The sequence below is a fragment of the Variovorax sp. SPNA7 genome (assembly GCF_033807855.1).
GTDB lineage: Bacteria > Pseudomonadota > Gammaproteobacteria > Burkholderiales > Burkholderiaceae_C > Variovorax > Variovorax beijingensis.
This window is the reverse complement of the sequence record NZ_CP138513.1, coordinates 4,874,714-5,098,811: the sequence shown is the minus strand read 5'-3', so window position 1 is coordinate 5,098,811 and position 224,098 is coordinate 4,874,714. Positions and strand designations below refer to the sequence as shown.

General features: G+C 67.8%; 203 protein-coding genes and 4 tRNA genes (2 of these 207 cut by a window edge). 109 read left to right on the top strand and 98 right to left on the bottom strand.

Annotated features, from left to right (window positions below; translation table 11 throughout):
* A protein-coding gene (locus tag RZE77_RS23845; protein ID WP_319439553.1) for an FAD-dependent monooxygenase crosses the window boundary here: on the bottom strand, positions 1-436 show its 5' end (the start). 701 nt of this gene lie to the left of the window's left edge; only the first 436 of its 1,137 coding nucleotides appear in the window; the start codon lies at positions 434-436; its stop codon lies off the left edge, out of view.
* Between the two features lie 97 nt (positions 437-533).
* On the opposite strand from RZE77_RS23845, the gene RZE77_RS23840 reads away from it, so the two are divergent.
* Together RZE77_RS23840 and RZE77_RS23835 are read left to right on the top strand one after the other, a co-directional pair.
* On the top strand, positions 534-1,415 hold the full coding sequence (locus tag RZE77_RS23840) for an MOSC domain-containing protein (protein ID WP_319439552.1): 882 nt from the start codon (positions 534-536) through the stop codon (positions 1,413-1,415).
* The gene (locus RZE77_RS23835) at positions 1,412-2,425 is read left to right on the top strand and encodes a glycerophosphodiester phosphodiesterase family protein (RefSeq protein WP_319439551.1); all 1,014 of its coding nucleotides are present in this window, start codon (positions 1,412-1,414) and stop codon (positions 2,423-2,425) included. Before RZE77_RS23840 ends, RZE77_RS23835 begins: the two co-directional genes overlap by 4 nt.
* 13 nt (positions 2,426-2,438) lie before the next feature.
* Here the strand turns inward: RZE77_RS23835 and rbsD are convergent, their stop codons facing one another.
* The 6 genes from rbsD to RZE77_RS23805 all read right to left on the bottom strand — a co-directional run bounded on the left by rbsD (position 2,439) and on the right by RZE77_RS23805 (position 8,608).
* Positions 2,439-2,831, bottom strand: coding sequence for a D-ribose pyranase (gene rbsD, locus RZE77_RS23830; protein ID WP_319439550.1), 393 nt, complete (start codon positions 2,829-2,831; stop codon positions 2,439-2,441).
* A complete protein-coding gene (gene rbsK / locus RZE77_RS23825) occupies positions 2,828-3,799 on the bottom strand; it encodes a ribokinase (protein WP_319439549.1) in 972 nt (323 codons plus the stop codon). Before rbsK ends, rbsD begins: the two co-directional genes overlap by 4 nt.
* Positions 3,796-4,905, bottom strand: a complete 1,110-nt coding sequence (locus RZE77_RS23820; protein WP_319439548.1) for a LacI family DNA-binding transcriptional regulator — start codon at positions 4,903-4,905, stop codon at positions 3,796-3,798. The genes rbsK and RZE77_RS23820 overlap by 4 nt, the downstream gene beginning before the upstream one ends.
* 25 nt (positions 4,906-4,930) lie before the next feature.
* Positions 4,931-5,914 carry an ABC transporter permease gene (locus RZE77_RS23815; RefSeq protein ID WP_319439547.1) on the bottom strand — a complete coding sequence of 328 codons (984 nt, stop codon included), beginning with the start codon at positions 5,912-5,914 and terminating at the stop codon, positions 4,931-4,933.
* Positions 5,911-7,533, bottom strand: a complete 1,623-nt coding sequence (locus RZE77_RS23810; RefSeq protein WP_319439546.1) for a sugar ABC transporter ATP-binding protein — start codon at positions 7,531-7,533, stop codon at positions 5,911-5,913. The genes RZE77_RS23815 and RZE77_RS23810 overlap by 4 nt, the downstream gene beginning before the upstream one ends.
* A 118-nt stretch (positions 7,534-7,651) precedes the next feature.
* Positions 7,652-8,608, bottom strand: a complete 957-nt coding sequence (locus RZE77_RS23805) for a sugar ABC transporter substrate-binding protein (RefSeq protein ID WP_319439545.1) — start codon at positions 8,606-8,608, stop codon at positions 7,652-7,654.
* A 215-nt stretch (positions 8,609-8,823) separates the two neighbouring features.
* Between RZE77_RS23805 and ychF the strand changes: the two genes are divergently transcribed.
* Together ychF and RZE77_RS23795 are read left to right on the top strand one after the other, a co-directional pair.
* Positions 8,824-9,915, top strand: coding sequence for a redox-regulated ATPase YchF (gene ychF / locus RZE77_RS23800; RefSeq protein ID WP_319439544.1), 1,092 nt, complete (start codon positions 8,824-8,826; stop codon positions 9,913-9,915).
* Between the two features lie 6 nt (positions 9,916-9,921).
* Entirely contained in the window at positions 9,922-10,596 is a 675-nt protein-coding gene (locus RZE77_RS23795; protein ID WP_319439543.1) for a glutathione S-transferase, read from the top strand.
* Positions 10,597-10,606: 10 nt separating this feature from the next.
* On the opposite strand, the gene RZE77_RS23790 is transcribed toward RZE77_RS23795, so the two are convergent.
* On the bottom strand, positions 10,607-11,077 hold the full coding sequence (locus RZE77_RS23790; protein WP_319427738.1) for a YqaA family protein: 471 nt from the start codon (positions 11,075-11,077) through the stop codon (positions 10,607-10,609).
* A 181-nt stretch (positions 11,078-11,258) separates the two neighbouring features.
* Between RZE77_RS23790 and dusB the strand changes: the two genes are divergently transcribed.
* Genes dusB through purH form a run of 3 tightly spaced genes read left to right on the top strand, consistent with a single transcriptional unit; the run spans position 11,259 to position 14,201 of the window.
* On the top strand, positions 11,259-12,317 hold the full coding sequence (gene dusB / locus RZE77_RS23785; protein ID WP_319439542.1) for a tRNA dihydrouridine synthase DusB: 1,059 nt from the start codon (positions 11,259-11,261) through the stop codon (positions 12,315-12,317).
* 19 nt (positions 12,318-12,336) lie between these two features.
* A complete protein-coding gene (locus tag RZE77_RS23780; RefSeq protein ID WP_007838304.1) occupies positions 12,337-12,573 on the top strand; it encodes a Fis family transcriptional regulator in 237 nt (78 codons plus the stop codon).
* 20 nt (positions 12,574-12,593) lie between these two features.
* Positions 12,594-14,201, top strand: coding sequence for a bifunctional phosphoribosylaminoimidazolecarboxamide formyltransferase/IMP cyclohydrolase (purH, locus tag RZE77_RS23775; protein ID WP_319439541.1), 1,608 nt, complete (start codon positions 12,594-12,596; stop codon positions 14,199-14,201).
* 1,280 nt (positions 14,202-15,481) lie between these two features.
* Here the strand turns inward: purH and RZE77_RS23770 are convergent.
* The 4 genes from RZE77_RS23770 to thiD all read right to left on the bottom strand — a co-directional run bounded on the left by RZE77_RS23770 (position 15,482) and on the right by thiD (position 31,834).
* Positions 15,482-15,832 (bottom strand): hypothetical protein, encoded by a 351-nt coding sequence (locus RZE77_RS23770; protein WP_319439540.1) that lies wholly within the window; start codon positions 15,830-15,832, stop codon positions 15,482-15,484.
* Positions 15,833-15,841: 9 nt separating this feature from the next.
* Positions 15,842-29,233, bottom strand: coding sequence for a LysM peptidoglycan-binding domain-containing protein (locus RZE77_RS23765; protein WP_319439539.1), 13,392 nt, complete (start codon positions 29,231-29,233; stop codon positions 15,842-15,844).
* Positions 29,234-29,573: 340 nt separating this feature from the next.
* Positions 29,574-30,869, bottom strand: coding sequence for a glutamate-1-semialdehyde 2,1-aminomutase (gene hemL / locus RZE77_RS23760; RefSeq protein ID WP_319439538.1), 1,296 nt, complete (start codon positions 30,867-30,869; stop codon positions 29,574-29,576).
* Positions 30,869-31,834, bottom strand: coding sequence for a bifunctional hydroxymethylpyrimidine kinase/phosphomethylpyrimidine kinase (thiD, locus tag RZE77_RS23755; RefSeq protein ID WP_319439537.1), 966 nt, complete (start codon positions 31,832-31,834; stop codon positions 30,869-30,871). Before thiD ends, hemL begins: the two co-directional genes overlap by 1 nt.
* A gap of 111 nt (positions 31,835-31,945) precedes the next feature.
* Between thiD and RZE77_RS23750 the strand changes: the two genes are divergently transcribed.
* From RZE77_RS23750 to RZE77_RS23725, 6 genes are all read left to right on the top strand, one after another.
* On the top strand, positions 31,946-32,116 hold the full coding sequence (locus tag RZE77_RS23750; protein ID WP_007838397.1) for a rubredoxin: 171 nt from the start codon (positions 31,946-31,948) through the stop codon (positions 32,114-32,116).
* 81 nt (positions 32,117-32,197) lie between these two features.
* Positions 32,198-32,596 (top strand): response regulator, encoded by a 399-nt coding sequence (locus tag RZE77_RS23745; protein ID WP_015867390.1) that lies wholly within the window; start codon positions 32,198-32,200, stop codon positions 32,594-32,596.
* Positions 32,597-32,962, top strand: coding sequence for a response regulator (locus RZE77_RS23740; protein ID WP_015867389.1), 366 nt, complete (start codon positions 32,597-32,599; stop codon positions 32,960-32,962).
* 19 nt (positions 32,963-32,981) lie between these two features.
* Positions 32,982-33,515 carry a chemotaxis protein CheW gene (locus tag RZE77_RS23735; protein ID WP_124958691.1) on the top strand — a complete coding sequence of 178 codons (534 nt, stop codon included), beginning with the start codon at positions 32,982-32,984 and terminating at the stop codon, positions 33,513-33,515.
* 42 nt (positions 33,516-33,557) lie between these two features.
* Positions 33,558-35,864, top strand: coding sequence for a methyl-accepting chemotaxis protein (locus RZE77_RS23730; RefSeq protein WP_319439536.1), 2,307 nt, complete (start codon positions 33,558-33,560; stop codon positions 35,862-35,864).
* Positions 35,865-36,052: 188 nt separating this feature from the next.
* Complete coding sequence (locus RZE77_RS23725) at positions 36,053-42,124, top strand: hybrid sensor histidine kinase/response regulator (protein WP_319439535.1); 6,072 nt, start codon at positions 36,053-36,055, stop codon at positions 42,122-42,124.
* Positions 42,125-42,145: 21 nt separating this feature from the next.
* Here the strand turns inward: RZE77_RS23725 and RZE77_RS23720 are convergent, their stop codons facing one another.
* A complete protein-coding gene (locus RZE77_RS23720; RefSeq protein ID WP_319439534.1) occupies positions 42,146-43,228 on the bottom strand; it encodes a helix-turn-helix transcriptional regulator in 1,083 nt (360 codons plus the stop codon).
* A gap of 218 nt (positions 43,229-43,446) precedes the next feature.
* On the opposite strand from RZE77_RS23720, the gene RZE77_RS23715 reads away from it, so the two are divergent.
* Both RZE77_RS23715 and RZE77_RS23710 read left to right on the top strand, forming a co-directional pair.
* Complete coding sequence (locus tag RZE77_RS23715) at positions 43,447-45,090, top strand: hypothetical protein (RefSeq protein ID WP_319439533.1); 1,644 nt, start codon at positions 43,447-43,449, stop codon at positions 45,088-45,090.
* Positions 45,087-45,479, top strand: coding sequence for a hypothetical protein (locus RZE77_RS23710; RefSeq protein WP_319439532.1), 393 nt, complete (start codon positions 45,087-45,089; stop codon positions 45,477-45,479). Before RZE77_RS23715 ends, RZE77_RS23710 begins: the two co-directional genes overlap by 4 nt.
* Here RZE77_RS23710 and RZE77_RS23705 read toward each other — a convergent pair.
* A complete protein-coding gene (locus RZE77_RS23705) occupies positions 45,430-46,977 on the bottom strand; it encodes a cryptochrome/photolyase family protein (protein WP_319439531.1) in 1,548 nt (515 codons plus the stop codon). The two genes, RZE77_RS23710 and RZE77_RS23705, sit on opposite strands and share 50 nt — an antisense overlap.
* Here RZE77_RS23705 and RZE77_RS23700 point away from each other — a divergent pair, their 5' ends adjacent.
* From RZE77_RS23700 to RZE77_RS23670, 7 genes are all read left to right on the top strand, one after another.
* Positions 46,978-47,577 carry a YqgE/AlgH family protein gene (locus RZE77_RS23700; RefSeq protein ID WP_015867381.1) on the top strand — a complete coding sequence of 200 codons (600 nt, stop codon included), beginning with the start codon at positions 46,978-46,980 and terminating at the stop codon, positions 47,575-47,577.
* Positions 47,577-48,038, top strand: a complete 462-nt coding sequence (ruvX, locus tag RZE77_RS23695; RefSeq protein WP_319439530.1) for a Holliday junction resolvase RuvX — start codon at positions 47,577-47,579, stop codon at positions 48,036-48,038. The genes RZE77_RS23700 and ruvX overlap by 1 nt, the downstream gene beginning before the upstream one ends.
* A complete protein-coding gene (pyrR, locus tag RZE77_RS23690) occupies positions 48,035-48,532 on the top strand; it encodes a bifunctional pyr operon transcriptional regulator/uracil phosphoribosyltransferase PyrR (RefSeq protein ID WP_319439529.1) in 498 nt (165 codons plus the stop codon). The genes ruvX and pyrR overlap by 4 nt, the downstream gene beginning before the upstream one ends.
* Positions 48,532-49,494 (top strand): aspartate carbamoyltransferase catalytic subunit, encoded by a 963-nt coding sequence (locus tag RZE77_RS23685; RefSeq protein WP_319439528.1) that lies wholly within the window; start codon positions 48,532-48,534, stop codon positions 49,492-49,494. The genes pyrR and RZE77_RS23685 overlap by 1 nt, the downstream gene beginning before the upstream one ends.
* Complete coding sequence (locus RZE77_RS23680; protein ID WP_319439527.1) at positions 49,491-50,774, top strand: dihydroorotase; 1,284 nt, start codon at positions 49,491-49,493, stop codon at positions 50,772-50,774. The genes RZE77_RS23685 and RZE77_RS23680 overlap by 4 nt, the downstream gene beginning before the upstream one ends.
* A gap of 16 nt (positions 50,775-50,790) precedes the next feature.
* On the top strand, positions 50,791-51,537 hold the full coding sequence (locus tag RZE77_RS23675; RefSeq protein ID WP_319439526.1) for a lysophospholipid acyltransferase family protein: 747 nt from the start codon (positions 50,791-50,793) through the stop codon (positions 51,535-51,537).
* Between the two features lie 1,040 nt (positions 51,538-52,577).
* The gene (locus tag RZE77_RS23670) at positions 52,578-54,269 is read left to right on the top strand and encodes a patatin-like phospholipase family protein (RefSeq protein ID WP_319439525.1); all 1,692 of its coding nucleotides are present in this window, start codon (positions 52,578-52,580) and stop codon (positions 54,267-54,269) included.
* A gap of 58 nt (positions 54,270-54,327) precedes the next feature.
* Here the strand turns inward: RZE77_RS23670 and RZE77_RS23665 are convergent, their stop codons facing one another.
* A complete protein-coding gene (locus RZE77_RS23665) occupies positions 54,328-54,600 on the bottom strand; it encodes a DUF4242 domain-containing protein (protein WP_319427718.1) in 273 nt (90 codons plus the stop codon).
* Positions 54,601-54,731: 131 nt separating this feature from the next.
* Here RZE77_RS23665 and RZE77_RS23660 point away from each other — a divergent pair, with 131 nt between their 5' ends.
* Positions 54,732-55,730, top strand: a complete 999-nt coding sequence (locus RZE77_RS23660; protein ID WP_319442405.1) for an AraC family transcriptional regulator — start codon at positions 54,732-54,734, stop codon at positions 55,728-55,730.
* On the opposite strand, the gene RZE77_RS23655 is transcribed toward RZE77_RS23660, so the two are convergent.
* Positions 55,690-55,764: transfer RNA gene (locus RZE77_RS23655), tRNA-Arg, on the bottom strand. The genes RZE77_RS23660 and RZE77_RS23655 overlap by 41 nt on opposite strands.
* Before the next feature lie 52 nt (positions 55,765-55,816).
* Positions 55,817-56,053 (bottom strand): hypothetical protein, encoded by a 237-nt coding sequence (locus RZE77_RS23650; RefSeq protein ID WP_307595819.1) that lies wholly within the window; start codon positions 56,051-56,053, stop codon positions 55,817-55,819.
* Positions 56,054-56,369: 316 nt separating this feature from the next.
* Between RZE77_RS23650 and RZE77_RS23645 the strand changes: the two genes are divergently transcribed.
* From RZE77_RS23645 to RZE77_RS23630, 4 genes are all read left to right on the top strand, one after another.
* A complete protein-coding gene (locus RZE77_RS23645) occupies positions 56,370-57,395 on the top strand; it encodes a Bug family tripartite tricarboxylate transporter substrate binding protein (RefSeq protein WP_319439524.1) in 1,026 nt (341 codons plus the stop codon).
* Positions 57,396-57,514: 119 nt separating this feature from the next.
* On the top strand, positions 57,515-58,039 hold the full coding sequence (locus RZE77_RS23640; RefSeq protein ID WP_319439523.1) for a tripartite tricarboxylate transporter TctB family protein: 525 nt from the start codon (positions 57,515-57,517) through the stop codon (positions 58,037-58,039).
* Between the two features lie 21 nt (positions 58,040-58,060).
* Positions 58,061-59,590 carry a tripartite tricarboxylate transporter permease gene (locus tag RZE77_RS23635; protein WP_124960231.1) on the top strand — a complete coding sequence of 510 codons (1,530 nt, stop codon included), beginning with the start codon at positions 58,061-58,063 and terminating at the stop codon, positions 59,588-59,590.
* Between the two features lie 15 nt (positions 59,591-59,605).
* The gene (locus RZE77_RS23630) at positions 59,606-60,442 is read left to right on the top strand and encodes a cytidylate kinase family protein (protein WP_319439522.1); all 837 of its coding nucleotides are present in this window, start codon (positions 59,606-59,608) and stop codon (positions 60,440-60,442) included.
* 135 nt (positions 60,443-60,577) lie between these two features.
* Here the strand turns inward: RZE77_RS23630 and RZE77_RS23625 are convergent, their stop codons facing one another.
* Positions 60,578-61,186, bottom strand: coding sequence for a Crp/Fnr family transcriptional regulator (locus RZE77_RS23625; protein WP_015867259.1), 609 nt, complete (start codon positions 61,184-61,186; stop codon positions 60,578-60,580).
* Positions 61,187-61,342: 156 nt separating this feature from the next.
* Here RZE77_RS23625 and oxc point away from each other — a divergent pair, with 156 nt between their 5' ends.
* The 11 genes from oxc (at position 61,343) to RZE77_RS23570 (ending at position 73,398) form a co-directional block, all read left to right on the top strand.
* Entirely contained in the window at positions 61,343-63,172 is a 1,830-nt protein-coding gene (gene oxc / locus RZE77_RS23620) for an oxalyl-CoA decarboxylase (protein ID WP_319439521.1), read from the top strand.
* A gap of 26 nt (positions 63,173-63,198) precedes the next feature.
* Positions 63,199-64,470 carry a formyl-CoA transferase gene (gene frc, locus RZE77_RS23615; RefSeq protein WP_319439520.1) on the top strand — a complete coding sequence of 424 codons (1,272 nt, stop codon included), beginning with the start codon at positions 63,199-63,201 and terminating at the stop codon, positions 64,468-64,470.
* A gap of 73 nt (positions 64,471-64,543) precedes the next feature.
* On the top strand, positions 64,544-64,981 hold the full coding sequence (locus RZE77_RS23610; protein ID WP_319439519.1) for a PAS domain-containing protein: 438 nt from the start codon (positions 64,544-64,546) through the stop codon (positions 64,979-64,981).
* The gene (gene frc, locus RZE77_RS23605) at positions 64,981-66,231 is read left to right on the top strand and encodes a formyl-CoA transferase (protein ID WP_319439518.1); all 1,251 of its coding nucleotides are present in this window, start codon (positions 64,981-64,983) and stop codon (positions 66,229-66,231) included. Before RZE77_RS23610 ends, frc (RZE77_RS23605) begins: the two co-directional genes overlap by 1 nt.
* Positions 66,232-66,384: 153 nt before the next feature.
* On the top strand, positions 66,385-66,768 hold the full coding sequence (locus tag RZE77_RS23600; RefSeq protein WP_405546420.1) for an HAD family hydrolase: 384 nt from the start codon (positions 66,385-66,387) through the stop codon (positions 66,766-66,768).
* Positions 66,769-66,776: 8 nt separating this feature from the next.
* Positions 66,777-67,946: an ADP-forming succinate--CoA ligase subunit beta gene (sucC, locus tag RZE77_RS23595; protein WP_319439517.1), complete on the top strand. Its 1,170-nt coding sequence runs from the start codon at positions 66,777-66,779 to the stop codon at positions 67,944-67,946.
* A 217-nt stretch (positions 67,947-68,163) separates the two neighbouring features.
* Complete coding sequence (gene sucD / locus RZE77_RS23590) at positions 68,164-69,063, top strand: succinate--CoA ligase subunit alpha (RefSeq protein ID WP_319439516.1); 900 nt, start codon at positions 68,164-68,166, stop codon at positions 69,061-69,063.
* 45 nt (positions 69,064-69,108) lie between these two features.
* On the top strand, positions 69,109-69,897 hold the full coding sequence (locus tag RZE77_RS23585) for a fumarylacetoacetate hydrolase family protein (RefSeq protein ID WP_319439515.1): 789 nt from the start codon (positions 69,109-69,111) through the stop codon (positions 69,895-69,897).
* A 46-nt stretch (positions 69,898-69,943) separates the two neighbouring features.
* A complete protein-coding gene (locus RZE77_RS23580) occupies positions 69,944-70,960 on the top strand; it encodes a 2-dehydropantoate 2-reductase (RefSeq protein ID WP_319439514.1) in 1,017 nt (338 codons plus the stop codon).
* A gap of 24 nt (positions 70,961-70,984) precedes the next feature.
* Positions 70,985-72,400 (top strand): pyruvate kinase, encoded by a 1,416-nt coding sequence (pyk, locus tag RZE77_RS23575; RefSeq protein ID WP_319439513.1) that lies wholly within the window; start codon positions 70,985-70,987, stop codon positions 72,398-72,400.
* Between the two features lie 68 nt (positions 72,401-72,468).
* The gene (locus tag RZE77_RS23570) at positions 72,469-73,398 is read left to right on the top strand and encodes a LysR family transcriptional regulator (protein ID WP_319439512.1); all 930 of its coding nucleotides are present in this window, start codon (positions 72,469-72,471) and stop codon (positions 73,396-73,398) included.
* Positions 73,399-73,404: 6 nt separating this feature from the next.
* Here the strand turns inward: RZE77_RS23570 and RZE77_RS23565 are convergent, their stop codons facing one another.
* Positions 73,405-73,641 (bottom strand): hypothetical protein, encoded by a 237-nt coding sequence (locus RZE77_RS23565; RefSeq protein WP_319439511.1) that lies wholly within the window; start codon positions 73,639-73,641, stop codon positions 73,405-73,407.
* Positions 73,642-73,755: 114 nt separating this feature from the next.
* Between RZE77_RS23565 and RZE77_RS23560 the strand changes: the two genes are divergently transcribed.
* The gene (locus RZE77_RS23560; protein ID WP_319439510.1) at positions 73,756-74,610 is read left to right on the top strand and encodes a LysR family transcriptional regulator; all 855 of its coding nucleotides are present in this window, start codon (positions 73,756-73,758) and stop codon (positions 74,608-74,610) included.
* A gap of 8 nt (positions 74,611-74,618) precedes the next feature.
* Here RZE77_RS23560 and RZE77_RS23555 read toward each other — a convergent pair whose 3' ends face one another.
* The 7 genes from RZE77_RS23555 to RZE77_RS23525 all read right to left on the bottom strand — a co-directional run bounded on the left by RZE77_RS23555 (position 74,619) and on the right by RZE77_RS23525 (position 84,047).
* Entirely contained in the window at positions 74,619-74,888 is a 270-nt protein-coding gene (locus tag RZE77_RS23555) for a hypothetical protein (protein ID WP_230537958.1), read from the bottom strand.
* Positions 74,889-74,997: 109 nt separating this feature from the next.
* Positions 74,998-79,089 carry a translocation/assembly module TamB domain-containing protein gene (locus tag RZE77_RS23550; RefSeq protein WP_319439509.1) on the bottom strand — a complete coding sequence of 1,364 codons (4,092 nt, stop codon included), beginning with the start codon at positions 79,087-79,089 and terminating at the stop codon, positions 74,998-75,000.
* A 14-nt stretch (positions 79,090-79,103) separates the two neighbouring features.
* Positions 79,104-81,038, bottom strand: coding sequence for an autotransporter assembly complex protein TamA (locus RZE77_RS23545; RefSeq protein WP_319439508.1), 1,935 nt, complete (start codon positions 81,036-81,038; stop codon positions 79,104-79,106).
* 71 nt (positions 81,039-81,109) lie between these two features.
* The gene (locus RZE77_RS23540; protein ID WP_015867239.1) at positions 81,110-82,297 is read right to left on the bottom strand and encodes a vWA domain-containing protein; all 1,188 of its coding nucleotides are present in this window, start codon (positions 82,295-82,297) and stop codon (positions 81,110-81,112) included.
* Positions 82,298-82,322: 25 nt separating this feature from the next.
* Positions 82,323-82,919 carry a GNAT family N-acetyltransferase gene (locus RZE77_RS23535; RefSeq protein ID WP_319439507.1) on the bottom strand — a complete coding sequence of 199 codons (597 nt, stop codon included), beginning with the start codon at positions 82,917-82,919 and terminating at the stop codon, positions 82,323-82,325.
* Between the two features lie 25 nt (positions 82,920-82,944).
* Complete coding sequence (locus RZE77_RS23530) at positions 82,945-83,196, bottom strand: hypothetical protein (protein WP_319439506.1); 252 nt, start codon at positions 83,194-83,196, stop codon at positions 82,945-82,947.
* Complete coding sequence (locus RZE77_RS23525) at positions 83,193-84,047, bottom strand: AAA family ATPase (protein ID WP_319439505.1); 855 nt, start codon at positions 84,045-84,047, stop codon at positions 83,193-83,195. The genes RZE77_RS23530 and RZE77_RS23525 overlap by 4 nt, the downstream gene beginning before the upstream one ends.
* A gap of 162 nt (positions 84,048-84,209) precedes the next feature.
* Here RZE77_RS23525 and RZE77_RS23520 point away from each other — a divergent pair, with 162 nt between their 5' ends.
* On the top strand, positions 84,210-84,902 hold the full coding sequence (locus RZE77_RS23520; protein ID WP_319439504.1) for a c-type cytochrome: 693 nt from the start codon (positions 84,210-84,212) through the stop codon (positions 84,900-84,902).
* Positions 84,903-84,974: 72 nt separating this feature from the next.
* Here the strand turns inward: RZE77_RS23520 and pcaG are convergent, their stop codons facing one another.
* Both pcaG and pcaH read right to left on the bottom strand, forming a co-directional pair.
* Positions 84,975-85,583: a protocatechuate 3,4-dioxygenase subunit alpha gene (gene pcaG / locus RZE77_RS23515; RefSeq protein ID WP_319439503.1), complete on the bottom strand. Its 609-nt coding sequence runs from the start codon at positions 85,581-85,583 to the stop codon at positions 84,975-84,977.
* Between the two features lie 19 nt (positions 85,584-85,602).
* A complete protein-coding gene (gene pcaH / locus RZE77_RS23510; RefSeq protein ID WP_319439502.1) occupies positions 85,603-86,319 on the bottom strand; it encodes a protocatechuate 3,4-dioxygenase subunit beta in 717 nt (238 codons plus the stop codon).
* A 107-nt stretch (positions 86,320-86,426) separates the two neighbouring features.
* On the opposite strand from pcaH, the gene RZE77_RS23505 reads away from it, so the two are divergent.
* Entirely contained in the window at positions 86,427-87,413 is a 987-nt protein-coding gene (locus tag RZE77_RS23505) for a LysR substrate-binding domain-containing protein (protein WP_319439501.1), read from the top strand.
* Here the strand turns inward: RZE77_RS23505 and RZE77_RS23500 are convergent.
* On the bottom strand, positions 87,410-87,844 hold the full coding sequence (locus RZE77_RS23500) for a DUF1841 family protein (protein ID WP_018906845.1): 435 nt from the start codon (positions 87,842-87,844) through the stop codon (positions 87,410-87,412). The genes RZE77_RS23505 and RZE77_RS23500 overlap by 4 nt on opposite strands.
* A gap of 286 nt (positions 87,845-88,130) precedes the next feature.
* Between RZE77_RS23500 and RZE77_RS23495 the strand changes: the two genes are divergently transcribed.
* From RZE77_RS23495 to RZE77_RS23465, 7 genes are all read left to right on the top strand, one after another.
* Positions 88,131-91,499 carry a hypothetical protein gene (locus tag RZE77_RS23495; RefSeq protein ID WP_319439500.1) on the top strand — a complete coding sequence of 1,123 codons (3,369 nt, stop codon included), beginning with the start codon at positions 88,131-88,133 and terminating at the stop codon, positions 91,497-91,499.
* A gap of 84 nt (positions 91,500-91,583) precedes the next feature.
* Positions 91,584-92,090 carry a peptidoglycan-associated lipoprotein Pal gene (pal, locus tag RZE77_RS23490; RefSeq protein WP_319439499.1) on the top strand — a complete coding sequence of 169 codons (507 nt, stop codon included), beginning with the start codon at positions 91,584-91,586 and terminating at the stop codon, positions 92,088-92,090.
* A gap of 78 nt (positions 92,091-92,168) precedes the next feature.
* A complete protein-coding gene (locus tag RZE77_RS23485; RefSeq protein ID WP_319439498.1) occupies positions 92,169-95,240 on the top strand; it encodes a glutamate ligase domain-containing protein in 3,072 nt (1,023 codons plus the stop codon).
* Complete coding sequence (locus tag RZE77_RS23480) at positions 95,237-95,533, top strand: hypothetical protein (protein WP_319439497.1); 297 nt, start codon at positions 95,237-95,239, stop codon at positions 95,531-95,533. Before RZE77_RS23485 ends, RZE77_RS23480 begins: the two co-directional genes overlap by 4 nt.
* 80 nt (positions 95,534-95,613) lie before the next feature.
* The gene (locus RZE77_RS23475; protein ID WP_319439496.1) at positions 95,614-97,458 is read left to right on the top strand and encodes a peptidase domain-containing ABC transporter; all 1,845 of its coding nucleotides are present in this window, start codon (positions 95,614-95,616) and stop codon (positions 97,456-97,458) included.
* A 37-nt stretch (positions 97,459-97,495) separates the two neighbouring features.
* Complete coding sequence (locus RZE77_RS23470) at positions 97,496-98,812, top strand: HlyD family type I secretion periplasmic adaptor subunit (protein ID WP_405546408.1); 1,317 nt, start codon at positions 97,496-97,498, stop codon at positions 98,810-98,812.
* Positions 98,809-100,362: a TolC family protein gene (locus RZE77_RS23465; protein WP_319439494.1), complete on the top strand. Its 1,554-nt coding sequence runs from the start codon at positions 98,809-98,811 to the stop codon at positions 100,360-100,362. Before RZE77_RS23470 ends, RZE77_RS23465 begins: the two co-directional genes overlap by 4 nt.
* 16 nt (positions 100,363-100,378) lie before the next feature.
* Here RZE77_RS23465 and RZE77_RS23460 read toward each other — a convergent pair whose 3' ends face one another.
* The 16 genes from RZE77_RS23460 to RZE77_RS23385 form a co-directional block, all read right to left on the bottom strand.
* Complete coding sequence (locus tag RZE77_RS23460; RefSeq protein WP_319439493.1) at positions 100,379-101,815, bottom strand: sigma 54-interacting transcriptional regulator; 1,437 nt, start codon at positions 101,813-101,815, stop codon at positions 100,379-100,381.
* 54 nt (positions 101,816-101,869) lie between these two features.
* A complete protein-coding gene (locus RZE77_RS23455) occupies positions 101,870-103,846 on the bottom strand; it encodes a TadG family pilus assembly protein (protein ID WP_319439492.1) in 1,977 nt (658 codons plus the stop codon).
* Between the two features lies 1 nt (position 103,847).
* Entirely contained in the window at positions 103,848-104,324 is a 477-nt protein-coding gene (locus RZE77_RS23450) for a TadE/TadG family type IV pilus assembly protein (RefSeq protein WP_319439491.1), read from the bottom strand.
* Between the two features lie 5 nt (positions 104,325-104,329).
* Positions 104,330-104,803 (bottom strand): TadE/TadG family type IV pilus assembly protein, encoded by a 474-nt coding sequence (locus RZE77_RS23445; protein WP_307698714.1) that lies wholly within the window; start codon positions 104,801-104,803, stop codon positions 104,330-104,332.
* A 41-nt stretch (positions 104,804-104,844) separates the two neighbouring features.
* Positions 104,845-105,270 (bottom strand): DUF3613 domain-containing protein, encoded by a 426-nt coding sequence (locus RZE77_RS23440; protein WP_319439490.1) that lies wholly within the window; start codon positions 105,268-105,270, stop codon positions 104,845-104,847.
* Positions 105,267-106,247, bottom strand: a complete 981-nt coding sequence (locus RZE77_RS23435; protein ID WP_319439489.1) for a tetratricopeptide repeat protein — start codon at positions 106,245-106,247, stop codon at positions 105,267-105,269. The genes RZE77_RS23440 and RZE77_RS23435 overlap by 4 nt, the downstream gene beginning before the upstream one ends.
* The gene (locus RZE77_RS23430; RefSeq protein ID WP_319439488.1) at positions 106,244-107,209 is read right to left on the bottom strand and encodes a type II secretion system F family protein; all 966 of its coding nucleotides are present in this window, start codon (positions 107,207-107,209) and stop codon (positions 106,244-106,246) included. The genes RZE77_RS23435 and RZE77_RS23430 overlap by 4 nt, the downstream gene beginning before the upstream one ends.
* Positions 107,206-108,186, bottom strand: a complete 981-nt coding sequence (locus RZE77_RS23425; protein WP_319439487.1) for a type II secretion system F family protein — start codon at positions 108,184-108,186, stop codon at positions 107,206-107,208. Before RZE77_RS23425 ends, RZE77_RS23430 begins: the two co-directional genes overlap by 4 nt.
* Positions 108,179-109,495, bottom strand: coding sequence for a TadA family conjugal transfer-associated ATPase (locus RZE77_RS23420; RefSeq protein WP_319439486.1), 1,317 nt, complete (start codon positions 109,493-109,495; stop codon positions 108,179-108,181). Before RZE77_RS23420 ends, RZE77_RS23425 begins: the two co-directional genes overlap by 8 nt.
* Positions 109,496-109,503: 8 nt before the next feature.
* Entirely contained in the window at positions 109,504-110,787 is a 1,284-nt protein-coding gene (locus tag RZE77_RS23415) for a CpaE/TadZ family protein (RefSeq protein ID WP_319439485.1), read from the bottom strand.
* A 35-nt stretch (positions 110,788-110,822) separates the two neighbouring features.
* Positions 110,823-112,193: a type II and III secretion system protein family protein gene (locus tag RZE77_RS23410; RefSeq protein ID WP_319439484.1), complete on the bottom strand. Its 1,371-nt coding sequence runs from the start codon at positions 112,191-112,193 to the stop codon at positions 110,823-110,825.
* 48 nt (positions 112,194-112,241) lie between these two features.
* On the bottom strand, positions 112,242-113,237 hold the full coding sequence (gene cpaB, locus RZE77_RS23405) for a Flp pilus assembly protein CpaB (protein ID WP_319439483.1): 996 nt from the start codon (positions 113,235-113,237) through the stop codon (positions 112,242-112,244).
* Positions 113,238-113,308: 71 nt separating this feature from the next.
* Positions 113,309-113,827, bottom strand: coding sequence for an A24 family peptidase (locus RZE77_RS23400; RefSeq protein ID WP_319439482.1), 519 nt, complete (start codon positions 113,825-113,827; stop codon positions 113,309-113,311).
* 5 nt (positions 113,828-113,832) lie between these two features.
* On the bottom strand, positions 113,833-114,033 hold the full coding sequence (locus RZE77_RS23395) for a Flp family type IVb pilin (protein WP_319439481.1): 201 nt from the start codon (positions 114,031-114,033) through the stop codon (positions 113,833-113,835).
* A gap of 413 nt (positions 114,034-114,446) precedes the next feature.
* Positions 114,447-115,874, bottom strand: coding sequence for a L,D-transpeptidase family protein (locus RZE77_RS23390; RefSeq protein ID WP_319439480.1), 1,428 nt, complete (start codon positions 115,872-115,874; stop codon positions 114,447-114,449).
* On the bottom strand, positions 115,874-117,049 hold the full coding sequence (locus tag RZE77_RS23385) for a nuclear transport factor 2 family protein (protein WP_319439479.1): 1,176 nt from the start codon (positions 117,047-117,049) through the stop codon (positions 115,874-115,876). Before RZE77_RS23385 ends, RZE77_RS23390 begins: the two co-directional genes overlap by 1 nt.
* Before the next feature lie 363 nt (positions 117,050-117,412).
* Here RZE77_RS23385 and RZE77_RS23380 point away from each other — a divergent pair, with 363 nt between their 5' ends.
* Together RZE77_RS23380 and RZE77_RS23375 are read left to right on the top strand one after the other, a co-directional pair.
* Positions 117,413-118,132, top strand: a complete 720-nt coding sequence (locus RZE77_RS23380) for a helix-turn-helix transcriptional regulator (protein ID WP_319439478.1) — start codon at positions 117,413-117,415, stop codon at positions 118,130-118,132.
* 142 nt (positions 118,133-118,274) lie between these two features.
* Positions 118,275-119,291, top strand: coding sequence for a Bug family tripartite tricarboxylate transporter substrate binding protein (locus RZE77_RS23375; protein WP_319439477.1), 1,017 nt, complete (start codon positions 118,275-118,277; stop codon positions 119,289-119,291).
* Between the two features lie 37 nt (positions 119,292-119,328).
* Here the strand turns inward: RZE77_RS23375 and RZE77_RS23370 are convergent, their stop codons facing one another.
* Complete coding sequence (locus RZE77_RS23370) at positions 119,329-120,792, bottom strand: esterase-like activity of phytase family protein (RefSeq protein WP_319439476.1); 1,464 nt, start codon at positions 120,790-120,792, stop codon at positions 119,329-119,331.
* Between the two features lie 79 nt (positions 120,793-120,871).
* Positions 120,872-121,657: an IclR family transcriptional regulator domain-containing protein gene (locus RZE77_RS23365; protein ID WP_319439475.1), complete on the bottom strand. Its 786-nt coding sequence runs from the start codon at positions 121,655-121,657 to the stop codon at positions 120,872-120,874.
* 165 nt (positions 121,658-121,822) lie between these two features.
* Here RZE77_RS23365 and RZE77_RS23360 point away from each other — a divergent pair, with 165 nt between their 5' ends.
* From RZE77_RS23360 to soxR, 5 genes are read left to right on the top strand one after another with little or no spacing between them, the layout of a single operon-like run.
* A complete protein-coding gene (locus RZE77_RS23360; protein ID WP_124960186.1) occupies positions 121,823-122,524 on the top strand; it encodes a 3-oxoacid CoA-transferase subunit A in 702 nt (233 codons plus the stop codon).
* Positions 122,521-123,171, top strand: coding sequence for a 3-oxoacid CoA-transferase subunit B (locus RZE77_RS23355; RefSeq protein WP_319439474.1), 651 nt, complete (start codon positions 122,521-122,523; stop codon positions 123,169-123,171). Before RZE77_RS23360 ends, RZE77_RS23355 begins: the two co-directional genes overlap by 4 nt.
* Before the next feature lie 31 nt (positions 123,172-123,202).
* Complete coding sequence (gene pcaF, locus RZE77_RS23350; RefSeq protein ID WP_319439473.1) at positions 123,203-124,408, top strand: 3-oxoadipyl-CoA thiolase; 1,206 nt, start codon at positions 123,203-123,205, stop codon at positions 124,406-124,408.
* Positions 124,408-125,382: a Bug family tripartite tricarboxylate transporter substrate binding protein gene (locus tag RZE77_RS23345; protein ID WP_319439472.1), complete on the top strand. Its 975-nt coding sequence runs from the start codon at positions 124,408-124,410 to the stop codon at positions 125,380-125,382. The genes pcaF and RZE77_RS23345 overlap by 1 nt, the downstream gene beginning before the upstream one ends.
* Before the next feature lie 41 nt (positions 125,383-125,423).
* Positions 125,424-125,906 carry a redox-sensitive transcriptional activator SoxR gene (gene soxR, locus RZE77_RS23340; RefSeq protein WP_319439471.1) on the top strand — a complete coding sequence of 161 codons (483 nt, stop codon included), beginning with the start codon at positions 125,424-125,426 and terminating at the stop codon, positions 125,904-125,906.
* Here soxR and RZE77_RS23335 read toward each other — a convergent pair.
* Together RZE77_RS23335 and RZE77_RS23330 are read right to left on the bottom strand one after the other, a co-directional pair.
* Positions 125,887-126,138 carry a hypothetical protein gene (locus RZE77_RS23335; protein ID WP_319439470.1) on the bottom strand — a complete coding sequence of 84 codons (252 nt, stop codon included), beginning with the start codon at positions 126,136-126,138 and terminating at the stop codon, positions 125,887-125,889. The two genes, soxR and RZE77_RS23335, sit on opposite strands and share 20 nt — an antisense overlap.
* A 59-nt stretch (positions 126,139-126,197) precedes the next feature.
* Positions 126,198-126,938, bottom strand: coding sequence for a response regulator (locus RZE77_RS23330; protein ID WP_319439469.1), 741 nt, complete (start codon positions 126,936-126,938; stop codon positions 126,198-126,200).
* 202 nt (positions 126,939-127,140) lie between these two features.
* On the opposite strand from RZE77_RS23330, the gene RZE77_RS23325 reads away from it, so the two are divergent.
* The 3 genes from RZE77_RS23325 to RZE77_RS23315 are packed head-to-tail and all read left to right on the top strand — an operon-like array spanning position 127,141 to position 130,779.
* Positions 127,141-127,560 (top strand): organic hydroperoxide resistance protein, encoded by a 420-nt coding sequence (locus RZE77_RS23325; RefSeq protein WP_319439468.1) that lies wholly within the window; start codon positions 127,141-127,143, stop codon positions 127,558-127,560.
* Positions 127,561-127,611: 51 nt separating this feature from the next.
* The gene (locus RZE77_RS23320) at positions 127,612-128,985 is read left to right on the top strand and encodes an ATP-binding protein (protein WP_319439467.1); all 1,374 of its coding nucleotides are present in this window, start codon (positions 127,612-127,614) and stop codon (positions 128,983-128,985) included.
* 3 nt (positions 128,986-128,988) lie between these two features.
* Positions 128,989-130,779, top strand: coding sequence for a cytochrome c biogenesis protein DipZ (locus tag RZE77_RS23315; RefSeq protein WP_319439466.1), 1,791 nt, complete (start codon positions 128,989-128,991; stop codon positions 130,777-130,779).
* Positions 130,780-130,825: 46 nt separating this feature from the next.
* Here the strand turns inward: RZE77_RS23315 and RZE77_RS23310 are convergent, their stop codons facing one another.
* From RZE77_RS23310 to rtcR, 5 genes are all read right to left on the bottom strand, one after another.
* Complete coding sequence (locus RZE77_RS23310) at positions 130,826-131,077, bottom strand: hypothetical protein (protein WP_319427626.1); 252 nt, start codon at positions 131,075-131,077, stop codon at positions 130,826-130,828.
* A 142-nt stretch (positions 131,078-131,219) separates the two neighbouring features.
* Positions 131,220-132,167, bottom strand: coding sequence for a bifunctional Delta(1)-pyrroline-2-carboxylate/Delta(1)-piperideine-2-carboxylate reductase (gene lhpI, locus RZE77_RS23305; RefSeq protein ID WP_319439465.1), 948 nt, complete (start codon positions 132,165-132,167; stop codon positions 131,220-131,222).
* The gene (locus RZE77_RS23300) at positions 132,164-133,000 is read right to left on the bottom strand and encodes an alpha/beta hydrolase (protein WP_319439464.1); all 837 of its coding nucleotides are present in this window, start codon (positions 132,998-133,000) and stop codon (positions 132,164-132,166) included. Before RZE77_RS23300 ends, lhpI begins: the two co-directional genes overlap by 4 nt.
* Positions 133,001-133,054: 54 nt before the next feature.
* Complete coding sequence (locus RZE77_RS23295) at positions 133,055-133,396, bottom strand: VOC family protein (protein WP_319439463.1); 342 nt, start codon at positions 133,394-133,396, stop codon at positions 133,055-133,057.
* 50 nt (positions 133,397-133,446) lie between these two features.
* Positions 133,447-135,060, bottom strand: a complete 1,614-nt coding sequence (gene rtcR, locus RZE77_RS23290) for an RNA repair transcriptional activator RtcR (RefSeq protein ID WP_319439462.1) — start codon at positions 135,058-135,060, stop codon at positions 133,447-133,449.
* Between the two features lie 213 nt (positions 135,061-135,273).
* Here rtcR and RZE77_RS23285 point away from each other — a divergent pair, with 213 nt between their 5' ends.
* The 6 genes from RZE77_RS23285 to rtcA all read left to right on the top strand — a co-directional run bounded on the left by RZE77_RS23285 (position 135,274) and on the right by rtcA (position 142,476).
* Positions 135,274-136,827, top strand: coding sequence for a vWA domain-containing protein (locus RZE77_RS23285; RefSeq protein WP_319439461.1), 1,554 nt, complete (start codon positions 135,274-135,276; stop codon positions 136,825-136,827).
* A gap of 318 nt (positions 136,828-137,145) precedes the next feature.
* Positions 137,146-137,754 (top strand): hypothetical protein, encoded by a 609-nt coding sequence (locus RZE77_RS23280; protein ID WP_319439460.1) that lies wholly within the window; start codon positions 137,146-137,148, stop codon positions 137,752-137,754.
* 47 nt (positions 137,755-137,801) lie between these two features.
* Positions 137,802-139,019: an RtcB family protein gene (locus tag RZE77_RS23275; RefSeq protein WP_319439459.1), complete on the top strand. Its 1,218-nt coding sequence runs from the start codon at positions 137,802-137,804 to the stop codon at positions 139,017-139,019.
* 581 nt (positions 139,020-139,600) lie between these two features.
* Positions 139,601-140,512, top strand: a complete 912-nt coding sequence (locus RZE77_RS23270) for a zinc-ribbon domain containing protein (RefSeq protein ID WP_319439458.1) — start codon at positions 139,601-139,603, stop codon at positions 140,510-140,512.
* A gap of 90 nt (positions 140,513-140,602) precedes the next feature.
* A complete protein-coding gene (locus RZE77_RS23265; protein WP_319439457.1) occupies positions 140,603-141,442 on the top strand; it encodes a nucleotidyltransferase domain-containing protein in 840 nt (279 codons plus the stop codon).
* Positions 141,439-142,476: an RNA 3'-terminal phosphate cyclase gene (gene rtcA, locus RZE77_RS23260; RefSeq protein WP_319439456.1), complete on the top strand. Its 1,038-nt coding sequence runs from the start codon at positions 141,439-141,441 to the stop codon at positions 142,474-142,476. The genes RZE77_RS23265 and rtcA overlap by 4 nt, the downstream gene beginning before the upstream one ends.
* 28 nt (positions 142,477-142,504) lie before the next feature.
* On the opposite strand, the gene RZE77_RS23255 is transcribed toward rtcA, so the two are convergent.
* Positions 142,505-144,148, bottom strand: a complete 1,644-nt coding sequence (locus RZE77_RS23255; protein WP_319439455.1) for an adenylate/guanylate cyclase domain-containing protein — start codon at positions 144,146-144,148, stop codon at positions 142,505-142,507.
* A gap of 28 nt (positions 144,149-144,176) precedes the next feature.
* On the opposite strand from RZE77_RS23255, the gene RZE77_RS23250 reads away from it, so the two are divergent.
* Positions 144,177-144,914 (top strand): Crp/Fnr family transcriptional regulator, encoded by a 738-nt coding sequence (locus RZE77_RS23250; RefSeq protein WP_319439454.1) that lies wholly within the window; start codon positions 144,177-144,179, stop codon positions 144,912-144,914.
* 9 nt (positions 144,915-144,923) lie between these two features.
* On the opposite strand, the gene RZE77_RS23245 is transcribed toward RZE77_RS23250, so the two are convergent.
* Complete coding sequence (locus RZE77_RS23245; RefSeq protein ID WP_319439453.1) at positions 144,924-145,400, bottom strand: DoxX family protein; 477 nt, start codon at positions 145,398-145,400, stop codon at positions 144,924-144,926.
* Between the two features lie 194 nt (positions 145,401-145,594).
* Between RZE77_RS23245 and RZE77_RS23240 the strand changes: the two genes are divergently transcribed.
* Positions 145,595-146,353: a sulfite exporter TauE/SafE family protein gene (locus RZE77_RS23240; protein WP_319439452.1), complete on the top strand. Its 759-nt coding sequence runs from the start codon at positions 145,595-145,597 to the stop codon at positions 146,351-146,353.
* Between the two features lie 15 nt (positions 146,354-146,368).
* Here RZE77_RS23240 and RZE77_RS23235 read toward each other — a convergent pair whose 3' ends face one another.
* The 5 genes from RZE77_RS23235 to RZE77_RS23215 form a co-directional block, all read right to left on the bottom strand.
* Positions 146,369-146,728, bottom strand: a complete 360-nt coding sequence (locus RZE77_RS23235; RefSeq protein WP_319439451.1) for a DUF1428 domain-containing protein — start codon at positions 146,726-146,728, stop codon at positions 146,369-146,371.
* 64 nt (positions 146,729-146,792) lie between these two features.
* Positions 146,793-148,286: a DHA2 family efflux MFS transporter permease subunit gene (locus RZE77_RS23230; protein WP_319439450.1), complete on the bottom strand. Its 1,494-nt coding sequence runs from the start codon at positions 148,284-148,286 to the stop codon at positions 146,793-146,795.
* Between the two features lie 40 nt (positions 148,287-148,326).
* Positions 148,327-148,746, bottom strand: a complete 420-nt coding sequence (locus RZE77_RS23225) for a VOC family protein (RefSeq protein WP_319439449.1) — start codon at positions 148,744-148,746, stop codon at positions 148,327-148,329.
* 18 nt (positions 148,747-148,764) lie between these two features.
* Positions 148,765-149,292 carry an SRPBCC family protein gene (locus tag RZE77_RS23220; RefSeq protein ID WP_319439448.1) on the bottom strand — a complete coding sequence of 176 codons (528 nt, stop codon included), beginning with the start codon at positions 149,290-149,292 and terminating at the stop codon, positions 148,765-148,767.
* Between the two features lie 38 nt (positions 149,293-149,330).
* Positions 149,331-149,768, bottom strand: a complete 438-nt coding sequence (locus RZE77_RS23215) for a VOC family protein (RefSeq protein ID WP_319439447.1) — start codon at positions 149,766-149,768, stop codon at positions 149,331-149,333.
* 128 nt (positions 149,769-149,896) lie between these two features.
* On the opposite strand from RZE77_RS23215, the gene RZE77_RS23210 reads away from it, so the two are divergent.
* Complete coding sequence (locus tag RZE77_RS23210; protein WP_319439446.1) at positions 149,897-150,559, top strand: TetR/AcrR family transcriptional regulator; 663 nt, start codon at positions 149,897-149,899, stop codon at positions 150,557-150,559.
* Between the two features lie 15 nt (positions 150,560-150,574).
* Here RZE77_RS23210 and RZE77_RS23205 read toward each other — a convergent pair whose 3' ends face one another.
* The 6 genes from RZE77_RS23205 to RZE77_RS23180 are packed head-to-tail and all read right to left on the bottom strand — an operon-like array spanning position 150,575 to position 157,331.
* A complete protein-coding gene (locus RZE77_RS23205) occupies positions 150,575-151,066 on the bottom strand; it encodes a MarR family winged helix-turn-helix transcriptional regulator (RefSeq protein ID WP_319427606.1) in 492 nt (163 codons plus the stop codon).
* 40 nt (positions 151,067-151,106) lie between these two features.
* Positions 151,107-152,876: an acyl-CoA dehydrogenase family protein gene (locus RZE77_RS23200; protein WP_319439445.1), complete on the bottom strand. Its 1,770-nt coding sequence runs from the start codon at positions 152,874-152,876 to the stop codon at positions 151,107-151,109.
* 7 nt (positions 152,877-152,883) lie between these two features.
* Positions 152,884-153,873: a Bug family tripartite tricarboxylate transporter substrate binding protein gene (locus tag RZE77_RS23195; protein ID WP_319427604.1), complete on the bottom strand. Its 990-nt coding sequence runs from the start codon at positions 153,871-153,873 to the stop codon at positions 152,884-152,886.
* Positions 153,874-153,920: 47 nt separating this feature from the next.
* Positions 153,921-154,685, bottom strand: coding sequence for an SDR family NAD(P)-dependent oxidoreductase (locus RZE77_RS23190; protein ID WP_319439444.1), 765 nt, complete (start codon positions 154,683-154,685; stop codon positions 153,921-153,923).
* A 22-nt stretch (positions 154,686-154,707) separates the two neighbouring features.
* Positions 154,708-156,561 carry a feruloyl-CoA synthase gene (locus RZE77_RS23185; RefSeq protein ID WP_319439443.1) on the bottom strand — a complete coding sequence of 618 codons (1,854 nt, stop codon included), beginning with the start codon at positions 156,559-156,561 and terminating at the stop codon, positions 154,708-154,710.
* Positions 156,558-157,331 (bottom strand): crotonase/enoyl-CoA hydratase family protein, encoded by a 774-nt coding sequence (locus RZE77_RS23180; protein ID WP_145740257.1) that lies wholly within the window; start codon positions 157,329-157,331, stop codon positions 156,558-156,560. The genes RZE77_RS23185 and RZE77_RS23180 overlap by 4 nt, the downstream gene beginning before the upstream one ends.
* A 104-nt stretch (positions 157,332-157,435) precedes the next feature.
* On the opposite strand from RZE77_RS23180, the gene RZE77_RS23175 reads away from it, so the two are divergent.
* Positions 157,436-158,302, top strand: coding sequence for an amidohydrolase family protein (locus RZE77_RS23175; protein WP_319439442.1), 867 nt, complete (start codon positions 157,436-157,438; stop codon positions 158,300-158,302).
* Positions 158,303-158,329: 27 nt separating this feature from the next.
* Here the strand turns inward: RZE77_RS23175 and kefC are convergent, their stop codons facing one another.
* Complete coding sequence (gene kefC / locus RZE77_RS23170) at positions 158,330-160,180, bottom strand: glutathione-regulated potassium-efflux system protein KefC (protein WP_319439441.1); 1,851 nt, start codon at positions 160,178-160,180, stop codon at positions 158,330-158,332.
* Positions 160,181-160,182: 2 nt separating this feature from the next.
* Positions 160,183-160,878 (bottom strand): glutathione-regulated potassium-efflux system oxidoreductase KefF, encoded by a 696-nt coding sequence (gene kefF / locus RZE77_RS23165; RefSeq protein ID WP_319439440.1) that lies wholly within the window; start codon positions 160,876-160,878, stop codon positions 160,183-160,185.
* Positions 160,879-160,970: 92 nt separating this feature from the next.
* On the opposite strand from kefF, the gene RZE77_RS23160 reads away from it, so the two are divergent.
* Both RZE77_RS23160 and RZE77_RS23155 read left to right on the top strand, forming a co-directional pair.
* Positions 160,971-161,591, top strand: a complete 621-nt coding sequence (locus tag RZE77_RS23160) for a ParA family protein (protein WP_319439439.1) — start codon at positions 160,971-160,973, stop codon at positions 161,589-161,591.
* A 52-nt stretch (positions 161,592-161,643) separates the two neighbouring features.
* The gene (locus RZE77_RS23155; RefSeq protein ID WP_319427596.1) at positions 161,644-162,114 is read left to right on the top strand and encodes a MaoC family dehydratase; all 471 of its coding nucleotides are present in this window, start codon (positions 161,644-161,646) and stop codon (positions 162,112-162,114) included.
* A 9-nt stretch (positions 162,115-162,123) separates the two neighbouring features.
* On the opposite strand, the gene trmL is transcribed toward RZE77_RS23155, so the two are convergent.
* Together trmL and RZE77_RS23145 are read right to left on the bottom strand one after the other, a co-directional pair.
* Positions 162,124-162,585: a tRNA (uridine(34)/cytosine(34)/5-carboxymethylaminomethyluridine(34)-2'-O)-methyltransferase TrmL gene (gene trmL, locus RZE77_RS23150; protein WP_319439438.1), complete on the bottom strand. Its 462-nt coding sequence runs from the start codon at positions 162,583-162,585 to the stop codon at positions 162,124-162,126.
* A gap of 19 nt (positions 162,586-162,604) precedes the next feature.
* Complete coding sequence (locus RZE77_RS23145; protein ID WP_319439437.1) at positions 162,605-163,321, bottom strand: ComF family protein; 717 nt, start codon at positions 163,319-163,321, stop codon at positions 162,605-162,607.
* Between the two features lie 23 nt (positions 163,322-163,344).
* Here RZE77_RS23145 and RZE77_RS23140 point away from each other — a divergent pair, with 23 nt between their 5' ends.
* The 8 genes from RZE77_RS23140 to RZE77_RS23105 all read left to right on the top strand — a co-directional run bounded on the left by RZE77_RS23140 (position 163,345) and on the right by RZE77_RS23105 (position 169,782).
* Positions 163,345-164,259, top strand: a complete 915-nt coding sequence (locus RZE77_RS23140) for a class I SAM-dependent methyltransferase (RefSeq protein ID WP_319439436.1) — start codon at positions 163,345-163,347, stop codon at positions 164,257-164,259.
* A 167-nt stretch (positions 164,260-164,426) separates the two neighbouring features.
* The gene (locus RZE77_RS23135; RefSeq protein WP_124960143.1) at positions 164,427-164,903 is read left to right on the top strand and encodes a DUF2244 domain-containing protein; all 477 of its coding nucleotides are present in this window, start codon (positions 164,427-164,429) and stop codon (positions 164,901-164,903) included.
* 60 nt (positions 164,904-164,963) lie between these two features.
* Positions 164,964-166,142 (top strand): cytochrome c oxidase subunit II, encoded by a 1,179-nt coding sequence (coxB, locus tag RZE77_RS23130; protein ID WP_319439435.1) that lies wholly within the window; start codon positions 164,964-164,966, stop codon positions 166,140-166,142.
* A 46-nt stretch (positions 166,143-166,188) separates the two neighbouring features.
* A complete protein-coding gene (ctaD, locus tag RZE77_RS23125; RefSeq protein WP_319439434.1) occupies positions 166,189-167,820 on the top strand; it encodes a cytochrome c oxidase subunit I in 1,632 nt (543 codons plus the stop codon).
* Positions 167,821-167,852: 32 nt separating this feature from the next.
* The gene (locus tag RZE77_RS23120; protein ID WP_021009071.1) at positions 167,853-167,969 is read left to right on the top strand and encodes a cytochrome oxidase small assembly protein; all 117 of its coding nucleotides are present in this window, start codon (positions 167,853-167,855) and stop codon (positions 167,967-167,969) included.
* 28 nt (positions 167,970-167,997) lie between these two features.
* The gene (locus RZE77_RS23115) at positions 167,998-168,624 is read left to right on the top strand and encodes a cytochrome c oxidase assembly protein (protein WP_124960140.1); all 627 of its coding nucleotides are present in this window, start codon (positions 167,998-168,000) and stop codon (positions 168,622-168,624) included.
* The gene (locus RZE77_RS23110) at positions 168,621-168,830 is read left to right on the top strand and encodes a DUF2970 domain-containing protein (RefSeq protein ID WP_015867158.1); all 210 of its coding nucleotides are present in this window, start codon (positions 168,621-168,623) and stop codon (positions 168,828-168,830) included. The genes RZE77_RS23115 and RZE77_RS23110 overlap by 4 nt, the downstream gene beginning before the upstream one ends.
* A gap of 70 nt (positions 168,831-168,900) precedes the next feature.
* Positions 168,901-169,782 carry a cytochrome c oxidase subunit 3 gene (locus RZE77_RS23105; protein WP_319439433.1) on the top strand — a complete coding sequence of 294 codons (882 nt, stop codon included), beginning with the start codon at positions 168,901-168,903 and terminating at the stop codon, positions 169,780-169,782.
* Positions 169,783-169,856: 74 nt separating this feature from the next.
* On the opposite strand, the gene RZE77_RS23100 is transcribed toward RZE77_RS23105, so the two are convergent.
* Positions 169,857-170,087, bottom strand: coding sequence for a twin transmembrane helix small protein (locus RZE77_RS23100; RefSeq protein ID WP_319427588.1), 231 nt, complete (start codon positions 170,085-170,087; stop codon positions 169,857-169,859).
* 27 nt (positions 170,088-170,114) lie between these two features.
* Between RZE77_RS23100 and RZE77_RS23095 the strand changes: the two genes are divergently transcribed.
* From RZE77_RS23095 to RZE77_RS23070, 6 genes are read left to right on the top strand one after another with little or no spacing between them, the layout of a single operon-like run.
* Positions 170,115-170,924 carry an SURF1 family protein gene (locus RZE77_RS23095; protein WP_319439432.1) on the top strand — a complete coding sequence of 270 codons (810 nt, stop codon included), beginning with the start codon at positions 170,115-170,117 and terminating at the stop codon, positions 170,922-170,924.
* On the top strand, positions 170,908-171,591 hold the full coding sequence (locus RZE77_RS23090) for an SCO family protein (RefSeq protein ID WP_319439431.1): 684 nt from the start codon (positions 170,908-170,910) through the stop codon (positions 171,589-171,591). The genes RZE77_RS23095 and RZE77_RS23090 overlap by 17 nt, the downstream gene beginning before the upstream one ends.
* Positions 171,592-171,597: 6 nt before the next feature.
* Entirely contained in the window at positions 171,598-172,815 is a 1,218-nt protein-coding gene (locus RZE77_RS23085) for a COX15/CtaA family protein (protein WP_319439430.1), read from the top strand.
* Complete coding sequence (cyoE, locus tag RZE77_RS23080) at positions 172,812-173,717, top strand: heme o synthase (RefSeq protein ID WP_015867152.1); 906 nt, start codon at positions 172,812-172,814, stop codon at positions 173,715-173,717. Before RZE77_RS23085 ends, cyoE begins: the two co-directional genes overlap by 4 nt.
* Positions 173,718-173,737: 20 nt before the next feature.
* Positions 173,738-174,355 carry an SCO family protein gene (locus RZE77_RS23075; protein WP_319427584.1) on the top strand — a complete coding sequence of 206 codons (618 nt, stop codon included), beginning with the start codon at positions 173,738-173,740 and terminating at the stop codon, positions 174,353-174,355.
* Between the two features lie 10 nt (positions 174,356-174,365).
* Positions 174,366-175,205, top strand: coding sequence for a DNA alkylation repair protein (locus RZE77_RS23070; protein ID WP_319439429.1), 840 nt, complete (start codon positions 174,366-174,368; stop codon positions 175,203-175,205).
* A 47-nt stretch (positions 175,206-175,252) separates the two neighbouring features.
* Here RZE77_RS23070 and rpoH read toward each other — a convergent pair whose 3' ends face one another.
* Positions 175,253-176,194 (bottom strand): RNA polymerase sigma factor RpoH, encoded by a 942-nt coding sequence (gene rpoH, locus RZE77_RS23065; RefSeq protein ID WP_018906715.1) that lies wholly within the window; start codon positions 176,192-176,194, stop codon positions 175,253-175,255.
* 146 nt (positions 176,195-176,340) lie between these two features.
* Complete coding sequence (locus RZE77_RS23060) at positions 176,341-176,805, bottom strand: Mpo1 family 2-hydroxy fatty acid dioxygenase (protein ID WP_319439428.1); 465 nt, start codon at positions 176,803-176,805, stop codon at positions 176,341-176,343.
* Positions 176,806-176,970: 165 nt separating this feature from the next.
* Between RZE77_RS23060 and RZE77_RS23055 the strand changes: the two genes are divergently transcribed.
* The 3 genes from RZE77_RS23055 to RZE77_RS23045 all read left to right on the top strand — a co-directional run bounded on the left by RZE77_RS23055 (position 176,971) and on the right by RZE77_RS23045 (position 180,661).
* Positions 176,971-177,684: a response regulator transcription factor gene (locus RZE77_RS23055; RefSeq protein ID WP_319439427.1), complete on the top strand. Its 714-nt coding sequence runs from the start codon at positions 176,971-176,973 to the stop codon at positions 177,682-177,684.
* A gap of 11 nt (positions 177,685-177,695) precedes the next feature.
* Positions 177,696-179,489 carry a hybrid sensor histidine kinase/response regulator gene (locus RZE77_RS23050; RefSeq protein ID WP_319439426.1) on the top strand — a complete coding sequence of 598 codons (1,794 nt, stop codon included), beginning with the start codon at positions 177,696-177,698 and terminating at the stop codon, positions 179,487-179,489.
* A 134-nt stretch (positions 179,490-179,623) separates the two neighbouring features.
* Positions 179,624-180,661: a hypothetical protein gene (locus RZE77_RS23045; RefSeq protein WP_319439425.1), complete on the top strand. Its 1,038-nt coding sequence runs from the start codon at positions 179,624-179,626 to the stop codon at positions 180,659-180,661.
* 36 nt (positions 180,662-180,697) lie between these two features.
* On the opposite strand, the gene ftsY is transcribed toward RZE77_RS23045, so the two are convergent.
* Positions 180,698-181,966 carry a signal recognition particle-docking protein FtsY gene (gene ftsY, locus RZE77_RS23040; protein ID WP_319439424.1) on the bottom strand — a complete coding sequence of 423 codons (1,269 nt, stop codon included), beginning with the start codon at positions 181,964-181,966 and terminating at the stop codon, positions 180,698-180,700.
* Positions 181,967-181,995: 29 nt separating this feature from the next.
* Between ftsY and RZE77_RS23035 the strand changes: the two genes are divergently transcribed.
* A complete protein-coding gene (locus RZE77_RS23035) occupies positions 181,996-183,462 on the top strand; it encodes a M16 family metallopeptidase (RefSeq protein ID WP_319439423.1) in 1,467 nt (488 codons plus the stop codon).
* An 18-nt stretch (positions 183,463-183,480) separates the two neighbouring features.
* Positions 183,481-184,827, top strand: a complete 1,347-nt coding sequence (locus RZE77_RS23030; RefSeq protein WP_319439422.1) for a M16 family metallopeptidase — start codon at positions 183,481-183,483, stop codon at positions 184,825-184,827.
* Between the two features lie 24 nt (positions 184,828-184,851).
* Here RZE77_RS23030 and RZE77_RS23025 read toward each other — a convergent pair whose 3' ends face one another.
* Positions 184,852-185,769, bottom strand: a complete 918-nt coding sequence (locus RZE77_RS23025) for a LysR family transcriptional regulator ArgP (protein ID WP_319439421.1) — start codon at positions 185,767-185,769, stop codon at positions 184,852-184,854.
* Between the two features lie 81 nt (positions 185,770-185,850).
* On the opposite strand from RZE77_RS23025, the gene RZE77_RS23020 reads away from it, so the two are divergent.
* From RZE77_RS23020 to pcp, 7 genes are all read left to right on the top strand, one after another.
* Complete coding sequence (locus tag RZE77_RS23020; protein ID WP_319439420.1) at positions 185,851-186,486, top strand: LysE/ArgO family amino acid transporter; 636 nt, start codon at positions 185,851-185,853, stop codon at positions 186,484-186,486.
* A gap of 30 nt (positions 186,487-186,516) precedes the next feature.
* Positions 186,517-187,185: an RsmD family RNA methyltransferase gene (locus RZE77_RS23015; RefSeq protein WP_319439419.1), complete on the top strand. Its 669-nt coding sequence runs from the start codon at positions 186,517-186,519 to the stop codon at positions 187,183-187,185.
* A 43-nt stretch (positions 187,186-187,228) separates the two neighbouring features.
* Positions 187,229-187,732, top strand: coding sequence for a pantetheine-phosphate adenylyltransferase (gene coaD, locus RZE77_RS23010; RefSeq protein WP_015867138.1), 504 nt, complete (start codon positions 187,229-187,231; stop codon positions 187,730-187,732).
* A 10-nt stretch (positions 187,733-187,742) separates the two neighbouring features.
* Positions 187,743-188,390 carry a 5-oxoprolinase subunit PxpB gene (pxpB, locus tag RZE77_RS23005; protein WP_319442403.1) on the top strand — a complete coding sequence of 216 codons (648 nt, stop codon included), beginning with the start codon at positions 187,743-187,745 and terminating at the stop codon, positions 188,388-188,390.
* Entirely contained in the window at positions 188,387-189,385 is a 999-nt protein-coding gene (locus RZE77_RS23000) for a 5-oxoprolinase subunit C family protein (RefSeq protein WP_319439418.1), read from the top strand. Before pxpB ends, RZE77_RS23000 begins: the two co-directional genes overlap by 4 nt.
* Positions 189,386-189,455: 70 nt before the next feature.
* Positions 189,456-190,196: a 5-oxoprolinase subunit PxpA gene (pxpA, locus tag RZE77_RS22995; RefSeq protein ID WP_319439417.1), complete on the top strand. Its 741-nt coding sequence runs from the start codon at positions 189,456-189,458 to the stop codon at positions 190,194-190,196.
* Between the two features lie 8 nt (positions 190,197-190,204).
* Entirely contained in the window at positions 190,205-190,864 is a 660-nt protein-coding gene (gene pcp / locus RZE77_RS22990; protein ID WP_319439416.1) for a pyroglutamyl-peptidase I, read from the top strand.
* Here pcp and RZE77_RS22985 read toward each other — a convergent pair.
* Positions 190,852-191,553: an alpha/beta fold hydrolase gene (locus RZE77_RS22985; protein ID WP_319439415.1), complete on the bottom strand. Its 702-nt coding sequence runs from the start codon at positions 191,551-191,553 to the stop codon at positions 190,852-190,854. The genes pcp and RZE77_RS22985 overlap by 13 nt on opposite strands.
* A gap of 125 nt (positions 191,554-191,678) precedes the next feature.
* Here RZE77_RS22985 and RZE77_RS22980 point away from each other — a divergent pair, with 125 nt between their 5' ends.
* Positions 191,679-192,365 (top strand): histidine phosphatase family protein, encoded by a 687-nt coding sequence (locus RZE77_RS22980; protein ID WP_319439414.1) that lies wholly within the window; start codon positions 191,679-191,681, stop codon positions 192,363-192,365.
* A gap of 32 nt (positions 192,366-192,397) precedes the next feature.
* Here RZE77_RS22980 and RZE77_RS22975 read toward each other — a convergent pair whose 3' ends face one another.
* The 3 genes from RZE77_RS22975 to RZE77_RS22965 all read right to left on the bottom strand — a co-directional run bounded on the left by RZE77_RS22975 (position 192,398) and on the right by RZE77_RS22965 (position 195,894).
* Positions 192,398-193,993: an N-acyl-D-amino-acid deacylase family protein gene (locus tag RZE77_RS22975; protein ID WP_319439413.1), complete on the bottom strand. Its 1,596-nt coding sequence runs from the start codon at positions 193,991-193,993 to the stop codon at positions 192,398-192,400.
* A 112-nt stretch (positions 193,994-194,105) separates the two neighbouring features.
* Positions 194,106-195,464 carry a tetratricopeptide repeat protein gene (locus RZE77_RS22970; protein WP_319439412.1) on the bottom strand — a complete coding sequence of 453 codons (1,359 nt, stop codon included), beginning with the start codon at positions 195,462-195,464 and terminating at the stop codon, positions 194,106-194,108.
* A 31-nt stretch (positions 195,465-195,495) separates the two neighbouring features.
* Positions 195,496-195,894, bottom strand: coding sequence for a tautomerase family protein (locus RZE77_RS22965; protein ID WP_319439411.1), 399 nt, complete (start codon positions 195,892-195,894; stop codon positions 195,496-195,498).
* Between the two features lie 111 nt (positions 195,895-196,005).
* Here RZE77_RS22965 and RZE77_RS22960 point away from each other — a divergent pair, with 111 nt between their 5' ends.
* Both RZE77_RS22960 and RZE77_RS22955 read left to right on the top strand, forming a co-directional pair.
* Positions 196,006-196,875 (top strand): LysR family transcriptional regulator, encoded by an 870-nt coding sequence (locus tag RZE77_RS22960; RefSeq protein WP_319439410.1) that lies wholly within the window; start codon positions 196,006-196,008, stop codon positions 196,873-196,875.
* Positions 196,876-196,912: 37 nt separating this feature from the next.
* Complete coding sequence (locus tag RZE77_RS22955) at positions 196,913-197,542, top strand: YitT family protein (RefSeq protein ID WP_319439409.1); 630 nt, start codon at positions 196,913-196,915, stop codon at positions 197,540-197,542.
* Between the two features lie 321 nt (positions 197,543-197,863).
* Here the strand turns inward: RZE77_RS22955 and RZE77_RS22950 are convergent, their stop codons facing one another.
* From RZE77_RS22950 to RZE77_RS22925, 6 genes are all read right to left on the bottom strand, one after another.
* The gene (locus tag RZE77_RS22950; protein WP_319439408.1) at positions 197,864-199,285 is read right to left on the bottom strand and encodes an amidase; all 1,422 of its coding nucleotides are present in this window, start codon (positions 199,283-199,285) and stop codon (positions 197,864-197,866) included.
* On the bottom strand, positions 199,282-200,769 hold the full coding sequence (locus RZE77_RS22945) for an ABC transporter substrate-binding protein (protein WP_319439407.1): 1,488 nt from the start codon (positions 200,767-200,769) through the stop codon (positions 199,282-199,284). Before RZE77_RS22945 ends, RZE77_RS22950 begins: the two co-directional genes overlap by 4 nt.
* Before the next feature lie 347 nt (positions 200,770-201,116).
* Positions 201,117-201,947 (bottom strand): ATP-binding cassette domain-containing protein, encoded by an 831-nt coding sequence (locus RZE77_RS22940; RefSeq protein ID WP_319439406.1) that lies wholly within the window; start codon positions 201,945-201,947, stop codon positions 201,117-201,119.
* On the bottom strand, positions 201,944-202,933 hold the full coding sequence (locus RZE77_RS22935) for an ABC transporter ATP-binding protein (RefSeq protein ID WP_319439405.1): 990 nt from the start codon (positions 202,931-202,933) through the stop codon (positions 201,944-201,946). The genes RZE77_RS22940 and RZE77_RS22935 overlap by 4 nt, the downstream gene beginning before the upstream one ends.
* A gap of 5 nt (positions 202,934-202,938) precedes the next feature.
* Positions 202,939-203,814, bottom strand: a complete 876-nt coding sequence (locus RZE77_RS22930; RefSeq protein WP_319427559.1) for an ABC transporter permease — start codon at positions 203,812-203,814, stop codon at positions 202,939-202,941.
* On the bottom strand, positions 203,811-204,761 hold the full coding sequence (locus RZE77_RS22925) for an ABC transporter permease (protein WP_015867120.1): 951 nt from the start codon (positions 204,759-204,761) through the stop codon (positions 203,811-203,813). The genes RZE77_RS22930 and RZE77_RS22925 overlap by 4 nt, the downstream gene beginning before the upstream one ends.
* Before the next feature lie 63 nt (positions 204,762-204,824).
* On the opposite strand from RZE77_RS22925, the gene RZE77_RS22920 reads away from it, so the two are divergent.
* The gene (locus RZE77_RS22920; RefSeq protein ID WP_028256292.1) at positions 204,825-205,121 is read left to right on the top strand and encodes a YfhL family 4Fe-4S dicluster ferredoxin; all 297 of its coding nucleotides are present in this window, start codon (positions 204,825-204,827) and stop codon (positions 205,119-205,121) included.
* On the opposite strand, the gene RZE77_RS22915 is transcribed toward RZE77_RS22920, so the two are convergent.
* The 8 genes from RZE77_RS22915 to RZE77_RS22880 all read right to left on the bottom strand — a co-directional run bounded on the left by RZE77_RS22915 (position 205,107) and on the right by RZE77_RS22880 (position 211,639).
* Entirely contained in the window at positions 205,107-205,601 is a 495-nt protein-coding gene (locus RZE77_RS22915) for a hypothetical protein (RefSeq protein ID WP_319439404.1), read from the bottom strand. The genes RZE77_RS22920 and RZE77_RS22915 overlap by 15 nt on opposite strands.
* Positions 205,602-205,652: 51 nt before the next feature.
* Positions 205,653-206,285: an aminoacyl-tRNA hydrolase gene (gene pth / locus RZE77_RS22910; protein ID WP_015867117.1), complete on the bottom strand. Its 633-nt coding sequence runs from the start codon at positions 206,283-206,285 to the stop codon at positions 205,653-205,655.
* 74 nt (positions 206,286-206,359) lie between these two features.
* A complete protein-coding gene (locus tag RZE77_RS22905) occupies positions 206,360-207,031 on the bottom strand; it encodes a 50S ribosomal protein L25/general stress protein Ctc (RefSeq protein WP_319427554.1) in 672 nt (223 codons plus the stop codon).
* A gap of 94 nt (positions 207,032-207,125) precedes the next feature.
* Positions 207,126-208,097, bottom strand: coding sequence for a ribose-phosphate pyrophosphokinase (locus RZE77_RS22900; RefSeq protein WP_015867115.1), 972 nt, complete (start codon positions 208,095-208,097; stop codon positions 207,126-207,128).
* Positions 208,098-208,237: 140 nt separating this feature from the next.
* Positions 208,238-208,314, bottom strand: a tRNA-Gln gene (locus RZE77_RS22895).
* 66 nt (positions 208,315-208,380) lie between these two features.
* On the bottom strand, positions 208,381-209,271 hold the full coding sequence (gene ispE, locus RZE77_RS22890; protein WP_319439403.1) for a 4-(cytidine 5'-diphospho)-2-C-methyl-D-erythritol kinase: 891 nt from the start codon (positions 209,269-209,271) through the stop codon (positions 208,381-208,383).
* Positions 209,268-209,792 carry a lipoprotein insertase outer membrane protein LolB gene (locus RZE77_RS22885; RefSeq protein ID WP_319439402.1) on the bottom strand — a complete coding sequence of 175 codons (525 nt, stop codon included), beginning with the start codon at positions 209,790-209,792 and terminating at the stop codon, positions 209,268-209,270. The genes ispE and RZE77_RS22885 overlap by 4 nt, the downstream gene beginning before the upstream one ends.
* Positions 209,789-211,639, bottom strand: a complete 1,851-nt coding sequence (locus RZE77_RS22880) for a tetratricopeptide repeat protein (protein ID WP_319439401.1) — start codon at positions 211,637-211,639, stop codon at positions 209,789-209,791. The genes RZE77_RS22885 and RZE77_RS22880 overlap by 4 nt, the downstream gene beginning before the upstream one ends.
* A 70-nt stretch (positions 211,640-211,709) precedes the next feature.
* On the opposite strand from RZE77_RS22880, the gene mutM reads away from it, so the two are divergent.
* From mutM to mutY, 3 genes are all read left to right on the top strand, one after another.
* Positions 211,710-212,522, top strand: a complete 813-nt coding sequence (gene mutM, locus RZE77_RS22875) for a bifunctional DNA-formamidopyrimidine glycosylase/DNA-(apurinic or apyrimidinic site) lyase (protein ID WP_319439400.1) — start codon at positions 211,710-211,712, stop codon at positions 212,520-212,522.
* Positions 212,523-212,611: 89 nt separating this feature from the next.
* Positions 212,612-214,579: a dynamin family protein gene (locus RZE77_RS22870; protein ID WP_319439399.1), complete on the top strand. Its 1,968-nt coding sequence runs from the start codon at positions 212,612-212,614 to the stop codon at positions 214,577-214,579.
* A gap of 7 nt (positions 214,580-214,586) precedes the next feature.
* Positions 214,587-215,651, top strand: a complete 1,065-nt coding sequence (gene mutY / locus RZE77_RS22865) for an A/G-specific adenine glycosylase (RefSeq protein ID WP_319442402.1) — start codon at positions 214,587-214,589, stop codon at positions 215,649-215,651.
* A gap of 15 nt (positions 215,652-215,666) precedes the next feature.
* Here mutY and rapZ read toward each other — a convergent pair whose 3' ends face one another.
* The 3 genes from rapZ to RZE77_RS22850 are packed head-to-tail and all read right to left on the bottom strand — an operon-like array spanning position 215,667 to position 219,137.
* Complete coding sequence (rapZ, locus tag RZE77_RS22860; protein ID WP_319439398.1) at positions 215,667-216,545, bottom strand: RNase adapter RapZ; 879 nt, start codon at positions 216,543-216,545, stop codon at positions 215,667-215,669.
* A complete protein-coding gene (recN, locus tag RZE77_RS22855; protein WP_319439397.1) occupies positions 216,545-218,224 on the bottom strand; it encodes a DNA repair protein RecN in 1,680 nt (559 codons plus the stop codon). Before recN ends, rapZ begins: the two co-directional genes overlap by 1 nt.
* Position 218,225: 1 nt before the next feature.
* The gene (locus RZE77_RS22850; protein ID WP_124960094.1) at positions 218,226-219,137 is read right to left on the bottom strand and encodes an NAD kinase; all 912 of its coding nucleotides are present in this window, start codon (positions 219,135-219,137) and stop codon (positions 218,226-218,228) included.
* Positions 219,138-219,165: 28 nt separating this feature from the next.
* Between RZE77_RS22850 and hrcA the strand changes: the two genes are divergently transcribed.
* The 6 genes from hrcA to greB all read left to right on the top strand — a co-directional run bounded on the left by hrcA (position 219,166) and on the right by greB (position 222,974).
* A complete protein-coding gene (gene hrcA / locus RZE77_RS22845) occupies positions 219,166-220,176 on the top strand; it encodes a heat-inducible transcriptional repressor HrcA (RefSeq protein ID WP_319439396.1) in 1,011 nt (336 codons plus the stop codon).
* A gap of 32 nt (positions 220,177-220,208) precedes the next feature.
* A tRNA-Ile gene (locus tag RZE77_RS22840) sits at positions 220,209-220,285 on the top strand.
* Positions 220,286-220,349: 64 nt separating this feature from the next.
* A tRNA-Arg gene (locus tag RZE77_RS22835) sits at positions 220,350-220,426 on the top strand.
* 242 nt (positions 220,427-220,668) lie between these two features.
* Positions 220,669-221,307 carry an adenylyl-sulfate kinase gene (gene cysC, locus RZE77_RS22830; RefSeq protein WP_319439395.1) on the top strand — a complete coding sequence of 213 codons (639 nt, stop codon included), beginning with the start codon at positions 220,669-220,671 and terminating at the stop codon, positions 221,305-221,307.
* On the top strand, positions 221,304-222,362 hold the full coding sequence (locus tag RZE77_RS22825) for a hypothetical protein (RefSeq protein WP_319439394.1): 1,059 nt from the start codon (positions 221,304-221,306) through the stop codon (positions 222,360-222,362). Before cysC ends, RZE77_RS22825 begins: the two co-directional genes overlap by 4 nt.
* Positions 222,363-222,401: 39 nt before the next feature.
* Positions 222,402-222,974 (top strand): transcription elongation factor GreB, encoded by a 573-nt coding sequence (gene greB / locus RZE77_RS22820; protein ID WP_319439393.1) that lies wholly within the window; start codon positions 222,402-222,404, stop codon positions 222,972-222,974.
* Positions 222,975-222,990: 16 nt separating this feature from the next.
* On the opposite strand, the gene RZE77_RS22815 is transcribed toward greB, so the two are convergent.
* Positions 222,991-224,098: the 3' portion of a RelA/SpoT family protein gene (locus tag RZE77_RS22815; protein ID WP_125966383.1), read on the bottom strand. 1,151 nt of this gene lie beyond the right edge of the window; the window shows 1,108 of its 2,259 coding nt (coding positions 1,152-2,259); its start codon lies off the right edge, out of view — the gene reads right to left on this strand; its stop codon occupies positions 222,991-222,993.

Below are 224,098 nucleotides of genomic sequence, written 5' to 3'. Positions count from 1 at the left end.
GGGCCTCGCGCGTGGCGCTGGCCTTGCCTTCGCACACCACGGTGAGCGGCGCGGGTACGGGCTCGGACACGACCTCGACCTGGGGCTGGAAGCGCACCGCATCGGCCAGCTGCTGCTCGAGCGCCGGCACATCGACGATCCAGGCCAGCGCATCGACCTTCTGCCGCACGGCGCTGAACTGCACGCGCCCGCCTTCGTCGCCGTGCACGAGCATCTCGCGCACCGGCGTGGCATGCGCCGCGTCGGGCCAGGCGCGCAGCGATTCGAGCAGGGTGCGGGAGGCGGTGTTGAGCGCATAGGCCCGGATGTCCTGCTTGCCTGCCGCGGCGGGCGGAACCACCAGCGCGACGCGCACGCGCTCGCGTGCGAGCAGCAGGGCCAGCGTGCGGCCCACGATGCCGGCGCCGCGAATGCAAACTTCAGGAGGGAGGGCCATCCGGCCATTGTAAGAACAAGCCCAATCCCGGGCTGCGCCCCGGCGGGCCGATGCGGGACAATCGCTGCCCAATTCCAAGGAATCCAAGGAACCCCACGTGCCACAGCCCGCCTTCGACATTGAAGCCACCATTGCGCGCCTGTTCGTCTACCCCGTCAAATCGTGCGCGGGGGTCGAGCTTCCCGAGGCGCTGCTGACCGAGACCGGCCTGGAATTCGACCGCGCCTGGATGGTGGTCGATGCAGAGGGCGAGTTCGTGACCCAGCGGCAATTGCCGCGCATGGCGCTGATCCGCCCGCAGATGAAGCACATGGAAGTGGTGCTGCGCGCGCCGGGCATGCTGGCCCTGCACCTGGCGTTCGACCGGGTCGAGAAGCCGGTGCGCGTGCGCGTCTGGAAGGACGAGGTGGCGGCCTACGACATGGGCGACATCGCCGCCCAGTGGTTCAGCGACTTTCTCTCCGAGCCGGGCAAGCCGCAGGCGCTGCGGCTGGTGCGCTTCGACCCCGAGCACAAGCGCCTGTCGAGCCTGCAGTGGACCGATGGCGTCGAGGCGACGAACCAGTTCGCCGACGGCTTTCCGCTGCTGGTGGCCAGCGAGGGCTCGCTGGCCGAGCTCAACGAGCGGCTGGCCGCTGCGGGCCACGATGCAGTGGGCATCGAGCGCTTCCGGCCGAACATCGTGCTGGCCGGCATCGAGTCGCAGGACGAGGACCGGGTCGACGCGCTGCACGTCGCCACCGGCGAAGGCGAGGCCGAGTTCAAGCCCGTCAAGCCCTGCACCCGCTGCCCGATTCCCGACATCGACCCGGCCACCGCCACGAGCAGCCCCGAGGTCGGCGACATGCTGCGCACCTACCGCGCCGATCCGCGCGTCGACGGGCGCATCACCTTCGGCATGAACTGCATCGTGCTGCAGGGCGTGGAGCACATGCTCAAGGTGGGGCAGGCCGTGGGTGCGAACTACCGCTTCGAATGAAAAAAGGCGGCTGGAAGCGCCGCACGCTGCGCGGGCTGGCGTGGTTTTCGGCCATCGCCGCGGTGGCCTCGATGCTGCTCTTTGCCGGCAACCAGTCGCGCTGGATCGAGCCGCCTGCCGTGCAGTCCTTCCTGCTGTCGCACCGCGGCGTGCACCAGACCTTCGACACGCACGGCCTGCGCAACGACACCTGCACCGCCGCGCGCATCCATGCGCCGACGCATGCGCTGATCGAGAACACGCTGGCCTCGATGCGGGCCGCTTTCGACGCGGGCGCGGACATGGTGGAATTCGACGTCCACCCCACGCGCGACGGCGCCTTTGCGGTGTTCCACGACTGGAGGCTCGAATGCCGCACCGACGGACGAGGCGTCGTGCGCGACCACACGCTGGCGCAGCTGCAGGCGCTGGACGTCGGCCACGGCTATACCGCCGACGGCGGCAAGACCTATCCGCTGCGGGGCAAGGGCACCGGGCTGATGCCGAGCCTGGCGCAGGTGCTGGATGCATTCCCGGCACGGCGCTTTCTCATCCACATGAAGAGCCGCGATCCGGAAGAAGGCCGGCTGCTTGCAGGCCATCTCGCCGCGCTCGATGCGGCGCAGCGGGATCGGCTTGTGGTGTACGGCAGCGACGAGCCGGTCGGTGCGCTCGAGCAGGCGCTGCCGGGTATCCGGGTTGCGCCGCGCCGTGCGCTGGTGCAGTGCCTGCTGCGCTACGCGGCGCTCGGCTGGTCTGGCTACATGCCCGAAGCATGCCGAGGCGGCTTGATGCTGGTGCCGGCCAATGTGGCGCCATGGCTCTGGGGCTGGCCGCATCGGCTGCAGCGGCGCCTGGAGGCTGCCGGCACGCAGCTGGTGGTGGTCGGGCCGTATGCCGGCGGCGATTTCAGCAGCGGCATCGACAGTGCCGAGTCGCTCGCAAAGCTGCCGGCCGACTATCGCGGCGGCCTGTGGACCAACCGCATCGAGCGCATCGGTCCGGTCGTGCGCTCGCGCCTGCCGGACTGAACCCGGCGGCGCCTCAGAAGCTCACGCCGGCAATCAGCATGATGTTGGCGTAGGGCGTGCATTCGCCCGTGCGCACGATGGCGCGCGCCTTCGCGCTGCGGCGCTTGAACTCCTCGTGCGAGACGGTCTGCGGCGCCATGCCGAGCGACTGCGGGTACCAGGCGGGCAGGGCCTTGGCGCCGTTCAGCGCCTCGTCGGCCACCACCACGCTCTCGACCTGCATCTCCGACAGCACGGCCTGCAGCACGTCGGCCAGCAGCGGCACGCCGCGCGCCACGGCCAGGTCGATGCGCCGCGGGCCGTCGGGAATCGGCAGGCCGGCATCGCCGATCACCAGCATGTCGCCATGGCCGAGCGCGGCAATCACTTGCGAGAGTTCGGCATGCAGCAGGGCGGTACGTTTCACAGCGCGATCCAGTTGGGAGGCATGGGGCTTTGCAGCACGGCGTCGCGCTGCGGAATGGAAGGCTGGGCGCCGGGCTGCTGGATGCACAGCGCGGCGGCGCGGATGCCCAGGCGCACGGCTTCGTCGAAGGACTGGCCTTCGCCCAGCGCCACGGCCAGCGCGCCCAGGAAGGTGTCGCCTGCGGCCGTGGTGTCGACCGCCTGCACCTGGGGCGCGGGATGGTGGCGCGCGCCATCGGCATCCACGGCCACGGCGCCGCGCGCGCCGAGCGTGACGACCACGCGCGCGATGCCCTTGGCGCGCAATGCCTGGCCGGCCAGTGCTGCTTCCTGCGGGCTGTCGGCGCCCTGGCCGCACAGCGCCTCGGCCTCGATCTCGTTGACGACCAGCGTGTCGATGCGCGGCCACAGCGGCTCGGCGATCGGCTGCACCGGCGACGGGTTGAGCAGCACCTTGCAGCCGGCCTCGTGCGCCACCGAAATGGCACGCGCGACCTGGTCCATCGGTATCTCGAACTGCGTCACCAGGAAGGCCGCGCCCTGCAGCTGCTGCCGCAGCGCCGCCGCGTCGATCTCGGCCTGCGCGTTGGCGCCGGGGATCATCACGATGCGGTTCTGGCCGCCGTCTTCCACCAGGATCAGCGCGGTGCCCGTGGGCTCGCTGCTGCTCGTGCGCAGCGCGGCGGTGTCGATGCCGTCGCGCCCGAGCGCATCGCGCAGCGCCTGGCCGTGCGCGTCGTCGCCGACGCAGCCGATCATGCCGACGCGGCCGCCTTCGCGCGCGCAGCTCACGGCCTGGTTGGCGCCCTTGCCGCCCGGAATGTGGGCGATCGAATGGCCCAGCAGGGTTTCGCCCGCGGCCGGCGCGTGCGGCACGCGCAGCACGATGTCCATGTTCAGGCTGCCGAGCACCACGATGCGCGGCGGCGGGGCGGCGCTGGAAGAAGAGGAAGAAGGCTTCGAACTCACGGGGTGCGGGACTTTCGGCTTGGCGCGGCTGCCGCTTCGGACGCGGAAGAGGATGAAGAAGAAGACGGCGCGGCGGCCTCGCGGAAGCTCGCGTGCCGCGCGGTCGAGGCGCGCACGCGCAGCTCGGGCTGCAGCACCACCTTGCGCGCATCGCGCCGCTTGCCGCCCACGCGCTCCAGCAGCATGTCGACCGCGAGCGCGCCGATGCGCTCCTTGGGCTGCGCCACGGTGGTGAGCGGCGGGCTGGTGTAGGCCGAGAGTTCGATGTCGTCGAAGCCGACGATCGAGAGCTCGTCGGGCACGTGCACGCCGCTTTCATGCGCGGCGCGCAGGGCGCCGATGGCCATCAGGTCGTTGCAGACGAAGACGGCCGAGGGCGCCTCTTCGGTGCGCAGGATGGCGTGCATCGCCTCGTAGCCGCCCTGGCTCGTGAAGCCGCCGCGCCACAGCAGGGCGTCGGCATTCGCGATGTCGGGTGTGGCGCCGCTCTCGGCCAGCGCCATGCGCCAGCCCTCGATGCGCTGTTCGCTCGGCATCACGCCCACCGGCCCGCCGATGCAGGCAATGCGCTTGTGGCCGAGCGACAGCAGGTGCCGCACCGCCAGCAGGCCGCCCTGCATGTGGGCGGTCTCCACCAGGTCGCAGGCCGGGTCGGCAATCTCGCGGTCGACCAGCACCGTGGGAATGCGCAGGCCGTGCAGCTGCGTGACGAGCGAATCGTCGTCGCCGGCACCGGTCGACACCACGATCAGCCCGTCGATGCGGCGCTCCGCCAGCACCTGCAGGTAGACGCTCTGGCGGCGCGGCTCGTCGTCGGTGTTGCACAGCACCAGCGTGTAGCCGGCGCCGAAGCAGCGGTCTTCGACGATGCGCACGATCTCGGCAAAGTAGGGGTTCGAGCTGTTCGGAATCAGCATGCCGAGCGTCGAGGTGGTGTTGCTCTTGAGGCTGCGCGCCATGGCGTTGGGCACGTAGCCCAACTCGCGGATGGCCTCTTCCACGCGCTCGCGCCCCTTGGCGCTCACATGGCGCGTGTCGTTGACCACGTGCGAGACGGTGGTGACCGAAACTCCCGCGCGGAGCGCGACGTCCTTGATGGTGGCCATGGTTGCTTCCCCTTTTTATGCAGCGTCAGGCCAGGCGGCGATCGGCCCGGCGCTGGCGCAAGGTGTCGATGATCACCGCAACCACGATGACCGCGCCGGTGATGATGCGTTTGCTCGGTTCGCTGGCGCCCACCTGCGCAAGCCCGGCCTCGAGCACCGCGATGATCAGCACGCCGAAGAAGGTGTTGACCACCGAGCCGCGCCCGCCCATGAGGCTGGTGCCGCCGATCACCACGGCCGCAATCACCTGCAGCTCGATGCCGACGCCGGCATTGGGGTCGGCCGCTTCGAGCCGGGCCGACTGCATGAGTCCGGCCAGGCCCGCCAGCAGGCCGGTGGCGGCAAACACGATGATGCGGATCGGCCGCGGATCGATGCCCGCGAGCCGCATGGCTTCTTCGTTGGTGCCGATGCCCACCACGTGCCGGCCGAACACCGTGCGCGTGAGCACCAGCTGGCCGGCGGCCACCAGCACCACCGCGAGCACGAAGGCCGCGGAGATGCCGCCGATCCACGGCGCGGCCAGGCCCGAGATGGCGTCGCCCACGTACTGCGTGCGCGAATCGGTCACCAGGTAGGCGCCGCCGCGCACCGCCTCCAGCATGCCCAGCGAGACGATGAAGCTCGGCAGCCGCCAGGCGACCGACACCGCGCCCGTCACGCTGCCGCACACCAGCCCGGTGGCCAGGCCCAGCGCGGCGGCCACCGGCACCGAGAGCTTCCACTGGAGGATGGCGGCGGCCGTGACGGCCGCGCTCAGTGCAAGCACCGAGCCCACCGACAGGTCGATGCCCGCGATGATCAGGACGAAGGTCATGCCGACGGCCATCACCGCGAGCGCGGGAATCTCGTTGGCAATGGAGATGAAGGTTTCGCGCGTGAGGAAATATTCGCTCAGCGTGCCGAAGAGCGCGACCATGCCCACGAGCACGACGGTCAGGCCCACGTAGGTGCCCAGCTGGCCCTTCAAGGCGGAGGGCGTGGCGGAGGTAGCAGCGGCTGCGGTCATGGTGTCTCGGCGGTGGCCGGTTGGCCCGGATTCGAATCGGAAATGGCGGAGCCCGCCGTGGGGGTTGCCGGGTTGGCGGCGCGGCCTGCCGCATCGCTGAAGGCGGCGGCCAGCAGCGATTGCTCGCTCCAGTGGCCGCGCTCGAACACCGCGACCAGCCGGCCGGCGCTCATCACGCCGATGCGGTCGCACATGGCCATGAGTTCGCGCAGGTCGCTCGACACCATCAGGAGCGCCTTGCCGGCGTCGGTCATGCGGTCGAGCTCGGCGTACAGGTCGGCGCGCGCGCCCACGTCCACGCCGCGCGTGGGCTCGTCGAGCAGCAGCACCTTGCATTCGCGGTGCAGCCAGCGCGCGAACACCACTTTCTGCTGGTTGCCGCCGCTCAGGGTGGCCACCGGCTGTTCGATGCTGCGCGAGCGGATGCGCAGCAGGTCCACCAGCCGCCTGGCAATGCCGCGCTCCTTGGCGCGCTGCAGCCAGCCGGCATGCGAGATGGCGCCCAGGTCGCTCAGCGTGGCGTTGACGCGGATCGATTGCGTGAGCAGCAGCCCCTGCGACTTGCGGTCTTCGGTCACCAGGCCGATGCCGGCGCGGATGGCCTGCATCGGCGAGCGCCAGCCCTTGCGCACGCGCTGCACCGGCTGCGTGGCGGCGATGCCGTCGTAGAGAAGAATTTCGCCGCGGTCGGCGCGGTCGGCGCCGAACAGCAGGCGCACGAGTTCGGTCCGGCCCGAGCCGACCAGGCCCGCCAGGCCCATGACTTCGCCCGCGTGCAGGTCGATGTCGACGTCTTTCACGGCCTCGGCCCGGCCGATGCCGCGCGCGCTCAGCAGCACCGGTCCCGCCACGCGGCGGTCGCGGCCTTCGTGCTCGTGCACCGCGCGGCCCACCATGCGCTGCACCAGCTCGGCTTCGCGCACGCCGGCCATGGCGCGCACGTCCACCAGCCGGCCGTCGCGCAGCACCGCCACGCGGTCGGCAATGCGCTGCAGTTCCTCGAGCCGGTGCGACACGTAGACGATGGCCACGCCGCGCGCCTTCAGCAGCTCGATCTGCTCGAACAGGTGCGAGGTCTCGCGCGGCGTGAGCATGGCGGTGGGCTCGTCGAGCACCAGCACGCGCGTGTCGTCCTGCAGGTTGCGCGCAATCTCGACCATCTGCTGCTGGCCGATGCCCAGCCGCGCCACGGGCGTGGCCGGGTCGATGTGCTCCATGCCGATCTTCGCGAGCTGGCGCGCGGCCAGCTCGTGCAGCTTGCCGCGGCGGATCCAGCCGGTCCGGTTGGGCAGCCGGTCGAGCAGCAGGTTCTCGGCCACCGACAGCGTGGTGACCAGCCCCAGTTCCTGCATGACCATGCGCACGCCCAGCCGCTCGGCGTCGCGGCGGGAAGCAGGCTGGAACGCCGCGCCGCCCAGCAGCATCTGCCCGCGCGTGGGCTGCACCAAGCCGCAGACGATCTTCGACAGCGTGCTCTTGCCGGCGCCGTTCTCGCCCGTGAGCGCGAGCACTTCGCCGGCGTTCAGCACCAGCGAGACGTCGTCGAGCACCGGCGCCGCATAGTCCTTGCCGAGCGCGCTCAGCGAGAGCACCGGCGTACTGCGATGGGCGTCAGTCACGGTGACCACCTCATTCCAGAAACACCGAGGAACCGGCTTCGCCGGGCCTCAGGTGTTGCCCCCGGTAGGGGGTGGGCGAAGCGACACGAAGTGCGCGAAGACTGGGGGCGAGCAACATTTACTTGGCCGAGGTCTTGGTGACCAGCACCACGTCGGTTTTCACTTCGGCCGGCATGCTCGACTGCGGCTTCTTCTCGGCCAGCGCCTTGAGCGCGGTCTCGATGCCGAACACCGCCTGCCTGGCCGCGAACTGGTCGGCGGTGGCAAGCACGCGGCCGTCGGCCAGCATCGGCTTGATGGCGCCGATGTTGTCGTAGCCCACCACCAGCACCTTGCCGGTCTTGCCCGCGGCCTTGACGGCAGCCACGGCGCCCAGCGCCATGCTGTCGTTGCCCGCGAGCAGCGCCTTCAGGTCGGGGTGCTCGCGCATCATGCCGGCGGCCACCGTGTTGCCCTTGTCGATTTCCCACTGGCCCGACTGCACGCCCACCACCGTGGCGCCGGCGGCCTTCATGGCGTCCTGGTAGCCGAGGGTGCGCTGCTGCGCATTGAAGGTGGTCGACACGCCTTCGATGATGCCGACCTTGTCGCCGGCCTTCAGGCTCTTGGCGAGCTCGTCGCCCACCAGCTTGGCGCCGGCGCGGTTGTCGGGGCCGACGAAGGGCACCTGGATGCCCTTTTCCTTCAGCGCGGCGGCGTCGAACTGGTTGTCGATGTTGACCACCAGGATGCCCCGGTCGATGGCCGCCTTGACCACCGGCACCAGCGCCTTCGAATCGGCCGGCGCGATGACCAGCGCATTGATCTTCTGCGCCATCATCTGCTCGACCATCTTGATCTGGGCGGCCGTGTCGGTCTCGTCCTTGATGCCGTTGGCCACCAGCGTGTACTGCGCGGCATGCGCCTTCTGGTGCGCCTTGGCGCCGTCTTCCATGGTGCGGAAGAATTCGTTGGCCAGCGACTTCATGACCAGCGCCACCTTGGGCTTGTCCTGGGCCAAGGCGGGCGAGGCGGCGAAGGCGCCCAGCAGCGCCAGGGCGGCGGCGCTTTGCAGCGTGCGGCGGGTGAACTTCATGGGTGATGTCTCCTGAAATGGTTGAGCGGTGCGCCGGTCTGTGGCCGGGGCACCGATGTTAACCAACGAAAACGTTTGCGCAAACGTTTGCTAATCCGGTTTAACCCTGATTTTTTGCGCGGCGTCTTCCGGGGCGGATGAAGCCACCCGAAACGCGCGCGGCCGAGGGAAAACCTGGACAGCCTAAAATCCCCGGTTACCCAAGAGGACCCCCCATGAGTTTGCAATGCGGCATCGTCGGCCTGCCCAACGTCGGTAAATCCACTCTTTTCAATGCGTTGACCAAGGCCGGCATCGCGGCGGAAAACTATCCGTTCTGCACCATCGAGCCCAACGTGGGCGTGGTGGAAGTGCCCGATCCGCGGCTCGACCAGCTCAGCGAGATCGTCAAGCCCGAGCGCGTGGTGCCCGCCATCGTCGAGTTCGTCGACATTGCCGGCCTGGTGGCCGGTGCCAGCACGGGCGAGGGCCTGGGCAACAAGTTTCTTGCACACATCCGCGAAACCGATGCCACCGTGAACGTGGTGCGCTGCTTCGACGACGAGAACGTGATCCACGTGGCCGGCAAGGTCGACCCGATCTCCGACATCGAGGTGATCCAGACCGAACTCTGCCTGGCCGACCTCGCCACGGTCGAGAAGGCGCTGCACCGCCACACCAAGGTGGCGCGTTCGGGCGACAAGGACGCGCAGAAGCTCGTCGGCCTGCTGGAGCGCTGCCAGGCCGCGCTGAACGAGAACACGCCGGTGCGCGCGCTCGAGTTCACGAAGGAAGAGCAGCCGCTGGTGAAGTCGTTCACGCTCATCACCGCCAAGCCCGCGATGTTCGTCGGCAACGTGGCCGAAGACGGCTTCGAGAACAACCCCTACCTCGACCGCCTGCGCGAATATGCTGCCAAGCAGGGCGCGCCCGTGGTCGCCATCTGCGCCAAGATCGAGGCCGAACTCGCCGAGATGGACGACGAGGACAAGAAGATGTTCCTCGCCGAAATCGGGCAGGACGAACCGGGCCTCAACCGCCTGATCCGCGCGGCCTACAAGCTGCTGGGCCTGCAGACCTATTTCACCGCCGGCGTGAAGGAAGTGCGCGCCTGGACCATCCACATCGGCGACACCGGCCCCCAGGCCGCCGGCGTGATCCACGGCGACTTCGAGAAGGGCTACATCCGCGCCCAGACCATTTCGTTCGAGGACTACATCGCCTACAAGGGCGAACAGGGCGCGAAGGACGCGGGCAAGATGCGTTCGGAGGGCAAGGAATACGTCGTGAAGGATGGCGACGTGATGAACTTCCTCTTCAGTTCGTAAAGCCGCATGCTCACCGTCCATCACCTGAACAACTCGCGCTCGCAGCGCGTGCTCTGGCTGCTCGAAGAACTCGGCCTGCCGTACGAGATCGTCCACTACCAGCGCGATCCGCAGACCATGTTGGCGCCCGCTTCGCTGCGGGCCGTGCATCCGCTCGGCAAGTCGCCGGTGGTGACGACGGACGACGGGCTGGCGCTCGCGGAATCGGGCGCCGTCATCGAAACGCTGATCGAGCGCCATGGCAGCGGCCGGCTCGCGCCCGCGGCGGGCACGCCCGAGGCTGTGCGCTATCGCTACTGGCTGCACTTCGCGGAAGGCTCGGCGATGTCGCCGCTGCTGCTCAAGCTGGTGTTCGACAGGATCGAGAACAGCAAGATGCCCTTCTTCGTGAAGCCGATCGCGAAGATGATCTCGGGCAAGGCCAAGGCGGCCATCGTCATGCCCAACATCGAGAGCCACCTGAATTTCATGGAAGGCGAACTCGGCAAGAGCGAGTGGTTTGCCGGCAGCGAATTCACGGGGGCCGACATCCAGATGAGTTTTCCGGTCGAAGCCGCGCAGGCGCGCGGTGGTCTCGATGCGAAGCGGCCCAGGCTCATGGCGTACCTGGAGCGCATCCACGCGCGCCCGGCCTACCAGCGCGCACTCGAACGCGGCGGCCCCTACGGCCTCCTGAGCTGAAGCGCCAGTCTCAGGACGGAAACACGTAGAGCAGCGCGACCGTCATGGAGACGTAGCGCAGGAACTTCCCGATGGCCATGTAGCCGAGGCATGGCCAGAACGGCAGCTTGAGCCAGCCCGCCACCGCGCACAGCGGATCGCCCACCAGCGGCAGCCAGCTCAGCAGGCAGGCCTTCGGTCCGAGCCGCTCCAGCCAGCCCAGGACCCGCACATGATGTTTCGAGTGCGAATATTTGTCTGCGACCTTGTGCGCGCCGTAGCCCATCCACCAGTCGACCGCACCGCCCAGCGTGTTGCCCAGCGTCGCGACCAGGATCGCGGGCCAGAACATGTCGGGGTTGAGCTTGAGCAGGCCGAAAAGAACGGGCTCCGAGCCCACCGGCAGCAGCGTGGCCGAAACAAAGGCCGCGATGAACACCGTGGAGAGTCCGTATTGCGGAAGCGCGAGTAGCGCCAGGAGTGCGTCGAGCCAGGCTTGCATAAAGTGAAATGAGTCGACGCAGTATAGGCAGCAGCCCTTCTGCGGCAGGTCGGAGAAAACGCCGGATGCGGCCGGTGCCTGCGGTGTACCGCGCGCGCAAATCGTTTCAGCGGACGGAATCGCGCGTGGCTACAATCGTGCCTCATTTTTCAGCAGCCGCTCTCGCGACGCTTTCCACTTCATGACCTTGCAGATCGGCACCCACACGCTGGAAAACCGCCTGTTCGTTGCGCCCATGGCCGGCGTGACAGACCGGCCGTTCCGCATGCTGTGCCGCGAGCTCGGCGCAGGTTATGCGGTCAGCGAGATGGTCACCTCGCGCAAGGAACTCTGGAACACGCTCAAGACCTCGCGCCGCGCCAACCACGACGGCGAGCCCGGTCCCATCGCGGTCCAGATCGCCGGCACCGATGCGGCCATGATGGCCGAGGCCGCGGTCTACAACATCGAGCGCGGCGCGCAGATCATCGACATCAACATGGGCTGCCCGGCCAAGAAGGTCTGCAACAAGTGGGCCGGCTCGGCGCTGATGCGCGACGAGCCGCTGGCGCTTGAAATCGTGCAGGCCGTGGTCGACGCGGCACAGCCCCACAACGTGCCGGTCACGCTCAAGATGCGCACCGGCTGGAGCGAAGAGCACCGCAATGCGGTGAAGCTCGCGCGCGATTTCGAATCGGCCGGCGTGCAGATGCTCACCGTGCACGGCCGCACGCGCGAGCAAGGCTACAAGGGCAGCGCCGAATACGACACCATTGCCGCCGTGAAGGCCGCGGTGCGCGTGCCGGTGGTGGCCAACGGCGACATCCGCTCGCCCGAGAAGGCGCGCGAGGTGCTCGCGGCCACCGGCGCCGACGCGGTGATGATCGGCCGCGCTGCGCAGGGGCGGCCCTGGATCTTCCGCGAGATCTCCCATTTCCTGGCCACGGGCACGCACCTTGCACCGCCGCTGGTCGCCGAGGTGCGCCGCCTGCTGCTCGACCACCTCGTGGAGCACTACGCGCTCTACGGCGAGTTCAGCGGCGTGCGCACCGCGCGCAAGCACATCGGCTGGTATGTGCGCACGCTGCCGGACGGCGAAGCCTTCCGCGCGCGGATGAACACCATCGAAGATTCCGCTGCGCAGCTGCGCGCGGTCGGCGATTATTTCGACGGGTTGGCGGACCGCATGGACCGCATGCCCGTGCACCAGGCGGCCGAAGAGCTGTCCGGTGAAGAGGAGGCGGCCTGCGCCGCCGATTGAGAGGAAGAGAAGAAAAAGCATGAGCAAGAAACACATCGAGGACTGCGTGCGCACCAGTCTGGACAGCTACTTTCGTGATCTGCGCGGCACCGAACCCGACGGCATGTACGAGATGCTCGTGCGCGTGGTCGAGAAGCCCCTGCTCGACGTCGTGATGACGCGCGCCGAGGGCAACCAGTCGAAGGCCGCGCAATGGTTGGGCCTGAATCGCAACACGCTTCGCAAGAAGCTGGTTGAACACAAACTCTTGAAATAAATAACTCCACGGCATATTCCATGGCCCAGACCGCACTCATCTCCGTCTCCGACAAAACCGGCATCCTCGAATTCGCGCAGGCGCTGCATGCGCTGGGCATCAAGCTGCTGTCCACCGGCGGCACCGCCAAGCTGCTGGCCGATGCCGGCCTGCCCGTGACCGAAGTGGCCGACCACACCGGCTTTCCCGAAATGCTCGACGGCCGCGTGAAGACGCTGCATCCCAAGATCCACGGCGGCCTGCTCGCGCGGCGCGACCTGCCCGCGCACGTGGCGGCCATCAAGGAACACGGCATCGACACCATCGACCTGCTGGTGGTCAATCTCTATCCCTTCGAAGCCACGGTGGCCAAGGCCGGCTGCACGCTCGAAGACGCGATCGAGAACATCGACATCGGCGGCCCGGCCATGGTGCGCAGCGCGGCCAAGAACTGGAAGGACGTGGGCGTGCTGACCGAGGCCTCGCAGTACGCCGTGGCGCTGGCCGAACTCCAGGCCAGCGGCAAGCTCAGCGACAAGACCAAGTTCGCGTTCTCGGTGGCCGCCTTCAACCGCATCGCCGACTACGACGGCGCCATCAGCGACTACCTCTCGGCCATCGACTTCGACGCCAGCATCGGCCAGCCTTCGCCCACGCGCTCGATGTTCCCGGCGCAGAGCAACGGCCGCTTCGTGAAGGTGCAGGACCTGCGCTACGGCGAGAACCCGCACCAGCAGGCCGCGTTCTACCGCGACCTGCATCCGGCGCCCGGCTCGCTGGTGTCGGCCAGGCAACTGCAGGGCAAGGAGCTCAGCTACAACAACATCGCCGATGCCGATGCTGCATGGGAATGCGTGAAGAGCTTCGATGTGCCTGCGTGCGTGATCGTGAAGCACGCCAACCCCTGCGGCGTGGCCGTGGGCAAGGACGCGGCCGAAGCCTACGGCAAGGCCTTCAAGACCGACCCGACCTCGGCCTTCGGCGGCATCATCGCCTTCAACCGCCCGGTCGATGGCGAGACCGCGCAGGCCATTGCCAAGCAGTTCGTCGAAGTGCTGATGGCGCCGGGCTACACGCCCGAGGCGCTCGAAGTTTTCCAGGCGACCAAGGCCAAGCTCAACGTGCGCGTGCTCGAAATCGCATTGCCCAAGGGCGGCACCACCGACTGGGACAACGGGCGCAACGCAATGGACGTCAAGCGCGTCGGCTCGGGCCTGTTGATGCAGACCGCCGACAACCACGAGCTCGCGGCGAGCGACCTCAAGGTGGTCACGAAGAAGCAGCCCACGCCCGAGCAGCTGCAGGACCTGCTGTTCGCATGGAAGGTCGCCAAGTACGTGAAGAGCAACGCCATCGTGTTCTGCGCCGGCGGCATGACCATGGGCGTGGGCGCGGGCCAGATGAGCCGCCTCGACTCGGCGCGCATCGCGAGCATCAAGGCCGAGCATGCGGGCCTCTCGCTGAAAGGCACGGCAGTGGCGAGCGATGCCTTCTTCCCGTTCCGCGATGGGCTCGACGTGGTGGTCGATGCCGGCGCGAGCTGCGTGATCCAGCCGGGCGGCTCGATGCGCGACCAGGAAGTGATCGATGCCGCCGACGAGCGCGGCGTGGTCATGGTGCTCTCGGGCGTGCGCCACTTCCGGCACTGAGCTTCTGCCGCCCCCTCGGCCAGGGCCGGGCTGTCCGCTAGCGTTTCGCTGGCGTGCGCAGTCCGGCTTTTTTCTTTGCCGGTGAAGCCGGTGTTTCGTTCGCCTGCGCCGCACTCGAGAGCAGCGACATGAAGAAGTCGAGCGATGCCGCAATCGGGCGTCGTAGTGATAGCCCAGCCCGCCCTGGCTCGTGCCGCCGGAGCTGGCGCTGCCCGTGAGGCTGTTGGCCAGGCGGTAGCCCTCGGCGCGCTCGTAGGCGTTGATCGTCTTGCCCTGGCTGGGGGTGCCGCTGCCGTCCAGGGTGACGCTGGTGGACTCGCGCACGTTGCCCACCGCGTCATAGGCGTAGCGGGTGATGGTGCTGCTGGCGCCCGGCGCGGGAGCGAACAAGCGGCTGAACTCGATGAGGTTCTGCTGGTCCAGGCGGCCCAGGCCGTCGTAGCTGCTGTGGCGGTACTGCAGCAGCTCGCCGGTGGCCAGGTTGTGCGCCAGCGCGTACTCGTAGCTCAGGCCGCCTGTGCCCAGCACCGCGCCGGCGCTCAGTGCGCGGCTGGCGCCGTCGTAGCGGCGCGCATCGACCAGCACGCCGTCGCGGTGGGTGCTCGACAGGCGGCCCAGGCTGTCGTAGGCGTAGGTCTCGGTGGTCTGGGCCTGGCCCTCGGCCATGGGGGTCCAGGCGCCGTCGACCCAGGCCGCATGGGCCACGGTGCTGGTGTCGCTGGTGCGGTTGCCGCTGTGGTCGTAGGTGAGGGTGTGGGTCTGGTTGACCGCGGGGACGTTGCTCGCGCCGTAGAGGGTCTGCACCGTCGTCTGGCGGTTCATGGCGTCGTAGGCGTAGTTCTCCTGGCTGGTCTGCACCAGGGATTCGGTGCCCGTGCCGGTGTTCACCTGGCGTGCGACGTGCGTGCGGTTGCCCGCCAGGTCGTAGTCGATGTTCACCGTCAGGCCGGAGGCCTCCACCCAGCGCATGCGGCCCAGCGCGTCGTAGGCGATGCGGTTGTCCTGGCTTGGGGGGACGGCCGACCGGCTACTACGTTCGATGTTGATGACGAAAGAACGAAAACGAGAACAAACCGGTCAACGAAGCGGTGTCCACGCAGGGAATCAAATCGACCCAACAGCAAAAACTGCTCAAGAAAAGGCAGATTGCATCGATCGAACTCGTGCCGGCACATCTAAAAAGTGGCTTCGCAGCGGTCCCGCCGGGATTGAGCTCTCAAAAATGTCCACTCGGTGGACTGGCGCAGGCGGCGAGTTCGTGTGGACCGACAGTAGGTAGCTCAGCGATCAGGAACCCACGGCATTGCTCCCGTTACCCATTGAATAGTCGACCAAGGTTGCCCCCGATTGAGGGCTGCAATCTCATCTTCTGTGTACCACACGCCATGTGCATCAACGAAGAATGCATGACCATCTTCCAGCGTTACCTGACGTGCTATCCCCAACAGATCGCCTCGCTTTAGAAGTTCGTTAGGTACGACTTGAGTTATCAAAGCAACATCAGAGGCTGGTTGGTGATCTTCAGATGAATTTTCAACTATCAACCTGAATAGCCTTTTTCCATCCCCAGCTTGATAAAGATGTAATTTGTATCGCCCATCTGTATGAATGTCTGACCGTTGCCAAATCATAGTACCCCTTTAGAACTCGAGCCCAGGAAAGATCGACGTAGATCCCCCACTTCTCCAGCGAAACTGATCATAGTTACTTCCCATGTCCGTTAAAACCTGCCGCATCGCCCTTCGATCAATAGGAACCCCGACATTGTCCAATTCGGCAAGACGTACCAGCGCCTCGGCGCGACGAGAGCCTCCCACACCTAGCGCGTGCAGTCCTTCATGAATACCAACTCCCGCAGTGAATTCATAGCCGTTCAACTTAGTTCCGAGCAAGTCGTAGGTATGTCCATTTTGAGTGTTTTGAAGGAATACCACAGCGCGATTTCCATACGACCGCCCCTGTTGCCCTCGCGGCGCGTCCTGTGCACTAAACACCAACTCAATCTCGCCGGAGTCTGCAGCAGCCAAAACGCGCTGTCCCGCGGAACTGCGATTCATCTGCGCGCGCAACCCACCGTCCTTAAAGTAATTAATTCCCCTGGTTTGCGATGCTCTTGATGACTGGTTCACGAGCGAATCGAAGCCAGCGGGCGCTCCAGCGGTGCGTACCCCCGCAGCCCCCCCAGCACCAGCCGCACCTGTGTTGAACGCCTGCGCCCCTACATTGCCCCAGTCCCGGCTAGGAGCGTAAAGCGCTCCAACAAGACCAATACCTGGCGCACTGCGCACCGTATCTACGATGCCACCGCCGATCGTGCCAGCGACACCGTTGCGTTGAATGCTCTGAACGAGTCCACTGTTCGGCTGGTACGGAATCGTCTCCCCAGTGAGCATGCTGCGCTGCGGGAAGAGCGCATTGTCGGCATAGCCCACCGCATCTGCCGCCAACTTGCCCACACCTATTACCGCCTTTGGCAGGGCCGTCCACGCGTCATACGCAGCGCCCGCCACACCCTTGGCGAATCGCCCCCCCGGGTTGAAGGTGAAGAAGCCTTCAACCGGGCCTATTGGCGTGAGGGTGCCTATGGGTGCAGGAGCTTGGTCAATCTTCGCTTGCTGCGCGGCCCTGGAAGTCGTCAAGAAGCTCCAGTCAATATAGGCTGGGGGAGGCGTATCCCGAGCCTCAACGGTGATGGTAGGAAGGCGCCCAGATGCGCCAGAGTCGGACTGATAGCTGCGCTGGTAAGAGTTGCCTCCTTCACCATCATCGACTCTCTCCCAAGGGGCGACATCAGCCGGTACCGCTGTGGCGCGGCCGCCTTCACCTGCGTCCGACATCACGACAGGCTGCGACGGGTCCAACACCCCGTTGGCCGCATACGCGGATTGCCAGAACAGACTGTTTCGGCGGAGAGCTTCGGCGTCGCTGATCGTTGAACCATCGAGCAGGGTGTTCATCGAGGTGTTCGGCTCGTTCGCCCCAATCGGCCCCGATTTGCTGCCGCTACTGCTGTTGGCCGCAGCCAGAGAGTCCCCCAACACGTTGCCGAAGGCGTCAGAAGCCAGCGTGGCCGCACTGATCTTGCCCCCACGCACGGCCTGGCCGACCAGGCTGCCACCGATCCCGGTGACGAGGCTCTTTCCAAGATCGAACTGAACCCCGGGCTGGCCCGGGTAATAGTCCATCGCCGAGTTCAGGCCATAGCTCGCTCCCGCGCTCACCGCACTGGCGGCCACGCTGCGCCAACTGAAGCTCGGTTGCAGCCCGGTAGCCACCGCGATGCCCTGGGTGATGGTGCTGCCCAGTGCTGCGCTGGCCACCCGACCGGCCAGCGCGCTTCCAGTGAAGTTCTGCACGCTTGCGGCCACACCTGCCGCCCCCAAGCCAGCACCCACCCCGGCGCCGATGGCCCCCAGTGCCACGCCCTTCCAGCTGAAGGAATCCTGCGCGCCGATAGCAACGCCCACGGTTTGGCTGGCAATGGAACCCACTGCACCGCCGACCGCTGCGGCGGCAACGCCGACTGCACCGTAACCACCCCCCAAGGCCGTAAGGCCCGTGGTCATCGTGGCGCCAATACCCGTCGAAGCCGTGGCTGTCCCGGCTGTTCCTACCGCTCCCCAACTCCCTGCCGCCGCCCCCGCCGTGTAGATGGTCACCACGATCGCAACAACGACCATGATGATCTGCCCCACCGCCCCGCACCCCCCATCCTGGCTCCGCGGCATGGCCATCATCGCAGGCGAGTCGCTGGCGATCTTGCTCGGGTCGTAGGGCCTGAAAGTGTCGGCGCTGTTGGCGCTGGTCACCACCGCCGGGATGCGCAGCACCTGGCCCGGCTGCAGGTCCGCGTTGCTGCTCAGCCCGTTGGCGTCCGCGATCAGGTACCACAGCCGGCCGTCCCCGTAGGAGGCCTTGGCGATGCCCTGCAGCGTGTCGCCCGTGCCCACCGAATAGCTGCCCGGTGCGTTGGCCGGGTAGTTCGCCGCGATCGGCTGGTAGCCCAGGCTCAGGTCCACCGCGCCCGTGTAGATCGCCGGCAGCACCGCCGGGTCGCCCGTGTAGTTCTGGCGGTAGCGCAGGTCCACCGCCTGCCCGTAGCGCCCCAGCACCTCGCCATTGACGATCAGCTGGCGCTGCGCGTGCTGCGCCGCCTCGGGATCGCCCAGCGTGTAGTCCGAATACAGCACCCGGCCCTGCGCATCGTTCACGTAGCGGTGCTGCGTCAGCTCCGGGTTCACCGTGGCCATCTGCCCCGGGTTGCTCACCCCCGACAGGTGGCCGTTGGCGTCGTAGTGATAGCCCAGCCCGCCCTGGCTCGTGCCGCCGGCGCTGGCGCTGCCCGTGAGGCTGTTGGCCAGGCGGTAGCCCTCGGCGCGCTCGTAGGCGTTGATCGTCTTGCCCTGGCTGGGGGTGCCGCTGCCGTCCAGGGTGACGCTGGTGGACTCACGCACGTTGCCCACCGCGTCATAGGCGTAGCGGGTGATGGTGCTGCTGGCGCCCGGCGCGGGAGCGAACAAGCGGCTGAACTCGATGAGGTTCTGCTGGTCCAGGCGGCCCAGGCCGTCGTAGCTGCTGTGGCGGTACTGCAGCAGCTCGCCGGTGGCCAGGTTGTGCGCCAGCGCGTACTCGTAGCTCAGGCCGCCTGTGCCCAGCACCGCGCCGGCGCTCAGTGCGCGGCTGGCGCCGTCGTAGCGGCGCGCATCGACCAGCACGCCGTCGCGGTGGGTGCTCGACAGGCGGCCCAGGCTGTCGTAGGCGTAGGTCTCGGTGGTCTGGGCCTGGCCCTCGGCCATGGGGGTCCAGGCGCCGTCGACCCAGGCCGCATGGGCCACGGTGCTGGTGTCGCTGGTGCGGTTGCCGCTGTGGTCGTAGGTGAGGGTGTGGGTCTGGTTGACCGCGGGGACGTTGCTCGCGCCGTAGAGGGTCTGCACCGTCGTCTGGCGGTTCATGGCGTCGTAGGCGTAGTTCTCCTGGCTGGTCTGCACCAGGGATTCGGTGCCCGTGCCGGTGTTCACCTGGCGTGCGACGTGCGTGCGGTTGCCCGCCAGGTCGTAGTCGATGTTCACCGTCAGGCCGGAGGCCTCCACCCAGCGCATGCGGCCCAGCGCGTCGTAGGCGATGCGGTTGTCCTGGTAGGTGATGCCGCCCTGCACGGTGGTCTCGCGCAGGTGGCGCCCGGAGAGGTCGTAGACGTAGCTGCTGGTCTTGCCCACGCCAGCGTCGTCGATGCGAACGAGCTGGCCGGCCGCGTCGTAGTGGAAGGCTTGGTTCTGGCCGCGCGTGCTGGTCTGGTGGATGAGCTGGCGGGCGTTGTCGTAGGCATAGCCGTAGCTGGCTCCGCCGATGTCCATATGGCCGGTGAGCGCGCCGAAGTAGTCGTAGCGCCAGGTGGCCAGCGCGCCGTTGGCGTCCAGCTCGATGGTCTTGCGGTTGAGTGCGTCGTAGCCGGCCACGGTGACCAGGGCCTCGCCGGGCGTGGTGCGGCTGAGCTGGGTGGTGCGGATGAGGTTGCCGCGCAGGTCGCGCTCGTACAGGATGCGCTCGCCCGCGCCGTTGGTCTGGCTGCGCAGGCGTCCGGCCTCGTCGAAGCGCTGGTTCTCCGCGATGGCTTCCGCTCCGCTGCCGCGGCGCGTCTGCACCAGGCGGCCGAGAAGGTCGTGGTGGTACACCGTGGTGCGCTGTTCGGCATCGATGCTGCGCACCTTTTCCGAGAAGGCGCTGTAGGCGTGGGTAATGACGCCGCCGTCGGCGTGCAGCTCGGACACGAGGTTGCCGCCGGCATCCCAGGCCTGGCCATTGACGCGGCCCAGCGCGTCGCGCACGGCCACCTGGCGGCCCAGCGCGTCGTAGTACAGGCGCGTGACGGCGGCATTGGGGTTGGCGGGGTTGCCCGCGGCATCGACCCCGGCGTTGCCGTCGGCGTCGGTCTGGATCTGCGTGACGAGCTGGTTGCTGGCGTTGTAGCGGTAGTGCGTCACCCACGCGGCAGCGCGCGGGTCGCTCATGGCCACCACGTTGCCCCAGCGGTCCACGCTCTGGTGGACCACCGGGCGCAGCCAGATGCCGCCGGCCATGTCGTCCAGCCGTTCGGGCAGGGCCTGGGTCACGACGCGCCCGAGCAGGTCGTAGCTGGTGTCGGTGCGGCGCACGTCGCTCAGGGCAGCCACCTCCTGGGCGCTGGCGAAGCCGCCCAGGTCCAGGTCGCCGCGGCCGACGCCGGCGTTGGCGATCTGCGCAGTCTGGCGGCCCAGCAGGTCGTACAGGGCCACCGTGTCGACGCCGCCGACGTTGGTGCGCCACAGCCGCCCGGCGGTGTCGTAATCGAAGTACTCGCCGGCCTGGCCATTGACGCTGCGCGACACCAGTTCGCCGAAGGCGTTGTACTGCATGGCGGTGTCCACCCGCACGCCGGCGGCCGAGGGCTGGCCCACGCCGCCGCCGAGCGAGACGGCGCCATTGGCCTGCTCGACGCTGCCTTGCCACTTCAGCACCCGGGTCGAGCCGCTGAGCTGGTAGATGCGGATCTGGCTGACATTGCCGATGGCCTCGTCAGGCACGAAGTCCAGGCTGGACGCGCTGTTGAGGTGGGCGATCGGGTAGGTGCCGGTGAAGGAGCCCGGATGGCCGGGCTCGACCGTCTCGCCGCTGTCCTCGTCGCCCGGGATGACCGTGCTGGGCGTGATGTAGTCGAACTCGACGGCGAAGCCCGTGCTGCTCGGATCGATGATGTTGGCCAGCTGCGCCAGCGTGAGCTTGCCGTTGTCCGGCGTTGGAAACTGGATGCCTCCGTCGTTGCTGCCCGGGGTCACGCTGGCCTGGGGGTTGGCGCTGTACAGGCCGGTGGCGCCGCCATCGACGTAGTTTGCGCCGTCCGTGGACGTGCCGGGGTCGTAGACGTGGGTCTGGCGGCCCAGCGCGTCGTAGGCGTAGGCGCGCCACAGGGTGCGCCTGGCGCCGTCGTTGCCGGTGACGGACTGCCACTCCTTGGCCGCCAGCCCCTGCGCGTTGTACGAGCTGTTGTGGTTCACGCCCGCCGCGTCGGTGGTCTGCACCACGTGGCCCAGCGCGTCGTATTGCGCATAGCTGGTGCGGTCGAGCCTTGCGTACAGGTCGACGTCTCGCTCCGGGTCCGGGGCCGCCTGGATGGTGGCTGGCGCATAGACATGGTTCTCCATGCCGTAGACGTCCCGGGTGCTGCCGAAGTAGATGAGCTGCATGTGGTGCAGCGCCGTGTCGAGCGAACCGGCGGGCGCGCTGGCGACGTAGCCGATGGGAGCTTCCTGGGTCCATTCGCCGGAGGCCAGCAGCTGGCTGACCACGGCCGGGTCGGACACGAGCTGGGTGTACTCGGAGCCCACCCAGCCCGGTGGCGGCACCTCGCGCATGCGGTACAGGGGCACGGTGCCCTCGGCCTGTTCGGCGGCGATGTAGCCGATGATGCCGTCGTCGGCCCACAGCGGCGCGAAGCCGACAGGCACGAGGTGCCCGGCGAGTTCCGGCTCGGTGACGTATTTCTTGACGACCACGAACTGGGGCAGGGTCGCATGCAACTGGTGCACGGCGACGCTGCCGGGAAAGGGCGTGGCGGAGATGTAGCCGATGTCATTGACGGAGATGTAGCCCCCGGCATGGAAGGCGTCGATCTGGGGATTGGGGATGCTCACCAGCGGCGGCAGCGCGCCGGACGGGGCAGCCGGCATGCCGTTTGCACCCGCCCCGTTCACGTACTCGGTCTTGAGCACCACGTTGCCATGTGCATCGCGGCGGAACACGGTCAGCGGCGTGATGGCCGCGCCGGTTTCGGTGCTGGTGCGCGTGGGCTCGGCCACCGCGGTGACGCGGCCCAGCGCGTCGAAGTAGCTCAGGGTTTCGCCGCCCTTGGCATCGACGGTGCTGGTGAGGTTGCCCACCGCGTCGTAGCCATGGGTGGTGGTGAGATCGCCGCGCGCGCTGCTGCCGTCGGAGGCGGTGCTGAACTCGACGTTCTTGCGCGTCTCGCCCACCTTGCGGTTGTTGCCGTCATAGGTATACACGGTGCGCCGGTCATCGGCATCCACCGGGGCAGCGGGTGCGGGCTCCGCGGCGTCCGCCGCGCCGGTCCAGCCCGCGAGGCTGCCGGTGCCTGCCCAGCCCTCGATCGCACGTGCGTGCTCGACGTGGTCCACGACGTTGCCCGCGGCGTCGAAGCTCTCGCGCGTCAGGTAGCCCAGGGCGTCGACGCTGGCAGTTTTCTGGCCGCGCCGGTCGAAGTAATGCGCGCTCAGCACCCAGTTGCCAGGGCCCTGCAGCTGCGCCTGGCGCACCAGGCCGCCGAAGCTGTCGTAGGTGTTGCGCGTGGTCTTGCGGCCGCTGGCGTACTGGCTGCCGGCGGGCTGGCCTGCGTCGAAGGTGAAGCCCTCGGGCTCGCGCACCTCGATCGCCCGGCCCAGCCGGTCGTAGCTGGTTTCCACGGTGCGGTCGGCATTGCCGGCCAGGGCGCTCACCGAGGCCGCAAGCTGCGCCGGGTCCAGGCTGGCCGGCTGGCCCGCCGCCAGTGGCGTGGCGCCCGCGTAGCGCGTGAGCGCCGTCACGTCGCCGAAGGTGTTGCGCGCGTAGCCGGTCACCTGGCCCAGCGCGTCCACTTCGTGGGTTGCTCGGCCTAGCAGGTCGTAGGTCTTGTAGCTGCGGTGGCCGGCCACGTCGCGGTTGGCCACCGCATTGCCCAGGCCGTCGTAGGTGGTTTCGGTGAAGAGCTGCTGGACGGTGTCGACGCGGGTGGCCACGCCGCCGTCGCCGATGCCGTCGCCGTTGGTCGTGGCGTCGTCGGCGCCAGCGTCGTACACGCCCACGGGCGGGTAGATGACCTTGATCTGGCGGCCCACGCCGTCGTATTCGTAGCGGGTGGTGCGCTGCTCGGGCCGGCCGGCCGCCTCGGTGCGTGCCGCGAGGTCGCCGAAGGCGTTGTAGCTCATGCGCGTGACCACGCTGCCCGGGCCGCTGTGGGCGGTATCGAGCTGCAGGCGCCCGTCGGCGCCAGCCATGACGGCGCTGAGTTCCACCTGCGGCGAGACTTCCTCGGTCATGCGTCCGGCGCGGTCGTAGCTGTAGGTCCAGGTCGCGCCCTTGGCGTTGGTGTGGCTGAGCCTGTTGCCGAAGGCGTCGTAGCTCCAGCCCTGGGTGAAGCCCATGGCATCGGTGCTGGCCAGTACGTTGCCTGCGGCGTCGTAGGCCTGGCTCTGGGTGCGGTCCTGCGCGGCCGGCACCAGGGCCGCGGCCACGCCGTCGGCGGTGGCGGGCAGGGCGCCTGCGGTGCCCGTCGGAATGGAGAGGGCGTACAGGGTGGTGCTCAATACCCGGCCGAGCGCGTCGTAGCGGCTTTGCGAGACGTAGCCGCTGGCGTCGATGCTGTAGGTCTGGCGACCGGCGGCGTCGAACACGCGCTGCGCCACTCGATCGGCGGAGGCGTCGGGCACGAGGCGCGCACGCACGTCGGCCACGCTGGCGCCGGCGCCCAGGCCGCTGGCGTCGATGGCACGGGCGTAGCGCGTGGTGCCGATTTCGCGGCCCACGCCGTCGTAGCGGGACTCGCTGACTCCGCCCAGGGCATCGACCGCGAAGACCATGCGGTTGGCCGCATCCCAGGCGTAGCGCTGGATGCGGTCGGCCGCCGGGTTGGCCGTGACGAGAGCGGCCAGGTCCGCGTCGCTCCAGGCCGTGGTGGCCCCGGGCGCCGCAATGGCGTTGTCGTAGCCGATGCGCTGGCTGACGTTGCCGCTGGCGTCGTAGACGGTGCGGCTGACGCCGCCCAGGGCATCGACGGTGTAGGTGCGGCGGCCGGCGCCGTCGTAGGCCATGACGGTGACGCGGTCGAGCGCGCCCGCCACGATGCTGTCGGGCGCAGCGGCCGTGCCGATGGTGGCGGCGTATGCGATTTGCCGGACCACGTTGCCGCTGCCGTCGTAGGCATGGCGGACCACGCCACCGGCTCCGTCCGCCGTCCAGATGGCGCGGTTGGCCCGGTCGTAGATCGTGCGCAGGTTGCGGTCGAGACTGTCGTCGGCCTGCACCGCAGGGGCATGCTGGCCGTCCCAGCTCGCCAGGGCCGCGCCGTCCAGCACGGCGGCATAGGTCCGCGCGGCGGTGACGTTGCCGTTGGCGTCGTAGCCGTACTGCGTTACGGCGCCCGTGGCGCCCACCTGCCACACGGCACGGTCGAGCGCGTCGTAAACGGTGCGCACGCGCACGTCGGCGCCAGCGTCCGGCACCACCGGCGGATCACCCGCGAGGTCCCAGCCTGCCAGGTCGATACGCTGGGCATAGGCGCGCGTCTCGACGACGTTGCCTGCCGGGTCGTGGATGTATTCCACGACGGCGCCGGTGCCGTCGGCCACGAAGCGCAGCCGCCCGTCGCGGTCATAGCGGCGGCTGTCCACCGCGTCCGCGCCGGGGGAGGCCACGGCGAGTGCCTCGATCTGGGCGGGCGTGGGCGCGTCGTCCAGGCCGCTGATGTCGATGGGCAGGACATAGCCGGTGCGGCGCACCATGCGGCCCTCGGCGTCGTAATCCTGCCGGGTCAGGCGGCCCTCGGCGTCCAGCGTGAACACCAGCCGGTCGAGCGCGTCGTAGGCGTGGCGGGAAGCGTTGCCATTGGCGTCGACGACGCGGGTGACGTTGCCGTTGGCGTCGTATTCGTAGCGGGTCGTGAGGTTCAGGCCCGCCGGGTCGGTCTGCTCCATGACGCGGCGCCCGGCGCCGTCGTAGGTGTAGCGCGCCACACGGCCGCCGGGGTCGGTCACGCTCAGGACCAGGCCGGTGGTGTCGTAGGCGTAGGTGGTGGCCAGGTTCAGGCCCGCAGGGTCGACCGTGCGGCGCACGGCCTGGCCGGCCAGGTCGAACTCGATGGCGGTGACCACGCCGCGCGGGTCGGTGACGCTCACGGCCTGGCCCTTGGCGTCGTAGCCGTAGCGGGTAACGAGGTTCAGGCCCGCGGGATCGACGGAGCGGGTGAGCAGCCGGTTGGCGGCGTCGTAGGCATAGCTGGTGACGGTGCCGTTGGCGTCGGTGCTGGTCAGCCGCAGGCCGGCGTTGTCGTAGGTGCTGCTGGTGCTCGCGCCCAGCGGCGCGTCGGTTTGCAGCAGGTTGCCGCTGTGGTCGTAGCTGTAGCTGGTGGTGTTGCCCCGGCCGTCGGTGACGCTTTGCGTCTGGCCATGGCGGTTGCGCACGGTGGTGAGGCTCACGCCCTCGGGCGTGGTGAGGGTGACGCTGCGGTTGGCGGTGTCGTGGCTGTAGCTGGTGGTGGCGCCCAGGGCATCGGTCTGGGTGAGCGTGCGGCTGAAGGCGTCGTAGGTGGTGTGGCGCGCGCCCCCGAGCGCGTCCGCCGTGGCGACGATGCGGCCCAGCCGGTCATAGGCGACCTGGCTGCGGTTGCCGTTGCCGTCGATGTGCTCGATGAGCCGGCCGAAGGCGTCGTAGGTCTGGCGCTGGGTGAGGGCCAGTGCGCCGGCATCCTGGACGCCGAGCGTCTGCAGGCCGCGCCGGTCGTAGCCGATCGTGTCGGTGACGATCTGGCCGCCGGCCAGCGTATGGCTGGTGGCGATGGCCTGGCGGAAGATGTTGTACGAGTAGCTGGTGGCATGGCCCAGCGCGTCGGTCCGGCTGGCCAGGGTGCCGGTGGCGTTGTAGGCATAGTGGATGTCGCTGTCCAGGGCGGCATTGCGCACCGCATTCAGCGCAGCAGCCAGCGTGGTGTTGGCGAGGCCGCCGGCATTTGCGCCGGTGAGGCCGGCCAGGCTGATGCGCGTGCCGTAGTCGATGGTGTCGACCAGTTGGCCCAGCGCGCTGTAGCGATTCTCCGAGACCTCGCCCAACGCGTTGACAGTGAAGGTCAGCCGGCCCTCGCCATCGTAGAAGAACAGCGTGCGGTGGCCGTTGGCGTCGGTGCTGCCGGTGCGCCGCCCGGCGGCATCGTAGTTGTGGGCAATGCCGTGCGTGGCCCAGATGGCGTCGATCTGTGCGGCGGTCTGGTCGCCGGTCAGCAGCGCACTGCCGTTGCCGTCGAGTTCACCGACCAGGCGGCCCTGCACGTCGTAGCGCTGCGTGAGCGTGCGCTGCTCGGCGGTGCCGAGCGCGGTGGTGCTTTGCACCAGGCGGCCCATGCTGTCATAGCTGTAGCGCGTGACCGTGCCGTCCACATCTGTGCGGGTGAGCAGCTGGTTGGCTGCGCTCCAGGTCCGGCTCACCACCTGGTCCTGCGGGCTCGAGTCCGGCCGCACCTGCGCGAGCGTGGCAGCGGTGGCGGGAGCCGGGACGAGGAGGGCAGGGCTCGCGTAGCGCAGGGTCTGCGCGACGTTGCCGTTGGCGTCGTACACCGTTTCGGTGAGATAGCCCTCGCCGTCGACCTGGCCAACGAGCTGTTCGCGCGCGTTGTAGAAGTTGTATGTGCGGATGTCGCCGGCGCTCGCAGGCGGCAGCAGCGCCGCAAGGGTGTTGGTGGCGCGCGCCGTGGCCACGGCGGCGGCGAAGCCGGCCGCGTCGCCAAAGCCCGGGGCGGCGCTGGCGTAGCGGATGGTCTGCGTCAGCGCGCCCGCGCCGTTGTAGCGGTATTCGGTGAGGTAGCCCTCGCCGTCGATGACGGCCTGCACGCGGCCGTCCAGGTCGTACAGCGTGCTGACCGTGCGGTCCGCCGCGGCGTCGGGCGCGGCCAGTGCCGCCAGTTGCGCGGCGCTCGGGAAGCCGCCGGCACCGCCCTGGCCCAGTTGGGCGACGTTCACCGTCGCGGCCAGTTGCGACACGGACACGACGCGCGAGGCGCCGTCGTAGCGAGTGCGGGTCACGGCACCGGCCGCATCGACCTGCCAGGCCAGCCGGCCGGCCTTGTCGTAGACGTTCCAGCTGCGCTGGTCCTGTGCGCTGGCCGGCGGCACGATGGCCGCCAGCGCCACGGCTGCCGGCGTGCCGTCGGCCCGGGTCAGCAGCGAGGTGTTCACCGCCGTGGCGTAGGCGATGGTCACGGCCACCTGGTCGTTGGCGTTGTAGCGGTACTCGGTGAGTTCGCCCTGCGCACCGATGTCCGCCACCTTGCGGTTCTTGGCGTCGTACAGCGACCAGCGGCGCACGCCGGTCGGGTCCTGCGTCATGCGCAGGTTGCCGTCGGCATCGTAGAAATAGCGGGTCTGGCCCAGCGCACCGGTGGCCGCGCTGGCTTGCGCCACGCTGATCAGGCGGCCCGCGCGGTCATAGGTGGAAGTGGTTGCCAGCCCGTTGGCCAAAGTCAGGGTGGCGCGGTTGTTGGTGTCGTCGTAGCTGGTCAGGCTCAGGTTGGGAGTGCTGCCGTCCAGCGACGGGCCGCTGACCGCGACGATGCGGCCCAGGCCGTCGTACACGTACTGCGTGACACTGGAGGTGTTGGGAGCGATGGTCTGGCGCAGCAGCCCGTTGGGGTCGTAGATGTACTGGGTGGTGGCCGCCGCGGCCGCCACGCCGGTGCCGTCGGCGGCCGTGTCGGCGTAGCTGGTGCTGCTTTGCAGCTGGCCGCGGAAGTCGTAGCCGTAGTCGGTGCGCACGCTGCGCGTGAGGTCCTGCGCGGCTTGCCAGCTTTGCATCTGCGCTTCGCTCGGCACGCTTGCCTGGTCCAGGGCGCCCAGGTCGTAGCGGTCCGCGGCGTACTCGATGGCGGCGGTGCGCAGTCCGTTCGCGTTGTAGCGGTACTCGGTGACGCTGCCGTCGGGCTGGATCAGGAAGCGCAGCTGCGTGGGCCGCCCGGCGGCGTAGACGTAGCGCGTGGTCTCGGGGTCGGCCGCGGCCTGCGAGCCGGTGGCGGCGATGGCGTAGCGGGTGTCGGTGAGCAACTGGTTGGCCGCGCTGTAGGTGGCCGTGTGGGTGTTGCCCTCGGCGTCGACCTGGCCGATGAGGTTGTCTCTTGCGTCGTACTGCAGCGTCGTGGTGTTGCCCAGGCCGTCGGTAAGGCTGGTGACGTCGCCCAGGCTGTTGTAGCTGTAGTTGACCTGGCTCAGCCCGGCGCTGTTGGCCGCGGTGACGCCGCTGCGCACCTGGGTGAGCTGGCCCTTGGCGTCGTACGTGTAGACCGAGGATTGGCCCAGCGGGTCGGTCACGGTGGTGGTGTTGGCCGCAGTGTTGTAGGCGAACCGGGTGGTGTTGCCCAGGCCGTCGGTGACGGAGGCGACCTTGTCGATGCCGTTGGCCTTCACGTAGGTGAAGCTCAGGCTGGTGCCGTCGCTCTGGGTGATGGAGCTGATGCGGGTGGTGGAGCCGTCGTAGCCGTACCGGGTGACATAGCTGGACGCCGACTCGGCACCGGCGGGCACGTCGCCGTAGGGATTGAGGTTGACGCTGACGGAGACCAGGCGCTTGCGGTTGTCGTAGGCGTAGCTGACTTCGCTGACCACCTGGCCCGAGGCCAGCGTGGCGCTCACGGTGACCTGGTCGTTGACGCTGTAGCTGTAGTTGACCGCCTCGCCGCTGGCATCGCTCACCCGCAGCAGTCTGTCATCCCCGTCGTAGGTGTAGGTCAGGGTGTGGGCGTCGGCGTCGGTGGACGACAGCAGCAGTCCCTTGCCTCCGCCCTGGTAGGTTTCGGTGGCGCCGGTGGCGTTGTTGGTCCAGGTGAAGGTGCTGTCGGGGTTCTGCCGGATGCTGTTGACGATGGTATCGGCCCCGGGGGCCACGAGGCTGCGATAGCTCTGGCTGGCCGCGTCCCAGGCGAAGTAGCTGATGGAGCCGTCGCCGTCCAGTCGCTGGATCTGGCCGCCGGAGCGGTGCACGCTCTTGGCCTGGCCGAATTGCCAGTTGCTGTTGGTGGTGAAGCCCGCCAGGCTCTGGGTGTTGTAGGTGCGCGCGGAGACGATGTCCGGCCCCAGGCCGACCAGCAGGGCGTCCTCTTCCTGCACCACGAGATTGCCGTTGGAGACGTTGACGTAGACGGACTCGCCGGTATTGCCCTGCCGGGGGTCGCCCGTTCGCCCGTTGGCGCCCAGCGCCGTCCATGAGCTCAGGTTCAGGCCGGTGTTGTTGCCGCTGATGATCGCAACCATGCTTGTTCTCCCTTGACGCGACCACCCCCGACTGCGCTGCCGGAGCCCTCCCTGGCAGGGCCAGTTCCATTTGGTGGACTGGCTGGCGATTCGCTGCCAATACATCCACCGATTTCGAAAATTGTTTAGCGAAGGCCGACTGGAAGAGAGGGTTATTTGCGCCGGCGGCTAAACAGAACGGCTATCGCGTGGATATATCTGTGCCGGGAAAACTGTCTTTGCGGCAGACGGACGACGGCCATCACAAGCCGATTCAAGTGAACGACTGGCTTGTGACAGCGCTGCGCCATGTGGCAGCGCCGAGTAAAAAAATAGGCGCCCTGATGGCGCCCGCAGCAGATCAGAGCGATCGGGCTGTTCTGAAAACCTGCCGTGCCGCCTCAATGGTCGCCGCGATGTCGTCCTCGCTGTGCGCGGCGCTTACGAATCCCGCCTCGTAGAGCGCCGGTGCGATGTACACGCCGCGATCCAGCAGGCCGTGGAACAGCGCATTGAACTGCGCGTTGTCGGTGGTCATCACGGTCGCGTAGTTCTGCGGCAGCTCGTTCATCAGGAAGAAGCCGAACATGCCGCCTTCGCTGTCGGCGTTGAAGGGCTGGCCCTCGGCGGCTGCAGCGGCCTTGAGGCCGTCGACCAGCGTGCGGGTCTTCTTCGCCAATGCTTCGTAGAAGCCGGGCTTCGAGATTTCCTTCAGCGTGGCAAGGCCGCAGGCCGTGGCCACCGGGTTGCCCGACAGCGTGCCGGCCTGGTAGACCGGGCCGAGCGGCGCGAGCTGCTCCATGATGGCGCGCGGGCCGCCGAAGGCCGCCAGCGGCATGCCGCCGCCGATGACCTTGCCGAGCACCGTGAGGTCGGGCGTGATGCCCAGCACGCCCTGCGCGCCGTGCAGGCCGACGCGAAAGCCGGTCATCACCTCGTCGAACACCAGCAGCGCGCCGTGCTGCGTGCACAGCTCGCGGCAGCGGGCGGCGAAGGCGGGCGTGGCGCGCACGAAGTTCATGTTGCCGGCAATCGCCTCGATCATCAGGCAGGCGATGTCGTTGCCGTGCAATGCGAAGGCTTCCTCGAGCTGCGCGATGTTGTTGTACTCGAGCACCAGCGTGTGCTGCGTGACCTCGGGCGGCACGCCGGCCGAGGTGGGATGGCCGAAGGTGGCGAGGCCGGAGCCGGCCTTCACCAGCAGCGCGTCGGCATGGCCGTGGTAGCAGCCCTCGAACTTGATGATGTGCTTGCGGCCGGTGGCGCCGCGCGCCAGGCGCAGCGCGCTCATGGCGGCCTCGGTGCCCGAGCTCACGAGCCGCACCATCTCCATCGACGGCATCAGCGCCAGGATGGCTTCGGCCAGCTCGATCTCGCGCTCGGTCGGCGCGCCGTAGGAGAAGCCCTCGAGCACGGCCTTCTGCACCGCCTCGACCACCGCCGGGTGGCCATGGCCCAGGATCATCGGGCCCCAGGAGCCGATGTAGTCGATGTAGCGCTTGTCGTTGGCGTCCCAGAAATAGGCGCCCTCGGCCCGGCGGATGAAGCGCGGCGTGCCGCCCACGGCCTTGAAGGCGCGCACCGGCGAATTGACGCCGCCGGGGATGACGGCGCGGGCGCGCTCGAAAAGAATGTCGTTTTGGTCAGCGTTTGGCATCAGTGTCGGGTGTCGTGAGGGGGCAGGGCAAAGTCTTGCGGCGCGTCGGGGTCTTCATCGTCGTCCTCGTCGTCTTCCGGCTCGGCCCAGAACAGGCGGTCCGGCAGCACGTGGCCCATGCCGGGCCGGAAACCCGCGTCGAGGCAGCGGTCCATGTAGGCCAGGGCCTCGGTGGTGGCGGCCACCAGGTCGGTGCCGCTCGCGAGCAGGGCGGCCAGCGCGGCCGACAGCGTGTCGCCCGCGCCGGCAAAGACGGCTTCGAGCCGTTCGTATTTCTCGCTGGCGAGCACCGACTGCGGCGAGGCCAGCACGTTGTCGATGAACTGGTCGGGCAGCACCATGCCGGTCACCAGCGTGTAGGGCACGCCGAACTCGCCGGCGGCCTTGGCGATGTCGCGCGCGCCGGGCGGACGCTCGCCGCTCCAGTCGGGCAGCAGCCAGCGCCACAGCGTACTGTGGTTTCCAACCAACACTGTGGCCTGGGGCAGCAGCAGCTCGCGGAAGGCGTCGAGATAGCCCTCGATGAGGTTCTCGTCCCACCAGGAAAGGTTGGGCATGTAGGCCACCAGCGGCACCTCGGGGTAGTCGGAGGCGGTCTCGGCGATGGTGCTCAGGGCTTCGGGTGTTCCGACGAAGCCGACCTTGATGAGCTGGACCTCCACGTCCTCGAGGATGGTGCGCGCCTGCTCGGCGATGGCCTCTTCCTCGAAGGCGAAATGGTCGAAGATCTCGGCCGTGTCGCGCGCGTAGGCGCCCGTCACCACGGGCAGCATGTGCGCGCCGACCGAAGCCATGGCCAGGGCGTCGGCGCCCAGGCCGCCCGCGCCGCTCGGATCGCTGGCGTTGAAGACCAGCACGCAGGGCGGATTCAGGTCGCGCTCGGCCACCTCTTCGGCGTCCGGCGGGGGGTCGTTAAGATTGCCCGGTTTGCGGGCGTGGTCTGCTGGATGTAAGTAGATGGTCATACGCCGGGCGAAATCCCCTGGATGGTGGCATGGGCGCGACGTTTACCGTCCGCCAGTGAGATACGCATAGATACACTCGTTGCATTTAATGAACAAGGACTTTAAGCTCCGATGAATACGAAAACTTGGATGTGCCTGATTTGTGGGTGGATCTATGACGAAGCGGTTGGTGTACCGGAAGACGGCATCGCGGCAGGCACGGCCTGGGCCGATGTCCCGATGAACTGGACATGTCCTGAGTGCGGTGCGCGCAAGGAAGACTTCGAAATGGTTGAAATCTGAAGCATGGCATAGGGCTACGCGATTTGCGCCGATGTACGGCGCGGCGGGCATCCAAGTCTCATCTCAGCAGGAGCATGTGCAATGGGGCCGAATGGATCAGGTTACAAGGTGCTCGTCATCGACGACAGCAATACGATCCGGCGCAGTGCCGAAATATTTCTGAAGCAGGGCGGACACGAGGTTCTTCTCGCGGAAGACGGCTTCGACGCGCTCTCCAAGGTTAACGACCACAAGCCGCATCTGATTTTCTGCGACATCCTGATGCCGCGGCTGGACGGCTACCAGACCTGCGCCATCATCAAGCGCAACGCTCATTTCTCCAATGTTCCGGTCGTGATGCTCTCTTCCAAGGACGGCGTCTTTGACAAGGCTCGCGGCCGCATGGTCGGGTCGCAAGACTACCTGACCAAACCTTTCACCAAAGACCAGCTGCTGCAGGCCGTGCAGCAGTTTGGCACCCTTCAACAGGAAGTGCAGTAAATGCCCATTCGAAAAATCCTCGTCGTCGACGACTCCAAGACGGAACTGGTGTTCCTCTCGGACCTGCTCCAGAAGAACGGCTTTGCGGTCAAGACCGCCGAAAACGCCGAAGACGCCATGCGCCGCCTCGAAGAGGACCAGCCCGACCTGATCCTCATGGACGTCGTCATGCCCGGCCAGAACGGCTTCCAGCTGACGCGCGCCATTGCCCGCGATCCGCAGTACGCCGCCATCCCGATCATCCTGTGCACCAGCAAGAACCAGGAAACCGATCGCGTCTGGGGCATGCGCCAGGGCGCCCGCGACTACATCGTGAAGCCGGTCAACGCGGCCGAGCTGATGTCCAAGATCAGCGCGCTGGCCTGAGCAGGCGCCTGCCGAGTCCATGGCCAATCGCGACGCTCTCCGAGCCTTCCAGTCCCGGCTTGCGAGCCGCCTGCAGGCTGCGCGCACGACCGGCGTCGCCGCCTCGTGGCTCGCGGTCGAGGCGGGCGAGGGCAAGTACCTGTTCCCACTCGGCCACGCGGGAGAAATCTTCCCGTGGACGCCGCCGCAGCCCGTGCCCTATACGCAGCCCTGGTTCCTGGGCGTGGCCAACCTGCGCGGCGGCCTCTATGGCGTGGTGCACCTGTCGGCATTCGCCTCGGGCGCGCCGGACAACACGGCCGCCACCGAGGCGGCCCGCATGCAATCGCGGCTCGTTGCCCTCAACGAGCTGCTCGAAGTGAACTGCGCACTGCTGGTCGACCGGCTGGCGGGATTGCGCGGCGCCGAGGCCTTCACGGCTTCGGAGCCGCCGGATGCGCAAGCACCCGCCTGGCTGGGGCATCTGTACACCGATGCGGCGGGCGAGCGCTGGCAGGAAGTCAACCTGCAGGCGCTTTCGCAGCAACCCGAGTTTTTGAGTATTGGCGCCTAGTGCTTCCGCACAGCCCAAAGACAACCACCTGAAGGACCGACCGTGAGCTCGATCGCCGACAAGTTCAAGAAATTACTGCCCGCGAACAGCGGCAACGACAAGGCCCGCGTCGACGGCTCCGGTTCCATATCGCTCGACGACGTCGACACGGTTCAGGCCCTGGAGGAAAAGACCGTTCGGCTGGCCCGCAAGGACGGCGCGCCGGCCGCGCCGCTGCCCGCCGGCTTTGCCGACGAAATGCTCGGTGGCAGCGAGGCGGCCAACGAGGCGGCATCGCCCGAAAGCGCCCAGGCCGCGGGCGGCCGAGCGGGTTCGAACCCGGCGCGCCAGCAGCGCATCCTGGCCATCATGCTCGCGGTGGTGGTGCTGCTGCTGCTCCTGGTGGCCGGCTCCGCCATTCTTCGCGCCGAGCGCCTTGCGCAGCAGGTGGCCGCCACCGGCCAGTCGCTGATGCAGTCGCAGCGGCTCGCAAAATCGATCTCCCAGGCTCTCGTGGGCAGCGCGCCCGCATTCGTCGAAGTGAAGGACAGCGCCGACGACCTCACGCGCCGCGTGCAGGGCCTGACCAACGGCGACGACGCCCTGCGCCTGGAGCGCGTGGGCAACCAGTACGACGAGGACATGGCCAAGATCAACCCCCTGGTTGTCCGTGCCGATGCCAGCGCCAAGGTCGTGCTGGCCCAGCGCCAGATCCTGACCCAGGTGGGTGCCGCTCTGCGCGACATCAACCAGCAGTCGTCCGCGCTGCTCGAAATGACGGAAACCGTCGCTTCGCTGAAGATGCAGCAGAACGCCACGCTGCCTGAAATTTCGGCGGCCGGCCAGCTCGTGATGCTGACCCAGCGCATCGGCAAGTCGACCAACGAGTTCTTCACGGTCGAGGGCGTGAACCCCGACGCCGTGTTCCTGCTCGGCAAGGACCTGAACACCTTCCAGGAAACCACGCGCGGCCTGCTCGACGGCAATGCGCAGCAGCGCTTCCCCGGCTCGAAAGACCCGCAGACCCGCGAGCAGCTCACAGCCATTCTCAAGACCTACGAGCAGATGCGCACGCAGGCCTCGGCCATTCTGGGCAACCTGCAGGGCCTGGTGGCCGCGCGCGAAGCGCAGGCTTCCATCCTGACCGACAGCGAACCGCTGCGCAAATCGCTCGGCGAGCTGCAGGACAAGCTGTCCGCGCGCACCGGCCTGGGCGCCGGAACGATCGTGATGCTGTTCGTGCTCTCGCTGGCCGCCCTGGCTCTGGCCGGCGCCATCGGTTTCGTGCAGGTGCGCGAAGGCCGCGAACGTGCTGTCGTGGCCGAACGCGAGCGTCTCGCGGCCGAGCAGGCCAGCGAAGAAGCGGGCCGCATCAACAACGCCAACCAGGCCGCCATTCTTCGGCTGATGAACGAACTGCAGACAGTGGCCGAAGGCGACCTGACGCAGGAAGCCACCGTGACCGAGGACATCACCGGCGCCATCGCCGACTCGGTGAACTACACGGTGGAAGAACTGCGCCTGCTGGTGGGTAACGTGCAGAACACGGCCACCCGCGTGGCGCAGACCACCTCGCAGGTGGAAAGCACCTCCACCGAACTGCTCGCCGCCTCGACCGAGCAGCTGCGCGAGATTCGCGAAACCGGCCAGTCGGTGGTGACCATGGCCGAGCGGATCAACGGCGTGTCCTCGCAGGCGCAGGAGTCCGCCACGGTGGCGCGCCAGTCGCTGCAGGCTGCGTCCTCGGGCCTGCAGGCCGTGCAGAACGCCATCGGCGGCATGAACTCGATCCGCGATCAGATCCAGGAAACCTCCAAGCGCATCAAGCGCCTGGGCGAGTCGTCGCAGGAGATCGGCGAAATCACCGAGCTGATCTCGGACATTACCGAGCAGACGAACGTGCTGGCGCTGAACGCCGCCATCCAGGCCGCATCGGCCGGTGAAGCCGGCCGCGGCTTCTCGGTGGTGGCCGAAGAAGTGCAGCGCCTGGCTGAACGTTCCGCGGACGCCACGCGCCAGATCTCGGCGCTGGTGAAGGCCATTCAGACCGACACGCAGGACGCGGTGGGCGCCATGGAGCGTTCCACGCAGGGTGTGGTCGAAGGGGCCAAGCTGTCCGACAATGCCGGTACCGCGCTGTCCGAGATCGACCGCGTGTCGCGCCGGCTTGCAGACCTCATCGAGCAGATTTCGCAGTCCGCTTCCCGCGAGGCCGATTCGGCCAACGTGGTGGCCGCCAACATCCAGCACATCTTTGCCGTGACCGAGCAGACCGGAGAAGGTACCCGCAACACCGCCCAGCAGGTGCGCGAGCTGTCGCAGATGGCCGAGGAACTGCGCCGCTCGGTGGCCCGATTCAAGATCGCCTGATGAAGCTCTCCCCCAGTCTTCGCGCACTTCGTGTCGCTTCGCCAACCCCCTTCCGGGGGCAGCACCGGCAGCCCGGCAAAGCCGGTTCTGCGGTGTTTCACGAAGGAACGATGGCGGAGGCTTCGTGCATTCGGGGCGCGCAGCGCCCAGTGGAAAACTGACAGTCAAGAAAACGGCGAGCATCCAACGTGTCGACTCAAACCCCTGCCACGGCCCCCCTCGCTGGCAACGTGCCGGCCACCGAAGACCTTGGGCCGCTGGCCTGGGTTCTGGGCGAAATCCAGAAATCCCTCGACAGCGTCGGCAAGTCGCTGCGGCGCTTCGTGCGCGACGTGGGCAATGCCTCGGAGCTCGAAAGCGGCCCGCTGCAGATGGCCCGCCAGCAGCTGCACCAATCCGTGGGCGCGCTGCAGATGGTGGGCAACAACGCGCCCGCTCTGGTGCTCGGCGCCATCGAGTTCGCGGTGCAGGGCTTCATTGCCGAGCCGCAGCGCTGCACCGACAGCGCGGTCCAGAAGATCGAGCGCGCCGGCTTTGCCGTCACCGATTTCCTCAACGCGCTCCTGGCCGGCAAGGCCGTGTCGTCGGTGGCGCTGTTCCCGCAATACCGCGACGTGCTCGAACTGGTCGGCAACGAGCGCGTTCATCCGGCGGACCTGTGGAGCACCGCCTGGCGCTGGGTCGAGGTGCGGCCCGCGCTGACCCAGGCTGCCGTCAGCTATGACCCGGCGGTGCGTTCGCGGCTCGACCGCGAGGTGCTGCAGCTGGTCAAGACCGGCGACCCGCAGGCCGCGCGGCGGCTGCATGCGCTGTGCCTGGGGCTCGGGCGCGGTGCGCTGCTGCCCCGCGTCGCCAGCTTCTGGACGCTGGCCGCAGGCTTCTTCGAGGCCCTGGCGCTGGGCCTGATTCCCGCCGATTCGTATGTGAAGCGCGCCGCTTCCCGCGTGCTGCTGCAGTACGCCACCCTGGCGCGCGGCGACAGCGCGGTGTCCGACCGCCTGGGCCAGGACCTGCTGTTCTTCTGTGCCCAGGCCGTGCCCGGCGCGCAGGACGAGGCCGCCACCCTGCGCACCGTCCGCACCGCCTGGGGCGTGGCCGCCGAGCGCCAGGTCGACTACACGGTCGAGCAGTTCGGCCGCTACGACCCGCTGGTGCTGGCGCAGGCGCGCAAGCGCATCGAAACCGCCAAGGAAATGTGGTCGGCGCTCTCGGGCGGCGACATCACCCGCACGCGCCAGGTGGCCGACACCTTCGCGCAGCTGGGCGAATCGCTGCAGAAGCTCCATCCGCCCATCCTGCCGATGGTGGAGGCGCTCACGCATGCGGTCGACGCCTCGGTGCGCTCCAGCCAGCCGCCCGATACCGAGCTGGCGATGGAAGTCGCCACCTCGGTGCTCTACCTGGAAGCCGCGCTCGAAGACCTGGATCCGAGCGATCCGCAGCTCACCTCCCGCACCCTGCAGCTGGCCGGGCGCATCGAGCGTGTGCGCGCAGGCGGGCATTCGGAGCCGCTCGAGCCCTGGATGGAGGACCTGTACCGGCGCGTGAGCGACCGCCAGACCATGGGCACCGTGGTCGACGAACTGCGCAGCCACCTGAGCGAGCTCGAGAAATCGCTCGACCAGTATTTCCGCCGCCCCGCCGAGAAGGCCCTGCTGCGCACCGTGCCGAGCCAGCTGCTGCAGATGCGCGGCGTGTTCTCGGTGCTGGGGCTCGACCAGGCCGCCAGCACCGTCCAGCGCATGCGCGACGACGTCGAGCAGATGCTGGTGGGCAACGCATCGCCGATCGAGGAGATGCAGAGCTTCGATGCGCTCGGCAACAACCTGGGCGCGTTGGGCTTCCTGATCGACATGCTGGGCTACCAGCCGGCGCTCGCCAAGCGCCTGTTCGTGTTCGACGCCGATGCCGGCGAACTCAAGCCGCTGATGGGCCGCCAGGCCGCCGATGGCGCCGCGGAGGCGGCGACTCCCAGCGCCGCGCCCGCAGCCGCCGAAGCGGTGCTCAGCATCGAGGAGGTCGATGCCCAGATCGCCTCCAAGCTCGCCGCGCTCGCCACGCCCAACCGCAAGGCGAAGGTCTCGCCCATCGAGGAATTCAGCAGCAAGGCCGACAGCTGGACCCACAAGATCGCCGGTCCCGCGGCCCTGCCCGATACCGAGGTGACCGAGCTCGAAGAAGACGACCTGCAGAACATCTTCCTGGACGAAGCCCGCGAGGTGGTGCAGAACGGCCTGGCCGCCATCGACGAGCTGGGCAGCCACCCCGACGACACCGAGGAACTCACCATCCTGCGGCGCGCGTTCCACACGCTCAAGGGCAGCTCGCGCATGGTCGGCCTGACCGACTTCGGCGATGCCGCCTGGTCCTTCGAGCAGGTGCTCAACACCTGGCTGGCCGACCAGCGCGACGCCACGCCCGACCTGCTCACCGGCACCCGCAAGGCGCTCGAAGAATTCAGCCAGTGGGTCGAGGCCATTGCGTCCGGTGCCCAGCATGGCTGGAAGTCGGGCCACTTCAGCCGCGTGGCCAACGCGCTGCTGGCGGGCGAACCCGTGCCGGCCGCCCCGACGTGGGTCGCCGATGCCGATGCCCTGGCCGTGGCCGCGCGCCACATCGCCGCGGAGCTGCCGCTGGCCGCTCCCGCACCGATGTCGGAACCCGCGCAACCGCCGGAACCCGCGCAACTGCTGGAACTTCCGGAACTGCCCGACCTGTCGCTTTCCCCCGCAGCGCCGGTGGAAACGGCACCCGCCGCGCAATTCGAACTGCCGCCGCAAACGCCGCCGGCCGCTGCAAAGCCTGAAGCCGACGACGACTTCGCTTCCACCGATTTCCTCGACTTCGAATCCAGGCCGCTGCCGGATGTCGAAGGGTCCGAGGCTTTCGACCACAGCGCCGACTTCGATTTTCTTGCGCCCGCGAATGCGCAGGCGCCGGTCCAGTCGATCGCTCGCTTCACGGCGGAACCCGCCGTCGAACCGGCACCGGCCGCCGATGCGCCCGAATCGCCGGCCCTGGACGGGCTGCCCGACCTCGACTGGGCGACCGAGATCGTGCCGGCGAAGGCGGACGAGCCCGTGGCGCTTGCCGAGGAGTCCGCACCGGTGCCGGCGGAAGAGCCCGCAGCAGCGGTGCCCGCCGAAGAACCCGTGGCCGCACCGGCCCTGCTGCTGGAGCCTGACGAATCCGCCGTTGCCGTTGCCGCCGACGAAGCACCGGCCCAGGTTGCGGAAGCTGCGCCCGTCGCCGCCGAAGAAATCGCCCCGCTGCCCGAAGCCGAGGAAACCGCCGAAGCCGCAGCCTCCGGTGCCGAAGACCAGGTCAAGGTCATCGGGCCGCTGCGCATCGGCATTGCGCTCTACAACGTCTACCTCAACGAGGCCGACGAGTGGTCCAGGCAACTGGCCACCGAAGTGGGCGAGTGGGCGCTCGAATCGCACGAGCGGCTGTCCGACTCGACCGTTGCCCTCGCGCATTCGCTGGCCGGCAGCTCGGCCACGGTCGGCTTCCACAGCCTCTCGGGCATGGCCCGCCTGCTCGAAGCCGCGCTGCAGCATCTGCAGATGCAGGGCAGCGGCTCGCGCGAACAGGGCGTGGTGCTGGTGGCCGCGGCCGACGAGCTGCGCCGCCTGCTGCACCAGTTTGCCGTCGGCTTCCTGCGCGAGCCGTCCGAGGGAACGCTGCAGGCGCTGCGCGACATTGCCGCCGCGCCGATGCCGGCCGAGGCTGCCGCGCGCGTCGAAACCCGCCCGCTCCAGCATCTGGTGGCGCAGGGCAACGTGGCCGACGTGGCGCTGGACGATTCCGAAGACGCGATCGACATGGTCGATGCGGTCGACGTCGACCTGTTCCCCATCTTCGAGGAAGAAGCGGCGGAACTGCTGCCCCAGCTGGGCCAGGCGCTGCGCCAGTGGGCGCACCATCCCGACGACAGCGCGCCGCGCGCCTCGGTGCTGCGCACGCTGCACACGCTCAAGGGCAGCGCCCGGCTGGCCGGCGCCATGCGCCTTGGCGAGCGCGCGCACCGCATGGAGTCCGAGATCGAAGTGCTGGGCACCCAGGGCGGTGCCGACCGGGCCGAGATCGAGAAGCTGCTCACGCGCCTCGATGCGCTGCAGGCCACCTTCGACGCCCTGCGCGCCGCGGACGATGCCACCCAGGCCGAAGTGGCCCAGCTGGTGGCCACGGCCTCGGTGACTTCGCCAGGCGTGCAGCTGGTGCAGGTTCCTGCCGAATCGGGCGTGTCCGCCAACGACGAGACACTGGCCGCCAGTGACGAGAACGCCAGCCCGGCCGCGGAAGCCGCCGCCGCGCCATCGCTGCTGCCGCGTCCGGCCCCCGCGCTGCTGGCGCCGCTGCGTGCGGTGTCGAGCCAGGCCGTGCGCATCCGCACCCAGCTGCTCGACCGCCTGGTGGCGCAGACCGGCGAGGTCATCATCACGCGCTCGCGCCTGGAGGCCGAGCTCGGCCAGCTGCGCGGCTCGCTCTCCGACCTCACGGGCAACCTCGACCGCCTGCGCCAGCAGCTGCGCGACATCGAGGTACAGGCCGAAAGCCAGATGCAGTCGCGCCTGGCCCAGGCCAAGGATTCGCAGCAGAGCTTCGACCCGCTGGAGTTCGACCGCTTCACCCGCGTGCAGGAACTCACGCGCATGATGGCCGAGTCGGTGAACGACGTGGCCACCGTGCAGCGCACGCTGCAAAAGACGGTGCAGGCCACGGAAGACGACCTCAGCGTTCAGGCGCGCCAGACGCGCGAACTGCAGCGAGGCCTGCTGCGCACGCGCATGGTGGAGTTCGAGGGCATCTCCGACCGCCTCTACCGCGTGGTGCGCCAGGCCTCCAAGGACACCGGCAAGCAGGTGCGCCTGGACATCGTCGGCGGCTCCATCGAAATGGACCGCGGCGTGCTCGACCGCATGACGCCCGCCTTCGAGCACCTGCTGCGCAACTGCGTGGCGCACGGCATCGAGGAACCGGCCGCGCGCGAAAAGGCCGGCAAGGACGCCAACGGCCTGATCGTGATCGACCTGCACCAGGAGGGCAACGACGTCTCGGTGAGCTTCCGCGACGACGGCGCCGGCCTCGACCACGGCCGCATCGCCGAGCGCGCCCGCACGCTGGGCCTGCTCGCGCCCGGCCAGGAACTCTCGCCCGAGGAAGCCACCGAGCTGATCTTCAAGCCCGGCTTCTCCACCGCCGGACAGGTGTCCGAGCTGGCCGGCCGCGGCATCGGCATGGACGTGGTGCGCGCGCAGATCGCCGCGCTCGGCGGCCGCATCGAAACGCGCAGCACGGCAGGCCAGGGCACCACCTTCAAGCTGGTGCTGCCGCTCACCACCGCGGTGACGCACGTGGTGATGCTGCGCGCCGGCGAGGTGTCGATCGGCGTGCCGTCCAACCTGGTCGAGCTGGTGCAGCGCGTGAGCAGCACCGAGCTCGAGGCCGCCTACCTGCACAACAGCCATCCGTTCGGCAGCGAGCAGGTGCCTTTCTACTGGGCCGGCGCATTGCTGCAGGCCTCCGCGCGCAGCGAGCATCCCACGAGCAGGAACAACACCGTCGTGATCGTGCGAAGCGCGGCGCAGCGGGTCGGCCTGCATGTGGACGAAGTGCTGGGCAACCAGGAAGTCGTGGTCAAGAACCTCGGGCCGCAGCTGGCCCGGCTGCCGGGCCTGGCGGGCATCTCGGTGCTGGCTTCGGGCGCGGTGGCGCTCATCTACAACCCGGTGGCGGTGGCCGCGGTGCATGGCGACCAGGCGCGCGAGCGACAGGCCGCCGCGCTGGCCGCGCCCGCGCATGCCGCCGGCGCCGACCATGGTGCGCCGCAGGAGCCGTTGCCGATGCTGGCCCCCGCGGCGCCGCAGGTGCCGCTGGTGCTGGTGGTCGACGACTCCATCACCGTGCGCCGCGTGACGCAGCGCCTGCTGCAGCGCGAAGGCTATCGCGTGTCGCTCGCGGCCGACGGCCTGCAGGCGCTCGAACGCCTGCAGCAGGAGCGCCCGGCCGTGGTGCTGTCGGACATCGAGATGCCGCGCATGGACGGCTTCGACCTGGCGCGCAACATCCGCGCGGACGATTCGATGGCCGGCCTGCCGATCATCATGATCACCTCGCGCATCGCCGAGAAGCACCGCGACTACGCGCGCACGCTGGGCGTGAACCACTACCTCGGCAAGCCCTACTCGGAAGAAGAACTGCTGCGCCTGGTGCGCAGCTACACCAGCGAGCCTGCCGCCACGCTGGCTGTGGCCTGAGCCGAGGCCGCGGCCGGTGTCCTAAGGCGCAAGCAGCGCCTTGCGCACCAGGTCGACCTGCCGCGTGCAGCCCATCTTGGCCATCAGCGAGCCGAGCTGGCTGCGCACCGTGTGTACCGACACGCCCTGCGCGCCGGCGTGCTGCTTGGGCGACTGGCCCGCGATGAGCGCGGCCAGCACGCGCGCCTCGGCAGGCGTGATTCCGAAGGCGCTGCAGAGGCCGTCGATCGAGGGCGCCGCCTGCGAACGGCCGAGGCGGATGCGTGCCAGCACCAGCACCTCCTCGCCCAGGCTCAGCTGCGGTGCGGCGCGTGCCATTTCCAGTTCTTGCAGGCCCGCCGATCCGCCGGAGATGGGCAGGCAGACCCGCTGACGCGATTGCGCCGCCAGCCGCAGGCCGGCCACCAGCGCCTGCTGCGTCTGCGCATCCGGATGCCAGAGCCGCTGGCCGCGCAGGCGCAGCGAGCGGCTGGTGCCGAAGAACTCCTGCGCGCCGGCCGATGCGCGCAGCACCGTGCCCGCAGGCGTCACCAGCAAGACCGCCTCGCCGAAGGCCGCGAGCGCGGATTCGGCGCCGCCGAGCCACAGCCGGGCACGCTCGTCGCGGCGCGCCAGTCCCTGGCGCAGCGCCTGGGTGACGCGGCGGATCCGCGTGCTGTCGAGCAGCCGGCGCGCATGCGCGGCCGTGCTGCGCTGCACCGTCAGGCCGCCGCGGCGCTGCGCGCCCTCGTCGAGGATGCAGGCCAGCATCTGGCGCGCCTCGTGGCGGCACATGAAGTCGGCGTAGTAGAGATTCTTCGAGAGAAAGGCGGGCGAGAACAGCTCGTGCGTGTCGAACCAGCTTCCCGGCGCCGCGCCGAGGGTCGGCGGAATCAGGATGTCGTGGGCGCAGAAATGCTGCATGTATTCGCGCTCGGCGGCCGGTGAAACATTGACCTGCTGGAAGCTCAGCAGCTCGCTGCCGCGCTCCAGCAGGATGAAGGTGGCGCTGTCGCCGCCGATCACCTGCTGCATGCCTTGCAGCAGGTCGCGCCATGGCGGCTGCGGATCGTCCAGGTGCGCGATGGCGTCGAGCGTGCGGCGCAAAGCGAGATTCCGGTTCATGTAGTGCCTCCCTGGCCTGCCGGTTTTTCCCACGGCCATGATGCGCGCCCGCGCTGCCGGGTGTCAACGCGCAAGGGGTACCTACTACAGCTCCGCCGATCGCCGCGCATCGTGCATTTGCGCGATGCGCCGTGCAAACCGCCCTCCCACACTGTTGAGAACAAAGGTTCGCTTATCAGGCGACCTTGGCATTCGACACAACCTGGAGGAAAAAGACCATGCACATTCGATTCACCAGAGCGGCCGTTCCGTCGGCCTGCGCAGGCCTTCTGCTCGCGCTGTCCGCCTGCGGCGGCGGGGGAGGTGGCGGGGGCGGCGGCGGCTTTCCGCCGTTTGGCCCGGGCGGCGGCAACCCGCCGTCGTCCCCGTCGCCGGTCACGGTGTCGGGCAAGGTGATGGTGCTCGGCCCGGTGAGCGGGGCGCTGGTCTGCGTGGACCGCAACCGCAACGGCGCCTGCGACGAGGGTGAGCCCGCGGCCGCCAGCAAGACCGGCGAGGACGGCGCCTACAGCTTCGGCTACACGCCGGCCGATGCGGCCGCGGCAGCCGAGCTTGCCGCCGCGCCGCTGCTGGCGCAGGTGGACGGCGGCAATCCCTCGCTGCCGTCGTTCTCTCAGCCCTTCACCATGAGCGCGCCGGCCGGGCACCGCGGGCAGGTCAATCCGCTGACCACGCTGCTGCAGGCGGGCGTGGCGGCGGGCCTGGCGCCCGAGCGGGCCGAGGCGCTGGTGCTGCTGCAGCTGGGCCTGCCCGAGGTTGCCCAGCTGTACGACTACCAGGCCGTGCCCGTGACCGACCCCGGCCGCCTCGAGGACAACGCCTTCACCGCCGCGCTGGTCACGGCCGATGCGCTGCACAGCGGCGTGGCCTTGCGGCTGGTCGATCCGGCCACCGTCACGCCGGTGGCCTCGGACCAGCTGGCCCGGCTGGACTTCGCGCGCGCCGACCATTACACCGCGCGGACCTATCCGACCGATGGGGTGCCCGATCCGGCCACCGGCAAGCTGAAGCTCACCGACCGGCGCGAAGGCCTGACCAATGGTGCACCCATCGCGCACGACAAGCTCTACGGCGTCTTCGTGCAACTGGGCGCCAACGGGTGGGTGCGCTGCGACGAGAACGCGGCCTTCACCAGCACCTTTGGCGCGCCGAGCCGCAGCGACTATTGCGGCGGCACCACGCGCAGCCTCGCCCACACCGTGGTCACAGACATCTCCGGCCGCAAGATGGCCGAGGTGGTGGCCGAGATGCAGGCGGCCGATGGCAACAGCATCTTCGGCGTGGTGCCGGCCACCGCTTTCGCCAACCCGGACGCCACCTTCCCGGCCGGGTCGCAGCTGCGCTACCGCCGCGGGTGGGAGCTGGCGCAGCCCTATTCGATAAATCTCGCCAGCGACCCCAGCGATGCGATGGGCTTCACCACGCTGGAAGCGTTGATCGCGGCCTTCCCGGCCTCGGGCGTCAACCTGCCGGCCGGAACGGGTACCACCAGCCTGGGGGCGCTGAACGAATTGGAGACGCGCCTGCTGCGCGTGGCCTTTACCGGTGCCGGCACGGTGCAGTACTACGCCTGCAACTTCAATTCCGAGACTCAAACGCACGACAGTTGCGCGGCCACCGAGACCGGCACGGTGGAGATCCGCACCGAGGGCGGCGCGCGCGTGCTGGCCTTCAACGGCGGCCATCCGCCGACCGACGTGGGCGTGCGCCGGCTGCGCACCTACGGCGAGTACGGCGGCCAGGTCTATGTGATGCGCGCAACCAAGTCCGACACCCAATACAACCGCACCAGCGCGCGCCGCCTCAATGGCGTGGCCTGGGAGGCCATGAAGCCCCAGCTGGGCATCGGGAGCGCGGTATGAAGCACATCCTGTGGCGTACCGCAGCCTGCGCCGGCATGCTGGCATTGGCCGCAGGGCCGGCCGCAGCCCAGGCGGCCGATGGACTGGAAGGCGACTGGACCGCGCGCATCACGCTCAAGAACGGCCGCCAGGTCGATGCCCAGTTGCAGCTGCAGGCTGCAGGCGGCACCTGGCGCACGCTGGCGCAGAACCCCAATGATCCCTGTGTCGGCATCCCGACCCCGACGCAGTGGCGGCGCGTGGAAAGCGGCGTCTACGAACTGCACTTGCAGGGCAGCAAGGCGCTCACCGGCTGCCGCGACAACCTCATCACCTTCCAGCAGCTCGACGCGGGCACGCTCAGGGGGCGCTCCGACGCCGCCGCGGAGATCGTGCTGACGCGCCGCTGAGCGGCGGCTGGTCGGCGCCGCGCACGGCGCCGTAGCGCCGCATCGTCTGCTCGCGCGCCTCGGCGTGGTCGACCACCGGCCTGGGGTAGGTCTCGCCGAGCTTGATGCCGGCGGCTTCCAGTTCCACCGGCGACGCCGTCCAGGGCGCATGGATCGCGGCATTCGACAACCCCGCGAGCTGCGGCAGGTAGCGCCGGATGAACTTGCCTTCGGGGTCGAAGCGCTCGCTCTGCGTCACCGGGTTGAAGATGCGGAACCAGGGCTGCGCGTCGCAGCCGCTGGAGCTGGCCCATTGCCAGTTGCCGTTGTTCGAAGCCAGCTCGAAGTCGTTCAGGTGCAGCGCAAAGTAGCGCTCGCCACGCCGCCAGTCGAGCCCCAGGTCCTTGCAGAGGAAGCTGGCCACCACCATGCGCAGGCGGTTGTGCATGTAGCCGCTCTGGTTGATCTGCAGCATGGCCGCATCCACCAGCGGGTAGCCCGTGCGGCCCTGGCACCAGGCGTCGAACAGCTGGTCGGCATGCTTGCCGTGGTGCCACTGGATCCTGTCGTACTCGGGCCGGAAGCTCTTCGACTCGCCGCCCGAATGCACGTGCGGAAAGTGCACCAGGATCTGGAAATAGAACTCGCGCCAGATCAGCTCGCCCAGCCAGGCGGCCGCGCCCGCGTCGCCCTGCAGGAAGAGCTGGTGCGCAACCCCCGCCAGCTGCCGGATCGAGACGGTGCCGAAGCGCAGGTGCACGCCCAGGTAGCTCGGGCCCCGCACCGCCGGAAAATTGCGCGCCGCGTCGTAGCGGTCGATGCGTTGGAAAAAGTCCTCGAACAGCGTCGCCGCACCCTGGCTGCCGGTGGGAATGTCGAGCTCGGAGAGATTGCTCCGGCCAAAGCCGATGTCCTCGAGCGAAGGCACCGGCGTGCGATAGGCCGCGGGCGGCGGCGCCAGCGCGTCGGCATGGCTGCGCACCGGGTAGGGCTTCAGGAAGAAGGAGTCCACCTTCGCGAGCCAGGCCCGCTTGTAGGGCGTGAACACCGTGTACGGCTGGCCGGTCTTGTTGAGCACCTCGTCGCGCTCGAAGACGGTGGAGTCCTTGCAGGTGTAGAAGCTCACGCCCGCGTTGGCCAGGGCGCCCAGCACCTGGGCGTCGCGCGCCAGCGCGTCGGGCTCGTCGTCCCGGTTGGCGAAGACGGCCTGCACATCCAGGCTGTGCGCCAGCGCCGGGATCTCCTCGATGGCGTGGGCGTGCCGCACGATCAGCCCGCCGCTCAGCGCCCGCAGTTCTTCCTCGAGCTCCACCAGCGATTCCCGGATGAATTCCACGCGCCGGTCGATGCGGGGCAGCGGGTCCAGGATGGCCCGGTCGAACACGAAAACGCACACCACCTGCCGGCAGGCCCGCAGCGCGTGGTAGAGCGCTGCGTTGTCGTCCACGCGCAGGTCGCGGCGAAACCACATGAGCCCTTTGGGATAGGTCTTGTCGACGGCCAGTAAAATCGGCGGCATATGGCTGCCGATTCTGCCCCGATGAACCTTACGCATCACTTCCTGATCGCGATGCCGGGGATGGAAGATAAAACTTTCAACCGCAGCGTCGTCTACCTGTGCGAACACAGCGAGCGCGGTGCGCTCGGGCTGGTGATCAACAAACCCAGCGACATCAACCTGAAGGTGCTGTTCGAGAAAATCGAACTCCACCTGTCGCGTCCCGAACTCGGCGACGCACCCGTTTTCCAGGGTGGGCCGGTGCAGACCGAGCGTGGCTTCGTGCTGCACGAGCCCGTGTTCACCCATGCCGAGAAGCCCGAGGAATCGGTCTACGCCTCGACCATGACCATTCCCGGCGGCCTTGAAATGACCACCTCCAAGGACGTGCTCGAGGCCCTGGCCACCGGCGCGGGCCCGCGCAAGGTGCTGGTTTCGCTGGGTTATTCGGCCTGGGGCGAGGGGCAGCTCGAGTCGGAACTGGCCGAGAACAGCTGGCTCACCGTGGGCGCCGATCCGGCCGTGATCTTCGACACGCCGGTCGAGCAGCGCTACGACAGGGCGCTGCTGCTGCTGGGCCTGGAAGCCTGGAAACTGTCGCCGGAAGCGGGACACGCGTGATGGCCGCTGCCATGCCAGACGTTCCCGCCCCTCCCGCCGCTCCCTCCGCCGCCCCTGTTGCCGTTGCCGTTCCTCCCCACTTCCAGAGCTTCCTGGCCTTCGACTTCGGCCTGAAGCGCACCGGCGTCGCCAGCGGAAACCGCCTGCTCGGCGCCGCGACCCCGCAGGCCACCATCAAGGCCGAGGGCGACGCCCGCTTTGCGCAGGTCGAGGCCCGCATCAAGGAATGGCAGCCCGACGCGCTGGTGGTCGGCGTACCCTGGCACCCCGATGGCGCCCCGCACGAGAACACCCGCCGCGCGCAGAAGTTCGCGCGGCAACTGCGCGGCCGTTTCAATCTCCAGGTGTTCGAGGTCGACGAGCGCTACAGCACGACCGAGGCGCTGGCCTCCGGCGCGCGCGACGCCGATGCGGCCTCGGCCTGCATCATCCTGGAGCAATTTTTGAGGAGCATCCCTTGAGTTCAATACCCGATGCCGAAGTGCTCTACACAGGCCTCCTGGCCGGCGTGAAAGCGCTGATGCGCACCGACACCAAGCTGGTGGGCATCACCTCCGGCGGCGCCTGGCTGGTCGAGCGGCTGCAGAAGGACCTGGGCCTGCCCGGCGCGCCCGGCGTCATCTCGTCGGCCATGCACCGTGACGACTTCGCGCGCCGCGGCCTCTCGGCCAGCGCGCAGACCGCGCTGCCCTTCGACGTGAACGGCGCCGACGTGCTGCTGCTGGACGATGTGCTCTACACCGGCCGCACCATCCGCGCGGTGCTCAACGAGCTGTTCGACTTCGGCCGCCCGGCCTGCGTGCGGCTCGCGGTGCTGGTGGACCGCGGCGGGCGCGAGCTGCCGGTGGCGGCGGATTTCGCGGCCGCGAAGCTCACGCTGCCCGATACGCAGCTGCTCGCACTCGCGCGCGCAGACGACGGCGCCTTCAGCCTGAAAGTCGAGGAGAACCGTTGATGCTCTACAAGCGAAACCCGCAACTCAACAAGAACGGCGAACTGATCCACCTGCTGTCGATCGAGGGCCTGCCCAAGGACATCGTCACGCACATCCTCGACACCGCCGCCAACTTCACGAGCGTGAGCGACCGCGAGGTGAAGAAGGTGCCATTGCTGCGCGGCAAGAGCGTGTTCAACCTGTTCTTCGAGAACTCGACGCGCACCCGCACCACCTTCGAGATCGCGGCCAAGCGCCTGTCGGCCGACGTCATCAACCTCGACATCGCGCGCTCCTCGGCCACCAAGGGCGAGTCGCTGCTCGACACCATCGCCAACCTGAGCGCGATGGCGGCCGACCTGTTCGTGGTGCGCCACAGCGAGTCGGGCGCTCCGTACCTGATCGCGCAGCATGTGGCGCCGCACGTGCACGTGGTGAACGCCGGCGACGGCCGCCACGCGCACCCGACGCAGGGGCTGCTCGACATGTACACGATCCGCCACTACAAGAAGGATTTTGCGAACCTCACGGTGGCGATCGTCGGCGACGTGCTGCACTCGCGTGTGGCGCGCTCCGACATCCATGCGCTCACCACGCTCGGTTGCGCCGAGGTGCGCGTGGTCGGCCCCAAGACGCTGGTGCCCGACGACATGGCCGGCATGGGCGTGCGCGTGTGCCACACGCTCGAAGAGGGCATCAGGGACTGCGACGTCATCATCATGCTGCGCCTGCAGAACGAACGCATGAGCGGCGCGCTGCTGCCCTCGTCGCAGGAGTTCTTCAAGACCTACGGGCTCACGCCCGAGAAGCTGCAGCTGGCGAAATCGGATGCCATCGTGATGCATCCGGGGCCGATCAACCGCGGCGTGGAGATCGACTCCGCCGTGGTCGACGGAAAGCAGAGCGTGATCCTTCCCCAGGTCACCTTCGGCATCGCGGTGCGCATGGCGGTAATGAGCATCGTCGCAGGTAACGAAGCATGAACATCCTTATCTCCAACGGGCGAGTGATCGACCCCGCATCGGGCATCGACAAGAAGACCGACATCGCCATTGCCGACGGCAAGATCGCCGGCATCGGCCACATGCCGGCCGGCTTCAAGGCCGAGCGCACCCTCGATGCCGCGGGCTGCGTCGTCGCGCCCGGCCTCGTCGACCTGGCCGCGCGCCTGCGCGAGCCCGGCTACGAGCACGAAGGCATGCTCGAAAGCGAAATGGCCGCGGCCATTGCGGGCGGCGTCACCAGCCTCGTGTGCCCGCCCGACACCGACCCCGTGCTCGACGAGCCCGGCCTGGTCGAGATGCTCAAGTTCCGCGCCGAGAAGCTGCAGGGCGCGCGGCTCTTTCCGCTCGGCGCGCTCACGCGCAGCCTCGCGGGCGGCGTGCTCACCGAAATGGCCGAGCTCACCGAGGCCGGCTGCATCGGCTTCAGCCAGGCCGACGTGCCATTGGCAGACACCCAGGTGCTGCAGCGCGCGCTGCTCTACGCGAGCACCTTCGGCTACACCGTGTGGCTGCGCCCGCAGGACCGCGACCTTGGCAAGGGCGTGGCGGCCAGCGGCCCGCTGGCCACGCGCCTGGGCCTCTCGGGCGTGCCGGTGTCGGCCGAAACCATCGCGATCTTCACCATCGTCGAGCTCATGAAGAGCACCGGCGCGCGCGTGCACCTGTGCCGCATCTCCAGTGCCGCGGGCGTGGCGCTGGTGCGCGCGGCCAAGGCGCAGGGCCTGCCGCTCACCTGCGACGTGAGCATCAATTCGCTGCACCTGGCCGACACCGACATCGGCTTCTTCGACAGCCGCGCGCGCCTCAATCCGCCGCTGCGCCAGCAGGGCGACCGCGACGCGCTGTCGGCCGCGCTGGCCGACGGCACCATCGATGCGCTGGTGTCCGACCACACGCCGGTCGAGGCCGATGCCAAGACGCTGCCCTTTGCCGAAGCCGAACCCGGCGCCACCGGGCTCGAACTGCTGCTGCCGCTGGCGCTGCAGTGGGGCGAGCGCAGCGGCGCGGGCATCGTGCGCGCGCTGGAAGTCGTCACTTCCGCGCCCGCGCGGCTGCTGACGGCCGCCGATGCGGGCACCGGCATCGGCCGGCTGGCCGAGGGCGGCGTGGCCGACCTGTGCGTCTTCGATCCGGCCCTCGAATGGCAGGTGCAGCCCGAAGCGCTCAAGAGCCAGGGCAAGCACACGCCGTTCTCGGGCTATCCGCTGCTGGGACGTGCGCGCCACACCCTCGTCGCGGGCCGCGTCGTGCACGGCTGAAAGGACCCGCTCCTCGATGGTTCATTCACTGAAGGCCTGCTGGCGCCTGCTGCATGCGGTGGGGCACGCGCTCGGTGGCTGGTGGACGATCCGCTTCACCTTTCCGGGCCTGTCGCAGGAAGAGCGCAACCTGCGGGTGCAGCAGTGGTCGCGGCGCCTGCTCGAGATCATGGGCATCGCGCTCCAGGTGCAGGGCAGACCGCCCGCGCAGGGGCCGGTGCTGCTCATCAGCAATCACCTCTCGTGGCTCGACATCACGGCCATCCATGCCGCCTGCCACGTGCGCTTTGTCTCGAAGGCGGGCGTGAAGCACTGGCCGCTGATCGGCACGCTGTCCACCGGCGCGGGCTCGCTCTACATCGAGCGCGAACGCCGCCGCGATGCGCTGCGCGTGGTGCACCACATGACCGAGGCGCTGCGCAACGGCGACCTGATCGGCGTCTTCCCCGAAGGCACGACGAGCGACGGGCGCGGGCTGCTGCCCTTCCATGCCAACCTGCTGCAGGCCGCCATTTCGTCGGGCGCGCCCGTGCTGCCGGCCGCGCTGCGCTTTGCCGATGCGGCCACCGGGGAAACCAGCCAGGCGCCGCGCTACATCGACGACGACAACCTGCTGACCTCGCTCTGGAACACGCTGCGCGCGCCGCCGCTCCTGGCCATCGTGCGCTTCGGCGAGCCGCAGTCCTCGCACGGGCGCGACCGCCGCGCCTGGGCCCAGGCGCTGCACGAAGACGTGCAGCAACTGCGCCGCGAGACGCACTAGCCACGCGGGGCGGCAGGCAAAAAAAGCGCTCCCGAGGGAGCGCTTAACGACGCACGGAGGCGTCGTGAGGAGGAACCGGAATTCGTCCACCCGACATTGGCCGGGCCTGCGGCGGCGGCTTGCGGGAGAAATCAATCCGTGCGCGTGGGCGGGTGCCTACAGGGCCGATCGCTGCAGGGCGCCGCCTATCCCGATCATGAGAATTGCCAAACCCGCGCCGGTCCAAAACATCGGACCATGCAGGTTCTACGCTGGAGAAAGAACCTGATGAGAATGCTGAGGAAAATCGTGGGTGGCGCCATCTCGCTTGCGGGGGCGGTGGTGCTCGTGGCGCGGCACCTGTGACGGCTGGATGGGCTGAATGAGTACTATGGTTTGTAAGTAAGCGCACAGCAACACTACTGCCCGAGGGGCCGTGCGAACCGGTCGCATTTCGGCGCCCATAATGCGCCTGCGACCCACGCCAGAGGCCGCATCGAGACCCGCGGCTGCGGTCCTTCGAGACCGAGCCAGCCACATTTTTCTGGCTTTCACGGGATGACATCATGAGCGTATTGCAGATGTTTCTACCGGCGTCCGAACCAGCACGCAGCGAGGCCCTCGAGTACATACGACGGACACACCACTTGCCGCGCCACCTCGTGAGAGGCATCGGGCGAAGAGGGCTGGGCGAATCCGGACCGGGCCCGCTGGTCGGGCCGGTGCAAAGGCAGCAGCAGCAGGCGTCGCCGCCGCCGGAATTGCATGCGGGAACCGCGAACAAGCTTCAGATCGAATAAAGGCTGTTTTTTCTGAAATCGGGTGAAGCGTTATTCAATGGAAATCCGTGGGCTTTTTGGGTGCGCAATTCATTTACCTTTGACTTTTATGTCTTTTGGCTGCCACGGGAATTGGTGGAACGCATCCAGTAGTTCGTAGTTATTTCCAATAGAACTTGAGTGAGGCCCTTCTAATTCAGCGGGATTTCACTCGTAGAAATATTTAATCCGCCGGCAGACACTCCGCTCCCCCCAATTCGGGGGGCAACCAAGGAGTGTTTCGTGGATTCGAACCAACCTGTTTTCACCATCCTCTCATTCGTGGGAGGAGGCATTCGCGGCCTTCTGTCGGCAACCATCCTCCAGCGCCTGGCCGACAAGCACGACCATGTGCTGGAGAACACGCTGATGCTGGCGGGCTGTTCCACCGGCGCCATCATCACGAGCGAATTGCTGGCCGGCAAGACGCCGGGAGATCTCATCGGGCTATTCACTTCCCCGACCGGCGAGATCAAGTTCTACAACAACATGAACGACCGGCCGGACAAGCCCGCGTATCCCATTGCAGATGTGATCGCCTCCCAGGCCGCGCTGCATGGCGATTCGCCCGTGTCGAAAGCGCCGCGCAGCGTGCTGCTGGTTTCGTTCAATGTCGGCGGCCTGGAAACCCGGGAGGACGGCCGCGTTGTTCCCAAGCCATGGGACACGCTCATGTTCACCAACATGCTCGGTACCGAGCAGGACAGGATCGACGGCCTCGAGGGGAATGCCGACACGCCGATCGCGATCGCGGCATCATCGAGCGGCGCGATGCCCGGGCAACTGGGCTCGGTGCTCGGCAACGTGGACGGCGCCTTCTTCAACCACGACCCGACGGTCGCAGCCATCTGCCTGGCGGTGCGCAACGGCGTGCCGCTCGAGAAGATCGTGGCCATCACGATTGGCACGGGCCTGATGCCCGACTGGGTCGCCAGCGACACGGCCGAATGGGGCGCGAAGCAGTGGATGGACGGCGACGGCAATCCGTTCGACAACACGCCGCCTTTCCTCATGAACCAGGCGCGGTCGTCGCCGGTGCTCGACATGTGCCTGAGCGGAACGTCCGCCGAGACGATGCCGCGCCTGGCCAAGATGCTGCTCGGCGACCGGTATGTGAACATCAATCCCCGGCTGCCCTGCTTCATTCCCGAAAACTCGACCAATGCGCAGGCGATCGAATTGCTCCAGCGCCATGGCAACGAGGTGAACATCGATGAAGCCGTCGCACTCATCGGAAAGTACTGGCACCAGATCACCGGCCCGCTGCCTCCCATCGTCCCGCCTCCGCTGGTTCCGCCGCTGGGTCCGAACAGCGCCGTGGCCGCGGCCATAGAGAAGGAGAAGGCGCGCGCTGCCGCGGCGTCCGCACCAAAAAAACCGCCGCCGTCCACGCCCGGCCATGGAGAGTTCTTCTACATCCAGCACAAGGACACAGGGAAGGTGCTCGACATACGTGGCCAGTCCGCGGCGCCGGGGACGCCGGTGATCCTGTGGGACAAGAAGCCGGTGGACGACAAGACGCGGGCAAACCAGCAGTGGGAGTTCGTTCCCGCGGCCGGGGAGCCGGGCTGGTGGTACCTGCAGACAGCCATGCCAAGCGACATGGTGCTGACCCTCGGGGATTCGGTCGGCGCCGCGCCGCAACTGGACATGCAAGCCAAGTCCGAGGCCTCCCGGGCGCGCCAGCTGTGGAGCCTGATCTCGACCGAAGACATCGGATGGTGGTTCATCCAGTGCAAGGCCCAGGTCGTCCTGAGCGAGTACAGCAACCCCGACTCCGTGGTCCCCACCGTGATCGCTGCCGCCGACGAGAGCCAGCCCTACCAGGTGGCGGTGGGCCTTCCGCTCGACTATGCGAAGGACGGCCCGATGTCCTGGGGCTTCCTTCGGCTGGACGACGCTCTGTTTGCGGCATCGCCCAGGCGCAGGGCTTGAACGGGAGCGGGCGGCAGGGAAGGGCGGCAGGTCGTCCTTGCCGCTCGCCGCGTTCGTTTCACTCGGCCGTGGCCGGATCGATCACGCCGTACACCCGGTCGATCCGGTCGGCCGGGAAGCCGCCGAGCTCCGCATGCTTGCGCACCAGCGCCTCGTTGGCCGCCTGGTAGATGCAGTAGATCCGGTCGTCGGTCACGTAGCTGTGGACCCACTGGATCTCGGGCCCCATGCTGCCCAGCACGCCGCAGGACTTCTGCGAGATGGCCTTCAGGTCCGACGGCGTGAACTTGCCGGCGCCGGGGATGTGCCGTTCGATGAGGAATTTGGGCATGGCGATACTCCTGTCTGGATAAAATCGGTCGGAGCGACCAAGATCCATGGTGCCGATGCGAAGCACCGTTGTATTGCCCGCTGCGCCGGACTTGTTGACCGAAACCCCGCCCTCGCTTGCCGGAGGTGACCATGGATGTCTTGTCGGACGTGCTGCGGACCATCCGCCTGGAGGGCGCGCTGTTCCTGAACGGGGACATGCATGCGCCCTGGTGCTTCAAGGTGCCCAAGGGCGCGCACATGGCGCAGTTGCTCAGGCCCGGCGCGCAGCGGCTGGCCATCTGCCACCTCGTGCTGCAAGGCGAATGCTGGGCCCAGGTCGACGGCGCGGAGCCGATCCGCGCGCATGCCGGCGAGGTGATCGCCGTGCCGCACGGCGACTCGCATGTGCTGGGCAGCGGCCTGCAGCATGCGGCGGTGGACGTGGCGCATGTGGTGAATCCGCGCGCGCCCGAACTGGAGCGCATCCGCTATGGCGGCAATGGCGACCGCACGGTGCTGGTGTGCAGCTGGTTCGCATACGAAGGCGATGCGCCCAACCCCCTCATGGCGAACATTCCGCGCCTGTTCACCACGTCACTGCGCAGCAGGCCGGCGGGCCTGTGGATCGAGCAGTCCGTCAACTTCGTGCTGGGCGAAGCGGCTTCGCACACGCCCGGTTCCGAGATGGTCGCCGCCAAGGTGGCGGAGGTGCTGTTCGCCGAAGTGCTGCGCGGCTACATCGAATCCATGCCCGCCAACAACCCCGGCTGGCTGGCGGGGCTGCGCGACCCCCACGTGAGCCGCTGTCTGGCGCTGATGCACGCCGAGCCCGCGCGCAACTGGACGGTCGACGCGCTGGCGCAGGAAATCCACGTCTCGCGCAGCGTGCTGGCGGACCGCTTCGCCGAACTGGTGGGCGCGCCGCCCATGCACTACCTGGCGCGCTGGCGCATGATCCTGGCCGCCGGCATGCTGCGCAAGGACCAGGGCAACCTGGCGCGCATTGCCGAAGGTGTCGGCTACGAATCGGAAGCGGCTTTCAACCGCGCATTCAAGCGCGAGTACGGGGTGTCGCCGGGGGCCTGGCGGCAGAACGGGGCGCGGGCGTTGGTGCCTTCGACAGGAATCGAACCTGTATCTGAGTCTTAGGAGGACCCCGTTCTATCCATTGAACTACGAAGACGGAGGGCGGCCCGGACTTTACCAGTTCGGCGCGCCGCCGCGCAGCGGCCGGCTCAGCGCAGGCCGATGCGCGAGGCGTGCCAGCGCAGCACGTCGGCGCGCAGCGGGTCGGAGGCCTCGATGCGGTTGGCGCGCACCTGCAGCGCGCGCATCTGCTCGACTTCCTCGATCACCTTGCCGGGGCTGAGCAAGGCCTGAACGAGCACGCTGGCCTCTTCGGCGAGCGCCTTGAGCGCGCCAGCCAAGCCACCGGATGCGCTCGTGCTGGACGATCGGTCAAGGGTAGACATACGGGAACTCCTGGGATTCGTTGATCGGGAAATAACCGCCATTTTAGGGTTTACCCGAATTCCCCCCGGATGCAAGGAAAAAAGTGCCCGCCATCGGTGCTGTTGCATGCGTTCGCGTGCGTGCCGTTTTCCCTCGATGGCGCACAGGCCAGGCCCCGCTCGCCGGCCGCTCGGCGCGGGCTAACCCCAAGACAAAATCTTGGAAAAGTTGACCATGGTCAAGCAGGCTGAGTTCTTCCTGCGCGCACCATCGCCCCTGTTCGCATCTCGGCTCAGATCCACCAAAAAAAGAGCGCACCCTTACACAGGAGACAACATGATGAAGAACTTCTTTTCGCGCACCCGCGCTTGTCGGGCCACAGTCTTCACCGCGGCCATGTTGGCGCTCGCGGCCACCACACCAGCTTCCGCATGGGAGCCCACCAAGCCGGTGGAGTTCGTGATTCCGGCGGGCACCGGCGGCGGCGCCGACCAGATGGGCCGGCTGCTGCAGGGCATCGTCATCAAGTACAAGCTGATGAAGGAGCCGCTGATCGTCGTCAACAAGTCGGGCGGCGCGGGCGCCGAGGGCTTTCTTGCGGTGAAGGAAGCCAAGGGCGATCCGCACAAGATCATCATCTCGCTGTCCAACCTGTTCACCACGCCCATGGCCACCGGCGTGCCCTTCAACTGGAAGGACATGACGCCGGTCGCGATGATGGCGCTCGACCAGTTCGTGCTGTGGACCAACGCCGAGCAGCCGTACAAGAACGCATCCGAGTTCATTGCCGCGGCCAAGGCGGCGGGCCCGAGCAAGTTCAAGATGGCCGGCACCGGCTCCAAGCAGGAAGACCAGATCATCACGGTGGCGCTGGAGAAGGCCACCGGCACCAAGTTCATCTACGTGCCGTTCAAGGGCGGCGGCGAGGTGGCGGTGCAGCTGGTGGGCGGGCACGTGCAATCGACGGTCAACAACCCGATCGAGGCGGTGGCCCAGTGGCGTGCGGGCAAGCTGCGCGCGCTGTGCGTGTTCGACGACCAGCGCATGCCGTTCAAGGCCAAGGTGACGGAGACGCAGTCGTGGAACGATGTCCCCACCTGCAAGGAAGCCGGCGTGCCCACCAAGTACACGATGCTGCGCGGCATCTTCATGCCCGCCGGCGTGACGCCCGACCAGCTCGCCTTCTACGTGGACCTGCTGACCAAGATCGCCGCCACGCCGGACTGGAAGGAATACATGGAGAAGGGTGCCTTCAACCCGACCTTCATGACCGGCGACGCGTTCACCAAGTGGCTCGGGGAAGCGGAAGCCACGCACCGCACGCTGATGACGGAAGCCGGCTTCCTGGCCAGCAGCAAGTAGCAGGCAATTACCGAGCGTCGCGCGGCGCTCCTTGCCTGATGAGACGGCCGCCCGCGGGGCGGCGGGGCGGAGCGCTGCACTTTGGGTTTCACGGCATACACACGAACGATGGGGACTCCATGGAGCACGAAGAGAATTCAGCAGACGGCCCGGTGCGCACCGGCGTAGCGACCCACGTGGTCGAGGCAGTGGTCGCACTGGTCCTGGTGGCCATCGGCCTGGTGGTGATCTACGAGAGCCAGAGGCTGGGCTCCGGCTGGACCAGCGACGGCCCCGGCGCGGGGTACTTTCCCTTCTACATCGGCGTGATCATCACGATCTCCGGCGCCGGCATCCTGTACCAGGCATTGCTGGGCAAGAACAGGAAGACCGAGGTCTTCGTCGACTCGGTGCAGCTCAAGCGCGTGCTGTCGGTGCTGCTGCCGGCCACGGTGTACGTGGCGGCGATCTCGCTGCTCGGCATCTATGTGGCGTCGGCGATCTACATCGCGCTGTTCATGGTGTTCCTGGGCAAGTACTCGTGGGTGAAGAGCGCCATTGCGGCGCTGGTCGTCAACACGGTGTTCTTCTGCATGTTCGAGGTGTGGTTCAAGGTGCCGCTGTTCAAGGGCGCACTCGATCCTCTCCGGTTTCTCGGCTACTGAATCTCACGGAGCAAATGCGAAATGGATGAAATCAGTGCCCTGATGCAGGGCTTCTCGGTAATCCTCACGCCGATGAACATCGGCCTGATGTTCGTCGGCATCATCCTGGGGGTGCTGATCGGCGTGCTCCCGGGATTGGGCGGCGCCAACGGGGTGGCGATCCTGCTGCCCCTCACGTTCACGATGTCGCCGACCTCGGCGATCATCATGCTGTCGTGCATCTACTGGGGGGCGCTGTTCGGCGGGGCCATCACCTCCATCCTGTTCAACATCCCGGGCGAGCCGTGGTCGGTGGCCACCACCTTCGACGGCTATCCGATGGCGCAGCAGGGCAATGCGGGCGCCGCGCTGACCACGGCCTTCACCTCGTCGTTCGTGGGTGCGCTGCTGGCGGTGATCATGATCACCTTCCTCGCGCCGCTGGTGGCCAAGTTCGCGCTCAAGTTCGGCTCGCCCGAATTCTTTGCGGTGTACCTGCTGACCTTCTGCAGCTTCGTGGGCATGGGCAAGGGCTCGCCGTTCAAGATCCTGGCCTCGATGGCGCTCGGCTTCGCGCTGGCCAGCGTGGGCATGGACACGGTCACGGGCCAGCTGCGGCTCACCTTCGGCCAGCCCGAGCTGATGCGCGGCTTCGACTTCCTGATTGCGGTGATCGGCCTGTTCGGCATCGGCGAGATCCTGCTGTCGATGGAAGAGGGCCTGAAGTTCTCGGGCAAGAGCGCGAAGATCGATCCCAAGGTGGTGCTGCAGACCTGGAAGCAGCTGCCGCAGTACTGGGTGACCTCGCTGCGCAGCTCGCTGATCGGCATCTGGATGGGTATCACGCCCGGCGGTGCGACACCGGCTTCGTTCATGGCCTACGGCCTGGCCAAGAAGATGTCCAAGCGCGGCTCCAAGTTCGGCACCGGCCAGATGGAAGGCGTGGTGGCCCCCGAGACCGCGGCGCACGCCGCCGGCACCAGCGCGCTGCTGCCGATGCTGGCGCTCGGCATTCCGGGTTCGCCCACCGCCGCGGTGCTGCTGGGTGGCCTGCTGATCTGGGGCCTGCAGCCCGGACCGCTGCTGTTCGTCGAGCAGAAGGACTTCGTCTGGGGCCTGATCGCCAGCATGTACCTGGGCAACATCGTGGGCCTGATCGTGGTGCTGAGCACGGTGCCGCTGTTCGCCTCGATCCTGCGCATTCCGTTCTCGATCATTGCGCCGGTGATCATCGTGATCTGCGCCATTGGCGCCTACACGGTGCACAACGCGATGCTCGACATCTGGTTCATGCTCGGCTTCGGCGTGGTGGGCTACCTGTTCAAGAAGCTCGACTTCCCGCTGGCGCCGCTGGTGTTGGCGCTGGTGCTCGGCGACAAGGCGGAAGACTCGTTCCGCCAGGCCATGCTGGTCTCGCAGGGCGACGTGATGATCATGTTCTCGAACCCGCTGGTCGGCGGCATCACCACCCTGGCGCTCGTGCTGCTGTTCTGGCCGCTGATCTCCAAGGCGCTGGCGCTCGTCAAGCCCAAGAAGCCCGACGAGTTTGCCGTCGAGCGGCCGGTGGACTGAGCGGAGAACAACAACATGCCAGTGATCGCACTCACCCAGGAGATGGGTTCCCTTGCCAAGGACGTGTCGCTTCGGCTTGCCGAAGAGCTCGGCCTCGAGGTCATGCGCCACGAGACGATCGAGCGCGTGGCCGACCGCATGCAGGTGCCGACCAGTTTCATCGGCCGCCTGCGCGACGGCAAGGCCGGCTTTGTCGAGCGGCTCACCGCCGACCGGCGCAGCCTTGCGCTCTACACGGCCGAGGAGCTCTTCGCACTGGCCGACCGCGGCAACGTGGTGCTGCGCGGCTGGGGCGCCACCTGCCTGCTGCGGCCGGTGCCGCACGTGGTGTGCGTGCGCATCACGCGCTCGATGAAGAAGCGGGTCGAATGGCTGATGGCGCACCTCGAAACCGACGATGCCGAGTTTGCCGAAGCCGAGATCCGGCGCAGCGACGACGCGCACGCCGCGCGCATGCATGCGCAGTTCGGCGTGACCTGGGGCGACCCGGTGCTCTACGACCTGGTGCTCAACACGGACCGCCTCTCGGTGGACAGCTGCGTGGCGCAGATCCGCGCGCTGGTGGAGCGCCCGGAGTTTGCCGAGACACCGGCCTCGCGCGCATTGCTGGCCAACATGGTGCTCGCGGCGCGGGTGAAGTCGGCGCTCAAGGACAACGAGGCGACCGGCGACATCCGCGTGACCGTCGAGGCCGACCAGGGCAAGGTAAAGCTGAGCGGCATCGTGCTCAATGCACAGGAGCGCGCGCTCACGCAGGAGGTGGCCTCCAAGGTCGACGGCGTGAGCGACGTCGACAACGCGCTGCGCCTGATGACCGTTCCGCGCCGCTTCGCGTCGGCCAAGCAGACCTGAGCCATCCCAAGACAATTCTTCCGAGCCCAGATTCTTTTCGTGAAACACCGAGGAACCGGCTTTGCCGGGCCTCTGGTGTTGCCCCCGGTAGGGGGTGGGTGAAGCGACACGAAGTGCGCGCAGTCTGGGGGCGAGCTAAATTTTCCCGCGTTTTCGGAGCCGGCTCAGGGTTTCCGCGGACAGATTGAGATACGACGCCAACTCCTTGCTGGGAATGCGGTCTTCCAGCTCGGGGTGCTTGCGCATGAAGCGGTGCACGCGGCCCGGTGCGTCGAGCAGGTGCAGCGTGATGGTGTGCGCCATGATCTCGCTCATGCCGCGCATCACGCAGTACTCGAACAGTTCCTTGGTCTCGGGGTGGCGGTCCAGGAACGCGATCCACTCCTTCAGCGGCAGGCTGGCCACGCGGGCCTTGGTGACGCAGACGATGCCGTAGGGCGTGGGCGTGCCCAGCCGCAGCGCCGCGTAGCTGGTTTCCATGTCGTGCGCATCGGCAAAGCGCAGGATCATTTCCTTGCCCTCGGGGTTGCTCACCACCCGCTTGAGGATGCCGTCGAGGATGAAGTACTGCTCCATCTCGCGCACGCCCTGGTGCAGCAGGAAATCGCCCTTGTTGCCGTCCACGATGACGAGATGGGTTTCCAGCTCGGCGCGCTCGCTCTCGCTCAGGTCCTTGAGAAGGATGTTCTGCCGGAGCTGCGCGCGAATGATGTTTTTCTCCGGGTGGTTTTCCAACAGCGTCATGGGTCCCGTCTTGCTCGAATGCGCAACAACAACTTCTGGTTCATCTGGCCGGTGCCGTTTTCCGGAAAGTTGACCGAGGTCAACGCCCGAAAGCATGCCCCCGAATCATAGTCCCGGCTCGGGCCTCGGCCATTCACCCAAGCAAGAAGGAGAGACATGTCTTCAGTAAGAACGGACAAAGAGGCATCCACCACCCTGGACGACGCCCTCAAGCCCAAGAACAGGGCAAACGACGGCGATGCAGTCGTGCTGGCCCTCAAGCAGCCCACGGAGGAGGCATCGCCGGCGCACGAAACGACGATCGATGGCTTCCACCTGGTCATCGATGCGCTCAAGCTGAACGACATCGACACCATCTTCGGCCTGCCGGGCATTCCCATCACCGACCTCACGCGCATGGCGCAGGCAGAGGGCCTGCGGGTCATCTCGTTCCGCCATGAGCAGCATGCGGGCAACGCCGCCGCCGCGGCCGGCTTCCTCACGCAGAAGCCCGGCATCTGCCTGACGGTGTCGGCCCCCGGCTTCCTGAACGGCCTCACGGCGCTGGCCAATGCCACCACCAACTGCTTCCCGATGATTCTCATCAGCGGCTCGAGCGAGCGCGAGATCGTCGACCTGCAGCAGGGCGACTACGAAGAGATGGACCAGCTCGCGATCGCCAAGCCGCTGTGCAAGGCCGCCTTCCGCGTGCTGCACGCCGAAGACATCGGCGTGGGCATTGCCCGGGCCATCCGCTCGGCCGTGTCGGGCCGCCCGGGCGGCGTGTACCTCGACCTGCCGGCCAAGCTGTTTGCGCAGACCATGGACGCCGAAGCCGGCCGCCGCTCGCTCATCAAGGTGATCGATCCCGCGCCGCGCCAGATTCCCGCGCCGGACGCGGTGAAGCGCGCGCTCGACCTGCTCAAGGGCGCCAAGAAGCCGCTCATCCTGCTGGGCAAGGGCGCGGCCTACGCGCAGGCCGATGCCGACATCCGCGCGCTGATCGAGAAGACCGGCATTCCCTACCTGCCGATGTCGATGGCCAAGGGCCTCCTGCCCGACACGCATGCGCAGTCGGCCGCGGCCGCGCGCTCCTACGTGCTGCAGGAAGCCGATGTGGTGATGCTGGTGGGCGCGCGCCTGAACTGGCTGCTGTCGCATGGCAAGGGCAAGACCTGGGGCCAGGAGAAGGGCGCCAAGCAGTTCATCCAGATCGACATCGCGCCGACCGAGATCGACAGCAACGTGGCCATTGCCGCGCCGGTGATCGGCGACATCGGCTCCTGCGTGGCGGCACTGCTCGCGGGCGTGGATGCCAAGTGGGCCAAGCCGCCGGCCGAGTGGACCGGCGCCATCGCCGAGCGCAAGGACAAGAACCTCTCGAAGATGGCCGTGACGCTGGCCGCACGGCCATCGCCGATGAACTTCCACAGCGCGCTCAGCGTGATCCGCGACCAGGTGAAGGCGCGGCCCGATGCCATCGTGGTGAACGAAGGCGCCAACACGCTGGACTTCGCGCGCAGCATCGTCGACATGTACGAGCCGCGCAAGCGCCTGGACGTGGGCACCTGGGGAATCATGGGCATCGGCATGGGCTTTGCCGTGGCGGCCGCGGTGGTCACCGACAAGCCGGTGATCGCCATCGAGGGCGACAGCGCCTTCGGCTTCAGCGGCATGGAGGTGGAGACCATCTGCCGCTACAACCTGCCGATCTGCATCGTCGTGTTCAACAACAACGGCGTCTACCGCGGCACCGACGTGAACGCGAGCGGCACGCCCGACGTGGCGCCCACCGTGTTCGTGAAGAACGCGCGCTACGACAAGCTGATGGAAGCTTTCGGCGGCGTGGGCGTCAATGCCACCACCGCGGATGAACTGCAGAAGGCGCTGGCCGAAGCCGTGGCTTCGCGCCGTCCGACCCTGATCAATGCCGTGATCGACGAGACCGCCGGCACCGAAAGCGGCCGCATCACCAGTCTGAACCCCAGCACGGCGAAGAAGAAGTAACCCAGCATCATCAAGGAGAACCTCAAATGAGCAACAAACCCCTCAACGGCATCAAGATCATCGACTTCACGCACGTGCAAGCCGGTCCGGCCTGTACCCAGATGCTGGCCTGGTTCGGCGCGGACGTGATCAAGGTCGAGCGCCCGGGCGCCGGCGACGTCACCCGCAGCCAGCTGCGCGACATTCCGAACGTCGACGCGCTGTACTTCACCATGCTCAACAGCAACAAGCGCTCGATCACGCTGGACACGAAGAAGCCCGAGGGCAAGGCGGTGCTGGAAAAGCTGATCCGCGAATCCGACGTGCTGGTCGAGAACTTCGGCCCCGGCGCGCTGGACCGCATGGGCTTCACCTGGGCGCGCATCCAGGAACTGAACCCCAAGATGATCGTCGCCTCGGTCAAGGGCTTCAGCGACGGCCACCACTATGAAGACCTGAAGGTGTACGAGAACGTGGCGCAGTGCGCCGGCGGCGCCGCCTCCACCACCGGCTGGTGGAAGGGCGAGAACTCGGTGCCGACGATCTCGGCCGCTGCGCTGGGCGACTCCAACACCGGCATGCACCTGGCCATCGGCATCCTGACGGCCATCATCGGCCGCCAGCAGACCGGCAAGGGCCAGAAGGTGGCCTGCTCGATGCAGGACGCCGTGCTCAACCTGTGCCGCGTGAAGATGCGCGACCAGCAGCGCCTGGACAGCGTGGGCTACCTGGAGGAATACCCGCAGTACCCGCACGAGATGGAGGCCTTCAAGGACAAGGTGGTGCCGCGCGGCGGCAACGCGGGCGGCGGCGGCCAGCCGGGCTGGATCCTGAAGTGCAAGGGCTGGCAGACCGACCCCAACGCCTACATCTACTTCACGGTGCAGGGCCACGCCTGGGACCCGATCTGCGACGCGCTCGGCAAGCCCGAGTGGAAGACCGATCCCGACTACATGACCCCCAAGGCCCGCCAGCCGCACATCGACCAGATCTTCGCGACCATCGAGGACTTCATCAAGGACAAGACCAAGTTCGAAGCGGTGGACATCTTCCGCAAGCACGACATTCCCTGCGCCCCGGTGCTGTCGATGAAGGAACTGCTGCACGACGAGTCGCTGCGCAAGAGCGGCTCCATCGTCGAAGTGCCGCACAAGGAGCGCGGCAGCTACTGGACCATCGGCAGCCCGATCAAGTTCTCGGACCTCAAGCCCGAGGTCACCGCCTCGCCGCTGCTGGGCGAGCACACCGACGAGGTGCTGGCGGAACTGGGCTACACCAAGCAACAGATCGACAATCTCAAGGAAGCAAAGGCCGTGTAGCGGCTCCCCCGGCGCCGCCTGTTCGAAGGCACGGGCGGCGCCGGGAAATCGACTTGAAGCGCCAGAGGAAAACATGCAAGCGAACGTTGATTTCAAGCAGCTCGTCGAAGGCGCCGGCGACGCGATCATGGTGTGCGATGCGCAAGGGGCGATCACGCTCTGGAACCGCGCGGCCGAGCGCATCTTCGGCTTCACCGAAGCCGAGGCGCTGGGCCAGTCGCTCGACATGATCATTCCCCAGCGGCAGCGACAGCGGCACTGGGACGGCTACCAGAAGACCATGGAAACCGGCATCACCAAGTACGGTGCCGACCTGCTGCGCGTGCCGGCGCTGCACAAGGACGGGCACACGCTGTCGATCGCCTTCACGGTGTCGATGCTGTTCTCGCAGAGTCGTGAAGTCACGGGCATCGTCGCCATCGTGCGCGACGAAACCACCCGCTTCGCCGAAGAGCGTAAATTGCGCGCTCGTCTGCAAGAAGCAGAGGCCACGATCAAAGGAGACAGCTGATGAGCAGCAAGGCACTTGAGGGCGTTCGCATCCTCGATTTCACCCATGTGCAATCCGGTCCCACCTGCACCCAGCTGCTGGCGTGGTTCGGCGCCGACGTGATCAAGGTGGAGCGCGCCGGCGAAGGTGACGCCACGCGCGGCCAACTGCGCGACATTCCCGGCGTGGACAGCCTCTACTTCACGATGCTCAACCACAACAAGCGCTCGATCACGCTCGACACCAAGAAGCCCAAGGGCAAGAAGGTGCTCGATTCGCTGATCAAGACCTGCGACGTGCTGGTGGAGAACTTCGCGCCCGGCGCGCTCGACCGCATGGGCATCACCTGGGCCCATATCCAGGAGCTCAACCCGCGCATGATCGTGGCGTCGGTCAAGGGCTTCGGCCCCGGCAAGTACGAGCATTGCAAGGTGTACGAGAACGTGGCCCAGTGCGCCGGCGGCGCAGCCTCGACCACCGGCTTCGAGGACGGCCCGCCGGTCGTCACCGGTGCGCAGATCGGCGACAGCGGCACCGGCTTGCACCTGGCGCTGGGCATCGTGGCGGCGCTCTACCAGCGCAACAGCACGGGCCGCGGCCAGCAGGTGCTCGCGCCCATGCAGGACGCGGTGCTCAACCTGTGCCGCGTGAAGATGCGCGACCAGCAGCGGCTGGAGCGCACCGGCACCATGCACGAATACCCGCAGTACCCCGACGGCAAGTTCGGCGACGCGGTGCCGCGCGCGGGCAACGCCTCGGGCGGCGGTCAGCCGGGCTCGATCCTCAAGTGCAAGGGCTGGGAGACTGACCCCAACGCCTACATCTACTTCATCACGCAAGGGGCGGTGTGGCCCGCGGTGTGCAAGGTCATCGGCGAGGAAGGCTGGATCGACGACGAGGCCTACGCCACGCCGGCCGCACGCCTGCTGCACCTGAAGCCGATCTTCGCGCGCATCGAGCAATGGACCATGACCAAGACCAAGTTCGAGGCCATGGACATCCTCAACCAGTACGACATTCCGTGCGGGCCGATTCTTTCGATGAAGGAAATCGCCGCCGATCCGTCGCTGCGCGAGACCGGCACCATCGTCGAGGTCGACCACCCGACGCGCGGCAAGTACCTGACGGTGGGCAACCCCATCAAGATGTCCGACAGCCCGACCGAGGTCACGCGCTCGCCGCTGCTCGGCGAGCACACCGACGAGGTGCTGATGCAGCTGGGCTATACCGCCAGCGACGTGGCGGCGCTGCGCGCCGACGGCGTCATCTGAGCTGAGCGCCGGTTTTTAGAAGGCTGAGGAAAACGCGGATGGCAATGCCATCCGCGGCGGGAATTCACGGCCAATTATGTATAACTTATCGTGAATGCATTCAATAAAATAGTTTAACTATTATTTATCGATCATAGAACCTACATTTTGATCATGCCGATCCGCAAACCATTTGACGCCCGGCATTCAATTTCTAGGAGAAATTTCATGATCGATGATTTGCCAATTCAATACTGGAGCAGCGAAACCGAGCGCAACGCCTACAACGCGGCGTTCTACGAATTGGGATTCCGCTGGCACTGGGACCGCGAAGTCTATTGCCAGCTGCTGCGCGAGAGCCAGGACGGCGTCGAGCGGATCTGCCACTACCTGCGCACCCACCAGCCGCATCTTCTGCGTGCCTACGACGCCAAATTCCTGGCCGAGGTGATCGAGCAGAAAAAGGAAGAGCATCAAAAGCGCGAGCTCGATGCCGGCGCCATGAAAAGGCGCTATTTCAACTGGGCCGAAACCCGCGGCGCCGAACTCGGCGCCTGAAAGCCGCCATGAATATCCACGAATACCAGGGCAAGGACGTATTGCGCAAATACGGCGTTCCCACGCCGCGTGGATATGCCTGCTTTTCGCCCGACGAGGCGGCCGATGCCGCCGCGCGGCTCGGCGGCAGGGCCTGGGTGGTCAAGGCGCAGATCCATGCCGGCGGCCGCGGCAAGGGCGGCGGCGTGCGGCTGGCCTGGTCGGCGGCCGAAGTGCGGCGCCATGCCGACGAGCTGCTCGGCATGACCCTGCGAACGCACCAGACGGGCCCGCAAGGCCGGCTGGTGAAGCGGCTGCTGGTGGAGGAGAGCGTCGAGATCGAGAAGGAGTTCTACCTCGGCATGGCGGTCGACCGCGAATCGCGCCGCGTGGCCCTGATGGCTTCGAGCGAAGGCGGCATGGACATCGAGGACGTGGCGGCGCGCACGCCGGAAAAGATTCGCAAGCTCTTCGTCGATCCGTCCACCGGCGTGAAGGCGGCCGAGGCCGACGGCCTGGCGCGCGACATCGGCTTTTCCGGAAAGCTGCTGCCGCAGGTGCGCACGCTGGTGCAGAACCTCTACCAGGCCTTCGACGCCTGCGACGCATCGCTGGCCGAGATCAACCCGCTGGCGCTCACGCGCGACGGCCGCGTGCTGGCGCTGGATGCCAAGTTCAACTTCGATCCGAACGCGCTGTTCCGCCAGCCCGAGATCGCAGCGATGCGCGATCTCGACGAGGAGGACCCGGCCGAGGTCGAGGCCTCGAAGTTCGATCTTTCCTACATTGCGCTCGAAGGCGACATTGGCTGCCTGGTGAACGGCGCGGGCCTGGCCATGGCGACGATGGACGCGATCAAGCTCTATGGCGGATCGCCGGCCAATTTCCTGGACGTGGGCGGCGGCGCCACGGCGGAGAAGGTGACGGAAGCCTTCAAGCTGATGCTGCGCAACCCGAACCTGCGGGCGATCCTGGTCAACATCTTCGGCGGCATCATGAAGTGCGACGTGATCGCGCGCGGCGTGGTGGCTGCTGCGCGCGAGGTCCAGCTGGCGGTGCCGCTGGTGGTGCGCATGAAGGGCACCAACGAGAGCCTGGGCAAGACCATCCTCGGGCAGTCGGGCCTTCGGATCATCAGTGCGGACGACATGGCGGAGGCGGCGGGGCTGGTGGTGGCTGCTGCGCGGCGGGGGGCCTAGGACCATGAAGTCTCTTGCGCATCGCGTTGTGTTTGGCTTGCCTTGTTCAGGACGCGCTCCCACCGACGGGGCACCTTGCTCCGCGAATGTCCCCCGGCCTGCGGCCTCCTCCTTTATTTCGCTGCGCAAGGCACCCCATCGGCGGGAGCGTTGGACAGCGCAGTGGTTGATCGGCCTGTGCACGCGCCCCGAAAAAGAACAACAGCGAGGCTGAAAAATGTCGATCCTCATCAACAAGCACACCCGCGTCATCACCCAGGGCATCACCGGCAAGACCGGCCAGTTCCACACCGCGATGTGCCGCGACTACGCCAACGGGCAGAAGTGCTTCGTCGCCGGCGTGAACCCGAAGAAGGCGGGCAAGTCCTTCGACGGCATTCCGGTGTTCGGCACCGTCAAGGAAGCCAAGGCCGAGACCGGCGCCACCGTGTCCGTGATCTACGTGCCGCCGCCGTTTGCCGCCGCGGCCATCGACGAGGCGGTGGATGCGGGGCTCGACCTCGTCGTGTGCATCACCGAGGGCATTCCGGTGCGCGACATGATCCGCACCCGACACCGCATGGAAGGCAGCAAGACCCTGCTGCTCGGCCCCAACTGCCCGGGCCTCATCACGCCCGAGGAAATCAAGATCGGGATCATGCCCGGCCACATCCACCAGAAGGGCCGCATCGGCGTGGTGTCGCGCTCGGGCACGCTGACCTACGAGGCCGCGAGCCAGCTCGCGGGCTTCGGCATCGGGCAGTCGACGGTGGTGGGCATCGGCGGCGATCCGGTGGGCGGGCTGCGGCACATCGACGTGCTGAAGATGTTCAACGAAGACCCGCGCACCGACGCCGTGATCATGGTCGGCGAGATCGGCGGCAGCGACGAGGAAACCTGCGCGCGCTGGATCAGCGAGCACATGCGAAAGCCCGTGGTCGGCTTCATCGCCGGCGCCAGCGCGCCGCCGGGCAAGCGCATGGGCCACGCGGGCGCCATCGTCTCGGGCGGCAAGGGAACGGCGCGGGAAAAACTGGCGGTGATGAAGGAGTGCGGCATCCACGTGACCGACAACCCGGCGGAGATGGGAAAGCTGCTCGCGTCGCTGGTGATCCCCGACTACCTGCCCTTCGACTGAACTGAACACAGAACCACTCCAACAGAAACCAAAGGAAGGCGCGACATGCAGCAGCAACAGAAGCAACAACAGCAACGATGGGTCCGTTTCGAACACGGCGGCGAAACGGGCTTCGGCACGCTCGAAGGCGATGCCGTGCACGAGCACCGCGGCAACATGTTCGACCGCCCGGAGCCGACCGGCCGCGTGTTCCTGCTCTCGGGCGTGCGGCTGCTCACGCCCACCGAGCCGACCAAGGTCATCGCGCTGTGGAACAACTTCCACGCGCTCGGCGAGAAGCTCAAGCTGGCGGTGCCGGCCGAGCCGCTCTACCTGCTGAAGGCGCCCAACTCCTACCTTGCGCCCGGCGCGCCCATCCGCAAGCCGCTGTGCGAGGGCAAGGTGGTGTTCGAGGGCGAGCTCGGCATCGTCATCGGCAAGGCCTGCACCGCCGTGTCCGAGGCGGATGCGCTCGGCCATGTGTTCGGCTACACCTGCGCCAACGACGTCACGGTGGCCGACATCCTGAACCGCGACGCCTCGTTCGCCCAATGGGTGCGGGCCAAGGGCTTCGACACCTTCTGCCCGATGGGCCCGGTGGTGGCCACCGGCCTCGATCCCGCCACGCTCACCGTCACCACGCTGCTCGACGGCGAGATGCGGCAGAACTATCCGATCAGCGACATGCGCTTTTCGGTCCAGCAACTCGTGAGCCTGATCTCCCAGGACATGACCCTGCAACCCGGTGATGTGATCCTGTGCGGCACCTCCATCGGCGTGGGCTCGATGAAGCCCGGCAGCCTGGTCGAAGTGGAGATCGGCGGCATCGGCAGGCTCGGCAACCGCTTCGGCTGAGAGAGACCGACCTGCGCCGGAAGAATCAACAACCTTGGGGATCGACATGAAGATAGCAGTCATCGGAGCGGGCGCGATCGGCGGCCTGGTGGGCGCAAAGCTCGCCCTGGCCGGCGAGGACGTGACGTTCATCGTGCGCGGGAAGAATCTCGACGCCATTGCCACCAACGGCTTCAAGCTCATCGGTGCCGATGGCACGGAACAGGTGGCGCGCAACGTCAAGGCCACCGACCGCTACGACCAGGCGGGGCCGCAGGACATCGTCGTCCTCGCGATGAAGGCGCACCAGGTCGAGGCCGTGGCCAACGACGTGCCCAGGCTCTTCGGGCCCGAGACCGTGGTGGTGACGATGCAGAACGGCATCCCGTTCTGGTACTTCCACCAGCACGGCGGCGCGCTGGCGGGCACGCCGGTGCGCAGCGTCGACCCGACCGGTCTGGTGGCCGCGAAGATTCCGGCCGAGCGCGTCATCGGCTGCGTGGTGTATCCCGCCTCCGAGCTCACGGCGCCGGGCGTGGTGAAGCACATCGAGGGCGACCGCTTTCCGGTCGGCGAGCTCGACGGCTCTTCGAGCGAGCGCGTGAACCGCGTCTCGGCCTGCCTGGGCGCGGCCGGCTTCAAGGCGCCGGTGCTCGACAACATCCGCGCCGAGATCTGGCTCAAGCTCTGGGGCAACCTGACCTTCAACCCGATCAGCAGCCTGTCGCACTCCACGCTGGTCGACATCTGCCAGTACCCGCCGTCGCGCGAGCTGGCCGCCGCGATGATGCGGGAGGCGCAGGCGGTCGCGCACAAGCTGGGCATCGAATTCCGCGTGACGCTCGACAAGCGCATTGCGGGCGCCGAGAAGGTCGGCAAGCACAAGACCTCGATGCTGCAGGACGTGGAAGCCGGCCGCGCCCCCGAGATCGATGCGCTGGTGGGCGCCGTGGTCGAGCTGGCCCGGCTCACCGACACGCCAACGCCGCACATCGACACCGTGTATTCCCTGGTCAAGCTGCTGGCGCGTACGATGGAAGAACAGCGCGGCCGCGTTTGCCTTCATGAGGTGGGTGCGCTGTAACCAACCGATGAAATGGAACGGATGATGCGACGTACACGCAGCGCGAAGATCGTGGCCACGCTGGGCCCTGCCACCACCGACGAACCGGCCATCCGCGCCCTGTTCGAGCGCGGCGTGGATGTGTTCCGGCTCAACTTCAGTCATGGCACGCAGCATGACCATGCGCGCCGCCTCGACACCATCCGGCGGCTCGAGAAAGAGTTCGGCCGGCCGATCGGCGTGCTGCTCGATTTGCAGGGGCCGAAGCTGCGGCTGGGCACCTTCGAAGGCGGCCGCGCGCAGCTCGACGCGGGTTCGCCCTTTCGGCTCGACATGGACCCAACCAGCGGCAATGCGCGCCGCGCGCCGCTGCTGCATCCGGAAATTTTCGCGGCGCTGCAGGTGGGCACCGACCTGCTGCTCGACGACGGCAAGCTGCGGCTGCGCGTGGACAGCTTCGGCCCCGACTTCGCCGAGACCACGGTGCTGGTCGGCGGCCCGATCTCCGACCGCAAAGGCGTCAACGTGCCGAGCGTGGTGCTGCCGATCTCGCCGCTGACGCCCAAGGACCTGGACGACCTGGCCTGCGGCCTGGCCATGGGCGTGGACTGGGTGGCGCTGTCCTTCGTGCAGCGCCCCGAGGACATCGAGGAGGCGCGCGCCATCATCGGCAAGCGCGCGTGGATCATGGCCAAGCTCGAGAAGCCCGCGGCCATCGACCACCTCGACGCGATCGTCGACCTGTGCGACGGCGTCATGGTGGCGCGCGGCGACCTCGGCGTGGAGCTGCCGCCCGAGCGCGTGCCCGAGCTGCAGCGCCTCATCGTGCGCGCCTGCCGCAAGCGCGGCAAGCCGGTGGTGGTCGCCACGCAGATGCTCGAATCGATGATTGCCGCGCCGGTGCCCACGCGCGCCGAGGTGTCCGACGTCGCCACCGCCGTGTACGACGGCGTGGACGCGGTGATGCTGTCGGCCGAATCGGCTTCCGGAAAATATCCGCTCGAGGCCGTGGCCATGATGGACCGCATCATCTCGCGCGTGGAGGCCGATGCGTCCTACCGCATCGGCATCGACGCCACGCACGAGGCCTCGCTCTCGACCACGGCCGATGCGGTGTGCGCGTCGATGCGCCAGGTGGCTGCGCTGCTTGCGCCGGCCGCCACCGTCACCTACACCTCCTCGGGCTTCACCAGCCTGCGTGCCGCGCGCGAGCGGCCGGCCGTGCCCATCATCAGCCTCACGCCCGACGTGGCCACGGCGCGCCGCATGGCGATGGTGTGGGGCGTGCATGCGGTGCTGGTCGACGACGTGCACGACGTGGCCGAGATGATCGAGTGCGCCTGCCGCAATGCCTGCACCGAGGGCTTCGCGAGCACCGGCCGCGACGTGGTGGTTGTCGCGGGCCTGCCGTTCGGGCTCTCGGGCACCACCAACCTGCTGCACGTGGCGCGCATACCCTAGCCTTCTGCCGGGCGCGGCCTGGCGCGCAGTACGATGCCCGCTCGATTGCAGCAGCCACCTTTTTCCGAATGAAGCACGCGACCCTGCGCCAGTTGAAAGTCTTCGAAGCGGTGGCGCGGCTGCTGAGCTTCTCGCGTGCGGCGGAGGAGCTTCACCTGACGCAGCCGGCCGTTTCCACGCAGGTGCGCAAGCTCGAGGAGCACGCGGGCAATGCGCTGTTCGAGCAGTTCGGCAAGAAGATCTACCTGACCCCGGCCGGCACCGAGCTGCTGCAGATCAGCCGCGCGATCATCCAGCAGTTCGAGGCGGCCGAGAACGCGATGCTGCAGTTCAACGGCGTCTCGGGCGGCAAGCTCAACGTGGGCGTGATCAGCGCGGGCGATTACTTCTTTCCGCGCCTGCTGGTGGAGTTTGCGAGCCGGCACCGCGGCGTCACGCTGAACTTCACGGTGCACAATCGCGAAGGGCTCATGACCCACATCGCCGAGAACCTCACCGACCTGGCGATCATGGTGCGCCCTCCGACCGACCTGGACACCGTCAACCAGCCGTTCGCGCCGCATCCCTACGTGATCGTCGCGGCGCCCAGCCATCCGCTGGTGGGCGTGCCGCGCATCCCGCTGGCGCGGCTCATGCGCGAACCCTTCGTGGTGCGCGAGAAGGCCTCGGACACCTGGCATTCGATGGAGGAGGGCTTTGGCGGCGACTTGAGCGGCATCAACATCGCAATGGAGATCCGCAGCACCGAGACCATCAAGCAGGCGGTGATCGCGGGCATGGGCGTGAGCTTCGTGTCGGCCCACACCATCAGCCAGGAACTGCGCGCCGGCAGCCTGCGCGTGCTCGACGTGCAGGGCTTTCCGCTGATGCTCAACTGGTACGTGGTGCACCGGCGCAGCAAGCGGCTGCCGCCGGTGGCGCAGGCCTTCAAGGACTTCCTGCTGGCCGACGGACCCGCGCTCATCTCGCAGATCGTGCCGTTCGAAGCTGCGGCCTGAACCTCGTCAGCGCAGGCCGATGCGCGAGGCGCGCGAGCGCAGCAACTCGGCCCGCGCCGGATCGGTCGGCTCGATGTCGTCCGCCGCAACCTGCAGCGCACGCATCTGCTCCACCTCACCGATGATCCTGTTCGGGCTCAGCAGGGCCTCGACGAGCATCAGGGTTTCGTCGAGAAGCGCCTTGAAGGCATCGGCAAGGCTTTCGGTGGCGCCGGCATGGAAGGGTTCGCGAAGGGTGGGCATCAGTCGACTCCTGGTTGCTTGGGATGCCTTCATCTTGGGCCCGTGTTCGCATCAAGTAAAACGATATTAATTGCCAGTTGAGTGCAAAATTAATGCACTCAAAAAGGATGCGGCATGGACATCAACCTGGCCCGGACGTTCCTGGAAATCGTGGACACGCGCAGCTTCCAGCGCGCCGCCGAGCGGCTGCACGTCACGCAGACTTCGGTGAGTGCACGCGTGCGAACGCTCGAAGAGCTGCTGGGCCGGCCGCTCTTCGTCCGCAACAAGGCGGGCGCGGTGCTCACTGCGGCGGGCGAGCAGTTCCTGCCGCACGCGACCCTGCTGGTGCAGGTGTGGGAGCGTGCACGCCACCAGGTCGCGGTGCCCATCGGCAGCCGCGCGGTGCTCGCCATCGGATGCGAGATCAGCCTGTGGGATCCGCTGCTGCTGCAGTGGCTGCTGTGGATGCGCACGGCTGCGCCGCAGCTGGCCATCCGCACCGAGGTGGGCTTTCCGCACGACCTGCTCGACAAGGTGGCCGCGGGCGTGCTCGACATTGCCATTGCCTATGCGCCGCAGCAGCGGCCCGGCCTGCGCGTGGAACTGCTCATCGAGGAGAAGCTGGTCATGGTCACGACCGCGCAGAACCCGCGCGTGCCGCGGCCTGCGGACTACGTGTATGTGGACTGGGGCTCGGAGTTCGCGGCGCAGCACGGCCTCGCGTTTCCCGAGCTCTCCAACGCCGCGGTGAGCGCCGGGCTCGGGCCGCTCGGGCGCGAGTTCCTGCTGGCCGCGGGCGGCACCGGCTACTTCCGGCACGACGTGGTGCGCAGCCACCTCGAATCGGGCCGGCTGCGCCGCGTGCCCGGCACGCCTGAGTTTCTCTATCCGGCGTATGCGGTGTACGCGGTGGGGGCGGACGCGGCCATCGTCGATCCCGCGCTTGCGGGCCTCAGGCAAGTGGTCAAGGCGAAGCCGGAGATCTAGGCGGAGGCCTAAGCGGCCAGCATGTGTCGCGCGCGCTCCACGCGCTCTTCATGCGACTGCAGCAGCGACTCGTAGTACAGGCACAGCGGCATGGCAACGAACACCATGCCTGCGACGTAGACGATCAGGCCCATCAGCGGAAAGTCGTCGCCTCCCCAGTAGGGAAGGGACGCCACCGCGGCGCCTGCTGCAATGACTGCAATCACGCACTGCAGCGCGTGGCGCAAGAACGTGGTTCGCGAGTAGCCCGGCGGGTCGTACTTCTGACGGTCCAGCATGGAACACTCGCCCTTGTCTCCTTCACCGTGCATCGTCGTTCCTTGTTAGAAGGGCGTTAACGATTTTTAACTCTGTGAATTACCGCGGTCAAGGCGGCAGACCCGCAGCTCAGTCGTACTTGAGCGTGTAGATCAGGTCGAGCCCGCTGGTCTGGCCGGCCTGGCCGCGCAGCGTGAGGCGCTGCGTCAGGTCGTAGAAGATGAAGATGGTGCCGAAGGTGCCGCCCAGGCTGCGTTCGTAGGTGAGATAGAAATCCTTCGACAGCCGCTTGCCGAGCGTGACCGCCGACTCGCGCAGGTCGCCGCCGTTGCCGGGGCCCTTGAAGCCGAGTTCGTCCAGGCCGAAGCGGCTGGCCAGGCTGCCGCCGCTCGTGCCCTTGCTGACATGGCCGATCAGCGCGAGCGCCGCCTGCTGCAGCAGCGCCGATTCGCCGCCGCTGGTGGCCGAGGCGCGGCCGAGCACCACCCACGAGAGCGTCTCCGCATCGGACAGCGCGGGCTCCGAATAGAGCTTGACGCGCGGAGACTGCGCGGTGCCCGTGATCTGCACGCCGGCGCGCTGCGAAATGTTGGGCCGGATGGCCAGGATGTCGAGCGCGGGATTGTCGAAGGGCCCGTTGAAGCGGGCCACGCCGGTTTCCACGTCGAGCTGCTGGCCGTAGGCGCGGTACTGGCCGCGCACGGTCTTCACCTCGCCGGTGATGCGCGGCGGCGCATCGAGCCGGGTGCTGCGGATCTCCAGGTCGCCCTCGAGCCGCGTGGTGATGCCGCGCCCCTGCACCGCGAAGTCGTCGCCCAGGTCGAAGTTCACCACGATGTCGGGCGGCTTCGCGGTCTGCGGCTTGGCGGCCTGCGCCTCGTTGCGCGCGGCATCGCGCTGGGCCTGCTCGGCCATTTCGCGGTCCTTGGCGGCGGAGCGCACCACCACGTCGGTGCCCAGGCTCGGCGCGGTCTCGTCGGGAAGGATGATCACCGCGCGGTCGGTCTTGAGCTTGCCGCGCACGCTGAACTGGCCGGCGTCCAGGCGCGCCTGCAGGTTGCCTGAGAGCGTGACCTGCCGGTCGGTGCGCACCAGCACGCGCAGCGCCCGCAGGTCGGCCTGCAGCGCCATGCGGATGCCCGTGCCCGAGGCGCCGGCCGCGCCCCAGGCCATGTCGCCGCGCGCCGAGAGCGAGCCGCCATCGCTCGCAGCCTGGCTGGCCGCGGTGCTGCGGTTGCCGCTCTGGCCGCCGATGCGCACCGTGCTGCCGGTGCCGCCCTTGAGCGTGAATTCGGTGATCTCGATGCGCTCTCCGGTGAGCGTGGCGCGCAGCCGGCCGTCGCGCAGGTCGAGCCCCTCGACCGGCGCGCGCAGCGCGAGCTTGTCGGCGCCCAGCGTGCCGTTCCAGCGCGGCGCCGCGCGGTTGCCCGAGAGCGCGGCATCGGCGTCCAGCGTGCCCGCCACGCGCCAGCCGGGCGGCGCGAGCATCGACCACACGCCGAGGTTGGGCAGCGTGGCCTTGATGTTGCCGGCCAGCGGCGCATCGGGCGCCCATTGCCAGCCGCCCGCGCGCTGCTGCATGCGCGTGTTGAGCTCTGCACCGATCTTGCCCGCGCGTTCGCTGTCCCAGGCCAGCGTGGCGCGCACGGCCTCGCCCTGCGCATCGAGCCGCAGTTCGGCCTGGCGCAGGCCGGCCGGCGTGCTGGGCGTGGTGCCCTGCGCGGTGGCGGAATTCATCGTGCGCTCGCTGGCCGTGCCGGTGCCGCGGCTCGTGATGCGCGTGACCAGCGCGGCCTCGCCCGCCTGCACGCGGATGTCGCCGCTCTGGCGTGCGATCCGCGCATGGGCGCGCAGGGTGTCGCCGGCGTCGATGTCCCAGTCGCCGTCGAACATGAGGTCGCCGGTCACGCCGAGCTCGTTGAAGGTGGCGCTGGCGCCGAAGGCTTCGGCCCAGGCCATCGGAAGGCCCTGCAGCTTGCCTTTGGACTGCAGGCGGAAGGCCTGGTCGGGCGCCGTGCCGCTGCGGGTGAAGCGCAGCGGCTGCCATTCGATGCGCACGGTGCCGGGTGCCGGCCCGCGCAAGGTGGCGGCGGCCGCCGAGGCTTCGAGATCGAGCCGGCTGCTGCTGCCGCTTCCGCTGGTCTTGATGGTGGCGCTGACTTCGCGGCCGAGCTCCAGCGTCCAGGGTGCGCTGGCGGTGGCGGGCCGCGCGCTGTCCTGCGCCTGCAGGCGCAGGCTGGCGAGCGCCGCACGCCATTGGTTGGGGCCCGCAAGGCCGCCGCTCGCGCGCGCATCGAGCGTGAGCTTCTGGGTGCCGGTGCTGGCTTCGCCCTGCAGCGCGAGCGTGGCCTGCGCCAGGCTGCCGGCAAGGTCCGCGTGCAGGTCTTTCAGCTGGATGGTGGTGGCCACGCCATTGCCATTGCCATTGCCATTGGCAGCCGGCATGCGCAGCTCCAGGCGCGGCACGCCGAGCGTGGCCTTGAGGCTGGGCTCCGCAACGCCGCGCCGGGCCGGCGCATTGGGGTTCTCGAGCCGGCGCTGGATGGTCTGCCAGCCGCCCTGCCAGCTGGCGTCGAGCCGCGCGGAGCCCTTGGCGGTGTTGCCCGCGAACAGCTTCGACAGTTCGGGCAGGCCTTCGATCCAGCGCTGCACGGCTTCGGCGTCGTCGATGCGCGCCTTGATCTCGCCGGCTCCCTGCGCCGGCGCGATGCGGCCTTCGAGTTGCGCGCCGCCGCCCGGCAGCACGAGGTCGAGCTTGCCGCTCGCGGCCTGCTCGGCCACGCGCACCTGCAGCCGGCCCCCGATGCTGGCGCGCTCGGCTTCGACGCGCAGCGTGCGCAGGTCCAGCACCTGGTTCTTCCACTGGCCCTGGGCGAGCACGCGGTCGAGGCCGAAGCCGGGCATGGCCGCGCTGCCGGCGCCGCCCGCGGCACGCAGCGCGAGGTCGAAGCCGATGGTGTCCTCGCGCTGCTGCGCCGTGGCCGTGCCGTTGATCGGCGCGCCCGACAGCTCGCTGTGCAGCAGGCCGGGCCGCACGCCGCGCACGGTGGCGCGTGCCTGCCAGGGTGCGGGCGCGGGGCTCCAGCGGCCTTCGGCATCGATGCGGCCGCCGCCGGCGCGCAGCGTGGCTTCGGGAATCGTCCAGTTGGTGCCGTCGAAACCCACGCGCGCCTCGAGCTGTTCGAGCGGCAGCGCGCCCTTGTCCCAGGGGCCGGGCAGCGCATTGCGGATGTTGGCCGAGGCCTGCCAGGCGGCGGGGCCGGTGGCCGCGTCGGGCTGCAGCTCGACCGTGCCGGTCAGGCGGGTGCGCGGTGCGCCGGGCCAGAGGCTGGCCGCATCGACGTTGCGCAGATCGGCCTTGGCGTCGATGACGGGCTGCGGCAGCCAGGGCGCGATGTTCGCCTGCAGCTTCGCTTCCATGGGGGCTTCGGCATCGGGCTCGGCCGGCTTCAATTCGGCGGCCACCTGCAGCCGCGCATCGGTGCCGGCAAGCGTGCCCTTGATGGCGGCCTGGGCCAGCACCTCGATGCTGCGGCCTTCGGCCAGCGGTGCCTTCACGCGGCCGTCGAGCGCGGCGTCGAGCGCCATGGGTGCCGGTCCTTGCAGCTTGACGCGCGCGCTGTAGTGGCCGTCGGCAATGTCGACGCCCTTGACCTCCAGTTGATGCTCCGCGCCGGTGTAGCGGTAGCTGCCCGCGAGCTGGTTGGCCTGGAGCGCGGGCGGGCCGGTCCAGCGCAGCTCGTCGATGCGGAACGGCAGCTCGACCTCGATCGGCAGCGCGAGCTGTTCGAGCGGCTCGGTGGGCGTGTCGCTCGGCGGGCCGCGGCGCTCGATGAGCAGGCGCGCCGCATGCACCTCGCCGAGCTGCAGCTTGCGCTGGAACAGCGGCGCGAGCTGCCAGCCGACGTTCGCCTCGTGCACCTCGACGGCCAGCTTTTCGCTTTGCCAGCGCAGCCAGCCGATGCGCCCGCCCGTGCGCAGCGAGCCCGTGACCTCGCGGCTTTCGAGCGTCTGCCCGGCGGGCAGGTAGCGCGCGGCCTTGGCCAGCGCAAAGGCCAGCGACTGGTTGGAGCCGATCCACCACCACGCGGCCGCGCCGATCACGAGCACCAGCGCGAGCAGGCCCGCCAACGTCCAGCCCAGCGCACGCAGCGCGCGCCGCGTGCGCGAGCGCCGTGCGCGAGCGGGCGGCGTGGACTGGGGTTCGGCGTCGGTCTGCATCGATGGGTGCGCGCTCAGAAAGTGAAGCCCAGGCGAAAGTGCAGGCGGAACTTGCGCGTGTCCACGCCGTAGGCAAGGTCGGCCTGCACCGGCCCGACCGGGCTGCGCCAGCGCGCGCCCACGCCCACGCCGACCTTCGGCTTGAGCTCGCCGGGCTTGTCGGCCACGGCGCCGGCGTCCACGAACACCACGCTCTCCCATTCGGTGAGCTTGTCCTTGTAGACGAAGGGCCGCTGCCATTCGGCGCTCACGACGCCGAGGTAGCGGCCCGCCACGATCTGGCCGTCGCTGCGCACGGTGCCGATCTGGCGATAGCTGTAGCCGCGCACCGTGGTGTCGCCGCCGGTCAGGAACATCAGCGTGGAGGGAATCTGCGCGCTGTCCTTGGCGGATACCGCGCCGGCTTCGGCGCGCAGCTGGAGCCGGCTGCGGCGCGCCAGCGTGGCGGCGTCGCGGTCTTCGGCGAAGCCCAGCGGCACCACGCCGAGCCAGCGCGCATAGGTGCGCGTGAAGGGCAGGCGCTCGCCGGTCAGCGTGTAGCCGGCACCCAGTTCGAGCGCCAGGCCGAAGCCGCGCGTGGGCGCGGCGTTGTCGTCGAAATAGCGGCCGGTCCAGCCCCAGTTGGCGGTCACGGCCGAGGCCGAGGGCGGGGCGTTGGTGCCGCGGTTCTGCGCGTAGTCGTACTGCAGGAAGTAGCTGCGGTCGATGTGGCCGCTGGACTTGCTGCGCCCGCTGCGCAGGCGGCCGCTGTCGACCACGTAGCTGCCCGAGGTTTCGCTCTTGAGCCCGGCGCCCGCGAACCAGCGCCATCCGCGGTCATCGGGAATGGCGTTCCACTCGGTGCCCAGCGACTTGATGTCGCGGTCGACCGACAGCCGCGACACGGCGCGCCAGCCGAGCAGCGGCAGCCGGTTGTGGATGTGGTCCACCGACAGCCGCGGGCCGTTGTCGGTGGTGAAGCCGGCGCCCAGCACCACCTTCTGCATCGGGGCTTCGCGCAGCTGCGCGATCACGGGGGCTGCCAGCGGCGTGCCGCTTTCGGTGTCGAGCGTGAGGAACACCGAGTCGTAGTAGCCGCTGCTGGCCAGGCGCTGCTGGGCGTCGAGCAGCTTCTGCTGGTCGTAGTCGGTGCCGGTGGGGAGCTGCGCGATGCGGCGCGCGCCGTCGGCGTCGTAGCGCTCGGTGCCGCGCAGCACGAGCGGGCCGAAGCGGTAGGCCGGGCCCGACTGGTAGGTGACGCTGAGCCGGGCCTCGTGCCGGTCGGCATCGACCTCGGCGCGGCTCACCGCGACGCTGCCGGTGGGAAAGCGCCTGGCCGTGAGGCTGCGCAGGGCGATGGTCTTGGCGTTGTCCCAGCCCTGCTGCGTGAAGGGCTGGCCTGCGCGCAGCGCCCAGGCGGTGCGGATCGAATCGCGCTGGGCCTCGGCCGTGGGGTCGTCGGCAATCGCGCCGGCGTAGCTGATCTGCACGTTGCTCACGCGCGTGAGCTCGCCCGGTTCCACCGTGATGACGATCTCGCGCGGCGCCTTGTCGCTGGCCGGCGTTTCGTTGAGTTCGAGCGTCAGCGTGGGCGTGAAATAGCCGAGCGTGCCGAGCAGCTCGCGGGCGTTGGTCTCCGCTGCCACCATGAGCCGCGAGATCTCGGTGGCGCCCAGGTCGTCGAGCGTGCGGTAGCGCTGGATGTCCAGGTGCAGCGCGAGGTATTCGCGCACCGTGTCGGGCCCGCGCACATCGACGGTGAAGGCGTCGCGCCGCGGTGCGCTTCGCTCGCCGTCCTTGCGGCCCGTGTCGGCGGCCGCGCCATCGCTGCTGCGCACCAGCGCGGGGGTGGCCGTGTCCTGCGCGCTGTCCTTCTTCGGCAGCAGGCTGCATCCCTGCAAAAGCAGGACACCGCAAAAAAGCAAGGCCGGCAAGCACGCCGGCGCAATGACTGGAACCACCCTGAGCATGGGCGGATTTTGACAGCAAGGCGCGCCGGTTCCGTAAGCATCCGGAAACAGTTCCGGGCTTCGCACCTGCCTTACTTAGAAAGCATTCGCATTGCTTCTTCGAGGCCCCGCAGCGTGAGCGGGTACATGCGGTTGGACATGAGCTGCTGCATCACCGCGATGCTCTGGCGGTACTGCCACACGCCCTGCGGCTCGGGGTTGATCCAGGCGAACTTGGGGAAGGTGTGCGTGAGGCGCTGGATCCATTCGGCGCCGGCTTCCTCGTTGTTGTATTCGACGCTGCCGCCGGGCTGCAGGATCTCGTAGGGGCTCATGGTCGCATCGCCGACGAAGATGAGCTTGTAGTCCTTGTTGTACTTGCGCAGGATGTCCCAGGTCGCGAACTTCTCGGAGAAGCGGCGCTTGTTGTTCTTCCACATGAAGTCGTAGACGCAGTTGTGGAAGTAGAAGAACTCCAGGTGCTTGAACTCGGTCTTCACGGCCGAGAACAGCTCCTCCACGCGCTGGATGTGCTCGTCCATGGTGCCGCCCACGTCCATCAGCAGCAGCACCTTGACGTTGTTGTGGCGCTCGGGCCGCATCTTGATGTCGAGGTAGCCGGCATTGGCCGCGGTCGAGTGGATGGTGTCGTCCAGGTCCAGCTCTTCCTCGTGGCCCTCGCGCGCGAACTTGCGCAGCCGCCGCAGCGCCACCTTGATGTTGCGCGTGCCGAGTTCCTGGCTGTCGTCGTAGTCTTTGTAGGCGCGCTGGTCCCACACCTTCACGGCGCTCTTGTTCTTGCCCGCGCCGCCGATGCGCACGCCCTGCGGGTTGTAGCCGCCGTGGCCGAAGGGCGAGGTGCCGCCGGTGCCGATCCACTTGTTGCCGCCCTCGTGGCGCTCCTTCTGTTCCTCGAAGCGCTTCTTGAGCGTTTCCATGAGCTCGTCCCAGCCCATCTTCTCGATCTTGGCCTTTTCCTCGGCCGTGAACTCGCGCTCCAGCGTCTTGCGCAGCCAGTCGAGCGGCACTTCCTTGGTGAAGTCGGCCAGCATCTCCACGCCCTTGAAGTAGGCGGCGAAGGCGCGGTCGAACTTGTCGTAGTGCTTCTCGTCCTTGACCAGCGCGGTGCGCGAGAGATAGTAGAAGTCGTCCAGCCCGAAGGCGCCGTCGGAGTTGGGGCCCACCACGTCGGCCTGCAGCGCCTCGAGCAGCGTGAGGTATTCCTTGACCGAGACCGGCAGCTTGGCCGAGCGCAGCGTGTAGAAGAAATCGATCAGCATGGTCGGGCTTTCCTTGGGCTTCTCTTCAGCTTCGCGGCTTGTCGAGCAGGTAGAGCAGCTGGGCCTTCACCTCGGGCCACTCGCCCGCGGCGAGGCTGTACATGACGGTGTCGCGGATGGTGCCGTCGCGGCGCATCGCATGGCCGCGGATCACGCCGTCCTTTTTGGCGCCGAGCCGCTCGATGGCCCGCTGCGAAGCAAAGTTGAAATTGTCGGTGCGCCAGCCCACCACGTTGCAGCCGAGGGTATCGAAGGCGTGCGTGAGCATGAGCAGCTTGCAGGTGGTGTTGACGTGGGTGCGCTGGCAGCGCCGGGCATACCAGGTGTAGCCGATCTCCACGCGCTTCACGGCCGGCAGGATGTCATGGAAGCTGGTGCTGCCGAGCACGGTGCCGGTTTCGGCCTCGGTCACGGCAAACGCAAAGCGGTGGCCGGCCTCGCGCCCCTGCAGCGCAGTTTCGATGTAGGCGCGGGTCTCGTGCGGCTCGGGCACCGAGGTGACGCGCAGCTTCCAGAGCTCGCCGTCGGCCGCGGCGGCGCGCAGGCCTTCTTCATGGGCGAGCGCGAGCGGCACCAGCGCCAGGTCGCGGGCTTTCAGCGTGACAGGTTCGACGAACGCCATCTTCAATATCCCCAGCGATTGTTTTTCAGCCTCTCGGCTTGCCGTACTTGCGGTCGTACCAGGCCCGGGCCAGCTGCACGCCGCCACCGCCGCCAATGCCGATCAGCACGATGCCGAAGATCTCGCGGTTGCCATAGCCATTGGGGCCGAAGGCATCGAGCCCCAGCTTGAGCCCGATCCAGCGGCCGAGCAGCGCACCCGCCACGAACAGCACCGCCTGGGCCACGCCCAGCTTGAGCAACTGGCCCGTGGGATGCGGCCGTGGCGATTCGCTCATCGGTTGTTCCGCTGCATGAAGACCAGCTTCTCGAACAGGGTCACATCCTGTTCGTTCTTGAGCAGCGCGCCCACCAGCGGCGGCACGGCCACCTTGTCGTCCTTGCTCTGCAGGGCCTCGAGCGGAATGTCCTCGGCCACCAGCAGCTTGAGCCAGTCGAGCAACTCGGAGGTGGAGGGCTTCTTCTTGAGGCCGGGCAGGTTGCGCACATCGTAGAAGGTCTTCATCGCGGACGTGAGCAGCTCCTGCTTCAGGCCGGGGAAATGCACCGCCACGATGCTCTTCATCGTTTCCGCGTCGGGGAACTTGATGTAGTGGAAGAAGCAGCGGCGCAGGAAGGCGTCGGGCAGCTCCTTCTCGTTGTTGGAGGTGATGAACACCACCGGCCGGTGCTTGGCGCGGATGAGCTCGCGCGTCTCGTAGCAGTAGAACTCCATGCGGTCGATCTCGCGCAGCAGGTCGTTCGGGAATTCGATGTCGGCCTTGTCGATCTCGTCGATGAGCAGCGCCACCGGCTGGTCGGCCGTGAAGGCCTGCCAGAGCACGCCCTTGACGATGTAGTTCTGGATGTCCTTGACGCGCTCGCCGCCGTCCACGTCCGCCAGCTGCGAGTCGCGCAGGCGGCTCACGGCGTCGTATTCATAGAGGCCCTGCTGCGCCTTGGTGGTCGACTTGATGTGCCACTGCAAAAGCGGCAGCCCGAGCGATTGCGCCACTTCCTCGGCCAGCATGGTCTTGCCGGTGCCGGGCTCGCCCTTGACGAGCAGCGGGCGCTTGAGCGTGATGGCGGCATTGACGGCCAGCATCAGGTCCTGAGTGGCGACGTAGTTGTCTGAGCCCTTGAATTTCATGAGTGAACGCGAGCAGGGTGGAGAAGGCGGGGTGGAGAAAAGAACACACTCGATTCGCTTCGCGCAGCCACTTGGACGGCTTGAAGGGGTTCCCGGAGGACCCTTGCATATAATCGAATGTTGATTCGAAAAACTGTATCTCCACGAGATTGTGCGCGCAAAATGAACAAGTTGTTGACCACGATGTTTGCCTTCGCTGTCGCTTGCGTGACGGTCTCGGCGCAAGCCCAGCAAGTCACGGGCAATGCCCAGGAGGGCGCCAAGAAGGTTGCCATGTGCGTGGGCTGCCACGGCATCATCGGCTACCAGGCCAGCTTTCCGGAGATCCACAAGGTCCCGATGATCGCCGGCCAGAGCGCCAGCTACATCGCCGCCGCCCTCACCGCCTACAAGGGCGGCGACCGCAAGCACCCCACCATGCGCGCGATTGCCGACACCCTGAAGGAGCAGGACATCGCCGACCTGGCCGCCTACTACAGCCAGCTGGGCCTGAAGGAAGGCGACGCGCCCCCGGCCGCGCTCGCCAAGCCCATGCCCGAGAACGTGCAGGCCCTGGTGTCGCGCGACAAGGACAACAGCTGCACCAAGTGCCACGGCGCCAACTTCAACACGCCCAATGACGGCACGGTGCCCAAGCTGGCCGGCCAGCATGCCGACTACCTCTTCGTGGCGCTCAAGTCGTACCGCGTCAAGAACAACCTGCACCTGGGCCGCTCGAATGCGGTGATGGCGCAGCAGGTCGAGCCCAAGAAGTTCACCAACGCCGAGCTCAAGACGCTCTCCAGCTACATCAGCTCGCTGCCCGGCGATCTCAAGACGGTGCCGGATTCGCGCATCCACCGCGCTCCGCAGTAAGCGCCGCTCCCCGTCCCATGAAGAAAGCCCGCATCGAGCGGGCTTTCTTGTTTGCGGGGCCGGTTGGTGTGTTCAGACGTCGAAGAACACCGTCTCCTGCGGTCCCTGCATGCGGATGTCGAAGCGGTAGCTCACCGCTCCGCCTTGCTCCACGCGCTCGGCAATCAGCGTGTGGCGGCGCTCGGCCGGCACGCTGGCCAGCACGGCGTCCTTGGCATTGGCTTCGGCTTCGTCGCTGAAATACACGCGCGTGAACGCATGCAGCAGCAGGCCGCGCATCAGCACGATCGCATTGATGTGCGGGGCTTCGCCCGGCGTTTCGGCGCCCGGCTTCACGGTGTGGAACACGAAGCGGTTCTGCGCATCGGTGCCCGTGCCGGCACGGCCGAAGGCGCGAAAACCGATCTCGCGGGCCTCGGCGGGCGTCTGCGGATAGCGGCCCTCGCCGTCGGGCTGGCTGATCTCGACCAGCGCATCGCCAATGGGGTTGCCGTCGCCGTCGATCACGCGGCCTTCGAGGCGGATGCGTTCGCCGGAGGCGTTGTCCAGCGCCACCACGGCGTCGAAGGGCTGGTCGAAGTCGTAGCCGTACTGCGCGGCGGTGAGGCCGTAGGCGAAGTAGGGGCCCACGGTCTGGGAGGGGGTCTGGCCGAAGTCGGCTTCCTGTGCGGTCATCAACATGGTGTGTGCTCCTTCTGGCTCAGCGGTTCTCAAAGGGTGTTTCGTCGGCGCCGCGCAGCACGAGGTCGAACTGGTAGCCGAGCGCGTAGCCTTCCTCGGTGATGTCGAGGCTGAAGTCGGCAATCAGCCGGTTGCGGTAGCGCTCGGGCGTGCCGGTGACCATGGGGTCGTACTGCAGCAGCGGATCGCCGGGGAAATACATCTGCGTGACCAGGCGGCTCGCAAAGCTCTGGCCGAACAGCGACAGGTGGATGTGCTGCGGGCGCCAGGCATTGGGGTGGTTGCCCCAGGGATAGGCGCCGGGCTTGATGGTGAGGAAGCGGTAGCGGCCCTCGCTGTCGGTCAGGCAGCGGCCCGCGCCCAGGAAGTTGGGGTCGAGCGGCGCGTCGTGCTGGTCGACCTTGTGCACGTAGCGGCCGGAGGCGTTGGCCTGCCAGAGCTCGACCAGCGTGTTGGCCACGGGGCGGCGGCGCTCGTCGAGCACCTGGCCGGTGAGGATCATGCGTTCGCCGAGCGGCTCGCCGTTCTTGCGGGCATTGCGCGTCAGGTCGTGGTCGAGCGCGCCGATGCTGTCGTGGCCGTACACCGGCTGCTGCAGTTCGCCCAGCGAGGCCTTCAGCGGGACCAGGGGCTTCTGCGGGCCGCGCTTCGCGGTCGACTTGTAGCCGGGGTAGATGTACGAGGGGTGGGCTTCCCAGTCGCGGGGGGTGAGGATGGCCGGTGTTTTCGTCAACATGTCGTTGTCTCCTGTCGTGGGACGAATCGAATTCGGAAGCTGAACTTTAGAAGCCGCGTTCGATGATGTAAATTGAAGATTGGTCTGTTTTGCATAACCATCAGTAATTGAAAACTCCCGCCGATCTTCGCCAGGACTTTGTGCGCAACGTGCAGCTGCGCCACCTGCGCTGCCTTGTCGCGGTGGCGCAGGAGCGCCATCTCGCGCGCGCCGCCGAGCGGCTGTCGCTGAGCCAGCCGGCGGTGTCCAAGACGCTTTCCGAGCTGGAGGCCATCGTCGGGGCGCGCCTGGTCGAGCGCGGCAATGCCGGGCGGCGCGGCGTGCAGGGGCTCGCACCGGCCGGCGAGCAGCTGCTGGCCCATGCGCTGCGCGTGCTCGAGGCCATCGACGCCAGCGCGCAGGCGGTGGCGCCGGCCTCCGGCGAGCGCGTGGAGCGGCTGCGCATCGGCGCGCTGCCGAGCGTGGCGCCGGCACTGCTGCCGGCGGCGCTCGCGCGCTTTCGCGAGCGCTGGCCTTCGGTGCAGGTGGTGGTGAAGAGCGCGGCCAACCCGGTGCTGCTCGACGAACTGCGCGCCGGCGAGCTCGACCTGGTGGCCGGCCGCATGAGCGATCCGCGCCTGATGGGCGGGCTCAGCTTCGAGCTGCTCTACACCGAGCCGCTGGTGTTTGCGGTGCGCCCCGGCCATCCGCTGGCGGGGCGGTCGACCCGGGCGGTGTCGGTGCAGGCGGTGCTCGGCTTTCCGCTGGTGGTGTATGGCGAGGGCACCATCCCGCGCCACAACACCGAGAGCTTCCTGTCGGCCCGCGGCCTGGCGCTTCCGGCCCACGCGCTGCAGACGCTCGACGTCGCGGTGGCGCGCGGCCTGGTGGCGGTGTCCGATGCGGTCTGGATCACCCCGCTGGGCGCCGCGCGCGGCGAACTGGCCGACCAGCGGCTGGTTCGGCTGCGCATCGAAACCGCCGGCACCGACGAGCCCGTGGGCCTGCTGCTGCGCAGCGACGCCGAACCCTCGGCGCTGCGCGGCGCCATGGCTGCGCTGCTGCGCGAGGGAGCGAAGCAGCAGGGTGCGCTGCCTTCCCGGAAGGCCGGCTAGTCCTTGGTGGCGCGGCGCTGCACACAGGCCACGTAGCCGTCGCCATCGGGTGGCCGGCCGGCGCGCTGGCTCTCCCACATCATCTGGCCCAGGCACTCCATGGCCTCGTGATGCGCATCGAGCAGCGAGCCGCGGCGGGCGGCCAGCAGCTCGACGGCCTGGCGGATGCCGCGCGGCTGGTCGATGGAGCATTGCTCGCTGATCGAAAGATGCATCGACAGGTGCAGGAACGGGTTCTCGCGGCCGTTCGAGCCGTCGTACACGCGGGCCACCGCGGCATCGGCGTCGGCCAGGTCCTCGTGGTATTCGGGGTGCGCGTCGATCCATCCCGCGGCAATCGTCTCGAGCGCTTCCATCGGCAGGCCTTGGCGGTGCTTGGCGTACACGTCGCAAAAGAAGCGGCGCACGTCTTCCTGGGAGGGATTGAACATATCTGTATGGAGAGGCTGGAAAAGGAAAAAGAGGAAGAAAAATCCGCGTGCCCGCAGGCCCGAAAGGCGCCCGATGTTCCGGTAGCGGGACGTTACATTGTTACGTAACGAACGGCCAAAACAGTGTCCAAAGCGCTGTTCCGGCCGACCGCACGCACATCGCTTTTCAGAAAAATATCCATATAAATCAATAGCTTGCGTTCTTGGCGAACCGGTGGCTCAAAAGAGTTGGCAGCGCGGCACGCTAGTTGCCCCTGTAGATGCATCTTTTGTCACAGAGGCTGTCATGAACGCACCACAAGCACCGACCAATTCGACCGAAGGACTTGCCGCCAGTGGCGTTGCTCCTGTGGTCATCGCCCAAGCCACCAGCACACCGCTCGGCGCACCCGCCGCGATGAGCTCGTCGGCACCTGCCGCGGCTGCGGCGGCACCCGCGAGCGTGGGCACATTGTCCAATGCTACGCCGGGCGTCGCAGTGATGCGCGACGGTGTCCGCATTCCGGTGGACGGCAACCAGACCCTGATCGCGGGTGACCGCGTGATCGTTCCCGAAGGCGGGCAGGCCAACGTCCTGTTCCCCGGCTCGGCCACCAACAAGGCGCCGCTGGCCGGCGTCTTCACCAGCGGCACCGACGCCACCATCGGCTCGACCAAGCTGCCGGGCGGCCTCGAACAAGTGAACGTGGACGTCGCCTCGGGCGACCTGCAGGTGACCCCGCCCGACAGCGACGCCGACGCGGCCGCACTGGCCGTGACCAAGAAGGTCGCGGCCGGCAGCGGCCTCGGCCTCGGCGAATTCGCACTCGGCGCACTGGGCGCCGCTGCGCTTGGTGCCGCGCTGGGCGGCGGTGGCGGTGATGACGGTGGAGTGATCCCGTTCTTCGCCGGCGGTGGCGGCGGTGAGGGCGATGCGGATGCAGACGCCGACGCAGATGCCGATGCGGATGCCGACGGTGATGCGGATGCGGACGCCGATTCTGATTCCGATGCGGATTCCGATGCGGATGCGGATGCGGATGCGGATGCGGACGCTGATGCCGATGCGGACGCTGATGCCGACGCTGATGCCGATGCCGATGCCGATGCCGATGCCGATGCCGACGCAGACGCAGACGCAGACGCAGACGCAGACGCCGATGCCGATGGCGACGACGGCCTGCTCGATCCGGGCGACGGCGCAGCCGGCGGCCTGGTCGGTTCGATCGGCGACACCGCGGGTCTAGGCGATTCGCTCGACCCGGTGCTGGGCGTGGTCGACGGCGTGACCGACGTGGTCGACGACGTGCTGGCCCCGGTGCTCGGCTCCGACTTCTCGGAAAACGATCCCAACCAGCTCGATCCGGCCGACGATTTCGTCGAGACCGTGGCTGAAGGCGTGGGCGGCGTGGCCAGCCCGATCGTCGACGGCCTCCTGGGCGAAGGCGCGACGGGTGCGCTGGTCGACCAGCTGGTCAAGCAGGTCGACTACGTCACCGACGCGCTCCAGAACGGTCTGGACAACCTGGTGGGCGAGGAAGGCATCCTGGGCGGCCTCACCGGCAGCCTCGGCCTGAACGACGCGCTCGACGGCCTCGTGGGTGAAGAAGGCGTGGTCAGCGACGTGGTGGACGGCCTGCTCGGCCAGGACAGCCTCCTCGCCGGACTCGTCGGCGAAGAAGGCCTGGTGGGCGGCCTGCTCGCCGAAGGCGGCGCGCTGGACGGCCTCATCGGTGAAGGCAGTGCCATCGGCAGCCTGCTGGACAACGTGATCGGCGACGACGGCATCGTCGGCGGCCTGCTGGGCGAGGACGGCGCCCTTGGCGGCGTGGTCGGCGGCGTATTGGGCGAAGAGGGCCTGCTGGGCAGCCTGATCGGCGAAGGCAGCCCCGTGGGCAGCCTGCTCGGCGGCGACGGCGTGGTGGGCGGCCTGCTTGGCGGTGACGGCGCGCTGTCCAGCTTGCTGGGCAGCGACGGCCTCACCGGCGGCCTGCTGGGCCAGGACGGCGTGGTCGACAACCTCCTGGGTGCCGACGGCGCCTTGGGCAGCCTGCTCGAAGAAAGCCCGCTGGGTGGCTTGCTCGGCGGCGAAGACGGCCTGCTCGGCGGCGTGACCGATGGCGTGCTGGGTGAAGACGGTTTGCTGGGCGGCGTGCTCGGCGAAGACGGCCTGGTCGGTGGCCTGCTCGGCGAAGACGGCTTGCTCGGCACCGGCGGCGCCATCGGCAGCCTGCTTGCCGAAGACGGCTTGCTCGGCGGCGTGCTCGGCGAGGACGGCCTGGTCGACAACCTGCTGGGCGACGAGGGCCTGCTGGGCGGTGTGCTCGGCGAAGACGGCCTGCTGGGCGGCCTGTTGGGCGAAGACGGCGTGGTCGGCGGCTTGCTGGGCGGTGATCTGCTCGGTGGTGACCTCCTGGGCGGCGTGCTCGGTGAGGACGGCATCGTCGGCGGCCTGCTGGGTGGCGATCTGCTCGGTGGTGACCTGCTGGGTGGTGTGCTCGGCGAAGACGGCATCGTCGGTGGTTTGCTGGGTGGCGATCTGCTTGGCGGTGACCTGCTGGGCGGCGTGCTGGGCGAAGACGGCATCGTCGGCGGCTTGCTGGGTGGCGACCTGCTTGGCGGTGACCTGCTGGACGGCGTACTGGGCGAAGACGGCCTCGTTGGCAACCTGCTCGGCGGCGATCTCCTGGGCGGCGACTTGCTCGGCGGCGACCTGCTCGATGGCATCCTTGGCGAAGACGGCCTCGTCGGCAACCTGCTCGGCGGTGATTTGCTGGGTGGCGATCTGCTTGGCGGTGATCTGCTCGATGGCGTGCTGGGCGAGGACGGCCTTGTCGGCAACCTGCTCGGTGGCGACCTCCTGGGCGGCGACCTGCTTGGCGGTGACCTGCTCGACGGCGTGCTGGGTGAAGACGGCCTTGTCGGCAACCTGCTCGGCGGCGACCTCCTGGGTGGCGACTTGCTCGGCGGCGACCTGCTCGATGGCATCCTTGGCGAAGACGGCCTCGTCGGCAACCTGCTCGGCGGCGATCTCCTGGGCGGCGACCTGCTTGGCGGGGACCTGCTCGACGGCGTGCTGGGTGAAGACGGCCTCGTTGGCAACCTGCTCGGCGGCGACCTCCTGGGCGGCGACCTGCTTGGCGGTGACCTGCTCGACGGCGTGCTGGGTGAAGACGGCCTCGTCGGCAACCTGCTCGGCGGCGATCTCCTGGGTGGCGACCTGCTCGGCGGTGACCTGCTGGGCGGCGTGCTCGGCGAAGACGGCATCGTCGGCGGCCTGCTCGGTGGCGATCTCCTGGGGGGCGACGACGGCCTGGTCGGCAGCCTGCTCGGCAGCGACGGCCTGCTCGGTGGCCTGCTGGGCGGCAGCGGCCCGGCGGCCAACATCCTGGAGCCGGTGCTCGACACCGCAAGCACGCTCGGCGAGGCACTGGAGCCCGTGGTGGCTGCCGTGTCCGAGGTGGCAGAGCCCGTGACCGACATCCTGGCCGGCGCAACCCCGACGCTCGCCCCGGTGATCGAGACCGTCCACAACAGCCTGGTGCACACCGTGGAGGACGCCGCTCCGATCGTGACCGACGTGGTGACCCCGATCACCAGCCTGGTGGACCAGGCCGCCGGCACCGGCAGCGTTCTCACCCCGGTGGCGAACATCCTGCACGGCCTGCTGGGCTAAGGAACAAGAGCAGTAGAGGAGAAGGAAGAAAAACAACGCACCAGGGCCAGGCCGCCGCGGCCTGGCCCGCGAAAGGAAATTGATATGAAGATGAAGAACAGCAGCTACCGGATACTGACCATCGTCGCCCTCGCAGCAAGCCTTGCCGCTTGCGGAACGGCCTCCAAGAGCGGTCGCGAGGACGCGACCTACTACTACTCGAACAAGGCCCAGGTGGCGAAGGTGGAACCACCCCCGCCCGCACCGGTGCAGAACGGCCCCGTCGCGCTGAAGATCGTGTACTTCGACTTCGACAAATACGACATCAAGCCGCAGTACCGCAACGTGGTGGAAGCGCATGCGAGCTACCTCAGGAACCGTCCCGCCAGCAAGGTGGTGATCGAGGGCCACACCGACTTGCGCGGCGGCCGCGAATACAACCTCGCGCTGGGCCAGCGCCGGGCCGAATCCGTGCAGCGCGCGCTCACGCAGCTTGGCGTGCCGGGCGAACGGATCGAGGCCGTCAGCTGGGGCATTGAAAAACCCGCGTCGCTCGAAACCACCGAGGAGGGCCATCAGCTCAATCGCCGAGCCGAATTCAGCTACCGCTGAAACACGGAGAAACGCGATGCCTTCGATGGGAGTTCCCGGTCCGGGTGCGACCGGCCTCCCGCATTCGACTGGGGCCGAATGATGTCCTTCTCCGACCAGCTCCATGCCTGCCACGAGCGCCTGGTCTCGGTGTGTGCGGCGCTGCCGGCGCCTTATCCGGCCTTTACGCTTTTCTTCTCGGTGAGCGACGGGTCGCAGCGCGCGCACGTGGTGCACGCGCGCGCGGCCGATTTCGAAACCGCGTGGAATGAAGGCGCCGAGGCCGTGGAGCGCTGGGTGCGCGACTGCGGCATCGTCTCGCCATGGCTGCGCATCGACTGGGTCGAGGGCGCAAGCCCGATCGACTGGGCGCAGTTCAAGGCCCAGCTCGCCGGCGTCAAGCGCAACTACTTCCGCCTCGGCCTGGCCTTCGACCAGGACTTCGAGACCGCGTTCACCGAGCAGGAGCTCAACGCCAACGCCATGCTGAGCGGCGATTCGACCATTGCGCATGCCGTGGTGAATGCGCGCAACTTCGAGGTCTATGCCCAGGCGCGCTTCGCACGCGCGCTGCCGCTCGAGCTGCCGGCCGACCAGCGGGTCTACCTGCTCGCGACCGTGGGCGTGTTCTGCCAGGCCGACTGCGTGGTGCACAAGCTCGTGGGCACGGGGCTGGATGCCGGGCGGCGCCAGGCGCCGGCGCTCGCGCCGCAATCGGCGCTCGACCTGGTGCGCAGCGGCGCTTCGTACCTTGCGCGCCAGGTGCAGGACGACGGCCTCTTCGTGTACGGCTACTTCCCCTGCTTCGACCGCCGCATTCCGACCTACGACGCCATGCGCCACGCGAGCGTACTCAGCGCCATGATCGAGGCGTGGGAGCTCATGCGCGACGACAAGCTGCGCCTGGCCATCGACCGCGCGCTCGACCATCTCGCGAACACGCTCATCCGCAGCTACACGCTTGCCGACGGCACCGAGGTCGCTTTTCTCGTCGACACCGGCGAAGAGATCAGGCTGGGCGGCAATGCCGCCTGCGTGCTGGCCCTGGTGAAGTACTGCGAGGCGATGGACACGCGCGACTGGCTGCCGCTGCTGGAAAAACTGGCGCTGGGCATCGCCTCGCTGCAGGATGGCGCCACCGGCAGCTTCAGCCATGTGCTCCATGCCGGCGACCTGCGTGTGAAGCAGGCCTCGCGCGTCATCTACTACGACGGCGAGGCCGCCTACGGCCTGATGCGCCTGTACGGCCTCACGCGCGATGCAAGGTGGCTCGCCGTGGTCGAGAAGGCCTTCGACCACTTCATTGCAAGCCAGCACTGGCAGGCGCACGACCATTGGCTGAGCTGCTGCGTCAACGAACTCACGCGCTGGAGCCCGCAGGAAAAGTACTTTCGCTTCGGCCTGCAGAACGTGGCCGGCTACCTCGACTTCGTGCTCGACCGCAAGACCACCTTTCCGACGCTGCTCGAGCTCATGCTCGCGGCCCAGCAGATGCTGCAGCGGCTCGAGGCCACGCCCGCCATGCGGCACCTGCTGGACGAGCTCGACACCGAGAAGTTCTACCGCGCGCTGGAGTACCGCGCCCACTACCTGCAGAACGGCTTCTTCTGGCCCGAGATGGCGATGTACTTCCGCCGGCCTTCCACCATCGTCGGCTCCTTCTTCATCCGGCACCACGCGTTCCGGGTGCGCATCGACGACGTGGCGCAGTACGTGTCGGGCTTCGTGGCCTATCGCCGCTACTTGCTGGAGCGCCCGGCCGTGCCCGGAGCCGGCAGCGCGAGGGACGACGGCGCCGCCTGGACCGCGAGCGAAATGGCGCGGGTGACCGGCGGCGAATGGGTGGTGCGCCCGGAAGACGGCTGGCGCGCCAGCGGCGTGACGCAGCGCTCCTTCCTGCGCAAGGGCCGCGTGGTGTTCGAGCACCAGGCGCGGCCCTCGAAGACGCCGCTGGCCGCGGTGGCGCTCAAGGGCGTGCTGCAGCCGGCGGCCGCCGTGCTGTGCACCGATCCCGCACCGCATCTCGACAAGCGGGTTCCCGTGCTCCAGGTGCCCGACGTGCTGCAGGCCGTGCTTGCGCTGGGCGCGCATGCGCGCACCGAGTTCACGGGGCGCGTCTGCGGCGTGCTGGGCAGCGGCACGGGCGGCAGCACCGTGGCCGCGATGCTGGCCGACGCGCTGGCCGTATGGGGCGAGGTCGGACGGCCCGAAGGCAACGTCAGCCTGCCCTCGGGCATGGCCTGGAACCTGACCTGCATGCCGCGGCATGCGGCCTACTGGGTGCTGGAGATGGGCTCGCCGCACATGCTGGCCTCGACCCAGCTGGTGCGGCCGATGCTGGCCGTGGTGACCGGGCTGTCGGCCGCGTCGCAAAAGCACCGCGGGCCGTCGGAAGCCGCCGCGCGCATGGACAGCCGCATCTTCGAGGGCATGGCACCCGGCGACAGCGCGGTGCTGAACCGCGACCTCCCCGAGTTCGCGACCTTTGCCGAAGCCGCCATGGCGCACCAGCTCCAGATCGTGACCTATGGCGAGCACAAGGACGCCGACGTGCGGCTGCTCGCCTTCGACCACGGCGAGGTGCAGGCGCAGGTGCTCGGCGAGCCGTTCCAGCTTCGGCTCAATGCGCCGGGGCGCCACATGGGCGCGAGCGCCGTGGCCGCGCTGGCGGCGCTGCAGGCGATGCGCCTGAAGCTGGCCGCCGCGGTCGAGCCCTTTGCGCAATTCGAGCCGCCGGGCGGGCGCGGCGCGCTGCACACCATCCACATCGGCGGGGGCAGCTTCAAGCTGATCGACGAGACCTACGACGCCAACCCGAGCTCCATGCGCGCCGCGCTCGAGCTGCTGTCGCAGGCGCCCTGCGAGCCGGCACGGCGCGTGGCGATCCTCGGCGACATGCAGGAGCTCGGCCCCGCCGCGCAGCGGCACCACCTCGACCTGGAGCCCGAGCTGCTCGCATCGCAGCCCGACCGTGTGCTGCTGTGCGGCCCGCTGATGCGGGCGCTGCATGCGCGCATCCGCACCAAGGTCCGCTCGCATTGGTTCGTCGATGTGTCCGATCTGTCGACCGCGCTGGGCGGCCTGCTGCAGCCGGGCGACTGGGTGCTGGCCAAGAGTTCTGCCGGTGTCGGCCTGTCCCGGCTGGCCCGGGTTCTGAAAGCATTGCCATGATCAAACTGAACGCTCAGGCGTCCTTGCCCTATCAACGCCAGGCCGCGCCGCAGCGCCGGTGGTGGCTGGGCTGGCTGCAGCTGTTCTGCGCATGGCTGCTTTGCATGTTGCTGTGTGCCAACGTCGCGCTGGTGCTGGCCCAGGGCTTGCCGAAGCACGAGGCGGCCCCCGTCGCGGCAAGAAAAGCGGTGGACTGCAGCCTGGCGGTGGAGGCCGCGGGGGAGGCTGCTCCGGCCCCGGCGGAAACGGTGTCGCACACGCTGAGACGTATGTCACGCTGCAGCGCTTCGTAAGCATAGATTTTGTCTTGTAACAACTGGGTAACAGTCGATAATGGCGCAGGCGTCATTGCCGGACGGATCGGCCCTTTCCCATGATCAAGTTTCTCTTGCCCAGCCAACTGGTGGCCGAGGTGCCCGAAGAATCAGGTGCGAGCCCGTACGCGGGTGCCCTGCACACCTCGTTCCGGGCCGCCTACCCGCTGGTCAAGAGCGCGGCCTGGCGGTCGCTGCCCATCAGCCTCTTTGGCCTGCTGCCATCGATCTTCCTGCTCCAGGTGTATGACCGCGTGCTGTCGCGCAGCGGCGTCTCGACGCTGGCCGCGCTGGTGTGCGGCATCCTGTTCTTCCTGTGCATCGAGTTCTGGCTGCGTTCGGGGCGTTCGCGCCTGTTGCGCAATGCGGGCGCGATCATCGACCACGGCGTGTCGGGCGCGCTGCTGCATTCGATGCTGAACCGTCCGCTGCGTGCGCTCGAAGCGCGCCCGGCCTCGATCTGGCACCAGTTCTTCCGCGACGTGGCCTCGGTGCGCGGCACCGTCACGGGCGGCTTGGCGCAATCGATCTTCGATCTGCCGATGGCGGTCTTCGCACTGGCCGTGATCGGCATCGTGGCTCTGCCGGTCCTGCCGGTGGTGGTGCTGTTCCTTGCCATCATGGTTTTCCTGGCCTGGTGGTGGGCCGACGAAGTGCGCAGCGGGCGCGTCGAGGAAGTGCAGCGCGGCCGCGGCCTCGACCGCATGACCTCGGAAATCTGCAACGCGCGCGAAACGCTCAAGACGCAGGCCAACGACGGTCCCACCATCGAGATGTGGCGCCAGTCGTACAACTCCTGGCTGAGCGAGAGCTTCAGCAAGAACGGGCAGATCGAAACCGCGCGCGACGGCACCACCGTGCTGATGATGGTCTTCTCGGTCATCGTGGTCACGGTGGGCGCCATTTCGGTGATGGAGCAATGGATGACGGTGGGCGGCCTGGTCGCCTCCAACATGCTGGCCCTCAAGGCGCTGCAGCCGGTGGCCGGCCTCGTCTCGAGCTGGCGCTCGCTGGCCGCCGCCAAGGAAGCGGCCAAGCGGCTCGAGACGGTGCTCGGCGAGCCGGTCGAAAAAGCGCCCACCGGCATGACGCTGCCGCAGCCGCTGGGCCGCGTCACGCTGAAGGACGTGAGCTTCGGCTTCACGGAAGACGCGCACCGGCCGGTGCTGGAGAACGTCGACCTCGACATCGGCCCGGGCGGGCTGCACGTGATCGTCGGGCGCAACGGCGCCGGCAAGTCGACGCTGGTCAAGCTGCTCTCGGGCCTGTACGCGCCCACGCGCGGTGTCATCAGCATCGGCGAGTACGACCTTTCGCAGTTCGGCCGCGAAGAGCTCTCGCGCTGGATCAGCTACCTGTCGCAGGAGGTGTACTGGTTCGGCGGCCCGCTGATCGACACCATGCGCCGCACGGCCCCGGGCCAGAGCGACGAGCAGGTGGTGGCGGCCTGCAAGCTCTCGGGCGCGCACGACTTCATCTCGCGCATGCCCGACGGCTACCGCACCGTGGTGGGCGAAGGCGGCACGGGCCTGTCGGTGGGCGAGCGGCGCAAGCTTGCGCTGGCCATGAGCTTCCTGCGCAAGCCCTCGGTGCTGGTGCTCGACGAGCCCAGCAACGACCTGGACTTCCAGAGCGAGCGCACCCTGCTGGCCACGCTGCTCGCGGTGGCCAAGGTGCGCACCGTGGTGGTGGTCACGCATTCGCTTCGCATCGTGTCGGCGGCCAGCGTGGTCTACCACGTGACGGGGCAGGGCAACGTCGAACAGGGCACGGCCGCCGTCATGGTGCCGAAGCTCTTCGGCGTGAAGAAGGCGCTGGTGGCGCTCCCCGATTCCACCGCGGGCGAGGACGATGCCGAGGCGCATTCGCAGCAGGGCGCCGCCGCCAACCGTTCCATGGCTTGAGCAGCCGATCGATCGAAGAGTAATTGGGGACCGCGACTTGAAATCAGATTTGCCGCAGATACTTCAGGACGAGGATCACAAGCGCGCGGCGCAGACAGGGCCCGAGGGCAAGCGCCGCCAGTGGGTGATTGGCGGCGCGGTCGCGCTGCTGGCCGTTGTGGGCCTGGGCTTTCCCATGGAAACCGTGGTGGTGGCGCCGGGCCGCGTGATTCCGTCGGACCGCGTCAAGTCGATCCAGCATCTGGAAGGCGGCATCGTCAGCAACGTGCTGGTCAAGGAAGGCGACAGGGTCACGCAGGGCCAGTCGCTGGTGGAGATCGACCTGGGCGGCAGCGGCCTCAATTTCGAGGAACTCACCGCGCGCCATGCCGCCACGCAGGCCACCCGCATCCGTCTCATGGCCGAGAGCCGCGGCCAGCCGCTCAAGCGCGAGAGCTTTGCCGCCGACATCGACGAGAGCGTGCTCGACGGCGAAACCGGCGCCTACGAAGCGCGCGCGCTCGAGCAGCGCGGCGTGATGGCCGGCGCGGTGTCCGGCCTGGAGGGGGCGCGCAGCAAGCTGCTCGAGCAGCAGGCCAAGGTCAAGGGCCTGAACGACCGCCTCGCATTGATGCAGAAGGAACTCGAGATCTCCGAGCAGCTGCTCAGTGAAAAGCTGGTCGGCCAGGTCGAGGTGCTCGAGAAGCGTCGACTGGTCGAAGGCGTGCGAAGCGAGCTGGCCGTGGCGCGCCAGGGCGCCATATCCGCAAGCGCCGCCATCACCGAGGCCCAGGCCAAGATGGCCGAGGCCGAAGGCCGCTTCCGGCGCCGCGCGTCCGACGAGCTGGCCGCCGTGGAGCGCCAGTTCGCCAGCCTGAACGAAGACCTCGCGCGCGCACGCACCCAGCGCTCCCGCACCATGGTGAAGGCGCCCGCCGACGGCATCGTCAAGGGGCTGCGCAGCGCCAGCCCGGGCTGGGTCATCAAGCCCGGCGAAGCCATCATGGAGGTGGTGCCCGACAAGGACGAGATCATGATCGAGGCGCGCCTGAACCCGAACGACCGCGGCTTCGTCGAGATCGGCCAGGCGGCGCGCGTCAAGATCACGGCCTACGACTACCTGCGCTACGGCGCGGTCGAAGGCAAGGTCACCCTGGTGGCGGCCGATGCCGACCGCGACCCGGCCATTGCCAATTCGGCGCCGTACTACCGCATCCTCATCAGCACCGACCAGGCCTACGTGGGGCGCGAAGAAAACCGCGTCACCGCCGGCATGGAGTCGGAGGTCGACCTGAAGGTGGGCACCGATCCGTTCATCTGGTACATCCTGCGTCCCGTGCTCAAGCTGCGGCGCGAAGCCTTCCGCGAACCATGATGGGCCGCAACGTGGCTGGCCGGCGCCGAACGGGCACCGGTGTTCTTTGTGCAGTGCTGTGCGCGAGCTTTGCGCTTCCTCCTGGCGCCATGGCGCAGGAGGCGCCCGCGCAGTTGCAGCCGGCGCGCCGCCTTTCCGCGCCATCGATCGGCGCTGCCAGCTATGCGCAGCGCGTGAAGCAGGCGCTCATTGCGCTGTCGCAGGACTACCCTGAAGTGCAGACCGCGCAGGCCGCCGCCAACACCAGCAGCTTTGGCGTGGACGCCGCCAAGAAGGCCCGCTACCCGCGCTTCAAGATGGGCACCGCCTCCGGCACCTACAACAGCGGCGCGGACAACGCCAAGACCGAGAACTACACCGTGCTGACCGCCGAGGCGCGCCTGAGCCTGATCGACGGCGGCGCCATGAGCGCGGCGGTGCGCGCCGCCGAGGCCGGCAACCAGGCCGACGGCGAGGCCGTCGTCACCACCTCGCAGAAGGTGGTGCTCGATGCGCTGACCGCCTACCTGCAGGTGCAGCGCTACGACCTCAAGAAGCAGATCGCGCGCAAGTCGACCGAGGTGGTGGCCGAGCTCTCCAAGGCCGAGGCCCGCCGCGTGGCGCTGGGCGCCGCCGGCGAGAACGACCTGAACATGGCGGCCGCGCGCCGCGCCAGCGTGGCCGCGCGCGAGTCCGACTTCCAGGCGCAGCGCGACGAGGCGCTGGCCAAGTTCAACACCTACTTCAGGTTCACGCCCAATACCGATTCGCTGCCCGTGCTGGCGGCGCCCGCGTACTGGCGCATCGCTTCGCAGGAAGAGGCCCTGCGCCGCGCCGAGGAGCGCAGCACCGAAATCGCCGAAGCCAAGGGCCGCGTGGCGCGCGCCCAGGCCCTGGTCGACCAGCAGGAGGCCAGCATCTGGCCGACCGTGGACGCCGTGGTCGTCAAGAGCAAGGACCCGCGCGGCGTGTCGCCGCAAGACCCGACGCGCGCGGCCTTCGAGCTCAACTGGAACTTCGGCAACGGCTTCGACCGCCAGCTGCGTCTGAAGTCGGCCCTGGCCGAAGTCGCCAACCAGGAAGCCAAGCTCGAAGGCGTGAAGCTCAACCTGCTGGAACTCACCTCGGCCTCATGGGCGCGCACCGTGTCCGGACGCGAGCGCGAGCGGCAACTGATGGAAGCCGTCAGCACGTCGGGCCAGGCCTTCCGCGGGCGCCGCCGGCTGATGGAGTTCGGCCGCGAAACACTGCCCGCCGTGCTCGACGCGCAGCTCGACTACTACAACCTGCTGTTCGACTACGTCGACGCCGTGTTCGACCTGCGCATCACCGAGCTGCGCCTGGCGCGCACCACCGGCGAGCTGCGCATCGACCCCGAAGCGAGCAATTCCTGGATCGACCGCATCTTCGGCCCGCCGAACCGGCCCGCGCTGAGCGAAGACGGCCTGCTCACCGCGCTGTGCATCTCGAGCAACGCAGGCTGCGCCAGCGAGCCCGTGGCCGACCGTGGTGCCACCGCAACCGCGGCCAACCCGCCGCTGCGCCGGGCCGCGCGGCTGGCGAACCGCTAGTCAAACCGGGGTGGGTTCAGGCGTCCTCGGGGATGCCGGGCTCGCCGTCGAGGATCTGGTACTTGCGCATCTTCTCCCACAGCACCTTGCGGCTGATGCCCAGGTGCTGCGCGGTGTCCTGGCGCTTCCAGTCGTTGATCTCCAGCGCCGCGATGATGCGGTTGCGCTCGCTGCTGTTCCATCCCTTGCGCTCGCCATTGCCGTCGAGCGCCACGCCGTTCATCGTGCCGCCGCCATGATGGCCGTTGCGCTCCGCAGCAGCGCCTGCTGCCAGCGTCGGTGTGCCGCGCGTGAGCGCGATGGCGCGCTGGATCAGGTTCTGGTCCCAGCTGTGCAGCTGCCGCGCGATCACGCCCACCCGCTCGGCCAGGTTGCGCAGCTGCCGCACGTTGCCGGGAAAGTAGGTCTCCGCCACCGCATCGCTGAGCCAGTGCGGTGTTTCGCCGATCGTCTCGAGCTCGTCGCCCAGCACATTGGCCAGCAGCGCCTTGAAGATCGCGATCTTGTCGATCTCCCCGCGCTCCTCCAGGCTGGGCACATGCAGCTCGATCACCGCGAGCCGGTAGAACAGGTCGGCGCGGAATTCGCCGCTCGCCACCATCTCGCGCAGGTTGCGGTTGGTGGCCGCCACCAGCCGAAAGTCGACCCGGATCGGCGCCGTGGCACCCAGCCGCGTGACCGCGTTGTCTTCCAGCACGCGCAGCAGCTTCACCTGCTGGTAGCGCGGCAGATCGCCGATCTCGTCGAGGAACAGCGTGCCGCCCGTGGCCTGCTCGAAGTAGCCGCGGTGCGCATGCACGGCGCCCGTGAACGAGCCCTTGGTGTGGCCGAAGAAGAGCGATTCGAAGAGGCCATCAGGAATCGCGCCGCAATTCACCGCCACGAACGCGCCCTTGCTGTAGTGCTGGTGCCCCAGGTGCAGCTGCTGCGCGATGCGCTCCTTGCCCACGCCCGTTTCGCCGCGCACCAGCACGCTGTGGTTGCAATCGGCAAAGGCACCCACTTCGGCCAGCAGCGACTTCATCGCGTCTGAATGTGCCACCAGCACATCGGGCGCCTGCGGCGCCACGTCGCGCGCACGCAGCTGCCGCACCAGCTTGGCCACCATCGTGCGCAGCTCGGCGCAGGTGAAGTCGTAGGGCAGCACGTGCAGGTACTCGGGCGGATAGGTGCGCGAGTCCCGCTCCCGCGAGGCGGCAGCCACCCAGATCACCGGCATGCCCTGCAGCAGCTCGGTGGCATGCGCCAAGCCGCCGCTGTCGATGACCGTAACGCTGAGGATGGCCACCGAAGGCCGAAGCGCAGTGCCGCGATCCTGCTGCGGAGGCGGCAAGCCATCGGCCCGGATCACCTCCACGTCGAAGCTCGCCATGCACCGCGCGATACGGTCGAGGATGTCGGCCTTGCCTTCCCAGACAAAGAGGTCGAGTTCGTCGAAGTTGGAGGCACTCATCGAGACGCTGTTTTCAAAGTTTCACGGGCTAGAAGGGGGATACGTAGTGTTGTCTCAATAGACCAGCCGTGCATTGCCGTCGCAACTGGCAGAGAGGAGTTGAACATCCGCATATCCGATCTGAATGCCGAGCGTCTTGAGTAGCGGTGCCACGGCAGTGTCGAGTAGCTGAAGTACTGGTGTCAGCACAACGTTGAGGACGCCCAGCACGCCATTGACGATGGAAATCAAGTTGTTCACTAGAGCGTCCAGCACGAGGCTAAGCGGGCCAGCATTGATGCCTAGGACCGTGAGGCCCGATGTATCAAGTTGGACGTCCAGGGCTCCCGAGCTGAGGGCACTTGCTATCGCTGCACTAAGTTTCTGCTCCGTCCCGACGGTGCGAGTCAGGTTCTGCTCGGACGCTGGAATGGTGGGATCGAATCTGTAGTCCAACGAACTCCTCGTTATCGGACCTGAGCTTGGAACGGAGACATCGAGTTTTGCCTGCAAATCAATTGGGGCCTTGACCACCGGGATCAGGCCGAGCAGGACTTTGACTTCCGCCTCAAGTTTCAACAAACTAACCCGCTCTTTCGGCAAAGATTCCCACGGATTGGATCTATTGGTAAATGCTGTGGGAACCTTGCCGATAAAGATGTGCGCCAAGCTTGGGGCGGCTTTAATCTCGACGTCGTACTTTCCGTCAGGGGCATCGCATCGTACCGCCGCCAGTTCGGCATCACCTGAGGCAATCTCCACGTAGATCGGTAGTTCAGCTAGCTGACCCGACGGCAGGGAGACCTTCAGACTTACGATCGGGAGAAAAGGGGGCAGATCGATATTGAGCAGATCATTTTTTCCGCCCAGCGGCGTCAGAATTTTAGTTTCCAGCAGAACTCGAATCTGGCCTGTATGTGCCTTGGTCTTCGCGGTAATACCATCGGCATAGTAGCCAGGAGGACCGACAGCTATGCTCGGCGCCTCGATGACCTTAGCTTGGAGTGCCACATTCGCAAGAGGATCAAGTGGGATCTGGGATTTCGTCGTAATGGCAGATTGACTATCCGCTATCTGCAAGGCGACCAACAGAAGGTTCAATGCGTTGACGTTCGCGTTCAAGGCTGTGCGAGGATCAGTGGTATTGAGATCCATGCTCAGCAATCCAGCCTTGTTGGCGGCGGTCTGTAGCAAGTTGATGTTGACATCTTCGAGGTGAAGTCCTCCGGTCAGCGTCAAAATCCCATTCAAAACGCTGGTTGCGAGGGCGACCGTTGCGCTGTCGTTGTTTTGCGGAAGCACCTTGATCGCGGCATTGAGCAACTGCGCCAAATTAACGTTGGCGCTAGCCAACTGTGAATACGTGCCCACATTGAGGCCTAGGGCATCCGTGATCCCGAGCAGGTTGAGCTTGGTATTAAGTAAACCGGTGTAGTCAGCAATGCTCAGGTTGACGGTTGTTCCCAACAGCATGCTCAGTACTTGATTAAGCAACCCTTCGTTCAGCCGCGCGACTCCACTCCCGATCGATATTGCACCGAGGGGTTCGTTTAGCGAAGCAACCGCCTGGACGCAGATGGTGCGACTGGCCTGAAAGAAGGGGAACAACGTCGGTGGAGCTTTCTCTATTCGCACACGAAGAGAATTCTTTGTTGACGCATCAGGAAGAAAGTGATCGTCTACATTGGAAAAGCAGCCCGCATTAGCTGGTGTTGTATTCGACGATGCCCAGTGACCGCATTCCGGTTGTTGAAGCACGAGGCCTGGCATGTTCTGACCTGCATTGGCAACGGCAGCCCCTTGTGCGGTGCCACATACGTCAGTGCCTCCCAAAGGCACAAGCTTCTGCGCACCGGCCAATGCGGCCAGATCCACAGTCTTCTGAAACTCGCGCTTCATGTAGAACAGATATCCCAACTCCGCGCCCACGAGCGTGATCACGATCAGGCTCAGCGCGATGGCCGTGTTGATGATGATCGATCCACGAGCGCGTCGTTGCATGGTCGATCGCGGTGCCGGGCGCATCGATAGTGTGTTCATGCCGAGAGCCATGTCATGAGGCCTTGAGCGCCACGGTGGCGCTGCTTCGCAATTGATCGGGCACCCAACTGGTATCGAACAACGACACCAGCGGCAGGATGGGGTTGTCCTTGTAGCGATAGGTGACGGTCACCACGGCGCAGCTTGGCTCACCTGGGCATGCGGCGAGCAGGATGGAGATCAGGCCTGGGGTGCTGCTTGTACAGGTTGACGATGGAACAGCGAGCGAGCGCGCCAGCGAGCCGGAAACGGCTTGGCACACGTTACCTTGAGTCGGCGGTTGCGGCATCAGCATCGCCGCGCGAGCCCCCTCTTCTGCGGCGCGCGAGATGGCTTGCTGCGTGTAGAAAATTGCACCGAAGGTCACCACCCCATACAGCGCAATGAACAGCAGTATGAAGACGAAAGCGAACTCGATGGCGGCAATGCCGCGTTGACGCTTGGCTGTACGGGTGCTGCGCCGCGGTCGTCGGGGGTTGAGGGCAGACATGGTTCTCACCTCAGCTCCAGCAGCATGCTAGCTTTGCCGGCGATCTGGTCGGGAACGGCGAAGCCCGGCAAGGGGGGCAGCAGCGATCCAAGATTGTTGGCCTGCACGACAACGTGGACCTGGCACCGTTGGCTCCATGAGGGGCCACAGTTGACTGCGGGGCACAGGTCGAGTCCCGCCGCACCTTCCACATGGCAGATGGAAACGACCGGTGGCATCACCAGAGGCATCCAGTCGCTGCGGGCGGTGGCGACTGTCGTCGCCCGGGCCACGCGAGCCCCGAGGTCGCTTTGGTATTGCAGCGCCGCCCGCGCCCCATCCTCCGCCGCGTTCTGCAAACCCAGCCGAAACGCGAACAACATGCCGTAGCAGATGACGGCGTAGAGGATGGTGAAAAAAATCAGGAACACCATGGCGAACTCGATCGCGTAGACACCGCGCTGGCAGCGCGGCGAGGGGAGTGCACGGTTCGTCCTCATGGTGTGGTCTGTGGGCGCGATGCGTCGAAAGCGGCAGTGTCCTACTTGGTGTTGCCGCCACCAGTCGATGTCTTGACTGTCGAGCTCATGTGCTCCGGAATGGGGTGCTCGAAGCTCTTCAAGTAACGCTCGTAGCTGCGACCGGCGACACTTCCCGCGATAGGCCGGGCCGTCTTCGACGCGACCTCTCCGCTTCGCTGCCAGGCGAAAAGGTTCGACGTCGCATCGCCAACCTGAAGCGGCAGGCTGTAGGTTTCTTCTTCCTCTTCCACAACGGCCTGGGTCTGCGTTGTCGGCTTCGCGGCGGCATCATCGATGGCCGGAGCTGCGGTGCTACTGGTGCCGCCTTGAGTGGAACCTGCGCTGGCGGTCTGCGCAGAGGCTGCCGCCGTCATGAAGCAAAAGGCTGCGGCCAGCACGCAGGCGGACAGCGTGGAAAGCCGATGGGCAAGCTCGTTGTGGTTCATGGGGTCCCTCGTGGTGAGGTCGGGTTCGGTGAAAGAGGTGTGCCTGCGGCCGAGACCGGCGGGTTCAACTGGTTGGCAGTGCGCGCGCCGCCCATCCCGGCCCAGCGCGCAGGCTTGAGTGCGAGCGGGCCGGAGACCGGGTCGTCGCGCAGCGCCGTAGGCGCCCCGTTCGAAGCGATGGCGGATGCCGATGTCGATACAGAGGTGACGACGGGGGACCGCACGGCCGAACCCCCTGCGGCTCGCATCTGCAATGCAGCTGCGCGCACGGCAGCGCGCGTGGCTTCGGGCATGCGGTTCGCCTCCATCAGGGCTGTGGCTTGATCCTGTTGGTGTGTCATTTCGAAATAGAGGGCCAGATTGGCTTGTGCCTGTTTGCTGTCCGGCTGCAACTGCAAGGCCTGCATCAGCGGCAGACGTGCTTCCTCAACCTGGCCAGCGCGAAGGCTCGCATAGCCCAGATCGCTCAACAGCAATGCATCGGTTGGCGTTCGGCGCTGCGCCTGCTTGAGCAACTGGACTGCCTCGGCATAGTGGCCACCTGCGCCGGCCAGCAGGCCCAGGCCTCTGTAGCCCGCACTCTCCTGTGGCGTGGCCAGCAAGCGCTTGTAGGCGATTTCAGCACCTTCAGCTTGGCCGGTCTGGCGCAGCGCGTCGGCGCGCACGCGCGTGGATTCGGGCGATACACCCCAGCGTCGTTCAAGCGCGTCAATGTGCGCGAGAGAGGCAAACCACAGGTCTTCCTTCTGCATCTGCTCGACGAGCTTGAGATAGGTTGCTTGGGTGTCTACGGTCGCCCCTGCTTTGGTGTCCGCTGCAGCTTCGGCGGCCATGCGCTGTTGCGCGTCCGCGCTGGCGGCGTACTGATCCTTGATGCCCGCGCAGCCGGTGAAGGCGAGAGCCGCTACGCCCGCGGAGGCGAAAGCCAGCACGCGACGCACAGCGGGCGAGCAAGTGCAAAAGTCCAGCGTTTTCATTTGGCGACAGCTCCCAGTGATCGGAATATCGCGATGAAGCCTGGTCCTGCTGTGACGATGACCAGCGCCGGCATCAGCGTGGACACCATGACGGCGGTCATCTTCACCGTGATCTTCCCGATTTTTTCCTTCATTTCGGAACGCCGGTGTTCGCGCAGCCGGTCGCTGAAGATGCGCAACGGCTCCTGCACGGCGCCGCCGTGTTTGTCGACCTGCACCAGCAAGGACACGAGCCCTCGGAGGTTCTCGTTCTTATGCAAGGTCGCGAGGCGCTGCAACGAGTGCTCGCGACTTCGACCGCGGCTGTACTGGTTGTTGGCCAAACTCAGCTCGTAGCCGAGCACGCGCAGCACGTGCGAGAAGTCACTGGCCATGATCTGCAGGCTCTGGTCCAGGCTCAGCCCAACCCCTTGGAGAAGGCGCAGCAAATCAATAAAGAGCGGAAGCTCCTGATTCGCGCGCTCGCGCCGCGTGGCAGCAAAACGGCCGAGCACCCATTTCGGCGCCATGAAGCCAATGGCGAACGCGGCCGCAAGGACGATAACGACGGTGCGCTGTGAATGGCCCGCGCTCCATAGAACATAGGCGAGAAATGGAAGAAGGAACGCAAGAAAAACACGAGCCACCAGAAAGACCAATTGCGCCCGCTTCGAGGAAAGGCCGCATTGGTCGATGAGGTTGCGGTCTTCATCCGCCACGAGCGTCCGGCCGAGCCGTGAATCGAGCCAGTGAAACGGCAGCTCGATATCGGACTTCGTCGAGGCGCCAGCCTCTCCTTCCACATTGGCGGGAGCTTTCGACAGGTCCGGAGCTTCCACGACTTGATGAATGGCGCGGCCGATAACCTTTCCGCTGCGCGCGCGACGCAGTTCGGCCGCAATCAGTGCGCCTGCTCCTGCCATGAGCCCTAGCGCGAGTAACGCCAGGCTAAGAACGGCGAGTTGATTGGGCGACAACGTCATGACAGTCTCGCCAATCGATAAAGGAGGGCGGCGCCGATCAGCTGAAGGCCCGCCGAGGAGAAGATCAGCATGCGACCTGTATCGTCATTCCACATCCCTACGAAGTAGTCGGGATTGGCCATGATGAGGAAGGCGCCCACGCCCACGGGGAGCAGCCCCAGGACCCACGCCGAAAGGCGGGTTTCCGATGACATGGCAACCAACTCGTGCTCCGCCTGCTCGCGGTCGCGCATGAAGTTGCCTACACGCTCCAGCAGCAGATCGGCGCGGCCGCCATAGCGCACACCCAGGCCGAGGATGGAGGCCAATAGGAACATCTCGTCGATGCGGACACTGCTGGCTGTCTGGTGCAGTGCACGGTCCAGTTCCATCCCCGCACGCACGAGCGATGCCGCGCGTTCCAACTGGCCGCGCAACGGAGCCTCCGTTGTGGCAATCGCCAGCTGGAAGGCCGCTTGTGTGGAGTTGCCGATGGTGATCAATCGCACCATTGCGTCGATGTAGCCAGGCAGCTGGCTCACCAGCTTGCGGCGGAACTTTTGCAGCCGCAGCCAGATTGCGAAGACCGCGAGGAGTGCCAATAAAGTGAGCGCACTCAACGCTGCAATCCAGCCGCCGAACAGACCCGCAAGAGCCGCCAGCACCACGATGGCAACCAAGCCCAGCGCGGCCATGCGCGGCTCGATCACGCCAATCAGGCGGTCGGGCATTGCTTTTTCAAGAAGCCCAACGGGTTCAGAAGCCGCGGCGCTTGCATCGGTCTCGAGCCACGGGTCGGTCATGAGCCCATCGCTGGGCAGATCCCTCAAAGGCATGGGCGCTTGCACTGCAGCCGCCGTGCTGGCCAGAATCTGCTGGTTCAGATGCCGTGCCGCTGTCTGGCGCGCCTGGCGCCCCTTTGCCCACTGCCACAGCAGCAGCCCCGCGGCTGCAAGCAGCAACGCGATGCAAGCCACCGCCAGCAGGACCTTAGCCACGGTTGTCTCCCTGCTGCGCGCGCGCCAGCGACTGGCGGAAGCGCGTGATCTTGGGCGAATGCGGTGCAATGCCCAGCGACACCCAGCGATCGCGTTCTTCGCCATCGGGCGAGGCAATCGGTTCGTAGCGGTAGAGCTCCTGCATCGCAACCACGTTGTCGTTGACGCCGGTGACTTCGCTCAACGAAAGAATGCGGCGCTGGCCGCTCGAAAGACGCCCGATCTGCACGATGAAATCGATGGCATTGGCAATCTGCCGGCGCAGGCTCACTTCGCTGCCCTGGTAGCCTGCAAAGCCCGCGAGCATTTCAAGGCGGTAGAGGCATTCACGCGGCGAGCTCGCGTGGATGGTGCCCATCGACCCTTCGTGGCCCGTGTTCATCGCCTGCATCATCTCGATCACTTCGGCACCGCGCACTTCGCCCACGATGATCCGGTCGGGCCGCATGCGCAGGCTGTTGCGCAGGAGGTCGCGGATCGACACCACGCCCGTGCCATCGAAGCCGCCGGGGCGGCTTTCGAGCCGGACGACGTGGCTGGTGCCCAGCGACAACTCCGCCGTGTCTTCGATGGTGATGACGCGTTCGCGCGCAGGAATGAAGGTGGCAAGCGCATTGAGCAGCGAGGTCTTGCCCGAGCTGGTGCCGCCGCTCACAAGGATGTTGCAACGCGCCCGCACGGCAATCTCCAGCAACTGCGCCATGCCGGCGTCGAAGGTGCCGAGCTTCACCAGGTCGGCCGGCGTGAGCGGCTCCTTGCGGAACTTGCGGATCGAGACCGAGAGCCCGTCGATGGCCAGCGGTTCGATGATCACGTTGATGCGGCCACCGTCGGGCAGCCGCGCATCGACCATGGGGTTCGACTCATCCAGCCGGCGCCCGAGCGGTGCGAGGATGCGGCGCACGATGCGCATCACATGCTCTGCATCGGCAAAGCGCACGGTCTCGCGCTCCAGCATGCCGTGGCGCGACACGTACACGTTCTGGTAGCCGTTGATCAAGATGTCTTCGACCGCAGGATCGTTGAGCAGATCTTCCAGCGGCCCGAAGCCCGCAAGCTCCTTGGTCAATGCATCGGAGATGAGCTGCATCTCGCGGTCGTTGATCGGCACGCGGCGCAGGCGCACGAAGCTGTCGACCTCCAGTTCGACAAACTGCTGGATCGAGGCGCGCGACCAGCGGCCGAACTCCGCGCCAAGCTCCTCGATGCGGCTCAGCAGGTGGTCGTGCGTCCAGCTCTTGATGTCCTGAAACTGCTGGGAATTGATGAACGCCTGGTCGTCGTCGGCGAATTCGAGATCGTTGGACATGGGGCGGTTCAACCTTGACTAGAGCTTTTCCAGAAGCCGGCAATTTGCGACATTCGCGCGACCCAGCTGGGTTCCTTGGCCGGCGGCTGGCCCGCTTCGGACGTGTATTCCTGGTTCAGTCCGCGTGCAAGGCCGGCCACGGCTTGCGAATACGCGTCGTTGCGCGCGGTGCGCACCAGCATTTCGCCGCGGCTCGCCGCAGCCAGAAGCTGCGTGCTGCGCGCCGGCAGCACATGGTGCAGCGGCAGTTCGAGCCGCTCGGCAATGTCCTTGGCCGGCAGGCCGACGTGGCTGTCGAACTTGTTGACCACCAGCGACAGCCGATCGGTGTCGATGCCGCGGGTGCGCAGTTCCTTGAGCATGTTGGCTGTGGAGACGATCGCGCCGATGCTCTGGTCGCACACCACCCAGCTGCGCTGGGCGGCCTTCACGGTCTGGGCGACGAAATCGAGGGTCGAAAAACCACCAAGGTCGGCGATCTGGAAATCGTAGAAGTCGCTGAGCCGCTTGATCAGCGCCACCGAATCTGCATGGGAGATCTCGCGCACTTGCGCAAGGCTCGCGGGCAGCGGCAGCACGGCCACGCCGCTCGCGTGGTGGGCCAGTGCGGTGTGCAGCAGCGTCTGGTCGAGGCGGCGCAGGTTGCGCACGCCATCGACAAAGCTGAAGCCGCTTTGCGTGTCGAGATACAGAAGACCATCGCGGGCCGGCAACCCGAGATCGAGCAACGCTACTCCGCGGCGCGTGTTGCGGCTGTGAGAAGGCGCGGCCGCCTGGGACAGCTGGTCGTTGAGCATCAGCGACAGGCTGGCCGCAAGCGTGGTCACGCCAACGCCCGGGCGGGCGCCGAGCAGCGCAAGCGTGCATCCGCGGGCTCGGCTTTGCAGGCTGCTTTGCCGATCGAGCAGCTTGCGCAGCGTGTTGATCGCATCCGCTGGCGGTGCGCTCATGTCGACGAAATCGTCCACGCCGGTGCGCAGCGCGGCGAGCATGGAAGCCGGCTCGGCCGAAACGCCCGTTGCCAGTACCGGCAGCGTGGGCCACTCGCGCTTGAGGCGCTGGTGAAGTTCGCTTGCGGCAGCGGCGTGGTCGCCCGAGAAATCGAGAAAGACCGCCGCCGGGCTGAGCATGGCAATGCGCTCGTCGATCGACTTGGCCTCGGCGGGCAGGATCACCACCGCGCCCAGCTGGCCGAGTGCATCGGTCAGCCACGTGATGTGGCTGCTGTTCGGCGATGCGAAGAGATAGGTCTCCGCACCGGTTTCAGGAAGGTTGTCGCGTGGAGCGTTCATCGCGTCGGCCACAGGCTTTGCGTAGTTTGTTTCCGTCAACGCGAGAAGCCCGGCACGGTCGTGCCTGATGCCGGCCCCAGCAGATGCGAGCGCCACACGGGGCCATCGCGCTGCTCAGCGGCACCACCCGGCAGGTACGGGGCAAGATCGGTGCCACGCGCAATGGGCTTCACCAAGTGCGGCGTGACAAGGATCACCAGTTCCTTCTCGCTCATCTGGTATTTGTTCTGCTTGAAGAAAGTGCCGAGCACCGGAATGTCGCCCAGCAGCGGCACCTTGTCGGCGTTGGAGGTCGTGGTGCGGCTCACGAGGCCGCCGATGATGAAGCTTTCGCCATCGCCGAGTTCCACCGTGGTGTCGGCGCGGCGCGTGCTGATGGCGGGCACCGCGACACCGCCGATGCTGAGCGAGTTGGTGTAGTCCAGGTCGCTGGCTTCGGGTGCCACCTTGAGCACGATGCGATCGTTCGATAGCACCGTGGGCGTGAGCGTGAGGCCGATGCCGAAAGGCTTGTATTCGATGCTTGTGGTACCCAGGCCTTGGGGCGCCGGAACGGGCAGTTCGCCGCCGGCCAGGAAGCTCGCGCTCTGGCCCGAGAGTGCCACCAGCGTCGGTTCGGCAAGCACGCGGGCCATGCCGTTGCCTTCGAGGAAGCCGACGTTCAGGCCGAGCCCGGCCTTGCCGAAGTTGAACAACAGGCTGAAGGCTTGAGCGAGCGGGTTGCTGTATTCACCGCTGATCGAGCCGTCGCTTGCAAACGTTGTGGAGCGCAGTGACGAAGGCGTGAACACACCAAAGCTGAAACCGTTGGAATTGGCGCGCGTGCTGAAGATGTTGAGGCCGGCCTGCTTGAGCACGCTGCGGTTGAACTCGACGATCTTGACCTCGACCTGGACGGTGCTGCTTCGCACATTGACGACGGAGCGGTCGATCAACGCCGCCTTTTCTCCGCCGGCGGCCATGGCTGCATCGCGCGCTTCTTGGTGCGCAGTCATGCTGTTGAGCGAGCCGGAGAGTGTGGAGGCGCGGCGCCGCACTTCGAGCGCGTAGACCGTCGCGGTCGGCTGGCCTTTTTCCCAGATCATGAGCGTGGTCCGGCCCGCAGCCTTGCCAGTCACGATGAGGCGAGCGGCCGGCGAGTTGGGCGATTGGCGAGTGAGCGCGACACCGGCCACCGTCTCGTCGGCGATGGCCATGCGCTCGATGCCCTTGCTGATCAGCAATTCCTTTTGCGTGCCGGCGTCGATCCGCAGCTGCAATGCGGGACGGGCAGATGCTGTCTCTGCCGCATCCGCAGCGGCGGACACCCCAGGCCAGACGCCCGATGCCAGCAAGCACAGCACAGCGAGTGTGGGACGCAGAGGACGTGCCGGACCGGCTGTTTTCGCGCGAAGGGCGATCGTCATGGTGTTCGTTTCCTGCGTGGCGTGCATGGGCGTGCCACTTGTTGCTGATCAGTAATTGATGGTTTCGCTGCGGTCGCCGCGAATGACCTCGACCTTGAGCCCGCCGCGGGATTCGCCGGTGCGGGCCGTCGGGGCTCGGGCAGCTGCGACGGTCGGCGCGCGTGCGGCGCTACCCGGCTTGCCGCCGGTTACGAAATCAGCCGTCGTGACGCCGGCCTGCGCGCGGTCCAGCCCTTCGAGTTGGGGACGGCGCGGTTCACCGGCTTTTGGCGGAGGCGGTTGCAGGGCAGTGGGCAACTCGGCAAAAAGCTTCGGATCTGGTTCCGACATATCGGTGGGGTTGCGCAGCGCCAACAGCAAGCGGCCGCTGTTTTCAGCCAGGGTCAGCCGGTTGATGTCGTCCACCGGCACGGCGAGCACCGCGGTCCGGGCCGGCTCGGCGCGCTGGGCCTGTTGCGCCTGCTGCGCGCCGCCGTTCTTGTCCATCTTGGAAGGCAGGCCATCGACGGAAGCGTTGCCGTAGGCCAGCACGCGCTTGCGTGAGAGGAGCAGGCGCGCCTGGCTACGGTCGATGTCCTTGCCGTCGGACTTGAGCATCAGGAACACGTCGACGAAGTCGCCGGGTTGGACCTTGTTGCCCACGCCCATGATCTCGTCGGCCTTGATGGCGACTGCACGTTCGCCTTCGGCGACACGCAGGGCCAGACCGGAAACGAGTTGGCCTTCGAGAAGCGGCGAGCCTTCGCTCAGGTCGATCACGGGCACACGGCCCGCGAGCGGCCCGGTTTCCTGGAAGGCGCCCACGGGATTGATCGTCAGGCGTTCGATGCGAAGTGCGTCGGCCGGAATCGCCTGGCCCGCGGGCAGCGGCTTGGCCGCCACGACCACCGGGAAGGTCTGCGCCTGGGCGGCCTTGGCGGTAGCTGCAGAGGGGGCGACCGCGACGGGAGGTGGAGGCTGGCGGCTGAGCAACCATGCATAGCCGCCCAGCGCGAGGGCTAGGAGCACGAGGATGGCGGCGACGATTTTCGTGAGATTGATCATGGGCGGCGGACTGAAGAAGAGGAGCAAGCAACCATGGGGGGAAAGGGCCTGCGAGACAGAGATTGCAGTGGCTAACTCTGTCGCCCCCAGACAATCCATGCCGCGGTGGCCATTGCGAGATAGGCCGCGTAGGGGATGAAGCGTGCAGAAAGGCCTGACGAGGCGATGTCGTTGGGGGCTTGCGGTCGGCCCCTAAGTAGCACGGCAACCTTGGGAAAAACAGCCCAGCGCTTCAATATGAGCCAGAGCACGCCGTGGGCTCCGGCAAGCAAGCTTGCAGCGATCCAGATCGGCGCCAATCCCGACAAGCCCACCCAAAGTCCGAGAGCGCCTGCGAACTTCACGTCCCCTGCTCCCATGAGACCGAGGACGTAAAACAGCAGAAGAAATCCGAACCCGATCGCTGCGCCCAGAAAGGCTGCAGTCCACGAAAGTCCGAAAGGCTGCCGGTCAACAGCCAGTGCTGCCAAGGCCAGCGCGGCCCCGCCAAGCACCAGCCAATTGGGAACACGGCGCTTTCGGAAATCATAGACGGCAACAAACAACAACCAGACGAGCAATGAAGACTCGGCGAGAAAGAGCAGAGACAACAGTTTTAACCGCCGGCAGCGACAGCGGCACCGCCCAGCGTGGTGGAAATTCGCGAGAACACGCCACGAAGTGCGGCGGCGAGAGTTCCATTGGCATCGCTGAAAATTGCAGCCAAAACAATAGCCATCAACCCCGCAATAATTCCATATTCAATTGCAGTGGCACCTTCTTCATCGCGCAGAAAACGAGTAATAGAGCGAAGCATGATTTCCCCTTAAAAAAGTGTTAACAAGTGAGGCTGGCCAGGTGGATGTTATACAGCGTAACTCCGTGTATCAACAACAGTAACCCGTGGGTTCGAGGCCTTCCTGTGCTATGCCTTAGGGTCTAAGCAGGAAAGCGGCCAGCCCTTTGCCGTCCTCAGGAAGCCACCGCCTGGGAGCAGGAGTAACAGTCCTGAGACACATTTTTCCCTCTGACACGGTGTGTGCGCATCCCATGAATGGGTGAACAACGTTACGTTTCTTGGGAACATTCAAACGGCGTTTGTTACGGGAACAAAGCCGTTACGCGTTACGTAGCACGCGGTTGTAACGGTAGTTGTAACGCCCAAGATAGGTGCGTCGGGCGTGCAAAAAGTCACACCTAAGGGGTACCTACCCCACTCGCTGGAGGGTCTCAGCCGAGGATTTCTTCGTGGAAAAGCTTCCACTCGCTGCCTTGGCGCAGCCAGTACTGGCGCCGGGTGCGCCCGCTTTTCTCGCCTTCGAAGACTTCGCCGAAGGTGGCGACCATGGTGTCGTCGCCATCGCGCCAATGCAGGAAGGACATGTCCTTGAACTGCACGCGCTTGCCCTGGGCATATTCCACTTCGTCGTGGAGCACCGAAAACCCGTCGGTGTTTTTCTTGTTGCTGCTGCTGCGCTGGAAATCGGGCAAATAGAATTTCTTCAATTGCGCTTCATTTCCATTGGCCCTGGCATCTTTCCAGGCCGAAATTGCGCTGGTGAAGGTCTGGGCCTCTTTTTCGGCCTGCGGGCGCGGAATCCACTGCAGGCTGGGCGCGGTGACCACGGGGGTGGCGCCGATCTGCACCTTGCGCAACAGCTGCTTCAGGTCGGGGTTGGCCATGACGACGCAGCCGTCGCTCGCGAGCGGCGCGCGCGAGAACTGCTGGGGCGGGGTGCCGTGCAGCCAGATGCCGCTGCCGGTCTTGCCGCGCCGCACGTCGTACGGATTGGGGTAATTGATGGGCAGCGCGCCGGCGCCGTAGAAGTCGCGCAGCGACTTGGGGTCGAGGCTGCTGGTGACGTAGTAAACGCCCAGCGGCGTGCGCGCATCGCCCTCGGTGGCCTTGCCGATGCCCGACTTGCCGACGGACACGTAGTAGTCGGCCACCAGCTGCAGCCCCTTGTCGGAGTTCTCGAGCAGGTAGAGCCGCGAGCGCGAGGCGTCGACTGCAATGGCGTAGCGGCTGCGCGTGGACAGCGCCAAAAACTGCGAAGGCACGGTGCCGGCCGGCGGCCTGTCGCGCAAGGCCTGCAGGCGCCGGCGGGACTCTTCGCGCAGGTCGGCCATGGCCGGGTCGCTGCGCAGCCGCCCGATGCCGGTGGCGTCGGAAAAGGCGTGCGCGGGCGGCACCTGCGTGGCGAGCAGGTCGGCGTAGACGAGCTGCGCGAGCTGGAAGTTGGGATAGTCCCGCACCAGGTCGCGGGCCTTGGCCAGCGCGGGGCGCGGCTGGCCGCGTCCGAACAGTTCGTAGACGGCGATCAGGCGGGCTTCGGCGCTGCTGGCCTGCTGCAAGGCTGCGGAAGAAGAGGCGGCTGCCGTCCTGTTGCGCGGGGCGCCCTTGGCTGCTGCGGCGGTTCTTGCGTCAGCCTTTCTTGTTGCCCTGGCCTTGGCTTCCCTGGCGCCCGGGCGGCTGGCGGAAGCCTTGTTGGCCTTGGCGCCGCTGGTTTTGGCGCTCGCGGGCTTGGTCGATGCGGCGGCGGCCGCGCCGTGCGTGGCCAGCAGCAGGGCCGATGCCGCCATGAGCGCGGCAAGCATGTTCGCGCCGCGCCGCAGCGCAGGCTTCCGAAGCCGGCTGCGCCGGACGATGTCTGCCACTAGCCGCCGACGCTTTCCTTGCGGATGTGCCACTGGTTGCCGGCGCGTTGCAGCTCGAGCGTCTTGCGGCTCGAGATGTTGAGGTTGTCGGCGCGGTAGATCTGGCGGAACTTGGCGGTTGCGGCCTGCCCGTTGACGCTGATCACGAGGTTCTCGATGTTCACGCTGATGCTCGACTTGCCGACGATGCGCGCGCGGCGTTCTTCTTCCCAGCTCTTGCGGCTTTGTCCACCAGGGTTGAAGTCGGGGCCGTAGGCGGCAAGGTAGCGGTCCATGTCCTGGCCGGCCCATGCGGCAGCCCAGCCGCGCACGGCCGATTCGACTTCGGCGGTGGAGGAGGAAGAGGGCGCAGCGGCCGGTGCTGGCGCGGGCGCCGCCGGCACCGGAGCAGCCTCGGGTGCCTTGGCCACCACGGTGGGGGGCGGTGGTGGTGCTGCGGGCACTGGTGCGGCTGCGGGGGGCGCTGCTGCCTTGACGGGTGCAGGCGCAGGAGCAGGCGCCGGAGCGGCAGGCGCCTTCGCGACGGGCGCGGGTGCCGGAGCAGGTGCCGCAGCCTTCGCAGCCGGTGCCGCGCGGGGCGTGGCCTCGGGCGCTGCCGCCGCGACAACGGCCGAGGGCTTGCCGCCAGCCGGCGCGGGCGTGAACAGGGTGCGGATCACCGCGAGCTTGGGCTGCACCGCGGTGTTGTTCTGGTCGAGCTGCAGCGCCTTGCTGTAGGCCTGGCTGGCCAGCCGCGCATACACGTCGCCGAGGTTCTCTTGCGCCGTGGCGTAGCTCGGGTTGGTGCGAATCGCGCTTTCGAGCGCGCCGCGTGCCTTGTCGAACTGGTTCTGGCTCGCGTAGATGACGGCAAGGTTGTTGTACGGCTCGGGCAGCTCGGGCGCGTCCTGCGTGAGCTGGGTGAAGGCGGCAATGGCCTCGGCGCGCTTGCCGGTGTCGAGCTGGATCACGCCCTTGAGGAAGCGCATCTGCGGGTCCTTGGGCTTGTCCTTCAGGAACGCATCGGCGCGGGTCATGGCCTCGTCGAGCTTGCCGGCCTGCATGAGCCGGTCGACTTCGTCGTGCTCAGCGGCGGCGAGCACGGGCAATGCGATGCCACAGGCGGTGGCCAGGAGCAGGGCACGCACGGTGGGAGAAAAGCTGAAGCGCGTGCGCGGCAGGGGGCTCTTGGGCATTGCGGACAAGACCTCGTATGGGGGAAGGGATGATGCGGCAGGGATTGTAAGTGGGGGAGTAACCTTCGGACACAGTGCGGACACTCGAATTGACGGCTTGAAACCTGTGTGGCCGAGGGGCGCGCTACGTAACGCGCGCAGTGGCAAATACGTAACACGGGGCCACAAAACGGCCGTTCCAGCTGCACCTTCCAAGCCCCTGAAAAGCGGGTCCGGAGCCGGTTTGCCAATGAGAACCGGAGTGCCTGCATGCCTCGAAGTGCCGGGCGCCACGCCGGCACTTTTGGCCGGGCATCGTTCATGCAATGTTCAAGCCAAAAGATCAATCTCGGCACGCCTTGTGCGGCCGAAAGGAAAGTGCGCGTGGCCAATCAGATATCCGTCGGCAGCAGCCCTGGAGCCGGCATGCGTGGTGGCGCCCTCATCGTCGAGGGCAGCCCGAGCGTGTCCGAACGCATGCGGCGCATCCTTGCCACGGTGGCGCCGGGCTTGCAGCTGGCGGCCGCGTCGACGCAGGCCGAGGCCCGTTTCATGCTGGCCGCGCAGGCCTTCAGCTTCGTGCTCGTGGGCATGGACGGGCCGGATGGCGATGGCGCGGCGTTGATCCATCACGTGCGCAGGGACCATCCGCACATCGACGTCGTCGCGATGTCGGAAACCGACGATGACGGCCTGGTGGGCGCCGCCATTGCCGCGGGTGCGGTGGGCTATGTGCTGACCGAAGCCGACGACGCCGAACTCGCGTTCCTGCTGCGTTCCATCGAACGCGGCGGCGCGCCGGTGGATTCGCGCATTGCGCGCCGCATCCTCGGCCTGTTCGCTGCCTCCGCCCAGCCGAAGCCGATTGCCATACAGCTGCCCGTGCCCGAAAGCCTCGCACAGGGCAAGCCGCTGCTGTCGCCGCGCGAGCTGAAAGTGCTGCGCCTCATTGCCCAGGGCTGGAGCAACCAGCAGATCGCCGAGGCCGTGTCGCTTTCCGTCAACACCATCGAGTTTCACGCGAAGAACATCTACCGCAAGCTGTGCGTCAAGTCGCGGACCCAGGCGGTGCACCAGGCCACGCAGCAGGGCCTATTCAACTGACGCGGATCGAGGCGAGGAAGCAGGCGCGGGGCGTGCCTGCAGCAGGGTCAACGGTTGCGCAATGCAGCACGATCCTGTAACGTTCTGTAAGTGCGACGTCAGCAACGTTGCCGGACTCCCTCCCACTCTTTCTGGAGCCATCTTGAAGATCACCAAACGCCGCTTGCTCGAAAGCGGCGCAGCAGCAGTTGCCGCATCGCTTTTTGCACCCGGTTCGTGGGCCCAGCGCGCCGGCACCGCCGCTGCCGGCGGCGACGCCGCCTGGCCGAGCAAGCCCGTTCGCATCCTCGTGGGATTTCCTGCCGGCGCATCGCCCGACCTGGCGGCGCGCGCCATTGCCGAGCCGCTGTCGAAGATCCTGCGCCAGCCGGTCACGGTCGAGAACAAGCCCGGCGCCAGCGGCAACCTGGTGGCCGACCAGGTGGCCAAGGCGACCGACGACCACACCATCGGCGCGCTGATCAACGGCAATCTCACCATTGCCAGGCTGCTCAACCCCAAGCTCGGCTTCGACCCCGAGAAAGACTTTGCGCCGGTCGGCATGATCGGCACCGCGCCGCTGGTGCTGGCGGTGTCGGGCAACGCCACCGGCAAGACGTCGGCCGAACAACTGCTGTGGGTGCGCAACCTCGGCAGCGGCGGCAAGTACGGCACGCCGGGCGTGGGCACCGTGGGCCACTTGGGCATGGAACTGCTCAAGAGCCGCGCCGCCATCACCGCGCAGCACAAGCCCTACACCGGCAATCCGCAGGTCATTGCGGGCCTGCTGGCGGGCGAGATCCAGCTGGCGCTGCTGCCGCCGGGCCTGGCCATGCCGCATGTGAAGTCGGGCAAGCTCAAGGCCATTGGCGTGACCTCGCCCGAGCGCAGTCCGCTGGCCAGCGAGTTGCCCACCATCCGCGACGCCGACGTGCGCGGCGCCGACCTCGAGATCTGGACCGCGCTGGCCGCGCCCGCGGGCATGAAGCCTGCCGCCATCGCCAGGCTCAATGCCGCGCTGGCAGAGGTGCTCGGCTCGCCCGAGGTGAGCCAGGCGCTCTTGAAGACCGGCTGGCAGGCGCAGCCCGGCGCGCCCGACGCGCTGGCCAAGCGCATGCGCGCGGACACGGCGCGACTGGGTGGCGTGATCATCATGAAGGGCATCCACTCGGAGAGCTGACCGGGGGAGCCCCGGCGCTCTTCAGATCCTGGATGCTTCAGGTCTTGGACGCGGCGCGCTTGAACAGCGCCTGGTCGAAGCGGATGGTGATGACTTCCGTGTCGTCCGGCTTGCCGGGGACGCGGCCGTCTTCCGTCGGAAAGTTGGTGTCGATCGCAACGGCCAGCGTGTGGTCGTCCACCACCTCGACGCTTTCGATCGAATCGAAGGGCATGCCGAACTTGCCGGCCACCACGCCAGCCAGCGGGCCACCAATGTCCGTCGGGTCGGAGATGTTCAGCAGGTTGACCAGCAGCGTCTTCTTGAGCACGCCGTCGGCATCCTTCACGTCGAGGTCGACCATGTACAGGCGCTTGACCACGGCCTTGGCGCCGAACAGGCTGTCGCGCTCGATCAGCACGAACTTGTTGCCGCCCACGTTGGTCATGTCGCCGATCACGATCTGGTTGTCCTTGGCGGGACCGTCCTTCCTGTAGACCGGGTTCTTGCCGGTGTAGAGCATGGAGGCGGGATCGAACTCGAAGAAGTTCAGGTAGCGCTCGTCGTCGGACACGGGCCGCAGCGAGGCCAGCGAGGGCGCTGCTTCGGGCACCGCGTAGAGGCGGCTGCCGTCGCCGTTGAAGGCCAGGCTCTCGAAGCCCCGGCTCGAGAGCGATGTCGCGGTGGCGCCGTCGTTCATCACCAGCGGGTTGGACGGGCTGCGCAGGAACGGATGCGGCACCGGATCGCCCATCAGCGTGCCGTTCTTGTCGAAGTGCAGGATGTAGGGGCCGAATTCCTCGCCAACGAAATAGCTGCCGTCCTTTGCGCGGGCGATCGACTCGACGTCCAGGTCGGAGCCCGTCAGCAGCCGGCCGCCGACGATGCGCGGATCCACCGGCTTGCCGCTGTCGACCAGGTTGTTGCCGGAGACCGTCTGGTAATTGGCGAAGTCGGCCGTGATCTTCAGGTCGACGCCCTTGCCGTCTTTCAGGAAGCCGTTGGCGTCGTTGAAATCGACGTGGCTGTTCACCTTGACGGTGCCGGGCACCGTCGTGCCGTCGGCCACGGTGCGGAAGTCGATGCTGACGTTGTAGAAGCCGGTCACGAAGTCGCCGGAGTTGCTCTTGCTGCCGTAGCCGTTGTCGGGCATGGCAGTCCAGGTGCCGTCATCGTTCTTCAGCAGCGCCGAGAAACCCGGAACGGGTTGCGCGTCGACGAAGGGCGGCGTCACGCCGAGCGCGGCGGTGATGAACTGGCCCGTGGTCGGGCCGGGCCAGCGGAACGTATCGGCCAGGGAGGCCCAACCGGTCAGCTTGTGAGGCAATCCCGCGCCGTCGTCCTGCGGCGGCTGGGGGGCAGGTGCGGGCGCCGGTGCGGGTGCCGGAGCGGGCGCACCCACCAGCGGCGGAAAGGCGATGCCGCCTCCATTGCCGCCGCCGCACGCGGCAAGGGCAGCAGAAGAAACGACTGCCAGCATCAGGTGGCGTGGCAGGCTCGACGAGGCGAAGCGAATGGACATGAATGGACCCTCCCATGGTTCTTGGTGCGCAGCGCAATCTAAGAAACCGATGTGACGTGTCCATGAATACCCGTCCGGATCAGAGCAAGCGCGAAATCCGGTCTGCCGCTTCGCGCAGCGCCGGCAGGATCGTCTCCTGCATCACCTTGGCGCTGGTGCGGTTGGCCTGTCCGCTGATGTTCAGCGCGGCCACCATGCGGCCCTGGCGGTTGACGATGGGGGCGGCCACGGAGATCAGGCCTTCCTCGAGCTCCTGGTTCACCAGGCACCACTGCTGCCTGCGCGCCTGCGCCACCTTGGCCATGAGGGCGTCGATGTCGGTCACCGTGTGCTTGGTGAGCGCCTGGCGATCGGAGGCCTCGAGCCGCGCGCGCACCTCTTCGTCGTCCAGGTCGGCCAGCAGCAGCCGGCCGAGCGAGGTGCAGTAGGCCGGCAGGCGCGAGCCCACGCCCAGGCTGATGTGCATGATCTTCTTGGTCGGCACGCGCATCACGTAGACGATGTCGGTGGCGTCCAGCACCGCGGCCGAGCAGGACTCCTGCACCTGCTGCACCAGCGCTTCCATCACGGGCTCGGCACGGTTCCAGATCGGCATCGAGGAAAGATACGCAAAGCCCAGGTCGAGGATGCGCGGCGTGAGCGTGAAGAGCTTGCCGTCGCTCACCACGTAGCCCAGCGTCTGCAACGTGAGCAGGATGCGCCGCGCGCCCGCCCGCGTGAGGCCGCTGGCGGCCGCCACCTCGCTGAGCGTCTGGCGCGGCGCGCTTTCGCTGAACGAGCGGATCACCTGGAGCCCGCGCGCGAACGACTGCACGTAGCTGTCGCCGGGGGCGGGCGTCTCTGTTTGCGGGGTATGGGTTGCCATGTGGAGCGATCCTCTTTAGAATTCATTATACGAACAAATGTTCTTTATACGAACAAATCGGCGATTCGCAAAACACGGAATCGGCCCGGTCTGGTCGGATGGTTGGGGCAGGTCGTTCGCACGGTTCGATTTCTCTTTCTTTCCTCACTCCCGGAGACAGGCTTCATGATCAACAAGATCGCGCGCTCGGTCGCCGATGCCCTGGCAGGCATCCAAGACGGCGCCACGGTTCTCATCGGCGGTTTCGGCACCGCCGGCATTCCCGGCGAACTCATCGACGGCCTCGTCGAGCAGGGCGCCAAGGACCTCACCGTCGTCAACAACAACGCCGGCAACGGCGAAACCGGCCTGGCCGCGCTGCTCAAGGCCGGCCGCGTGCGCAAGATCATCTGCAGCTTTCCGCGCCAGGCCGACAGCCAGGTGTTCGACGGGCTCTACCGCAGCGGCAAGATCGAACTCGAACTGGTGCCCCAGGGCAACCTGGCCGAGCGCATCCGCGCCGCGGGTGCCGGCATCGGCGCCTTCTTCTGCCCCACGGGCTACGGCACGCAGCTCGCGGGCAACCGCGAAACCCGCGAGATCGACGGCAAGCAGTACGTGCTCGAATACCCGATCCACGGCGACGTGGCGCTCATCAAGGCCGAGCGCGGCGACCGCTGGGGCAACCTGGTCTACCGCAAGGCCGCGCGCAACTTCGGCCCGGTGATGGCCATGGCCGCGAAGAAGACCATTGCCACCGTGCACGACATCGCCGAACTCGGCACCCTCGACCCCGAGACCGTCGTGACCCCGGGCATCTTCGTGCACCAGGTGGTGCGCATCGAACGCGTGGCCACCCAGGCCGGCGGTTTCAAGAAGGCAGCATGACCATGACAACCTACCAACGTCGCACCAAGGACCAGCTCGCAGCCCGCGTGGCGCAGGACATCTTCGACGGCGCCGTCGTCAACCTGGGCATCGGCCAGCCCACGCTGGTGGCCAACCACTTGCCCAAGGGCCGCGAGGTCATCCTGCAGAGCGAGAACGGCATCCTCGGCATGGGCCCCGCGCCCGAGGCCGGCCAGGAAGACTACGACCTCATCAACGCCGGCAAGCAGCCCGTCACGCTGCTGCCGGGCGGCTCGTTCTTCCACCATGCCGACAGCTTCGCGATGATGCGCGGCGGCCACCTCGACATCTGCGTGCTCGGCGCGTTCCAGGTGTCGGCCACGGGCGACCTGGCCAACTGGCACACCGGCGAGAAAGACGCGATTCCCGCGGTCGGCGGCGCCATGGACCTGGCCATCGGCGCCAAGCAGACCTGGGTCATGATGGACCTGCTGACCAAGCAGGGCGTGAGCAAGCTGGTGCAGGAATGCAGCTATCCGCTGACCGGCATCGCCTGCGTCAAGCGCGTGTACTCCGACCTGGCCACGCTCGAATGCACGCCCGAGGGCCTGAAGCTCGTCGACCTGGTCGAGGGCCTCAGCCGCGAAGAGCTCGAAAAGCTGGTCGGCCTGCCGATCGCTGCCTGACCCGTTCACTTCCATTACGGAGACAACTCACATGACCAACCAAGCCTTCATCTGCGACGCCGTTCGCACCCCCTTCGGCCGCTACGGCGGTTCGCTCAGCAGCGTGCGCGCCGACGACCTGGGCGCCGTGCCGCTCAAGGCGCTGATGGAACGCAACAAGAACGTCGACTGGCAGGCCGTGAGCGACGTGCTCTACGGCTGCGCCAACCAGGCCGGCGAAGACAACCGCAACGTCGCGCGCATGTCGGCGCTGCTCGCGGGCCTGCCGCTCGAAATCGGCGGCGGCACCATCAACCGCCTGTGCGGCTCGGGCCTCGATGCCGTGGGCACCGCGGCGCGCGCCATCCGCGCGGGCGAGGCCGGCCTGATGATTGCCGGCGGCGTCGAAAGCATGAGCCGCGCGCCCTTCGTCATGCCCAAGGCCGAGAGCGCCTTCAGCCGCAACAACGCGGTGTACGACACCACCATCGGCTGGCGCTTCGTCAACAAGCTCATGAAGGCGCAGTACGGCGTCGACTCCATGCCCGAGACGGCCGAGAACGTGGCCACCGACTACAAGATCGAGCGCGAGGCGCAGGACCTGATGGCGCTCAACTCGCAGCTGCGCGCCGTGGCCTCGCAGAAGTCCGGCTTCTTCGACGCCGAGATCGTGCCCGTGACCGTGCCGCAGAAGAAGGGCGACGCCATCATCGTCAACAAGGACGAGCATCCGCGCGAAACCAGCCTCGAATCGCTGGCCAAGCTCAAGGGCGTGGTGCGCCCCGACGGCACCGTGACGGCCGGCAACGCCAGCGGCGTGAACGACGGCGCCTGCGCGCTGCTGCTGGCCGACGAAGCCAGCGCCGCCAAGCATGGCTTGACGCCGCGCGCCCGCGTGGTCGGCATGGCCACCGCCGGCGTGGCGCCGCGCGTGATGGGCATCGGCCCGGCGCCCGCCACGCAAAAGGTGCTGGCGCTCACCGGCCTCACGCTCGACCAGATCGACGTGATCGAACTCAACGAAGCCTTCGCGGCGCAAGGCCTTGCCGTGCTGCGCCTGCTGGGCCTGCAGGACAACGACCCGCGCGTCAACATCAACGGCGGCGCCATTGCGCTCGGCCACCCGCTGGGCGCCAGCGGCGCACGCCTGGCCACCACCGCGGTCAACCAGCTGCACAAGGGCGGCGGCCGCTATGCGCTGTGCACCATGTGCATCGGCGTGGGGCAGGGCATTGCCGTGATCCTGGAACGCGTCTGATGGACCGCGCCCGACGCGGCCTGCTGCTCGGCCTGGTGGCGGCGGCGGGGCTGCCTGCGCACGCGCAGAACGAGGCCCGGCCGATCCGCATCGTCGTGCCCTTTGCGGCCGGCGGCGGCAACGACGTGTTCGCGCGCCAGATGGCCAAGGGCCTGGGCGAGCTGCGCAAGCAGGGCGTCATCGTCGACAACAAGCCCGGCGCGGGCGGCAACCTCGGCACGGAGCAGGTGGTGCGCAGCGCGCCCGACGGCGGCACGCTGCTGCTGGGCCACACCGGCACCGTGTCGATCAACCCAGCGCTCTACAAGGGCCTGAAGTTCGACGCGCGCAAGGACCTGCTGCCCGTGGCCATGTTCGCTTCGTCCGCGCTGGTGCTCGTGGTGCCCGCCGCATCGAAGATCCGCACGGTGGCCGATCTGGTCGCCGAGGCCAAGGCGCGGCCGGGCCTGCTCGACTACGCATCGAGCGGCAGCGGCACCGGCGGCCACCTGACCGGCGAGCTCTTCGCAGAGCGCACCGGCACGCGGATCAATCACATTCCCTACAAGGGCACCAACCCCGGCCTCACCGACCTGGCGGGCGGGCAGGTGCAGATGATGTTCAGCGTCGTTCCGCCCGCGCTCGCGCTGGTCAAGGGCGGCCGGCTGCGCGCCATTGCAGTCACGGGCGCCAAGCGGCTGCCTTCGCTGCCCGACGTGCCCACCGTGGCCGAGTCGGGCCTGCGCGAACTCGCGGGCTTCGAGAGCACGCTGACCTACGGCGTCCTCGCGCCGCGCGGCACGCCCGACGCCTTCGTGAAGGAGCTTTCGGCGCAGATGCTCCAGGTGGCGGGCAGCGCTGAATTCCAGTCGCGCCTGGGCGTGGAAGGCGCGGTGCCGCTGCTCGGTGGCCCGGCCGAATACGCCGCCCTCATCGCGAAGGAAAGTGCGCTCTGGGCCGGCATCGTCAAGGCTTCCGGCGCCACTGTGGAGTGAGACCTTCAGACCTCAACTAAAGTCGAGGTTGAGAGGTCTCGATGAAATCCAAGCCAGCAGAATCACCGCACGATTTTCCCGCCACGCTTTCGGTGGGCGAGGTCGCGCAGCGCAGCGGGGTGCCGGTGTCCACCCTGCATTTCTACGAATCCAGGGGGCTCATCGCGAGCCACCGGGCGCCGAGCAACCACCGCCGCTATGGGCGAGACGTGCTCCGGCGCGTGGCGTTCATCCGCGTCGCGCAGCGGGTGGGCATTGCGCTGGCCGACATCGCCGATGCGCTGGCCACGCTGCCCACCTCGGCCGCGCCCAGCCGCGTGGACTGGGCGCGGCTTTCCGCCGGCTGGCGCGCGGAGCTGGACGAACGCATGGCCCAGCTCAAGAAGCTGCGCGACACGCTGGACGACTGCATTGGCTGCGGCTGCCTGTCGATCGACCGCTGCCGGCTGCGCAACCCGGCCGACAAGCTGTCGTCGGAAGGGCCGGGCGCCCGCCGCCTCGTGATCAGGCGCGCGGAAGACTGAGGGACTGCCGCTCCTCGCCGATGGGGAGCAGCGACGTCAGTTCGTTTCTTTCGGTGGCGGACATCGCGAGCACCAGCCGCTCGAACTCGGCGCGGTAGCAGGGCAGCATCAGCGTGGCCGTCAGCGCGTGGGCATCGTCACTGCGCGCAAGGTACGCGTGGCATGCCGCAATGCTTCGATGGATCTGGAGCGCCTGCGCGACGCGGGCGGAGGGTTGCGGGTCATGGTTCATGCTGCGCAATGTGCAGCCTCAACCTAACTTGAGGTCAAGCGGGATGCAAAAGGCACCAGTCAGTCCATGGCTTCGACGGCCGAAGCGAGCACATAGCCTTCGCTGCGCACGGTCTTGATGTAGCGGGGCTCGCGTGCATCGTCGCGCAGCCGCTGGCGCAGCCGGCTCACGAGCAGGTCGATGGAGCGCTCGAAGAGCTCGGCCTCGCGGCCCTGGGTGAGGCTCAGCAGCTGGTCGCGGCTCAGCACCTTCTGCGGATGGTCGAGGAACACGCGCAGCAGCCGGTATTCGGCGCCGCTCAGCGCCACCATGACGCCGCTGTCGTCGATCAGGTGGCGCGCCACCGTGTCGACCTGCCATTCGCCGAAGCTCAGTTTCTGGGAGGGTTCGACCGCACCCATGTTCGGCGGCAGCATGCGCGTGCGCCGCATCACGGCGCGCAGGCGCGCGAGCAGCTCGCGCGCGGAAAAAGGCTTGGCCAGGTAGTCGTCGGCGCCCATCTCCAGGCCCAGGATGCGGTCGGCCTCCTCGCTGCGCGCGGTCAGCATCAGGATGGGCGTGGCCTTGTATTTGCCGGTGCGCAGGTCGCGGCAGAGCGTGAGCCCGTCTTCGCCGGGCAGCATCAGGTCGAGGATGATCAGGTCGAACGGGCCCGACTCCTCGAGCGCGGCGCGCATGTGGCGGCCGGTGGGCACCGCGACCACGCGCAAGCCGTTCTTCACCAGGTAGGTGGTGAGCAGTTCGCGGATTTCCCGGTCGTCATCGACGATGAGGATGTGGTCGGAGGTCTTTGGCGTCATGGCGGTGAGCAAAAAGGGGTGGGTGCGGAAAGCGCTCCGCAGCCGCAATGTAGCCGCCCGCCCGCCCCGGGCCGGCGGTTTTGTATTCGCAAGTATCTGGCGCGGCGGGCGCCGTACACAGGCATACGCAATCTGCGCGGGCCGGGGGAAGGCGGCTCAACAATCCGTGCGTTCCCGAACCAACCCACCCAAGGAAACCACCATGACCCGCATCGAAAAAGTTCTCTACACCGGCAAGACCCGCACCTCTTCGGGGGGCCGCGATGGCGAGGCGCGCAGCTCCGACGGCCGCCTGGACATCAAGCTCTCGTCGCCCGGCAGCGCCGGCAGCGGCACCAATCCGGAGCAGCTGTTCGCGGCCGGCTGGTCGGCCTGCTTCATCGGCGCCATGGGCAAGGCGGCAGGCAGGATGAAGGTCGCATTGCCGCCCGACCTGGCCGTCGATGCCGAAGTCGACCTGGGCACGGCGGGCGGCGAATACTTCCTGCAGGCGCGCCTGAACGTGAGCCTGCCGGGCCTGGACCGCGAAGTGGCGCAGGCCCTGACGGACGCGGCGCACCAGACCTGCCCCTATTCGAAGGCCACCCGCGGCAATATCGACGTTTCCATCCACCTGGTGTGAGCCAGCGGCGGCGTGCCCGGCCGCGCCGCATGAACGAAGAAGAAGGTGTCCATGTCCACTCCCGCGAATCCTCCCGCGAACCTGGCCGGCGCTGTGCGCGGCTGGCGCCGGCTGCTGCCCGGCTCGCTGTTCTACCGCGTGACGCTGATCATCGTGGTGGGCCTGGCGATCGCGCAGCTGCTCACCTTCGCGGCGATCCGCTATGAGCGGAACATGGCGCTGCGCGAGCTGATGATGATCGGCATCGAGCGCGACATCGCGAGCTCGGTCGCCATCCTCGACCGCCTGCCCGCAGCCGAGCGCGCCGGCTGGCTCGACCGGCTGGAGCGGCGCAACTACCGCTTCGTGCTGGGCGGCAGCGCAGAGGGCTCCGAGCCCGGCTCGCTGCAGTCGCGGCAGTTTGCCGCGGCCATCGTCGATGCGATGCGCCCGTTCCAGGTCGTCAAGGTCGGCGAGGTGGCCTGGCCGCCCGAGGGCCTGCAGATCCAGGTGCGCCTGGGCGACGGGTCTTCCGTGGTCGTTCATGCGATGCGCGTGGGCATGCCGGTGTCGGGCTGGGTGATGTGGCTGCTGGTGCTGCAGCTGCTGGTGCTGGCCGTGTGCGCCTGGTATGCGGTGCGGCTGGTGACGCGGCCGCTCGCGCAGCTTTCCGCGGCGGCCGACCGGCTCGGGCCCGACCTCAAGGGCCGCGCGCTCGCGGAAGAGGGCCCCACCGAAGTGGCGCACGCGGCGCGCGCCTTCAACGCCATGCAGCAGCGCATCGCCGGCTACATGTCCGAGCGCGTCGAGATCCTCGCGGCCATCTCGCACGACCTGCAGACGCCCATCACGCGGATGCGGCTGCGCACCGACCTGATGGACGACGAGCACGACCGCGAGAAATTCCGCCAGGACCTCGACGCCATGCACTCGCTGGTGCGCGAAGGCGTGACCTACGCGCGCACGCTGCACGGCGCCGCGGAGCCGCCGCTGCGCATCGATGCCGACGCGCTGCTCGAGAGCATGGTGGCCGACTACGAAGACGTGGGCCAGCAGGTGCGGCTCGAAGGCAAGGCCGGCGCGCCGATCGTGAGCCGCCCCCATGCGCTGCGCCGCATCCTGATGAACCTGATCGACAACGCGCTCAAGTTCGGCAGCGAGGTGCGCCTGCGCGTGCATGCCGAAGAAGACGGCCGGCTGGTGCTGAGCGTGCTCGACGACGGCCCCGGCATTCCGCCGGACGAGCTCGACGCCGTGCTCAAGCCCTTCTACCGCGTCGAGAGCTCGCGCAACCGCAGCACCGGCGGCACCGGGCTGGGCCTGGCCATTGCGCACCAGCTGGCCATGGCGATGGGCGCCGAGCTCACGCTGAAGAACCGCGCCGAAGGCGGGCTCGAGGCCCGGCTCGCGCTGGCTGCCGCGCCCCGCACCACCCTCCAGGACTGAATCATGCTCATCCTCTTCATTGCCTACCTGGGCGGGGTGCTCACCATCCTGAGCCCCTGCATCCTGCCGGTGCTGCCCTTCGTGTTCGCGCGCGCCGACCGTCCGTTCCGCTCGCACGGCCTGCCGATGCTGTTGGGCATGGCGCTGGCCTTTGCCGCCGTTGCCACGCTGGCGGCGGTGGGCGGCGGCTGGATCGTCACGCTCAACGAATACGGGCGCCATGCCGCCATCGCCCTGCTCGCGCTGTTCGGCCTGAGCCTGCTGTTCCCTGGCGTGGCCGACCGCCTGAGCCGGCCGCTGGTGGCGCTGGGCGTCCGCATGTCCGAGCCGCGCGGCAGCGATGGCGCGGCACCTGCATCCGGGTTCTCGCCGCTGCTGCTGGGCGTGGGCACGGGCCTGCTCTGGGCACCCTGCGCGGGGCCGATCCTCGGCCTGATCCTGACCGGCGCGGCGCTCAACGGCGCGAGCGTCGGCACCTCGCTGCTGCTGCTGGCCTATGCGGCCGGTGCGTGCACCTCGCTCGCAGCCGCGCTGCTGTTCGGCGGGCGGCTGTTCTCCGTCATGAAGCGTTCGCTGCATACCGGCGAATGGGTGCGGCGCGCCGCCGGCGCGGCCGTGCTGGCGGGCGTGGGCGCCATTGCACTGGGGCTGGACACCGGCTTGCTCGCCCGCCTGTCGGTGGGTACCACCTCGGCGCTGGAGCAGGCGCTGGTGGACAGGATCAAGCCCGGCAAGCCGCAGGCGGAACCGGTCGCGCTGCGCGAAGACGGGGGCCTCGTGCGCGTGTCGGACGATCGCACGGCCCCGCCGCCCGCGCGCGAACTCAGGGTCGAAGGCCGCTTTCCCTCCCTGGCCGGCGCCACCGAATGGATCAACTCCGCGCCGCTCGCGCCCGAGGCCCTGCGCGGCAAGGTGGTGCTGGTCGACTTCTGGACCTACTCGTGCATCAACTGCCTGCGCACGCTGCCCTACCTTCGTGCATGGGCCGAGAAGTACAAGGACGCAGGGCTGGTGGTCGTCGGCGTGCATTCGCCGGAGTTCGCGTTCGAGAAGAAGCCGGCCAACGTGCGCAAGGCCGTCAAGGACCTGGGCATCGGCTTTCCGGTGGCGCTGGACAACGACTTCGCGATCTGGCGCGGCTTCGACAACCAGGCCTGGCCCGCGTTCTATTTCATCGACGCCGAGGGCCGCATCCGCCACCATCAGTTCGGCGAGAACCGCTACGACAAGGCCGAGCAGGTCATCCAGCAGCTGCTGGCCGAGGCGGGCCAGACCCGCATCGCCGCCGGGCTGGTGGCGCCGCTCGGCCAGGGTACCCAGGCCGCGCCCGGCGCCGAGCCGGCGCTCTCCGGCGAAACCTACCTGGGCCACGAGCGCGCGCACGGCTTTGCCTCGCCCGGCGGCATCGCGCGGGACCGTGCGAAGGCCTACCAGCCCGCGGCCTCGGCGCTGCGCACCAACCAGTGGTCGCTGGCCGGCGACTGGATGGTGGCGGCCGAACGCGCGGTGCTGAACAGCGCCAACGGCCGCATCGCCTATCGCTTCCAGGCGCGCGACCTGCACCTGGTGCTGGGCCCGGCGGCCAATGGCAAGCCGGTGCGCTTCAGGGTGCTGGTGGATGGAAAGCCGCCGCTCGCGGACCATGGTTCGGACACCGACGCACAGGGCTACGGCGTGATCGATGCACAGAAGCTGTACCAGCTGGTGCGGCAGGCGGAGGGGAGCCGGGAGCGGCTGTTCGAGATCGAGTTTCTCGACGCCGGCGCGCAGGCCTACGCGTTCACTTTCGGTTGAGCGCTGACGCGGCTCGGGCGGGGGAGCGAGCGGCCAAGCCTGCGTGTCAGGCGGCCCAGGCGCTCAGCGAGAGCCGCCGCAGCATGTCGGTCTGGCGCGATTCCTCGGCATCCCGCAGGCTCTTGGCGGCACGGGCCGCCACGTAGCTGACGTACAGCGTCTCGATGGCCTTGGCCCAGTCGTGCATCTTCTGGGACACCGCGCCGGCCGTGGCGGTGGAGGCATCCTCGGCCGGACAGGCGGGCACCTCGAAACCGGCTTTGCTGAGGATGGTGGCTTTCTGAAAAATGGTGAGCATGGGGCGGGCCTCCTGGCCTTTGGGTATGGGCATCAGGTTAACGTTGGCGCAAGAGGCGTGCCATCCGCTGCATGACGTATGTGACTGTCGGTAAATGGCGCTCTCGCTGCGCCGTTGGCCGCGGTTTTCTAGGCCTTAAGCCTTAGGCCGGCATCGATTCGGCGTGCTGCCAGACCAGCGTGGCGGCCGCCAGGTCTTCGAGCGCGCTGCCCACGGCCTTGAAGACGGTGCGTTCTTCGGGGCCCGTGCGGCCTGCGCGTTCGCCCCGGCAGAGTGCGGCCAGCGTGCCTTGCACCTCATCGGCGCGCAGCATGCCGGCCGCGATGGCATCGAGCAGCTCGCCGGCCTTCTGCAGCGCCTCGCTGGTGTCGACGAAGGTGCGCGCACCCTCGAAGCAGCGCACGTCGGCCTCGCGCATGGCGGGCGTGAAGCTGCCGATCAGGTCCAGGTGCGAACCCGGCGCCAGCCATTCGCCGCGCACCAGCGGCGCGGTGGCCAGCGTGGCGCAGCTCACGATGTCGGCCTGGCGCACGGCCGCTTCGAGGTCCGTGGCGGCTTGCGCGTTGAACCCTTCGGCGCGCCATTGCGCGGCCAGGGCCCGGGCGCCTTCGGGCCGGTGGTTCCACACGCGCACCTCGTCGATGGGCCGCACGCTCGCATGCGCGGCCGGCAGCAGCCGCGCGACACGGCCGGTGCCCAGCACCAGCAGGCGGCGCGCATCGGTGCGCGCCAGGAACGAGGCACCCAGCGCCGATGCCGCGGCCGTGCGGCGCGCGGTGAGCTCGTTGCCGTCCATCATGGCCAGCGGCACGCCGGTGCGCGCGTCGTACAGCACATAGGTCGCATGCAGGCCGGGCAGGCCGCGCGCGCTGTTGCCCGGAAAGACGTTGATGGTCTTGATGCCCAGAAAGCCCGCGTCGCTCCACGCCGGCATGATGAGCACGGTGCCCTTGTCGGCGCCGGCGGTCTCGATGGCGTGCACATGGCGCGGCGGCACCTGCGCTTCGGCCGCAAAGGCTGCGCGCAGCGCGGGCACGAGCCGCGCAAAGTCCAGCGGCTCGCGGGTGGCGGTTTCGTCGAAATGCTTCATGGCTGGCGTGGACGCAGCGAGGCGTCGAAGAATTCCACCAACGCCTGCTGCCAGGTGGTGCCGAAGCGCTCGGTCATCGGCTCGAGGTGGCCGGCGCCGGGCACCTCGAGCAGGCGCCTGGGCTCGCGCGCGGCCTCCAGCAGGCGCCGCGAATGGGAATCCGGAATGATCATGTCGGCCGTGCCGTGGATCAGCAGCAGCGGAATGGGGGCAACGTCGGCGACGTATTTGGATGCGGCGTAATCGTCGCTCACCAGCAGCCCGGCGCCCGGGAGCTTCTCGTTCGCGATCGAGGAATACGAATAGAAGGTCGATTCGATGGCCGCCGCCTTCACGCCGGCCCGGTTGCCCGAGCCCAGCACCGCAATCGCGTTGGCGCCGCCCAGGCTCTGGCCGAAGACGAGAAGGCGCCCGGGGTCGACATCGCCGCGCGCGCGCACGTGGTCGAGCGCGGCGCTGGAATCCTCGAACACGCCCTTGGGCTCGGGCTTGCCGGCCGATTCGCCGTAGCCGCGGTAGTCGAACACGAACACGTTGAAGTCCCGCTTCGGCAGCCAGGCCACGAAGCGCCAGTGCGCGCTCATGTTCTGGGCGTTGCCATGGAAGTGGACCACCGTGCCCTTGGCCTCCTTCGGGTTGCTGCGGCCCGCGGCCGGAAGAAACCAGCCGGCCAGGCGCGTGCCGTCGGCGCTGGCGAACTGCACCGCCTCGTAGCTCAGCCCGAGCGCGTCGGGCGTTTCGTAGCGCACGCGGTCGGGGTAATAGAACATCGACTGGACGCAGCCGGTGAGAAAGGCGGGCAGGGCTGCGAACAAGGCCAGCTTCCAGTTCATGGGGAGTGCTTTCCGTGGCGCCCGGCCGCGCGGGGCGTCTTGCGGATCGGCCGCTCAGGCCTGCTGCTGCCGGAATGCAAGGTGGTAGCCGTTGCAGTCCACCACTGCGAACTCGCTGGAGCCGTAGGGCATCTGCTGCAGCGGCCACGCAATGGTGGCCTTGTCCTTGACGGTGGCGTAGTAGGCCGTCGCATCCGGCACCGCGAAATAGAAGGTGCCGGAGCAGGCGGGCGGGCTCTGCCAGAGATCCTGCGGCGTGAAGATGAGCTTGCCGCCCTGCTTCTCGACCGTCAGCGTGCCCTCTGCCGAATGCGCAGCCGCGAAGCCGAGGACATCGGCGTAGAAGCGCTGGGTCTGGGCCAGATCGTGGCAACGCAGGAGCAGTGTCAGCGACATGTTTTTCCTTCTTTCCTTGGTTGGATGCGGCCGTCCCGGCGGAGGATAGCTTAGCCTGCGGCGATGCGGCTCCATTCGAGCCCGTGCTTGGCCAGGTACTTGCGCAGCCGGTCGGCATCGTTCACCACGCTGCGTTGGGCGCGCGAGGCCTGGAAGAGCTGCCGCCCCGCATCCGACAGGCTGCGCGAGTCGCGGCACACGCGCACCACCGCTTCGAGCTGCAGCCGGTCGAACAGGTCGAGCGCGGCTGCGCGGTCATCGCCGAGCAGGCTGCCGAGGTCGACGTCGGCAGCGCCTGCGTTTCGCCTTGCCGGGCCCTCGCGGTTCCAGAGCCAGCGCAGCCGCGCGACCTCGGCCTCGACCAGCGCCACCGGAATGCGCCCGCCGTCCGCCAGCGTGGCCAGCCGCGTCACGCTGGCCGAGAGGTCGCGGAAGTTGCCGCACCACAGCGCCTCGCCGCTCTGCGCGAAGCGCAGGTAGGCCGCGCGCGCCTCGGCGTTGAAGCGCACCACGCGGTGGTTCTCGGCCGCGTGGATGGCCAGCAGGTGGTCGATGTTGGGCTCGATGTCCTCGGGCCGCTGCGCGAGGCCGGGCAGGTCGTAGGTCCAGAGGTTGATGCGCGCGAACAGGTCTTCGCGGAAACGCCCCTCGGCCACGTCGCTGCGCAGGTCGCGGTTGGTGCCGGCGATCAGCTGGAAGTCGCTCTCCACTTCCTTGTCCGCGCCCACCGGGAAGAAGCGCTTCTCCTCGATGGCCTTGAGCAGCATCGCCTGCTCGTCGAGCCCGAGTTCGCCGATCTCGTCGAGGAACAGCGCGCCCTGGTTCGCCGTGCGCAGCAGCCCGGCCCGGTCGCTTGCCGCGCCGGTGAAGGAGCCCTTCCTGTGGCCGAACAGCGTGGAGGCCGCGCCGTCGCCGCGCAGCGTGGCGCAGTTCACTTCGACGAACGGACCGCTCATCTGGTGGCGCGCCTGCTTCAGCTCGAACATGCGCCGCGCGAGGAAGGACTTGCCCGCGCCCGTCGGCCCCACCAGCAGGATCGGCGCGCGCGAACGCACGGCCACGCGCTCGATCTCGTCGATCAGCGCATTGAAGCGCGCACTGCGCGTGGCGATGCCGCTCTTCAGGAACGCGACCGCGTCGCGCTGCTCCGCGTCGAAGCGCCGCGCGATCACGTCGTAGCGCGACAGGTCGAGGTCGATCAGCGTGCACTTGCCGGCCTCGCCTTCGCGCTGCTTCCTGGGCGGCGAGGTCTGCGCGAGCACGCCCGGCACCACGCGCGATTCCGACAGCAGGAACATGCAGATCTGCGCCACGTGCGTGCCGGTGGTGATGTGCGTCCAGTACTGCTCGCGCTCGGTGTCGAAGGGGTAGGCGCGCGCCCAGTCGTACAGGCGCGTGTAGACCTCGCCGAAGTCCCACGGGTCCGCGAGGTCGAAGGGCACGAGGTTGACCGTGGTCTCGGGCGACACGGCCGCGATGTCGGCCTTCACCACCTCGGCCAGCGCCTTGTGCTTGAGCGTGTAGAGCAGCTCCATGCGCGAGACGACCATGTCCTCGTGCTGCGCGAGCGAGACGGTGGGACGCCACTTGTTCCAGCGGCCCGCGCCTTGGCCGGCGTCGAGCTGGGTGCCGAGGAAGCCGATGACGACGATGGGTTTCTTCATTGATTGGATAAAAGGCTATCCAAAATTATAAGAAAAACGGAGTCTCATCGGCAACACGAACCAGCTTGTGTGCAACGAATCAAGAAAAACGTCAATGAAATCAACAGGTTGAAAAATCCATCCAGCCACAGCCCGGAACTGGCACACCCGTTGCAATAAGGATCACACATTCAAGAAAACGAACGAACAAAAAGAACCCCAAGGAGAAGTCTCATGGCCAACCTTCAACTCTTCCAGACCCGCCGCGGCACCCTGCAGCCTTCGGCCGACGCGCTCAACGAAGCGGGTGGCGTGGCGTACGCGCTGTCGTCCCGGCACCAGCTGGCGCAACTGGCCGCGACCGGTTGCCTGACCAACACCTTCTACGCACAGGCGCAGGACCAGCTCGACGCCGTGCTGGCGCTGGCCCGCGAAGTCGATCCGCTGTTCGTTGCCAAGACCGCCGTGTACGCACGCCGCGCCGGCCACATGAAGGACATGCCGGCGCTGCTGGCCGCCACGCTGGCGGTGCGCGACGTGCCGCTGCTCGCCAAGGTGTTCGCCCAAGTGGTGGACAACGGCAAGATGCTGCGCAACTTCGTGCAGGTGCTGCGCTCGGGTGCCGTGGGCCGCAAGTCGCTCGGTACGCGTCCGAAGAAGCTCGTGCAGCAATGGCTGCTCGAAGCGACCGAGGCGCAGCTGCTGAACGCCTCGGTGGGCAACACGCCTTCGCTGGCCGACGTGGTGAAGATGGTCCACCCGAAGCCTGCAGAAGCCTGGCGCGCCGCGTGGTTCGCATGGCTGATCGATCGTCCGTATGCGCTGGAGGCGCTGCCTCCGGTGACGAAGGCTTTCGAACGCTTCAAGCGCGATCGTTCGCTCGACGTGCCAGAGGTGCCGTTCCAGATGCTGACCGCACTGGAGCTGGACGCCCAGGGCTGGGCGCAGATCGCGCAGCGCGGATCGTGGCAGATGGTGCGCCAGAACCTGAACACCTTTGCGCGCCACGGCGTATTCGAACTGCCGGGCCTCACCGAGGCGGTGGCCGCCAAGCTGCGCGACCCGCAGGCCGTGGCCAAGGCGCACGTGCTGCCGTACCAGCTGATGGCGGCCTTCACCGCAACCGGCGCCGAGGTGCCGCACGTGGTGAAGGAAGCGCTGCAGGACGCGATGGAACTCGCGCTGGCCAACGTGCCGGTGTTCGAGGGCCGCGTGGTGGTGTGCCCCGACGTGTCGGGCTCGATGAGCTCGCCAGTGACGGGCCACCGCGGTTCGGCGAGCTCGGCGGTGCGCTGCATCGACGTGGCCGCGCTGGTGGCTGCCGCCGTGCTGCGCCGCAATGCGGATGCGCGTGTGCTGCCTTTCGAAACGAAGGTGGTTTCGCTGAAGCTGAATCCGCGTGATTCGGTGATGACCAACGCGGCCAGGCTGGCAGCGGTGGGCGGTGGCGGAACCTCGTGCAGCGCACCGCTGGCGCTGCTGAACCGCGAGAAGGCGAAGGCCGATCTGGTGGTGCTGGTGTCGGACAACGAATCGTGGGCCGACCCCGCGCGTGGCCGCGGAACCGCGACCATGCAGGAGTGGGCGGCGTTCAAGCAGCGCAACCCGAAGGCGCGGCTCGCGTGCATCGACATCCAGCCGTATGCGACCACTCAGGCGCAGGAGCGAGACGATGTGCTGAACATCGGCGGCTTCAGCGACGAAGTGTTCAAGCTGCTGGCGGTGTATGCCGCGGGTGGCCTGGGCGCCGGGTACTGGGTGGGTGTGATCGAAGAGATTTCGATCTGAGAAAAGAAGGAGAGGGTGCCGCGGGCTCTGGCCTGCGGGGCCTGATCCGAAGAATATGAACGTCGTCGTTCGGCGAATGCAGATGCGAGTACATCGAAAAAATGTTATCCCTCGCATCGATTGTTTGTCGCCGAACGGGGGCACGGGTTTGCAGCGAATGCTGGCGGAACTACAGCCTCTCAAGCTCGTGGTCGCGGGTTCGAATCCCGCCGGTCGAAAGGCCGTAGCTCAGTGGTAGAGCACGATCGTTTCGTCGATTCTTGTCGCTGCTTTTTGTTTTTTTAGGTGAATGCAGGCGTGTTTACAGGATAGAGCGTCATGGTCTTGGCCATGAAGGTCCCGGGTTCGATCCCCGGTCTGTTTCGGCAGATAGCTCAGTTCACGACTCGCCGCTCCTCGTCACCTCTTTTTTTTGACAACGTCACCATCGAGAACGCGATGACCGAAGAAGAAGTTTGCAACCAGCACCTGATCGGCTACGACCTGCATCGCGCAGGCTGGGCCGGTGTGAGCTTTCGCGCGGAGAAGGAACGGCTGAGCTTTGCCGTGTCCTATCTGCACGATTCGCTCGGTGACCTGGCGTGCATGGCGCTGTCGCTGCACAAGGGTGCGGTGACGGCCGAGGCGGTGTTCATGGACGAGCCCGGCGAGGTGATCCTGATGACGACTGGAACGAAGGATGTGCTGCAGTTCGAACTGCGCGAGTACCGCGACTGGGCGAGCTGGGGAATGATGGCCCTGGAGGACCACAAGGTGGTGGCGCGCGGAGAGATCGCACGCGACGCGCTGGTACGCAACATCCACGCGATCCTGGAGCGCATCTACCTGGAGGTGGGGCTTGCGCGGTATCGTGAATTGTGGGTCGAGCACGAGTTTCCGCTGCAGGATTACGAGCGGCTGTCGATCGCGTTGCACAAGGGGCGTTGATCTGAAGACGCAACGAGCCAATACAAGACATATAGAGAGAGAAAAAAATGAACTACAAACTGCACGAAGTAGCCAACGGCGTCCCCGTGAAGATGTGGACGAACGGCGTGCCCGTGGAAGACGAAGCGCAGAAGCAGCTCGAGAACGCGGCGCGCCTGCCCATCGTGTTCAAGCACATCGCGGCCATGCCCGACGTGCACTACGGCATCGGCGCGACCGTGGGCTCGGTGATCCCGACCTTCAAGGCCATCATCCCGGCCGCGGTGGGCGTGGACATCGGCTGCGGAATGATGGCGTGCAAGACCACGCTCAATGCACGCGACCTCCCCGACAACCTGGGCCCGCTGCGCTCGGCCATCGAAAAGGCTGTGCCGCACGGATCGAACCCCAAGCGCATGGGCCGCGACAAGGGCGCGTGGGAAACGCCGCCCGACGAAACCGACGCGGCCTGGGCCCAGCTGGTGGATGAGTTCGACCTGATCTGCGAGGACTACCCGCGCATCAGGAACACGAACAACCACAAGCACCTGGGAACGCTGGGTACCGGCAACCACTTCATCGAGGTCTGCCTCGACGAAGCGGGCGCCGTGTGGTTCATGCTGCACTCGGGTTCGCGTGGCGTGGGCAACGCCATCGGTACTCACTTCATCGAACTCGCGAAGAAGGACGCCGAGCTGCACCAGCGCAACCTGCCTGATCAAGACCTGGCGTACTTCGAGGAAGGCGCCAAGTACTTCGGCGACTACGTGCGTGCGGTGGGCTGGGCCCAGAAGTTCGCGCGCGCCAACCGCGAGGTGATGATGCAGCGCGTGGTCGCGGCTGCGCGCAAGGTGATTGCCAAGCCCTTCGAGGCCCATGTGGAAGCGGTGAACTGCCACCACAACTACGTGAGCCGCGAGACGCACTTCGGCGAAGACGTGCTCGTCACGCGCAAGGGCGCGGTGAGCGCCAAGGCCGGCGAGCTCGGGATCATTCCCGGCAGCATGGGCGCCAAGAGCTACATCGTGCGCGGCAAGGGCAATCCCGAGAGCTTCATGAGCTGCAGCCACGGCGCCGGTCGAAAGATGAGCCGCACCAAGGCGAAGAAGCTCTTCACCATCGCCGACCAGATCGCCGCGACCGAAGGCGTGGAATGCCGCAAGGACGCCGACGTGATCGACGAGATCCCGATGGCCTACAAGGACATCGACGCGGTGATGGAAGCGCAGAAGGACCTGGTGGAGGTGGTCTACACGCTCAAGCAGGTGGTGTGTGTGAAGGGATAGGAGGAGGCCCGCCAGGGCCTGCGCAAGATGGCCAGGATACAGATCGATGAGAGGTGCATTCGGCAAACAGAAGCGGAGTTGGGGCGCTTGCAGCAAGCCTTGAGTGAAGCTTTCAAGCAGCGCGAATCCTCCGCATCGGGATGGGCAGCGTGGAAGTCCGCCGCCGAGCGGTTTCGCCTTTACGAGAGTCCCGTTTTCGAGCTATGGAGCGATGAGGCACGGGAGGGCATCTTGCGAGGTGAAGGGTCGTGGCGCGAGAGTGCCATGCTTTACATCGAATTGAGTCCCCGATTTTTTCGATCCGGCTACCTGCGAGATCGTCTGTGTCATCTGTTGAAGCGGTGCACGCTGTCTGCGTCGGAGAGCTGCAACGTACGGAGGATTCTGCTGGAGACCTTGGTTCGCAGACCTTCGGTAGGGCGTTTTCGCCATGATTGCCAGCTTGCGGCGCGATGGGCCGACGACGAATTCTCGGCTCATGTTCAAGAGCTTTCATACCGCAAGCATGGATGGGTACGCGGGCGAGCGCAGCGAATGTTGAATGTCATCTTGCAGAACAAGAGACGGGGGAATCAGGAGCAATGAAAAGCAACAAGCAACGCCGCGCAGAGATCCGCGCTCACCGGCTGGAGCGCGCTGCGCGCCTCGAAGCGCAAATGCGTGTGTCTGCCCAGAGGAGTACATCCTTGCGCGCACCCGGCTTGGCAGCGGCCGATGTCGGTGTGCTGGAACGTCACAACAACACGGTCGGTCCGTTGCCGACCTACTACGTCGATCGCGCCTTCACCTGCCGCGACTGCGGCGCGGAGGAAGTCTGGACTGCCAAGCAGCAGAAGTGGTGGCACGAGGTCGCCCACGGCAGCATCGAGAGCCGTGCAGCGTACTGCCTTGCATGCCGGCGCGCACGTCGTGCGATGCATGCGGCATCGCAAGGCGAAGGAGCGAATCGCCTGGGCGAGATGTCAGAGCGCCTGCGTGTTCTGGCCCGTTCTGCGCCGACACCGGAAGCGCGGGAGGAAGTGGACGCGGCTCTTGAGAGCAAGTGGTGGGGCTTGCGCGTGCTGGCCGTTGCAGCGTTGGGTTGCTGGGGTACGGCAGCCGATATCGCGCGGCTGCGTGCCTGGGCCGACGTGCATCCGCCGTCGTGGGGAACTTGGGAGCAGAAGAGAGGAAGCGCCGCTGTGGAGGCGTTGGGCGGGTGTCTGCGGCATCCGGGCGATGACGCCTGGGCACTCGAGGCCTGTCTGCAAGGCCATGCAAATCCTTGGAGCTGGCGCGTGTTCTTGAGAGAAGTGCCGGCTGAACGTATGGAGGCCTGTGTCAAGGCTGAGTTCGCGAGCCAGGAAGACGATCCGCAACGCTTGCTGAGGCTTCTTGCGCTGCTGTATTGGATCGGGCAGTCACCAGGGTTGTCGCAGGTCGCCGTGCTGCACACACACCCGCACGCCGAAGTGCGCCTTTGGGCAAAGCGTTTCCAATCGCCGAAACCATGAGAGCCTTTCGGCTGCTGACGGAACCACCCTTTGCAACGCGAAAGCGTGCGACAAGAACGATATCGATAGACAACAACGAGATTCACAACCATGCAACAAGAAAAGGACAAGGAGCTCCTGCGCTCCGCCCACCCCATCGATCCCGCCATGCGCGCGCAGATCATGCAGGCCCTGCGCGACATCGAGGCGCGCCATGACGTCACGGTGCTGTTCGCCTGCGAATCCGGCAGCCGCGGCTGGGGCTTTGCCTCGCCCGACAGCGACTACGACGTGCGCTTCATCTACGTGAACCGCCTGCCGTGGTACCTCACGGTGACGCCGCGGCGCGACGTGATCGAGCTGCCGATCAGCAGCGAACTCGACGTGAACGGCTGGGACCTGCGCAAGGCGCTGGGCCTGATGCGCGAGTCGAACCCCACGCTGCTCGAATGGCTGCGCTCGCCGGTCGTGTACCGCGACGATGCGGCCGCGATGCCGCGTTTCCGTGCGCTCGCGGAGGCGGTGTTCTCCAATGCGCGCGGCTGGCATCACTACGCCTCGATGGCGAAGAAGAACTTCCGCGAGCACCTGCAGGCCGACGAGGTGCGCTACAAGAAATATCTCTACGTGCTGCGTCCGCTCCTGGCGGCACGCTGGATCCGCACGCAGGCCGGCGTGCCGCCGATGCGCTTCGCCGAGCTGGCGCAGCGCACGCTCGACGCCGTGCACGACGCCGCGCTGATCGAGGAGATCAACGCGCTGCTGGCAGTGAAGATGCGCGCCGGCGAGGCCGCGACCAGCCCGCGCTGGCCCGGCATCCATGCGTTCATCGAGGCCGAGCTGGCAGCCCACGCGGCCGAGCCGGTCACGCCGCTACCGCAGGCCGAGAACGCGGGACTCGATGCCTTCCTGTGCGAGACGGTGCTGCGCATCGAAGGAGGCCGCGCATGATCGAACTCGACGGTTCGCAAGGCGAGGGCGGCGGGCAGATCCTGCGCACCAGCCTGGCGCTTTCGGTGGCGACGGGCCAGCCCGTGGCCATCGAGAAGATTCGCGCAGGCCGCGCCAAGCCGGGCCTGATGCGCCAGCACCTGGCCTGCGTGAATGCCGCGGCACAGATCAGCGGCGCGCAGGTCGAAGGGGCCGAGCTCGGCTCGCAGTCGCTGCGCTTCGTGCCCGGGCCGGTGCGCGCGGGCGAGTACCGCTTCGCGATTGCCAGCGCGGGCAGCTGCATGCTGGTCTTGCAGACGGTGCTGCCGCCGCTGCTGCTGGCCGGTGCGCCGAGCCATCTGCACCTGAGCGGCGGCACCCACAACCCGATGGCGCCGCCCTTTCATTTTCTGGAGCGCGCCTTCGCACCGCTGGTGCGCCGCCTGGGCGCGGACCTGCAGCTGGTGCTGCGCCGCTGCGGTTTCTATCCGGCCGGCGGCGGCGAGGTCGAAGCGGCCATCGTGCCGGCGGCCGATGGGCTGCAGCCTTTCGACCTGATGAGCCGCGGCGCGCTGCTGTCGAGCCATGCGGAGTGCCTGGCGCCGGGGCTTGCGCGCCACATTGCCGTGCGCGAACTGGAGACGCTGGGCAAGGCCATGGGATGGTCCGGCGAGCAGCTGCGCACCGGAACCGCGCGCCAGAACGAGGGCCCCGGCAACGCGCTGCTTGCCACGCTGGCGTACGAGCATGTGACCGAGGTCTTCACGGCTTTCGGCGAAAAGTCGCTGAGCGCCGAGCAGGTGGCGCACGGGCTGGTGAAGGAGCTGCGCGAATTCCAGAAAAGCCAGGCAGCCGTTGGGCCGCACCTGGCCGATCAATTGGCCCTGCTGCAGGGCCTGGCCGCATGGCAAAGCGGCCGCGGCGGCGCCTTCACCTGCAGCGAAGTGACCGAGCACACGCGCACCAACTGCGCGGTGATCGAGCGTTTCCTGCCGGTGCGTTACCTCATCACGCAAGCGCCGGGCGCGGCCACCGTGACGGTGGCGCCGGCCTGAGGCGCAGCGCGTCGGCCGGCCGCTGCTGCTAGTCGCAGCAGATCACCGCAATCGGCTCGGAGCGGCCGCGCACGGCCAGCATCTCGACCTGTCCTCCCGCATGCGCGAAGCCGGCCTGCTGCGCGGCAAACACCGAGACCACCAGGCGCGATGCGGCCGTCTTGGCGTGGTCCTGCAGCCGGCTCGCGGTGTTGACCACCTCGCCGATCGCGGTGAAGGTGGTGGTGTCGAGGTAGCCCACCTCGCCCACGGCCGCCCGTCCGGCGTGCAGGCCCATACCGAAGTCCAGCTGGTGGCCGAACTGGGCTTCGAAGCCCTCGCTCCACGCGTCCATGCGCTGGCCGATGAGCTCGGTCGCGCGCAGCGCCTGCCGGCATGCGGTGGGCAGGTCGGTGTCGAGCCCGAAGATCGCCATCACGCTGTCGCCGATGAACTGGTTCGGCACGCCGCCGCATTCGCGCACTGCAGCGCCCACGGTGGCGAAGTAGCGGTCGAGCACATAGGCCAGGTCGAAGGGCCATTGCCCCTCCGCCAACCCCGACCAGCGCCGCAGGTCCACGAACAGGATGGCCACGTCGCGCTCGCGGCCGAAGCTGCTGGCCGGCGCCGGCTGCCTTCCGTTGCTTGCGGGTGCGAACAGCGGGATGACCTCGATGTCGCCTCGCGGGCGCAGCTGGCAGGCGAGCCGCACGCCGCCCGGGGCGCGCACGCGGTCGAGCGTTCGCTGCTCGTCGCGGTCGGGCGGGTCCGTGTGCTGTGCGGGACCGAGCACGCGCACGCGGCAGGTCGAGCAGCGCGCCCGGCCGCCGCACACCGAGAGGTGGGCGATGCCGTGCGAGCGGCTCGCTTCCAGCACGCTCCAGCCGCGCGGCACGTGCACTGTGCGGCCGGGGTAGCGCAGCGCGATCGACGCCCCGGGCGCGCGGCGCGCGAACCAGTTGCGCGCCGCATAGGCCGCCAGCAGGGCGGCCAGGCCGAGCGCGTAGAAGAGCTTGATGCGGCCTTCCGCCGTGTCGAGCGCACGGGCCTCGGCCGGGGTTGGCAGCACCGCGGGCGGAACGCCGGTCCACTGGAACTCGCGCCCCATCGAGACGAAACCCATCATCGCCGCGAGCGGCAGCACCACGGCAATGGCCAGCAGCAGGTAGGAAAAGCGGCGGTAGGCCGGCCGCGCCCGCAGCGCGAAGTGAATGCCGAGGCAGCCATGGGTCCAGGCCGCCAGCAGCATCGTGAACTGCGCGCCGGCGCCCGGCAGGCTCCACAGGCCCGAGACCACGCGCACATAGGAACCCTCGATGCCGTAGGCGAGGTAGGCGCCGCGCATGGCGGTCAGGTGGGTGGCCAGCAGCAGCGGCAGCGCAAAGCCCAGCAGCACGCGCAGGCCCTCGAGCGGCGGCATGCGCAGCGTGCGGCGTTCCCACAGCGCGGCCACCGCCAGCACCAGGTGCGCGCCGGCCGCCCCGTACAGCAGCAGCGTGCCCGGCAGGCTGTGCCAGAAGAGCTGCACGTTGCGCAGCACCGCTTCGGCCGCCGCGAAGGAGGCGATGCCCAGCGAATGGTTCAGCAGGTGCGCCGTGACATAGGCCATCAGCACCAACCCGCTCGTCCATCGCAGGTTGCGCCGGGTCGGTGGTTTCGGCAGCAGGGCGATGGGTGGGGAGCGTCTGTCCATGAATGGCTTCGAAGGGCACCCGAGCATAATGCGCGCGCCCCTTTCCACCGGCATGGCACTCACTCCAGACATTCCCCGTTCCAGCCTCGCGCTGCGCCGCATCGCGCTGTTCGAAGGCTTGCCAGACCAGCGGCTCGACCTGCTCGCGCAGCAATGCCTGTGGCACAGCGTCGAGGCCGGCAAGCCCCTGCTGCTGCGCGCCGAGCAGCAGGGCGATGTGTTCATGCTGGTCTCGGGCCGGGTCCGCGTGACCACCTATGCGGCCAACGGGCGGCAGGTGACCTTCAGGGATTCGGAGGCCGGCGAGCACTTCGGCGACATTGCCGCCATCGACGGCGGGCCGCGTTCGGCCGACGTGGTCACGCTGCTGCCGAGCGTGCTGGCCAGCCTCGACCGCGCTGCCTTCCTGGGCCTGTTGCGCGAGGAGCCGCTGGTGGCCGAGCGGGTGATGCAGCGGCTGGCGTCATTGGTGCGCCAGCTGTCGGAGCGCGTGATCGACCTGAGCACGCTGGGTGTCCAGAACCGGCTGCATGCCGAGCTGCTGCGCCTCGCGCGAACCGCGGGCGTGGCGCACAACCAGGCGCGGCTGGAGCCGGCGCCCAGGCATGCGGCCCTGGCGAGCCAGATCAGCACCAACCGCGAGCAGGTGACCCGCGAGCTCAACGTGCTGGCGCGCAGCGGCGTGCTTCAGAAGGACGGCAAGGCGCTGCTGGTGGCCGACGTCGCCCGGCTCGAGGCGATGGTCTCGCAGGTCAGGGGCGACTGATGAGCCGGATCAGTTCCAGCGGCCGCGCAGCCCGCCGAGGCTGAACCGGCCCGCGCCCAGCAGCACCACGGCGAGCGCGCCGAACAGGTACAGGCCCTGCAGCTCGAGCGCCCAGCCGCCCTGCTTGGTCAGCGCGAACAGGTCGGCCATGTGCACCAGGCCGAAGGCCGCGAGCATGTTGATGACGACCACGCCGGCGGCGGCGCGGGTCCAGAAGCCGGCGATCATGAGCAGCGGCGCCACGATCTCGCCCACGTACACCAGATAGGCCAGCCCGCCCGGCAGTCCGGCCTTCAGCAGCATCGCGCTCACGAAGCCCACGCCGGCCGAGATCTTGAAGATGCCGTGCAGCAGCACGAGCACGCCGATCGCCACGCGCAGCAGCAGCTTGCCGGCGTCGTCCAGCGTGGCGGGGGAAACGGAGGAAGCCTGCGAGGGTGCGATCGGCGCACGTGCGGCGTTGGCGGCTACGGCCTGGGTGTTCATGGCGGATCCTTGAAGAATGGGAGGGGTCGCCGCGCGGTGCGGCGGTTGCGCCTCCAGTGTGCGCAGCCGCGGCACGCCGGTATGTGCGTTTACGCACAATTTCCGACGGTGGCCCATGGCCCGCGCCATCCTGCTACGCTCGGACGGCCCGCCAGCCGACTCGGCGGGCTTTTTTCTGCGCCGCTTCCTTCCCCATGGTCTTTCCCCTCATCACCGATCCGCATTTCTATGCGGTGGCCGTTCCCGCCGTGCTGCTGCTGGGCATCAGCAAGAGCGGGTTCGGCGCTGGCTTCGGTTCGCTGGCGGTGCCGCTGATGGCGCTGGCGGTCACCGTGCCGCAGGCCGCGGCCATCCTGATGCCGCTGCTGCTCCTGATGGACCTGCTTGGCCTGGCCGCCTTCCGCAACGACTTCGACCGCGCGCTGCTCAAGTTCCTGATTCCCTTCGGGCTGCTTGGCACGGTGATCGGCACGCTGCTTTTCCGCACGCTCTCGGCCCACACCGTGGCCGGCATCGTCGGCGTGTTCACGCTGCTGTTCCTTGCGCAGCGGCTGGTGTTTCCGCCCAAGCCGGACGATCCGCTGCCCTCGCGCGCGGTGGGTGCGGCGCTCACCGCGGTGTCGGGGTTCACCAGCTTCATCGCGCATGCCGGCGGGCCGCCGATCAATGCCTACGTGATCCCGCTGCGGCTCAAGCCGGTGGTGTTCACCGCCACCATGGCGTACTTCTTCTTCGTGGTGAACCTGAGCAAGTGGGTTCCCTATGCATGGCTCGGCCTGATCGACCTGCGCACGCTGGCCACTTCGGCGGCGTTGATGCCGCTGGCGCCGCTCGGCGTGTGGGTGGGCATCCGCATTGCCCGGCGCATCGATGCGACGTGGTTCTATCGCTTCGTGTACCTGGGCATGCTGCTGACCGGCCTCAAGCTCGTCTACGACGGATTCTTCGCCTGAGGCCGGGACCGGAGCTCAGAACTCGACGATCGACTTGAACCCGCCGAAGATCATCCGCTTCGCATCGAAGGGCATGGTCTTCGGGTCCATCGCGGCAAGGCGCGGGTCGGCCATCACCTTGGCGTTGACCGCGTCGCGGTGCTTGCGCGACTTGTAGACGATCCACGAGAACGCCACGGTTTCATCGGCCTTCTGCTTCACGCTCTGCGGAAAGGACGTGAACTTGCCGGGCTTCACGTCGTCGGCCACGCATTCCACGTATTCGAGCGCGCCGTATTCCATCCAGATCTTGCCGGCCTTGCGCGCCAGCTTGCGGTAGGCCTCGATGTTGTTCGAGGGAATGGGAACGATGAAACCATCGACATAGCGAGCCATTGGAAGTCTCCTTGAAAGAAACGGAAGAAAGGAAAGAAAAAGGGGCCGCCCGCCAGGCGGACCCTCAGGATGCCGCCGCACGATTGGCCGTGCCTGCGGATGCCGCGGACCCCTTGCTGTTGTTGTCTTCGTTGTTCTGGGTGGACCCTGGCGATGCGGTGCGAAGCAGCACGGCCCCGAGCAGCCCCGCCACGGCCGCGAACACGGCGCCGATCAGGAACGCGAGGTTGTAGCCGCCGGTGAGCGCGAGCGCCAGCTTTGCGCCGGCCGCCTCCATCGACGTGGTGCGCGCGACGGCGGCGCTGGCCAGCACCGCCAGCCCGAGCGCGCCGCCCATCATGAAGGCCGTGTTGACCACGCCCGAGGCCAGGCCCGATTCGGTCGGGCTCACCTCGCTCATGGCTGCGAGCAGCAGCGGGTTCAGCGCCATGCCCGCACCCAGGCCGAGCAGCAGCATGCCCGGCAGCACGTCGACCACGAAGCTGCCGTTCACCGGCGCCCGCGCGAACAGCGCAAGCCCGATGGCCGCGAGCCACAGTCCCACGGACAGCGGCCGGCGGATGCCGAAGCGCATCACCAGCCTGGCCGAAATGCCCAGCGAGAACAGCGCCATGATCAGGTTGGCCGGCAGGAACGCCAGGCCGATCTGCATCGGCGTGTAGCCCAGCACCAGCTGCATGTAGAGCGCGGAAATGAAGAACCACGCGAACATGGCCGCCGCCCACAGCACGCCCACCACGTTGGAGACCGACACGCTGCGCAGCCGGAACAGGCCGAGCGGCATCAGCGGATGCTGCACCCGGGCCTCGATGGCGATGAAGAGCGCCATCAGCACCACTGCCGCACCCAGCAGGCCGAGCGTCTGCGCCGACTGCCAGCCGGCCTCGTTGCCGTTGACGATGGCATACACCGCGAGCATCAGCGACAGCGTCACCGCCACGGCGCCGGCCACGTCGAGCTTCTCGCCATGGGCATGGCCGCGCGCCGAAGGCAGCAGCGCAACGCACAGCGCATACACGGCCACGCCGATCGGCAGGTTCACCAGGAAGATCCAGTGCCAGCTCAGCGTGCTCGTGAGCAGCCCGCCCAGCAGCACGCCGATGCTGCCGCCGCCCGCGCAGACGAAGCCGTAGACGCCCATCGCCTTGGCGCGGTCGGCCGGCTCGGTGAAGATGTTCATGATCAGCGAGAGCGCCACCGCCGAGACCACCGCGCCGCCCAGCCCCTGCACCGCGCGCGCCGCCACCAGCAGGGCCTGCGAGTTGGCAACGCCGCAGGCCAGCGAGGCCAGCGTGAACAGCACGAGGCCGATCAGGAAGAGCCTGCGGTGGCCGTACAGGTCGCCCAGCCGCCCGCCCAGCAGCAGGAAGCCGCCGAAGGTCAGCATGTAGGCATTCACCACCCAGACCAGCGAGGTCTCGGTGAAGCCGAGGTCGGTGCGGATGGAGGGCAGCGCCACGTTCACGATCGTGGTGTCGAGCACGATCATCAGCACGCCCAGGCACAGCACCATCAGTGCGAGCCAGCGCTTGCGGTTGTTGTCGAGTGTGTCGGTCATGAAGAACGATTCCTCCAAGTTGCGGATGGAAAGGGCCGGGTCAGACCAGCGGCTTGCCCCCGTTGATGAGCCATGGCGTGCCGAAGCGGTCGGTCACCATGCCGAAGCCCTCGACCCAGAAGGTCTTCTCGAAAGGCATGGAGACGGTGCCACCCTCGGCGAAGGCGTCGAACACGCGGCGCGCTTCGGCGACGGTCTCGAGGGTCAGCGCAACGCCGAAGCCTTTCATGCCTTCGTAGGTCTGGCCGGGCATGGTGTCGGAGGCCATGAGCATGCCGTCGCCGTAGGCCAGGGACGCATGCATGATGCGCTTCTTGGCGTCGGCCGGCATCTGCTCGGTGCCGGGCGCTTCGCCGATGGTCATCATCATCTGCATGGTGCCGCCGAGCGTCTTCTCGTAGAAGCGCATGGCCTCGGCTGCGTTGCCGTCGAACGTGAGATAGGCGTGGATGGGAGACATGGTGTTTCCTTTCGGTGGTTACTTTTCGGAGGCCGTCTTGAGGTTGGCAAGGCCGGTTTCGAAGTCCTTGCCGATCATCTGGTCCATGTTGAAGAAGATGCCCATGAGCTTTGCGATGTAGGGGCTCGGGCCGTGCATGGCCCAGGTCACCTGTGTCGCGCCGCCCTGCGGCTGCAGCGTGAACTCGGCCATGTTGCGGGCTTCGAAGGGCTTGATGAAATCGAGCCTGATCGCGATCTTCGAAGCCGGCGTGGACTCGGCGATTTCCATGCGGCCCGCGCCCGCCTTGTCGTTGCCTTCCCACGCGTAGGTCGCGCCCTGGCCGGCGGGTGCGCCGCCGAAGCTGCGCTTCATGCCCGGGTCCAGCTTCTCGTAGGGCGACCACTCGCCCCAGCGGTGGAAGTCGTTGATCAGCGGAAAGATCTTCTCGGCCGGCGCCGCGATGCGCGCCGTGCGCTCGACGCGAAAGCTGCCGGGCCGGACGGCGGCGTAGATGAGCACGATCGCGATCAGCGCGAGGATGGCGAGGGCGATTTTCTTGAGCATGGAGGTATTCCTGGAGCGGGGCGGACCGTCGCGATTGATTACTGGCCGGCGTGCACCACCAGCAGCCAGCCCACGCCGAAGCGGTCCGCGAGCATGCCGAAGCTGGAGCTGAAGAAGGTCGGCGTCAATGGCTGCATCACCTGGCCGCCATCGGCCAGCGCATCGAACCACTGGCGCGCCTGGGCGTCGGTGGAGGCGGTGAGGGCGAGCATGATGCCCTTGAACTCCGGCTGGCCCGAGCACCGGCCGTCGGAGGCCATCAGTTCGGTTTCGCCGATGCGCACCACCGCGTGCATCACCTTGTCGGCCGCCGGCGCGCCGCCGCCGCAGCTGGCGTCGGCATCGGACGAAGGCGGCATTTCGGGCGCCTCGCTGTAGCGCATGAGTTGCACGACTTCCGCGCCGAGCGCCTTCTTGTAGAACGCGAGCGCTTCGTCGCAGCGGCCTTCGAAGGACAGGTAGGACTGGACTTTCATGGCGTTTCCTTTGGACTGAGGATGAAAGGATGCACAGAGACCTGCGCGCATACGGAATAACTAAGTTTGTGTACACCGTCCACAAAGAATAGCAGACATAATGGACACTGTCCACATGGAGATTTCCGATGAGCCCCCGCATCGTCCCGCCAGCCCCCACTCCGCCCGCGGCCCGCAGTACCTACCGCCACGGCGACCTGCGCCGCGCGCTGCTCGACGCCGGCATCGAACTGGCGCGCGACGGCGGCCCCGATGCGGTGGCGCTGCGCGAGGTGACGCGGCGTGCGGGCGTGGTGCCCAACGCGGCGTACCGGCATTTCGCGAGCCGGCGGGAGTTGCTGCTGGCGGTGCGCGCGGCCGCGCTGTCGGCGGCGGCCGGGGCCATGGAAAAGGAGCTGGCGGTGCTGCCCTGCGACCAGCCGCCCGTCGACTTCGCGCGGGCGCAGGTGCGGGCCATCGGCACTGGTTACCTGCGTTTTGCGCAGGCCGAGCCGGGCCTGTTCCGCACCGCCTTCGTGGTGTCGTCGGAGGACGCCGAGGGCGAGGTGGGGCCGGGAAAGGAGGGGGCCGGCGGCAAGGACCCGTTCCAGCTGCTGGGCGCCGCGATCGACCGTCTCGTGGAAGCGGGCGCGCTCGACCCTTCGCACCGCCCGAACGCCGAATACCTGGCCTGGTCGGCCGTGCACGGCCTGGCGCTGCTGATCATCGAAGGACCGCTCAAGGGCATGGATGCGCAGTCCAGCCACGCGCTGGGGCAGCGGCTGATCGACATGGTGGAGCGGGGGCTTTAGCCTGGGCGGCCCCGGCTACAGATAGATCTTCTGCAGCAGCCGGATCAGCGTTTCGCGCTCGCGTGCCGTGAGCCGGGCGCTGGCGTCGGCCTCGAGCTGCGTCACGGTCTGTTCGGCCTCGCGAATCAGCTTTTCGCCGGCCTCGGTCAGGTGCAGCCCCACCGCGCGGCCGTCGTGCGGATGCGGGCGGCGTTCGATGAGTCCGCGGCTGTCGAGCGTGGCGACCAGGCTCACCAGGTTGGGCGGCAGGATGTCGAGCGTGTTGCACAGCTGGCGCGAGGTGGCGCCCGGGTTGTGCGCCAGCAGCGACAGCACCGAGAAGTCGATCTGCTTGAGGCCGTACGGCGCCATGCGCTCGGCGAACACGCCGCTCACGATGAGCCAGGCGCGGCGCGCGTTGTAGCCGACCAGGGCTTCCAGCATGCGGGCGTCGAGCCGGTCGGACTTGCCGTTGCCGGCCGTTGCCGGCTCAGCCTTGGCGGGACTGTTCTTGGATGGACGGGGCATGGCCCGAGCGTAACCCGTGGCCGGCCCGGCCGGGCTTCCGTCAGCGCGCGGCGGCCGGGGTTTTTGCGGCGTCGTGCGTCATGGCGACACCCTCGCAGGCGCGCTTGACGATGGCCAGCCGCATGTCGAATTCGGGCAGCACCCAGCGCCGCAGCGCCGCCGCCGGGCCCGCCCTGGCGGCGCGCTCGGCATCCGATGCCTCGGCCGCATCGATGCGCGCCCAGGCCCAGGCCAGCATCGCGAGCATCACCGCGCGCAGGTAGTCGTCGGCCACTTCGTAGGGCAGCACGGGGTTGGCATGCGCGGCCATCGCGATGGTGGTGCCCAGGTAGCGCAGCTGCGCGAGCCGGCGCTGCACGTCGGCATCGGCGTCGCGCGAGGCGTCGAGCGTGTCGCGCAGCTCGAGCAGCACGGCCGACATGCCGGCGCCGCCGTCGGGCAGCACCTTGCGCACCAGCAGGTCGATGGCCTGGATCTCGTTGGTGCCCTCGTAGATCATGGTCACGCGCGCATCGCGCACGATCTGCTCGATGCCCCATTCGCGCACGTAGCCGTGGCCGCCGAACACCTGCAGGCATTCGCTCGCGCCATGGAAGGCCTGCTGCGTGCAGGCGGCCTTGAGCACGGGCGTGACCAGCGAGCACCAGCGCTGCGCGCGTTCGCGCGCCTTGGGGTCGGCGTCGTGCGCGGCCACGTCGAGCATCAACGCGCTGCGGTAGGCGAGCGTGCGTGCGCCGTCGATCCAGGCGCGCTGGGTGTCGAGGATGCGGCGGATCGCGGGGTGTTCGGCGATCAGGTCCGCGGCTTCGGCGCCGCGGCTGGCGGGCACGGCGCCGGGCGCGCGCATCTGGCGGCGCTCGGCCGCATAGGCGTCGGCCTTTTGCCAGGCGGCATCGAGCAGGCCGATGCCCTGCAGCGCCACATGCAGGCGCGCCGCATTCATCATCACGAACATCGCGGCCAGGCCGCGGCCCGGCTCGCCGACCAGCCAGCCGGTGGCGTCGTCGAAGCGCATCGTGCAGGTGGGGCTGCCGTGCAGGCCCATCTTCTCCTCGATGCGTTCGCAGTGCACCGCGTTGCGCGCGCCGTCCGGCAGCAGCTTGGGCACGAGCACCAGGGACAGGCCCTTGGGGCCGGCGGGCGCCTGTACTTCCGATCCATGCATGCGGCACAGCACCAGGTGCACGATGTTGGGCGTGAGGTCGTGTTCGCCGCCCGAGATGAAGATCTTGCCGCCGCTCACGCGCAGGCTGCCGTCGGCCTGCGGCACGGCGCGCGTGCGCACCTGGCCCAGGTCGCTGCCCGCATGGGCTTCGGTCAGGCACATGGTGGCGAGCCATTCGCCGGTGGCGATCTTCGGGAGGTAGAGCGCCTTCAGTTCGTCGTTGCCGTGGTGCTTGAGGCAGGCATAGGCGCCGTGCAGCAGGCCCGGTGCCATCGTGAGGCCGTGGTTCGCCGCGCTCAGCCATTCGTAGAGGATGGCTTCGAGCACGGCCGGCAGCCCCTGGCCGCCGTCTTCAGGCGCAGCCGAGAGACCTGGCCAGCCGCCATCGACGAAGGCCTGGTAGGCCTCGCGGAACCCGGGCGGCGTGGCGACCTCGCCGTTGGCGAAGCGGCAGCCGATCTCGTCGCCGCCGCGGTTGATGGGCGCCACCGCCTCGGCCACGAAGCGCGCCGCTTCCTCGAGCACCTGCTGCTGCAGCGCTTCGTCGACCTCGGCGAAGGGCGCCAGCGCGCGCAGCCTCGATGGTGCGTCGAGCACCGCGTTCAGGATGAAGCGGCTGTCTTCGGGGCGGGGCCGGTAATCCATGGGTGTATCAGGACTCGGCGGTGAAGCCGATCTTCTTGACCAGCGGGCCCCAGCGTTCGTACTCGGACTGGAGCGATTTCTTCATGTCCTCGGGTGAGGAGCCGTGGGCGACCAGGCCGACCGACAGCAGGCCGTCGGCCACGGCCTTGTCCTTGAGCGCGGCCTGGATGGCCGTGCTCGCGGCGGCGATGACGGCGGCGGGCGTCTTGGCCGGCGCGAAGAAGCCGAACCATTCGTCGGCCACGATTTCCGGGAAGCCCTGTTCGGTGAAGGTGGGCACGTCGGGCAGGTAGGCCGCGCGCTGCGCGCCCGAGGTGGCGAGCACGCGCAGCTTGCCGGCCTTGGCGAAGGGCAGGTAGTCGCCCACGGGCGTCATGCTCGAGGCGATCTGCCCGCCCACCACGTCGTTGATGGCCGGCAGCGAGCCGCGGTAGGGAACGTGGCGCAGGTCGGTGCCGGTGTTCAGGCCCAGCAGCGCGCCCAAAAAGTGCGGCGTGGAGCCCGCGCCCGGCGAGCCGTAGCTGGCCTGGCCGGGGTTGGCCTTGGCCCAGGCGATGTAGTCCTTCAGCGTCTTCACGCTGGCCGGCACCACCGGGCCGACGGCCAGGCCGTGCGTCATCACGGCGCCGATGGAAACCGGCGCGAAATCGGCGAGGCCGTAGCTCAGCTTGGTGTAGATGTGTGGATAGGTCGAGAGCGCCGAGGCCTGCGCGAGGCACAGCACCGAGCCGTCGGCCGGCGAGCCCTTGAGTGTGTCGAGCGCAATGCGCCCGCCCGCGCCGGGCTTGTTCTCGACCACTGCGTTGATCTTCGAATAGGGCGTGTCGCCCAGCTTCTCGGCCACCCGGCGCGCCACGCTGTCGCCCGCGCTGCCGGCCGGAAAGCCGTAGTAGATCTTGGCCTGCTGCACGGCCTGGGCGAGTGCGGCAAGCGGATGCAGGGCGCCGAGCGCGGCTGCGCCGCCGAGTGCCTGCACGAATTGGCGTCTGTTTGTCATGGTGTTGTCTCCTTGTATTCCGGGGCTCTGTTTGCTGGGGCTGGAAATCAGCGCGGCGCCATGCGCAGCGCGCCGTCGAGGCGGATCACTTCGCCGTTCAGGTGCCCGTTGGTCACGATGTGGCAGGCCAGCTCGGCAAATTCCGAAGGCTTGCCCAGGCGCGGCGGAAACGGGATCGATGCGGCCAGCGATTGCTGCACGGCTTCGGGCAGTTCCATCAAAAGCGGCGTGGCAAAGAGGCCCGGCGCCACGGTGCAGACGCGGATCGCATGCTGCGCAAGGTCGCGCGCCATCGGCAGCGTCATGCCCACGAGGCCGCCCTTGGAGGCGCTGTAGGCCTGCTGGCCCACCTGGCCGTCGAAGGCCGCGACGGATGCGGTGAAGAGCATCACGCCCTTCTCGCCGTTGTCCAAAGCATCGAGCTTGGCGCAGCGGGCCGCAAAGAGGCGCGCCATGTTGTAGCCGCCGACCAGGTTGATGTTGACCACGCGCACGAAGTCTTCGAGCGGCGCGGGGTTGCCGTCCTTGCCGACGATGCGCTTGGCGCTGCCGATGCCCGCCACGTTCATGAGGATGCGCGCGGTGCCGTGCGCGGCCTCGGCCTTGTCGAGCGCGGCATTGACGCTCTCGGTGTCGGTGATGTCGCAGACGCAGGCGACGCCGCCAATCTCTGCGGCCACCTTGGCGGCCAGTTCGGCGTTGCGGTCGAGCACGGCCACATTGGCGCCCAGGCGCGCGAGTTCGCGCGCGGTGGCTTCGCCCAGGCCCGATGCGCCGCCGGTCACGAGTGCGGCTTGTCCTTCGATCTTCATGGTGTGTGTCTCCTCGGGTGGTTCAGCGGGGCTTCAGGGTGAAGGGCAGGGTGTCGGCATGCAGCGCCTCGACGATTTCGGCGCGGTGCTTGAGCACGGCGCGCTGGTTGATGGAGCCCTTGTCGGTCACTTCGCCCTTGTCGATGGAAGGCGGCTCGGCCATCAGGTGCAGCCGCGCGATGCGGTTGGCGCTGCCGGTGCCCATGGCCGCCAGTTCGTTGGCCACCTGCTGGAAGTGCGCCTGCACCGGTGCGCTTTCGAGCACCTGCTGCATGGCGGCGCTTTCGGGCAGGCCGGCCAGTTCCCGCACCTTCTGCGTCGGGAAGACCAGCGCGCCGACTTCCTTCAGGTTGATGCCGGTCAGCACCGCGTCCTGCACGTAGGGCGCGCCGGCCGCGATGATCTTCGCGCGCAGCGGCCCCACGCTCACGAAGGTGCCGGTGGCGAGCTTGAAGTCTTCGGCGATACGGCCATCGAAGCGCAGGCCGCGGTGGATGTTCGACTCGTCGATCCATTTCACCGCATCGCCGGTCGAGAAGAAGCCCTCTTCGTCGAAGGCTTCGGCCGTGGCCTCGGGCGCGCGCCAGTAGCCGGGCGTGATGTTGGGGCCGCGGTAGCGCACCTCGGTCTTGCCGTCGACCTCGATCAGCTTGAGCTCGATGCCGGCCGCGGGCAGCCCCACGTCGCCCGACTTGACCTCGGGCCCCGTGACGTAGAGCGCGAACGGACCCGACTCGGTCATGCCCAGGCCGGTGCCCATCACGATGCGTTCGCCGACTTCGGACTCCTGCGTGCGGTGCAGGCTGTCCCACACGGGCTGCGAGAGCGCGGCGCCCGAGTAGAAGAACATCTTCACGCGCGACAGCAGGTTGCGGCGCAGCACCGCGTCGGTTTCCATGGCGTGCGCGATGGCCTCGAAGCCGGTCGGCACGTTGAAGTAGATGGTGGGCGCGATCTCGCGCAGGTTGCGCAGCGTCTCGGCCATGCCGCCGGGCGTGGGCTTGCCGTCGTCGATGTAGAGCGTGCCGCCGTTGTCCAGCACGATGCCCACGTTGTGGTTGCCCCCGAAGGTATGGTTCCAGGGCAGCCAGTCGACCAGCACCGGCGGCTCCTCGCCCAGGGCGGGAATCGACTGGCGCAGCTGCTGCTGGTTGGCGCACCACATGCGGTGCGTGTTGATCACCGCCTTGGGCATCTTGGTGGAGCCCGAGGTGAAGAGGAACTTGGTGATGGTGTCGGGGCCGGTGGCGCACATCGCGGCATCGATGGCGGGCGTGGCCGGCGTGGCGGCCAGCGCATCGAACGAGGTGGCGTCGCGGCCATCGGGCGCGCCCTCGGCGATCACCACTTCGGTCCCGGCGGGCACGGTGGCGGCAATGGCGCGGCCGAAGCGCGCGGCGTCGGCCGCGAACACCAGGCCCGGCGTGAGCGTGTCCAGCACGTGGCGCAGCTTCTCGAAGTCCTGGCTCACCACCGAGTAGGGCGGCGACACCGGGCAGTACGGCACGCCCGCATAGAGGCAGCCGAGCGCCATCAGGGCGTGTTCGATACCGTTCTCGCTCAGGATCGCGACCGGGCGCTCCGCGCTCAGGCCGCGGTCCAGCAGGGCCTGGCCGATGCTGCGCGCCTTCTGCAGCGCCTCGGCGTAGCTCACGCGCTGCCAGTCGCCGGTGCTGCCATCGGCCAGCCGTTCGCGGCGGGCGATGAAGGTGCGCTCGGGCGCCTGTTCGGCCCAGTGCGCGAGGCGGTCGGTCATGCGGTTGCGGTAGGGCGCGAGCGGCGTCTCGGCCCGCAGGTACTGCGTGCCCGGCGCACCTTCGCGCAGCACGGCGCGCGTGACGCCGAAGGCCAGCGGACGGTATCGGATGGTGGTCATTCCTTGCTCACTTTGGCGCCGCGGCCTTCGAGGAAGTCGCGCACGCGCGCCTTGGCCTCGGGCGCGTTCTGGACGATGCCGGACATCAGCGCCTCGGTGAAGAAGCCGTGGTCGGCCGACTGCTCGGCAATGCGCGGCAGCGCATGCATCAGCGCGTAGTTGGTCAGCGGCGCATTGGTGGCCACGCGCTTGGCGAGCTCGAAGGCCTTGTCGAAGGCCGCGCCCTCGTCGACCAGGTACTGCGCGAAGTTGGCGCGCTCGCCGTCCTCGGCGTTGTAGACGCGGCCGGTCATCATCATGTCGGTCATGCGCGCCACGCCGATCAGCTTGGGAATGCGCACCGAGCCGCCGCCGCCCACGAAGATGCCGCGCGAGCCTTCGGGCAGCGCGTAGAAGGTGCTGCGGTCCGCCACGCGGATGTGGCAGGCGCTCGCCAGCTCGAGGCCGCCGCCCACCACCGCGCCGTGCAGCGCTGCGATCACCGGCACCGGGCCGTGCTGGATCAGGTCGAGCGCGCCATGCCACAGCCGCGAGTGCTGCATGCCCTGGCCGGCGTCGCGCTCCTTCAGCTCGCTCAGGTCTAGGCCGGCGCAGAAGTGCGGGCCCTCGCCGTCGAGCACCGCGGCGCGCACCGTGGAAGGCAGCGTCTCGAAGGTGTTGCGCAGCGCGAGGATCAGGCCGTCCGAGAGCGCGTTGCGCTTGGCGCCGCGCGTCAGGCGGACGATGGCCACGTCGTCGCGGATGTCGAGTTGGAGGTCGGGATTGGTCATGATTGCATTCGTGTGTGAGTTGGATTATGGTTATGATAAATAATCAATTCAAGGCACTTGAGACCCCCGATTCCTAGGGACTTACCCGTACTGGAGACAACGACATGGACCACCAGAACCTGATCGCCATCGACATCCACACCCACGCCGAAGTGAGCTGCTGGAATCCGTTCGACAACTACGGCGAGGAATACGACCGCGCCGCCGACAAGTACTTCGGCTCCAGCGGCCGGCCCACCATTGCCGAGAGCGTGGCCTACTACCGCGAACGCAAGATCGGGCTGGTGATGTTCATGGTCGACGCCGAGTCGAACATGGGCCGCCGCCGCATCCCGAACGAGGAAATCGCCGAAGCCGCGCAGAAGAACAGCGACATGATGATCGCCTTCGCGAGCATCGATCCGCACAAGGGAAAGATGGGTGCGCGCGAGGCGCGCCGGCTCATCGAGGAGCACGGCGTGAAGGGCTTCAAGTTCCACCCGACGGTGCAGGCCTTCCATCCCTACGACAAGATGGCCTGGCCGCTCTACGAGGTGATTGCCGAGCACAAGCTGCCGGCCATCTTCCATACCGGACACAGCGGCATTGGTTCAGGCATGCGCTGCGGCGGCGGCCTCCGGCTGGAATACAGCAACCCGATGCACCTGGACGACGTGGCCATCGACTTTCCGGACATGCAGATCGTGATGGCGCATCCCAGCTTCCCCTGGCAGGACGAGGCGCTGAGCGTGGCCACGCACAAGCCCAATGTCTGGATCGACCTGTCGGGCTGGAGCCCCAAGTATTTTCCGAAGCAGCTGGTGCAGTACGCCAACACGCTGCTGAAGGACCGCATCCTGTTCGGCAGCGACTACCCGCTGATCACGCCCGACCGCTGGATGAAGGACTTCGAGGCGGCCGGCTTCAAGCCCGAGGTGATGCCGGGCATCCTGAAGGGCAATGCGGTCAGGCTGCTGAAGCTGGAGGGCTGAGCGCCGGCAGGCCGGGCCCAGGGCGGGCTACGCGTCCGCCTCTTCCTTTTCGTCGATCAGGTTCCAGTCGCGGCCCGAGCGGCGCTGCCGTTCTTCGCGTTCGCGCGCCATCTGTTCCTCGAACTGCTGGCGGCCCGCCTTGTTGGCCGCGATCAGCTTGGCGCGGTCCTTGTAGTGCGGGTAGATCTCGTCGCTGAGCTTGAGATTCCGGCGGCGAAAGCGCATGGCCGTCTCGCGCGCCTCGTGGGCGGGCCAGCCCAGCGCCTCGAGCGTGCTGCGGGCGCTGCGCAGCGACGATTCGAACACCTCGCGCTCCACATCCGTCACGCCGCGGTCGCGCAGCTGGAAGAGGTGGGTCACGTTGCGGGCCCGCGCGATGATGCGGGCCTGCGGAAAGTGCTCCTTCACCAGGTCGACGATATTGAGCGACTGCTCGATGTCGTCCACCGCCACCACGATGGCCTTGGCCGAGCCGGCGCCCGCGGTGCGCAGCAGGTCGAGCCGCGTCGCGTCACCATAGAACACGCGAAAGCCGAACTGCCGCAGGCCTTCGACGGTGTCGGCGTCGTGGTCGAGCACCGTCACGCGCAGGCCCTGCGACATCAGCATGCGGCCCACGATCTGGCCGTAGCGGCCGAAGCCGCAGATCAGCACCTTGGCGTCCTGCTGCTCCGAAATTTCTTCCAGCTGCGTGCCGTTGTTGCGGCTGTAGCGCGGCAGCACGAACTTGTCGAGCAGCACCAGCAGGAGCGGCGACAGCAGCATCGACAGCGCCACCGCGCCGATCAGGAGCGAGGTGGTCTCGGGCGGCAGCACGTCGGGCCCCGCGGCCTGGAACACCACGAACGCGAACTCGCCGCCCTGCGCGAGCAGCAGCGTGAACACGGGGCGCTCCTGGTAGGCCAGGCCCATGGCCTTGGCCAGCGCGTAGATCACGGCCAGCTTGATGGCCATGAAGCCGACCACCAGTAGCGCCATCAGCCCGGGGCTCGCCATCAGCACCCCGAAGTTGATCGACATGCCCACGGCAATGAAGAACAGGCCCAGCAGCAGGCCCTTGAAGGGCTCGATGTCGGTCTCGAGTTCGCGCCGGTATTCGCTTTCCGCCAGCAGCACGCCGGCAAGGAAGGCGCCCAGCGCCATCGACAGGCCCACGAACTGCATCAGCGCGGCGATGGCCACCACCAGGAGCAGCGACGCCGCGGTGAAGATCTCGGGCGTGTCGCTGCGCGCGATCCAGCGCAGCAGCGGACGCAAGGCCAGCCGGCCGCCGAGGATGATGCCGGCGATCACGCCGACGATCTTCAGGCCCTCGAGCGTGCGGTCCAGCCCGCTGAGCGACTGTTCGGCTGCCGTGGCGCCGGCCAGGAGCGGCAGCAGGGCCAGGATCGGGATGGCCGCCACGTCCTGGAACAGCAGGATCGAGAAGCCGGCCTGGCCGCTCGGCGTCTTCAGCAGGTTGCGCTCGCCGAACACCTGCAGCGCAATGGCCGTGGACGAGAGCGCCAGGCCGAGCGCCGCCACCAGCGCCACGCGCCATTCGGCACCCGCGGCCCAGCCGACGGCAAACAGCACTGCGGCGCAACTCAGCACCTGCGCCGCACCCCAGCCGAAGATCGGCCGGCGCAGGTTCCACAGGCGCCTGGGTTCGAGCTCCAGCCCCACGAGGAACAGCATCAGCACCACGCCGAACTCGGCGAAATGCAGCACGTCCTCCACGCTGGAGACGAGCCCGAGCCCCCAGGGGCCGATCGCGATGCCGGCCACGAGGTAGCCGATGATCGAGCCCAGGCCCAAGGCCTTGGACAGTGGCACCACCAGCACGGCGGCGCCCAGGTAGATCAGGCTGTTGGTCAGCCAGGCGGGTGCGTGTTCCATGCTCAGGCGATGCCCTTTTCGTTGTTCTGTTCATCGTTGGCGGCGGACGCCGCCTCGTCCAGGGCATCGGCTTCGGCCGGGCGGTCGGCTTCGGGCACCGGGCAGGCCACGCAGGCGTCGAGCTCCTCGAGCTCGGGCCATTGGGGGTAGCTGCCGAGCCGCTGGGCGAACACGTCGACGTGCGCCGCCACTTCGTCCTCGGCGGCGCTGCGCGCACCGTGCAGGACCAGCGGCGGCAGGAAGCGCATGCCGCACAGCGCCGCGGTCTGCTCGTAGGGCGGCAGGAAGGCGTCGAAGAAATAGCGGTGGTAGCCCTGGGGGTGGTAGCTCGCCTCGGGGCTGCCCGTGGTGGCGACCAGCCAGCAGTCCTTGCCCTGCAAGGCCGTGCCGCCGGGACCGTAGGCCCATCCGTAGCTGAGCACGTCGTCGAGCCAGAGTTTTTGCAGCGCCGGCATCGAATACCACTGGATCGGGTGCAGCAGCACCACCAGGCTGGCCCTGGCGAGCCGGGCGTGTTCGGCCTCGACGTCGATCGCGAAGTCCGGGTAGCTGCCGTAGAGGTCGTTGACATCGACCCCCGGCACGCCGCGCGCGGCGGCCAGCATGCGCCGGTTCACGCGCGAGTCGCGCCAGTGCGGATGGGCCGCGAGCACGTAGATGCCGCCGGTTTCGCCGGCGGCCGATGTTGTTGTCGTCATGCCGCGAACATAGCGCAGGTTGGGCGCTTGCCGGGGCCGAGCGCACCGCGTGTCGCTACGATGCGGAGGTTTCCAGCTCTGGAGGAGATGCTATGCCGGTGGTTCTGGTCGCCAATCCCAAGGGTGGCGTGGGCAAATCGACGCTCGCAACGAACATTGCGGGCTACTTTGCGAGCCGCGGCCATGCGGTGATGCTGGGCGACGTGGACCGCCAGCAGTCCTCGCGCCTGTGGCTGGGCCTGCGCCCGCCGCAGGCGCGGACCATCGCCACCTGGGAAGCCACCGGCGACAGCGCCGTGGTGCGGCCGCCGCGCGGCACCACGCATGCCGTGCTCGACACCCCCGCCGGCCTGCACGGCTGGCGCTTCAAGGAAGTGCTGGCGCTGGCCGACCGGGTGATCGTGCCGCTGCAGCCGAGCATCTTCGACATCTACGCCACGCGCGATTTCCTCGACCGGCTGAAGGAACAGCGCCGCGCCGAAAAGACGAAGATCAGCCTTGTGGGCATGCGCGTGAACGCCCGCACCCTGGCGGCCGACCGGCTGCACGAGTTCATCGCCAGCCTCGGCGTCCCGGTGCTGGGCGAGCTGCGCGACACGCAGAACTACGTGCAGCTCGCGGCGCGCGGGCTCACGCTGTTCGACATCGCACCGGGCCGGGTGCAGCGCGACCTGGCGCAGTGGCAGCCGATCTGCGACTGGCTCGAAGGCTGAGGACCGCGGCTGTCGCAAGGCCGACAGCCAGGCCGCCGGCCTTCGCGCCAGAATGCCCCGCATGACCAAAAAGACATTCCAGACGCTTCAGGATCTTGCGGCCTGCGTCGGCCAGGAAGTTGCCGTGAGCGACTGGATCACCATCACGCAAGAGCAGGTGAACCAGTTCGCCGAAGCCACGGGCGACCACCAGTGGATCCATGTCGACATCGAGCGCGCCAAGGCCGGGCCCTTCGGCGGGCCGATCGCCCATGGCTTCCTGACGTTGTCGCTGCTGCCGCGTTTCTTCGAGACGGCGCTCGATGTGGTCGAGTCGCGCATGGGCGTGAACTACGGCCTGAACCGGGTGCGCTTCATGTCGCCGGTGCCGGTGGGCAAGCGGCTGCGCGCGCGCATGAAACTGCTCACGGCGGAGCCGATCGCCGACGACGGCATCCAGATGACCTGGGAAGCCACGATCGAGCTCGAAGGCGTGGCCAAGCCGGCCTGCGTGGCCGAATCGGTGGTGCGCCGCTACCGCTGAGGCCCTTGCTCAGCCGAAGCCGTTCTGGCGCCAGGCCTCGAAGACGGTCACCGCCACGGCATTCGACAGATTCAGGCTGCGCTGCCCCTCGCGCATCGGCAGCCGCAGGCGCTGCGGCTCGGCAAAGCCCTCGCGCACCGCGGGCGGCAGGCCGCTGGTCTCCGAACCGAACACCAGCCAGTCGCCGGGCTGGAAGCGCACGTCGTGCACGGCCCGCGTGCCGCGCGTGGTGAGCGCGAACATGCGCTCGGCGGCCGGCCGTTCGGCATCGAGCAGCGCCTGCCAGCCGGCGTGGCGCTTCACTTCGGCATATTCGTGATAGTCGAGCCCGGCGCGGCGCAGCAGGCGGTCGTCCATCGAGAAACCCAGCGGCTCGACCAGGTGCAACATGCAGCCGGTGTTGGCCGCGAGACGGATCACGTTGCCGGTGTTCGGCGGGATTTCGGGCTGGACCAGGACGATATGGAACATGCGCCGATTGTCGCGGTGCTCAATGGGGCGGATCGGTGCGTGCGAACACCAGGGCCGTGACATGCGCCGCGCCGGCCAGCCGCAGCGCCGCGGCGGCCGAGAACAGCGAGGCGCCGCTGGTCATCACGTCGTCGACCAGCACCACGCGCCGGCCTTGCAGCTCGTGGGCGCGCAAGGGCTCGACCGCGAAGGCGCCGCGCAGGTTGCGCAGGCGCTCGGCGCGCGCGAGGCCGCTCTGCGCGGGCGTCTCGCGGGTGCGCAGGAGCAGCGCCGCGTCGGTCTTGGCGGGCGCGAGCCGGCGCGCCAGTTCGAGCGCCTGGTTGAAGCCGCGCTCGCGCAGCCGGGCCGGCGCCATCGGCATGGGCAGCACATGGTCGCATTGCTCCAGCGCCGGCTCCACCCACGGCACGCTGCGCATCAGCGTGGCAAGCGGCCCGGCCCAGCCGGCCTCGCCGCGAAACTTGAGTTGAGCGATGCAATCGGGCCAGGGCCACGCATAGGCGCAGGCTGCAAAGCAGGCATCGAGCGGCGGCGGATCGCGCATGCATTCGCTGCACCGGGCCACGCCCTCGGGCACCGGCAGGGCACAGCTGCCGCAGCGCGCGGCCGGCGGCGCGAAGCGCGTCACGCAGGCATCGCAGACACGCCGCGAAGGCCATGCGCGGCACACCTCGCACTGGCTGGGCAGCCGTGCGAGCAGAGAGGTCAAAGGCCGATCGGCCCAACGGCTGAACATGGGCTCAATATACTCACGGCCCCATGGCCACCGACCCCGCAAGAAGACCGCCGACCATCGATCCCACGGCGGCCGCGCGCTGGAGCCGGCTCGCGCCCGCCGACGGCTCGCCCTGGCTGCACGAGGAAATCGGCCGCCGCATGGAAGACCGGCTGCAATGGATCAAGGCGCAGCCGCGCACCTGGGCCGACTGGGCGCCATTGCGCGGCGGCCTCGAGGCACATGAGCTGGTGGCCCGGCGCTACCGCGAAGCCGCCTGCTTCGTGATCGAACCCGAAGCGAAGCTGGCCGCCGCGGCCGGCGAGGCGCTGGCCGCGCCCTGGTGGAGCGCGCGCCGCTGGCAGGGCAGCAAGCTGCGCTTCGATGTGCCGCCCGAAGACGGTGTGGACCTGCTCTGGGCCAACATGTCGCTGCACATGGCGGCCGACCCCGAGGCGCTCATCGCGCGCTGGCACCGGCTGGTGGCGACCGACGGCTTCCTGATGTTCTCGTGCCTGGGCCCCGACACGGTGCGCGAGCTGCGGGCGCTGCACGCGCGCCTGGGCTGGCCGGCCGCGGGCCACGAATACACCGACATGCACGACTGGGGCGACATGCTGGTGCATGCCGGCTTCGCCGAGCCGGTGATGGACATGGAACGCATCGTGCTCACCTGGGCCACGCCCGAAGCGGCGCTGGCCGAGCTGCGCACGCTCGGGCGCAACCTGCATCCCGCGCGCTTCCCGGCGCTTCGCGGCAAGGCATGGCACCAGGCGCTCAAGCATGCGCTGCCCGAGCTGGCACCGGCGCAGGAGGGCGGCGGGCGCATCGCGCTGACCTTCGAGGTCATTTACGGCCATGCCTTCAAGCCCGCGCCGCGCGTGGCGCTTTCGGCCGAGAGCGCGGTGTCGCTGCGCGAGATGCGCTCGATGCTGCAGCGCGGCCGGCCCGGCGCCTGATCGGCGCGCCCGGCCCGCTGCGCATCCGCGACCGGGCGCCTGTGTCTACCCGCTACAATCCGCCGTTGCGTGAAACTCGCGGGTAGTGTTCCGCGAACGAGGTCTGTCCGATCCTGTGGAGACAAGGGGTCTGGCAGCGTCGACGCACCGATTTGCTGAACTCGCCCGTGCCGAATTCCGTGTTTCGTTTTGCCACCGTTTCAGGCCAGAACATCCACTGGTTCCTGAAGCGCAATTGCTCGGTGACGCCGAGCCAGCTGGGCTGGCTCTACGCCTCGCTGTGCGTGGTATCGCTCGGTATCGGCGCGGTCTTCTGGATGCTCGGTGCGCCGCTGGTTCTGCCTTTTGCATGGCTCGAACTGGCCGCGGTGGGTTTCGCGTTCATGCTGTACGCGCGGCACGCAACCGATGGAGAACGGATTGCGCTGCAGGGCGGCCGGCTGGTGGTCGAGCTCGAGAACGGTGGAGACTACGAGCGTACGGAATTTCTGCCGCACCAGGTGCGGATCGAACCGCAGGCCGGCGATCGTTCGCTGATCGAGGTCTCGGGTCAGGGTCGATCGGTCAGGGTGGGGCGCTATGTACGCCCGGAATTGCGAGCCGCATTGGCGCGCGAGATTCGCATGGCGTTGCGTGGCGCCTGAGGGCTCGCGCGGCGCTGCACGGTTGGGTTTGTTGAAAAAAATTGAAGAAACGTGAACACGATGAAGAGCATTTGGCGCAATAAGTACAGGCCGGCGAATCTGTTGCTGGCGGCCGGCGCGGCTTTCAGCGGCGCGGCGCACGCAGTCAACGATCTGCCCGGCGGCCCCTCGGTGCGCCAGCTGAATCTTCCGCTGGGCGTCACCAAGATTGCGCAGGAACAGCATTTCCTGCACACGGTGATGATGATCCTGTGCACGGTCATCTTCGTTGCCGTGTTCGCGGTCATGTTCTATTCGATATGGAAGCACCGCAAGTCGGTCGGCCACAAGGCGGCCAACTTCCATGAATCGGTGGTGGTCGAGGTCATCTGGACCATCGTGCCCTTCATCATCGTGATCGTGATGGCGCTGCCCGCCACCAAGGTGCTGGTGGCCCAGAAGGACACCACCAACGCCGACCTCACCATCAAGACCACCGGCTACCAGTGGAAGTGGGGCTACGACTACCTGAACGGCGAAGGCGAGGGCCTGGCCTTCATCTCCACGCTCGACAGCTCGCAGCGCGCCATGTCCGACGCCGGCGCCAAGGGCGCCATGCCCGACGACTACCTCTTCAAGGTCGACAACCCGCTGGTGGTGCCGGTCCATAAGAAGGTCCGCATCATCACCACCGCCAACGACGTGATCCACGCGTTTGCCGTGCCCCAGCTCGGCATCAAGCAGGACGCGATTCCCGGCTTCGTGCGCGACACTTGGTTCCGCGCCGAAACCGTGGGCGACTACTACGGCCAGTGCCAGGAGCTCTGCGGCAAGGAGCACGCCTACATGCCGATCCACGTGAAGGTGGTCTCGGCCGCCGACTACACGGCCTGGGTCGATGGCAAGCGCAAGGAAGCCGCGGCCAAGCTCGACGATCCGAGCAAGGTCTGGACCCTGCCCGACATGATGACGCGCGGCGAGAAGGTCTATGCCGCCAACTGCGCGGCCTGCCACCAGGCCAACGGCAAGGGCGCCGGCCCGATCAAGGCGCTGGACGCCAGCGCCAAGGTGGTCGACGCGGACCACAAGGTGCAGCTGCTGGTGCTGCTCAACGGCCAGAACAATGGCGCGATGCCCTCCTGGAAGCAGCTGAGCGACACCGACCTCGCGGCCGTCGCCACCTATACCAAGAACAGTTGGTCGAACAAGACGGGCCAGCTGGTGCAGCCGGCCGAAGTTCTGGCCCTGCGCGGCAAGTGACCGTGCCCAAGCGCCCCGCGACGAAGAAATTGCAAGGAACAACGAAATGAGTGCAGTCCTCGACCCCCACGGTCACGCCCACGACGGCCACGCACACGACGAGCACCACGCAGCGCCCACCGGCTGGCGCCGCTGGGTGTTCGCCACCAACCACAAGGACATCGGCACGCTCTACCTGCTGTTCAGCTTCACCATGCTGATGGTGGGCGGCGTGCTTGCGCTGCTGATCCGCGCCGAGCTGTTCCAGCCCGGCCTGCAGCTGGTGAACCCCGAGCTGTTCAACCAGTTCACCACCATGCACGGCCTGATCATGGTGTTCGGCGCCATCATGCCGGCCTTCGTGGGCTTCGCGAACTGGATGATCCCGCTGCAGATCGGCGCATCCGACATGGCGTTCGCGCGCATGAACAACTTCAGCTTCTGGCTGCTGATCCCTGCCGCGCTGATGCTCGTGGGCTCGTTCTTCATGCCCGGCGGCGCACCCGCCGCGGGCTGGACGCTCTACGCGCCGCTCACGCTGCAGATGGGCCCCTCGATGGACGCCGGCATCTTCGCGATGCACATCATGGGCGCCTCGTCGATCATGGGCTCGATCAACATCATCGTCACCATCCTGAACATGCGCGCCCCCGGCATGACGCTCATGAAGATGCCGATGTTCTGCTGGACCTGGCTCATCACCGCCTACCTGCTGATCGCCGTGATGCCCGTGCTCGCAGGCGCCATCACCATGACGCTGACCGACCGCCACTTCGGCACCAGCTTCTTCAACCCCGCCGGCGGCGGCGACCCGGTGATGTACCAGCACATCTTCTGGTTCTTCGGCCACCCCGAGGTCTACATCATGATCTTGCCGGCCTTCGGCATCGTCAGCCAGATCGTGCCGGCGTTCTCGCGCAAGCGGCTGTTCGGCTACGCCTCGATGGTGTACGCCACCTCGTCGATCGCGATCCTGTCGTTCATCGTCTGGGCGCACCACATGTTCACGACCGGCATGCCGGTCACGGGCCAGCTGTTCTTCATGTACGCGACCATGCTGATCGCGGTGCCCACGGCCGTGAAGATCTTCAACTGGATCGCCACCATGTGGCAGGGCTCGATGACCTTCGAGACCCCGATGCTGTTCGCGGTGGGCTTCATCTTCGTGTTCACGATGGGCGGCTTCACCGGCCTCATCCTGGCCATCGCCCCGATCGACATCCAACTGCAGGACACCTACTACGTGGTGGCCCACTTCCACTACGTGCTCGTGGCCGGCTCGCTCTATGCCATGTTCGCGGGCTACTACTACTGGGCGCCCAAGTGGACCGGCGTGATGTACAACGAAACGCGCGGCAAGATCCACTTCTGGTGGTCGCTGATCTCGTTCAACATCACCTTCTTCCCGATGCACTTCCTGGGCCTGGCGGGCATGCCGCGCCGCTATGCCGACTACCCGATGCAGTTCGCCGACTTCAACGCGGTGGCTTCGGTGGGCGCGTTCGCCTTCGGTCTTGCACAGGTCTATTTCTTCTTCTTCATCGTGCTGCCGACCATGCTCGGCAAGGGCGAGAAGGCATCGCAGAAGCCCTGGGAAGCCGCTGAAGGCCTCGAGTGGGAAGTGCCGTCGCCGGCGCCCTTCCATACCTTCGAGAACCCGCCCAAGCTCGACGCGACTGCCACCAAGGTGATCGGCTGAACGGCGCCAGGCCGCCGGCTTGCATGACCACGATGACCACGCCCGAACAGAAAAGGAACAACCGCCGCATGGGGCTCACGCTGGCCTCCATCGCCGTGCTGTTCTTTCTCGGATTCCTGGTCCGCATGATCTGGTTCGGCGGACGCTGAACCAGAAGCCAACGGAGCCGTCCGCAACATGAGCCTCGGTCAACGCATCAAGCGCGCCAATGTCCGCATGGTCGGCAAGCTGGCCGTGGTGACCTGCGGCATGTTCGCGTTCGGCTACGCCCTGGTGCCGCTCTACCGCGCCATCTGCGAAATGACCGGCATCAACATCCTCGCGCTCAACGAGCTCGAGGTGCCGGGCGGCGCGAGCGGCGGCAAGAACGTGCGCGTGCCCGACAACACGCAGGTCGACACCACGCGCACCATCACGGTCGAGTTCGACTCCAACGTGCGCGGCGGCCTCTGGGACTTCAAGCCCGCCGAGCGGACGATGCAGGTGCACCCCGGCCAGCTCAACACCGTGGTCTACGAATTCCAGAACGTGCAGAACCGCCGCATGGCGGCGCAGGCCATCCCGAGCTATGCGCCACAGCAGGCCGCGCCGTACTTCAACAAGCTGGAGTGCTTCTGCTTCAACCAGTACACGCTTGACCCGGGCGAGAAGAAGCAGTGGCCCGTCGCCTTCGTGATCGACCCGAAGATCTCCAAGGACGTGAAGACCATCACGCTGTCCTACACCTTCTTCGAAGTCGGCGGCAAGACGCCCGCGGCCCCGGTGGCCGCTGTTTCGAATGCTGCCCATGAGCCCCGTTCGTGACCGCGCCGAACACCCCGCCCAAGGCCACGCTGTGGGACACGGTGAAGGCCGTCTGCTGGTCGTTCTTCGGGGTGCGCAAGAAGAGCGCCTACCAGGACGACCTGGCCAAGCTGAACCCGCTGCACATCATCGCGGTGGCCTTTGCCGCGGTCATCGTTTTCATCGTCGGCCTGGTGCTGCTGGTGCGCTACGTGGTTGCGCCCTGAACGCGGTCCGCATGGCCCACGACATCCAGAACCCATCGAATCGAGAGAAGAAAGAAAGCCAGGAGCTGATATGAGTTCAACCACCCACGGCACCACGCCCTACTACTTTGTGCCCGGGCCGTCCGCCTACCCGGTCATGGCCGCGACCGGCCTGTTCTTCGTGATTCTCGGCGCGGGCCAGTGGATCAACGGCCACCAGTGGGGCGCCTGGTCCCTGCTGGCGGGCATGGTCGCGTGGCTCGCCACGCTGTTCGTGTGGTTCCGCACCGCCATCGGCGAGAGCGAAAGCGGCCAGTACGGCCACAAGATCGACCTCTCGTTCCGCTGGAGCATGAGCTGGTTCATCTTCTCCGAAGTGATGTTCTTCGGTGCCTTCTTCACCGCGCTGTGGTGGACCCGCACCCATTCGCTGCCGGCGCTCGGCAGCCTCGAGAACGCGCTGCTCTGGCCCGACTTCAAGGCCGTCTGGCCCAGCATTGCAGCCGGCGCCACCGGTTCGCCGGCCGACATCGTCGAGCCCTTCCAGACCGTCGGCCCGTTCTGGCTGCCCACGATCAACACCGCGCTCCTGCTGAGCTCGGGCGTGACGCTCACCATTGCCCACCACGCGCTGCGTGCCGGCCATCGTGCCCAGACCATCCGCTTCATGTGGCTCACCGTGCTGCTCGGCGTGGTCTTCCTGGGCGTGCAGGGCTACGAGTACCACCACCTGTACACCGACCTGAACCTCAAGCTCAGTTCCGGCGCCTACGGCTCGACCTTCTTCATGCTGACCGGCTTCCACGGCCTGCACGTGTTCATCGGCATGCTGATGCTGCTGTTCATCACGCTGCGCCTGCAGAAGGGCCACTTCACGCCAGAGCGCCATTTCGGCTTCGAGGGCGCGGCCTGGTACTGGCACTTCGTCGACGTGGTGTGGCTCGGCCTCTACATGCTGGTGTACTGGCTTTGAGCGAACCCCGCGGCATGCAGAAAAAAAGGCGCCGGAAGGCGCCTTTTTCATGGTTCTCGTGGAACGAGCACCATCTACTTGCCGAGCGGGAGCCCGGTGGGCTGGATGTAGCCGAATTTCCAGGCCAGCAGCATGCAGAGGAACAAAAACACCGAGAGGCCGATCCGAAAGGTGAGCGCGCGCGCCATGCCGCCGCTCTTGGCGCGTCCGTTGCGCCCGTCTTTCAGCATGTAGAAGAGCGCGAAGGCAAGGCTCGCGAAGATGCCCACGAAAACCAGGGCGATGAAATATTTCATGACCCTCATTATCGGCCGCACGCCTCATCCACTCCAGTGACGCCGGAACCCCTTCACCCCGCCCGGTCGAGGCCAAGGCGGGGCCGCTTCCTGCTGGTCACGCTGGCCGCCGTGCTGGCCCTTTCCGCCACGGTGTCGCTGGGACGCTGGCAGCTGTCGCGCGCCGCGCAGAAGGAGGCGCTGCAGGCCGAGATCGAGGCCCAGAAGCAGAAGCCGCCGCTGGCCCAGGCCGAGTTCCTGGCGCTCGAGGCGCCGGCCGGCGAGCTGCATCGGCCCGTGCGGCTGCGCGGCCTCTGGCTGACGCCCCAGACGGTCTACCTGGACAACCGGCAGATGCATGGCGTGCCGGGCTTCTACGTGCTGACGCCGTTCGCCCTGGAAGGCAGCGACCAGGCCGTGATGATCCAGCGCGGCTGGGTGCAGCGCAATTTCAACGACCGCGCGCAACTGGGCGCGGTCGAGACGCCGCCGGGCATCGTCGAAGTCACGGGCCTGATCGAGCCACCGCCGGGCCATTTGTTCGAGCTTGGCAAGCCGGCCGCGGCTGCCTCGGCACCGGAATCCGCGGGGTCTTCGCCCATCCGGCAGAATCTCGACCTGGAAGCGTTCCGCGCCGAAACCAAGCTGCCGCTGCGAACCGATGTGTCGCTGCAGCAGGTCGGCCCCGCCTCCGAGGGGTTGCAGCGCGACTGGCCGGCCCCCGCTCTGGGTCTGGAGAAGCACTACGGCTATGCATTCCAGTGGTTCGGGCTTTCCGCCCTCGTGGTCATCCTCTATGTCTGGTTCCAAATCATTTCCCCCTACCGCCGCTCGCGGCGCCGCGCACGCGATGAACGCAGCCTCTGACGAACCGCTGGGCCTGACGGTGCACTCGATGCCGTCGCCCAACCAGGCGCTCGACGGCGCCGAGGGCCGCCGCACGGTGGTCGGACGCTGGAAGATGATTGCCGTGATGCTGATGTGCGCCGCGCCCGTCATCGCGTCGTACTTCACCTACTACGTGATCCGGCCCGAGGGGCGCAGCGTCTACGGCGAGCTCATCGATCCGCAGCGCACGCTGCCGGCATTCACCGCGACGGACCGCAACGGTGCGCCGGTCGACGTTTCCACGCTCAAGGGCCAGTGGCTGCTGGTGGCGGTGGCCGATGCGGCCTGCGACGCGCTCTGCGAACAGCAGCTCTACCTGCAACGCCAGCTGCGCGAAAGCCTGGGCCGCGAGAAGGACCGCCTCGACCGCGTCTGGCTCGTGAGCGATGCGGCGCCCGTTCCGGCGCGGCTGGACAACGGCCTGCGCGGCGCCACCGTGCTGCGCGTGCCGGCCGAGCAGTTGGCCAAGTGGCTCGCGCCGGTCTCGGGCCACGGACTGGCCGAGCACCTGTACGTGGTCGATCCGATGGGCAACTGGATGATGCGTTTTCCGGCCCGCATGGACGCCGCGGGCGCCAGCCGCGCCAAGCGCGACCTCGACCGCCTGCTGCGCGCCTCCGCCTCCTGGGATGAGCCCGGCCGCTAGCACCGCATGATGGACACCGGCTCGCTCTACGATCTCACCCCCATCGCCTGGCTGATGGGTGCCGGCGTGCTGATCGCGCTCGGCCCGCTGGTGTGGGTGTGGCGCCGCAACGCGGGCGCCGGTCCGGCGCGCCGGCTGCATGCGCTCACCGTGCTGACACTGTTCCTCACCTTCGACCTCACGCTGTTCGGCGCCTTCACCCGGCTCACCGATTCGGGCCTGGGCTGCCCCGACTGGCCGGGCTGCTACGGCAACGCGAGCCCGGTGGGGGCGCGCCACGAGATCGCCATGGCGCAGTCGGCCCAGCCGACCGGGCCGGTCACGCACAGCAAGGCCTGGGTCGAGATGGTGCACCGCTACCTGGCCACTGGCGTCGGCGTGCTGATCCTCGCGCTGGCGGGCGCCACCTGGATCGTGCGGCGGCGCCAGCGCCGCGTGCCCGCACCGGCGGGCGGCGAGCACGCCACGCTCAGCGCATGGTGGCCCGCGCTCACACTGGTCTGGGTCTGCCTGCAGGGCGCGTTCGGCGCGCTCACGGTCACCTGGAAGCTCTTTCCCGCCATCGTCACGCTGCACCTGCTGGGCGCCGTGGTGCTGCTGGTGCTGCTGTGCATCCAGGCCGTGCGCTACCGGCAGGCCGCTGCCGACCGCCTGCCCACGCCCGTGTCGCCTGCGCTGCGCAACGGGATGATCGCCACCTCGGCCCTGCTGTTGCTGCAGATCGCGCTCGGCGGCTGGGTTAGCACCAACTATGCGGTGCTGGCCTGCACCCAGTTTCCGACCTGCCAGGGCAGCTGGTGGCCGCCGATGAATTTTGCCCAGGGCTTCGAGATCTGGCGCCACCTGGGCGTGACCGGCAATGGCGTGCCGCTCGATTTTTCGGCGCTCACCGCCATCCACTACGTGCATCGGCTGATGGCCTATGCCGTGTTCGCCGCACTGGGCCTGCTCGCGTGGCAGCTGCGCCGCACCCCGCCGTTGCGGCCGCAGGCGCACTGGCTCGCGGGGCTCGCGCTGCTGCAGCTGGCCACCGGCCTCGGCAACGTGCTGCTCGGCTGGCCGCTGGTGGCCGCGCTCCTGCACACCGGGGGCGCCGCGGCGCTGGCCGTGGTGCTGACATGGGCGCTGTGCGAGAGCCGCCGCGGGGCCGTGGCCGCAATCGCACACGAGACAGACAAGGCGCCCGGCGCCCCACACAACAACCAGAGGGAGGCCGCCGCGTGAGCACGCCGATTTCCGTGCAGCAGACAAGCACCGCCAACGTGCTGCGCCAGTTCTATGCGCTGACCAAGCCGCGCGTGGTGCAGCTGATCGTCTTCTGCGCCCTCATCGGCATGGTGCTGGCCGTGCCCGGGCTGCCCTCGTGGGCCGACGTGCAGCGCGCCGTGCTGGCCTGCATCGGCATCTGGCTGGTGGCGGGTGCGGCGGCGGCGTTCAACTGCCTGGTCGAGAAGGGCATCGACGCCAAGATGAAGCGCACCGCCTGGCGCCCCACGGCGCGCGGGCAGCTCAGCGACCTGCAGGCGCTGGTGTTCTCGGCGCTGCTGTGCGCGGCCGGTTCGGCCCTGCTGTGGTTCCAGGTCAATCCGCTCACCATGTGGCTGACCTTTGCCACCTTCGTCGGCTATGCGGTGATCTACACCGTGATCCTCAAGCCATTGACGCCGCAGAACATCGTGATCGGCGGCGCCTCGGGCGCGATGCCGCCGGTGCTGGGCTGGGCCGCGATGACCGGCGACGTGGGCCCCGAGGCGCTGATCCTGTTCCTGATCATCTTCCTGTGGACGCCGCCGCATTTCTGGGCGCTGGCGCTCTACCGCGTCGAGGACTACCGCAAGGCCGGGCTGCCGATGCTGCCCGTCACGCACGGCAACGAGTTCACGCGGCTGCAGGTGCTGCTCTACACCTTCATTTTGTTCGCGGCCTGTCTGATGCCTTTCATCTACGGCATGAGCGGCTGGCTCTACCTGGCGGTGGCGGTGGGCGTGAGCATCGGCTTCACGGGCTACGCCTTCGCGCTCTGGCGCAACTACTCCGATGCGCTGGCGCGCAAGACCTTCCGGTTCTCGCTGATCCACCTGAGCGTGCTGTTCGCGGCACTGCTCGTCGACCACTATCTCCGCTGATTGACCGAATGCCCGTGCCCATGAACAAGCGAAATGCCCTTCAACTGATTGCCGGCGGCGCGGGATGGGCCGCCATGGCCGCCACCCTGGGCCTCGGGCTTTCTGCCTGCAGCGAAGCCAAGCCCAGCTTCAATGCGGTCGACATCACCGGCGCCGACTATGCCCGCGACTTCTCGCTGAAGGATGCCGACGGCAAGCTGCGCACGCTGGCCGACTTCAAGGGCAAGGTGGTCGTGCTGTTCTTCGGCTACGCGCAATGCCCCGACGTCTGCCCCACCACCATGACCGAGATGGCGCAGGTCAAGCAGCAGCTCGGCGCCGACGGCGACAAGCTGCAGGTGCTGTTCGTCACGGTCGATCCGGCGCGCGACACGCCCGAAGTGCTCAAGGCCTACATGGGCGCGTTCGACCCGGGTTTCGTCGCGCTGATTCCCACGGCCGACCAGCTCGCCCAGGTCGCCAAGGACTTCAAGGTCTACTTCAAGAAGGTCGAGGGCAAGACTCCCACGAGCTACTCGATGGACCATTCGGCCGCCAGCTTCGTCTACGACACCGACGGCCGGCTGCGGCTCTACGCGCGCTATGGCGCCGGCGTGGCGCCCATGGTGTCGGACGTGAAGGCGCTGCTCAAGTCCTGACCGCGCCCCCATGGACGCCGCCGTCGCCCTGGCCTCCGTCGAGCACCTGAAGGCGCGCAGGGGCGCCTTCCGCATCGCGCTCATTCCGCCCGAGGTGCTGCGCGCGCTCAACGACGGGCTGCTCGAGACCGTCAACCTCAACGAATTCATGGCGCTCGAGCTGCCACGGCTCGCGCGCAGCGTGGCGGCCCACATCGGGCTCGATCCGGCCAGCGAGCGGCTGGCCGACACCATCGCCATGCTCGGCGCGTTCAAGCCGATGCAGCGGCACGGCCACATTGCGCGCGCGCTCTACGACCTGGCGGCGCTGCATGCCGAGCGCGATGCCGTCGCCCACCGGCTGGCCACGCACGCGAGCGACGTCGCGCGCTGCTGGGCCGCGCAGTGGGTCACGCTCTCGGGCCTGCCGCTGGCGGCGCAGCTGGACGCGGTGCGGCGCTTTGCCGCCGATCCGCATTTCGGCGTGCGGGAAATCGCCTGGATGGCGGTGCGCGATGCGGTCATTGCCTCGCTTGACGATTCGCTCGCGCTGCTGCAGCCGTGGACGGCCGATGCCGATCCGAACATCCGCCGCTTTGCCAGCGAACTCACGCGTCCGCGCGGCGTCTGGTGCGCGCAGATCGATGCGCTCAAGGCCGAGCCCTGGCGCGCGCTGCCGCTCCTGGAGCCGCTGCGGGCCGATGCCAGCCGCTACGTGCAGAACTCGGTGGCCAACTGGCTCAACGACGCGAGCAAGACCCAGCCCGAATGGGTCGACCGGCTCTGCGCGCGCTGGGCGGCAGAATCGGACACGCCGGCCACCCGCTACATCGCCAAGCGAGCGCTGCGCACCCTGGCCAAACAGGCATGAAAAAGCCCGGCGCGCGGCCGGGCTTGTTCGGGTGAAGCTCAGAGGGCTCAGGCGTAGTCGGCCAGCGCCTTCTTCATCTTCTTCATGGCCGCGACTTCGATCTGGCGAATGCGCTCGGCGCTCACGCCGTACACCGCCGCCAGGTCGTGCAGCGTCATGCCGCCCGAACCGTCGTCGTTGACCTTGAGCCAGCGCTCTTCGACGATGCGGCGGCTGCGCTCGTCCAGCGCTTCGAGCGCGGTGGCGATGCCGTCGCTCGAGAGCCGGTCGCGCTGCTGCGATTCGAGCAGGGCAGTCGGCTCCTGCGTGGCGTCGGCCAGGTAGGCGATCGGGCCGAAGGCCTCGTCGCCGTCGTCCGACGGACCCGGATCGAGCAGCACGTCGCCGCCCGACAGGCGGGTTTCCATTTCGAGCACTTCTTCGGGCTTGACGTTGAGCCGGGTCGCCATCTGCGACACCTCGTCAGGGCTCAGCGTGTCGCGGTGCGTGCCGTTGTCGGCCGCGGCCGAGTCGGCCTTGAAGCCCTGCTTCATCGAGCGCAGGTTGAAGAACAGCTTGCGCTGGGCCTTGGTCGTCGCGACCTTGACCATGCGCCAGTTCTTCAGGATGTACTCGTGGATCTCGGCCTTGATCCAGTGCATGGCGTAGCTCACGAGCCGCACGCCCTGGTCGGGGTCGAAGCGCTTCACGGCCTTCATGAGGCCGACGTTGCCTTCCTGGATCAGGTCGCCGTGAGGCAGCCCGTAGCCCAGGTATTGGCGCGAAATGGACACCACGAGGCGCAGGTGCGAGAGGATCAGCGCACCGGCCGCTTCGAGGTCGTTGTGGTCGCGCAAGCGGCGTGCGAAGCCCTGCTCTTCTTCGAGCGTGAGCATCGGCAGGCGGTTGGCGGCCGAAATATAAGCATCCAGGTTGCCCAGCGGCGGCACCATCGACCATGGATTGGCGACGGCGAGCTGGTTGGCAGAGGCTCCAGACAGCGTGGTCATCAGGGGAAACTCCTTTGTATTGGGCATGTTAGCACTCGATTGGAGGGAGTGCTAAGCCAAGGGTTCCCCCTAAGTTTCTATCGCACCGATAGCCAAAGCTGTCAGCCGGACGGCGATCCGGCCTGCGGCGGCGTCCGACCCGGGGATCACCAGCGGATACCGAGGCGCAAAAACAGCTTGGAGAGTACGAACAGCGGCCCCACCCAAAGATATTGGATGTCTTCGAAGAAAGAAGGTTTCCTGCCTTCGATCCTGTGCCCGATGAACTGGAAGATCCAGGCCACCACGAAGGTGGCGGCGGAAACCGGCAGTACAAGGCTTCCCATCGCATGGACCAGCGCCAGCACCAGGGCCGTGCCGGCCAGCATGGCAAGCAGGAACGCAGAGGAGCGGAGCAGGGCGTAGTAGACCAGGCTGGCCGCCACGAAGAGGTAGGCGGCCCAGGGGTGCAGCGCAAACAGCAGGCCGACCAGGCTCAGCATGATGGCCGGGATCGCGGCGAAGTGAATCAGCTCGTTGGTCGGATGGCGGTGGCTTTCGCCATAGTGGGCCAGCAGCCGGTCGACCTTGCGCTCGCCCGCTGCCAGCGGGGCATCGGCGGTGTGCATCATGGTTGTCTCCAGAATGCCGTTCGATGCGGCGGGTAGCGCATGGTGCTCCCGCCCACGGTGGATGGCAAGTGCTATGAAAACAGGAGCGAACACCACCTGCGTGCGGCGGCCGCGCCATGACTTAGTGCACTGTTGCGCGGATGGCGCCTCGCTAAGATCGACCGCGTGGCCTCGCTCGAATCTTCCTCCAACCCGCCGCCGTCGCTTCTGGCGAACGGCACCCCCGCGCAGGCGCCGGGCGCGATCCTGGTGGTGGACGACCACGACTTGCTGCGGCTCGGCGTGCGCGCGCTGATCCAGGCGCAGACCGCTTCTTCGGGGGCCAGCATCGAAGTCTTCGAGGCCGCCAGCGCGGCCGAGGCGCTGGCGCTCTACGAGAGGCACCGCGAGTCGATCCGCCTGGTGCTGCTGGACCTGGCGCTGCCCGATACCCATGGCCTGAGCGGCCTCGCGGAATTCCGCCTGCGCCACCCGTCCGCCCGCATCGTGGTGCTTTCGGGCACCGGCAACACCTCGCTGGCACAGGGGGCGGTGGCGCTGGGCGCGAGCGCCTTTCTTCCCAAGTCGGCGGACCTGAAGGAGGTGGTGGGATTCATCCGCGCCTGCGGCTTGCTCGAGCCCGACGCGTCTGAAGTTCCCCCTCCCGCCACGATGTCCAAGGTGCTCGGCGGCTACGGCGAATCGGCGCAGGCCAGCGCCTGGCAGGAACTCACGCCGCGCCAGATGCAGGTGCTGCAATGGGTGCTCGAAGGCAAGGCGAACAAGGAGATCGCCCAGCTCGCGAACCTGAGCGAAGGCACGGTGAAGAACCATGTATCGACCATCCTGCTGCTGTTCGGCGTGCGTTCGCGTGCGCAGCTGATCAGCAGCCTGCGTTGAGCCCGCCGCGCATGGCCGACACGCCGCTGAACCAGCGCGTGCTGCGCGAGCACGTGGCGTCGGTCTATTTCAACTACAACGCCACCTTCCTGGCCCGCGTCGTCTTCGTGCTGGTGCTCGGCACGTTCATGTACCTCCAGCTGGGCGACCCGATGGTGCTGCCCTTCGTCGTGCTGCACCTGACGCTGTACCTGTGCATGTACTTCACGCCGCGCTGGAATCCGTCGGTCCCGGCGGCGGACAGCGCCTGGTGGGCGCGCAGGATCACCCGCATCGTGACCCTGCTCGGATTTGCCGATGCGCTGGCGCCGTGGATCTTCGTGCCCGCGGGCAACCTGCCGGTGACCGCCGCGCTGATGGTGGTGATGATGGGCAACTGCGCCCGGGCCGTGCAGTCCCTGCGGCCGCTGAAGGCGGCGCTGTTTGGCCACACGCTGCCCATGATGGGCGGGCTGATCATTGCGCTGGCGTGGCAGCGCGACTCCATCCATCTCTTTCTCGCGGCGTTCGCCTCGATCTATTTGTTTCTCATGCTGCGCGTCGGCGTGCAGGAGCACAGGCTGCTGGCGGATTCGCTGATCCTGCGCTTCGAAAAGGAAGCCCTGGCCGTGCGGCTGGAAGAGCAGATTGCCGCCACCGAGCGCGCCAGCCAGGAAAAGACCCGCTTCCTGGCCAGCGCCAGCCATGACCTGCGCCAGCCGCTGCACGCCATTGCGCTCTTCGGCGCCGCGCTCGAGAACGAACTGCGCGGCCGTCCGGAGGAAGTGAACGCGCAGCGCCTCATGCGCGCCGTCAATGCCCTGGGCGCCTCGCTCGACATCATGCTCGACATCTCCCGGCTGGACGCCGGCGTGGTCACGCCCGTGCTCCAGGCGGTCCAGCTCGATGCCCTGTTCCTGCCGCTCAACCACACCTTCTCGGCCCAGGCCGAGCAAAAGCAGTTGCAGCTGCGCGTGCGCGCCAGCGGGCTGTGGGTGCGCAGCGACCCCCAACTGCTGCATCGGATGCTGTCCAACCTGCTGGACAACGCCCTCAAGTACACCGCGCGCGGCGGAGTGACCGTGACGGCCCGGGAACGCGGGGAGTTCGTGTGGATCGAGGTGCGGGACACCGGCATCGGCATTGCGCCCGAGCAGTCCAACCGGATCTTCGAGGAGTTCTACCAGATCGACAATCCGGGACGCGACCGCTCGCGGGGGCTGGGCATCGGCCTGTCGATCGTGCAGCGGCTCTCGCACCTGCTGGGCCATCCGGTGCAGATGCATTCGCGGCTGGGGCGCGGCACCCACTTCCGCGTCGTGCTGCCGGCCGTTGCGCCGCAGGCCGGCGCGCTGGCCGGACCTTTTCCGGCCGACGCCGCGGCGCCGCGGCAGGAAAAGCGGCCCAGGCGAGCGGCGCCGGCACTGCCCGCTCGGGTGCTGCTGCTGGACGACGAATCGGAAATCCGGGAAGCCATGACGGGCCTGCTGCGCTCGCATTCGATCGACGCGCTCGCCGTCGCGGATGAAGCCGCCGCTGCAGCCGCCTTGCGGCAGGCGAGCAGCGAAAAACGGCCTTTCGAGCTGCTGATGTGCGACTACCGGCTGGCCGATGGCGTCGATGGGCTGGATGTGGGCCTGCGCCTGAGCGGCCGACGGCAGGGCGGGCCCACGATCCCCTTGCTGCTGATCACCGGCGAGACCTCTCCCGACAGGCTGCAGCGTGTCCGGGAATCTGGGGTTCCCGTGCTGTTCAAGCCGGTGGCCGCCGATTCGCTGTTCCGGATGATGGCCCGAGCGGCAAGCTCGGAGCGGTCCGGAATCTAATACTTTCGAATCTGTTGTCGTTGGTTGCCGGTGCGTTTGCCGGCGATGTCATGACTTTCGGCACTGGTGGCTATAAGGCCCCCGGACGTACCTTCCCTGGGTCGCATTCACACATCGATCAGGGAGGATTCCAAATGAGTTTCAAGCTTGCAGCGGTAGCAGCCGCAGTGGCCGCCACACTGGCCCTCGCGGCATGCGGCGGCGGGGGTGGAGGAGGCGGTGGTGGCTTGCCGCCTGGCTGGGGCAACGGGGTTCCGCCGCCTCCTGCACCCGCGCCGGCCCCGGCGCCCGCTCCGGCCCCGGCGCCCGCACCAGCGCCGGCACCCGCCCCGGCCACCCGCACTTTCATGTACGAGGCCCTGCCGCCCGCCGCCGACGCCTCGGCATTTCTCGATCAGCTCAATGCACAGGGCGCCAGGGCCTTCCGCTTCTTCAGCGGACTGGCCTTCCCCACCAGCCCGACCAGCACGGAGGTCGTGGAGGCCTACGTGAAGGATGCCGGCACCACCTATGCCTTCGAGCTGCTGCCGGACACCGGCTCAACGGCGGACCTGCAGGCCCAACTCAACGCCCAGGGCGCCCGGGGTTTCAAGTGGGGCGGGCCCTACGTGGTCGGCGGCCAGATCCGCACGCTCTATCGCAAGGACAACGGCTCGGCATCGACCTACACCTATGCCGTGCTGGAGGCACCCACCGACAGCGCCGCCTATCTGTCGCAGATCAATGCGCAGGGCGGCAACGGCTACTACAGTGTCGGCGGCGCCTACATGGTCGGCGGCGCCACGGTGCTGGTCTTCCAAAAGGACGCGCAAGGCAATGCCACCTATGGCTATGAAGCGCTGGACCAGCCCGGCAGCGACGCCGACTTCCTGGCCCAGTTCGAGGCGAAGGGTGCCCAGGGCTTCCGGTTCAAGACCGGCTATGTCTTCTCGGACGGCTCGAGACTGCTCTACGAGAAAGACCTGTCGCAATCGGCCACGTTCAGCTACCAGAACCTGCAGCCCGCGGCCAACAGCGCGGACTACATCGTGCAGGCGAACGCCGAGGGTGCCAAGGGCAACGCGCTGGTGGGCGAATACGGGCTGCCGAGCGGCCAGATCAGGACGCTCTACGTCAAGCCCGCCAACTGCAGCGGCTTTCTCTGCGACACCCGCTCGCTCTTCGGCTTCTGAGCGCGGGCGGCTTTTGCCGCCTGCGTCCCGGCCGACTCAACCCAGCAGAGCCAGCGCGAACTCGCGCGCGTTGAAGGTCTCGAGGTCTTCCAGCTTCTCGCCCACGCCGATGAAGTAGACCGGAATCGGCCGCTCGCGCGCAATGGCGCAGAGCACGCCGCCCTTGGCCGTGCCGTCGAGCTTGGTCACCACCAGGCCGGTGAGGCCCAGCGTCTCGTCGAAGGCCCGGACCTGCGCCAGGGCGTTCTGCCCGGTGTTGCCGTCGATCACCAGCAGCACCTCGTGCGGCGCGGTGGCGTCGGCCTTGGTGACGACGCGCTTGATCTTCTTGAGCTCGTCCATCAGGTGCAACTGCGTCGGCAGCCGGCCGGCGGTGTCGACCAGCACCACGTCCTTGCCGCGCGCCTTGCCGGCCGTGACTGCGTCGAAGCTCACGGCCGACGGGTCGCCGCCTTCCTGGCTCACGATCTCGACCGTGTTGCGGTCGGCCCAGACCAGCAGCTGCTCGCGCGCCGCCGCCCGGAAGGTGTCGGCCGCGGCCAGCAGCACCGAGGCGCCCTCGCTGGCCAGGTGCTTGGTGAGCTTGCCGATCGAGGTGGTCTTGCCGGCGCCGTTGACGCCCGCCACCATGATCACCGTCGGCGTGAACTGGCCGATCACCAGCGGCTTTTCGAGCGGCTGGAGCAGGTCGGTGATGGCATCGGCCAGCAGCCGCTTCACTTGCGCCGCATCGGTCGCCATCTGGCGCTTGACGCGGCCGCGCAGGTCGTCGAGCAGGTATTCGGTGGCCTTGACGCCGGCATCGGCCATCAGCAGGGCCGATTCGAGCTCCTCGTACAGCGCTTCGTCGATCTGCGCGTTGACGAACACCGCCTGGATGCCGGTGCCGGTCTTGCGCAGGCCGGTCTTGAGCTTGTCGAACCAGCCCTTGCGCTCGGCCGGCATGGCGGCCTCGGTGACGAGGGCGGGCGGGGGCGGGGGCACGGCCGGAACGGCAGGCGCGGGTGCCGGTGCAGCAGGCACAGGCGCGAGGTTCGGTGCCGCGGGAGCAGCTGGTGGCGCGGCCGCGGGCGGCGGCGGAGGGGGCACAACCGGGGGCGCCGTGTCTGGCGCTGGAGGCGGAGGCGCCGCTTCCTCCGCGGCAGGCTTCGAGCCGAACCAGCTCGACGGAGAGAACACCGAGCGCACGGGTGCGACAACGGGCGCAGGCGCGGGCTCGGGCGCAGGTGCCGGTTCGGCGGCCGGTGAGGGCGCCGGCGCGGCCGGGGATTCGGCAGGCGGTTTTTTCTTGAAGAAACTGAACATCGGGAGCTTTTTACAATCCGACCCATTCTATGAAACACCCCTCGCCACGCCGTGCTGCGTCCGGTGCGGTGCTGGCAATGGCGCTTTGCGCGCTGTGGGCCATGCCTGCGCAGGCCCAGTCCACACCGGTTCCCGCCGCTCCATCCACCGCCGCTCCATCTGACGCCGCCGCGGCGGCATCCACACCCCGGCAATTCACCCTGGCCAACGGCATGACGCTGCTGGTGCAGCCCGACCGGCGCGCGCCCACCGCGGTGCAGATGCTTTGGGTGCGCGTGGGCTCGGTGGACGAGGTCGATGGCACCTCGGGCGTGGCCCACGTGCTCGAACACATGATGTTCAAGGGCACCAAGGACATCAAGCCCGGCGAGTTCTCGCGCCGCGTGGCGGCGCTGGGCGGCCAGGAGAACGCCTTCACCACGCGCGACTACACGGGCTACTACCAGCAGATTCCCGTGGCCAGCCTGGAGCAGGTCATGAAGCTCGAATCGGACCGCTTCGCCAACAACCAGTGGTCCGACGACGAGTTCAAGCGCGAGATCGAGGTGGTCAAGGAGGAACGGCGCCTGCGCACCGAAGACCAGCCGCGCGCACTGCTCGGCGAGCAGCAGAACGCGGCCGTGTTCATGGCCTCGCCCTACCACCGCCCCGTGGTCGGCTGGATGAGCGACCTCGACGCCATGACGCCCGACGACGCGCGCGCCTTCTTCCGCCACTGGTACGTGCCCGCCAATGCCGCCGTGGTGGTGGTGGGCGATGTCGACGTGGCGCAGGTGCGCGCGCTGGCCGAGAAGTACTACGGCAGCATTCCCGCGCGTGCCGTGCCCGCGCGCAAGCCGCGCACCGAGCCCGTGCAGCGCGGCATCCGCCGCATCGAGTTCAAGGCGCCCGCCGAGCAGGCCTACGTGTCGCTCGCGTTCCGCATTCCGCAGCTGGAGAGCATCGATGCCGCGGACAGCGACGTGTGGGCGCTCGAAGTGCTGTCGGCCGTGCTCGATGGCTACACGGGCGCACGGCTCGACCGCGCCCTGACCCAGGGCCCCGACCGCGTGGCCGATTCGGCCGGTGCCTACTCGGGCCTGGCCGGCCGCGGGCCGCAGCTGTTCATGCTGGTGGGCGTGCCGGCCCACGGCAAGAGCGCCGAAGCGGTGGAGGCGGCGCTGCGCGCGCAGGTGGCGCGTGTCGCGAAGGAAGGCGTGAGCGAAGCCGAACTCGCGCGCGTCAAGACGCAGTGGGTGGCGAGCCAGACCTACAAGCGCGACTCCGTGATGGCGCAGGCCCGCGAGCTCGGCAGCAACTGGGTGCAGGGACTGCCGCTGGACACCAGCGCGCGCATCGTCGCGAAGCTGCAGGCCGTGACGCCGGCCCAGGTGCAGGCCGTGGCCGCCAAATACTTCGGCGACGACCAGCTCACCGTGGCCACGCTGCGCCCCTTGCCGCTCGACGCCAGGCCGCGCGGCCGCGGTTTTGCCGCCCCGCAGGGCGAACTGCGCTGAAAGGCGCCGGATTCTTCAATGACCCCCATGACAAAAACCCTGCGCTCCGCGCTGTTCGCGGCCGCCACTGTCTTCGCGGGCCTGAACGCCGCACAGGCCGCGCTGCCGATTGAGCACTGGACGCTCGCGAGCGGCGCCAGGATCTACCTGGTGTCGACCCAGGCGCTGCCCATCGTCGACGTGCAGATCGATTTCGACGCCGGCAGCCGGCGCGATCCGGCGGGCCAGGCCGGGCTGGCCAGCGCGACCGCGACCATGGTCGAGAAGGGCGTTCGCGCCGGAAAGAACGGCGAGCCGGCGCTCGACGAGAACGCGCTCGGCGAAGCCTGGGCCGACCTGGGCGCCGAGTTCGACACCAGCGCCGGCACCGACCGCGCCAGCTACTCGCTGCGCACACTGTCCGATCCGGCCCTGCTCGCCAAGGTGGTGGCGCTGGCCTCGCGCGAGATCGGCGAGCCGGCCTTTCCTGACGACGTCTGGCAGCGCGAGCGCGAACGCATCAACGCCTCGCTGAAGGAAGCCAACACCAAGCCGGCGACCATCGCGGCCCGTGCCTTCGCGCGCAGCGTCTACGGCAGCCACCCTTATGGCCAGGAAGTCACCGAAGCCACGCTCGCGCGCATCGACACCGCCGCCATGCGGCAGCGCTACCAGCAGCTGATCGTGCCGTGCCGGGCCAAGCTCAGCATCGTGGGCGCCGTGACGCGTGCCGAGGCGGAGGCCATGGCCACCGCGCTGCTCTCCCGGCTGCCGGGCCCCGAGGCGTGCACGCCGCTGCCGGCGATCGCACCGGTGGCCGCGCTCGGCGCGCCCAAGGACGAGCGCGTTCCGTTCGCTTCGGCCCAGGCCCACGTGCTGATCGGCCAGCCCGGCTATCCGCGCAAGGACCCTGACCATTTCGCGCTCACGCTCGGCAACTACGTGCTGGGGGGCGGCGGCTTCGTCTCGCGGCTGACCAACGAAGTGCGCGAGAAGCGCGGCCTGGCCTACAGCGTCTACAGCGGCTTCGCGCCGGGGCTGGACGCCGGTGCGTTCCGCGTCGGCTTCCAGACGCGTCCCGACCAGGCCGAAGAAGCGGTGAAGGTCTCGCGCGACGTGGTCGCCAAGTTCGTGGCCGAAGGCCCGACCGCCGCCGAGCTCAAGGCCGCCAAGGACAACCTGATCGGCGGCTTCCCGCTCCTGCTGGACAGCAACCGCAAGCTCATCGGCAACGTGGCCAACATCGCCTGGCACGACCTGCCGCTCGACTATCTCGACACCTGGACCGCGCGCATGAACGCGGTCACCGCGGCAGACGTCCGGGCCGCCTTCGCGCGCAAGCTGCAGCCCGAACGCATGGTGACGGTGGTGGTGGGCGGCAAGTAAGGCCGCGTTCCAAGGCCGCGTCTTTCAGCGCAGCGCGTGCGCCCCGCTTGCGGCGGCTGCGCGCACCGCGGCCTTGAGGCGCTCGAGCAGCTGCGGCGCGGCGCGCGCCTGCTGCCAATAGAGCGGCACCTGCAGCGTCGAGCCCGGCACCAGCTCCACCAGCGCGCCCGCGCGCATCGCGTCGGCCGCCATGCTGGCCGGCAGCATTCCCCATCCCATGCCGGCGCGCGCCGCTTCGACGAATCCCTGGGCCGAGGGCAGCCAGTGCCGCGGCGTCTCGATGCTGCGGTGGCAGATGCGCCGCACCCAGCGCGCCTGCAGCCGGTCCTTGCGGTCGAACACCAGGCTCGGCGCATGGGCCAGGGTGCGCGCACCCACGCCCTTGGCGAAATACCGCTCGACGAACTCCGGGCTTGCAGCGGCCACGTAGTGCATGGCGCCCAGCGCCTCGCTGTTGCAGCCGGCCACCGGTTGCGCCAGCGCGGTGACGGCTGCCAGCACCGCGCCGCTGCGCAGGCGCTCGGCGGTGTGGTCCTGGTCGTCCACGGTCAGGTCGAGCAGGGCGGATTCTTCCTGCCTTGCAAAGGCTGCGGCAGCGGCCATGAACCAGCTGGCCAGGCTGTCGGCGTTCACTGCCACCCGCACCGTGACCCGCTCGGCTCCCTCGCCGCTTCGGCCGCCCATGCCGAGCGCGGGCAGCGCCTCGCGCAGCTCGTGCTCCAGCATGCCCACGCGTTCGATGTGCCGGCACAGCTGCTGCCCGGCTTCCGTCGCGATGCAGGGCTGGCCGCGCACCAGCAGCGCGCCGCCCGTGCGCTCCTCGAGCAGCTTCACGCGCTGCGAGACGGCCGAAGGCGTGACGTTCAGTGCGCGGGCCGCGCGCTCGAAGCTGCCTTCGCGCACCACCGCGGCCAATGCATTCAGGGCGGCGTAGTCGAGCATGGTTCGCGTGAATTAGAAAAACTGAATATGGCTTAGGAAGTTTAGTTTGAATTAATCAAGCCGAAACGGCAAGCTGGCGCCATGGTCATCGAACAAATCTCTGCCGCATTCGTCAACGGGTTTTTCATGAGCCTGGTGCTCATCGTCGCCATTGGCGCGCAGAACGCCTATGTGCTGCGCCAGGGGCTGCGGCGCGAGCATGTGAGCGCCGTCGTGCTGTTCTGTGCGGCGAGCGATGCCATCCTGATCACCGCAGGCGTGGCGGGCATGGCGCAGGCGCTGAAAGGGCGGCCCGCATTCGCCACCGCGCTCGCCGCCCTCGGTGCGCTGTTCCTGGGTGCCTACGGGCTGCGCGCGCTGTGGCGTGCCCGGCAGCCCGGCGCGCTGCAGGCAAAGGCCCAGGGCGTGTCGCTCTCGCGCACCGCCGTGCTGGCGCAGGCGGCGGGCTTCACTCTGCTGAATCCGCATGTCTACCTCGACACCGTGCTGCTCGTGGGCAGCACCGGCGCCCAATACGGCGGCGCGCTCAAGGCCTGGTTCGTCGCCGGCTCGGCGATTGCAAGTGCGCTGTGGTTCTCGGCGCTGGGCTTCGGTGCGCGCTGGCTGGCGCCGGTGTTTGCGCGTCCGCGCGCCTGGCAGATGCTCGACGCGCTGATCGGCGGCACGATGCTGCTGCTTGCCGTGCTGCTGGCGCGGCGGGCCTTGCTCGGAGCCTGAGCCCGCATGCGGCGGCGTTAAGCTTGCCGCATGCCCCAGAAGAAAGCCGCAGCCGCCAGGCGCTCCCCCTCGACGCCGCCCTCATCACCGTCGCCGCGATCGAAATCGCTGCCGCACGAGGTGCGCATCATCGGCGGCCAATGGAAGCGCAGCCGCCTTTCGGTGGCCGACAAGCCGGGCCTCCGCCCCACGCCCGACCGCGTACGCGAGACGCTGTTCAACTGGCTCGCGAGCATCGCGGGCGCCGGCGGCGGCGAGCTGCCGGGCTGGCATTGCGTCGATGCCTTCGCGGGCACCGGTGCGCTCGGCCTGGAGGCCGCATCGCGCGGCGCCGCGAGCGTGCTGCTCTGCGAACAGGACGCCGCGCTGGTGGCCCAACTGCAGGCCGCCAAGGCCAAGCTCTCGGCCGAGGCCGTGCGCATCGAGCGCGGCAGCGGGCTCACCGCGCTCGAGCGTGCGCCCGCGGGCAGCCTGGATGCGGTCTTCCTCGATCCGCCTTTCGAGAGCATCGCCCTCTACGAACCCGCGCTGCGGGCCGCCGCGCGCGCCATGAAAACCGGGGGCGCCGTCTACCTGGAGGCACCGCGCCGCTGGAGCGACGAGGAGCTGGCCGCGCTCGGCCTTGTTGGTTTTCGTTACCTCAAGGCAGGGGCGGTGCACGCCCACTTGCTGCGGCAGGCCGCAAACGGGACTGCATAATCCGCCGAACAAGCCGCACCGGCTGCATGAGGAAGAAGCAACCATGGCCAGCAACGTGATCGCGGTTTATCCCGGCACTTTCGATCCCATCACCCTCGGCCACGAGGACGTGGTGCGGCGTGCAACCCAGCTTTTCTCCAAGGTCATCGTCGCGGTGGCGGCGGGCCACCACAAGAAGGCGCTGTTCAGCCTGCAGGAGCGCATCGAGATGGCGCGCGAGGCCGTGAAGCCCTACAGCGACCAGGTCACGGTCGAGAGCTTCTCGGGCCTGCTGCGCGACTTCGTGGTGGCGCGCGGCGGCAAGGCCATGGTGCGCGGCCTGCGCGCCGTGACCGACTTCGACTACGAATTCCAGCTCGCGGGCATGAACCGCTCGCTGATGCCCGACGTCGAAACCGTGTTCCTCACGCCCAGCGACAAGTACCAGTTCATCTCGAGCACCTTCGTGCGCGAGATCGCCATGCTCGGCGGCGAGGTCCACAAGTTCGTCTCGCCCGACGTGGAGAAGCAGCTCGCAGCCAAGGTGCGCAGCTTGGGTCGTGAGTAGCCGGCTTCCCTTGCCGCGCCTGCATCCGCTGGGCGATGCGGCGCTGCTTTGCGAACTGGCGCCCCCCGCCACGCTGGCGCAGCAGCAGCAGATCTGGGCGCTGGGCGCCGAGGTGCAGCAATGGGCCGGCGTGGGCGAGGTGCTGCCGGGTATGAACAACCTCACGCTGACCTTCGATCCGACTGCGATCGATATCGAGGCACTGATGGCGCGCGTGAACGAATCCTGGCCGCGGCTGTCGGCGACGGCCATCGAAGGCCGCAGGGTGGAGATTCCTGTGGCCTATGGCGGCGAGCACGGCCCCGACCTGGCCGATGTCGCGGCGCACACCGGGCTCACGCCGGCCGAAGTGGTGCGGCGCCACAGCGCGGCCGACTACGTGGTCTACCTGCTGGGCTTCCTGCCCGGCTTCGCCTTCATGGGCGGGCTGCCGCCAGAGCTCGCCACGCCGCGCCGCGCCGAGCCGCGCACTGCGGTGCCCGCGCGCTCGGTCGGCATCGGCGGCGAGCAGACCGGCATCTATCCGCTGGTGTCGCCGGGCGGCTGGCAGCTGATCGGCCGCACCTCGCTCGAACTCTTCGACCCGTCGGCCGAGCCGCCCACCCTGCTGCGTCCGGGCGACCACGTGCGCTTCGTCGTCGAAAGCGTGCAGACATGATGCTGGTGCAGAAGCCCGGCATGCTGGCCTCGGTGCAGGACCTGGGGCGGCACGGGCACCGCCAGCTCGGCATCTGCCCCGGCGGCGCACTCGACGTGCTGGCGCTCACGCTCGCGAACCGGCTGGTCGGCAATGCCGACGGTGCGGCCGGCCTCGAACTCACCATGGGCGGCTGCGAGATCCGCTTCGAGACCGCCGCGCGCATCGCGCTGGTGGGCGACGGCTTCGGCGCCCGGCTCGACGGTGCGCCGCTCTGGCCTTGCTGGAGCGTGCCGGTGGCAGCGGGCCAGACACTCAAGCTCGCGGGCGCCAACGTGGCCGGCGTCAAGAAAGCCGGCTTGCGCAGCTGGCTCGCGGTGGCGGGCGGCATCGACGTGCCGCCGGTACTCGGCTCGCGCAGCACCGACCTGAAGGCCGGCTTCGGCGGCCACCAGGGTCGCGCACTGCGCAAGGGCGACCGGCTTCCGCTGGGTGCCACGCCGCTGGATGCCGCCCAACTCGCGCGGCGCCCGTTCGGCCTGCGCGGTCCGGACTGGGGCACGGAGGAAAGCGATTCGGCCATCGCCCTGCGCGTATTGCCCGGCCCCGAATTCGACCAGTTCACCGTGGCCTCGCACGCGTTGCTCTGGAGCGAGCGCTGGCGCATCACCGCGCAGAGCAACCGCATGGGAAGCCGGCTCGCGGGCGCCGAGCTCAAGCGCCGGCGCAGCGCCGACATGCTCTCGTCGGGCGTCATTCCCGGCACGATCCAGGTGCCGCCCTCGGGCCAGCCGATCATCCTGATGGGCGACGCGCAGACCACCGGCGGCTATCCGCGCATCGGCGTGGTGATCCGCGCCGACCTGTGGAAGCTCGCGCAGGCGCCGCTGGACGGCCGGCTGCGGCTGGTGCAGGTCGACATGGCCGCGGCGCTCGAGGCCTGGGCCGAGCAGCAGCGCTATCTTGCGCAGGTCGCGCAAGGGCTGGCGGCAGCGGGCTGGACCAGACCGGCATAGACTGTGCGAGCAGTGCAGCCGCACCGGCTGGCCCGGCGTGCCGGCCTGTCTTGAAGAAGGAACCAACCCCATGCAAATCGACCTGAATGCCGACCTCGGCGAAGGCGCCGGCAGCGACGAAGCGCTGCTCGGCCTCGTGAGCTCGGCCAACATCGCCTGCGGCTGGCATGCGGGCGACGCCAAGACCATGCGGCAATGCGTCCGCTGGGCCATCGCGCATGGCGTGGCCATCGGCGCCCATCCGAGCTTCCCCGACCGCGAGAACTTCGGCCGCAGCACCATGCACCTGCCGCCCGACGAGATCGTGGCCAATGTGCTCTACCAGGTCGGCGCACTGGCCGCGATCGCCAAGGCCGAGGGCGGCAAGCTCTCGCACGTGAAGGCGCACGGCCAGCTCTACAACCAGGCGGTGAAGGAACCCGAACTCGCCGACGCGCTCTGCGAGGCGGTGCGGCGCTTCGATCCCTCGCTCCGGTTCTTCGGCCTTGCGGGCAGCGGCATGATCGACGCCGCGCGCCGCGCCGGCCTCACGCCGGTCGAAGAGGTTTTTGCCGACCGCGGCTACATGCCCGACGGCAGCCTGGTGCCGCGCAGCCAGCCCGGCGCGCTGATCGAGGACGAGGAACAATCCCTCGCCCAGACGCTCTCGCTGGTGCGCGACCGCCAGGTCAGGGCGATCGACGGCAGCATCGTGCCGGTCAATGCCCAGACCGTGTGCCTGCACGGCGATGGCGCCCACGCGCTGGCTTTTGCGCGCCGCATTCGCGAGCGCCTGCAGCAAGAGGGCATCGCGGTTCGCGCGACGGCCTGATTCAAGCCGTGGCGCAGCGAACCGATGTCCTGCTGACCGGGTTCGATCCGTTCGACCGCGAAGCGCTCAACCCCTCATGGGAGGCGGTGCGTGCACTCGACGGCTGGCGGTGCGGCCGCGCCACAGTGCATGCGCGCCAGATGCCCTGCGTGTTCGGCCAGGCCATCGAGGCGCTGGCGGTTGCGATGGACGAACTCCAGCCCCGGCTTGTGCTGTGCATCGGCCAGGCTGGCGGCCGCGCCGAGATCACGCCCGAGCGCGTGGCCATCAACATCGACGACGGCCGCATCGCCGACAACGCCGGCCGCCAGCCGATCGACCTGCCCGTGGTGCCCGGTGCGCCCGCGGCGTATTTCTCGACGCTGCCGATCAAGGCCATGGTGCGCGACCTTCGTGCGGCCGGCATTCCGGCGGCGGTCTCGAACACGGCCGGCACTTTTGTCTGCAACCACATCTTCTACGGCCTGATGCACCGCATCGCCACGCATCCGGCGGCTGGGCTGCGCGGCGGCTTCATCCACATTCCCTACCTGCCCGAGCAGGCGGCACGATTTCCCGGCGTGCCGAGCATGTCGCTGGCCACCATGGTCGAGGCGCTGCGCATCGCGGTGGCGACCACGCTGGCCGTTGAAAAGGACGTGGCCGAAACCGGCGGTCAGCTCCACTGAGCCAGCCAGCCGAGCAGCGCCGCATTCACGGAAGCGGGCTTCTCCATCGTCAGCATGTGGCCGCATTGCGGCACCCACACCACGTCGGCATGCGGCACCAGCGCCGCGATCTCGCGCGTGCAGTCGGGCGGGGTCAGCCGGTCCGTGTCGCCGCACACCAGCAGTACCGGCGCACGCAGCGAGGGCAGGTGGGTGCGCGCGTCGGGGCGCCGCATCACCGCGCGGTTCTGGGTGATGAGCTGCTGCGTGCCGGCATCCAGCACGATCTCGACATAGCGCTGCACCAGCGCCTCGTCGGCGGCCTGCGCCGGGTGGAAGGCGAACACCACGTTCGGCTCGATCACGTCGCGCAGTTCGCCGCGTTCGAACAGTTCGATCGCGCTTTCGCGCAGCTCGTACATCTCGGGCGCCTCGGGCCGTGCGTTGGTGCCCAGCAGCGCGAGGCCCGCGATGCGTTCGGGCGCCTGCCGCGCGGCTTCCATCGCCACCATGCCGCCCATCGACGCGCCGCACAGCAGCAGCGGGCCGGGGTTCTCGCGCAGCACGGCCGCGGCCATGGCTTCGATGGTGTCGTGCCGCATGTGGGCATCGGTCACGCGCGTTTCGAACAGGGGCGCGAGCGCGGGAAGCTGGGCCTCCCAGATGCGCTCGTCGCAGGCAAGGCCGGGCAGCAGGACAAGGTGGGGCATGGCCGGATTTTGCGCCAACGCCGACGTGGAAGCGCGTTGCCGTTCGAGCGGCAGGTGGCGGCCCTGCAACAGATGCCGCCACCCGGGTCCCGAGCGTCACGCACGCAGTGGAGAATGGGCGTTCCATGCCCACGCCTCCACCCGACTCCGCGACCGAACTCATCCTGATCCGCCACGGCGAAACCGCCTGGAACCGCGAGCTGCGCTTCCAGGGGCATGCCGACGTGCCGCTCAACGACATCGGCCATGAGCAGGCGCGCCGCCTCGGCCTGCGGCTGGCGGGCGACACCGCGCAGCACATCATCAGCAGCGACCTCATGCGCGCGCAGCAGACCGCCGCGCCGGCCGCGCTGCAGCTGTCGCTGCCGGTGGTCACGTCGGTGGGCTTGCGCGAGCAGTATTTCGGCATTGTCGAAGGCATGCGGGCCGACGAGATCCAGGCGCTGCATCCACGCGCCTGGGAGCAATGGCTGGAGTTCCGCGAGGACCACGCCATGCCCGAGGGCGAGACGGCGCGCGAATTCCATACGCGCATCGTCGCGGCCATCGGCGCCCTGGCCGCTGCGCACCGGGGGCAGCGGCTGGTGGTCGTCACGCACGGCGGCGTGCTCGACATGGTGTGGCGCACCGCGCGCGGGCTCGGCCTGAGCGGGCCGCGCCAGAGCGACATTCCCAACGCGGGCTTCAACCGCATCCGCATTGCCGATCCGGCCATGCCTGACGTGATCGAGATCGTCGACTGGGCCGACACGCGGCATCTGGCCGACCTGCCGCCGCAGCCGACCTACGACCAGCGGCGGCACCTGAAGTGAGCTGAGCTGCCCGGGCGAGCAGGAGCGCCGCTTCAGGTGCAGCTGCCGGCCTTCGGCGTGCGCAGCAGCGGCTGGCCCGCGCCCACGCCCGTGGGCTTGCCGGCATCCACCGCCAGGCGGCCGTTCACCAGCACCGTGACCACGCCCTCCGACAGCAGCGCCGGCTGCGTGTAGGTGGCCTTGGCGGCATAGCGCGCGGGGTCGAACACGACCACGTCGGCGTAGTAGCCCGGCCGCAGGTGCCCGCGCTGTTTCAGCCCCAGCGTGTCCGCGGTCAGCGACGAGCTGCTGCGGATGAACTGGCCCATCGAGATGGTGTGCTCCTTCACCACGTACTGGTCGTACTTGCGCGCGAAGGTGCCGTAGGCGCGCGGATGGCCCAGCGAGGAGTCGGACGACGTCATGACCCACGGCCGCTTCATGAACGCGCGCACGTCGTCGTCGCTCTGGTTGAACGAGGCGATCATCAGCTCGCCGTCGCGCAGCACGGCGATGGCGGCATCCACGGGGTCGGCACCCGAGGCCTTGGCCACGTCGGCCAGCGTCTTGCCCAGGTATTTGGTGCTGCCGGCCGAGAACAGGATGGTCTCCGGACCGCCGCGCAGGCGCAGGTTCTCGCGCATGCCGGTGCGCAGGCGATCCTGGACGGCCGCGTCGTCGAAGCGCTTGAGCATCGCCGCGCGCCCGCCGTCGACCGCCCAGGGCGGCACGAGCGCAGCCGAGAAACGCGTGCTCGATGCCGTCCACGGATAGTGGTCGGCCGTGATGTCGAGGCCGGCGGCACGCTCCTTCTCGATGCGGCGGATGATGTCGCCGCTCTGGCCCTGCACGTCCACGCCCAGTGCCTTGATGTGCGCCACATGCACCGGCAGGCGGGCTTCGCGGCCGATGCGGATCACTTCCTCGATGGCGCCCTTGAGCCCGATGTTGTACATCGACTCGTCGCGGATGTGGCTGTCGTAGAGGCCGCCGTGGCGGGCCGCGACCTTCGCGAGCTCGATCACTTCCTCGGTCTTCGAGAAATTCTGCGGCGGATAGAAAAGGCCGGTCGAAAGCCCCAGCGCGCCGTCGCACATCGCCCGGCTCAGGTGCCGGCGCATGGCGTCGAGCTGCTCGGGCGTCGGCGCGCGATTGGCTTCGCCGAGCTGGTCGATGCGCATGGGGCCGAAACCCGCGTACATGGCGACGTTGGTTCCAACAGGCGCCGATCGCAGCCGCTGCGTCTGCGCGGCGATGTCGAAGCCGCCGAAGCCGTCGTTGCCGATGACCGTGGTGGTCACGCCCTGCGTGAGAAAGGGAATGTTCAGGCGCTTGCGCGGATCGGTGGAATGCAGGTCGGCATCGGCGTGGGTGTGCGCATCGATGAAGCCCGGTGCCACGATGAGGCCGGCCGCGTCGATGGCTCGCTTCGCGCTGAACTGCGGCGGCGTCTTCCGGCCCGCGAAGACGATGCGGTCGCCCACGATGCCGACATCGCCGACCACCGGCTCGTCCGAATCGCCCGTGTAGACGGTGCCGCCGCGCAGCAGCAGGTCGAGTTCGACGGGGGCATCGGCCGCGGCACGGGCTGCGGACGAAAGGCCTGCCAAGGCCGCGAGCACGGCGAGCACGACAACTGATTTCTGCATGGGAAGGAACCGGAGCGATGTGGAGCGGGCAGTTTAGAAGTCGCCCCCGCGTGTCCGTTAATTCCTTTTGCGACACGCCCCATGACCGGAAGGCATGGCCTTCGCCCGCCCCTCAAGGACGGGAAGCGAGTTGCTCGAGGCCGAGCCGCGCATAGACCTCGCCGGCCTGACGCCGCAGGCGCAGCGATTCGGGCTGGCCGTTGAGCTGCTGCTGCAGGATGCCTTGGGCGCCCGCGAGCGCGGCCTGGCTGCCGATGCGCACGAGCGCGTCGAGGTACACCTGCTCGAACAGGTCGCGCTGCGCATGGCTGCCGCCGATCTCGACCAGGCGCGGCAGGGCGCTGCCGAGTCCTTCGATGGCGGAGGCGAAATCGCCGCGCGCATGGGCAACGAGCCCGCGCGCGGCCGGCACGCACACGCTCTGCCAGGCGGCGCGCGTGGAGAGCGGCGCGCGGGGCGCGTGGGCTTCGATGTTGTGCAGCAGCGCATCGGCTTCGGGCCGTCCGGCGCGCGCCAGGCCATACAGGTACTGCAGGTCGAGGAAGGGCAGCACATGGTCGGTCGTGCGCTGCAGCAGGTGGCTCGCCACGTCGTCCCACCGCGCACCCACGTCGATGCCCGCGAGCTCGAAGCGCGCCAGCAGCGAGACGGCGCCGATCTGGTCCTGCGAGTAGTCCTTCACCACGCCCCACACCTCGCGGTCGTAGAGCGCGAGCGCTTCGTCGTCGCGGCCGAGCTCGATCAGGAACAGCGCCACGTGCCACCAGTTGTGCGTGACCATGAACGAGTTGAGCCCGCTCCAGCTGTCGCTCACGCCCTGCATGAAGGCCAGCCCTTCCGAGAGCCGGCCCTCGGTGAGCATCACATGCGCCAGCGCATGGTGCGCCCACGGCTCCTTGCGGCACATGCCGATGGCGCGGCGCGCGCTGGCCTCGGCCTCGCGCATCAGGTGGCACTGCTCGTAGCCGAAGGCGGCCATGCCGTGCACATAGGGCACGTCGGACGCGGCCGGCAGCGCAGCGAGTGCCAGGCGCAGCATGCCCGGGCAGTCGCCGGTGTTGAAGCAGTGGTATTGCCCGAGCTTCACCGACACGAGGTCGCGCGGATGCTCCCGCGCCTGCTCCGTGTGCAGGGCGATGGCCCGGGCGATGTCGCCCTCGGCCCAGGCCTCGATGGCCGCGATGTAGCGCCGTTCGCGCGGCGTGGCGCGCTCGGATGCGGCGCGGGCCCTGGCAAGAAAGGGCCGTGCATTGGCCGCGGCATCGCGCGATTCGGCGAAGAGGTGGAGGGTTGCGCAGTAGGCCTGCACCATCGGGCTCGCGTCGCTGTCGGCCAGGGCGAGCAGGTTGACCGCGCGTGCCTCGGTCGACACAAAGCCCATGACGAAGTCTTCGACCAGCGGCAGGCTGGCCGCATCGTCGAGCGTGAGCGGGTTGCCGAAGCTGTCGGCGTGCAGGGTGGCGGGAGGCATGGCCGGATGGTGCCATGCCCCGCCTCAGGCTTCAAACGCCCGCTTGCTGGTGGCGGTACTCCTGCGTCTTTCCGCCGTAGCCGTAGGCCGCGCCGCGGGCGTCGATCACGTGGATGTACGAAACCTCGTGCAGGTCGGGCCGCAGCCGCGCCATGGCGGCATGCACCTCGCGCAGGTAGCGCGCCTTTTCCGCCTTGGTGTTGGTTTCGTCCGTGATGCTGATGTCGAGGTGGAAGGCCGACTTGCCGAGCGAGGCCAGCGACTGCCCGCCGATGAACCAGGTGTCGGCGGCGATGTACTGCACCGTGACGGCGATCACCGGCAGCTGCTTGCCGAGCACGCTTTGGGTCAGTTCGGCGACCACGTCGACCGTCTTGCGTGTGAGCTGGGCGTCGGGCGCGCCCGAGAGGTGGACAACGATGTGCGGCATAGGGAACTCCATGAAGGAATGAGTGACGATGGGGCTATTGTGGAAACTCCTCGAACATCGGAAAAGCGGGAAGATATGATGGAATCCATCGGATAAACGGATGGATGAACCATGCAGACCTTCGACCTGGAGCAGCTTCGCACCCTGGCCGCGGTGATCGACGCCGGCAGCCTCACGGCCGCGGCGCCGCGCGTCTTCCTGTCGCAGTCGTCGGTCAGCGAGCAGATCCGCAAGCTCGAGGAGCGGGCAGGGCAGTCGCTGCTCACGCGCAGCAAGGCCGGCGTGGCGCCGACCGAGGCCGGCACGCGGCTGCTGGCCTACGCGCGCCGCATCCTCGCGCTCAGCGACGAGGCGTTCCGCGATCTGCATGGCGAGACGCTGCAGGGCGAACTGCGGCTCGCCGTGACCGACTACTTTCGCCCCGGCGATCTCACGCGGCTGCTGGGGCGCCTTGGCGAGAGCTATCCGCAGGTGCGGCTGCACGTGAGCATCATGAAGAGCGACGCGCTGCGGGCCGCCTATGCGCACGGCGATTTCGACGTGGGGCTCGCGATGAACATCGCCGGGACGTCGCCATCGACCGAGCCGGGTGCGAAGGCTCCGGTGATCCGGCGCGAATCGCTCGCGTGGCTCGGCGCGGCCGGCATGCGGCTCGCGCGCAGCGAGCCGGTGCGGCTGCTGGCCTTGCCGGACACCTGCTCATTGCACCAGTACACGGTGGCGCTGTTGCGGCGGCGGCGCGTGCCGTATGTGCTGGCGCACGTGGCGTCGGGCGTCGCGGGGTTGCAGTCGGCGCTGGCTGCGGGGTTGGGGGTGGCTTGCCTGAACGAATCGGCGGTGAGCGAAGGGGTGGCCCGGCTCGCGCCGCCGCACGGCCTGCCGGCCCTGCCCCGGGTCGCATTCCAGTTCCTGCCCGCGCGCCGCGGAGAGACCGAATTCGTGACGCGGGCACGGGAGATGCTGGCAACCCACCTGGTCTGAGGCCGCCAGGTGGCGCGGGATTTGCGTCAGGCCCGCCATGGATGCGCCACAACAACCCGTCACGCGCCCCGAACTGCTGCGCCACTCGCGTTTCGACGACGCGCAGGCCATCTTTTCGGGCACCCTGTTCGTCGCCATTGCCATGATGCTGTTCGGCCAGGCGGGGCTGCTCACGGGCGGCACGGCGGGTGTCGCGTTTCTCCTGCACTACGCCACGGGCGTGAGCTTCGGCAAGGTGTTCTTCCTGGTGAACCTGCCGTTTTACTGGTTCGCATGGCGCCACATGGGCCGGGCCTTCACGGTCAAGACTTTCTCGGCGATCGCGCTGCTGTCGGTGATGACCGACTTGGCACCGCGCTACATCTCGATCGATTCGCTGCACCCGGCCTTCGCAGCGGTGCTCGGCGGCCTGCTGCTGGGCACCGGCTGCCTGTTCCTCGCGCGCCACCGCGCGAGCCTGGGCGGTGCGACGGTGCTGACGCTGTACCTGCAGGAAAAGCGCGGCTGGCCCGCTGGCAAGGTGCAGATCGGCATCGACTGCACGGTGGTGCTGCTCGCGTTGTTCGTGATTCCGCCGCAGCGCGTGGGATGGTCGGTGCTGGCTGCGGTGGTGATGGGGCTTTTTCTGTGGATCAACCACAAGCCGGGGCGCTACGCTGCTACTTGATTTTTTGGCGCTGCTGTTTTGTTCAGGTGCTGTTGTTCGGGGCGCGTGCACAGGCCACCGGGTACTCCCCTCCGCGAATGTCCCCCGGCCTTCGGCCTCCTCCTTTATTTCGCTGCGGGGAGTACCCGATGCCCTGTGCACGAAGGCACGAAGGCACGCTCGTGGTGTACCCGCTGATCAACCGGTGCTCTGAACACGCTCCCGCCGATGGGGTGCCTTGCGCAGCGAAATCAAGGGGGAGGCCGCAGGCCGGAGGACATTCGCGGAGCAAGGTACCCCGTCGGCGGGAGCGCGCCCTGAACAGCCGCGCCCGCCCACCGCTCAAGGCGTCACAGGCCAGGGCCGCTGCGGCTCCCGAATCTGCTCGAACGCACGCGACACGCGCAGCACGCCGAGGTCGTCGAACCGGTGCCCGGCAATCTGCAGCCCGATCGGCAGCCCGCTCCCCGAGTATCCGCAGTTCACCGACGAAGCCGGCTGCTCCGACATGTTGAACGGCACCGTGAACCCGATGTGCTCCAGCGGCCGCAGCGGATCGTTGGTGGGGGACGGCGCCTCCGCGGCCGCGGGCATGTTCGGCGACACCGGCGAGATCACGTAGTCGAAGCGCGCGCAGGCCTGCACCGCGGCCACGCGCGTTGCATGGAACTGGCTGAAGCCGCGGAACACATGCTCGCCGCTGAACTCGGCCGCGCTCTCGGCCCATTCGCGGATGTAGGGCAGCACCTTGGCGCGCTGGTCGGGGCGCAGTGCCTTCATGTCCACCAGCGAGCGCATGCGCCACAGGTGGTCCATGCCGTCGAGCATGGCTTGCGACATGAACGGCTGCATGGGTTCGACGATGGCGCCGGCCTTTTCGAACAGGCGCGCCGCATGCTCGACCGCCGCCTGGATCTCGGGCTCGACTGCCAGGCCGCAGCCCGCGTCCAGCAGCAGGCCGATGCGCAGCCCGCGCAGGTGGTCGGGCGATACGTCGAAGCTCTCCCACGCGATGTCCTGCGGCGGCAGGCTCATGCTGTCGCGCGCATCGGGCTTCGAAAGCACCTGCATCATCAGCGCCGCATCGCCGACGCTGCGCGTCATCGGCCCGGCCGCGCGGCCCATGTACGGCGGATCGATCGGAATGCGGCCCAGGCTCGGCTTGAGCGTGAAGATGCCGCACCAGCTCGCGGGCAGCCGCAGCGACCCGCCGATGTCGGTGCCGATGTGCAGCGGGCCGTAGCCCGCGGCGGCAGCCGCACCGGCGCCCGCGCTCGAGCCGCCGGGGGTCCGGCTCAGGTCCCAGGGGTTGCGTGCCAGCGTGTGAAAGCTCGAGAGCCCCGAAGACAGCATGCCGTAGTCCGGCATGGTGGTCTTGCTCACGATCACCGCGCCGGCTTCCTTCAGGCGCGCGGCGGGCGGTGCATCGGCGGCCGCGGGCTTCAGGTCGACGGCGGCCGTGCCGGCCGGCATCGGATCGCCGCGGGTCGCGATGTTTTCCTTGATGGTGGCAGGCACGCCGTCGAGCGGACCGAGCGCGTCGCCGCGCTGCCAGCGTGCTTCCGAGGCGCGCGCCTGCTCGAGCGCAGCTTCGGGCCTGAAGAGCCAGGTGGCTTGCAGCTTGGGCTCGCAGCGCTCGATATGCGCGATGACGGCCTGCGCGACCTCCACCGGCGACAGGCGCCTGTCGCGGTAGGCGGCGGAGAGTTCCTGGGCGGAAAGCTCGTTCAGCGAAGATGAAGAAGATGACACGCCGGCACTCATCCCAACGACAGCGCCGAGAGGTCGTTCACGAAGATCGGGTTCTCCTTCCAAAGGCCCTTCACGTTCTTCTTCGCGATGGTGGGGAACTGCGGCTGGTAGAGGAAGCCGTTGGCCGCATCGACGGCCAGCATCTTCTGCGCTTCGCCGAGCAGCTTGTTGCGCTCGGCGGCATTGGCGGTGGCCTTGATCTTGTCGAACAGCGCGTTGAAGGCCTTCGACTGGTAGCCCCAGTAGTAGTCGGACTTGGCGTAGTTGCCGAGGTCGAAAGGCTCGACGTGCGAGACGATCGACAGGTCGTAGTCCTTGTTGCCGTAGGTGCCGCTGAGCCACTGCGCCCACTCCACGTTCTGCACCTTGACCGTGATGCCGATCTTGGCGAGCTGGGCCACGATCACCTCGCCGCCCTGGCGCGCGTAGGGCGGCGGCGGCAGCGTCATGGTGAGTTCGAGCGGCGTCTTCACGCCGGCCTCGGCCATCAGCTTCTTGGCCTTCTCGATGTCGAAGGGGTTGATGCCCGTGGTGTCGACATAGCCTGCGGCGCCCGGCACGTAGTGGCTGCCGATCGGCACGCCGAAGCCGTCGGCCGCACCTTCGATCACGGCCTTGCGGTCGATGGCTGCGAGGATGGCGCGGCGCACGCGCACGTCGTCCAGCGGCTTCTTCCTGTTGTTGATCGACAGGATGGTCTTGGCGCGCGAGCCGGCCAGGATCACCTGGAACTGCGGGTTCATCTTGAACTGCGGCACCGCGCGCGTACCGATGCGCGTGAACACGTCGACGTCGCCGGCCATCAGCGCGGCGGCCTGCGCGGCCGTGTCGGAAATGAAGCGGAAGGTGACCTTGTTGATCCTGGCCGTGGCCGGGCTGCGGAAGCCCTCCCACTTGCTCAGCGTGATCGACGAGCCCTTGGCCCAGTTGTCGAGCTTGTAGGGGCCGGTGCCGACCGGCTTGGTGGCGTTGCCGTCGGCGCTCTTGGGCTCGACGATCACGGCCGTGGCCTGGCCCAGCACGAAGGGCAGGTCGGGATCGATTTCCTTGTTGATGACCACCACGGTGTAGTCATCGACCACCTGGGTGGACAGGTTCGCGAAGGTGCGCTTGTCCTTGTTGGTGCTCTTCTCGCTGCCGGCGCGGTCGAAGGCGAACTTCACGGCGGCGGCGTTGAAGGGCTCGCCGTTCTGGTATTTGACGCCGCGCCGCAGCTTGAAGGTGTAGGTCTTCAGGTCGGGCGAGACTTCCCAGCTTTCGGCCAGCAGCGGCGTGACGCTGCCGTCGGCGTTGATCTTGGTGAGCGTCTCCAGGATGTTGTACTGCACCACCTCGGCGATGGCGGCCGCGGCGCCGGCGGTCGGATCGAGGCCCGGCGGCTCGAGCGCCATGCCGATCACGATGGCGTCCTTCCGCCCCTGCGCCATGCCGGCGATGGGAGAGGCCAGCGCCACGGTGGCGCCGGCGGTGGCAAGGAGGGTGCGACGGTTCAACATACGTTGTGATCTCCGGAAAAACGATGGATGCGAATGGCTGCTTCCCATGCGCGGCGCGCCCCGAATGGAGGCGCGGCGGCACGAAGGAAGGACACGCAGCACGAAAGATGCCACGCGCGGCAGCGAGCCATTCTCTCGCAGCGCAGGCATTGGCGGTGGGTCGCGCAGGTGCTTTTTCCTCGGGACGTTCCCGCATGAAGCGGTGTCCTCGGAACATGGGGCAGGCATCTTGCGAGAGAGAGGGCGGCCGTGCCACCAGATGCTTATGACCCACTCATCCGAGGGCCTGTCAACGCTATGGAAGGGGTCGCGAAGCTTCGATGTCGGCCCACCGCCCGGCGGGGTGTTCAGGCCGTGAGCAGCGTGCCCCCGGCGGGTGTGCGCGGCACCGCGTCGAGCAGCGTGCGCGTATACGGATGCTGCGCATTGCGAAAGAGCTCGCCGGGCGGGCCCTGCTCGACGATCTTGCCCTTCCACACCACGCAGACCTCGTCGCACAGGTGGTTCACCACCGCGAGATCGTGGCTGATGAGCAGGTAGCTCACGCCGAACTGCTGTTGCAGGTCCTGCATGAGGTTGAGCACCTGGGCCTGCACCGACACGTCGAGCGCGCTCACGGGCTCGTCGGCGACGATGAGCTTGGGCCGCGTGATGAGCGCGCGCGCAATCGCGATGCGCTGGCGCTGCCCGCCCGAGAATTCGTGCGGGTACTTGTCCATGTCGGTGGTGCGAAGGCCCACGGCGGCCAGCGCCTCGGAGGCGCGCTCGCGCTGCTCGGCGCGGCTGGTTTCGGCCAGCGCTTCGAGCGGCTCGGCCACGATGCGCGCCACCGTCTGGCGCGGATCCAGCGAGCCGTACGGGTCCTGGAACACCATCTGGAAGTCGCGCCGCGCCGCGCGCAGCTCGGACTTGGGCAGCCGGTGCAGGTCGCGGCCCAGCATGCGCACGCTGCCCGAGGTGGGCGTGTCGAGCGCCATCACCAGGCGCGCGATGGTCGACTTGCCCGAACCCGATTCGCCCACGATGCCCAGGCTGCGGCCGGCCGCGACACTGAAGCTCACGCCGTTGAGCGCCTTCACCAGCGGCGGCGGCCCGAAGAGCTTTTCGCGCGGCAGGGCGTAGTGGCGCACGAGGTCCGTCACCTCGAGCAGGGGTTGCGTGCTGGCGGGTTGGTTCATGATGCGAGCGCGCCTTCAGCCGCAATTTCCTCGAGCCGGATGCAGCGCACCGCATGCTCGTGCCGCAGCACGGTGGGCGGCGGCCGGGTCGTGTGGCAGGCATCGACCGTGTACTTGCAGCGGCCCGCAAAAGGGCAGCCCGGCGGCAGGTCGACCAGTTCGGGCACGCTGCCCCGGATGGTGGCCAGGCGAATGCCGCGCGGCGCACCGAGCGCCGGCCGCGCCGCGAACAGGCCCTGCGTGTAGGGATGCGCGCGCTCGGCAAACACGGTGTCGGTCGGGCCGCTCTCGACCACGCTGCCGCCGTACATCACCAGCATCTTCGAGACGCTCTGCGCAATCACGCCCAGGTCATGCGAGATCAGGATCAGCGCCATGCCGCGCTCCGCGACCAGGCCCTGGATCAGCTCGAGGATCTGCTTCTGGATGGTGACGTCCAGCGCGGTGGTGGGCTCGTCGGCAATCAGCAGGTCGGGGCCGCAGGCCAGCGCCATGGCGATGCCGATGCGCTGGCGCTGCCCGCCCGAGAACTGGTGCGGATAGGCATCGAGCCGCGAAGCCGCATCGGGAATGCCCACGCGATCGAGCAGCGCCAGGACTTCCTTGCGTGCCTCGGCGCCCGTGAGTCCGCGGTGCAGCCGCAGCGGCTCGCCGACCTGGCGCGCAATGGTATGCACCGGGTTCAGCGCCGTCATCGGCTCCTGGAAGATCATGCCGATGCGGTTGCCGCGGATCTGGCACATGGCTTTTTCATCGCGGCCGACCAGTTCGGTGCCGTCGAAGCGGATGCTGCCGCTGACCTTGGCGGTCGACGGCAACAGGCCCATCAGCGACATCACCGTGATCGACTTGCCACAGCCCGATTCGCCCACGATGCCCAGCGTTTCGCCGCGCTCCAGCGTGAAGCCGATGCCGCGCACGGCCTCGGCGGGACCGCGCTGCGTTTGCAGTTCGACGTGCAGGTCTTTGACTTCGAGAAGTGGCATATCGCTTAGCGGGCGCGCGCAAGGCGCGGATCGAGCAGGTCGCGCAGCCCGTCGCCGAGCAGGTTCAGGCCGAGCACCGCCATGGCAATGGCCATGCCGGGAAACACCGCGAGCAGCGGCGACTGGAACATCATCGTCTGCGCCTCGCTCAGCATGCGGCCCCATGAGGGCTGCGGCGGCTGCGTGCCCAGGCCAAGGTAGGAAAGGGCGGCCTCGGCCAGGATGGCGATCGCGAAGCGGATCGTGATCTGCACGATCAGCACGGCCGAGATGTTGGGCAGCACGTGCTGCATCGTGATGGCGAACGATCCCTTGCCGCAGGCCCGTGCCGCCGCCACGTATTCGCGCGACCAGATGGCATTGGCCGAGGCGCGCGTGATGCGTGCAAACGTCGGGATGTTGTAGATGCCGATCGCGATGATCGCGTTGACGATGCCGGCGCCGAACACCGCCGTCATCATGATGGCCGACAGGATGGCCGGAAACGCGAGCGAAAAATCGGTGAGCCGCATGATCGCTTCTTCGACCCAGCCGCGCCGCGCCGCGGCGAGCAGGCCCAGCGCGGTGCCCACGACAAGGCCGATGCCCACCGCGATCACGCCCACCAGGATGGACGCGCGCGCCCCCACCAGCAGCAGCGAGGCCACGTCGCGTCCGAAGGTGTCGGTGCCCAGCCAGTGCGCGCCCGAGGGCGGCTTGAGCTTGCTGGCCATGTCCATCTCGTAGGGCGACCAGGGCGTCCACACGAGCGAGACGATGGCGGCCAGCAGCAGGAGCAGCGTCAGCACGCCGCCGAGCACGAAGCTGCGGTGCCGGAGCGCGCGGCGCCAGAACCCGGGCACCTTGAGCGCGGCCGCGCTCGGAATGGTGGTGGTGCTCATATGTCGCTCGCCTTGATGCGCGGATCGATCACGGCATAGAGCACGTCGACCACGAAATTCACGATGACCACCAGCGCCGCGAGCAGCATCACGCAATTGCGCACCACGATCAGGTCGCGGTTGCTGATGGCCTGGAAGATCAGCCGGCCCAGGCCCGGCAGGTAGAACACGTTCTCCACCACGATGGTGCCGGCGAGCAGCTCGGAAAACTGCATGCCCATGACGGTGACCACCGGGATCATCGCGTTGCGCAGCACATGGGTCCAGAGCACCGCGCGCTGTGAAACGCCCTTGGCGCGCGCGGTGCGCACGAAGTCTTCGCGCATCACCTCGAGCACCGCCGAGCGCGTGATGCGCGCGAGGATCGCGGCCTGTACCACCGCCAGCGACAGGGCCGGCAGCAGCAGCGACTTGAGGCCCGCGAAGATGCCTTCGCCCCAGCCCTCGAAGCCGCCGGCCGAGAACCACTGCAACTGCACCGAGAACACCAGGATCAGCAGGATCGCGAACCAGAAATTGGGAATGGCGATGCCCACCTGTGTGAGGCCCATCAGGCCGACGTCGCCGAGCTTGTTGTGGCGCGCGGCCGCAGTCACGCCCACCAGCAGCGCGAGCACCGTGGTGAAGGCCATCGCGAGCAGCGCCAGCGGCACGGTGAGCGCGAGCCGTTCGAGGATGAGGTCGAGCACCGGCGAGCTGTAGGCGTAGCTGTCGCCCAGGTTGCCGGTCAAGAGGCCCGCGATCCAGTGCCAATAGCGCGTCCACGCCGGCTGGTCGAGGCCGAGCTTGGTGGCCAGGGCGGCCACTGCCTCGGGCGCGGCATCGGGGCCCATGAGCATCTGTGCGGCATTGCCGGGCAGGATCTCCAGGACGAGGAAAACAATGACCGAGGCGCCGATCAGCGTGGCGATCAGCGTGGCGAGGCGCTTGAAAATGAACAGGCTCATGGGGCGGGGCGCAGCATAACCCGACTCGTGCAACAACCGTGCCTTGTTCGCGATAATCGGGGTATGGCTCTCATGATCACCGACGAATGCATCAACTGCGATGTCTGCGAGCCCGAGTGCCCGAACGATGCGATCTACATGGGCGCGGAGTTCTACGAGATCGACCCGCACAAGTGCACCGAATGCGTCGGCCACTTCGACGAGCCGCAGTGCGTGCAGGTGTGCCCGGTGGCGTGCATCCCGATCAACCCGGCGCACGTGGAAAGCCGCGAGACCCTCTGGCAGAAGTTTGAGCGGCTCGCCGCGGCCAAGGCAAAGGCCGCGGCCGCCGAGCCGCCGGCGCCCTCAGCCGGCGCTTGACCCGTTCCGCTTTTTCTTCCTGCGGCTTTCGCCTTGCGCGGCAGCGGGCCTGTCGTTGGCCGCGCCGCTGAAGCGCGGGCTCGACTTGCGGGGTTCGGCGCCGAGTCTTTGGGCGCGTGCCCGTGCCAACTGCTCGGAAGACGCGAGCCGGCGTTCGGCCATGGCGGCCTGCCGGGCATCGTGCGCCGAGCGGCGGCTGCGCTCGTAGGCTTCCTTTTCCTGCGACAGGCGGATGCGCTCGAGCTGGTCGGCGCGCTGCTCGGCGCGGCGCGTGGCGGCATCCGCCGCGTGGCGGTCCGCCTCGGGGCGGGCGTCGTCCACCGCCAGTTGTTTTCCGCCTTCGCAGGGGCGGTCGGTGTAGGTGTTGCCGCAGCGGTAGGTCTCGGACCTTCCCTGCGCCGCGGCGGGCATCCAGAAAGTGCCGCAAGCCACCAAGAGCAAAGCGGCACCCGCTTTCCTGGCCCTGGTTCTATTTTTCATTTCTTCTTCTCTCCCTTTTCTTTTCTCTCCCGCGCTCTCTTGGCCGGCTGACTAGGCGGTGGCGGGCGTGCCTCCGTCGCCGGGCTCCCGCCGCGGCGGTTTGGGCCGGGGCGGTTTGCTCGTGTGAATGATCAAGGTGGCTTTTTCCATTTCGCCCGCCACCAGCGCGGGCGCCGCGTGCAGCGTGCGCACGATGGCGTCCTCGATGGCTTCGCGCTGCTCCTTGAGCGGCTTCTTGAGCACCCAGTTGATGACCTCCGACTTCACGCCGGGGTGTCCGATGCCCAGGCGCAGGCGCCAGTAGTCGCCGGTGCCCAGTTGCGCATGGATGTCGCGCAGGCCGTTGTGGCCCGCGTGGCTGCCGCCGAACTTGAGCTTGGCCTGGCCGGGCACCACGTCGAGCTCGTCGTGCACCACGAGGATTTCCTCGGGCGCGATCTTGAAGAAGCGGGCCAACGCGCCCACCGACTTGCCCGACAGGTTCATGAAGGTCTGCGGCTCCAGCAGCCAGACGCTCTGCCCACCGATGTTCGTGCGCGCTGCAAGGCCGTGGTAGCTGCGCTCGGGCACGAGGTTGAGCTTCCAGTCGCGCGCCAGGGCGTCGATCCACCAGAAGCCGGCGTTGTGCCGGGTGGCTTCGTATTCAGGCCCCGGGTTCCCGAGGCCGACAAACAGCTTGATCATGGGGGGAATTATCTCGCCGCCCAAAAAGCAGAAGGCCCGCACGAGGCGGGCCTTCTGCAGGGGCGCGAGAGAAATTACTTCTTCGCGGCGGGCTTTGCCGTCTTGGCTGCCGGCTTGCCATTGGCAGCCGGTGCGGCGCCTTCGGCAGGTGCCGCGCCTTCAGCGGCGGGTGCCACCTCTTCGGCGACCAGCGGCGGCACGGCCGACACGATGACCGGGTTCAGCTTGCCGTGGCTCACGAACTTCACGCCCTTGGGCAGCTTGATGTCGCTCACGTGCAGCGTGGCGTTCTTCTTGAGGCTCGAGAGGTCCACTTCGATGAACTCGGGGAGGTCGGCCGGCAGGCAGCTGACTTCGAGTTCGGTCATGACGTGCGTCACGAGGTTGTGGTCGAGCTTGACGGCGTCGGACTCTTCTTCACCCTTGTAGTGAAGCGGCACCTTCATGTGCATGCGGGTCTTGGCGTCGACGCGCTGGAAGTCGATGTGCTGCACCAGCTGGCGGAACGGGTGGTACTGCACATCGCGCAGCAGCACTTTGCTGGTGGCGCCGCCGAGTTCCATTTCGAGGATCGACGAGTGGAAGGCTTCCTTCTTGAGGGCGTGCCACAGCGCGTTGTGATCGAGCTCGATCAGCTGGGGCTGGCCTTCACCACCGTAGACGATACCGGGCGTCTTGCCCGAGATGCGGAGACGGCGGCTCGCACCCGTGCCCTGCTTGGCGCGCTCAAAAGCGACGAATTTCATAACAACTCCTGTGAGAGTCCACCGCGACCAGTGCGACTCCGGTTCAACAAGGGCGCCATTCCAAAAGGAAGGTGGCGCCCGCTTTTTGCCCAGATCAGAACAGGTTGTCCTGGTCCGAGAACAAACTCATCACCGACTCGCCCTTGGCAATGCGCTGGATCGTCTCGGCGATCAGCGGTGCCACGGAGAGCTGGCGGACCTTTCCGCACGCCAGGGCGCCGTCGGAAAGGGGAATGGTGTTGGTCACGACCACTTCGTCGAGCGCGGAGTGGGTGATGCGCTCGATGGCCGGACCCGAGAAGATCGGGTGCGTGCAATAGGCGTAGACGCTTTTCGCACCGCGCTCCTTGAGCACTTCGGCCGCCTTCACCAGCGTGCCGGCGGTGTCGATCATGTCGTCCATGATCACGCAGTTGCGGCCGTCGATTTCACCGATCACGTTCATGACCTCGCTCACGTTGGCCTTGGGGCGGCGCTTGTCGATGATGGCGAGGTCGCAGTTCAGCTGCTTGGCCAGCGCGCGGGCGCGCACCACGCCGCCGACGTCGGGCGAGACCACGATCAGGTCTTCGTAGTTCTTCTGGCGCAGGTCGCCCAGCAGCACCGGCGACGCATAGATGTTGTCGACCGGAATGTCGAAGAAGCCCTGGATCTGGTCGGCGTGCAGGTCCATCGTGAGCACGCGCTCGACGCCCACGGTTTCGAGCAGGTTGGCCACCACCTTGGCCGAGATCGGCACGCGGCTCGAACGCGGGCGGCGGTCCTGGCGGGCATAGCCGTAGTAGGGAATCACCGCGCTGATCCGCTCGGCCGAGGCGCGCTTGAGCGCGTCGACCATGATCAGCAGTTCCATCAGGTTTTCGTTGGTCGGTGCGCAGGTCGACTGCACCACGAACACATCGCGCGCCCGGACGTTCTGGTTGATCTCGACGGTGACTTCGCCGTCGGAGAAGCGTCCAACGCGCGCGGCACCCAGCGAGGTACCGAGGTTCTGCGCGATTTCTGCGGCGAGGCCAGGATTGGCATTGCCGGTGAAAACCATGAAATCAGGGTGATTAGCCTGCATGAGCGCGTCCCGGCAGTGCGAATTGGCTTTTAGGAAGCCGCCAAAGAGTTTGAGTCGTGGCGGCCCGTGAGCCACCGATTATTGCAGCGGGCATGCTGCAAAAGAAGCACTGCGGCCGGTGGGCCGCAGTTTGAAGAATTTGGCAGGGGAGAAAGGATTCGAACCTTTGCATGCTGGAATCAAAATCCAGTGCCTTAACCAGCTTGGCGACTCCCCTACACGGGTCGATGGCTTTCGCCACAAACCGATATGTCGCATCGGACCCATAACGATCCGATTATCTTCAGGTCGCCCATCCCCAAAGTGGATGAACGGCCAGGTTGCTGCATTGGCGAACCTGCCAGCCCGGTGGGGCTTTTGACAGTTCCGCTTCCTGCGGCCCTTGCGGCATTTTCGCGAAAACCGAACTTCCGGAGCCGGTCATCCGGGCTTTCAATCCTTGGGCGCCGAGCCATTCGATGGCGTCGGTGACCGCGGGGCAAAGCCGCTGGGCAACCGGCTGCAGGTCGTTGTGGCCGAAGTCGAAAACCTTGAAAGCGCTGCTTTCGGGGTTTGGGGCTTCAAGCTGTTCGCTATCTGCAGCAAAGCCCGAGATTATAGCAACAGGAGTTGCCCGTTGAAGGTCGGGCGCAGAAAAAATTAAGCGGGTATCGAGTCCCTGGGGTGGCTTGGCCACCACGAACCGTGCGGAAGGGATGTTCACGGGCCTGATTTTCTCGCCGATTCCCTCGACCCAGGCATTGCGCCCGCCCAGGAAGAACGGCACGTCGGCACCCAGTTTCACGCCGATCTCGGCCAGGCGCGCGAGCGGCAGGTTCAGCCCCCACAGGCGGTTCAGCGCCAGCAGGCAGGTGGCGGCGTCCGAGGAGCCGCCGCCCATGCCGGCCTGCGCCGGCACCTGCTTGGCAATGCCGATGTGGGCGCCCTGTCCAGGTGCCGCATGCGCCTGCAGCGCGCGCGCTGCGCGCAGCACGAGGTCGTCGGGCGGCAGTTCGGTCGTGAGGTCTTCGCGGCTGAGCTGGCCGTCGCTGCGCAGTTCGACGTGGAGCGTGTCGCACCAGTCGATCAGCATGAAGACCGACTGCAGCAGGTGGTAGCCGTCTTCGCGCCGGCCGGTGATGTGCAGGAAGAGGTTGAGCTTGGCCGGTGCGGGAAGGTCGTAGATCGCCTTCATGACCGCTCGAACACGATGCGCAGGTCCGCCGTGGGTCCGGGAGACTCGCGGGTGGCCTGCAGGCGGCCGTTCGCGACCTGCGCGAGGTCGGGCCGCCAGCCGGGCACGCGCTCGTCGCGGCCCGCGAGCCAGCCGAACAGCGCGCCGACCGGTATGGCCGCGCCCGTGGCGGCCTCGATCAATGCATCGACCGAGTCGAAGCGCCGGATCTCGCTGCCGTTCTTGAGCAGGGCCTCGCCGGGCGACCAGTGCAGTTGGGCCAGGGTGCTGCCGATCGGGCTGGTGAGCGAGAGCTCGCCCGCTTCGGGAGAGCCGCGCAATTCGAACAATGCGGAGAAGGTCTGCACCGGCTGGCTGTCGATGCGCAGCGACATGCGGCCGCTCCAGCTGTCCGTGCTCCTGGGCGCGGAGGAGCGGCCCGCCAGTTGGGCGCAGCCGGCGATCGAGAGCAGCGCGGCCCCGCCCGCAAGCAGGAGGGCGCGGCGGCCGCCGTCGGCCAGCCGCGGGGCGGGCACGCTCACGGCTTGACCCGCAGGCGCTTGAGCGTTTCCTGCAGGGTCTCGTTCTCGGCGTCGCTCAGCAGGGCTTCCTTCCAGATCGTGACGGCGCGGTCCTTCTGGCCTGCCGACCAGAGCACTTCGCCGAAGTGCGCGCCGATTTCTGGATCGGGCCGGGTCTTGTAGGCCGCCTCGAGGATGCGGATGGCCTCGGTCGTGTTGCCCAGCCGGAATTCCACCCAGCCCAGGCTGTCCGCGATGAAGGGGTCTTCCGGCGCCAGCTGCACGGCCTTCTGGATCAGCGTGCGCGCCTCGTCGAGGCGGATCTTGCGATCGGCAAAGGAGTAGCCGAGCGCGTTGTAGGCGTTCTGGTTTTCGGGCTTGAGCTCGATCAGCCTGCGCAGCAGCCGCTCCATCTCGTCGAGGCGGTTGAGCTTTTCGGCCACCATGGCCTGGTCGTAGACCAGGTCGCTGTCGTTCGGGGCGGCGGCGGAAGCCTGCGCCAGCATGTCGTAGGCCGCCTGGTACTGCTTGGCATCGCGCAGCAGCTGCACTTCGGCGAGGAATTTCTGCTTCTTGTCCTCGGGCGTGCGCTCGGGCAGGCCGCGCACGAGTTCGCGCGCCTGCGGCAGCTTGCCCTGGCGCGCCAGCAGGCCTGCGCGGCGCGTCTGCGCAACCACGAGCTCGTCGGCGCTGTCGACGCGTGCGAGCCAGCGTTCCGCGGCCGTGAAGTCCTTGCGGCGCTCCGCCAGCTGCGAGAGAACAAGGTAGGCCTGCGTGGTGCCGCGCTGGCGGTCGTCCGGGTCTTTCTGGTTGGCCGCCAGCTCGATGTAGCGCTTGAGCGAGGTTTCGGCCGCTGCGTCCTGCCGGGCCTGCGCCTGCAGGCTGCCGAGCAGCAGCCAGGGCTCGGCCAGTTCGGGCCGCGCCGCGGTGAGCGCCTGCAGCTGCGCAGTGGAATCCGCATAGCGCCGGTTCTCGACCAGCACGCGCGCGTAGGCGATGCGCAGGTCGGGCGGCGCCTTGGGGTTGTTGGCCAGGTAGCGCGTGACGATCGGTTCCGCGAGCGGCTGGCCGGGGTCGATCATCTCGAGCGCGAGGGCGGCCGGTGCGTCCGAGGCGGGGTCCATCTGCTGGCCCTTGAACGCGGCATCCAGGGCGCCCGAGGTGTCGCCGGCGTTCAGCCGCATGCGGCCGATGGTGGCCCAGGCCAGCGCGCCGGTGGCTGGGCTCTTGAGTTCGTCGACCAGCGCCTGCTCGACCACCGAGGCGGCCTGCTTCTTGTCGGAAGCGCGCGAGTAGTTGCGCGTGATCACCGCCATCAGCATCGGTTTTTCGATCTGCGGCGTGGCCGCGATTTCGGCCCGCAGCGGCTCCACCGTTTCGCCGATGCGGTTGAGTGCAATCAATATCTGCAGTTCGATGCGCCGTGCATCGCGCGAGTTGGGCAGCGTTTCCTGCCATGCGCGCGAGGCCGCGAGCGCCGCGTCGCCGGAGCGCGACTGCAATGCGATCTCGACCGCGCGCTGGAACAGCTTGCCGTCGCGCAGCCGCCGGGCCGCGTCAAGCACCAGCGCATAGCCTGATCCGGGATCGCCGGAGCGCGCGGTCATCTCGCCCATCAGGATTTCGTAGAACAGCTCGGCGGTCAGCGCCGAGGGCTGTGCATTCGGTTCGCCGGCCGGCTTTGCGGCGACAGCCGCCGGCACCGTTGCCGGCCTCGTGCCCGGCCGGGATGGTGCCGGCCGTTCGATGATGGGGGCCGGGCTCTTGGGCGCGGCGGGATCGGAGGTTTGCGCCTGGGCGGCACAAGCCAGCAACACGACGAAAGACGCGGCCGCCGCAAGGCGGTGTCGGCGGAGCGATGGAATCATCGAACCATAATAATCCAAGCTTTTGAGCGAGCACCGCGTGGGGCCTCGTCGCAGCCCGGAGTTTTTATTCATGCCTGAGCTTCCCGAAGTCGAAGTGACGCGGCGCGGTTTTGCCGAGCGCATTGCCGGTGCACGCATCGATGCGGTTCGCATCGGCAAACCCTTGCGCTGGGCGTTGATGGTCGTGCCCGAGGCGTTGGTCGGTCGCCGCGTGCTGCAGGTGCGCCGGCGCGGAAAGTACCTGCTGATCGACCTGGACCGCGGCCTCCTGCTGCTGCACCTGGGCATGTCGGGCAGCCTGCGCTTCGATGCGGCGCAGCCTCCGCCGGGCGTTCACGATCACTTCGATCTGGTGACCGAACTCGGCACGCTGCGGCTGAACGATCCGCGCCGCTTCGGCGCCGTGGTCTATGTGGAGGACGAGGCGGCGCCGTGGGCCATCAAGCTGCTCGGCGGCCTCGGCATGGAGCCGCTGGGCGATGCTTTCGACCTGGACGCGTTTCACGCCGGCCTTCGCAAGCGCAAGGCGGCGGTGAAGCAGGTGCTGCTCGCGGGCGATGTGGTGGTCGGCGTTGGAAACATCTACGCGTCGGAGGCGCTGTTCCAGGCGGGCATCCGGCCGACGCTTTCCGCCGCGCGCATCAGCCGGCCGAGGGCGGCCCGGCTCCATGCGGCTGTGCGCGAGATCCTGGCCAGGGCGGTCGAGAAGGGCGGCAGCACGCTGCGCGACTTTTCCAACGTGGACGGGCAGAACGGCTATTTCCAGCTCGAGGCCACGGTCTACGGCCGGGCCGGCGAGCCCTGTCGGGTCTGCGCAACGCCGATCCGGCTGCTGCGCCAGGGGCAGCGTTCCACTTACTATTGCCCGAATTGTCAAAAATAGTGTCTTAGCCGCCGGGTTGGCATATCCTGCAATCGGTTGCTCCCCAGTTTGCAATGCTATATTTGTAAGTTCTTTCTTACATATTCCCCTTGAGCCGCTCTTTCAATCAACAACTCGATCAGCACGGTGCCTGGCGGAGCAATTTCGCGCACCGCCTGCAGTGGCTGTCCCGCTGGCTGACCGAGAACGAGCTGCTCGACCAGGCGGTGGCCGAGCGCCTGCGCGGCCTCGAGCTGCAGATCCGCACCAGCAAGGTCATGGTGGCCTTCGTGGCGGAGTTCTCGCGCGGCAAGTCGGAACTCATCAACGCGATTTTCTTCGCCGCTTACGGTCGCCGCATCATGCCGGCCAGCGCGGGGCGCACCACGATGTGCCCGACCGAGCTGGGCTACGACGCCGCGCAGTCGCCGAAGCTGCGGCTGCTGCCGATCGAGACCCGCCTGGAACCCCATTCGCTCACGCACTGGCGTGAAAAGGCCGGGCGCTGGACCGAAATCGCGATCGACGTGGCCGATGCCGACCAGCTGGCCCAGGCCATGAGCAAGGTGGCCGAAGTGCGCTGGGTCAGCAAGGACGAGGCGCACGCACTGGGCTTCTGGAACGAGGAGACGCCGGACGACAACCCCGTGCAGGACGCCGAAGGCCGCGTCGAGATTCCGCGCTGGCGCCACGCCATCCTGAACATGCCGCATCCGCTGCTGGAGCAGGGGCTGGTGATCCTCGATACCCCGGGCCTGAACGCCATCGGCGCCGAGCCCGAGCTCACGGTGAGCCTGATCCCGCAGGCGCATGCCGTGGTCTTCATCCTGGGTGCCGAAACCGGTGTGACGCGTTCCGACCTGTCGATCTGGCGCGAGCACCTGGTCACCGAAAGCGAAGGCAGCGACACGCGCTTCGTGGTGCTCAACAAGATCGACACCATGTGGGACTCGCTGAGCACGCCCGCGCAGATCGAACTCCAGATCGAGCGCCAGCGCGAGGTCGCGGCCAAGTTCCTCGAGGTGCCGCTGGTGCAGGTGCTGCCGGTGTCGGCGCAGAAGGGCCTGCAGGCAAAGATCCAGCGCGATGCGCGGCTGCTCGACGCCAGCCGGCTGCCGGCTTTCGAGGCGCTGCTCGCCGAAGGCGTGCTCGGCAAGCGCGAAACCATGCTGCGGCTCGCGGTGGACGCCGGCATGGTGGCACTGCGGACCGAGGCCGAGCGCATCCTGAAAGTGCGCCAGCGCGACCTGTCGGAACAGGCGCTCGAGCTGCAGGGATTGCGCGGCAAGAACGTGTCGGTCATTCGGCACATGCGTGCGCGCATCGACCAGGAACAGACCGAGTTCGAGGGCAGCAACACCCGCATCCTCGCGCTGCGTTCGGTGCAGGGCAAGCTGCTGCGCGAGGTGTACGCCGTGCTCGGCCGCACCGCGCTCAAGGAAGACATGGTGCGGCTTTCGGCCGCGCTCAAGCGACCGGGCGTCAAGTTCAACGTGCGCAAGGTGTACGGCGAGACCTTCGACTCGCTGCGCAACAACCTGCGCGAAGTGCAGGCGACGACGGCCGAGATCCAGTCGATGCTGCACGCCACCTTCCGCCAGCTCAACGCGGAGCAGGGCTTCACCTTGCAGGCTCCGGCCGAACCCGACCTGACGAGCTTCGAGCAGGAGCTCAGCCAGATCGAGCGCAGCCACATCCACTACCTGGGCGTGGGCAACCTGCTGAAGCTCGCGCAGGCGGACTTCTGCGACAAGCTGGTGCGGGCGCTCGCAAGCCGCCTGCGGCTGGTCAACGAAGCGGCCATGACCGAGGTCGAGCGCTGGAGCAAGGGCGCCAGCGCCCAGATCGATGCGCAGCTGAAGGAGCGCCGCCGCAATTTCAGCAAGCGCATCGAGGCGATCGAGCGCATCCAGAATGCGGCAGGCAACCTCGACGAACGCCTGCTCGAGCTGGCCCAGCAGGAAAGCAGCCTGGCCGAGCTGCATCTTCGGCTCCATGAATTCACCTCGGCCATTGCGCAACAGGGAAGGCCGGCAGCTGATGCTGCCGCCGTCGGCGAACTGCGTGCGGCGGCCTGATCGTCCGGTGCCGGCTGCGGCCGTGCAGCCGCAGGCGCCGGCCGATTTTGCCGAGCGCGTCGTGGCCTGGCAGCGCAGCCACGGGCGCAGCGCGCTGCCGTGGCAGAACACGCGGGATCCGTACCGCGTGTGGCTGTCGGAGGTCATGCTCCAGCAGACCCAGGTCTCGACCGTGCTCGGGTACTTCGCGCGCTTTCTCGAACGCTTTCCGACCGTGCGGGCGCTGGCCGACGGCACCGAGGACGAGGTCTTCGGGCTCTGGAGCGGCCTGGGCTACTACAGCCGCGCCCGCAACATGCACCGCTGCGCGCAGGAGGTGGTGGCGCGCTTCGGCGGCGAGTTTCCGCGCACGGCCGCCGAGCTCGAGACCCTGCCCGGCATCGGCCGCTCGACCTCCGCGGCGATCGCGGCCTTCTGCTTCGGCGAGCGGGTCGCGATTCTCGACGGCAATGTCAAGCGCGTGCTGACGCGCGTGCTCGGCTTTGGCGGCGACATGTCCTCGTCGGCACAGGAGCGCGCGCTGTGGGACCGGGCCACGCAGCTGCTGCCGCCGGCCGAGCAGAAGGAAGTCATCGCGAGCTATACGCAAGGCGTGATGGACCTGGGCGCCACGGTCTGCCTGCCGCGCAAGCCGAGCTGCATGATCTGTCCGCTGAACAAGACATGCGTGGGGCTGCGCGAAGGCCAGCCGGAGCGCTACCCGGTCAAGACGCGCAAGCTCAAGCGCAGCGCCCAGTCGCTCTGGGCGCTGCTCGCGCGCGATGCACAAGGCCGCGTCTGGCTCGAGAAGCGGCCGGCCAAGGGCATCTGGGCCGGGCTCTACTGCCCGCCCGTGTTCGAGAGCCGCGAAGAGCTGCTGGCCGCGCTGCCGCCGGCGGCGCTGGCCGGCGCACAGGACCTGCCGCCCTTCGTGCATGTGCTGACCCACAAGGACCTGCACCTTCATCCGGTGCTGCTGCAGGGCAGCCAGCCACAGGGCGATGCCGCGCGCTGGGTGGATGCGCAGGAGTGGGGTCGGCTGGGGCTGCCGGCACCGATGCGCAAGCTGCTCGAGAGCAGCAGCGCGGACTAGCCGGCGGACGCGAACTCAGGCCGCGTCGAGTTCGCGGTGCCGCTTGAGGGCGACCCAGCGGGTTCCGAACGCGCGTGCGAGCTGCTCGACCAGGAACACCGAGCGATGCTGGCCGCCGGTGCAGCCGATGGCCACGGTCACGTAGCTGCGATGGTCCCGCGCCAGCGCATCGAGCCAGCGCGAGAGGAACTGCTCGATGTCGTCGTACATGCGCGCGACGTCGTCGTGCTCGCGCAGCCATTCGACCACCGGCGCATCGCGACCGGTGAGCGGCCGCAGCGCGGGCACGTAGTGCGGATTGGGCAGCATGCGCACGTCGAACACGTAGTCGGCGTCCAGCGGCACGCCGCGCTTGAAGGCGAAGGATTCGAACACCAGCGTCAATGCACTGCTCTGCGGCGCCGAGATCAGCGCCTTGATGTAGCTCTGCAGCTGGGCCGGCCGGATGAGGCTGGTGTCGATCACGTCGGCGCCGTCGCGCAGGTCGGCCAGCAGTTCGCGCTCGAGTTCGATGGCCTGCACCAGCACGCGCTCCTGCTCGGGCACGTCGTTGCGGCCCTCCTGGCGCGACAGCGGATGGCGCCGGCGGGTTTCCGAATAGCGCCGCAGCAGTGCGTCGGTGGTCGCATCGAGGAAAAGCGAGCGCAGCGAAACGCCGTCCTGCCGCAAGGCCTCGAGCTGCTGCGGAACGATCGGCAGCGACACGCCGCTGCGCACGTCCATGGCAATGGCCACGCGCGTGGCCTGCTGCTCGTGCTGCAGCGCGATGAAGGCGGTCAGCAGCTCGGGCGGCAGGTTGTCGACGCAGTAGTAGCCGGCGTCTTCCAGCGCATGCAGCGCCACCGACTTGCCCGAGCCCGACATGCCGGTGATGAGCACCAGGTCGAGTTCCATCACAGCGCCGCCGAAGTCTTGTGGCCCAGCATTTCGCGGGCATGCGCCAGCGAGGTCTGCGAAAGCTTCTCGCCGCCGAGCATGCGGGCGATTTCGCGGGCGCGGGTGTCGTCGTCGAGCCGCGAGACGCCGCTTTCGGTGCGCGGGCCGTCCTGGCCGGCTGCCGTCGTCTGGCGCTTGGCCACCACCAGGTGGTGGTCGGCGCAGGCGGCGACCTGCGGCAGATGGGTGACCGCCAGCACCTGGCGATCGCGCCCGAGCTGCTTCATGAGCCGGCCCACGGTCTCGGCAACGGCCCCGCCGACGCCGGCGTCGACCTCGTCGAAGATCAGCGTCTGCGCGGCGCCGAGCTGGCTGGTGGTGACCGCAATGGCCAGTGCGATGCGCGAGAGCTCGCCGCCCGAAGCCACCTTGCCGATGGGGCGCGGCGTGCTTCCGGGATGGCCGCTCACGAGAAAGGCCACGTCTTCGAGACCCGCGCGGCCCGGCTGCGCCAGCGGCAGCAGCTCGACCTCGAAGCGCCCGCCCTGCATGCCAAGCCCCTGCATCGCCTGCGTGACCGCCTCGGCCAGGCGCGGGGCGGCCAGCTTGCGCGCCTTGGCGAGCGCCCTGGCTTCCTTCAGGTAGGCCTGCTGCGCACCTTGTTCGGCGCGCTCCAGGCCTGCGAGATCGCTCTGTGCGTCGAGCGCCTGCAGCTCGGCCTGCCAGCCGGCCAGGAGCGCCGGCAGATCGTCCGGCGTGCGCTTGTAGCGGCGCGCGAGCGACATCCACAGCCCCATGCGCTCGTCGAGTTCGGCCAGCCGCTGCGGATCGGCCTCGGCGTCGCGCAGGTAGCTGTGCAGCGTGTGGGCGGCATCGGAAGCCTGGGCGACGCTGGAGGCCAGCACTTCGCCGAGGGCCCGGAATTCGGGCTCGATGTGCTCGCAGTTCTGCAGCAGGGTGACGGCGCGCGACAGGGCGGCGAGCGCGCCGCTGTCGTCGTCCTCGAGCGCCTGGCTCGCGCCCTGCGCCGCGTCGATCAGCGCCTGCGCATTGGAGACGCGCGCGTGCTGGGTCGAAAGCTCTTCCCACTCGCCTTCGGCCGGCGCCAGCTTCATGACTTCGGCGATCTGCCATTGCAGCCGCTCGCGTTCGCGCAGCAGCGAATCTTGTGCCGAGCGCGCATGGTCGAGCGCGGAAAGCGCCTGGCGCCAGCTCTGCCAGGCTGCGTCCAGCGCATCGGTGCGCACGCCGGCATAGGCGTCGAGCAGGCCGCGCACGGCCTCGGGCCGCGTCAGGCTCTGCCATGCATGCTGGCCGTGGATGTCGAGCAGGCGGTCGCCGAGCTCGCGCAACTGGGTGGCGGTGGCCGGGCTGCCGTTGATCCAGCCGCGGCTGCGGCCCTGCAGGTCGACGGTGCGGCGCAGCAGCAGGGCGTCGCCGTTTTCGAAGCCGCCCTCGTCGAGCCAGGCCGCGAGTGCCGGGTCGGCGTCGAATTCGGCGCTGACGTCGAGCCGTTCGGCGCCTTCGCGCACCGCGCCCGCGTCGGCCCGGTTGCCGAGCGCCAGCTGGAGCGCATCGATCAGTATCGACTTGCCCGCGCCGGTCTCGCCGGTCAATACAGTGAAGCCTGCCGACAGGTCGAGTTCGAGTGATCGCACGATCACGAAGTCGCGCAATGCGATGCGTCGCAGCGCCATTTCAGGAGCCCCCTTCGTTCCAGTGAAGTTTCTTGCGCAGCGTGTCGAAATAGCTCCAGCCGCGCGGGTGCAGGAAGCGCACGCGGAAGTCGGAGCGGCGCACCACCACGCGATCGCCGATCGCGAGCGATGCCAGCGACTGCATGTCGAAATTGGCGCTGGCGTCGCGCCCCGCCACCAGTTCGATCACGATTTCGTCGGCATCGGGCAGCAGCACGGGGCGGTTCGACAGCGTGTGCGGTGCAATGGGCACCAGCACCCAGCCCGGCACCGCCGGATGCAGCAGCGGCCCGCCGGCCGAGAGCGCATAGGCCGTCGAACCCGTGGGCGACGCGATGATCAGGCCGTCGGCGCGCTGGTTGGCCACGAAATGCCGGCCGACCGAAACGCGCAGCTCGACCATGCCCGAGGTGGCGCCGCGGTTGACCACCACGTCGTTCATCGCCAGCGCATCGAAGACCGAGGCGCCGTCGCGCATGACCTGCGCATGCATGAGGCTGCGGTGGTCTTCCTCGTATTCGCCGGCCAGCATGGGAATCAGCGTGGCCTGGTAGTTGTCCAGCGGAATGTCGGTGATGAATCCGAGCCGGCCGCGGTTGATGCCGATCAGCGGAATCCCGTAGCAGGCGAGTTGCCGGCCGATGCCCAGCATGGTTCCGTCGCCTCCCACCACCAGGCCCAGATCGCAGCGCTGGCCGATTTCCTCGACGCTCAGCGGCTGGTAGCGGCCGCCGACGCTCGCGTCCGTATCGGCTTCCTCGGCCGCCGATCTTTCGACGAACACCTCGCACCCTTGCGATTCCAGGAAGGCGCCGATATCTTCCATCACGCCGTCGCGGGCATCGGCCTGCGCCCGGGCGCCTGAAGCCTGGTATTTGCCGATCAGCGCGACGTGACGAAAGCGGGAAGTCATCTACAAATTACAACACTAAAATCTTGCAATGCTGGACGACCGTGCCAAGTTGCTCCTCAAGACGCTGGTCGAGCGTTATATCGCCGAAGGCCAGCCGGTCGGGTCGCGGACTTTGTCGCGCGCCCCGGGTCTTGACCTGTCTCCCGCGACCATCCGCAACGTCATGTCCGACCTCGAGGGATTGGGGCTGATCACCAGCCCGCACACCTCGGCCGGACGCATTCCCACCGCGCGCGGCTACCGGCTGTTCGTCGACACCATGCTCACCGCCCAGCGCGAGCACATGAACGCGCCGAGCCACCTGCCCCCTGACCAGCCGCAGAAGGTGATTGCCAACGCGGCCAACCTGCTGTCCAACCTGTCGCAGTTCGTCGGCGTGGTCATGGCGCCGCGGCGCGCCTCGGTCTTCAAGCAGATCGAGTTCCTGCGGCTTTCGGACCGGCGGCTGCTGGTGATCATCGTCTCGCCCGACGGCGACGTGCAGAACCGCGTGATCTTTCCGGAAGCCGATTACACGCAGTCGCAACTGGTGGAAGCATCGAACTACATCAATGCCCACTACGCGGGCCTGACCATCGAGCAGGTGCGCGACCGCCTGCAGTCCGAAGTCGAAAAACTGCGCGGCGAGATTGCCGCGCTGATGCAGGCGGCGGTCAAGGTCAGTTCCGAGGTGCTCACCGAGGCACAGGAAGACGACGTCGTGATTTCCGGCGAGCGCAACCTGCTTTCCGTCACCGATTTTTCGAGCGACATGGGGCAGCTGCGCCGTGCCTTCGAGCTGTTCGAGCAGAAGGCGCAGCTGATGCGGCTGCTCGACGTGTCGAGCAAGGCCGAGGGCGTGCGCATCTTCATCGGCGGCGAGAGCCAGGTGGTGCCGTTCGAGGAGCTTTCCATCGTCAGCGCCAACTACGAAGTCGACGGACAGGTGGTGGGCACGCTGGGCGTGATCGGCCCGACCCGCATGCCCTACGAGCGCATGATCCAGATCGTCGACATCACCTCGCGGCTGGTCAGCAATGCGCTGAGCCACCGCAAGTAAGCGACGCCGCGAATAGAATCGTGGCCTCTCGTGGGCCGTTAGCTCAGTTGGTTAGAGCAGCGGACTCATAATCCGTTGGTCGATGGTTCAAGCCCATCACGGCCTACCACTTGCATTCATTTCTGAGCTTGGTCCGCCAAGGCCCAAAAATGGATGCTATAATCGATAGCTGTGCGGCTGTAGCTCAGTTGGATAGAGTACTTGGCTACGAACCAAGGGGTCGTGGGTTCAATTCCTGCCAGCCGCACCACTCTTTGAAGGGTTAGGACATTACGTGTCCTAACCCTTTTTCTTTTTGCGCGGCGCTCTGCGGAATCTTTTTCCGTTCAACGAGATCACGGGCAATGTCCCCGTTCCGGGGCTCCGTGCGATGCGATCGGTCCTGCGCCAGACGCTCTCGACCTTCGGGTGTTGTTGAGGCATTCTTGATGTTCATCGGAGGAGCCGGAAGAAAACGGGCCGCTTGAGAACCTTCGTCTTCCTTCACGCCGGGTGAGCCATCTCTCTTGGATCGCCACACCCGGGCAGATCTGTTTTTCGATGCCAGAACAGTTGCAGAATCCAGACGATCGTCCTGCTTCGACAACGCCGCGGCCGCCGCCCGTCATATGGCTCACGGGGCTGTCCGGCGCGGGAAAGTCCACCATCGCCGCCGCCTTGCAGCCCTTGCTGCGGGCCCAGGGCGTGGGTGCCGTGAGGCTGGATGGAGACGAGGTCCGCAAGGGGCTGAACCGCGGGCTCGGCTTCAGCGCGGAAGACCGCCACGAGAACATCCGCCGCATTGCCCACATCGCGCGGCTGTTGAACGAGCAGGGCATCGTGGCAATCGTTGCCGTCGTTTCACCGCTGCAGGCGCTCAGGGATCTCGCGCGCTCGATCGTCGGCCCTTCGTACCACGAGGTCTTCGTGCATGCGCCCTTGGCCGTCTGCGAGCGGCGCGATCCCAAGGGGATGTACGTGCGAGCGCGGCAGGGCGAGATTGCGCGCTTTACCGGCGTGTCCGACATCTTCGAAGCACCGGCAAACCCCGCTCTCACAGTCGACACTTCCAGCTGCGATGTCGCGGCCGCGGTGGAGCAGATCATGGCTTCGCTGGAAGGTTCGGCGCCAACCTGGACGCTGCATCAATGACGCCCGCAAGAAAAAACCACCTGATGATTGCCGGAACGGGGCGCGCCGGCACGACATTCCTCGTTCAGTACCTGGCGGCTTGCGGGCTGGATACGCATCTTGCAAGGCATCCGGCAGCGAGCACCTATAACGAGGATGCCAACGCGGGCCTCGAGGACCTGCCGTTCGACAACCCCGACCTGCCCTACGTCATCAAGTCGCCCTGGCTGCATGCCTATGCCACGCGCCTGCTCGCGGACCCGTCCATCGCGCTCGATGCGGTGATCTTCCCCATGCGCAGCATCGTGGAAGCCTCTACCAGCCGCGTGGTCAACGAGTTGCGCGCGCGGTATGCCATGGAAGGGCTGCCGGACGATTGCCGGCTTTGGGAGTCGTGGGGAACCACGCCGGGCGGTATTGTCTATTCGCTCAATCCGATCGACGAAGCGCGCCTTCTTGCGCTGGGCTTTCATGAATTGATGCACACGCTGGTCAAGCACGACGTGCCGCTGGTGATGCTCGACTTTCCGCGTCTCGTGGAGGACCCGGCGTACCTCTATGACAAGCTGCATCCGGTCCTCGGCGCGAAGCTCGACAGGGAGCGCGCACTGTCGGCCCATCGGGAGACGGCAGTGCCGGCGAAGGTCCGGGTGGGCAGGGAGCTTGCTGACCACACCGCGGGCACGCCGGGCATCGAATTTCCTTCTCAGGCCACCCTGGACCGCGTGGCGATCAAGCGTGAACTGGACAAGGCCGTGTCCGAGCGTGCCGTTCTCCAGCGGAAACTCGACGAAGCGACTGCTGGCCGTGCCGAGCAGCAGCGCGAACTGGACGAAGCCATTGCCGGCCGCGCGGCCTGCCAGCATCAATTGAGCGAGGCGATCGCCGATCGCGATGCGCGCCAGCATGAACTGGCCGAATCCCGGCGCAGCCAGGCCGTTCTCGCGCAGGACCTGGAGCGCGCAAGATTGCGCGCCTCGCACCTGGAAGCGCAATGCGCTGCCATCCGGGCCTCAAACTCGTGGCGCGTGACGGCGCCGCTGCGCACCCTGTCGCGAATGTTGAAAATACGGTGAAGAGGCCATCCCTTCCTTGAGACCAGAGGTTCTACCAAGTTGAGCAAAGCATTCACCAAGGAAATCGAGAGCGACGGTGACGACGACGGCGGCGAAAGCACCGCCCCCGCACTGCCGAGCGGCAGCAAGAACTACATGACGCCGGCGGGCTATGCCCGGCTGCGCGACGAACTGCTTCAGCTGATGGACGAAGAGCGGCCGAAGGTCGTCGAGGCGGTGCACTGGGCCGCCAAGAACGGCGACCGCTCCGAGAATGGCGACTATCTCTACGGCAAGAAGCGGCTGCGGGAAATCGACCGGCGCATCCGCTTTCTCACCAAACGGCTCGAAATCGCCGAAGTGACCGATCCCTCGGTGCATCACGGCAGCGACCAGGTGTTCTTTGGCGCAACGGTGCGCTATGTGGACGAAACGGGCGACGAGCGCAGCGTGACGATCCTGGGCATCGACGAGGCGGACAGCGCCCAGTCGCAGGTCAGCTGGATCTCCCCGATTGCCCGCGCGCTGCTCAAGTCGCGCGAAGGCGACGTGGTGAAGCTCGTGACGCCGGGCGGCGCCCATGAGGTCGAGCTGTTGTCGGTCAGCTATCCGGCGCCGGGCACGGCGCGCTAGCTTTCCTGCCCGCCGGTCAGGGCGCGGGAACCGTCCTTGCGGCGGTCAGCACCGAGGCCGTGCGCCGCGCGGCGCGCAGTACGCTGTCCAGGTGGGTGCGGTCGCGCACTGCAATCACGAAGCGCAGGTCGGTCGAATCCTGCGGCGTCTCGTCGGCCATTTCGACGTGGGTGATGTCGGCTTCGGCGTCGGCCAGCGTCGCGGCCACGCGCGCGAGCACGCCCTTGTCGTTGCGTACCGTGATGACCACGCCGGTCTCGAAGGTGCGGGTCGGCTCGTCCGCCCATTCGACCGCGAAGAAGCGCTCGCTGTCCTTGTGGCGCAGGCGCTGGCCCACGCCGCAGGATTCGGTGTGCACGACCAGCCCTTCGCCATGGCCGAGGTAGCCGACGATCTCGTCGCCCGGAATCGGCCGGCAGCACAGCGCAAAGCGCACCGACGAGTTCTCGCTGCCATCCAGCGTGACGGCGCCCTGGGAAATGGTCTCGTGCGAGATGAAGCGCTCGCGGCTCAGCAGCAGCGCATCGGGCCGCTCGCCGAGTTCGGACAGCATGGCCACCAGCCGCTTTGCCACGATGCTGGCAATCCGCTTGCCCAGGCCGATGTCGGTCAGCAGCTCGGCGCGGGTTCGGTTACCGGTGAAGCGCAACAGCTTTTCCCACAGCGCCTGGTGCTCGGCGTCCTCGGCCGGCAGCTTGCTGAGGCCTTCGGCGCGCAGTGCCTGGGCCAGCAGTTTCTCGCCCAGGCCTTCGGATTCGGCATGGGCCAGGGTCTTCAGGTAGTGGCGGATCTTGGAGCGCGCCCGGCCGGTTCGCACGAAGCCGAGCCAGGCGGGATTGGGCGTGGACACGGGCGCGGTGATGACCTCGACCACGTCCCCGTTCTTGAGCTCCGTGCGCAGCGGCACCTGGTCGCCGTTGATGCGTGCCGCGGAGGTGTGGTCGCCGATGTTGCTGTGGATGGCGTAGGCAAAGTCGACCACCGTGGCGCCGCGCGGCAGCGCCAGGATCTGGCTCTTCGGCGTGAAGACGTAGACCGCATCCGGAAACAGGTCGACCTTGACGTGGTCCCAGAACTCGGCGGCGTCGCGGGTTTCGTCCTGGATGTCGAGCAGCGACTGCAGC

What these genes read in the sequence shown, in the direction of transcription:
- RZE77_RS22975 (WP_319439413.1), bottom strand. Translation starts at nt 193,993, where the DNA reads ATGCAGAAATCAGTTGTCGTGCTCGCCGTGCTCGCGGCCTTGGCAGGC.
- RZE77_RS23475 (WP_319439496.1), top strand. Translation starts at nt 95,614, where the DNA reads ATGATCAAGTTTCTCTTGCCCAGCCAACTGGTGGCCGAGGTGCCCGAA.
- RZE77_RS23780 (WP_007838304.1), top strand. Translation starts at nt 12,337, where the DNA reads ATGAGCAAGAAACACATCGAGGACTGCGTGCGCACCAGTCTGGACAGC.
- RZE77_RS23120 (WP_021009071.1), top strand. Translation starts at nt 167,853, where the DNA reads ATGACCACGCCCGAACAGAAAAGGAACAACCGCCGCATGGGGCTCACG.
- sucC (WP_319439517.1), top strand. Translation starts at nt 66,777, where the DNA reads ATGAATATCCACGAATACCAGGGCAAGGACGTATTGCGCAAATACGGC.
- RZE77_RS22950 (WP_319439408.1), bottom strand. Translation starts at nt 199,285, where the DNA reads ATGAGTGCCGGCGTGTCATCTTCTTCATCTTCGCTGAACGAGCTTTCC.
- coaD (WP_015867138.1), top strand. Translation starts at nt 187,229, where the DNA reads ATGGCCAGCAACGTGATCGCGGTTTATCCCGGCACTTTCGATCCCATC.
- RZE77_RS23570 (WP_319439512.1), top strand. Translation starts at nt 72,469, where the DNA reads ATGAAGCACGCGACCCTGCGCCAGTTGAAAGTCTTCGAAGCGGTGGCG.
- RZE77_RS23455 (WP_319439492.1), bottom strand. Translation starts at nt 103,846, where the DNA reads ATGGCTCTCGGCATGAACACACTATCGATGCGCCCGGCACCGCGATCG.
- RZE77_RS23230 (WP_319439450.1), bottom strand. Translation starts at nt 148,286, where the DNA reads ATGACCGACACACTCGACAACAACCGCAAGCGCTGGCTCGCACTGATG.
- RZE77_RS22935 (WP_319439405.1), bottom strand. Translation starts at nt 202,933, where the DNA reads ATGCCACTTCTCGAAGTCAAAGACCTGCACGTCGAACTGCAAACGCAG.
- RZE77_RS22905 (WP_319427554.1), bottom strand. Translation starts at nt 207,031, where the DNA reads ATGAAATTCGTCGCTTTTGAGCGCGCCAAGCAGGGCACGGGTGCGAGC.
- kefF (WP_319439440.1), bottom strand. Translation starts at nt 160,878, where the DNA reads ATGACGACAACAACATCGGCCGCCGGCGAAACCGGCGGCATCTACGTG.
- RZE77_RS23645 (WP_319439524.1), top strand. Translation starts at nt 56,370, where the DNA reads ATGATGAAGAACTTCTTTTCGCGCACCCGCGCTTGTCGGGCCACAGTC.
- RZE77_RS23440 (WP_319439490.1), bottom strand. Translation starts at nt 105,270, where the DNA reads ATGAACCACAACGAGCTTGCCCATCGGCTTTCCACGCTGTCCGCCTGC.
- recN (WP_319439397.1), bottom strand. Translation starts at nt 218,224, where the DNA reads ATGGCGCTGCGACGCATCGCATTGCGCGACTTCGTGATCGTGCGATCA.
- RZE77_RS23145 (WP_319439437.1), bottom strand. Translation starts at nt 163,321, where the DNA reads ATGTTCAGCCGTTGGGCCGATCGGCCTTTGACCTCTCTGCTCGCACGG.
- RZE77_RS23175 (WP_319439442.1), top strand. Translation starts at nt 157,436, where the DNA reads ATGGACCACCAGAACCTGATCGCCATCGACATCCACACCCACGCCGAA.
- RZE77_RS23610 (WP_319439519.1), top strand. Translation starts at nt 64,544, where the DNA reads ATGCAAGCGAACGTTGATTTCAAGCAGCTCGTCGAAGGCGCCGGCGAC.
- trmL (WP_319439438.1), bottom strand. Translation starts at nt 162,585, where the DNA reads ATGTTCCATATCGTCCTGGTCCAGCCCGAAATCCCGCCGAACACCGGC.
- mutM (WP_319439400.1), top strand. Translation starts at nt 211,710, where the DNA reads ATGCCTGAGCTTCCCGAAGTCGAAGTGACGCGGCGCGGTTTTGCCGAG.
- RZE77_RS23630 (WP_319439522.1), top strand. Translation starts at nt 59,606, where the DNA reads ATGCCAGTGATCGCACTCACCCAGGAGATGGGTTCCCTTGCCAAGGAC.
- dusB (WP_319439542.1), top strand. Translation starts at nt 11,259, where the DNA reads ATGACCTTGCAGATCGGCACCCACACGCTGGAAAACCGCCTGTTCGTT.
- RZE77_RS23495 (WP_319439500.1), top strand. Translation starts at nt 88,131, where the DNA reads ATGAACGCACCACAAGCACCGACCAATTCGACCGAAGGACTTGCCGCC.
- RZE77_RS23745 (WP_015867390.1), top strand. Translation starts at nt 32,198, where the DNA reads ATGGGGCCGAATGGATCAGGTTACAAGGTGCTCGTCATCGACGACAGC.
- ftsY (WP_319439424.1), bottom strand. Translation starts at nt 181,966, where the DNA reads ATGTTCAGTTTCTTCAAGAAAAAACCGCCTGCCGAATCCCCGGCCGCG.
- RZE77_RS23410 (WP_319439484.1), bottom strand. Translation starts at nt 112,193, where the DNA reads ATGACGATCGCCCTTCGCGCGAAAACAGCCGGTCCGGCACGTCCTCTG.
- pyk (WP_319439513.1), top strand. Translation starts at nt 70,985, where the DNA reads ATGCGACGTACACGCAGCGCGAAGATCGTGGCCACGCTGGGCCCTGCC.
- RZE77_RS23540 (WP_015867239.1), bottom strand. Translation starts at nt 82,297, where the DNA reads ATGCTGATCGATTTCTTCTACACGCTGCGCTCGGCCAAGCTGCCGGTC.
- RZE77_RS23310 (WP_319427626.1), bottom strand. Translation starts at nt 131,077, where the DNA reads ATGCTCACCATTTTTCAGAAAGCCACCATCCTCAGCAAAGCCGGTTTC.
- RZE77_RS23075 (WP_319427584.1), top strand. Translation starts at nt 173,738, where the DNA reads ATGAACAAGCGAAATGCCCTTCAACTGATTGCCGGCGGCGCGGGATGG.
- RZE77_RS23525 (WP_319439505.1), bottom strand. Translation starts at nt 84,047, where the DNA reads ATGAAATTCAAGGGCTCAGACAACTACGTCGCCACTCAGGACCTGATG.
- RZE77_RS23795 (WP_319439543.1), top strand. Translation starts at nt 9,922, where the DNA reads ATGCTCACCGTCCATCACCTGAACAACTCGCGCTCGCAGCGCGTGCTC.
- RZE77_RS23485 (WP_319439498.1), top strand. Translation starts at nt 92,169, where the DNA reads ATGATGTCCTTCTCCGACCAGCTCCATGCCTGCCACGAGCGCCTGGTC.
- hrcA (WP_319439396.1), top strand. Translation starts at nt 219,166, where the DNA reads ATGCTGGACGACCGTGCCAAGTTGCTCCTCAAGACGCTGGTCGAGCGT.
- ctaD (WP_319439434.1), top strand. Translation starts at nt 166,189, where the DNA reads ATGAGTGCAGTCCTCGACCCCCACGGTCACGCCCACGACGGCCACGCA.
- rtcR (WP_319439462.1), bottom strand. Translation starts at nt 135,060, where the DNA reads ATGAAGAAACCCATCGTCGTCATCGGCTTCCTCGGCACCCAGCTCGAC.
- RZE77_RS23025 (WP_319439421.1), bottom strand. Translation starts at nt 185,769, where the DNA reads ATGCTCGACTACGCCGCCCTGAATGCATTGGCCGCGGTGGTGCGCGAA.
- RZE77_RS23435 (WP_319439489.1), bottom strand. Translation starts at nt 106,247, where the DNA reads ATGAAAACGCTGGACTTTTGCACTTGCTCGCCCGCTGTGCGTCGCGTG.
- RZE77_RS23050 (WP_319439426.1), top strand. Translation starts at nt 177,696, where the DNA reads ATGGCCGACACGCCGCTGAACCAGCGCGTGCTGCGCGAGCACGTGGCG.
- RZE77_RS23105 (WP_319439433.1), top strand. Translation starts at nt 168,901, where the DNA reads ATGAGTTCAACCACCCACGGCACCACGCCCTACTACTTTGTGCCCGGG.
- RZE77_RS23535 (WP_319439507.1), bottom strand. Translation starts at nt 82,919, where the DNA reads ATGGCGTTCGTCGAACCTGTCACGCTGAAAGCCCGCGACCTGGCGCTG.
- RZE77_RS23225 (WP_319439449.1), bottom strand. Translation starts at nt 148,746, where the DNA reads ATGTCTCCCATCCACGCCTATCTCACGTTCGACGGCAACGCAGCCGAG.
- RZE77_RS22945 (WP_319439407.1), bottom strand. Translation starts at nt 200,769, where the DNA reads ATGTTGAACCGTCGCACCCTCCTTGCCACCGCCGGCGCCACCGTGGCG.
- RZE77_RS23715 (WP_319439533.1), top strand. Translation starts at nt 43,447, where the DNA reads ATGCACATTCGATTCACCAGAGCGGCCGTTCCGTCGGCCTGCGCAGGC.
- RZE77_RS23550 (WP_319439509.1), bottom strand. Translation starts at nt 79,089, where the DNA reads ATGCAGACCGACGCCGAACCCCAGTCCACGCCGCCCGCTCGCGCACGG.
- RZE77_RS22960 (WP_319439410.1), top strand. Translation starts at nt 196,006, where the DNA reads ATGCAGACCTTCGACCTGGAGCAGCTTCGCACCCTGGCCGCGGTGATC.
- RZE77_RS23710 (WP_319439532.1), top strand. Translation starts at nt 45,087, where the DNA reads ATGAAGCACATCCTGTGGCGTACCGCAGCCTGCGCCGGCATGCTGGCA.
- RZE77_RS23445 (WP_307698714.1), bottom strand. Translation starts at nt 104,803, where the DNA reads ATGAGGACGAACCGTGCACTCCCCTCGCCGCGCTGCCAGCGCGGTGTC.
- RZE77_RS23750 (WP_007838397.1), top strand. Translation starts at nt 31,946, where the DNA reads ATGAATACGAAAACTTGGATGTGCCTGATTTGTGGGTGGATCTATGAC.
- pth (WP_015867117.1), bottom strand. Translation starts at nt 206,285, where the DNA reads ATGATCAAGCTGTTTGTCGGCCTCGGGAACCCGGGGCCTGAATACGAA.
- RZE77_RS23465 (WP_319439494.1), top strand. Translation starts at nt 98,809, where the DNA reads ATGATGGGCCGCAACGTGGCTGGCCGGCGCCGAACGGGCACCGGTGTT.
- RZE77_RS23675 (WP_319439526.1), top strand. Translation starts at nt 50,791, where the DNA reads ATGGTTCATTCACTGAAGGCCTGCTGGCGCCTGCTGCATGCGGTGGGG.
- RZE77_RS23245 (WP_319439453.1), bottom strand. Translation starts at nt 145,400, where the DNA reads ATGAACACCCAGGCCGTAGCCGCCAACGCCGCACGTGCGCCGATCGCA.
- pcaH (WP_319439502.1), bottom strand. Translation starts at nt 86,319, where the DNA reads ATGTTGACGAAAACACCGGCCATCCTCACCCCCCGCGACTGGGAAGCC.
- RZE77_RS22980 (WP_319439414.1), top strand. Translation starts at nt 191,679, where the DNA reads ATGCCCACGCCTCCACCCGACTCCGCGACCGAACTCATCCTGATCCGC.
- RZE77_RS23210 (WP_319439446.1), top strand. Translation starts at nt 149,897, where the DNA reads ATGAGCCCCCGCATCGTCCCGCCAGCCCCCACTCCGCCCGCGGCCCGC.
- oxc (WP_319439521.1), top strand. Translation starts at nt 61,343, where the DNA reads ATGTCTTCAGTAAGAACGGACAAAGAGGCATCCACCACCCTGGACGAC.
- RZE77_RS23555 (WP_230537958.1), bottom strand. Translation starts at nt 74,888, where the DNA reads ATGCTGGACCGTCAGAAGTACGACCCGCCGGGCTACTCGCGAACCACG.
- RZE77_RS23355 (WP_319439474.1), top strand. Translation starts at nt 122,521, where the DNA reads ATGACCATGACAACCTACCAACGTCGCACCAAGGACCAGCTCGCAGCC.
- RZE77_RS23265 (WP_319439457.1), top strand. Translation starts at nt 140,603, where the DNA reads ATGCAACAAGAAAAGGACAAGGAGCTCCTGCGCTCCGCCCACCCCATC.
- RZE77_RS23180 (WP_145740257.1), bottom strand. Translation starts at nt 157,331, where the DNA reads ATGACCAATCCCGACCTCCAACTCGACATCCGCGACGACGTGGCCATC.
- RZE77_RS23600 (WP_405546420.1), top strand. Translation starts at nt 66,385, where the DNA reads ATGCCGATCCGCAAACCATTTGACGCCCGGCATTCAATTTCTAGGAGA.
- hemL (WP_319439538.1), bottom strand. Translation starts at nt 30,869, where the DNA reads ATGCCAAACGCTGACCAAAACGACATTCTTTTCGAGCGCGCCCGCGCC.
- RZE77_RS23820 (WP_319439548.1), bottom strand. Translation starts at nt 4,905, where the DNA reads ATGGCCACCATCAAGGACGTCGCGCTCCGCGCGGGAGTTTCGGTCACC.
- RZE77_RS23015 (WP_319439419.1), top strand. Translation starts at nt 186,517, where the DNA reads ATGCCCCAGAAGAAAGCCGCAGCCGCCAGGCGCTCCCCCTCGACGCCG.
- RZE77_RS23195 (WP_319427604.1), bottom strand. Translation starts at nt 153,873, where the DNA reads ATGACAAACAGACGCCAATTCGTGCAGGCACTCGGCGGCGCAGCCGCG.
- RZE77_RS23580 (WP_319439514.1), top strand. Translation starts at nt 69,944, where the DNA reads ATGAAGATAGCAGTCATCGGAGCGGGCGCGATCGGCGGCCTGGTGGGC.
- purH (WP_319439541.1), top strand. Translation starts at nt 12,594, where the DNA reads ATGGCCCAGACCGCACTCATCTCCGTCTCCGACAAAACCGGCATCCTC.
- RZE77_RS23660 (WP_319442405.1), top strand. Translation starts at nt 54,732, where the DNA reads ATGGATGTCTTGTCGGACGTGCTGCGGACCATCCGCCTGGAGGGCGCG.
- RZE77_RS22925 (WP_015867120.1), bottom strand. Translation starts at nt 204,761, where the DNA reads ATGAGCCTGTTCATTTTCAAGCGCCTCGCCACGCTGATCGCCACGCTG.
- RZE77_RS23300 (WP_319439464.1), bottom strand. Translation starts at nt 133,000, where the DNA reads ATGAACTGGAAGCTGGCCTTGTTCGCAGCCCTGCCCGCCTTTCTCACC.
- RZE77_RS23685 (WP_319439528.1), top strand. Translation starts at nt 48,532, where the DNA reads ATGCTCTACAAGCGAAACCCGCAACTCAACAAGAACGGCGAACTGATC.
- RZE77_RS22970 (WP_319439412.1), bottom strand. Translation starts at nt 195,464, where the DNA reads ATGCCTCCCGCCACCCTGCACGCCGACAGCTTCGGCAACCCGCTCACG.
- RZE77_RS22900 (WP_015867115.1), bottom strand. Translation starts at nt 208,097, where the DNA reads ATGCAGGCTAATCACCCTGATTTCATGGTTTTCACCGGCAATGCCAAT.
- RZE77_RS23255 (WP_319439455.1), bottom strand. Translation starts at nt 144,148, where the DNA reads ATGGACAGACGCTCCCCACCCATCGCCCTGCTGCCGAAACCACCGACC.
- RZE77_RS23330 (WP_319439469.1), bottom strand. Translation starts at nt 126,938, where the DNA reads ATGACGCCAAAGACCTCCGACCACATCCTCATCGTCGATGACGACCGG.
- pal (WP_319439499.1), top strand. Translation starts at nt 91,584, where the DNA reads ATGAAGATGAAGAACAGCAGCTACCGGATACTGACCATCGTCGCCCTC.
- RZE77_RS23160 (WP_319439439.1), top strand. Translation starts at nt 160,971, where the DNA reads ATGCCGGTGGTTCTGGTCGCCAATCCCAAGGGTGGCGTGGGCAAATCG.
- RZE77_RS23060 (WP_319439428.1), bottom strand. Translation starts at nt 176,805, where the DNA reads ATGATGCACACCGCCGATGCCCCGCTGGCAGCGGGCGAGCGCAAGGTC.
- sucD (WP_319439516.1), top strand. Translation starts at nt 68,164, where the DNA reads ATGTCGATCCTCATCAACAAGCACACCCGCGTCATCACCCAGGGCATC.
- RZE77_RS23185 (WP_319439443.1), bottom strand. Translation starts at nt 156,561, where the DNA reads ATGACCACCATCCGATACCGTCCGCTGGCCTTCGGCGTCACGCGCGCC.
- RZE77_RS23770 (WP_319439540.1), bottom strand. Translation starts at nt 15,832, where the DNA reads ATGATTTGGCAACGGTCAGACATTCATACAGATGGGCGATACAAATTA.
- RZE77_RS23085 (WP_319439430.1), top strand. Translation starts at nt 171,598, where the DNA reads ATGATGGACACCGGCTCGCTCTACGATCTCACCCCCATCGCCTGGCTG.
- RZE77_RS23560 (WP_319439510.1), top strand. Translation starts at nt 73,756, where the DNA reads ATGGACATCAACCTGGCCCGGACGTTCCTGGAAATCGTGGACACGCGC.
- RZE77_RS23155 (WP_319427596.1), top strand. Translation starts at nt 161,644, where the DNA reads ATGCCCCGCATGACCAAAAAGACATTCCAGACGCTTCAGGATCTTGCG.
- RZE77_RS23325 (WP_319439468.1), top strand. Translation starts at nt 127,141, where the DNA reads ATGACCCGCATCGAAAAAGTTCTCTACACCGGCAAGACCCGCACCTCT.
- RZE77_RS23530 (WP_319439506.1), bottom strand. Translation starts at nt 83,196, where the DNA reads ATGAGCGAATCGCCACGGCCGCATCCCACGGGCCAGTTGCTCAAGCTG.
- RZE77_RS22955 (WP_319439409.1), top strand. Translation starts at nt 196,913, where the DNA reads ATGGATGCGCCACAACAACCCGTCACGCGCCCCGAACTGCTGCGCCAC.
- RZE77_RS22920 (WP_028256292.1), top strand. Translation starts at nt 204,825, where the DNA reads ATGGCTCTCATGATCACCGACGAATGCATCAACTGCGATGTCTGCGAG.
- RZE77_RS23835 (WP_319439551.1), top strand. Translation starts at nt 1,412, where the DNA reads ATGAAAAAAGGCGGCTGGAAGCGCCGCACGCTGCGCGGGCTGGCGTGG.
- RZE77_RS23635 (WP_124960231.1), top strand. Translation starts at nt 58,061, where the DNA reads ATGGATGAAATCAGTGCCCTGATGCAGGGCTTCTCGGTAATCCTCACG.
- RZE77_RS23700 (WP_015867381.1), top strand. Translation starts at nt 46,978, where the DNA reads ATGGCTGCCGATTCTGCCCCGATGAACCTTACGCATCACTTCCTGATC.
- RZE77_RS23235 (WP_319439451.1), bottom strand. Translation starts at nt 146,728, where the DNA reads ATGGCTCGCTATGTCGATGGTTTCATCGTTCCCATTCCCTCGAACAAC.
- RZE77_RS22930 (WP_319427559.1), bottom strand. Translation starts at nt 203,814, where the DNA reads ATGAGCACCACCACCATTCCGAGCGCGGCCGCGCTCAAGGTGCCCGGG.
- RZE77_RS23140 (WP_319439436.1), top strand. Translation starts at nt 163,345, where the DNA reads ATGGCCACCGACCCCGCAAGAAGACCGCCGACCATCGATCCCACGGCG.
- RZE77_RS23765 (WP_319439539.1), bottom strand. Translation starts at nt 29,233, where the DNA reads ATGGTTGCGATCATCAGCGGCAACAACACCGGCCTGAACCTGAGCTCA.
- RZE77_RS23740 (WP_015867389.1), top strand. Translation starts at nt 32,597, where the DNA reads ATGCCCATTCGAAAAATCCTCGTCGTCGACGACTCCAAGACGGAACTG.
- RZE77_RS23045 (WP_319439425.1), top strand. Translation starts at nt 179,624, where the DNA reads ATGAGTTTCAAGCTTGCAGCGGTAGCAGCCGCAGTGGCCGCCACACTG.
- RZE77_RS23115 (WP_124960140.1), top strand. Translation starts at nt 167,998, where the DNA reads ATGAGCCTCGGTCAACGCATCAAGCGCGCCAATGTCCGCATGGTCGGC.
- RZE77_RS23315 (WP_319439466.1), top strand. Translation starts at nt 128,989, where the DNA reads ATGCTCATCCTCTTCATTGCCTACCTGGGCGGGGTGCTCACCATCCTG.
- RZE77_RS22825 (WP_319439394.1), top strand. Translation starts at nt 221,304, where the DNA reads ATGACGCCCGCAAGAAAAAACCACCTGATGATTGCCGGAACGGGGCGC.
- RZE77_RS23345 (WP_319439472.1), top strand. Translation starts at nt 124,408, where the DNA reads ATGGACCGCGCCCGACGCGGCCTGCTGCTCGGCCTGGTGGCGGCGGCG.
- RZE77_RS23680 (WP_319439527.1), top strand. Translation starts at nt 49,491, where the DNA reads ATGAACATCCTTATCTCCAACGGGCGAGTGATCGACCCCGCATCGGGC.
- RZE77_RS23420 (WP_319439486.1), bottom strand. Translation starts at nt 109,495, where the DNA reads ATGTCCAACGATCTCGAATTCGCCGACGACGACCAGGCGTTCATCAAT.
- RZE77_RS23200 (WP_319439445.1), bottom strand. Translation starts at nt 152,876, where the DNA reads ATGGATTACCGGCCCCGCCCCGAAGACAGCCGCTTCATCCTGAACGCG.
- ispE (WP_319439403.1), bottom strand. Translation starts at nt 209,271, where the DNA reads ATGAAGGCGATCTACGACCTTCCCGCACCGGCCAAGCTCAACCTCTTC.
- RZE77_RS23190 (WP_319439444.1), bottom strand. Translation starts at nt 154,685, where the DNA reads ATGAAGATCGAAGGACAAGCCGCACTCGTGACCGGCGGCGCATCGGGC.
- RZE77_RS23320 (WP_319439467.1), top strand. Translation starts at nt 127,612, where the DNA reads ATGTCCACTCCCGCGAATCCTCCCGCGAACCTGGCCGGCGCTGTGCGC.
- RZE77_RS23270 (WP_319439458.1), top strand. Translation starts at nt 139,601, where the DNA reads ATGAAAAGCAACAAGCAACGCCGCGCAGAGATCCGCGCTCACCGGCTG.
- RZE77_RS23205 (WP_319427606.1), bottom strand. Translation starts at nt 151,066, where the DNA reads ATGCCCCGTCCATCCAAGAACAGTCCCGCCAAGGCTGAGCCGGCAACG.
- RZE77_RS23020 (WP_319439420.1), top strand. Translation starts at nt 185,851, where the DNA reads ATGGTCATCGAACAAATCTCTGCCGCATTCGTCAACGGGTTTTTCATG.
- pxpA (WP_319439417.1), top strand. Translation starts at nt 189,456, where the DNA reads ATGCAAATCGACCTGAATGCCGACCTCGGCGAAGGCGCCGGCAGCGAC.
- cpaB (WP_319439483.1), bottom strand. Translation starts at nt 113,237, where the DNA reads ATGATCAATCTCACGAAAATCGTCGCCGCCATCCTCGTGCTCCTAGCC.
- RZE77_RS23275 (WP_319439459.1), top strand. Translation starts at nt 137,802, where the DNA reads ATGAACTACAAACTGCACGAAGTAGCCAACGGCGTCCCCGTGAAGATG.
- pcaG (WP_319439503.1), bottom strand. Translation starts at nt 85,583, where the DNA reads ATGTTGATGACCGCACAGGAAGCCGACTTCGGCCAGACCCCCTCCCAG.
- RZE77_RS23250 (WP_319439454.1), top strand. Translation starts at nt 144,177, where the DNA reads ATGCGCGCGCCCCTTTCCACCGGCATGGCACTCACTCCAGACATTCCC.
- RZE77_RS23705 (WP_319439531.1), bottom strand. Translation starts at nt 46,977, where the DNA reads ATGCCGCCGATTTTACTGGCCGTCGACAAGACCTATCCCAAAGGGCTC.
- RZE77_RS22850 (WP_124960094.1), bottom strand. Translation starts at nt 219,137, where the DNA reads ATGACTTCCCGCTTTCGTCACGTCGCGCTGATCGGCAAATACCAGGCT.
- RZE77_RS23480 (WP_319439497.1), top strand. Translation starts at nt 95,237, where the DNA reads ATGATCAAACTGAACGCTCAGGCGTCCTTGCCCTATCAACGCCAGGCC.
- RZE77_RS23035 (WP_319439423.1), top strand. Translation starts at nt 181,996, where the DNA reads ATGAAACACCCCTCGCCACGCCGTGCTGCGTCCGGTGCGGTGCTGGCA.
- RZE77_RS23450 (WP_319439491.1), bottom strand. Translation starts at nt 104,324, where the DNA reads ATGTCTGCCCTCAACCCCCGACGACCGCGGCGCAGCACCCGTACAGCC.
- RZE77_RS23790 (WP_319427738.1), bottom strand. Translation starts at nt 11,077, where the DNA reads ATGCAAGCCTGGCTCGACGCACTCCTGGCGCTACTCGCGCTTCCGCAA.
- RZE77_RS23625 (WP_015867259.1), bottom strand. Translation starts at nt 61,186, where the DNA reads ATGACGCTGTTGGAAAACCACCCGGAGAAAAACATCATTCGCGCGCAG.
- ruvX (WP_319439530.1), top strand. Translation starts at nt 47,577, where the DNA reads ATGGCCGCTGCCATGCCAGACGTTCCCGCCCCTCCCGCCGCTCCCTCC.
- RZE77_RS23565 (WP_319439511.1), bottom strand. Translation starts at nt 73,641, where the DNA reads ATGCCCACCCTTCGCGAACCCTTCCATGCCGGCGCCACCGAAAGCCTT.
- RZE77_RS23805 (WP_319439545.1), bottom strand. Translation starts at nt 8,608, where the DNA reads ATGAAGTTCACCCGCCGCACGCTGCAAAGCGCCGCCGCCCTGGCGCTG.
- rtcA (WP_319439456.1), top strand. Translation starts at nt 141,439, where the DNA reads ATGATCGAACTCGACGGTTCGCAAGGCGAGGGCGGCGGGCAGATCCTG.
- RZE77_RS22985 (WP_319439415.1), bottom strand. Translation starts at nt 191,553, where the DNA reads ATGCCCCACCTTGTCCTGCTGCCCGGCCTTGCCTGCGACGAGCGCATC.
- RZE77_RS22965 (WP_319439411.1), bottom strand. Translation starts at nt 195,894, where the DNA reads ATGCCGCACATCGTTGTCCACCTCTCGGGCGCGCCCGACGCCCAGCTC.
- rpoH (WP_018906715.1), bottom strand. Translation starts at nt 176,194, where the DNA reads ATGACCACGCTGTCTGGAGCCTCTGCCAACCAGCTCGCCGTCGCCAAT.
- RZE77_RS23460 (WP_319439493.1), bottom strand. Translation starts at nt 101,815, where the DNA reads ATGAGTGCCTCCAACTTCGACGAACTCGACCTCTTTGTCTGGGAAGGC.
- RZE77_RS23545 (WP_319439508.1), bottom strand. Translation starts at nt 81,038, where the DNA reads ATGCTCAGGGTGGTTCCAGTCATTGCGCCGGCGTGCTTGCCGGCCTTG.
- frc (WP_319439518.1), top strand. Translation starts at nt 64,981, where the DNA reads ATGAGCAGCAAGGCACTTGAGGGCGTTCGCATCCTCGATTTCACCCAT.
- RZE77_RS22940 (WP_319439406.1), bottom strand. Translation starts at nt 201,947, where the DNA reads ATGAACCAACCCGCCAGCACGCAACCCCTGCTCGAGGTGACGGACCTC.
- kefC (WP_319439441.1), bottom strand. Translation starts at nt 160,180, where the DNA reads ATGGAACACGCACCCGCCTGGCTGACCAACAGCCTGATCTACCTGGGC.
- RZE77_RS23520 (WP_319439504.1), top strand. Translation starts at nt 84,210, where the DNA reads ATGAACAAGTTGTTGACCACGATGTTTGCCTTCGCTGTCGCTTGCGTG.
- RZE77_RS23360 (WP_124960186.1), top strand. Translation starts at nt 121,823, where the DNA reads ATGATCAACAAGATCGCGCGCTCGGTCGCCGATGCCCTGGCAGGCATC.
- RZE77_RS23585 (WP_319439515.1), top strand. Translation starts at nt 69,109, where the DNA reads ATGCAGCAGCAACAGAAGCAACAACAGCAACGATGGGTCCGTTTCGAA.
- RZE77_RS23650 (WP_307595819.1), bottom strand. Translation starts at nt 56,053, where the DNA reads ATGTCTACCCTTGACCGATCGTCCAGCACGAGCGCATCCGGTGGCTTG.
- soxR (WP_319439471.1), top strand. Translation starts at nt 125,424, where the DNA reads ATGAAATCCAAGCCAGCAGAATCACCGCACGATTTTCCCGCCACGCTT.
- thiD (WP_319439537.1), bottom strand. Translation starts at nt 31,834, where the DNA reads ATGACCATCTACTTACATCCAGCAGACCACGCCCGCAAACCGGGCAAT.
- RZE77_RS23385 (WP_319439479.1), bottom strand. Translation starts at nt 117,049, where the DNA reads ATGCCCAAGAGCCCCCTGCCGCGCACGCGCTTCAGCTTTTCTCCCACC.
- RZE77_RS23030 (WP_319439422.1), top strand. Translation starts at nt 183,481, where the DNA reads ATGACCCCCATGACAAAAACCCTGCGCTCCGCGCTGTTCGCGGCCGCC.
- RZE77_RS22880 (WP_319439401.1), bottom strand. Translation starts at nt 211,639, where the DNA reads ATGATTCCATCGCTCCGCCGACACCGCCTTGCGGCGGCCGCGTCTTTC.
- frc (WP_319439520.1), top strand. Translation starts at nt 63,199, where the DNA reads ATGAGCAACAAACCCCTCAACGGCATCAAGATCATCGACTTCACGCAC.
- RZE77_RS23500 (WP_018906845.1), bottom strand. Translation starts at nt 87,844, where the DNA reads ATGTTCAATCCCTCCCAGGAAGACGTGCGCCGCTTCTTTTGCGACGTG.
- RZE77_RS23395 (WP_319439481.1), bottom strand. Translation starts at nt 114,033, where the DNA reads ATGCTTCGCTCTATTACTCGTTTTCTGCGCGATGAAGAAGGTGCCACT.
- RZE77_RS23415 (WP_319439485.1), bottom strand. Translation starts at nt 110,787, where the DNA reads ATGAACGCTCCACGCGACAACCTTCCTGAAACCGGTGCGGAGACCTAT.
- RZE77_RS23735 (WP_124958691.1), top strand. Translation starts at nt 32,982, where the DNA reads ATGGCCAATCGCGACGCTCTCCGAGCCTTCCAGTCCCGGCTTGCGAGC.
- pcaF (WP_319439473.1), top strand. Translation starts at nt 123,203, where the DNA reads ATGACCAACCAAGCCTTCATCTGCGACGCCGTTCGCACCCCCTTCGGC.
- RZE77_RS23370 (WP_319439476.1), bottom strand. Translation starts at nt 120,792, where the DNA reads ATGTCCATTCGCTTCGCCTCGTCGAGCCTGCCACGCCACCTGATGCTG.
- RZE77_RS23430 (WP_319439488.1), bottom strand. Translation starts at nt 107,209, where the DNA reads ATGACGTTGTCGCCCAATCAACTCGCCGTTCTTAGCCTGGCGTTACTC.
- RZE77_RS23090 (WP_319439431.1), top strand. Translation starts at nt 170,908, where the DNA reads ATGAACGCAGCCTCTGACGAACCGCTGGGCCTGACGGTGCACTCGATG.
- RZE77_RS23640 (WP_319439523.1), top strand. Translation starts at nt 57,515, where the DNA reads ATGGAGCACGAAGAGAATTCAGCAGACGGCCCGGTGCGCACCGGCGTA.
- RZE77_RS23100 (WP_319427588.1), bottom strand. Translation starts at nt 170,087, where the DNA reads ATGAGGGTCATGAAATATTTCATCGCCCTGGTTTTCGTGGGCATCTTC.
- RZE77_RS23000 (WP_319439418.1), top strand. Translation starts at nt 188,387, where the DNA reads ATGATGCTGGTGCAGAAGCCCGGCATGCTGGCCTCGGTGCAGGACCTG.
- RZE77_RS23665 (WP_319427718.1), bottom strand. Translation starts at nt 54,600, where the DNA reads ATGCCCAAATTCCTCATCGAACGGCACATCCCCGGCGCCGGCAAGTTC.
- RZE77_RS23815 (WP_319439547.1), bottom strand. Translation starts at nt 5,914, where the DNA reads ATGACCGCAGCCGCTGCTACCTCCGCCACGCCCTCCGCCTTGAAGGGC.
- RZE77_RS23215 (WP_319439447.1), bottom strand. Translation starts at nt 149,768, where the DNA reads ATGAAAGTCCAGTCCTACCTGTCCTTCGAAGGCCGCTGCGACGAAGCG.
- RZE77_RS23335 (WP_319439470.1), bottom strand. Translation starts at nt 126,138, where the DNA reads ATGAACCATGACCCGCAACCCTCCGCCCGCGTCGCGCAGGCGCTCCAG.
- coxB (WP_319439435.1), top strand. Translation starts at nt 164,964, where the DNA reads ATGAAGAGCATTTGGCGCAATAAGTACAGGCCGGCGAATCTGTTGCTG.
- lhpI (WP_319439465.1), bottom strand. Translation starts at nt 132,167, where the DNA reads ATGAAGCATTTCGACGAAACCGCCACCCGCGAGCCGCTGGACTTTGCG.
- ychF (WP_319439544.1), top strand. Translation starts at nt 8,824, where the DNA reads ATGAGTTTGCAATGCGGCATCGTCGGCCTGCCCAACGTCGGTAAATCC.
- RZE77_RS23365 (WP_319439475.1), bottom strand. Translation starts at nt 121,657, where the DNA reads ATGGCAACCCATACCCCGCAAACAGAGACGCCCGCCCCCGGCGACAGC.
- RZE77_RS22915 (WP_319439404.1), bottom strand. Translation starts at nt 205,601, where the DNA reads ATGAAAAATAGAACCAGGGCCAGGAAAGCGGGTGCCGCTTTGCTCTTG.
- RZE77_RS23720 (WP_319439534.1), bottom strand. Translation starts at nt 43,228, where the DNA reads ATGAACCGGAATCTCGCTTTGCGCCGCACGCTCGACGCCATCGCGCAC.
- RZE77_RS23280 (WP_319439460.1), top strand. Translation starts at nt 137,146, where the DNA reads ATGGTCTTGGCCATGAAGGTCCCGGGTTCGATCCCCGGTCTGTTTCGG.
- RZE77_RS23295 (WP_319439463.1), bottom strand. Translation starts at nt 133,396, where the DNA reads ATGTCGCTGACACTGCTCCTGCGTTGCCACGATCTGGCCCAGACCCAG.
- rapZ (WP_319439398.1), bottom strand. Translation starts at nt 216,545, where the DNA reads ATGGAACTCGACCTGGTGCTCATCACCGGCATGTCGGGCTCGGGCAAG.
- RZE77_RS23240 (WP_319439452.1), top strand. Translation starts at nt 145,595, where the DNA reads ATGGTCTTTCCCCTCATCACCGATCCGCATTTCTATGCGGTGGCCGTT.
- RZE77_RS23285 (WP_319439461.1), top strand. Translation starts at nt 135,274, where the DNA reads ATGGCCAACCTTCAACTCTTCCAGACCCGCCGCGGCACCCTGCAGCCT.
- RZE77_RS23220 (WP_319439448.1), bottom strand. Translation starts at nt 149,292, where the DNA reads ATGCTCAAGAAAATCGCCCTCGCCATCCTCGCGCTGATCGCGATCGTG.
- RZE77_RS23070 (WP_319439429.1), top strand. Translation starts at nt 174,366, where the DNA reads ATGGACGCCGCCGTCGCCCTGGCCTCCGTCGAGCACCTGAAGGCGCGC.